Source organism: Ralstonia sp. RRA, assembly GCF_037023145.1.
Lineage (GTDB): Bacteria > Pseudomonadota > Gammaproteobacteria > Burkholderiales > Burkholderiaceae > Ralstonia.
The window spans coordinates 3,520,676-3,746,313 of record NZ_CP146091.1 but is presented as its reverse complement, the minus strand read 5'-3'; the positions used below and the strand labels follow the sequence as shown (position 1 = coordinate 3,746,313).

Here is a 225,638-nt window from a genome sequence, read left to right as displayed (position 1 = left end):
CCCGAAAGGGCTTTCGGGTGCGTGCAAGGCACACTACGAACCAAGCTCGGCGAACTGGAAGTCGATCGACTCCACACCGCCAACGGCAGCACCCAGTTGGTGCTACCGGAACAACGACACGATCTTAGTAAAGCTTCTTCGGCAGCATTTGCGAACGCAGGCGTTTACGCGTGCGCGACACAGCGGCAGCCTTCTTGCGCTTGCGCTCGGTGGTCGGCTTTTCGTAAGCGGTGCGGGCGCGCAGTTCCTTGATCAGGCCAGTGCGCTCGATTTCACGGCGGAAGCGGCGCAGCGCAACTTCAACCGGTTCGTTTTCTTTCAGACGGACAGTGGTCATCGTATCCCTTACTCAGTATTCGGGTGGACGGCGAAACAGCGGATTATATACCGCCCAGAGGGCGTGCAGTGTAGTTGAATTGGTTTACCGATGCAAGCACCGGTTTTGCGTGGCCAATCAGGCACTTTTGAACCATCCGCCGTCGCGTGGAGACGACGGCGGACGATACGTGCTGAAGGATCAGCGAGCCGGCGTCATGTCCGGTGCGGCAGGTGCCGCGCCCGGCGCTGCCGTCGGTTGTGCCTGCTTGACGGCCGCAATGGTGCTGCTTTCCTGCAGACCGCCGCCCAGCGCCGTATACAGATCGATGGCGTTGGTCAGGCGGGCCAGGCGCGTCTGCACCAGGGTCTGATCGGCGCTGAACAGGTCACGTTGCGCATCGAGCACATCGAGGAAGCTCGACACGCCGTTGCGGTAGCGCTGGTCAGACAGCGTCAGACGCTCGGCCGTGGCATCGCGGAAGCGCTTCTGCGCCGCCACCTGCTCTTCCAGCGTGCCGCGCGCCACAAGGGCGTCAGACACTTCCCGGAACGCGGTCTGGATGGTCTTCTCGTAGGTGGCGACTGCAATCTTCTGGTTGGCCTTGGTGGAGTCCAATTGGAAGACGCGTGTGCCCCAGTCGAAGATCGGCAGCGTGAGGTTCGGCACGAACGACCACAGTCCGGTGCCGGCCTTGAACAGGTCATGCAGCGCGCCACTGGCCGTGCCCACGTTGGACGTCAACCCGATGCTCGGGAAGAACGCCGCACGGGCGACGCCGATGTTGGCATTGGCGGCGATCAGCTTCTGCTCGGCCTGGCGGATGTCCGGGCGCTGCTCCAACAGCTCCGACGGCAGGCCCGGCGGAATGTCGGCCACGATCTTCTCCGACGACACCGTGGTCGGGGCCGGCAGATCGGCAGGCAGCGGCGCACCCACCAGCAGCACCAGGGCGTTGGTCGCTTGGGCGTATTGGCGCGTGAGCTGGGCGACCGACACGCGGGCCGATTCCACCAGCGTTTCGGTCTGGCGCAGGTCCAGCGCCGACGAGGCGCCCACGTCAAAGCGCTGCTTGGCGAGCTTGTAGTAGTCCTCGCGACCCTTCAGGGTCTGCTGGGCCAGCTCAAGCTGCTCGGCATAGGCGCGCTCGTTCAGGTAGGCCTTCGCCACCTGCGAGATCAGGCTGATCTGCGCGGCGCGCTGGCCCTCTGCGGTCGCCAGGTAGCTGGCGCGCGCGGAGCGCGTTACGTCGCCCACGCTGAACAGGTTGACCTGGTAGTTGCTGATGCCCACACCAAGCTGATACTGCTTGGTGATGATGTCCTGCCCGGTCTGCGAGATCGACTGCGGCGTCAGGCTGCGCGTGTACGTGGCAGACGCGTTGACCGGCGGCAGCAGCTCAGCGACCTGCAGGCGGTACTGCGCACGTGCGGCCTCGACGTTGAGCATGGCCACGCGCAGGTCGCGGTTGTTCTCGAGCGACAGGCCGATCAGCTTCTGCAGGCGCGGATCGGGGAAAAACTCGCGCCAACCGAGATCGGTGGCACGCGGAGCGTTCTCGCCCGGCTTGGCGCTGTCAGCCGGCACGGCATAGCCGGCCGGTGCCTGCGGGTAGGCGCTCGTTACCGGAGCATCCGGGCGCTCATAGGTCGGCGCCAGCGAGCAGCCGGACAGGACGCCGGCGGCCAGCAGGAGCGCCGGCAACAGCGCGGGGGTTCTGAGAGTCATCTTGTTCTGCATGTTCAGATTTCCTCGTCCAGCGGGCGATGTGCAGCATCCAGGCGGCGTTGTCGCTCGCTGCCCTTGAAGATGCGACGGACCACCACGAAGAACACGGGCACCAGCACCACGGCCAGCACCGTCGCGGTAATCATCCCGCCCATCACGCCGGTACCGATGGCGCGTTGGCTGGCGGAGCTGGCACCCGTGGCAATCGCCAGCGGCAGCACGCCCAGGATGAACGCGAACGACGTCATGATGATCGGGCGGAACCGCAGGTGCACGGCTTCCAGCGTGGCCTCGATGAGGCCCTTGCCTTGCGCCTGCAAATCCTTCGCGAATTCGATGATCAGAATCGCGTTCTTGGCGGACAAGCCCACCACCGCAATCAGACCGACCTTGAAGTACACGTCATCGGGCATCGCGCGCAGTGTCACGCCCAGCAGTGCGCCGAGCACGCCCAGCGGCACCACCAGAATCACGGCTGCCGGAATCGACCAGCTTTCATACAACGCAGCCAGCACCAGGAACACCGCCAGCAGCGACAGGGCGTACAGCGCGGGCGCTTGCGAGCCCGAAGCCTTTTCCTGCAGCGACTGACCCGTCCACTCATAGCCGATACCCGCCGGCAGCTTGGCGGCCAGGCGTTCCATCTCGGCCATGGCGTCACCCGAGCTGGCGCCCGGCGCGGCCGCACCCGACAGACGAACCGCCGGATAGCCGTTGTAGCGCACGAGCTGCACCGGACCGACGATCCAGTGGCCCTTGGCGAACGTCGACATCGGCACCATGTTGCCCTGCCCGTTGCGCACGTACAGGTTCATGATGTCTTCGGGCTGCATGCGGTTGATCTTGTCCGCTTGCACGATCACGCGTTGCTGACGACCGTAGTTCGGGAAGTCGTTCGCATACGCCGAACCCAGCGCCGTCGACAGCACGGCGTTGATGTCGGTGAACGACACGCCCAGCGCATTGGCCTTCTCGCGGTCGATATCCACTTGGTACTGCGGCGAATCTTCCAGACCTTCCGGGCGCATGCCCGTGATGATCTTGCTTTGCGACGCCATCCCCATCAGTTGATTGCGGGCTGCCATCAGGGCGTCGTGGCCCAGGCCACCGCGGTCCTGCAAGCGGAAGGTGAAGCCCGTTGCGTTACCCAGTTCCGGAATCGGCGGCGGGTTCAGCGGGAACACGATCGCATCGCGAATGCCACCGAACAGCGCGCCGAAGGCACGGCCAGCCACGGCATCGGCGGTTTGATCCTTGCCCTTGCGCTCGCTCCAGTCCTTGAATGGGGTGAACACAATACCGGCGTTCGGCCCGTTACCCGAGAAGCTGAAGCCCTGCACGGCCACGATGTTCTCGACGGCCTTTTCGTGCTTGTAGTAGTTCTCGACCTGCTTGATCACTTCCAACGTGCGGTTGGCCGATGCGCCCGGCGGCAACTGGATGTTGGTCACGATGTAGCCCTGGTCTTCGGTCGGCAGGAACGAAGACGGCAGGCGCAGGAACAGGAGCACCACCGCCGCGATCAGCGCAACATAGATGACCATGTAGCGGAAGGTCTTCTTCAGCATGCGCTCCACGAAGCTTTGGTAGCGGTTCGTGGTGCTCGAGAACATGCGGTTGAACCAGCCGAAGAAGCCCGTCTTCTCGTGATGCGAACCCTTCTCGATCGGCTTGAGCAGCGTCGAGCACAGTGCCGGCGTGAGCGTCAGCGCCATGAGTGCCGAGAAGAAGATCGACGACACCATCGACAGCGAGAACTGGCGATAGATCGCGCCCACCGAACCCGAGAAGAACGCCATCGGGATGAACACGGCCATCAGCACCAGCGTAATCCCGATGATGGCGCCCGTGATCTGGCCCATGGCCTTGCGGGTGGCTTCGCGCGGGGGCAAACCCTCCTCGCTCATGATCCGCTCGACGTTTTCGACCACCACGATGGCATCGTCCACGAGAATACCGATCGCCAGCACGAGGCCGAACATCGTCAGCACGTTGATCGAGAAGCCCAACGCGTTCATCACGGCAAACGCGCCCAAGAGCGAGATCGGCACCACGATCGACGGCACCAGCGTGTAGCGGATGTTCTGCAGGAACAACAGCATCACCAGGAACACCAGCACCATGGCCTCGAACAGCGTCTTGACCACTTCTTCGATCGAGATCTGGACGAACTTCGAGGTGTCGTACGGCACCTTGTACTCCACACCGGCCGGGAAGTACTTCGACAGTTCTTCCAGCTTGGCCTTCACGGCCTTGGCCGTGCCCAGCGCGTTACCCGTGGGGGAGAGCTGCACACCAATGGCCGAGATGGGCTGGCCGTTGATCCGCGCAGACGTCGAGTAGGTCTGGCCGCCCAGCTCCAGGCGTGCCACATCCTTCACGCGCACCAGCGAACCGTCCGGCTTGGACACCAGCACGATGTTGCCGAATTGCTCGGTGGTCGTGAGCTGGCCTTCCACCACGACCGTCGCCGCGAGCGGCTGGTCGGAGACGGACGGCAGATCGCCGATCGTACCGGCGGACACCAGCGAGTTCTGTGCGCGGATGGCGTTGTAGACGTCGGTCGGGGTCAGCTTGTAGCCGACCAGCTTGGCTGGGTCGATCCAGACGCGCATCGCGCGTTCCGTACCGAACAGCACCGCTTGACCCACACCCGGCACGCGCTTGATTTCGTTGAGCACGTTGCGCGAGATGTAGTCACCCAGCGCCACCGGGTCCATCTTGCCGTCGGTGGACGCCAGCGTGGCGAACAGCAGGAAGTTCGAGCGGGCCTTGTCGACCTGCACGCCTTGCTGCGTCACCTGCGAAGGCAGACGCGCTTCCACGCGCTTGAGGCGGTTCTGCACGTCCACCTGCGCCAGCGCAGGGTCCGTACCGGCCTTGAACGTCACGGTGATGGTTGCCTGGCCGTTACCGCCCTGGCTGACCGACTCCATATAGAGCAGGCCATCCGCGCCGTTCATTTCCTGCTCGATGATGCTGGTGACGGATTCGTCCAGCGTCTTCGCGTTCGCACCCGGGTACGTTGCCGTGATGATGACTGACGGCGGCGCAATGGTCGGGTACTGCGAGATCGGCAGTTGGGTGATCGAAATCGCCCCAGCCAGGATGATGAACAGCGCGAGCACCCAGGCAAAGACCGGGCGATCGATGAAAAACTTTGCCATGCGATGGCTCCTTGTTTACTGCTTGGCTGCCGGTGCGCTGGCAGCGGGGGCGCTTGCTGCTGGGGCGCTTGCCTGGGCGGCTCCGCCACCCTGACCCTGACCGGGTTGGCCGTGCTGACCCGGGGCCGCGCCCGGTTGCCACGGCACGGCCTTCACCGGCGCGCCCGGGCGAACCTTCTGCAGGCCGTCGACGATGACCTTGTCGCCTGCCTTCAGGCCGCTGGAGACGATCCACTCCGTACCGGTCGAGCGATCTGCCTGAACCGGGCGTACCGCCACCTTGCCCTCGGCGTCCACGATCATGACTGAGGCGCCGTCGGGGCTACGCGTCACAGCCTGTTGCGGCACCGTGATGGCTTGCTCGTCCACGGCTTGCTCCAGACGGGCACGCACGTACATGCCCGGCAGCAGCGTGCGGTCGGCGTTCGGAACAATCGCGCGCAGCGTGATCGTGCCCGTGGCCGGGTCCACCGTCAGGTCAGAGAAGTACAGCTTGCCGGGTTGCGCATAGGCGCGGCCGTCTTCCGTCACGAGCGTGACCTTGGCGGCATCGCCGCCGGCCTTGGCCAGCTTGCCGGCCTTGAGCGCTTCCTGCAGGCGCAGCACTTCGGTGCTCGACTGCGTGAAGGTCAGGTAGATCGGGTCGATCTGCTGCACGGTGGTCAGCAGCGTTGCCTCACCTTGGCCAACCAGTGCGCCTTCGGTGATCTGCGCCAGGCCAGCACGGCCGGCGATCGGCGAGGTCACGCTGGCGTACCCGACGTTCAGCTTGGCGGTTTCCACGGCAGCGCGAGCAGCGGCCACATCAGCGGTGGCCTGCTTGGCGGCGGCCGTCGCATCGTCGTAATCCTGCTTGCTGATGGCGTTGGTGGCGACCAGCGGCTTGTAGCGCTCGGCTTTCAGTTGCGCCTGCGTTTGCGTGGCTTCGGAGCGCGCCAGTTGCGCTTTCGCGCTGTCGAGCGAGGCCTGGTACTGCGCCGGGTCGATCTGGAACAGCTGCTGCCCAGCCTTGACGTCGCTGCCTTCAGCGTACGAACGCTTGAGCACAATGCCCGCGACCCGCGCGCGCACCTGGGCCACACGTGTGGCTTCCAGGCGACCCGGCAATTCGCTGGTCAGACCGACAGCGTGCGGCTGCACGGTCACAACGCCGACTTCGGTCGGCGGCATGCCGGCGCCGCCCGGCCCTTGTGCCTGCTTGTTGCCGCAGGCTGCAAGCGCCACCACCATGAATGCGGCGGCAGCGAGTTGGTGATAACGGCGGGTGTTCGTCATAGATGACCCCATGTGGCGATAAGCGGAATGCCGGGCGCCGCGCTGGTACCACGCAAACGAGTGCGAATGCGAATACAGCGCCGGCAAACCGTCAGCGAAACCAAAAAATACAATTGAAACGCACGATCCTAGCCGCATCCGATGGCATGCGATACGGCGTTTGCGACGAAGTCGCAACAAAACGGACTCAACGACGCGAGAACGAGCGCGATTTGCTGCAGTGCTCCACCCAGTCACAAAACGCCCAGGCTGTGGAACTGACCAAGCCGATGTGGCGCATGTTGCAATGTGCAAGAGGCGAAGTGCGCGCTATTATAGATACGTTCACGCATGTATGTAAGCAGGACCCTTTGAGAAAGCAGGGCCATTGTTGCAACTTTTGCTGACTTCGTTGCAACGGCGGAACGGCGCGGGATCGCGGCAAGATGCGACCCATCAAGGCTTGCATCGCCTGAAGCACAGGGCGCAGCGTTGCGCAGTATGGAATAATGTGTTGCCAAAGATTGTGCGGCGCACAAAAGCGAATCGAAAGAACGCCGGCAGGGTGAGCCAGCGTTCCTCTGGAAGATCATGGTCAGACGAACCAAGGAAGAAGCACTGGAAACACGCAACCGCATCCTGGATGCGGCAGAAGACGTGTTTTATGCACGTGGCGTGGCACGCACGTCGCTATCGGATATCGCGCAGGCCGCGGGCGTGACGCGCGGCGCCATCTACTGGCATTTCCGCAACAAGGCTGACGTGTTCGCCGCCATGTGCGAGCGCGTGAAGCTGCCGATGGAAACCATGTGTTCGCCGCCGGGCGTCGAGGCCGACGACCCGCTGGGTGAACTGCGCACGGTGGGCAACTTCCTGCTGCGCCAACTGGTGGAAGACGCGCACTGGCGCCGCGTCTTCGAGATCATGTTCAACAAGTGCGAGTTCGTGGAAGACACAAGCCCCATCCTCAAGCGCCAGCAGGAATCCTTTGAAGAGGGGATGGCGCGGCTGACCAGCATCATCGAACAAGCCGCACGGCGCGGGCAGTTGCCGGCCGACCTGGACATCCCCCTGGCCGTGGCGCATTTCCATGCGTCGTTCAACGGCATCATGGGCGACTTCCTGTTCTATCCGGACGCCTCCTCCCTCGCCAGCAAGCGCGAGCGCCTGCTGGATGCGTGTATCGACACCATGAAATATTCGCCCGCGCTGCGCCTGACGCAGCCGGCCGTTGCCTGAGCCGAGGTCACCCCATGAGCACGCCCGCCTTCGATCAGATGGTGTTTGCCGGCGGCGGCAACCGCTGCTGGTGGCAGGCCGGCTGGTGGGATGTCGTGCAGCCCGAGCTGAGCCTGGCGCCGCGCGTGATCACCGGCATCTCGGCCGGCGCATCGACGGCCTGCATGCTGCACGCGTGGAATTCCGCCGAGCTGATGGACTACTACGCCGAGACCCTGCGCCACAACAAGCGCAACGCCCACTGGGGCAACCTGCTGCGCGGCGAGCGCGTGTTCCCGCACTACGGCATGTACCGCACGGCGCTGCTGACGGTGTTTGGCGAGGGCCGCTTCGCGCGGCTGGCGCAGGCGCCCGAGATCCGCATCGGCGTGGCGCATATCCCGCGCTGGATGGGCGCGCGCACGGCCGTGGCGGCGGGGCTGATTGCGTACAACATCGAAAAGCACGTCCGCAAGACGCTGCACCCGACACTGGGCCGGCGCCTGGGCTTCACGCCAGAATTCGTGCGCGCGCAGGATTGCGCCTCGCCCGAAGAGCTGGCCGACCTGCTGCTGCAGTCGGCATCGACCCCGCCGTTCACGCCGGTCTTGCGGCGCGCGGGGCGGCCGGTGCTCGACGGCGGCATGGTCGACAACGTACCGGTGCACGCGCTGGACCCGACCCCCGGCGATGCGCTGGTGCTGGTGACGCGCCTGTACCCGCGCCCGACGTTCTTCCGCATGGATGTGCCGGTGGCCGGCGGCGTGCAGCGCCGCTTTTACGTGCAGCCCTCGCGCAAGGTGCCGATCTCGAGCTGGGACTACACCCGCCCGGGCGCCATGCGCGACGCCTATGCGCTCGGCCGTCATGACGGCGAAACCTTCCTGCGCGAACTTCCACGCGGGTTCGCCGAACCGGTGGCTGCGTAGCCACCGTCATCCGGCAAGCGGCGGGCGCGCCGTTTGCTGCACACGGTGCGCCCGCCGGCGTGCCGCCATGGCCGTCCGGCCGATGCCACCTTGATGGACAGACGGACACCGCCATGCCCGCAAAATCCGCAGTCTCCTTTGATTTGATCGTGATCGGCGCCGGCTCGGCCGGGCTGGCGGCCGCGCGCCGTGCAGCGCAGTTGGGCGCGCGCACCCTGATCATCGACCGCGCGCAAGTGGGCGGCACCTGCGTCAACCGCGGCTGCGTGCCCAAGAAGCTGCTCGGCTACGGCGCAGCCTGGTCACAGACGATTGCGCGTTGCCTGCGCGCAGCGCATGCCGCCGACGCTTGGGGCCAAGCCATCGCCCGCACCCGCGCCGAGGTGGCCCGCCTGAACGAGGTCTATCACTCACACCTGCTGGACGCCGGTGTGCAGTGGCTGACCGGCATGGCCTCGCTGCGCGGGCGCGGCATTGTCCGGCTGCACGGCGAGACCGGCAAGACCACGCTGCGCACGCGGCAGGTCGTGCTGGCCACCGGCGCACACCCCGTGCCGCTGCCGGTGCCCGGCGCCGAACTCGCTTGCAGCTCCGATGACGTTTTCGGCTGGGACACACTGCCCGCCTCGCTCATCATCGTGGGCGGTGGTGTGGTGGCGGTGGAGTTGGCATCGATGCTGGCGCGCTTTGGCGTGCGCGTGACGCTGCTGGTGCGCGAGGCACGCGTGCTGTCCGAATTTGATGTCGCCGTGTCGGAAGCCTCCGCGCAAGCGCTATCCCGCTGCGGCGTCGACCTTGTGCTGAACGCCGATGTCGTGCGCGTGGAGCGCGATGCGGTCAACGGCGATGGCGTGGCCGTCTACGTAACCGACGACACCTCCAGTGACATCCCACGCGTGCTGCGTGCCCAGCGCGTGCTGGCCGCCATTGGCCGCGCACCAACCACTGCGGGGCTGGGGCTGGACGCGGCAGGCGTCTCGCTCGATGCGCGCGGCGGTATCGCCGTGGACCGCCACTTCCGTACCCGCGCGCGCGGCGTGCATGCCGTGGGCGATGTCAGCAGCACCCAGCAGCTCACGCCCGTGGCCACCGCACAAGGGCAGTACGTGGCCGAGCGTCTGTTCGGCAAGGGCCTGAAGGGGATGCTGCGACTGCCCGACATGAATACGGTGCCAACAGCAGTGTTCTGCGACCCGGCCATCGCCACCGTGGGCTTGACCGAAACGGACGCGCGCGCGCGTTGGCCTGACCGCGCGGACAACGATAAACGCGCCACCGCCGACCGCATCGACGTGGTGGTCCGCCGCTTTGTCTCGCTCGAACAGCGCTTTGCCGGCACCGGCATGGAATCGTTGATCAAGCTGGTGTGCAACGCGCGCAGCGGGCGCGTGCTCGGCGCCCACATCGTCGACAACGCCGCGCCCGAGATCATCCAGGCGCTGGCGGTGGCGGTGCGCATGGGCGTGCGGCTCAAGCATCTGCGCACCACGGTGGGCCTGCACCCGACGGTGGCGGAAGAACTGCTGAGCCTCTGAACGCACTCATTCAATTTTCCTGACCCCCGCCTCCAAATCCATCCACGTTACATGTGCGGGGGAGGCGCAGAATGGCAGTCATATTCTTCAGGAAATTTGACATGCTTCCCGTGCTCTATCTGTCTCATGGGTCGCCGATGCTGGCGGCCGATCCGGGCCCTGTCGGCAAAGCCCTGGCTGCGCTTGGGCAAGACATGGCCGCGCTCAGCCCCCGCGCCATCGTGGTCGTCTCGCCGCATTGGATGACACGCCGTCCGGCCGTCACCGCGCGTGCGCAGCAGGAGGCCTGGCACGACTTCGGCGGTTTTCCGCCACAGCTCTACGCGCTGGAATATGCGCCACCGGGCGCGCCCGATCTGGCCGAGCGCATCCGCGCGCTGATCGACGGCAACATCGTCCCCGGATTGGAGGAACAAGCCTCCACCGTGCTCGACCCGCGCCAGCCGCTGGACCATGGCGCCTGGGTGCCGCTGATGCTGATGTTTCCCGAAGCGAAGATCCCCGTGGTGCAGGTGTCGCTCATGCCGGGCCTGTCGCCCGCATGCCAAATGGGGCTGGGGCGCACGCTCGCGCCGCTACGCGACGAGGGCGTACTGATCCTCGGCTCCGGCAGCTTTACGCACAACCTGCGCGCGCTGATGCGCGGCCCCGGCATGGCGCAGCATGGCGTGCCGGTAGAACCGTGGGTGGATGCATTCCGCGAATGGATGATAGAGGCCATGACCGAAGGCATCCGCAGCGGCGACTTCACCACCTTCTGCGACTACCGCGCGCAAGCCCCGCAAGCCGCCCATGCCCACCCCACCGACGAGCACCTGATGCCGCTGTACGTGGCACTGGGCGCCGCGATGGGCCAGCCGAGCCAGGTCACGCCGGGCGGCGTGCAGGCTCAGCACGTGGTCGACACGGTGACGTACGGCTCGCTGGCGATGGACAGCTTCCGTTTTGACGGTGCAGGCGCCAATCAGCCACAGCTTCGCGCTGCGGCTTGATCGGCTAAAGACTGAAGACTGAGCGTCAGGCGCGAATCAGCGCCGGCGCCAGCGCGGTCGGATTGACCACGCTGTCGACGTTGCCCTGCAGCACATCGAGGATGTTCTGAAACGCGATGCGGAAGTACATCTCGTAGCTGTCGCGTTCCACATAGCCGATGTGCGGCGTGCAGATGCAGTTCTCCATGCGCAGCAGGGTATGGCCCTGCAGGATGGGTTCCGTTTCAAACACGTCGATGGCGGCCATGCCCGGGCGACCGCGGTTGAGCGAGGTCACCAGGCCGTTTTCTTCCACCAGCTCGGCGCGGCTGGTGTTGACGAAGAGGGCGGTCGGCTTCATGCGCGTGAGGTCGGCCACCGTCACAATGCCGCGTGTCTCGTCGCTCAGGCGCAGGTGGACGGACAGCACGTCGGACTGCTCGAACAGCGCCTCCTTCGATTCCGCCACGGTATAGCCGTCGGCGCGGGCGCGCTCCTGCGAGCCCTCACGGCCCCACACCAGCACGTTCATGCCGAAGGCACGGCCATAACCCGCCACAAGCTGGCCGATCTTGCCGTAGCCAAAAATCCCCAGCGTCTGGCCCTTCAGCACGCGGCCGATGCCGAAGTTGGGCGGCATCGTCGTCGACTTCAGCCCCGACTGCTGCCACGCGCCGTGCTTGAGGCTCGCCACGTACTGCGGAATGCGCCGCTGCGCGGCCATCACCAGCGCCCAGGTCAACTCGGCCGGCGCCACCGGCGAGCCCTTGCCCTCCAGCACGACCACGCCCTTGTCGGTACAGGCATCCAGGTCGATATGGCTGCCGGCATCACGCGATACGCGGCCGGTCTGGCTGATGATCTTGAGTTTGGGCAGGCGGTCGAGCAGCTGACGCGTCACACGCGTGCGCTCCCGGATCAACACGATGGCTTCAACGTCCGCCACACGTGCGGCCAATTGCCCCACGCCTTTGACAGTGTTGTTGAACACTTTGACTTCGTGGTCCTGCATCAGGCTGAAGCAATCCAGCTTGCGAACAGCGTCTTGGTAGTCGTCCAGTACGGCAATCTTCATCGACATCTCACTTCGAACAATGGTGCGCAGCAAAAAACAGCGATCCCTCGCGGTGGTATTCTTCCCATCCCTCGTCGCACAACAATCCGTTGCGACGTTTGGAATTGCCCGCCGCGGGCACGCAATTTGCGCTGCCTCGCTGGTGACGAGTCCTTGTTCTAGGGTCTGTTGACCTCGGTCCCGCCACTTTAGCGCACGCGGCCCCCGCCGCCCGGAAAAACCCACCTTCCGGCAGCGAACCGCTTTGTAACTGAATGTGAAATCAGCACGGCTCCTGTCCCTCCGCCTGCGTTGCCCCTCCCTCTGGAAATCGCTGATCCGGCCCGCTCACGGTGCGCCGTCGATCGCTTTCCACCCCGCCGCTGGGCGCCCCGGCCCGGGTTGCCGTGCTGATCTGCCACCGCTTTCTTTTTCACTTCCATTGGAGTTTTGGTCATGAATCAACCCGCGATGCAGGGCGTGCCCGCATTGAACGTGCCCGATTACGTAAAACACCCGCGCCTGGTCGCATGGGTGGGCGAAATCGCGGCACTCACCAAGCCGGAGCGCATTGTCTGGTGCGATGGCTCGCAAGAAGAGTACGACCGCCTGTGCGCCGAGATGGTCGCTGCCGGCACGATGAAGCAGCTCAACCCGGCCAAGCGCAAGAACTCGTTCCTGGCGCTGTCGGACCCGTCGGACGTGGCGCGTGTGGAAGACCGCACTTTCATCTGCTCGCAAAAGAAGGAAGACGCCGGCCCTACCAACAACTGGACGGCCCCGGCCGAGATGCGCCAAACGCTAAACGGCCTGTTTGATGGCAGCATGCGCGGCCGCACGCTTTACGTGGTGCCGTTCTCGATGGGCCCGCTGGGCTCGCCGATCGCGCACATTGGTGTGGAGCTGTCGGACAGCCCGTACGTGGCCGTCAACATGCGCATCATGACCCGCATGGGTCGCGCCGTGTACGACGTGCTGGGCACCGACGGCGAGTTCGTGCCGTGCGTGCACACCGTCGGCAAGCCGCTGGCCGCCGGCGAGAAAGACGTGCCGTGGCCGTGCAACCCGACCAAGTACATCGTGCACTTCCCGGAAACGCGTGAAATCTGGTCGTTCGGCTCGGGCTACGGCGGCAACGCGCTGCTGGGCAAGAAGTGCTTCGCGCTGCGGATCGCCTCCACCATGGGCCGCGACCAAGGCTGGCTGGCCGAGCACATGCTGATCCTGGGCGTGACCTCGCCCGAGGGCAAGACGTACCACGTGGCAGCGGCATTCCCGTCGGCCTGCGGCAAGACCAACTTTGCGATGCTGATCCCGCCTGCCGGCTTCAACGGCTGGAAGGTCACCACCATCGGCGACGACATCGCCTGGATCAAGCCCCGCCAGGACGCCGACGGCCAGACCCGCCTGTACGCCATCAACCCGGAATCGGGCTTCTTTGGCGTGGCACCGGGCACGGGCGAAAAGACCAACCCCAACGCAATGGCCACGCTCAAGGAAAACGTCATCTTCACCAACGTGGCGCTGACGGACGACGGCGACGTGTGGTGGGAAGGCATGACCGATGCCGTGCCCGCACACCTGACCGACTGGCAGGGCCAAAGCTGGACGCCGGAGATTGGCAAGGAAACCGGCCGCAAGGCCGCGCACCCGAACGCCCGTTTCACGGCGCCAGCAGCACAATGCCCGTCGATCGATCCGGAATGGGACAACCCGGCCGGCGTACCCATTGACGCGTTCATCTTTGGCGGCCGCCGCTCGACCACCGTGCCGCTCGTCACTGAAGCGCGCGACTGGATCGAAGGCGTGTACATGGCCGCCACGATGGGCTCGGAAACCACCGCTGCGGCCGCTGGCCAGCAGGGCGTGGTGCGCCGCGACCCGTTCGCCATGCTGCCGTTCTGCGGCTACAACATGGCCGACTACTTCGCACACTGGCTCAAGCTGGGCGACCAGCTCGCCAAGAGCGGCGCCACGCTGCCGAAGATCTTCTGCGTGAACTGGTTCCGCAAGGACGAGAACGGCAAGTTCGTGTGGCCGGGCTTTGGCGAGAACATGCGCGTGCTGAAGTGGATGATCGACCGCATGGAAGGCCAGACGCAGGGCAATGCGCATGCCTTTGGCGTGTCGCCGCGCTATGAAGAACTGCGCTGGGATGGGCTGAACTTCACGGCTGAGCAGTTCGCCAAGGTGATCTCGGTCGACGCTGCTGCATGGCAGCAGGAACTGGCACTGCACGACGAGTTGTTCACGCAGCTGGCGAGCCACCTGCCGCAGGCACTGCCGGAAGCCAAGACGCGCCTGGAGGGTCGCCTACAAGGCTGACGCTCGCTCCCGCTCTACAGGAAGCCCGCCTCGCGCGGGCTTTTTTTCGCCCACTGCCGGCACTTGCTCAAGCAACGAGCAGTAATCCTAAAGGTTTAAATTGCGCGATTTACCCCTTTCAATAAAACAGATCACTTGATTTAAATTTAATTGAACCCTGTTGTAAAAAATACCGTCGCGCACAGGTGATTGCACAATATGCCGGCAAAAACATAATCACCTTGCATTTATGCGAATCGCGAATCATTGCAAGCATGATGCGCCCAAAAACCCTTGCCAGACATAGCTTTGTGAAGATCGCATGTCAATCATTGGCGTACGAAATGTATCGCCCCTAAAAAATTACCGAGTTTTAAAATTGGTGCGTGACGAATTCCCATGAGATTCTTATAATCCGGCAAAACGGGATCTCTCTTCTACGAGCCGGAGGGGGGTATCCAGACTAGAGGAATCGGGAAAGGAAGGCTGGCCAATGCCATGTGCGGATGGGGATACCCCCATCTTCCCGGCGCCCGGGGGGGCGCCGGCTCGGTTTTCGCGTGAACGATGCCGCATCTTGTGCAAACGATTGCACAGTGCGGCCCGCCACAAGAAGGCCGGGGGGCCGATCGACCCATCCCAAACCACCCTGGACACACCAGGAGGCTCCGCCACCGATCGTCAACGGGACGGCAACACATGACGATCGCCCTGCTGGTCCGCAAGGCCCGGCAGATGGCGCCCGAGAGGCATGACTTGCAGGCAGACGCGCAATGCCCGCATGGAGTCCATAACAACGCGCACCGCAGACAGCAGAGCGCAGCCGCAAGGCTGCTCGCCGGAGTGTGTCGGCTGGTTAGACGGGAGGTTTTACAAGTGGGTACTCAAATCGTGCTGGTCGAACAGGACCAGGCAGAGGGCGAACGTTTGTCATTTTCCCTGCGCGACGGCGGACATCATGTCCTGCGTGTCGACAGCCCTGCGCAAGCGCAAGCCGCAATCCAGGCCTCGACGCCGGATCTGCTCGTAATGGAATGGGCATGGCCCGAGCGCGAGTCGATCGACATGCTGCTGGCGCTGCGTGCCAACACGCAAACGCGCGGCCTGCCTGTCATCGTGTTGTCGCGTCATGGCGACGCGCGCGGCAAGATCGCGGCGCTCGATGCCGGTGCAGACGACTACGTCGTCAAGCCGTGCGACACGGGCGAGCTGCATGCGCGCATCCGCGCCGTGCTCCGCCGACGCGCACCACAGCAAGGCGACGAGATCCTGCAGGTCAACGGCCTGCGCCTCGACCCGCTCACGCTGGGCGTGACTGCGCAAGCCGAAACGGGCCCGCGCGCCATCGCGCTCAGCCCGCTGGAATTCCGCCTGCTGCACTTCCTGGTCGCGCATCCGCAGCGCGTGCACTCGCGCACGCAACTGCTTGACCGCGTGTGGGGCAACCATGTGTTCGTGGGGGAACGTACCGTCGACGTGCACGTGCGCAAGCTGCGCGTGGCGCTGGCCGGCACGCCGTGCGACGGCCTGATCCAGACCGTGCGTGGTGGTGGTTACCGCCTGGTGGTGGGCAGTGGTGCGGCTCAGGCAGCCGAACCGATTGGTGATCGCCTGAGCATGGCCAACTCGCGCAAGCCCGAGCCGATCGTCGAAACGCCGTTTGCACGCTCGCTACTACGGCCTGCAGCCATGCAGATGACGGCCTAACGCAAGCCACAAACGCATCAAACGAAACGGCGCCGAAGAGCGCCGTTTCCTTATCAACGTGGGGAGAACACACATGAAATCGTGGTTGAGTGGCGCATTGCTGGCCGGCCTGGCCGTCTGCGTCCATGCACAAGAGGTGAAACCCGGGCTGTGGGAAGACAAGGCCAGCTACACCGTCAACGGCAAGCCTGTCGTTCTCCCGGATGAGCACGGCCGCCAGATCTCCACCATCGTCACCAAGGGGTGCCTGGCAAGCAAGGACGCCGGCGACGTTCGCGCCAAGATGGAGCGCAACATGCTCAAGGAGATGCCCGGCTGCCAACTGAGCCGCTGGGACTACGCGGGCGGCACGCTCAAGGTCACCGTGTCGTGCAGTGACAGCGCACGCGGCGGCGCCGGCACGCTGGAAGGCAGTGGCCCGCTCACCGCTGACCGCTATGACATCTCAGGTACGGGGCGCGCCCAGCATCCGCAGTATGGGCCAATGACCCTCGGCTTCCGTTATCAGGGACGCTACGTGGGTGCGTGCAAGTCGTAAGCCGACGCACCAACCAGACAACGGCCGGAGTGCTTGCGCACATCCGGCCGTTTTTCTTTGCAGCGAAACCGATCAGCGCTGGCGCTCACGCCAACGCTTGAGCCAGCCCAGCCCTTCGCTCGTGCCGGCGCGCGGCCGATACTCGCAGCCGACCCAACCGTCGTAGCCGAGCGCATCCATCAACGCAAAGAGGTGCGGATAGTTCAGCTCGCCCTCGTCCGGTTCGTGGCGATCGGGGACGCCGGCAATCTGCACGTGGCCGACGCCGCCCTCGCCAACGTACTGCTTGAGCTTGACCGACAGATCGCCCTCCATGATCTGCGCGTGGTACAGGTCGAACTGCACCTTCAGATTGGGGGCGCCCACCTCCTTGCACACGGCATGCGCCTGCGCCTGATGCGTGAGGAAGAAGCCCGGCATATCGCGCGTGTTGATCGGCTCCAGCACGATGGCGATGCCCGCGCCCGCAGCCTCGCGCGCGGCATAGGCGACGTTGCTCACATAGGTGGCGTGATGGCGGGCGCGATCCGCATCGGCGGGCAGCAGACCGGCCATCACGTGCAGGCGCGTGTTGCCGAGGACCTGCGCATACTCCAGCGCCGTCGCAATGCCGCGCTTGAATTCGTCTTCGCGCCCGGGCAGTGAGGCAATGCCGCGCTCACCGTTTGCCCAATCGCCCGGCGGGGCGTTGAACAGCGCTTGCGTGAGGCCCGCGTCGTCCAGGCGGGCACGGATGTCCGCGCGGTCAAAGTCGTAGGGAAAGAGAAACTCCACGCCCTCGAAGCCATCCTTTGCCGCGGCGGCAAAGCGGTCGAGAAACGCGTGCTCCTGATACATCATGGACAGGTTGGCGGCAAAGCGCGGCATGGCAAACCTCGGAAGACAATAGCGACGACGATAGCGATGACTTAGCGGCCCTTGCCCAGCTCCACAGCAAACTTCACCAGCTCCGCCTGGCCCTCGATGCCGAGCTTACGCTTGAGGTTCAGGCGGTGCGACTCCACCGTGCGCACGGAGAGCCCGAGTTCGTCGGCAATGCGCTTGTTGGCGTAGCCCTTGGCGATGCCATCGAGGATATCGCGCTCACGCGGTGTGAGCGCCTCCACGGGCGTGGGCATGATGGCCTGCTCGGCCATGCGCATTGCCAGTTGTGCGCTGTAGAAAGCGCGGCCGGCGAGCACGGCGTCAATGGCCTCCACCAGCTCGCTGGCAGGCGCGTCTTTGAGCACGTAACCGCGTGCACCGGCGCGAATCACCTGGCGCACGTACTCCAAGTTGTCGTGCATCGACAGCACCAGCACGGCAATCTCCGGAAACTGCTCGGCAAACTTTTCAGTGAGCGCGATACCGTTCATGCCACGCATGCCGATGTCCATCAGCGCCAGATCGGGCGACAGCGTGCGAGCGGCTTCAAGCGCGCCCTGCGCATCGCCGGCTTCACCCACCACTTCGAAATGCGGCACGGCCTCCAACCGCACGCGCACACCATCGCGCACCAGCGGGTGATCGTCGACGAGGAGCAGTTTGACGGGCGTGTTCATGCGGAAGCGGACAGAGCAGTGGAAGCAGCCGAAGTCGCGGCGGCCAGTTGAGCGATGACGACGTGCGGCAGCACGGCACAGACTTCCGTGCCGTGCACGTCGGAAACAATGGTACAGGTGCCGCCCAATGCAGCCATGCGCTCACGCATGTTGCGAAGGCCGATGCCGTGCTCGGGGTCGACCTGTACGGACTCAACATCGAAGCCCGAGCCGTTGTCGCGGATAGACAAGCGCACGGCATCAATGTCGTTCTCGAGCAGCACGCCGATGCGCGTGGCATGCGTGGCGTGGCGCTCGACGTTGGAGATGGCTTCCTGTGCGATGCGGAACAGCGCCGTGTTGCAGGCATCCGGCAGCTGCACGGCCGGCCCGACAAGTTCAAGCGCGACGGCGAAACCCGGTTGGCGGTCTTCATGCGCTTCGCGTGTTTCGCGCACGAGCAACTCCAACGCAGCAGCCAAACCCAAATCATCCAGCAGCGCAGGGCGCAGGTTGTGCGACACGCGCCGCACCTCGCCCAGCGCGCCATTCAGGCGATCGAGCGCGCGGCGCAGCATGCCGGTGGCCTTGTCGGTGGAAGCCGTTTTCGCGGGCTGCGCTTCCAGATGACCGTGCGCCGTTTCCAGCAGTAGCTTGGTCGACACCAGCACCTGGCTGATGCCGTCGTGCAGCTCACGCGAGACACGCGCACGCTCGTCTTCCTGAGAGCGCACCACCTGCTGCGCAAGCTGGCGCAACTTGGCGTCCGCCTCACGATGGTCGCTCACGTTGAGTGCCAGGCCGCTGCCGGCCACCAACAGGATGCTGATGGCTGCGATGGCCACCACCCACGCGAGCGTCTGATCGATATTGGTCTGCGCGCGCTGATCGATCTGGCGCAGGGTCTGCTCAATGTCATCCAGGTAGAGGCCAGTGCCGACCATCCAGCCCCACTTCGGGATCGGCTCGACATAGCCGAGTTTGGGCACGCTCTGGTGCGTGGAGGGCTTGTCCCACATGTAGCGCACGAAACCGCCGCCGTTCTGCGCGGCCGCGACCAGCTTCTGGATGGTGGGCTGCCCGCCAGCGTCAGTCAGGTCCCACAGGTCACGGCCGACCAGCTCGGGTTGGCGCGGGTGCATGAGGTTGCGGCCGCGCATGTCATAGAGGAAGAAGTAGCCGTCGGCGCCGAAATCGAGGCGGGCGAGGGTGCGCATGGCTTCGTCGCGCGTGGCCTCATTGTCGCGGCCGGACGCGACCAGCGGCGCGATGGCGCTCTGCGCGAGCTTCACATAGGCGCGCAGCTCGGTCTCCTTGGCCTGCAGATAGGCGGACTCCACCAGCTGCCGCTCGTGCTGCGCCAGCGCGATCGACTGGTGCCGCACAGTCAGCATGATCGCCAGCATGGCGATGGTCAGCGGCGCAACGGCAAGGAGCAGGATCTTCTGGCGGAGCTTCATGGCAGGGCGCGGCACCTTGCATCGCAACATCGTAAGGTTCGGGCGCGAATTCGATTGGGAATCACGTGGCCTGCGTAGTACTACGGACAGATGCTGCGTAGTCCTCCGCTTGTGGCACAGGGTGGGGCTGGCAAATACTACACGGCCTCGCCGTCCAGCCAACTCAGGCCAACGGACTGCGTGCAAACCTTGCCGACGACGCGAGAGCGACAGGATCGGCAGGATCAACCCGCAGGGATGGACCCACATCCCGCTTCGACCAAGGTTCGAGGAGACCGACATGAGCTTCGTCAGGCAACACCTGATCTGGCTGGTCGTCGCTATTCTTGGCGCGTCTGCCTTTGCCACCGTTGCGCTTGCGCGCGGCGAGGCAGTCAGCGCGCTGTGGGTGGTGGTGGCCGCCGTATGTATCTACCTGATCGCGTATCGCTACTACAGCCGCTTCATTGCCGACAAAGTGCTCGGCCTGGACGGCTCCCGCAAGACGCCCGCCTGGCGTCATAACGACGGGCTCGATTACGTTCCCACCAACAAGTACGTGCTGTTCGGCCACCACTTCGCGGCCATTGCTGGTGCTGGCCCGCTGGTCGGCCCCGTGCTGGCCGCGCAGATGGGCTACCTGCCCGGCATGCTGTGGATCCTGGCCGGCGTGGTGTTTGCCGGCGCGGTGCAGGACTTCATCGTGCTGTTCATCTCCAGCCGCCGCGATGGGCGCTCGCTGGGTGACCTGGTGAAGAGCGAGATGGGCACGGTGCCCGGCGTGATCGCGCTGTTTGGCGCGTTCCTCATCATGATCATCATCCTGGCCGTGCTGGCGCTGATCGTGGTGAAGGCGCTGGTCGGCTCGCCGTGGGGCACCTTCACGGTGGCCGCGACGATTCCCATCGCGCTGTTCATGGGCGTGTACGTGCGCTACATCCGCCCAGGCCGCATCGGCGAGGTGTCGATCATCGGCTTCGTGCTGCTGATGCTGGCCATCACCGGCGGGCAGGCCGTGCATGAGAGCGCCGCGCTCGCGCCGCTGTTCACGTTCGACGGCAAGGCACTGACGTGGATGCTGATCGGCTACGGCTTTGTCGCCTCGGTGCTGCCAGTGTGGTTGCTGCTGGCGCCGCGTGATTACCTGTCGACCTTCCTGAAGATCGGCACGATCATCGCGCTGGCCATCGGCATCCTGATCGTCGCGCCGAAGATGCAGATGCCGCAGCTCACGCAATTCGCAGCAGGCGGTGGCCCGGTGTGGTCGGGCAACCTGTTCCCGTTCCTGTTCATCACAATTGCGTGCGGGGCGGTGTCGGGCTTCCACTCGCTGATCTCGTCGGGCACCACGCCCAAGCTGCTGGAGAACGAAACGCAGGCGCGCTTCATCGGCTACGGCGCGATGCTGATGGAATCGTTTGTTGCCATCATGGCGCTGGTGGCCGCATCGGTCATCAACCCGGGCGTGTACTTTGCGATGAATAGTCCGGCGGCACTGGTGGGTGCAACGCCGGATGCGGTGGCGCAGACGCTGTCCACCTGGGGCTTCGTTATCACCCCTGATGTGCTGATCCAGACGGCCAAGGACGTGGGTGAGAACACCATCCTCGCCCGTGCAGGCGGCGCGCCGACGCTGGCCGTTGGCATGGCGCACATCCTGCACCAGGTGGTGGGCGGCCAGGCCATGATGGCGTTCTGGTACCACTTCGCGATTCTGTTCGAGGCGCTGTTCATCCTCACCGCGGTGGACGCAGGCACGCGTGCTGGTCGCTTCATGCTGCAAGACTTGCTGGGTACCTTCGTGCCGGCACTCAAGCGCACGGACTCGCTGGTCGCCAACCTGATCGCCACCGCCGCGACGGTCGCGCTGTGGGGCTACTTCCTGTACCAGGGCGTGGTCGATCCGCTGGGCGGCATCAATACGCTGTGGCCGCTGTTCGGCATCTCCAACCAGATGCTGGCCGCGATTGCGCTGACGCTGGGCACCTGCGTGCTGGTCAAGATGAAGCGTGACCGCTACGTGTGGGTGACGCTGCTGCCGACCGCGTGGCTGCTGATCTGCACGCTCACGGCCGGCTGGCAGAAGCTGTTCGATCCGGACCCGAAGATCGGCTTCCTGGCGCACGCCAACAAGTACGCTGGCGCGATTGCCGAAGGCAAGCTGTTGGCTCCGGCCAAGTCGGTGGCGCAGATGCAGCAGATCGTGCTGAACGATCGTATCGACGCCTTCCTGTGCGGCCTGTTCGTGCTGGTGGTGGTCAGCATCGCCTGGTACGGCGTGCGCACGGTGCTCAAGGCGCGCGCGGCCAACCGCCCGACCGTCAACGAAACGCCGTACGAAGCGCTGGGCGCATAAGGCCCGGCAGCGTGGAAGCGGCACGCCACGTGCGTGCCGCTGTCTTGCAAGGAGCACCGACATGCGCGAAGAAATCGAAACCCTCGGCCGTTACCTCGGCCAGGCAATGCGCCTGATGGTGGGCGTGCCGGACTACGACACCTACGTGCGCCACATACAGGAGACCCATCCCGGCCAGCCCGTCATGACGTACGAGGAATTTTTTCGCGAACGCCAGGACGCACGCTACAAGGGCCGCGTGGGCCGCTGCTGCTGACGGCGAATCAAACGCTGCAAAAACAAACCGCCGGTGCATGAAGCCATGCCCGGCGGTTTTTTCTTGCATGCTGCTTGCGCTACAAGGATGGGCGCGCCGCCGTAGTCGGATCGCCGTGCTTGGCCCGATAGGTCTTCTCCACCAGTTCGCGCAGCTTGGCCAACGCGCCAACGTCACCCTGTGCGGCCGCCTTGCCGTACCAGCTCTTGGCCTGCTCGGTATCCTGCGACACCACACCGGGCTCACCGCGTTCGTAGTAGCTACCGACGATGTACTGCGATGGTGCGTCGCCGCCCTCGGCCGCTTTCTTGTACCAGGTGAAGGCGCGCCCGTAGTCGCGTGGCACGCCGCGGCCGGTGAAGTAGTTGGTGGCCAGCGCACGCTGCGCCTCGATGTGCCCGCTGGTGGCGGCACGCTCGTACCACTTGTTCGCTTCTTCCAGAGACCGCGGTACCAGTTCGCCGCGTTCGTACAACTCGCCGTAGGCAAACTGCGCGTGGGTCATCTGGTTGTCCGCGGCGCGGCGCAGCCATTTGACGGCCTCGTCGGGCCGCGCGACGGTGCCTTCGCCGCGCATCAGCATCATTGCGTAGTTGAATTGTGCGAGGCGGTTGCCGCGTTGCGCGGCCTCGGCAAATTCGTCGAAGGCGTGGCCGAAATCGTTCCGCTCGTAGTGCGCGATGGCGATCTGGGTGAGGGCGGCGGCATCGCTGTGTGTATCCGTTGGTGCGGAAACGGCCAGCGCCGGCAGCATCGCGGCGCCCGCCGCCAGGGCAACGACTGTTCGCAGCATGCGTCGTGTGACTGGTATGCCCATCGCGCGCTCCTCACCGGAAGATGATCGAGTGTACCGCGGCGCCCCGTCTCGCGTTGACGTGGCGCGGGCGCATGGACGGACACGAAATTGCCGCGGCAACCTGCTCCCGCCACGGCGCGCAATCAGGCCGCGCGCACCCTGTACACCGCCACGCTGCCACGCCAGTTGGCGCCCCAGCGCACCACGTTGCCGTCATGCAGCACGACGCGGTCGAGAATCAGCAGCCCGACCTTGGGCGCCAGCGCCTCGAAGTCACGAATGGTCAGCACGCGCACGTTGGGCGTGTCGTACCACTCATAGGGCAGCGATTCCGACACCGGCATGCGCCCGCGGAAGATCGACAACCGGTGCGGCCAATACCCAAAGTTCGGGAACGACACGATGCACTCGCGGCCCACACGCAGCATCTCGCGCAGCACTTGCGCAGTGTTGTGGATGGTCTGCAGCGTCTGCGAGAGGATGACGGTGTCGAAGCTCTTATCTTCGAACAGCGCCAGCCCGCCCTCCAGGTTCTGCTGGATCACCTGCACGCCCTTCTTGGCGGTCGCCAGCACACCCGCATCGTCAATCTCGATACCGTAGGCCTGCACGTCCAGCTCGTCCTGCAGCACGCGCAGCAGGCTGCCGTCGGCGCAACCGAGGTCGAGCACCGTGGAGTTCGGCTCGATCCAGCGGGCGATGGCGCGGAAGTCTGCGCGGTCGGCCAGGATGTTCGGCACCGCCGAGGGTGCACCAACAGGGTTCAGCGTTTGCGTAGTCATGCGCCGATCTCCTGGGCGATGCGTTCGTAGTAGGCGCGTACCAGGGCGTGGTAGCGCGCGTCTTCCAAGAGGAAGGCGTCGTGGCCGTGCGGCGCTTCGATCTCGCCGTAGGTGACGCGGTGCTTGTTGTCGAGCAGCGCCTTGACCAGCTCGCGGCTGCGCGCGGGGGCGAAGCGCCAGTCGGTCGTGAAGCTGACGACGAGGTAGCTGGCTTGCGTGTGCGCCACGGCCTTCGTCAGGTTGCCGCCGTAGGCCAGCGCGGGATCGAAGTAGTCGAGCGCACGCGTGATCAGCAGGTACGTGTTGGCGTCGAAGTACTCGGCAAACTTGTCGCCCTGATAGCGCAAGTAGCTCTCCACCTGGAACTCGACATCGAACGAGAAGCGGATGTCTTCCGCCTTGAGCTCGCGGCCGAACTTGGACGCCATGTCCTCATCCGACAGATACGTAATGTGGCCGATCATGCGCGCCACGCGCAGGCCGCGCTTGGGCTTGACGTTGTGCGCGTAGTAATCGCCGCCGTGAAAGTCGGGGTCGGACAGGATCGCGCTGCGTGCCACCTCGTTGAAGGCGATGTTCTGCGCCGACAACTTGGGCGTGGAAGCCACCACCACGCAGTGCCGCACGCGCTCCGGATACATCAGGCTCCAGGCCAGCGCCTGCATGCCGCCGAGGCTGCCACCCATCACCGCCGCAAACTGCTGGATGCCAAAACGGTCCGCCACGCGCGCCTGGGCATTCACCCAGTCCTCCACCGTCACCACGGGGAAGCGTGCTCCGTAGGGGGCGCCCGTCTCCGGGTGCGGGCTCATCGGGCCGGTCGAGCCGAAGCACGAGCCGAGGTTGTTCACCCCGATGACGAAGAAGCGGTTGGTATCCACCGGCTTGCCGGGGCCGACCATGTTGTCCCACCAACCCACTTCGCCTTCCGCATGCACACCCGCCACGTGGTGCGAGGCGTTGAGCGCGTGGCAGATGAGCACGGCATTGGAGCGATCGGCATTGAGCGTGCCGTAGGTCTCGACCATCAGGTCGTAGCCGGCGATCTGCGAGCCGTTGCGCAGCGGCAGCGGCTCGGCAAAGTGCATGCGCTCGGGCACAACCAGGCCGATGGCGTTGGCCGGTTTGGCCTTGTGTGCCGCTGGAGGAGGGGTCTCGGTCACTGCCGCAGCATCTGCGGAGGCCGCCTGAAGTTCTGTCATGGCACCAAAGAAAATACCCGACCGGCAACGCTGATGTCGCAACCAATCGGGTTCTCATGTGGCGCACGTGGGGCGCTTACCTTCACTACCCACGTTCTGACCGAACCTCTTTAGCCGCATTTGTAATGAGAGCCCTGATCCACATTCGTGCCATCAAGACTCCCGCGCGCCCGCAAGCCAGTCGTCAAATCGGCGCGTCAGGAAATGGAGATTATAGAGCAAGCACCGAACGATGCGGCCGTGCCGTTGTGTCGTCTCGTGATGCTCTGTCGAAAGCGTGGTGATCAATCGGCGGTGTCATGACGCAATGCCAACGCCCAGCGCTCGGCCCAGGCGTGGAGCGGCATGAGTAGCGCCTGCAGTTCCACACATAAGTCGGTGAGCCGGTACCCGCCCTCGTCGTGATCAACCAGCCCGGCGGCGCGCAGCTCCTTGAGGCGCGTGTTGAGCACGGCGGGATTGGTGTCCGCCGCGTCCTGCAGCGCCCGGAAATTCAGTGGGCCGTCGCGCAATTCCCAGATGATGCGCAGCGTGCCGCGTCGGCCGAACAGGTCCAGCGCGGCCATGATCGGACGGCCGGAATCCGAGCCGCGCACGGCCTGACCGGGAAGTGGTGTTTTCATGCTTTACTTTCCATAGCAAATTTCCTACGCTTACTATGGAAATCATAGCGCAGGAGACCGCATGGATACCGCCCGTATTGCCTCGGCAACACCACCGTTTGCCGCATCGATCCAACAAACCATCGACCAGGTCATGCGCGGACAACCTCCGCTGACCCTGTTCACGACACTGGCCCGCGATGAACGGCTCGCTAGCAAGTTCTTCGCGGGCGGTCTGCTGGACAAAGGACACCTCAGCCTGCGGAACCGCGAACTCGTGATCGATCGCACGACCGCGCGCTGCGGCTCCGAGTACGAATGGGGCGTGCATATCGCGATCTTCGGCGAGGCAGCCAGCCTGACCGAAGCGCAGCTCCGCTCACTGGTGCATGGCGATCCGACCGATGCCTGCTGGCAGCCGCACGAGACGACGCTGCTGCAGTTCTGCGATGCCCTACACGACACCTGCGATATCGACGACGCACTGTGGACGCGCATGAAAGCCCACTACAGCGACGATGCGCTCCTCGAACTGCTGATGCTCGCGGGCTTCTACCGCACGGTGAGCTACCTCACCAACGTCCTGCGGCTGCCGCTGGAAGACTTCGCACGGCGCTTTCCCTCCACGGAAGACGCCCCGGTCTGAACCTTCGCTGCAGAGCGAAGATCAGCCGAGGCGTTCGTGCTGCCAGATGCCGTCTGAGGTGGCTTAGAGGCCGGCCATGTTGATGTACTTGATCTCCAAGTACTCGTCGATGCCGTACTTGGAACCTTCGCGGCCCAGGCCCGATTGCTTGACGCCGCCGAAGGGCGCTTCAGCCGTCGAGATCAGCCCGGTGTTGACGCCGACCATGCCCGACTCCAGCGCCTCCGACACGCGCCACGCGCGGCCCAGGTCACGCGTGTAGAAGTACGCGGCCAAGCCGAACTCGGTGTCGTTGGCAGCGGCCACGGCTTCGTCTTCGGTATCGAAGGGGATGAGCGCAGCCAGCGGGCCGAAGGTTTCTTCATGCGCGACCAGCATGCCCGGCTTGGCATCCACCACCACGGTCGGCTCGAAGAACGCGCCGCCCTGTGCAGACAGCGCATGCGGCTTGCCGCCCACCAGCACGCGTGCACCTTGCGAGATGGCGTCGTTCAAGTGCTGCTGCACCTTGTCCATCGCACGCATGTGAATCAGCGGGCCCTGCTGCACGCCGGGCTCGGTACCTTTGCCCACGCGCAGCGCACGCACGGCGTCGGCCAGCTTGGCGGCAAACGTGTCGTAGATGCCGCGCTGCACGTAGAAGCGGTTGGCGCATACGCAGGTCTGGCCGGCGTTGCGGTACTTGGCGATCATCGCGCCTTCCACGGCAGCATCGACATCCGCATCGTCAAACACGATGAAGGGCGCGTTGCCGCCCAGCTCGAGCGAGAGCTTCTTGATGTCTTCCGCGCACTGGCGCATCAGCAACTTGCCGACAGCCGTGGAGCCCGTGAAGCTCAGCTTGCGCACGTTGGTGTTGGAGGTCAGCTCACCGCCAATGGCTTGCGAGTCGCCCGTGATGACGGAGAGCAAACCCGCCGGCACACCCGCACGCGCGGCCAGCTCGGCAAAGGCCAGCGCGGAGTAAGGCGTCTCCAGCGCGGGCTTGACCACCATCGAGCACCCTGCGGCCAGCGCCGGGCCCACCTTGCGCGTCATCATCGCGATCGGGAAATTCCACGGCGTGATGGCGGCCGTCACACCGATCGGCTCCTTGGTGACGACGATGCGGCGATCGCTCTGCGGCGCGGGAATCGTGTCGCCGTACACGCGGCGAGCTTCTTCCGCAAACCACTCGATGAACGACGCGGCGTAAGCGATCTCGCCGGCGGCTTCGGGCAGCGGCTTGCCTTGTTCGGCCGTGAGGATGGCAGCGAGATCCTGCTGGTGGTCCATCATCAGGTCGGCCAGGCGGCGCAAGATCTTCGAACGCTCGCGCGCCGGCACCTTGCGCCAGGCGCGCTGCGCAACCTGTGCAGCCTCGATGGCGCGGCGCGTTTCGGCTGCGCCCATGCCAGGCACGGTGCCGATCTTGCGGCCGGTGGCGGGGTCGGTCACGTCGCGCGTGGCGCCATCATCGGCATCGGCCCACGTGCCGGCAAGAAACGCCTGCGTGCGCCACAGGCCCGGGTCTTTGAGCGCGATCGGTGCTGCGGGTGCGCTCGGCAAATCAGTGCGGGTCATGCTGTCAGCCCTCCATTGCGCGTTGCAGGATGGCAAGGCCCTCTTCGAACACCGCGTCTTCAATCGTGAGCGGGAACAGGAAGCGGATCACGTTGCCGTACACGCCACACGACAGCAGCAGCAGACCGGCGTCGAGCGCACGTTGCTGCACAAGCTTGGTGAAGTCGGCGTCGGGCTTGCCGTCCGGCGTATTGAACTCCACAGCAACCATCGCGCCCACGCCACGCACTTCGGCAATGCGCGGTTGCTTGGCCTTCATGCCGTTGAGTGCATCGACAAGGCGTGCGCCCAACGCGGCAGAGCGCTCGCACAGTTTTTCATCGGCGATGATGTCGAGCACCGCGTGGGCTGCGGCCACGGCCAACGGGTTGCCGGCGTAGGTACCGCCCAGGCCACCCGGCGCCGGTGCGTCCATGATTTCCGCACGACCGGTCACGGCCGACAGCGGCAGGCCGCCAGCCAGACCCTTGGCCATCGTCATCAGGTCCGGCAGCACGCCGGTGTGCTCCATGGCGAACAGCTTGCCGGTGCGCGCAAAGCCGGTCTGCACTTCATCGGCAATCATCACGATGCCGTGCTCATCGCACAGTGCACGCACGGCGCGCACGAAGTCGGCAGGCATCTGGTAGAAGCCGCCCTCGCCCTGCACCGGTTCAAAGATGATGGCCGCGACTTGGCGCGGGTCGATGTCAGCCTTGAACAGGCGGCCGATAGCATCCAGCGAATCCTGCGTGCTCACGCCATGCAGCGCGACCGGCGCCGGCACGTGATAGATGCTGCCCGGGAACGGACCAAAGCCCGTCTTGTACGGCACCACCTTGCCCGTGAGCGACATGCCCATGAACGTGCGACCGTGGAAGGCGCCCGTGAGCGCGATCACGCCCGGACGACCAGTATGCGCACGGGCGATCTTGACGGCGTTCTCAACGGCCTCCGCGCCCGTGGTGAAGAACGCCGTCTTCTTGGCGTGCGTGCCGGGCGTGGCCGCATTCAGGCGCTCCGCCAGTTCGACGGACGAGCCATACGGCACGATCTGATACGCCGTGTGCGTGAAGTGGTCGAGCTGCTCACGCACGGCCTGCACCAGGCGCGGATGGCGGTGCCCCGTGTTCACCACGGCAATGCCGGCCGCGAAGTCGATGTAGCGGCGACCTTCCACGTCCCAGAACAGGGCGTTCTCGGCACGTTCGGCGTAGCGGTCGGTCATCACACCCACGCCGCGCGGGGTGGCAGCGAGGCGGCGGGCATTCCATTGGGCGTTCTGTTGCGGCGCTTGTTGCGGATCTCGGGCGTTCATGGCGTTAGGGTGTGTTGGGTCAAAAAAGATGCGATGGAGGCCAGTGTGGCAGTCATTGGCCCCGTACAATGAGACCCAATCGCGTTTTTCTGATGGAGCCACTTTGGTTCCACAACCCGCCATGGCCGACCATTCCCCCACCCACCGCGCCAGCATGCTGGTCGACTACCTGCAGCGTCGCTTTGACCGCGCCGATGCCAGCGGCGAGCCCGACCACCGCCGCCTGTACCGCGCGCTGCAGGAGGGCATCCTGCGCGACGAGCTGCAGCCGGGCACGCGCCTGCCATCGTCGCGCCAGTTGGCAACCGAGTTGGGCATTGCACGCAACACGGTCATCCACGTGTACGAGCAGTTGGGCGTGGAAGGCTACGTGTCGGCAGGCGTGGGCAGCGGCACCTTCGTCGCCGATACCGCACCAGACCGGCTGGACGCCACGCCTGCGCCAACGGCCCCTGTCGCTGAGGTTGCGGAAGCTGCCGCACCCATCGCACCGATGCTCTCCACGCGAGGCCGCGCACTGGTGCGCGATGCGGGCGCCAGTTCTCGCCAATGGGGTGCCTTCATGCCGGGTGTGCCGGAGGTGCGGATGTTTCCGGCACGCATCTGGTCGCGACTGCACAACCGGTTGCTGCGCAAACCCTCGCCCGCGTTGCTGACGTATCCGGTGGGGGCAGGCTACCTGCCGCTGCGCACCGCGCTGGCCGACTACCTGCGCACCGCGCGCGGCGTGCGCTGCGAGCCCGAGCAGATCATCATCACGGCCGGCATTCACCCGTCGCTGCAACTCATCGCGCAACTGCTGTGCGATGCGGGTGACAGCGCCTGGATTGAAGATCCCGGCTACTGGGGCGTGCGCAGCGTGCTCACCGCTGCGGGCATCCGCACCGTGCCGCTGCCGGTGGATGATGAAGGCATGCGCTTCGACGTGCCCGCGCGCGGACGACAGCGCGCCAAGCCGCCCAAGCTGATGGTCGTCTCGCCCTCGCACCAATACCCGCTCGGTTCGGTGATGAGCCTGGCGCGGCGCCGCGCGCTGCTGGCCACCGCACACGCCACCGATGCGTGGATTGCCGAAGACGACTACGACAGCGAGTTCCGCTACGGCAGCCGCCCGCTACCGTCGCTGCAAGGGCTGGACGAAGGCGGGCGCGTGCTCTACATGGGCACGTTCTCCAAGGTGCTGTTTCCGAGCTTGCGGATTGGCTACCTGGTGGTGCCACCCGCGCTGGCCGATGCCTTTGCGACAGGGCTCTCAGAGATGTTCCGCGGCGGCCAGATCCTCACGCAGGCGGTGCTGGCGGACTTCATTGCGGAGGGGCATTTCGTCTCACATATCCGGCGCATGCGCGGCGTGTATGCGGAGCGGCGCGAAACGCTGCTGGCCTCGATCGCCAACGAGTTCGGCGAGTCGCTGCCTGTGCATGACGGCGCATCGGGCTTGCATCTCGTGCTGGGATTGCCGGCAGGTACCAACGATGTGGCGGTGGCAGATCTGGCACTCGCCAACGATGTCGTCACGCGGCCGCTCTCGCGCTACTACCAGGACGACGCGCGCCGCCAACCAGGCCTGCTGCTGGGCTACGGTCACGTGGAGACCGAGCACATCGCTGCGCGTTTTCACACACTGGCGGAGGCGGTGCGAACGATCGGTTGAGTGCACAAAAAAGCCCCGCATCTGCGGGGCTTCTTCTTGGGCGAGTGGCTCAGGCCAACACCACCCGCAGCTGCGCCTCGACACCCTCCATCGGCGACTTGCGGAAGCCGCTCTTGGCATACCGGTGCCAGCGCCCCAGCACCACGCAGACGATCAGGTTGGCGCGCGAGGCGATGTCGGTATCGGCCGGCCACGCACCTTGCGTCACCGCCACGCGCAGACTCTGCTTGAACGAGGCCTCGATACGGTCCAGGCACTGCGCCATGCGCTCGGGCAGGCGTTCGTCCTCACCGACGAGCGCCTCGCCCACCAGCACCCGTGTCATGCCCGGGTTCTTGTCGGCAAACGAGAGCAGCATGTGTGCGATGGCATGCGCCTGGCGCAGGCCGTGCTCTTCACGCAGGGTGATCTGGTTGATGAGGCCGAAAACAGTCTGCTCGATGAATTCGATCAGGCCCTCGTACATCTGCGCCTTGCTGGCGAAATGTCGGTACAGCGCCGCTTCGGAAACGTCGAGTTTGGCCGCCAACCCAGCCGTAGTGATCTTCTCACCACGCGGCTGTTCGAGCATGCCCGCCAGCGTCTGCAGGATCTGCACGCGGCGCTCGCCCGGGCGGGGGCGCTTGCGTACGGGTGTGGCTTCAATAGGCGCTTCCGTAGCCAGCTCGGCCGTCGGAAACCCCGTTTGCGCGTTGCTCATGACTTCCTGGCCCCTCTCCCGTTCTGCACGCGGAAACCATGCAACAGCCTAGCCGCGTCGAACAAGCCTTCGTTTTAGTTGAAGCACCGATTTTACTTTCACGCTGACATAGCCGGGCCGGTTGGCGAACAAAATCGGTGCGGCGGCCGGCTGATGTGGCGAATTTGCACGGGCGCCCATCGCCGCCACTTGCATTGGATGCAAAGCCTCGGCAGCCGATTGCGAAGACAGCGCCGCAGACGGCGAAACCACCCCAGGCGCCATGCGCCGGAGATAGCCCGTCACCCACACAGTACCGATGCCCAGCTTGCGGTAGCGCTTGAGGTGCGAAAGCGTGTCTTCCACCAGGATGGCGCGCGACGGCGCAATGCGCTCACGCGCCAGCAGCCGGCGCAGCATCAGCGGATCGGGTTTCGGGCGCAGGCGCCGGTGCACCCACATGTGCTCGACGGCAATCTCACGGGCAAACGCGCGCTTGAGGCCGATCAGCCGCACCACCTCGCGCGCATAGGCGACGGGGGCGTTGGTCAGGAGGATCTTGCGCCCAGGCAGCGCGCGCAGCAGTTGGGCCAGGCCGCGCTCGGCGCGCACCATGGCACGCAAGTCGTCAAACGTATGGGCCTGGGCGAGGAAATCATCGGGGTCAACGCCATGGTGGCGGACCATGCCGAGAATGGTGGCACCGTAGCGGCGCCAGTAGTCCACGCGCACCTGGCTGGCGGTGGCGTCATCCGTGCCGAGCACGCGCGCCACGTAGGCCGTCATCAACCGGTTGATCTGCGGAAAGATCGCGTGCGAGGCGTGGTGGAGGGTGTTATCGAGGTCGAACAGCCAGACCGGCTGTTGCTTGGGCGGCGTTGGCGCCACCACCTCGCGTGGCCAGGCGTGCGCGCGGCGCGCCCGAGCCACCCGGGTGTGTCGCATTAATGCGAGCGGATCATCGTGCCGAACGCCTGTTCGGTCAGGATTTCCAGCAGCAGCGAGTGCTCGATGCGGCCATCGACGATGTGCACCGAGTTCACGCCACTCTTCGCTGCATCCAGCGCGGAGGAGATCTTCGGCAGCATGCCGCCCGAGATCGTACCGTCGGCAAACAGCTCGTCGATCTCGCGCGCCGACAGGTCGGTCAGCAGGTTGCCCTGCTTGTCCATCACGCCCGGGATGTTGGTCATCATGACCAGCTTCTCAGCCTTCAGGATCTCGGCCATCTTGCCGGCCACCACATCCGCGTTGATGTTGTAGGCCTGGCCTTCATCCGAGAAGCCGATGGGCGAGATGACGGGGATGAACGCGTCGTCCTGCAGCGCCTTGACCACGGCCGGGTTGATCGTCTCGATGTCGCCCACGAAGCCGATGTCGATGAACTGGCCCGGGTTCTCGCGGTCCGGCATCTTCAGCTTCTTGGCGCGGATCAGGCCGCCGTCCTTGCCGGTCAGGCCGACCGCCTGGCCGCCGTACTGGTTGATCAGCATGACGATGTCCTGCTGGACTTCGCCGCCGAGCACCCATTCGACCACTTCCATGGTTTCTTCGTCGGTCACACGCATGCCCTGGATGAAGGTGCCTTGCTTGCCGACCTTCTTCAACGCTTCGTCGATCTGCGGGCCGCCGCCGTGCACCACCACCGGGTTCATGCCGACCAGCTTGAGCAGGATCACGTCGCGCGCGAAGCCGTGCTTGAGCTTCTCTTCCGTCATGGCGTTGCCGCCGTACTTGATGACGATGGTCTTGCCGTGGAACTTGCGAATGTAAGGCAGAGCCTGCGCGAGAATCTCAGCCTTCACCGGCGGCGCAATGTGCGCGAGTTCAGGGTCGAGGCCAGCAGGGTCGGGGGCAGCAGAAGCGGTCATGACGGTGACATCCGGTATTGGGCAGGTATGATGGAACGCCGAATGTCGCCTGCAACACAAAAAACGAAGCAGCCCATTTTCGGCAGGCGCGATTTTACAAGAAAAGCCCGAACGGTCCTGGCCGCAGCTTGTGTGCCCGCCAAACCGTTGCAAGCGAAGAACACCCGTGGGAAACATGGCCATCGCACCCGAGCAACTCAACGCCCTGCGCCCGCACCTGCTGCGCTTTGCGCAACTGCAATTGCGCGATACGGCGCTCGCCGAAGACGTGGTCGCCGACACCATCCTGGCGGTGCTGGAGCACCCCGAGCGATTTGCCGGCAATGCCTCGCTCAAGACGTACGTGATCGGCATCCTCAAGCATAAGATCATCGACGAGATCCGCTCGGGGCGGCGCGAAGTGCGCGTCTCAATGCTCGCCGGTGGACCATCGGACGAAGCCGACCTGCGCTCCGACGAGGCCATCTTCGATACGCTCTTCGCCGCGGACGGCCATTATGTGACCCCGCCGTCCGACTGGGGGAACCCGGATGCGGCACTGTCGCGACGGGAATTCTTCGACATCCTGCAGATGTGTGTCGATCACCTGCCGCCGCGCGTGGGGCGCGTATTCATGATGCGCGAATGGCTGGAGCTGGAGACCGACGAAATCTGTCAGGAATTGGAGATCACCGCGACCAATGCTTGGGCACTGCTTTACCGCGCCCGTATGCGCCTGCGCGAGTGCCTGGATCTGCACTGGTTCGGCAACCAGCCTGCAGCCGCATAGGCCGTATTACAGAGGAACACCATGCCGAACCGTTGGGGAAAGCTCACCTGCAAGGAAGCACACCGCGTACTGGTGAGCCGAATGGACCGCGAACTGAGCACCGGCGAACGCCTGCGCCTGCACGCGCACCTGTTTGTGTGCGATGCCTGCACGCGCTTCTCGCATCAAATGGGGGTATTGCGCAGCGCCATGCACCGGCTGGGCCAGGATGACGATGCAGGAGGCGGGCGCCCGTGAGCGCGTCAATGAATGCACCTGCGGCCAACACCGCCTGCGCGATCTGCGGAGCGGCACTGCGTTGCGGCGCCATCGGCGATGGCACACAGCCAGACGCAACCTGCTGGTGCATGACGGAAGCGAAACTGCCCGCCAGTGCGCGGCGCACCGGACAGGGCTGCCGCTGCCAGCATTGCCTGCGCGAGGCGATCGCACACGCGCGAACGGCGTCGCAATCGAACTGATTAGTCTTTGTTGTCGTCGTCCAATGTGCGCAATGCGCGTCGGACGTCGGCCCGGCCGCGCTGACGCTCAGCGTGGCCGCCTTCGGTGTGGGCGCCGGCTTTACGACCGCGCGCGAGGGGCACCAGGAAGTTGCGCGGGCGCGCTGTGCCTGCCTTCGTGGAAGGCTCAATGCGAAACGTCAGTTTCTGGCGAGTGCCAAGCGTCTTGTTAGCCATGTCGGATCTCTATCTCGGTGGCCCGCTGCAGCACCCGCCGCGAGCCATCAATGTTTGTGTTCGCCGCCGTGGTTCATGGCGGGCATATTGCCGGCGGTCAGGTCGCGCACCTTGGCATCCACCTTCTGCTCGACGACGCGCTTATCGGCCAGCTCCACCTTGAGCGTGATGGGCACGGTGGCATCCTTCGCCAGCGGCTGCTTCAGGTCCATCAGCATCACGTGGTAGCCACCCGGCTTGAGCTGCACGGACTGGCCCTTGGGCAGGTCCAGCGACGGCACGGCGCGCATGCGCATCACGTTGCCTTCCATCTTCATTTCGTGGATCTCGGCCGTGCCCGCCACCGGCGTCGACACGCCGACCACCTTGGCGCCATCCGCAGCCTGCAGCGTCATGAAGGCGCCGCTGGAAGTCTGGCCCGGCACGGTGCCGCGCACCCAGGCGTCTTGCACCGTCACCTGAGCGAAGGCGGCAGCGCTGACCAGCAGACCAGCAGCCAAAGCGGCCAAGCGGGCAGAAGAACGGATCGATCGGGACTTCATCATGAACAGCTCCTGTCGAGACAAACGTGCTGCGCATTAAAGCACAGGGCTTACGGCAAGGTACGTTGGGTGCACAATTGTGCGGCTGATTGACGCATCGCGGCACAGGAAACGGCGCGGTGCCCGCGTTTACACTTCTTCCCCATGCTTTCAACCCTGACGATTGCCGCACCGCTGCTGGACACATCCAGTCTACGCCGCCTGTTTTGGCTGCGATGGAGCCTGCTCGCCACCCAGCTGATCCTGATGCTGCTGGCGCCGCAGGTGTTTGGCGTGCAACTGCCGGTGGTGCTGTTGCTCATGGTGATGGGCCTGCATGCGCTGTTCAACCTGGCCACGGGCCTGCGCATGCGCAGCGAGCGGCCGGTGCGCCATATCGAGATCACCATCCAGTTGCTGGTGGACCTCACCGCGCTCTCGGCCCTGCTGTACTTCACCGGTGGCGCGACCAACCCGTTCGTCTCGTTCTACCTGCCCGCGCTGGCCATTGCCGCCGCCATGCTGCCGATCGCACACGTGGTCGGCCTGACGCTGTACGCACTGGCTGCCTACAGCATGATGCTCGGCAACTACATCCCGCTGAACCTGCTGAACCAGGCTGATGCCGTGCCATACCACCTGGCCGGCATGTGGATCGACTTCGTGGCCAGCAGCGCGATGATCGCCGGCTTTACCGCGCGCCTGTCCGCCGCACTGCGCGAGCGCGATGAGCAACTGACCGAAGCGCGCGAACGCCTGCTGCGCGACCAGCGTGTCGAAGCGCTGATGTCGCAAGGCGCCAGCGTGGCGCACGAGATGGGTACGCCGCTGTCCACCGTGGCGGTCATCACTGGCGAGTTGCAGCACGATGCGAAGCAGCCCGATTCACCGCTCGCGCCATACCGCGAGGACCTGCGCGCCATCGAGCAGCAGCTTGAGTTGTGCCGCGCCGCGCTCGCCCGGTTGCAGCGCAAGCCCAACGATGGCGCGCCCGAACCGCTCGGCCAGTGGCTGCCGGAGTTCACGCAGACCTGGCAATTGCGCCACCCGGATATCCGCCTGCACACGGAAAGCTCGCCGGCCGCGCAGGCGGTGGAATTGGACCCGGTCTACGTGGGCCAGATCCTGACCATCCTGCTCGACAACGCCGCGCGCAGCCAACAACAGGCCAAGCGCGATCAGGTGCCGCTGCTGCTGACCGCCAAGATTGATGCCAACCCAGACGTGCTGCGTGAAGCCCCACCGCAAATTGTGCTGTCCATCGTCGACACAGGCCTTGGCCTGCCGGAAGACCTGCGCACATCGCTAGGCCGCACGCCGGTGCGCAGCAAGCATGGTGGCCACGGCATCGGCGTCTATCTGGCCGCGACCACGGCGCGCCGACTGGGCGGTACCGTGGTGCTGCGCCCCAACCCGCCGCAGGGCGCGATTGCCGAACTCCGGCTGCCCGTTGGTGGTCCGAAAGAAGAATCGGCCGCCCCCATCATCGGCGCGCCCACCCTATTCACATAAGAGCGACCGCTCCAACACGGCCCTTGCGGCCTGGAGATCCACATGCAACAACCCGCCCCCTTCCTGATCCTCGACGACGACGACGTCTTTGCGCAAACCTTGGCGCGCGCGCTCACGCGTCGCGGCTTTGCTCCGCAGATCGCACACACCGGTGGCGAGGCACTGTCGCTGGCACGTCAGACGCGCTTTGCCTACGTGACCGTCGACTTGCACCTGGCCACCAGCGACAAGGGCTTGATGCCCCACGGCGGTACGGACTCGGGCCTGCACTGGATCGCCCCACTGCGCCAAGCACTGCCCGACGCGCGCATGCTGATCCTGACGGGCTACGCGAGCATCGCGACTGCCGTGCAAGCAGTGAAGCTCGGTGCCGATGAATACCTCGCCAAACCCGCGAACGTCGATTCGATCCTGCTGGCGCTGCAGGTGGGCGTATCTGAAGCCGTGGCCGAGCAGACCATGGAAAACCCCGCACCGCTGTCGGTCGCGCGGCTGGAGTGGGAGCACATCCAACGCGTGCTGGCCGAGCACGGCGGCAATATCTCCGCCACCGCGCGGGCGCTGAACATGCACCGGCGCACGCTGCAGCGCAAGCTGGGCAAACGGCCGGTCGCAAAGTAAACCGGCCGCGTGAGCGACATCACCAGCGTGTATCGCGCTCCCACGCCTTGAGCTCGTCCTCGGCACGCTCCTTCGTATAGCCGTAGCGCTCCTGGATCTTGCCGGCAAGCTGGTCGCGCTTGCCGCGGATCACGGCCAGGTCGTCATCCGTGAGCTGGCCCCACTTCTCCTTGATCTTGCCCTTGGCCTGATCCCATTTGCCTTCGATCTGATCCCAGTTCATACGTCCTCCGTTGCGGTTGAGACAAAGCAGGGGCGCCCGAAGGCTGCCCATGTGGAAACCTCTGTGCGGCTTACTTCTTGAACTTGGCGGCCACGTCGTTCTGGCACGTCGTCTTGGCATCTCCGGACATGGCGTCGCAGCGCTCCTTGGCGGCCTTGTAGTTGGCGTCGTTGGTGTCCTTGACGGCATCGCGGCGTGCTTCGCTGACGTCCTTGGCGGTACCGGTTGCCTTGGCGTGGCTCACTTCTTCCCCACCCTTGGCACGTGTGTAGGCGGCCTTGGCGTCCTTCACGCAGGTGTCCTTGTCGTTGCCCTTCATAGCCCCGCACTTGGTCTTGGCGACGTCGTAGTCAGCTTCGGCCTTCTCCTTCGCTGCGCTGTTGCGGGCCGCTTCGGTGCCATCACGCTCGGCTTTGGCGTTGGCCTTGGCGACGTTGTAGTCGCCCTTGGCCTGCGCGCGGCAAACATCGCGGTCGTTGCCCTTCATGGCGTCGCACTTGTCCTTGGCGGCCTTGTAGTCGGAATCGGCCTGCTTGACGGCGTTGTCGTAGGCCGTGCGCTTGGCATCGTTCGATGCGGAAGCACCGGCAGGCCCTGTTGGCGCGGGTGTGAGCTGTGCGTGTGCGATGCCCAGCGGGGCACAGGCGAGCACGCAGCACAGGGCCAGGCGTTGGATCGGTTTCATACGCTTCTCTCCTTGTCGTGGTTGGAAATCGCGCACGCGAGGTGCACGGCGCGCATTGTCTTTGCGGCACACCCCATTCAGCAGAAAACGGACCCGACCGCGCATGATCCTGAGCAAACCCTTGCCACCACTGGCTTGGCGAGCGCACAAACAAAACGGGCCGCATCGTCTCCGATGCGGCCCGCTGAGCCTTTGTGAGGCGTTACTTACACACTTACAGCACGTAGCGCGACAGATCTTCGTTACCTGACAGCTCATTCAGGCGTTCGTCGACATACGCAGCGTCGATGGTCACCGTTTCGCCCGACGACTTGTGCGCGTGGAACGACAGGTCTTCCAGCAGGCGCTCCATCACCGTGTACAGACGGCGTGCGCCAATATTCTCGACCTTCTCGTTGACCGCGCAGGCGATCTCGGCCAGGCGGCGGATGCCGTCATCCGCGAAGACGAGGTCGACGCCCTCGGTCTTCATCAGCGCCTGGTACTGCTTGGTCAGGCTCGCGTCCGTCTGCGTGAGAATCGCGCGGAAGTCATCCACCGACAGCGAATCCAGCTCCACGCGAATCGGGAAACGACCCTGTAGCTCCGGAATCAGATCGCTCGGCTTGGACAAATGGAACGCACCCGATGCGATGAACAGGATGTGGTCCGTCTTGATCATCCCGTACTTCGTGTTGACGGTCGTGCCTTCCACCAACGGCAGCAGATCGCGCTGCACGCCCTGACGCGACACCTCGCCGCCACCGTATTCACTGCGGCTGGCGATCTTGTCGATCTCGTCGAGGAACACGATGCCGTTCTGCTCGACGTTGGCGACGGCCTTGTGCTTGAGCTCCTCTTCGTTCAGCAGCTTGGCCGCCTCTTCGTCGATCAGCAGCTTGAACGCCTCGGCCACCTTCATCTTGCGACGATGCTTCTTGCCCTGGCCCAGCCCAGCGAACATCGAGCGGATCTGCTCGGTCATGTCTTCCATGCCCGGCGGGCCCATGATGTCCATGCTGGGGGTGCCGGCCGACACTTCGAGCTCGATCTCCTTGTCGTCGAGCTGGCCTTCACGCAGCTTCTTGCGAAACGCCTGGCGCGCGTTGGAATCCTTCTCTTCCGGCTGCGAGAAGCCAATATCGCGCGGCGGCGGGATCAGCACGTCGAGCAGGCGATCTTCCGCAGCGTCTTCGGCCTTGGCGCGCACCTTCTTCATCTCGGATTCGCGCGTCTGCTTGACAGCCATCTCGGCCAGGTCACGCACGATGGTGTCGACGTCGCGGCCGACGTAACCGACTTCGGTGAACTTGGTCGCTTCGATCTTGATGAAGGGCGCATCCGCCAGCTTGGCCAGACGACGGGCGATCTCGGTCTTGCCCACGCCGGTCGGTCCGATCATCAGGATGTTCTTGGGCGTGATTTCCTGGCGCAGCGGGTCACCCACCTGCTGACGGCGCCAGCGGTTGCGCAGGGCCACGGCCACGGCTTTCTTGGCCTTCTGCTGGCCGATGATGTGCTTGTCGAGTTCGGAGACGATTTCCGACGGCGTCATGGTTTCAGACATGGGAATCCTGTGCAGAGCGAGACCGCTTACTCGAGCGTCTCGATCACGAAATTGGTGTTGGTGTAGATGCAGAGTTCGCCGGCGATCTTCAGCGACTTCTCCACCACCTCGCGGGGGCCGAGGTCGGTGTTCTCCATCAGCGCCTTGGCCGCCGATTGCGCGTACGAACCACCCGAGCCAATCGCGGCAATGCCGCCTTCCGGGTCGAGCACGTCGCCGTTGCCCGTGATGATCAGCGTCGCTTCACGATCGGCGACGATCAGCATCGCTTCCAGGTGGCGCAGCGCGCGGTCGGTCCGCCAGTCCTTGGCGAGGTCGACGGCGGAGCGCAGCAGGTTGCCCTGGTGCTTCTGCAGCTTGGCTTCGAAGCGGTCGAGCAGCGAGAACGCATCGGCGGTGGCGCCGGCAAAGCCGACCAGCACCTTGCCATCATGGATGGCGCGCACCTTGCGGGCGGTGCCCTTCATCACGATGTTGCCCAACGTGACCTGGCCGTCGCCGCCGAGCGCGACTTGGTTGCCGCGCCGCACGCTGACAATGGTGGTGCCGTGATACTGTTCCATGCGCTTGTTCCTTGGGGTCCAGCCTGAGCCGGCCCACAGCGGGCCGGTCAAAGAGTTCCATACTTGACGCCAGCCCCCAGGATTTCAAGCCTGATTTCCGCAGCGGCGCACAATTTTTGTGCGCGCCGCATCGCTTCTCGGATCGTCAGTGCGCGACGTCGAAAGCGTAGGTGCGCTCATCCAGACGCGGCACCACGGTGTAGCCCTTGCGCGCGGCCCACACGTTGATGTTGAAGTACAGCGGAATCACGCCGTAGTCGCGCATACCGATTTCCGTGGCTTCCTGCAGCAGCTTCTCGCGTTTGGGGTCGTCGATGGTCTGCAGGGCCTCGGCCAGCTTGGCGTCCAGCGCCGGATTGGAATAGCGCCCGCGGTTGGAGGCGCCCCAGCCGCGCGCCGGGTCATAGGTAGCCAGCAAGGCCTTCAGACTCGAACTCGCTTCACCGGTATCCGCGCCCCAACCCGCCTGCAGGAACGAGAAGTCCAGCTTGTTGGCCCGCGTGAAAAACGTGGCTGACGGCATCGCCTCCACCTTGGTGGCAATCCCCACGCGCGAAAGCATCGAAGCGATCACCTGGGCGACGCGGTCGTCGTTCACGTAGCGGTTGTTGGTGGCATGCAGCGTGATGGCAAAGCCGTCGGGATACCCCGCCTGGGCAAGGAGTTTCTTCGCGGCGGCCGGGTCTGCCGCCGGCGCTTTCAGGCTTGGTACATGGCCGAACAGGGCGCTGTTGACGAGTTGCCCGGTCGGCTCGGCTGCGCCTTCCATCACGCGGTCGACGATGGCCTGGCGCGAGATCGCCAGCGAAATCGCCTCGCGCACGCGCGCATCCTTGAGCGGATTCTTCGCCAGCGGTTTGCCGGCCTTGTCGGTCACGAACGGCGACACGTCGCGGTTCGAATCCAGGTGCAGATACATCATGCGGAACACCGGCATCTTGAACACCGACACTGCCGGGTCGCTCGACAGCTTCTTGATGTCAGACGTCGGCACGTTTTCGATGACCTGCACGTCGCCAGCCAGCAGCGCTGCCACGCGCGAGGGATCGGCCGTCATGATGCGCAGCGTCACGCGCTCCCATTGCGGCTTCTTGCCCCAGTAGCCGTCAAAGCGCGTCAACTCGACGCGATCGCCCTTGGCGAACGAGACAAACTTGTACGGCCCCGTGCCGATCAGCGCGCGACCGTTGTTGAAATCTTCCGGCCCCGCCTTCTCGGCCGCCTTCTTCGACACGATGTAGATGGTCGACAGATCGTTCGGCACCAGCGGGTACGGGCCATTGGTGGTGATGCGCACGGTCAGCTTGTCGACCGCCGTCACCTCCTTGAAGCCGCGCGTGTAGATGGTGAACGGTGATGGGCTGTTCTTGATAGTCGCCGGGCGCGCCAGCGAGTAGACGACGTCCGCCGAGGTGAATTCGCTGCCGTCATGGAAATGCACGCCGGGGCGCAGTTTGATCTCCCACACCGTGTCGCTCACGGCCTTCCACGAGGTGGCGAGGCCGGGCTTCATGCGCATCTTCTCGTCCTTGGCGATCAGCGCCTCGAACATGTGCTCGGCAACGTTCGAATTGGGCGTGACGTTATGGAAGTGCGGATCGAGCGAGGTGATGTCGCCGGACAGACCGACCACCAGCGTGGTGGGTGGCGCAGCCTGCGCGGCAAGCGGTGCGGCGGTAACGAGAGACAGTGCGGCGACCAAACTCGCGGCGCGCAACAGACGCAGAACCGGCATGACAACTCCCCCGATGGTTCGTTATGAAAGCGAAACGTCCGGGGATTGTCAGGACCGGATGACACCGGTGTCAATGTCGATGTAGCAGGGGGTCTGCGTGCTCAGTGATGGTGCCCGCAATCACAGTCGTCACCATGCTGGTGATCGTGGTCTTCGTCGTCATCAACGTCGTCGTGATCATCGAAGGCCCAGGCGGGGAAGGGATCGGGCAGCACGGCCCATGCTGCAGGGCCGGCGGCCAGTTCCGCATCGGTCAGCAGGCACGTATCGAGCTGCGCGACGAGTGCGGCCTCGTCCAGATCGGTGCCGATGAAGACGAGCTCCTGACGGCGGTCGCCCCACGGCGCAGGCGCACCGTTGTCGTGCAGCTTGTCGATGATGTCGGCGCGGGCCTCGTCCTCATCGGGCCATTCAGCCTGATCCACTGCCGCCCACCATGCGCCGGCGCCACCGTGGCGCATCACGCCGCCAGCCTGGCCCCAGCTCCCGGCAGTCTCCATGCGAGAGGCCAACCAGAAATACCCCTTCGAGCGCAACACGCGGCCGCCACCGTCCGGACTGCGCAGCCATTCGGTGTGCATCAAGTCCCACAGGCGCTGCGGGTGAAACGGCACGCGGCGGCGATAGACGAAGCTGCGGATGCCGAGCGCTTCCGTCTCGGGCACGTGTTCGCCGCGCAGTTCGGCCAGCCACGCTGGCGCAGCGGATGCAGCATCGAAATCGAAGCGGTGCGTATTCAGAATTTCGTCCAGCGGCACCTTGCCGAACGATGCCGGCACGATGCGCGCACGCGGGTTCAGCGAATGCAGAATGCCCGCCAGACGCGCGCGCTCGCCCTCGCTCACGAGGTCGATCTTGTTGAGCACGATCACGTCGCAAAACTCGACCTGTTCGATCAGCAGGTCAACCACGGTGCGGTCGTCATCTTCGTCGCGGGCCTGACCACGATCTGCCAGGAAATCGGCAGCATCGTAGTCAGCCAGGAAGTGCTGGGCGTCGACCACCGTGACCATGGTGTCCAGGCGTGCGAGGTCGGACAGCACGTCGCCCTCGGCGTCTTCAAACGTGAAGGTCTCGGCGATCGGCAACGGCTCGGCCACGCCCGTCGATTCGATGAGCAGGTAGTCGAAGCGGTCTTCGCGGGCCAGACGCGCGATCTCGTCGAGCAGGTCTTCGCGCAGCGTGCAGCAGATGCAGCCGTTGGACAGCTCCACCATGCGCTCGTCGGTGCGCGAGAGCTGGGCGCTGGTGGCGGTGCCGTCGCCCACGAGCTGCGCGTCGATATTGACGTCCGACAGGTCATTGACGATCACGGCCACGCGCTTGCCCTCGCGGTTGGCGAGCACGTGGTTGAGCAGCGTGGTCTTGCCGGCGCCCAGGAAGCCGGACAGTACGGTAACGGGAAGCGGACGGGACATGATCGTGGCCTATAAAGCAAACAGCCCGGGGACAAGCCGGGCTGCGAATACAAACGGGTGTGGCGCGCGCGTCAGTCGCCCTGCAGCTTCTGGCGCTTTTCGCGACGCTCCTGCGCCTCCAGCGTCAGGTTGGCAGTCGGGCGGGCGATCAGGCGCGGCACGCCGATCGGCTCGCCGGTTTCGTCGCAGTAGCCGTAGTCGTTGGCATCGATGCGGGCAATCGACTGTTCAACCTTCTTGAGCAGCTTGCGCTCACGGTCACGCGTGCGCAACTCAAGCGCGTGCTCTTCCTCGATGGTGGCACGGTCGGCCGGGTCGGGCACGACCACGGTCTCACGCAGGTGCTCGGTGGTCTGGCTGGCATTCGCGAGAATTTCGTCGCGCATTTTTACAAGCCGATCTCTGAAAAAGGCCAACTGCGCCTCGTTCATGTAATCCTTTTCGCCCATCTTCAGGATTTCGGCTTCGGTGAGTAGTTTCTTGCTGCTCATGGTTGCTGCGGATGATCCTGGTAAATCGCGCGCCGTGTCGGCTGTCGCGTCGTCCTTGCGCGGGGATGCGTTGGACTCGTTCTGGCTGGCGGCGGACTTGCCGCCCCGCGCGCCTCCTGTTGCCTTGCCCGCAGCGGCGCCCCCTGCCGCTTTTTTTCGGGTGGCTGGCGCAGCCTGGGCTGCAGCCGACTCCGTGTTGGACCGCAGGGCGCCGCCGTTGGCGCTGCGTCCGTCCTTGTTCTTGGTCACCATCGCCTGCTCCTCCTATCGGACGTGCCTCGGACGACGTGCACTGAATCGAACTATTGTAGCTGAACGATCTTACCCGAACTATCGGAGAAACACGGACAGAAAACCCGGGCCGGATTCTGCCTGAAAGCGCCGGGCTAGGCCACCCAAAAGGAGGGGGAAAGTGGCCCGGGGTGGGCAAGCCCTAGGCCAGGCAGTTCTCCAATCCTTTCAGAATGGTTTCGCGCGGCAAGTCTACGCCGATGAAGACCATGCGATTGCTGGGCTTTTCACCATCCCACTTGCCGCCCACGTCGCTGCCCATAAGCTGGTGTACGCCCTGGAACACCACCTTGCGGTCGACGCCTTCCATATAGAGCACGCCCTTGTAGCGCAGCAGCTTCTCGCCGTAGATGTTCAGCACGCCCGAGAGAAATTCCTCCAGCTTGGTGTAGTTGAACGGGCGGTCACTGCGGAAGACGAACGAGGCGATGCGGTCGGTGTGGTGCGCATGGCCGTGGTGATGGTGATGGCCGTGACCATGGTCGTGGTGGTCATGATCGTGGTCGCAATCGGCCGAGCAAGCGTGGTCGTGATCATGATCGTGGTTATGGTCATGATCATCTTCGCGCAGGAAGTCGGGGTCGATCTCCAGCTTGGCGTTCAGGTTGAAGCCGCGCAGGTCGAAGATGGTGTCGATCGGCGTGTCGCCAAAGTTGGCGGTGCGGATCGGGGCGCGCGGGTTCATGTGCAGCAGGCGGTGGCGCAGGGCGTCAACATCGTCGGCGGAAACGAGATCGCTCTTGGTGATGAAGATGGCGTCGGCAAAGCCCACCTGGCGCTGGGCCTCTTCCTGCTTGTCGAGCTGCACATTGCCGTGCTTGGCGTCGACCAGCGTGATGACGGCGTCCAGCAGGTAACGGCTGGCGATCTCATCATCCATGAAGAAGGTCTGCGCGACGGGGCCGGGGTTGGCTACGCCGGTGGTCTCGATGACGACGCGGTCGAACTGGATCTGGCCGTTGTCGCGGCGCGTGAGCAGGTCGGACAGGCCGGCCACCAAGTCACCACGGATGGTGCAGCAGATGCAGCCGTTGCTCATCTGCACGATCTGCTCGTTACCGTCCTGCACGAGGATGTCGTTGTCGATGTTCTCTTCACCGAACTCGTTTTCGATCACGGCGATCTTCATGCCGTGCTGTTCGGTCAGGATGCGCTTGAGCAGCGTGGTCTTACCGCTGCCGAGAAAGCCCGTCAGGATGGTGACCGGGATCATTTTGGACATGATGCGTTTCCTAGTTATTGCCGTGTCGGGCGCTTGCCGCGCCGGGTTTTGCACAATCGGCGCAGCAGCCCTTGATGGTGAGTTCAGCGTGATCGGCCGCGAAGCCGGCGGGCAGGGCCGCCTTCGGCATGGCCGGCGGCTCCGCCGTTTCCAGGCAGAAATCGCGTCCGCATTGCGTGCAGTGAAAGTGGCTGTGCGAGCGGTGCGCCGCTTCGCGTGCGGCATCGTGCTCAGCCAGGCTGAAGCGGAAGACGCGATCAGCGCCCGCCGTCTTGTGGACGATGCCGCCGGCCACCAGCCAGTCGAGCACGCGATAGACCGTCACGCGGTCGATGCCCGCGTCGTCCGGCAGCGCGTCGCACACCGCCTGGTGCGAGAGCGGCTCGTCACCCTGCATCAGCACGGCCAGCACGCGCACGCGCGGCTCGGTCACGCGGCTGCCCAGGCTGCGCAGGCGTGTGCGGGCAGCTGCATCGGGCGAATCAGGTTGTGATGTGGCGAGATCGTCTCGCGAAGCCGGGGTGTTCATGCGGGGGATTGTCCCACGGCCGAAGGGGTACTGCAATTGAGTTGCAACTGGGCGGCCTTGCGCCGCCCAGGGTTTTTCAACGCGTTAGGTGGCAAACACCAAACACACCGGCGTCGGCACCTTGGCCACCACCACGGGCTGATCCAGCTTGCCGGTCTGCGGGTCAATGCGCAGCCGCAGGATCGTGTCGCCCTTCTGGCTGAGCGCGTAGAGGTGGTTGCCGTCGGCTGCCATCGTCATCGCACGCGGGAAGCGCAGGCCCTCGCTCCAGTACTGGATGGCGGTGAGCTTGCCCGAGGTGTCGATGCTGAAGGCGGCCACGCTGTCGGCCAGCGGGTGATCCGATTTCAGCTTGCGATTGCTGGCGTACAGGAAGCGCCCGGACGGGTGCATCAGCACCTCGGCGCCGCTCTTCTGGCCGGTGTAGTCGGCGGGGGTGGTGGAGATGCGCTGGCGCTCCTCCAGTACGCGGCCGGTGTCCGGGTCATAACCGTGGCAGGCGACCGTGCCGTCCAGCTCGTTGATGACATAGAGCAGCTTGCCCTGTGGATGCAGCGCCAGATGGCGCGGCCCGCTGCCGGGCTGGAGTTGTGCCCGGTCACGCGGGGCTAGCTTGCCTTGCTCGATGGCGAACACGTTGATGCGGTCGGTGCCCAGGTCGGTGCCGAGCACGTGCTTGCCCGCCGGATCGAACAGCATCATGTGCGCATGCGGCGCCTCCTGTTCGGGGCGTGGCCCGGCGCCGGTGTCCTTGAAGATGCCCGACACGTCGCCCAGCTTGCCGTCCGCGCCGATCGGCAGGAGGTTGTACGCACCGCCGCTATAGATCGAAACCGCCAGGTAGCGCCCATTCGGTGATACCACCACGTGTGCCGGATTCGTGCCCGACAGCGACAGCGGCTGCCGGTTGAGCAGCGTCAGCTTGCCATCGTGCGGGTCGATGGCGTAGGCCTCGGCGCTGCCGTTGGGGCGGCCCTCGTAGACCTCGAGTTCGTTGATGGCGTATAGGAAGCGCTGATTCGGGTGCACCGCCAGGAACGACGGATTGGCGCTTTCGACCACCTGCACCTGCGTCCACGCATCGCCGCGCGGGGCGAGCACGTAGATGCCACGTGCGGGCGGGCCGCCGGCAGTACCGCCCGGCGCGTTGAACGTATAGGTGCCGACGTAGGCAAAGCGCGGCGAGCGTGCAGCGCCGGCAGGTTGTGCACCGGAGGCGGTGGGCTGCTCGCCCGCCTGGGCCATTACGGTTTTGGGGAGAGCGCCCAGCAAGGGCAGGCTACCGGTCCACTGCATGAAGGTTCGACGCGTTGGGGATTGGCGATTGGTCATTGGCGGCTCCATCAAACACGCACGGACATCGCGTGGTGGAAGATGTTGTTCGGATCATACCGGCGCTTCACATCCTGCAGAAACGCGTACAGGTCACCACTGCCGTAGTAGAGCTGCGGCCAGAACGGGTAGGCGAGCATGTCGACGTCGGGGTAGTTGATGTAGCAGCCCTCATACCGGTCGCCGGGGTAGGGCGTGCCGCTGTGTGGGGCGGGCACGTCGGGGGCGCCGTAGACATCACGGTAGAAATCGCTGATCCAACGCAGGTGACCGGCGTCATCGGCGGCGGACGTCCAATAGGTCTGGTACTGCAGCTTCATGATCGAAGCGCGCTGCGGCACAGCCGTATCGCCGATGCGCTCGGCCTTGTTGACGGCGCCGCCGTACGAATCGACCTGCAGCAGCGATTGGCTCAGGTCCACGCCCGGCACCGTCCGCGTGAGATGCGTGTAGATGCGCTGCGCCTCGCGCGCCGTGAAACCGCGCTTCATATAGGCGGATTTGTATTTGCCGCGCTGATTGGCACCGGAGCCGTTCAGGTATTGCGTGGCCGTCAGCCAATCGTATTGCACGATGGTGTGTGGCTTGGAGCAGAGCAGCTGCCCCACACCTTGCTTGTGCCCTGGGCCATAGCCGGGCGGACGACCCTTGACCGGTGTCGGCGCACAAGCCTGGAATCGGCTCAGAAAATCATTGAGAACAGAGAGATCGCGGCACGTGCCATCGGGGTTGCAGAACTGCGTGAGCAGCACGATCTGGCCCGACGATTTGTGCGTGAGTTTGAGCAGCGAGAACATGCCCCAGGTGTCCGGGTCCTTGCCGCGCGTCTCCCAGTACTCGCCGTAGATGTGCAGCAGTTCGGCAAAGCGCTGCGGTGTCATGGTGGCCCAATCGAACGCAACCGTGGCCAGTGCCACCTCCTGCGGCGCTGCGGGCAGCTTGGCGAAGGTGTAGCCGGTGATGACGCCGAAGTTGCCACCGCCCGCGCCACGGCATGCGCGGAAGAGGTCCGGATCGTGTGCCGCATCCACCGTGTGCGCGGCGGCCTTGCCCGTCTTGTCGACAGTGACGATGTCCACGGCCGAGAGCCAGTCCACCGTCAGCCCCTGCAGCCGCGAGAGCAGCCCATACCCGCCGCCACAGATATGCCCGCCCGCACCCACCGAATAGCACGAGCCGCCGGGCAGCGTTACGTTGTGGCGCTTGTACAGCTCGAGGTAGCCGTTCCAGTTCTGTGTGCCGGCGGGAATGCGCACCGAGCCGTCGGCGTGCACCTCGGGCGTAGCGAGCAAGCTCAGATCAACGATCGTGCCGTCGGGGTTGTTGGAGACGAAATCCTCATAGCAATGTCCGCCGCTGCGCACCGTCGGGCGCTGGCCCGCATTGACGATGCGCTGGATGGCGGGCACCACGTCGTCGGGCTTTTCAACAAGGGCGATGCGGCCGGCGGCCTGAGCCTCCGTCGCCGGCCAGCGCAGGTTGAAGCCGTGCTTGAGCGTGTTGTAGCGAGGGTCCTGGCGGGTCACATCCAGTGTCATCGACGACTCCCGGTGAGGGCGTTTGCGCAAGGGTTGCGCAAACGGAGTTGGATTCGGACGATGTCGTCCGGCGGTTCCAACTTAGTCGTTCGTGCGTCCGGGTTCCATCAGTCATTGCCGGCACAACGTGTGCGCCGGGTCAGCCGGAGCCACATCAGCGCACCAGATGGGCAAACCAGGCGAGCACCCGCGATGCCGTCGTCTCCCACAGCGGCCGCACCACCCAGCATGCCGCCGCCCACGCCAGCATCACCACGATCAGGTCGCAGCGCCCGCTCTTCCACAGGTTCAGGGAATGGCGCCCCCAGATCCAGGGCACGCCCAGCGGATTGGGCCAATCGGCCAGCAAGTGCATCAGTCCGCCGCAGGCAAAGCCGAACACCAGCGGCGCCCACAGGTGATCATGGCTCAGCGCTTGGTAAGACAGAACCAGCGCTGCAACCCAGCCGATGCCCCAGTGCGTGGCGGTGCGGTGCGTGATCCAGAGCCGGCGGGCGCGGCTCCACCACGCGACCTCCATCCAGTCAGGCGCCGTGCTGCCGGCCACCGCCGCGCAAAACGCGACGATCGGGCCGAGATGTTCGAGGGAAGTGTGGGAAGCCTGTGCGACGAAGGTGGCGGCAATGACACCCGCCGCCCAGCCTGTCGCATGATGGGCCGCGTTGGATGCCATCGACGTGATGCGGAAAACAAAGGGTCCGCATCTTCGCAATTGAGGCTTGCCAGGACAAGCCAAAAATTGCGACAAATTGCTAGCCGATCTGCAGCAGCAGGCCCTTGAGGTATTCGCCTTCCGGGAAGCTCGTCAGCAGCGGGTGGTCCACGCCACCGGCCAGCCGGCGCTGAATGCGCGCCGTCACCTTGGCATCGGCCGCCGCACCGGCCACGATCTTCTGGAACAACTCCGCATCGATCGCGCCCGAGCACGAATACGTGAACAGCAGACCGCCCGGTCGCAGCAGTTGCATGCCGACTAGGTTGATCTCCTTGTACGCCCGCGCCGCACGATCGACCTGCTGGGCCGACGCCGCAAACTTGGGCGGGTCCAGCACGATCAGGTCGAACTGGCGCCCCTCTGCGCGGAAGTTGCGCAGCGACTTGAAGACATCCGCATCCAGCCACTCCGCGCGCGCCGGATCGAAGCCGTTGAGGGTGACATTGCGCTCGGCCACCGCCAGTGCTTCGCCCGACGAGTCGATCGACACGACGGACTTCGCGCCACCCTTGAGCGCCGCCAGCGAAAAGCCGCCGGTGTAGCAGAAGCAGTTGAGCACGTCGCGGTCTTTCGCCAGCGCGCCGACGAGTGCACGGTTGTCGCGCTGATCAACGTAGAAGCCCGTCTTGTGACCTTCGCGCACATCCACGTAATAGCGCACGCCGTGCTCGGTGGCCGACAGGTCTGCGGGCGGCTCCGCGCCGGCCAGCACGCCGGTCATCTGCTCCAGGCCTTCGCGCTCGCGCACGCTCACGTCGGAGCGTTCGTACACGTTCGGGCAGCCGGTCTCCTTGATGAGCGCGGCGACGATCGCGTCCTTCCAATGCTCCACACCCGCAGCGCTGAACTGGCAGACGAGTTGCCCCGTTTCTCCGGTGCCGTACTGGTCGACGATCAGGCCGGGCAAGCCATCCGCTTCGCCCATGATGAGGCGCACGGCATCGGTGTCGTGCACCCAGGTGCGGCGGTAAGCCACAGCGGTAGCAATGCGGCGCTTGAAGAACGCGTGATCGATGGGCTCGGCTTCATCGAACGACCACACACGGGCGCGGATCTGCGAGACCGGGCTGAACGCAGCGCGCGCCAGGAACTGACCGTTGGCGGCACGCACAACCACGGTGGCGCCGGAGGCCGGCGGGCGCCCTTCCATGCGGTCGATGGCGTTGGCGAAAATCCACGGGTGCCGGCGCAGCAGCGAGCGCTCCTTACCGGGCTTGAGAATCAGGGTTTGCATACGACTGGGAGATGAATGCGCCCCGATACAGAAATCGGAGCAGCGCGTTACTTCTTCTTCGCGCGGGGATGCGCCTGATCGTAGATCTTGGCCAGGTGCTGAAAATCGAGCGAAGTATAAACCTGCGTGCTGGCGATGCTGGCGTGCCCGAGCAGTTCCTGCACGGCGCGCAAGTCACCGGACGATTGCAGCATATGCGTGGCAAACGAGTGCCGCAGCACGTGTGGGTGCACATCGGCCGGAACACCTGCCTCGATGGCGTTGCGCTTCATGCGCAGTTGAATCTGCCGCTGTGCAAGGCGCTTGCCGCGCGGCGACAGGAACAGCGCGTGCGCATCCTCCGGCGCCGTATCAAGCTGCGCGGGCCTGGCCAGTTGCTCGCGCACCGCCAGCCACGCGGCCAGCGCTTCGGCAGCCTTGGAGCCGACAGGCACAGTGCGCCGCTTGCTGCCCTTGCCAAGCACCATCACCTCGCGTGCGTCGAGGTCCAACCAACTGGCGGACTCATACTCGCCGACCTTCACGTGGCGCAAGTCCAGGCTGACCAGTTCCGAGAGACGCAATCCACACGAATAAAACAGCTCGTTGACGGCGCGGTCGCGGATCGTCTCGGCATCGTCGCCAGGCAATTGCTCCATCAGCGCGACGGCTTGTTCGACGGACAGGGCTTTCGGCAACCGCTTCGGGCTCTTGGGTGCACGCACGCCGTCGACCGGATTGGCGGTGACAGCCGCATCACGCAGCGCCATCCACTTGTACCAGCCACGCCACGCCGACAACGCCCGCGCAATGCTGCGGCCCGACAGACCACTGCCGTGCAGTTGCGCCATCATGCGGCGGATGTGGCGCGTCTGGAGTTGCGTGAGATCGATACCGGCCGCGAGCTGCGCGCCCAATCGCTGCAGTACGGCCAACTCATGGCCGTAGCTTGCCAGCGTGTGCGGCGAGAGTTGCCGCTCGAACTTCAACGCATCGAGGTAGGCCGCAATCTGCGGATGCGGCGGCGCGGGTGCGGCGCGGTCATCGTTGGTAGCAGATTGCGGCATGTGGCGTGCGCTCAGTCGCGCAGGCGGTTGAGCGTGGCAGCGGCGAGTTCGCCGATCTGCGCGAGATACGTCGTGCCCATGCCGTCGTGGAAGCGACGCGCATCGGGCGAGCCCAGCACCAGCAGGCCGAAGGCGGGTGCTGCCGCCTGATCGGCATCGCCACGTACAGGCACGCGCAGCGTAACGATGGCGACCGACTCGATCGTCTCAGCGGTCTCCAGCCAGCCGGCGGCTTCGAAGCCCGCATTGGCGCCACAGTACGGCGCGCGCAAGCCAGCCGCGAATAGGCGCACTTCCTCGCTCACGCCTTGCGCGACTTCCAGATGCGCGAACTCTTCGCCCACCTGCCAGACGCGCAGTGCCACGGCCGGCACTTCGAAAATCTCGCGCAGGCCATCCTGCACGGCGTACGGCAGCGCGTGCGTGTCGGCCTCGCCCAGCAGGCGCGTCGTCCACGCGTGCACGCGCTGCTGCGTGCGGTCGTTCTCGTTGCCGTGGCGCATCAGGTCCGACAGCTTGAGTTCGAGGTGTTTGTTCTTGTCGCGCAGGATTTCCATCTGGCGCTCTTGCAGCGACACGGCGCGGTGGCTGTGCGGGCTGGTGAGCTGGATGGCGGCCAGCAGCTCGGCATGCTCTTCAAAGAAGGCCGGATGCGCTTGCAGGTAGTTGGCGACGTCTTGTGCGTTCATCGTGGAGGTGCTCATCAGGCTGCGCCCAGTTTCTTCTTCAGCAAATCGTTGACTTGTGCGGGGTTGGCCTTGCCGCGCGTGGCCTTCATGGCCTGGCCGACCAGCGCGTTGAACGCCTTTTCCTTGCCCGCGCGGAATTCCTCGACCGACTTGGCGTTGGCGGCAAGCACGTCGTCGATGATCTTCTCGAGCTCACCAGAGTCGGACGTCTGCTTGAGGTCCTTCGCTTCGATGATCGCGTCGGCGTCCCCTCCGTGCTCGCCAGCCCACATGGCGGGGAACACGTCCTTCTTGGCGGTGTTGTTCGAGATCGTGCCGTCGGCAATGCGCGCGAGCAGCTTGGCCAGTTGCGCAGGCTTGACCGGTGCAGCATCGATTTCCAGATCCGCGCGGTTCAGGTTCGAGGCCAGCTCGCCCATGATCCAGTTGGCGGCCGCCTTGGCGTTGGCAGCACCCGCGTCGGCCACCACGGCTTCGAAGTACGCAGCGGTCGCCTTGGTGGCGGTCAGGATGCTCGCGTCGTACTTCGGCAGGCCATAGGCCGACTCGAAGCGCGCAGCCATCGCGGCGGGCAGTTCGGGCAGCGTGGCGCGCACACGGTCGATCCAGTCGTCGCCGATCACCAGCGGCAGAAGATCGGGATCGGGGAAGTAGCGGTAATCCTGCGCGTCTTCCTTGCTGCGCATGGAGCGCGTTTCCTTGCGGTCCGGGTCGTACAGACGGGTTTCCTGCACCACGGTGCCGCCGTCTTCAATCAGCTCGATCTGGCGGCGCACTTCGTAGTTGATCGCCTCTTCCAGGAAGCGGAACGAGTTCAGGTTCTTGATCTCGCAGCGCGTGCCGAACGGCGCATCCGGGCCCCGGCGCACCGAAACGTTGGCGTCGCAGCGGAAGCTGCCTTCCTGCATGTTGCCGTCGCAGATGCCCAGCCACATCACCAGCGCGTGCAGCGCCTTGGCGTAGGCCACGGCTTCCGCAGCGCTGCGCATGTCGGGCTCGGTGACGATTTCCAAGAGCGGCGTGCCGGCGCGGTTCAGGTCGATGCCGGTCATGCCGGCGAAGTCTTCGTGCAGCGATTTGCCGGCGTCCTCTTCCAGGTGGGCACGCGTCAGTTGCACGGTCTTCTCATACCCGGGCTGGCCGCTCTTGCCTTCCACCTGGATGGTCAGCGTGCCGCCCTGCACCACCGGGATCTCGTACTGGCTGATCTGGTAGCCCTTGGGCAGATCGGGGTAGAAGTAATTCTTGCGCGCAAAGATGCTCTTCGGCGCGATCTTGGCGCCGATAGCCAGGCCGAACGTAATGGCGCGCTCAACGGCGCCCTTGTTCAGCACGGGCAGCACGCCCGGCAGTGCCAGATCCACCGGCGCGGCCTGCGTGTTGGGCTCAGCACCGAATGCGGTGGAGGCGCCGGAGAAAATCTTCGAGACCGTCGAGAGTTGCGTGTGCGTCTCGAGGCCGATCACCACTTCCCATTGCATGTTGCGTGTGTCCTGTCGATTGTTGTGGTGTGAATGTCTAGGTGTTGCTTGTATTTCTGCTCGGTGCGATCAGGGGTGCGGCGCATCCAGCCAGGCGGCGAGCTTCGCGAAGGCGGCCTCGCGTGCCGCCGGATCGCCACCCACGGTGACCGTACCGTGACGCCTCCCATTCGGGATGCCGCTGCGCTCCGTGACCGGTGCCGTGCCATCAAAGCCATGATAGGCCCCGCCAAACGTCTCCAGCTCGAAGCGCGCCTGCGGCTGGCGGGCCAGCACCGCGGTCTGCAAGGACTGGCATCGGTCGGCGGGTGTCCAATCGTCATTGCCACCCGCCAGCAGTAGCAACGGCGCGTTCAACTGATACTTCGCACGCTGCAGTGCAGCGGCACAGCCCGGGTAAAACGCCACGGCGCGCTCCACTGCCGGCGTGTCGGCGGGCCAGGCGAGGCTCGCGTCCACGGTTTCCAGCACGGCCTGCGCACCGTTGGACCAGCCCAGCAGCACGATGCGGCGCGCATCCACGCCCGGCTGCGCAGCCAGCCAGCGCATCGTCGCCAGAATGTCTGCGCGGCGCACGGCACCGTTGATATCGCGTGCCGCAAACCGCTCGGTGCAGATGCCGTGCGGTTTGCCGCGCGGCCCAAAACTGTCGGGCAGCACCACCGCATAGCCACGCGCGCCCAGCCACTGCGCATAGCCGCGATAACGCGTACCCAACGCCTTCGCATCCGTACCGGCCTGCGTGTACAAACCGCTGCAGCCGTGCAGCGCGATCACCACCGGCAAGCCGGCCGACGGCGCCTTGCCTGCAGGCGTGATCCCGGGCTTGACCCAGTAAGCGGTCAGCGTCTGCGGCGCATCTTCGGCGTCTTTCATGACCGCGCGCGGAATTTCCACCGTCTGCACACCCAGTTCCGCGGCCGACGGTGCGCGCGCGGCCGGCATGTCCGGCAGAGCGCCTTCGGCGTCGGGCGTCGGCTGGGCGAACGCGTGCAGCGCCAGCAGGGCGCCCGCCAACACGGCCCCCACCCGAAGCGATGCGCGCATCACCGGGCGCATTACCGGGCGTTGCGGGCGCACTGGCCCGTTTGCGGATCGAACATCACCGGCCAGGCTTCTTCGTAGATGCCAGGCGTGCAATGCGCTTCGCAATTGGCGTGGGCCAGCGTCACGCGGCGCGGGTCCTGCCAGACCATCAGCGTGCAACTGCCATTGCGCTCGCGCAGCTCGATGCTCGGACGGCGCTTGGTCTGCTGGAACGTCGACAGATCAAACTGGCACGAACCGCGACGGCCGACCCACAACTGCCACTGCAACGTACTGACGTTGTTGTCGGCCACCGTGAGCGTTGCCTGCTCGCGGAAGCCGTCTTCCTCGGTCTGGCTGCAGTAGCCGTTGACACTGATGGTGCGATCGGCAATCGGCGGCGGCCCAGACGGGCGACCAAAACCTGGAATGCCCGGCAGCGATGGCAACGGAATCGGCACGCAGGCCGCCAGCAGGACGGCGACAAGCGCCAGCCCGAATGCGTTGCGGATGCGGGGGTTCATTGCGATCGCCTCCGAGCGGATTGCGTTCATTTTGCCTTCGTGGTGTCGGCGACAGCCTGCATTCACGGACGTGCGTCTCCCCGCTGCGCGAGGCCCCTGCTTACTGTTCATGCGGCCCCCTGCGGTGCAGCGGTGGTCCGAGCGCTTGTGAATGCCGTCAGGCTGCCGGTTGGCGTGCGTGCCAGTCGGTCGCCTGCTGGAACGCATGCGCGATTTGCAGCATGCGTGCCTCTTCAAAATAGTTGCCAATGATCTGCAAGCCAACCGGGAGACCGTTTGCGCCAAAACCGGCGGGCACGCTCATGCCCGGCAGACCTGCCAGGCTGGTCGACAGCGTGAAGATGTCCTCGAGATACATCTGCACCGGATCGTCGCTCTTCTCACCCAATTTCCACGCAACGGTCGGCGCCACGGGGCCCATGATCACGTCGCATTGACCAAACGCGTTCTGGAAATCCTGCGCGATGATGCGGCGGATCTTCTGCGCCTGCAGGTAGTACGCGTCGTAGTAGCCGTGCGACAGCACATAGGCACCGACCAGGATGCGGCGCTTGACCTCCCAACCGAAGCCTTCGGCGCGGGATTTGCGGTACATGTCGGCCAGATCGCGGTACTCGGCCGCACGGTGGCCGTAGCGCACGCCATCAAAGCGCGACAGGTTGGACGAGGCCTCGGCCGGGGCGATCACGTAGTACGTCGGGATCGACAGCTCGGTCTTGGGCAGGCTGATGTCGACCAGCGTGGCGCCGAGCTTTTCCAGCTCCGCCAGCGAGGCGCGCACGGTGGTGCGCACGTCGTCGGCCAGGCCTTCGCCAAAATATTCCTTGGGCAGGCCGATGCGCAGGCCGGCCAGCGGGCGGGCGGCGTCCGCACCTTGCAGCGGCTGGCCGAGCAGGCGGGTGAAGTCTTCCACATCACCACCACGGCCGGGTTCCAGGCTGGTGGAGTCACGCGGGTCAAAACCTGCCATGGCGGACAACAGCAGCGCGCAATCTTCGGCCGTACGCGCCATCGGGCCACCCTGGTCCAGCGACGAGGCGAAGGCGATCATCCCGTAGCGCGACACGCGCCCATACGTCGGCTTGATGCCGGTGATGCCCGAGAACGATGCCGGCTGGCGGATCGAGCCGCCGGTGTCGGTACCGGTTGCCGCCGGCGCCAGATCGGCCGCCACGGCAGCCGCCGAGCCCCCCGACGAGCCGCCCGGCACGTGCTCGACGTTCCACGGGTTCTTGACCGGGCCAAAAGCCGAGTTTTCGTTGGACGAGCCCATCGCAAACTCGTCCATGTTGGTCTTGCCCAGCGTCACCATGCCGGCGGCGCTCAGGCGCTCCACCACGGTGGCGTCGAACGGGCTGACGTAGTCGCCCAGCATCTTGGAGCCGGCCGTGGCGCGCCAGCCGCGCGTGACGAACACGTCCTTGTGCGCGATCGGCACGCCGGTCAGCGGTGCCGCATTGCCGGCCGCGATGCGCGCGTCGGCAGCCTGCGCCTGCGCGAGCGTAGCCTCGGCATCGACATGGATGAAGGCGTTGAGGTGCGCCCCGGCATCAATGCGCGCGAGGTAATGGCGCGCCAGTTCCACCGCCGAAACCTCCTTGGCGGCGAGTTGGGCAGACAGGGCTTTGATCGTGGATGCGGTCATCGAATACGTTCGGATGGGCTGCCGGCTGCGGCCGGCGTCGTCGAATGGAGAGGGGTCAAGCGCAGCGCCGTGGCGCCGTTTACTCGATCACCTTGGGCACGAGGTACAGGCCGGCCTCGGTGGCCGGGGCGCACTGCTGGTAGTCGGCGCGGCGGTCGGCCTCGGTGACGGCGTCGTCGCGCAGGCGCTGGGCCGGGGCCTGGATCAGCTCGATCGGGTGGGCCATCGGCTCGATGCCGGTGGTATCCACGGCCTGCATCTGCTCGACCAGGGTGAAGAACTGGTTGAGCTGGGTCAGGGTCTGCGCCGCCTCGCCATCGGAGACTTCAATGCGGGCGAGGTTGGCGATGCGTTTGACGTCGGAGAGTTCGAGTGCCATCGGAGTGGATCAGTGAGTGCGGCAATCAGTAAAGGCAGGCGGGCAATGTGCGCAAGTGGCAGCCAAGCGACGGCTACTGCGCGCCAGGCTCGCTCAGGTTACGCCCGAGTTGTGCCGATTTGCCGCAAAATTGGAGGCAAACGCCCGCCGAATACCCGCAGAATGCCCGAATTATAAGGTATGATTGCCGACTAAATTTCTAAGTCAGCAGGCGACTTCGTGCAGCCACGGACCCTCTGATTAAGTGGCCGGGAACCTCCCGGCGACGCCGCCGTCAGCATCTGGCGACACTTAATCAAAGGTTCCTTGGGGCCGCCCCCTCCGGGCGGCTCACCCTCGGCAGGATGGCCAGTGCCACGGCACCCCACCGCCGACCACCACGGAGCCCGCGACATTCCCGGGAGCGCAGTAGCAGGATCGGACCGTATGGTAGCCATGCGACGTCCGCGTATCGGTGTAGCCATTGGCCGAGATTCTGCTGCTGAGCCGCCCATGACTCGAAAACAGGATTCATTCGATGTTCGGCTTTTTGCGTAGCTATTTCTCCAACGATCTCGCGATCGACCTCGGCACCGCCAACACCCTGATCTACGTCCGCGACAAGGGCATCGTCCTCGACGAGCCGTCGGTGGTGGCCATTCGCCAGGAAGGCGGCCCGAACGCCAAGAAGACCATCCAGGCAGTCGGCAAGGAAGCCAAGCAGATGCTGGGCAAGGTGCCGGGCAACATCGAGGCGATCCGCCCGATGAAAGACGGTGTGATCGCCGACTTCACCGTCACCGAGCAGATGCTCAAGCAGTTCATCAAGATGGTGCACGACACCAAGCTGCTGCGTCCGAGCCCGCGCATCATCATCTGCGTGCCGTGCGGTTCGACCCAGGTCGAGCGCCGTGCCATCCGTGAATCGGCGCTGGGCGCCGGTGCGTCGCAGGTCTACCTGATTGAAGAGCCGATGGCCGCCGCGATTGGCGCCGGCCTGCCGGTGTCGGAGCCGTCGGGCTCGATGGTGGTGGACATTGGCGGCGGCACTACCGAGGTGGGCATCATCTCGCTGGGCGGCATGGTCTACAAGGGTTCCGTGCGCGTGGGCGGCGACAAGTTCGACGAAGCCATCGTCAACTACATCCGCCGCAACTACGGCATGCTGATCGGCGAACAGACTGCCGAAGCCATCAAGAAGGAAATCGGCTCGGCCTTCCCGGGTTCGGAAGTGCGCGAGATGGAAGTGAAGGGCCGCAACCTGTCGGAAGGCATTCCGCGCGCCTTCACGGTGTCGTCCAACGAAATCCTGGAAGCGCTGACGGACCCGCTGAACCAGATCGTGTCGTCGGTGAAGATCGCGCTGGAGCAAACCCCGCCGGAACTGGGCGCCGACATTGCCGAGCGCGGCATGATGCTCACGGGCGGCGGCGCGCTGCTGCGCGACCTGGACCGCCTGCTGGCCGAAGAAACCGGCCTGCCGGTGCTGGTGGCCGAAGATCCGCTGACCTGCGTGGTGCGCGGCTCGGGCATGGCGCTGGAGCGCATGGACAAGCTCGGCAGCATCTTCTCGTACGAATAACGGGATCATGCACCGCTCGCATCTGGCGCATTTCGCCACGCCTGTCTTCCTGGCCGCACCAGCGGCCGTGGCGGGCCACTGAGATGCGTTCCGCGCCGGTGCGCCGTGCTCCGCCCACCCCGGGCCCAGGCACCGCACCGACGCCACACCTAATCCGTTACCGGCAGGCCGCTGACGTTGACCGTCCGGCGCCTGCCGTGTGCATCTGAAGCGTCCGGGTCATGGATTACTCCCCGCCGCCCCTCTTCAAGCAGGGCCCGTCCGCCACCGCGCGGCTGGTCGCCCTGCTTGCGCTCGCGCTCGCGCTGCTGGTGATCGATGCCCGCATGTCGGTGCTGGGCGTGGTCCGGCAGGTCGTGTCGGTCGTGCTGTACCCCGTCGAGCGCCTGGTGCTGATTCCGCGCGACACAGTGCGTGCTGCGCTGGATTACACACAGTCGTCCACCACGCTCGCCGCCGATAACCGCAACCTGCGCGAATCGGCCGTCGCCCAGGCCCAGCAATCGCTGCGCGCCTCGCAGCTTGAAGCCGAGAACCGCAATCTGCGCACGCTGCTCAACCTGAAGCAGCACGCCGCCATCCCCACCATTGGAGCGGAAGTTCTCTACGAAGCGCGTGATCCGTACACCCAGCGCATCGTCATTGATCGCGGCTCGAAGGACGGCGTGCGCGCCGGCTACCCGGTCATCGATGATCGTGGCGTGGTCGGCCAGGTGACGCGCGTGTCGCTGTTCGAATCGCAGGTCACGCTGCTGACCGACAAGGATCAGGCGATCCCCGTGGAAGTCGTGCGCAACGGCCTGCGCAGCGTGGCGTTTGGTGGTGCCCGCCCGGGCGCGCTGGACCTGCGCTTCATGGCCGCCTCGGCCGATCTGCAGCAGGGCGACCTGCTGGTGACCTCGGGGCTGGACGGCGTGTATCCGGCGGGCCTGCCGGTGGCGCGCATTGCACAGATCGAGCGTAAGGCCGACACCGCGTTCTCACGTGTGATCTGCGAGCCGGTGGCTGGCATCCGCAGCAACCGGCATCTGTTGATCGTGAAGTACGAGTCGGGCTTCCCGCCGCCGATGGATGTGGCACCCGCACCGGTGGCCAAGGGCAAGAACGCCGCCCGCGAAGCCCGCGAAGAGAAGGACCGCGCCGCGCGTGCTGCCGCCGAGGCCAACGTGCCGGCACCGGCTCCCGCTGCCGAAGACAACACCCCGCCGCCGCGCCCGACCGACGCCGACGGCAATCCGCTGGACACTGCTGATCCAGCGGCCAAACGCTAAGCGAGGCATCCACATGAACTCGCCCCAATACCTGCTGCGCCCGGTCAACCCCGGTTTCATCGCCTTCAGCTTCGTGCTGGCATTCCTGTTCAACCTGATGCCGTGGGGCCACATACAGTGGATTCCCGATCTGGTGGCACTGGTGCTGGTGTTCTGGAACATCCACCAGCCGCGACGCGTGGGCATGGTGGTGGCCTTCCTGCTGGGCCTCTTGATGGACGTGCACGAAGCGCGCCTGCTGGGCGAGCATGCGATGGCCTACACGATGCTGTCGTACTTTGCGATCACCATCCACCGGCGCGTGCTGTGGTTCTCGGTGCTGTCGCAGGCGCTGCATGTGTTGCCGCTGCTGGTGCTGGCGCACGCCGTGCCGATCGTCATCCGCCTGCTGATGGGCGCGCACCTGCCGGACTGGCAGGTCATTCTGCCGCCACTGATCGAAGCGGCGCTCTGGCCGTTCGCCAATGCCATCCTGCTGGCGCCGCAGCGCCGGCCGGAGAGCGTCGACGAAACTCGGCCAATCTAGGGCGTCCAATCTGATGCACCTCGCTGTTAGTCCGGCATGACCGAAATCCGCAACGTCGAACAGGAGCTGTCGCGCTTCCGCCTGCGGCTGGCGGCGGCCGCCCTGTTCGTGGTGATCTGCTTCGGGCTGCTGCTGGCGCGCTTCTTCTGGCTGCAGGAGGTCAAGCACGAGCAGTACTCGGCCAAGGCGGAAGACAACCGCATCTCGGTGGCGCCGATCGAGCCCAACCGCGGCATCATCATGGACCGCAACGGCGTGGTGCTGGCGCGCAACTACTCGGCATACACGCTGGAGATCACGCCGTCCAAGCTGCAAGACACGCTGGACAACACCATCGACCAGCTCGCCCAAGTCATCGACATCCAGCCGCGCGACCGCCGCCGCTTCAAGCGCCTGATGGAAGATGCGCGCAGCTTCGAGAGCCTGCCGATCCGCAGCCAGCTCACCGATCAGGAAGTCGCGCGTTTCTCGGCGCAGCGCTTCCGTTTTCCGGGTGTGGACGTGCACGCACGCTTGTTCCGCCAGTACCCGCTGGGTGAGTCGGCGTCGCACGTGATCGGCTACATCGGGCGGATCTCCGAGCGAGACCTGGACCGCATCGACAACATGAGCGATGCCAACAGCCAACCCGGTGTGACGTACGACCCGCGCAAGGATTCCAACAACTACAGCGGCACGGAATACATCGGCAAGGTCGGCATCGAGCAGAGCTATGAGACCGAGCTGCACGGTCTGACCGGCTACGAAGAAGTGGAAGTGAGCGCGGGCGGGCGGCCGATCCGCACGCTCTCGACCTCGCAAGCGACGCCGGGCAACAACCTGATCCTGTCGCTGGACATCAACCTGCAGCGCCTGGCCGAGCAGCTCTTCGGCAACCGCCGCGGCGCACTGGTGGCGATCGAGCCGGAGACGGGCGACATCCTCGCCTTCGTGTCCAAGCCGACATTCGATCCGAACATGTTCGTCGAAGGCATCGACAGCACCTCCTGGAACGAGCTGAACAACTCGCCCGACAAGCCGCTGCTGAACCGTCCGCTGCGCGGCACGTATCCGCCGGGCTCGACCTACAAGCCGTTCATGGCGCTGGGCGCGCTGGAGCTGGGCAAGCGCACGCCGCAGTGGGGCATGGCCGATCCGGGCTCGTTCACGCTGGGCAACCATACCTTCCGCGATGACGTACCGGGCGGGCACGGCTGGGTCGACATGTACCGCTCGATCGTGGCGTCGTGCGACACGTACTACTACCGGCTCGCCAACGACATGGGTGTGAATGCCATCCACGACTTCATGAAGCCGTTCGGCTTCGGGCAGGTCACGGGCATCGACATCGAAGGCGAGCGCACCGGCATCCTGCCGTCCACCGAGTGGAAGCGCAAAGCCTACAAGCGCCCCGAGCAACAGAAGTGGTACGACGGTGAAACGATTTCGCTGGGCATCGGCCAGGGCTACAACAACTTCACCATCCTGCAACTCGCGCACGCGGTGTCGACGCTGGCCAACAACGGCGTAGTGATGAAGCCTCACCTAGTGAAGGCGGTCGAGGATTCGCTCTCCAAGTCGCGCACACTGACCGTGCCGACCGAGAGCTACCGGATCCCGCTCAAGCAGGCCAACATCGACGTGATCAAGCGCGCGATGGTGGGCGTGAACCAGGCAGGTACGGCAGCCAAGGCGTTCATCGGCGCCCAGTATGTGTCGGCGGGCAAGACGGGGACGGCACAGGTGTACTCGCTGGGCAAGAACGAAAAGTACAGCCACCACGCGCTGCCCGAAAGCAAGCGCGACCACGCGCTGTTCGAGGCCTTTGCCCCGGCGGACCATCCGAAGATCGCGCTGGCCCTGATCGTGGAAAACGCCGGCTTTGGTGCCGCGTCGGCCGCGCCGATCGCACGCGCCGTCATGGACTATTACCTGACGGGCAAGTGGCCGACCGAACTGCTCGCCAGCGCGCCGAAGCCCCAGCCGCAACCGCCTGTGGACACGCCGAGCGTGTTCTCGACCGGCAAGACGGCCACCATCGCCAGCGCCACGGCCGCGCCGCAGGTGGCCGCGCAGGCCGCCTCCGAAGTGGCAGCTGCGTCAGCCGTGGCCGTACCGACCGCCAGTGGTGTGGCTGCGGCGTCGGCGCCGGCCGCTTCGTCGGTGGCAGCCGGCACCACACGTGCCGCGCCGCCGATGTCGCCGGACTTGGTGGCCCCCGCCCTGCGCGAGGCCGGCACCAGCGCCGAAGCTATCGCCCCGGCCACGCTGGACGCCCAGGTGCTGCAAGCACTGTCGCACGCGCAGCCCGCGCCTGAACTGCCACCGCGCGGACGCGGCAATGCCGCCGCCCCGGCCTCAACGCCGGCCACCGCACCCAAGGGCGGGAAAGAGGCGAAGCCTGGCAACAAGCCGGCACCGAAGCAGGCGCCCAAACCCGCGCAGGCCGCGCCCTGACATTCGCGCTTGAGGATCACGCCATGGACAAACTGGACAAGCGCCGCATATTCAACGTCATCAAGTCGCTCTTCACCGGCTTTGACGTGCCGCTGGCACTGATCGTGTTTCTGCTGCTGGGCACGGGATTGGTCGCACTGTATTCGGCCGCCATCGACATGCCGGGCCGGGTGGAAGACCAGGTCCGCAACATCCTGCTGTCGTTCGTGCTGATGTGGATCATCGCCAACCTGCCGCAACAGACGTTGATGCGCTTTGCGGTGCCGCTGTACACCGTTGGCGTGGCGCTATTGATTGGCGTGGCGGCATTCGGGTTGATCCGCAAGGGCGCGCGGCGGTGGCTGAACATCGGCGTGGTGGTGCAGCCTTCCGAGATCATGAAGATCGCCATGCCGCTCATGCTGGCGTGGTACTTCCAGAAACGCGAGGGCGTGATCCACTGGTATGACTATTTAGCGGCGGCCTTGCTGCTGCTGATTCCCGTCGGCCTGATCGCCAAGCAGCCGGACCTGGGGACGGCGCTGCTGGTGCTGGCCGCCGGCATCTACGTGATCTACTTTGCCGGCCTGTCGTGGCGGCTGATCGTGCCGGTGCTGGTGATTGCCGTGACGGCGATCACGCTGGTGGTGTCGTTCGAGTCGCGCATCTGCGCACCGGGCGTGAACTGGCCGATCCTGCACGACTACCAGCAGCATCGCGTGTGCACGCTGCTGGACCCGACCACCGACCCGCTGGGCAAGGGCTTCCACACCATCCAGTCAATCATCGCCATTGGCTCGGGGGGGGTGACGGGCAAAGGGTGGTTGAAGGGCACGCAAACCCACCTGGAGTTCATCCCCGAGAAGCACACCGACTTCATCTTCGCGGTGTATTCGGAAGAATTCGGGCTGGTGGGCAACGGCATCCTGCTCTTCCTGTACCTGCTGCTGATCATTCGCGGCCTGTTCATCGCGGCGAATGCGGGCACGCTGTTCGGGCGATTGCTGGCGGGGTCGATCACGCTGATCTTCTTTACCTACGCCTTCGTCAACATGGGCATGGTGAGCGGCATCCTGCCCGTGGTGGGCGTGCCGCTGCCCCTCATTAGCTACGGTGGGACGGCGCTGGTCACGCTGGGCATGGGCATCGGTATCCTGATGAGCATCGCCCGACAGAAACGCTTCGTGCAGACATAGCAGAACGGCCGCCAGGAATTGGCGGCCGTTTTGTTTTCAGGCGGTGGTTTCAGGCGGCGAGCGCCTCTTCGCGCAGCAGGCGCCGCAACACCTTGCCGGTGGAGGTGGCCGGCAGCGCATCGTGGAACTTCACCCGGCGCGGCACCTTGTACGGCGCCATGTTGTCGCGCGACCAGGCAATCAGCTCCGCCTCGGTGAGCGTGACACCGTTCATCGGCACCACGTGTGCGCAGACGACCTCGCCCTTGTCGGGATCGGGGATCGGCGTGACGGCCACCTGGCGGATGCCCGGGTGGCGAGAGAGCAACGCCTCCACCTCTTCGGGAAACACGCTATAGCCCGAGACCTTGATCATCTCCTTGATGCGGCCTTGCCATTGCAGATAGCCGTCGGGCGAGAGCTGGCCGATGTCACCGGTGTGCAGGAAGCCGTTCTGCAGCGCGGCACGCGTGGCTTCGTCGCGCTGCCAGTAGCCGCGGAACACGCCGGGGCTGCGGATGGTGATCTCGCCAGCCTGACCGGGGGGCAGTTCGGCGCCGGTGTGCGGATCAACGATGCGTACCTCGGTCTGCGGGACGATCTTGCCGTGCCAGCCCCAGCGCGGCGCGTCGGGCGGCGTGATGGCATCACAGGTGTGGGTTTCCGATAGGCCGTAGGCGGCCTCGTAGATGCTGCACTGCCTACCCGCAAAGGCGCGCCACTGCTCGGCAATCGCCTCCGTCAACGTCACGCCAAAGCTCGTGCACGGATTGGCCACCAGCGATTCCATGCGGTACTGCGCAGCATCCGGGTGCGCCATCACCGCGAGGTTCATCGGCGTCATGCTGTACCAGCGCGTGACGCGGTAGCGGTCGATGGCCTGCAGCACAGCCAGCGGGTCGAAGCGATAGAGCAGGATGGTGGTCGCGCCGGAATACAGCATCACGTTCATGCCCATCAGCATGCCGGCGATATGCGATAGCGGCGCCACCGCCAGCAGCACGTCGGACGCCTGAACACCGCTCACCTGCGCCGTCACGGCAGTCTTGTACAGGGCATTACGGTGCGTGAGCATCGCGCCCTTGGGGCGGCCGGTGGTGCCCGACGTGTAGATCATCAGGGCCACCTCGTCCAGATCGACCTGGATGGCGGTCACGGCGTTGCGTTCGGCCACATCCACCGGCTCGGCCAGCAACTGCATCAGGTCAAGCTGCGCGGCGCCGGGCTTGTTCTTGATCGGCGGCGCGGACGAGGCATCGGCCGCGATCAGTTCGGGCGGCACCGCCAGCGCCTTGCGGCATGCCGGCTGCGACGGCTGCAGATCGGCATAGCGCGTGGTGATAACGGTGGAAACCGAGGTGCCCGGCCGGGCAGCCTCGACAATCGGCATCAGGTCTGCGGCCGCCACCAGCACCTTCGCGCCGGAATCGGCCAGCTGGTCGCGCAACTCATGCTGACGCGACAGCGGCCCGCACGGCACGACGATGCCGCCCAGCTTGGCCGTAGCCAGATGCGCCAGGATGGCCTGCGGGCAGTTCTGCAGGAACAGCGCCACGCGGTCGCCGCGCGCCACGCCCAGCCGCTGCAACTGCACCGCCAGCCGGGTCGCAAGCTGGTCCAGCTCGCGCCAGCAGATCGTACGACCGTACCAGAGCAGAGCGATCCGCTCGGGTGTCTGCTGCGCATGGTGGGCGCAATACCGGTGCAGCGGCATTTCACCTGCCAGGTAGTCAACCGGTTCGCGGTTCTGGATCGTCATGTGGTGTCTCCTCGGCGGTCGGCATCGCGGGGCAATGCGTTGGCCGTGATGGCTGCCCTCGTACCGGGGCGCTCATGCGGGGCAGGTTGTGTGGCATCCATCGCTCGAGTATGACCAGCCCGTCTTGCGGTTGCCGTATCGATTTGCGCAAAACAACGTTCCACCCAAAACCGCAGCAAAACGTGATCCAAGACAGGACAGGCGCCAAAAATCTACCCTTCGGTATAGAGTCTCAGCGCAAACCTGCCGCGACGTCAATCAGGGAGAAGGCGGATACTCAGCCTCGGCAAGGATGCCCACGGAAGGTAAAGAATGTGGCCATTTCAATGGGAGCGTGTACTTACATTCCATCATTCAGCCTGGACAGTGAATTGCGCAGACAACATCAAAAATTTGCTGTCACGACAGATTTGTTCTATTTTTGACAACAAATCATGTGAGAGGCTGGAATGGATCGTTTGCAGTCAATGCGGGTGTTTTCCAAAGTGGTGGAGCTTGGCAGCTTCGCCCGGGCAGCACAGCATCTGTCGATGAGCAATGCCGTGGTCACGCGCTACGTGGCCGATCTGGAGGCGCACCTTGGCACGCGCCTACTCAACCGCACCACGCGCAGCCTGTCGCTGACGGACGTGGGCGAAACCTATCTGCAGCGCTGTCAGCAAATCTTGCTCGACATCGACGAGGCAGAGTCGCTCGCCACCTCGCGCAGCCAAGCGCTGGTGGGCGGCCTACGCATCGTCGCGCCGGTGATGTTCGGGCTGCACGTCTTACCGATGCTGCTGGCGCGCTTCCAGCAGCTCTATCCCGAGGTGACGTTTGACGTGGCGCTGTCCGATCGCCCGATCGACATCGTGGAAGACGGCCGCGATGTCGGCATCATGGTGTCAGAACTGGGCCTGGGCTCGCACCTGGTGGCGCGCCGCATGATCTCCGCCGAGATGGTGATGGCGGCCACGCCCGCCTACCTGCGCCAGCACTCCACGCCGCAGCGCGCGGAAGACATTGCCGAGCACCGCGTCATCGCCATGTGGCACCCGCAACTGCGTCACGAGTGGGAAATGAGCACGCCCGAAGGTCAGTCGATCTCGGTGCCGGTGCAGCCCTCGCTTGTCACCAGCAATGCCGAGCTGATGCACCGCGCGGTGCTGGCCGACATGGGCATCGCAATCTTGTCGTCGTACATGGCGCGGCCGGATCTGGAATCGGGCAAGCTGGTGCGCGTGCTGCCACAGTACAAGCTGCCGCACCGGTCGCTATCGCTGGTGTACCCGAGCCGCAAATTCCTGCCGACCAAGGTTCGCACCTTTATCGACTACATGCTGGCCCAGGCGATGGAGGTCAAGCACAGCGAAGCACGTGCCGGCCGAGGCCTGAGCGAAGCCGCGTAAGTCGCAACCGCATCGCCAAAACAAAACGGGAGGACAGTGTCCTCCCGTTTGCGTTGGTGCTATCGAAACCAGCGATCAGGTTTCGCTGGTGCTTTCCTCGTCGGTCTCGGCTTCGGCGGCCTTCTTGCGCGCCGGGGCTTTCTTGGCGGCAGTCTTCGTCGCCGTTTTGGCCGCACTCTTGGCCGGGGCCTTCTTGGCAGCAGGCGTCTTGGCCGCGGCTGTCGTCTTCTTGGCTGCAGTCTTCGCGCCGGGCTTGCCCTTGCCTTCACCACGCGGCTCGAACTCGAAGCCGATCTTGCCGTCCGGCTGCTTCACCAGGAACGCCTTGAAGTTGCGCCCCGTGCGTGCGGACTTGAAGCCGGTCAGCAGATCCGTCTTGCCGTCGGTCAGCAGCTTGCCCAGTTGCTCGCGGCTGATCTCCTGCTGCAGGATGATCTTGCCGGTCGTGAAGTCGCACGTCTTGGGCTGCGCCACGGCGTTCTCGCACACGTACTTCAACCCGTGCTCGTAGACGTTGCCGTTGCACTTCGGGCAATGGCCGACGCTTTCCTGGCCGGTGAAGTCGACCGGTTCGCCGTCCTCTTCCTCGTTCTGGCCGAAGTCGAACGCCATCTTCCACTGGCCGTCTTCCTGCGCCAGCTTGAGGATGGCGGCAAACGGCCGGCCCATCTTGCTGCGGAAGCCCTGCAGCGGCCCAATGGTCTTATTGATCAGCAGCTCTTCCACCTCGTCCAGCTCGAACTGGCGGCCGCCCGGGATCTTGCTGATCGAGAAGTCGCAGTGGCTGCAGGCGAAGCGGCGGTAGTTCTCTTTGACCACGTGACCGCATTGCGGGCACGGCGTGGCCAGCGTCGCGTAGTCGCCGGGGATGGTGTCGCTGTCGTATTCCTTGGCGCGCTTGACGATCTGCTGCGTCATCTGCGCGATCTCGCGCATGAATTCGTCGCGCTCCAACTGGCCGCGCTCAATCAGCGAGAGCTTGTGCTCCCAGCCGCCGGTCAACTCGGCCTGCGTGAGTTCTTCCACACCCAAGCCGCGCAGCAGCGTCATCAGCTGGAAGGCCTTGGCGGTCGGGATCAGCTCGCGGCCTTCACGCACGAGGTACTTTTCCGTCAACAAGCCTTCGATGATGGCCGCGCGCGTGGCTGGCGTGCCCAGGCCTTTGCCCGCCATGGCTTCGCGCAGCGCATCGTCGTCGACCAGCTTGCCGGCGCCTTCCATGGCCGAGAGCAGCGTCGCTTCGTTGTAGCGAGCGGGCGGCTTGGTGGTCAGGCCCACCGGTTCGACCTTGTCGGTCTTGACCTTTTCGTCCTTGGCGACCGGCACGAGGTTGGCATCCTCGCCCTGCGCCTCACGACCGTACACGACCAGCCAGCCCGGATTCACCAGCACCTTGCCTTCGGTCTTGAAGTGATGCCCGGCCACTTCGGTCACGCGCGTGGTGACCTGGTACTCGGCCGCCGGGAAGAACACCGCCAAGAAGCGGCGCACCACCAGGTCGTACAGCTTCTGCTCCGGCTCCGACAGGTTCTTCGGTGCCTGCAGCGTCGGGATGATGGCGAAGTGATCGCTGATCTTGCTGTTGTCGAAGATCCGCTTGTTCGGCTTGACCCACTGGTTGGCGAGGATCTTCTTCGCGTGCGTCAGGTAGTTGGGCGAGCTCTCGCCCAGCATGTCCAGCGTCTGCTTGACGGTGCCCATGTAGTCTTCGGGCAGCGCGCGCGAATCGGTACGCGGGTAGGTCAGCACCTTGTGCTTTTCATACAGCGCCTGCGCCAGACCCAGCGTGTTCTTGGCCGAGAAGCCGAAGCGGCCGTTGGCCTCGCGCTGCAGGCTGGTCAGGTCGAACAGCGCCGGCGACATCTGCGTCGACGGCTTCGACTCTTCCGTCACCGTGCCCGTCTTGTCGCGGCATGCGGCGACGATGCTCTTGGCCTCGGCCTCGCTCCACAGGCGCGAGTCGCGTCGTTCGGGATCGAACTCGTCCTTCTTGAACTTGGGGTCGAACCAGCGGCCTTCGTACAGTCCGGCTGCGGCGATGAACTCGGCGCGCACTTCCCAGTAATCGCGCGGCACGAAGCGTTTGATCTTCTCTTCGCGCTCCACCACGATCGACAGCGTGGGCGTCTGCACGCGGCCCACGGTGGTCAGGAAGAAGCCGCCGCCCTTGCTGTTGAAGGCGGTCATGGCGCGCGTGCCGTTGATGCCGACCAGCCAGTCGGCCTCGGAACGGCAACGGGCGGCGTCGGCCAGCGGCATCATGTCCTTGTCGCTGCGCAGCTTGCCGAAGCCATCGCGGATGGACTGCGGCGTCATCGACTGCAGCCACAGGCGCTGGATCGGCAGCTTGGTGTTCGCGTGTTGCGCGATCAGGCGGAAGATCAATTCACCTTCGCGCCCCGCGTCACAGGCGTTGATCAGGCTGGTCACATCCTTGCGTTTGATGAGGCGCGTGAGCACCTTCAGGCGCGATTCGGATTTGGCGATCGGGCGCAGATCAAAGTGCGGCGGGATCACCGGCAGATGGGCGAAGCTCCATTTGCCGCGTTTGACTTCGTATTCGTCGGGGGCAGCGATTTCGACCAGGTGGCCAACCGCCGAGGAGAGGACGTAGTCGTCACTCTCAAAGTACTCGTCGTGCTTGGTGAAGCCACCCAGCGCGCGCGCGATATCAGCGGCGACCGACGGTTTTTCGGCAATGATGAGGGCCTTGGACATGTGAGCGGATCCTGGCGATCGCAAGCAATCAGGTAAACAAGAGGTCGCTTTCTAATAGCGGCCGTTCGCGTGGGTTTTGTAGAGTCTTATGGCAACGCGTGCCGACTTCAAGTGCTGCCGGCGCCTATCAAAGCGCACATTCAAGCAGTCTGCCCCGAATTTGGCCGCCAATCATAAGCGCGGTTCCTTTTCAGGTGCAATAGAGTGACGCAGACTTCGCCTTGCATTGTCAAGGCTCGCAATCAGGCCGATTGCAGCAGCCAGCCACGCAAGTCGGGTGCCGCCGTCACAGTTGGGGCGGCGCGCAAATCACGCGAAAGCATGCCTTCCACCACACCGGCATGCGGCAAGACGGGGCCGAAAAACAACACATCGCCGGCGTCATCCATGCGTTGAATCAGCAGGGTGGGGAAATTTTCGACATCGAAATCGCCCAGGGCATCGGCATGGTCTTCCACGTCCACCCAGACGAAGCAGCATTCCGGATGCCGCGCCGCCAACTCGGTAAACGTCGTGCGGTAGCTGCGGCAGGTGCCGCACCACTCGGCGCACAAGCACGCGACCAGCAACTGCCCCGTCCGCATGCGCGTATGCAGCGTAGTGGCATCAGTGTCGGGCGAGAGAAGCGGCATAAACAGCGGCAGTGTGCGACGAATAGATCGCAGCTATTGTAGGCACGCTTTCAAGGAAGCCGCAGAAAGCGCCCGCCGGGCTGGCGCTCCACGCGGCCATCCAGTTCCAGCGCCAGAAGCTGTGCCGACAACGCAGCCGCGGCCTGACCAGTGCGCTCGCACAAGGTATCTAGATCAACGGGGTCAAAGCCGAGCGCATCGAGCAGCGTGGTTTCAGCCGCGCTTGGCGCAAGGCGCGCAGCGGGTGCTGCCGCAATGGCGGCACTTTCGGCCGGCGCAGTGCGCGAAGCACGCTTGACCGGCGCGACTGTACGCCCCCAGCCCAACTCGTCGAGGATGTCGGCGGCAGTTTCCACCAGCTTGGCGCCTTGCTTGATCAGCAGGTGGCAGCCCTTGGCCAGCGGCGAGTGAATCGAGCCCGGAATCGCAAACACATCGCGGCCCTGTTCAGCCGCCAGCCGCGCAGTGATCAGCGAGCCGGACTGCGCCGCCGCCTCCACCACCAGCAACCCACGCGCGAGACCGGCGATCAGGCGATTGCGGCGCGGAAAGTTCTCAGCACGCGCGCCCATCCCTAGCGGGTATTCGGAGATGATGACCCCGGCCTCGGCAATGCGGTGCGCCAGCGCCCGGTTGCGCGCCGGGTAAACAATATCGAGGCCCGTACCCACCACGGCGATGGTGCTGCCGGGCCCGTTCAGTGCGCCCTCATGCGCCGCCGCATCGATGCCCAGCGCCAGGCCGGAGACGATCGTCACGCTCGCCGCAGATAGCGCCTGCGCAAACGCCCGCGCATTGTCGATGCCAGCCGCCGTGGCACTGCGGGCGCCCACCACACCCACCGCCGCCGCACGCAGCAGCGACACATCGCCCTTGGCGTACAGCACGGTCGGCGGGTCCGTCAGCTCCAGCAAGCGGGGCGGATAGCCTCGATCGGCCAACGTAAAGACGGCATTGCCAGGCTCATTTGCCCACGCGACGGTGCGTTCGATGAGCGCAGCCAGCGTTTCGTCCGGCGCGGCCAATAGCGCGCGCGCCTGCCGCTCGGGCAACACCCGGGCAAGCGAGGAATACGGTTGGGCGAAGATGTCCTGCGGCAAGCCGAAGGCCGCCAGCAACTGACGCGCGGCAACAGGGCCGACACCGGGGGTTTCTGTCAGACGCAGCCACGCGGCCAGCTCTACGGAATCGCGTGTGCAGGAGAGGGAATCAATGGAGTCGGTCGCGGCACCCGCCGCGACCTGTGAGGCATCAGTCAAATCAGGACTGCAGTCAGCGTGATCAGGGTTGCGTCATCGGATTATCGACAGCATCGCCCACCTCCACGGTGTTCGACGAGTCCGTCACCAGCGCGTAGGCCACGTGCGGGAACACACGGAACACGAAGGCCAAGCCGTAACGTTCTTCCGGCAGTTGCACGGCTTCACCGCCGGCGGTCCGATCCTTGACGACCGTGCCGGCACGCGACAATGCCAGCACATGGCCGGCCTCCAGCCCTTGCTGGCTGCCGATGTTCAGCACCACCACCTGATCCGAACCGCCAAAGCGCACGCCGCCCGTCACCTTGGCAACCACGCCGTGCACGTTGCCTTCGGGCGCATGTGGCACGTAGCGCACCGGCACGCGCGGCGGCAGCGGCATCAGTTGCGTGCCGACGCCCATTTCTTCCTTGGACGTCAGCGCCTCCATCTTGGTCACGGCCTGCGGGCCGGTGGCCGCGCGCACCACACGCAGGGTGCCGAGGAAGTCGGCCTCATAGCCGAGCACGTTGCCTGTGACCGGATCCTTGAGCGGCTTGACCGGGCGATAGGCTTGCCACTCGGTGCCGGCTTGACCGGCTTCCCCATCGGGCAGACCACGAGCATAGGCGCTCTCGCCCTTACCCAGGTAGACGCGGCCTTCCGGTAGTTCAAAAATGCGCGCCGGCGTCGCCAGCGTTTCCTCGTCCACGACGATCGGCTGCGTGAGGAATGGCTCGATGACCGAGGCGGGAATGCTGGAGATAGCGTCGCCGTCCTGGCCCGACACTCGGGTATGCGGCGACAGGCGCACCGTGCTGCCGTCCGCCGAGGCCGGCGAGCTCGACAGCCAGGCGCGGCCGTTGGCGTGATGCAGATAGAGCACCTGGCCCGGATAGATCAGATGCGGATTGCGAATCTGCTCTCGGTTCATGCCCCACAGTTCAGGCCAGCGGTACGGCCGCTTGAGATACTTGCCGGAGATCGCCCACAGCGTATCGCCGCGGCGCACGGTGTACTGCGCAGGCGCGCTGGTGGCGAGTTCGGACTCAGGAATCCCTGTTTGCGCGGCCACAGTGGCTTGCGCTTGTTGCGCCGGAGAGACAGTGCGCTCGGCAGCATGTGCGGCACCTACGCAAAACAGCGTTGCCGCGGCAACCGCAGACAAGGCGCAAACGTAAGACTGGCGCGCTTTTGTGGTGGATTGCGTGGCGGGCTTGATCAGCATCGGTGTGTTACGATGGCGCATTATTCTATGAAGAATCGGCGAGTGGTCCGCGTGCTTGGTCAGCGCCTGCGCGACGCCTGACCGCCGCTGCTGCGCGCTTCGTGCGTCGCAGCGAGAGGGGTATGGCATCAAACATTCGTCAGGCTTTTTCCTAAGCCATGTGGCGGATAGCGCCCCCGATTCTGCATGACATTCCAAGCGATCGCAATTGAAGGCAACCCCTCGTTAGCGTGGCCTTCCGCAACCGTTGTTGCCAAGCATCATGGCCCTACTGAATATCCTGCAATACCCTGATCCGCGGCTGCACAAGGTCGCCAAACCGGTCGTTGAAGTGAACGATCGCGTTCGCAAACTGGTGGCCGACATGGCCGAGACCATGTACGAGGCGCCTGGCGTGGGCCTGGCCGCCACGCAGGTCGACGTGCATGAGCGCGTGATCACCATCGACGTGTCGGAGTCGCGCGACGAACTGCGCGTGTTCATCAACCCCGAGATCGTCTGGGCCAGCGCCGAGCACAAGGTCTGGGACGAGGGCTGCCTGTCCGTGCCCGACATCTACGACAAGGTTGAACGCCCCGACCGCGTGCGCGTGCGCGCACTGAACGAAAAGGGCGAAACCTTCGAGCTGGAGGCCGATGGCCTGCTGGCCGTGTGCATCCAGCACGAAATGGATCACCTGATGGGCAAGGTGTTTGTCGAATACCTCTCGCCGCTCAAGCAGACACGCATCCGCTCCAAGCTCAAGAAGCATCAGCGCGATCTGGAGCACCAGCGCTGATCCCGCGTTCATGCCGCCCGACGCCAACGCGCGCACGCCCTCCCTCCCGCTGATGTCGACCGTACCCGCCAACGCCGGCCCGGACACGCGCGCACGCAGCTTCACCGCCGTGCTGGTGCGACATTGGCGCGCGATCGTCGTGCTGATGGTGTGCGCCTATTTTGTGGCGGGCACGTTCTGGCGTGCGCCCTGGAAAGCCGACGAGCCGTACTCGTTCGGCGTGGTGCTCAACATCATCGAGCGCGGCGACTGGGTGATCCCCAATGTCGCCTTTGAGCCTTTCGTCGAGAAGCCGCCACTGGTGTACTGGACCGGCGCACTGGCCGCGCTGGCCGTGCCCGACCTGCCGCCGCACGAAGCGGTGCGTCTGGCCGTGCTGTTCTGGATGGCGCTGACCTGCCTGGCGGTCTGGCGCACCGCACGCCTGCTGCGTGGCGAGGCACGTGACTGGCGCATGCGCGTCGGCGCGCAACTGGCACGTGGGCGCCCCGGCCCGACACTGGCCGAGCGCCGCATCGCCGGGCTGGATTCTGGCGGCGCAGCGTTTCGTGATTACGCGCTGAGCGCACTGTTGCTGTTTGCCGGCTGTATCGGGCTGGTCGAGCATGTCCACAAGTTCATTGCCGACGTGCCGCAGCTGGCTGGCACAGCCATCGCGCTGTACGGCCTGGTGCGCTATGTGAAGGCGAGCGAAGCGGGCGGCGTACACGGTGTGGACGTACTGCGTCCGGCCCTGTGGTTCGGCACGGGCGTCGGCGTGGCGTTCCTCGGCAAGGGCGTGCTGGTACCGGGCCTGTTCGGGCTGACCCTGCTGGCGGCAATGGTGCTGCTGCCGGACTTTCGCAATCGCCAGGCATGGCGCTTCTATGGGCTGTCGCTGCTGGCAGCGCTGCCTTGGCTGGTGATCTGGCCGGCCATCTTCTGGCATGAATCGCCAGACCTGTTCATCGAGTGGTTCTGGGTCAACAACCTTGGCCGCTTCTTCGGGTTCTCGCACCTGGGCGGTGAGAAAGGATCGCTCGTCACCACCGTTCGCTCAATCCTGCTGACCGGCACGCCGGCGGTGTGGCCGGCGGTGGCGGTGCTGGGAATCTCGCTCTACAAACTGGTGCGCCAACGCGGACGCGGTGCGCGGGCAGCCTGGCTGCTGCCGTATCAGGGGCACCTGGTGGTGGCGCTGTTCGTGCTCGTGACGATTGCCGTGGTGCTGCGCTCAGCCGTGCTGCGCGACGTGTATCTGATGCCGCTGCAACCGGCACTGGTTCTGCTGGGTGCGCCGATGTTGTTGCTGATTCCGCCCGCTTGGCGTACGCGCGCCTGGGTGGTATCGGTCACGCTGTTCGGCGTGCTGGGAATGGTGGTCTGGGCCGTGTGGGCGACGCTCGTGACGAACGGTGGGCAGTCGCTGCCGGGCTGGCTGGCCAAGGTGCTGGGCCGCGTGTTGCCGCTGCCGTACGACATGCTGCTGCACCCGGTGGCCGTGCTGGCGGCCGCCGGCATGACCGTGCTGTGGATTGTCTGTGTGTGGCTGCGTCCGGCACGTTCGGGCGTGGTGGCGTGGGCAGCAGGTCTTGGCATGGTGTGGGGCCTGCTCGGCACACTACTGATGCCGTGGGTGGACGATGCGCGCAGCTACCGCCCCCTGTTCCAAGCGATCAAACCCGTTCTCGAATCCGCGCAGATCTGCGTGGCCACGCGCGGCATGGGCGAGAGCGAACGCGCGTTGATGCACTACGAAACCGGCGTGCGCCCGGTCAAATGGCTGCTCGGCCACAGCGGCGCAGGCGACGACCACCGCCCCAACCCGACCGCACGCACCTGCGACCTGATGCTGGTGCTCGAAAAAAGGCCGGAGCATAGTCGACGCCGCCCACAAGGCGACAACTGGGAAATGGTATGGCGCGGCAGCCGCCCCGGCGACACCAACGAAACGTTCTCGCTTTTCCAGCGGCGCAGCAACGGCGTATCGGAGACGTTGCCCTCGCCCGAGCCCATCGTCCCGCTCGCCGACACGCCACATCGCGGCAGCCGCTAAGAACCCGTTCACGATCCGTAGCGAGCAGCCCGAGGTTGGGCCAACGAATTTGCCAAAACCGGCAACCGTACATGGGTACGGCAAGCATCGCAGGACCAACATCGGGCTGCGCAGTAGGATCGAGAACAGGTTCTAAATCCAATGCGCTACGCTGTTGTGTAGCGCGTTTTCCCGTTTTTTCGCTCTCCGCCCCATGACGCCCTCCCTTCGCGTAGCGTTTGCCGGCACGCCTGAATTTGCGCAGATCGCCCTGGCGGCGATCCACCAGGCCGGCTTCCCCATCGTTGCCGTGCTGAGCCAGCCGGATCGTCCGGCCGGACGCGGCATGCAGTTGCAGGCGAGCCCTGTCAAGCAATACGCCCTATCGCATCTCGGGCAGGGGTTCGGGCCGATCCTGCAGCCGCCGTCGCTGCGTCGCACGGGTAAATATCCGCAGGAGGCCGCGGAAGCCATTGATGCACTGGCCGCGCAGCGCCCCGACGTGATGGTGGTGGCCGCCTACGGCCTGATCCTGCCGCAGGAAGTGCTGGACCTGCCGCGCTTTGGCTGCATCAACATCCACGCCTCGCTGCTGCCGCGCTGGCGGGGTGCGGCGCCCATCCACCGCGCCATCGAGGCCGGCGATGCCGAATCGGGCATCACGCTCATGCAAATGGATGCGGGCCTCGACACCGGCGACATGATCAGCATGGAGCGCGCGCCCATCGGCTTGGCCGACACCACGGGCACGCTGCACGACACGTTGGCCGCGCTCGGCGGGCGCATGGTGGTGGAGGCGCTGACCCGGCTGGCGCAGGACGGCCGCAAGCTGCCCGCTACGCCGCAACCGGCAGAAGGCGTGACCTACGCCGAGAAGATCGCCAAGGACGAAGCCGCGCTCGATTGGTCACGCCAGTCTGCCGCGCTGCTGCGCCAGGTGCACGCGTTCAACCCATTCCCTGGCGCATCGGCCACGCTCGATGGCGTGACGATCAAATTCTGGCAAGCCGAGGCGCTGGCCGACCGGCCGACCGAAGCCGAACCCGGCATGGTGCTCGCCGCCAACGCCGACGGCGTGACAATTGCCTGTGGCGCCGGCGCGCTGCGCGTGACACAGTTGCAGAAGCCGGGCGGCAAGCGCCTGCCCGCGCGCGAATTCCTGCAGGGCCTGGCGATCCAGCCGGGCCAGCGCTTCGCCTCGCGCGCCTGAACCGTCGCCATCACCCCTATCTATATATAGAGAGCATAGAGAGGACCTCGCCATGACCACGCTGGGCATCATCAACCTGCCGCTCTTCATGCTGGCGGTGTTCCTGCTGAATGTGACGCCGGGGCCGGACACGGCCTACATCGTCGGGCGCAGTGTGTCGCAGGGGCGTATGGCGGGGCTGATGTCGGCGCTGGGCGTGTCGGCCGGGTGCTGCGTGCACGTGCTGGCGGTGGCCTTTGGACTGACGGCGCTGCTGGCCGCGTCCACCGTGGCCTTCACCGTCATCAAGGTGGTGGGGGCGGCCTACCTGATCTACCTGGGTGGCCGCATGCTGCTGGCGCCGCCCGAGCGCGACGACACCTCTGTCGAGGCCGAAACCCCCGAGCAGACCGCCGCTGCCAAGCGCCCGCGCCCGCTCAAGGCGTTGTTCATGCAGGGCTTTCTCACCAATGTGCTGAACCCGAAGGTGGTGCTGTTCTTCCTGTCGTTCTTCCCGCAGTTCGTCGATCCGCATGCCAGCCACAAGGCGGCGGCGTTCGTGGCGCTGGGCGTGGTGTTCATCGCCATGTCGACAGTGTGGAACAGCATGGTCGCGTGGGTGGCCGCCAGCGTTACACGCAGCGTGGCGGGCAAGCCGGGCATCAAGCGCTGGCTTGATCGCGTGGTCGGCACGGCGTTCATTGGACTCGGTGCGCGGTTGGCATTCACCACTCGTTGACGAAGCAACCGTCATCTGCGACGAAATATCGCGCAACTCCTTGAATTTTCAGGGGTTGCCGTGATCTAAGAAACTCCCAACCCACCAATAACAGGAGCCACGCCCCCATGTTCAACTGGATCAAGACCTTCATGCTGATGGCAGCGATCACCGCGCTGTTCATCGTCATCGGCGGCATGATCGGCGGACGCAGCGGGATGATGCTGGCGCTGCTGTTTGCGCTGGGCATGAATTTCTTCTCGTACTGGTTCTCCGACAAGATGGTCCTGCGCATGTATAACGCGCAGGAAGTCAACGAGACCAGCGCGCCGCAGTTCTATCGCATGGTGCAGGAGCTGGCGGGCCGTGCCGGCCTGCCGATGCCGCGCGTCTACCTCATCCAAGAAGACCAGCCCAACGCCTTTGCCACCGGCCGCAACCCGGAGCACGCTGCCGTGGCGGCCACCACCGGCATCCTCAACATCCTCTCCGAGCGCGAACTGCGCGGGGTGATGGCGCACGAGCTGGCGCACGTGCAGCACCGCGACATCCTGATCTCCACCATCTCGGCCACCATGGCCGGTGCGATCTCGGCGCTGGCCAACTTTGCGGTGTTCTTCGGCGGGCGCGACAGCGAGGGGCGGCCGGCCAACCCGATCGCTGGGATTGCCGTGGCGATCCTCGCCCCGCTGGCAGCGGCGATGATCCAGATGGCGATCTCCCGCGCGCGCGAGTTTGAAGCCGACCGCGGCGGCGCCACGATCAGCGGCGACCCGCAAGCATTGGCGTCGGCACTGGACAAGATCCACCGCTATGCCGCTGGTATCCCGTTTGCCGCTGCCGAGGCGCACCCGGCCACCGCGCAGATGATGATCATGAACCCGCTGCACGGCGGCGGCCTGGCCAACCTGTTCAGCACGCACCCGGCCACGGAAGAGCGCATCGCGCGCCTGATGCAGATGGCGCAGACCGGTCAGTATCCGAGTTAAGCGAGCGCTTCCTTTATACTTCCGCAGTCCGCACGAGCCCGCCCATCGCGGGCTCGTTGCATTTGTATCGCCCCTTCATCCGCCTGATTTCCGCTGCTCCGATGCGCCTGCCGCCCGATTCCCTCGCCCACGCCTTGTCACTTGCCGCCGTTGCGATGGGCAAGCTGCGGCAAGGCACAGCGTTGCCGCAGGCCATTGATGCCGTCTGCCAGGGCCAACCCGCACCGGTGCGTGGCGCCGTGCAGGATCTCGCTTACCGCGCCACGCGCTGGCTCGGCAGCACCGACTGGCTGATCCGCACGTTGATCCCGCGCCCGCCCGCCGAAGGCGCCGCCAATCTGCTGCGCGTGGCGCTCGCGCAATTGCTGGATGATCCGCCGCCGTACGCCCCCTTCACCGTGGTCGATCAGACGGTGCGCGCCGCCTCGGCCGACCCGAAGCTCGCGCATGGCAAGGGCATGATCAACGGCGTGCTGCGGCGTTTCCTGCGCGAACAAGGCCAACTCGTCGCGGCCATGCAGGCCGACCCGGTGGCCGCCACCAACTACCCGCAATGGTGGATCGATGCTGTGCGCAGCGCCTATCCCGATACGTGGCAAGACATCCTCGCCGCCGGCAACCGCCGCCCGCCGATGGTGTTGCGCGTGAACCCGCGCCGCGTTGCAGTCGATGCCTACCTCTCCCAACTGGACGAGGCCGGCATCGACGCCGAGCGCATCGGCGAGCAGGCCGTGCGCCTGGCGCGTGCCGTACCGGTCGCCGAACTCCCCGGCTTTGCAGAAGGGGACGTCTCGGTGCAGGACGCCGGCGCGCAACTGGCTGCAGTACTGCTCGACGTGGTACCGGGCCAGCGCGTGCTGGACGCCTGCGCCGCACCCGGTGGCAAGACCGGCCATCTGCTGGAACTGGCCGACAACCTGGACGTGGTGGCACTCGAATCGGACGCCGCACGCGCCGTGCGCATCAACGAGAATCTCGCGCGCCTGTCCCAGACCGCTACCGTTTGCGTGGGCGACGCCGCCCAGCCCGACACCTGGTGGGACGGCCGCGCGTTCGACCGCATCCTCGCCGACGTACCGTGCTCGGCTGCCGGCATCGTGCGGCGCCACCCGGACATCCGCTGGCTGCGCCGTCCGGCCGATCTCAAGGCGCTGGCCACCCTGCAGCGCGACATCGTGCGCGCCCTATGGGCATGCCTCGCGCCCGGTGGCAAGCTGGTTTATGTCACGTGTTCGATTTTCCCGACGGAGGGCGAAACGCAAGCCCGATGGTTTGAAAGCCATCTCGAAGATGCGATACGATTGCACGCGCCCGGCCAGTTGCTGCCAGCCTCGCCCAATGCGGCGTCGGCGAGCAGCTTCATCCCGGGTGTCTCGCCACTGCCGCTCGACCACGACGGCTTCTTTTACGCGGTGTTCCAGAAACGGCCCTGATGCGACGACCGTTGTGACTGTCTTCCTCCGCCCATCGCTCCAGCTGCTGCCCGCCCGATTCCGGCAGATGCTGCACCGGCTTGTCGTACTGGGCATGCTGTGCCTGTTGTGGCCGACAGCGCCGTCCGCACAAACCATCGAAGTCAACCGCGCCCAACTGGAATACGCCGACGGCGGCTGGAACCTCACCGCCGATTTCGACTTCGATCTGCCCAGCAACCTCGAAGAAGCGGTTAACAAAGGCATCGCGCTGTATTTTCTTGTCGAGTTCGAGCTGATCCGCCCGCGCTGGTACTGGTTCGATGACCACGCCGTCAGCGCCACGCGCGTGGTGCGCCTGTCCTACCATCCGCTAGCGCGCCAGTACCGGGTATCGACCGGCGGCCTGCAAGTGCCGTTCTCGCGCCTGAAAGACGCGGTCGACTTCATGCAGCACGTGCGCGGCTGGCGCGTGTTCGAACGTGGCGCCGTCAAGACCGGTGAAACCGTGCAAGCCCAAGTCCGCATGCGCCTGGACGTGACGCAGTTGCCCAAGCCGTTCCAGATCAACGCCGTCAATACGCGCGACTGGAACCTTGCTTCCGAATGGAAGCAGTTCAGCTTCCTGGTGCCGAACGAACCTGCATCGCCACCGTCGGCACCGCCTGCACCGCCGGTCTCAGCACCCGCTGCCAGCGCACCCACGTCGTCAACGCCCGCACCGGGCCTGTCGCCCAATCCGGGCTGGGGCATGAGCGCCGGCCCCGGCAACGCGGGTTCGCTGCTGGCGCCCGCCAAATGATCTTCGATCGCAGTTACAAGCGCCTGCTATATCAGGTGGTGGCGGGCACCATCGTCTTTCTGGCGATTGTGCTGGTGGGGCTGCTGGCCGCCGCCTCGGCCAACACCGAATTCTTCGATCGGTATTTCACGCTGCTCTACAAGGTCAACCTCGTCATTGGCGTGCTGCTGGTGGTGATCATCGGCGGGCTGATGCTGGCGCTGGCGCTGCGCGCGCGGCGCGGCAAGTTCGGTACGCGGCTGATGACCAAGCTGGCCGTGTTCTTTGGCGTGGTGGGCGTGCTGCCGGGCGTGCTGATCTATCTGGTGTCACTGCAGTTCGTCTCGCGCAGTATCGAGTCGTGGTTCGACGTGAAGGTCGAATCGGCGCTGGAGGCGGGGCTGAACCTCGGTCGCACGACCATGGACAGCGCGCTGGCCGACCTGCAGAACAAGGGCCGCCTGATTGCTGAACAGGTGGGCGACGGTTCCGCCTCGGCCACCGCCATCACGCTCAACCGCCTGCGCGAACAATTTGGCGTGCAGGAGGCGACCATCTTCACCGCCAATGGCCGCGTGGTGGCCACCGCATCGAGCACCTACGACACGCTCGTGCCGAGCCTGCCCGACCAGGCCATCCTAGAACAGGCGCGCGCACCCGGCGGCTACGCCAGCCTTGAAGGCGGCAGCGACAGCGAAGGCGACACCGGCCCCACGCCCTCCACACGCAGCAACAACCGTCACAACGATCTCTATCAACTGCGCGTGGTGGTGGCACTGGGCACGACCTCGCGCGAGGAACCCACGCTCGGGTCCAGCTCGCCGGCGCGCAAATGGGCCGGCACGGGCCTGCTGGCCGACCGCCGCTCGGAAGACGGCAACGGGGGCATCTCACGCGGCTTTGGCCTGACGGGAGAAACCGGCCGCGAAGAGCGCTTCCTGCAGCTCATACAACCGGTGCCGCAGGCGCTCGCCCGTAATGCGGACGCGGTCCAGCGCGCGTACCAGGAATACCAGGAGAAAGCGCTCGGCCGCACCGGCCTGCGCAAGATGTACATCGGCACGCTCACGCTCACGCTGTTCCTCGCGGTGTTCATCGCGGTGATGCTGGCATTGCTGCTGGGCGCACAGCTGGCACGACCGCTGCTGATGCTGCTGCAGGGCACGCGCGAGGTGGCCGAGGGCGATCTCTCGCCCAAGCGTGAGCTGCACACGCGCGACGAGCTCGGCGTGCTGACGCAGCAGTTCAACCAGATGACGCGCCAACTTGCCGACGCACGCCGCGCGGTGGAGCAGAACCGCGCAGCACTCGAGCAATCGAAGGCCTATCTTGAGAGCGTGTTGACCAACCTGACCGCAGGCGTCTTCGTGTTCGACCATCGTTTTGTCCTGCTGACTGCCAACCCCGGTGCCGAGCGCATCTTCAAGCAGCCGTTCGGCGCATGGGTCGGGCAGGGGCTGGCCAACATCGTGCCGCTGTCGGCCTTTGATCAGGTGGTCGAGCAGGCTTTCGCCGAGCAAGACGCAAGTGCCGCAGCCGGCGGTGCCGCAGCGCACTGGCAGAAGCAGGTGGAGATTCCGCTCGAAGATGAAGACGAGCCGCTCACGCTGCTGGTGCGCGGCACGCGCCTGCCGGGGCCGTCAGTGGGCGCGCACGGCACGGAGCGCGGTTACGTGGTGGTGTTCGACGACATCTCTGACGTGATCTCGGCGCAGCGTTCGGTAGCATGGGGCGAAGTCGCGCGCCGCCTGGCGCACGAGATCAAGAACCCGCTCACGCCAATCCAGCTCTCGGCCGAGCGCCTGGAGATGAAGCTCTCGCCCAAGCTGACCGACGCCGACGCCGAGGTGCTGCGCCGTGGCGCCACCACCATCGTCAACCAGGTCGCGGCGATGAAGCGCATGGTGGACGACTTCCGCGACTACGCGCGCACACCGCCCGCTGTACTACAGGAGCTGGACCTCAACGCGCTCGCCTCCGAGGTGCTGCACCTGTACGGCATCGATCACCCCAGCCAGCACGATCACCCCGTCATCGAGGTCAAGTTGGGCGAGGGATTGCCGTTGATCAAGGGCGACCCGACCCAGCTACGCCAGGTCATCCACAACCTGCTGCAGAACGCGCAGGACGCCGTGGCCGAGAACGAAAGCGCCGGAAGACCTGCCGCACATGTCATGTTGCAAACTGACACGGTAGAATACGACGACGCCTCGGGCGCGCGGCGGCAGGCCGTGCGGCTTGCGATCGCGGATAACGGCGGCGGGTTCTCTTCCCGCATCCTCAACCGCGCCTTCGAGCCGTACGTCACGACCAAAGCCAAGGGCACAGGATTGGGCTTGGCCATGGTAAAGAAAATCATGGACGAGCACGGGGCGCGCATCGAATTGCGCAACCGCCAATCGGGTCAATCGGGCACCGACACCGTCGGCGCCCAGGTTTCCATACTGTTCGTAAAACTTGCGTGACGCGGACGGCAATCCCGCCGCACACAGAGGAAAAGCATGGCCACCATCCTCGTTGTCGACGACGAAATGGGTATCCGGGAGTTGCTCTCCGAAATCCTCGGAGACGAAGGGCACGTTGTCGAAGTCGCCGAGAACGCGCAGCGCGCGCGTGAACACCGCGCGAACGCAACGCCCGACCTCGTCCTGCTCGATATCTGGATGCCGGATACCGACGGCGTCACGCTGCTCAAAGAGTGGGCATCGCAAGGCCTGCTGACCATGCCCGTCATCATGATGTCGGGCCACGCGACCATCGACACTGCCGTTGAAGCGACCAAGATCGGCGCGCTGAATTTCCTGGAGAAGCCCATCGCGCTACAAAAGCTGCTGGCTGCGGTGGAGCAGGGCCTGTCGCGCAGCAAGGAGAAGCCGCGCGCGGCGTCTCCGTTGGCAGCGCCGGCTGCGGGCGTGACCAGTGCCGCACCGAATGCCGCACTTGCGGGCGCACCCGCCACAGCCGACCGCGCCGACGCCAACGGTGTACCGGTCCGCGCAGCCGAGGGCGGCGGCATGCAGTTCTCGTTTGACATGCCGCTGCGTGAAGCGCGCGACCTGTTCGAGCGCGCCTACTTTGAATATCACCTGCAGCGCGAGGGCGGCAGCATGACCCGCGTGGCCGAGAAAACCGGCCTGGAGCGCACGCACCTGTACCGCAAGCTCAAGCAGCTGGGCGTTGAACTCTCGCGCAACAAGGGCGAGCCGACCGCCTGATTCAATCTCTTTTTCAACAGGGCTTGACGACAGGGGGCGAACCCTGCCATACTCGCCTTTCTGTTCTGGCCCGGTAGCTCAGTTGGTAGAGCAGCGGATTGAAAATCCGCGTGTCGGTGGTTCGATTCCGCCCCAGGCCACCAATATATTCAAGCACTTAGCCCAGTTTTTACGCTGGGCTAAGTGCTTTCTGGGCTGTGCTCTGACGTTTCTCTGTCAGCGCCACCGGTGGCCCACTGCGTTTGAATGCGCTCCGACGCGCATCCACGCCGCACATCGGCGGAAATCATCCCCCTCTGACGAAGCTATACGCAACTCCACTGACTTACGGAGTTGCAATGAATCAGCTGACACCCACCTCCGGCATCCGCCGGTCTGCCGCCGTCCTCGATGGAGGACACCATGGCTAAGCCGTTCCAGGAAGGCGCCGGCTGGGCCTACCGGCTGCGCGTCGCAGGCCAGGACCTCTACCGTTCCGGCTTCGACACCGAGGCCAGCGCCAAGCGCGACATGGAAGAGCGCAAGGTTGAACTGACCGGCGGCCCAGCACCGTCCGGCCTGGGTCCATATCGCACCAGCCTGGGCGCCGCCTTTTCAAATTACGCCTGCGAGCGCCTGCCTTTTCTTAAGGGCGCGCGGCAGGATGCCAATCGCATCAACAGCTATCTCCGCGCTCTGGGGCTGCCAGTTGTCCAATTGACACGTGCCGACCTGATGAAGGATGGCAAGCGTGTCTACTGGCAGGTGGCCTTGCACAAGGAGCCCGGCCGTACCATTCCCGCATCGCTGGCTGAACACCGAAAGAACCAGAGCCAAGCCAGCGGAGAGAGCGAACGGGTACGCAAGCACCTGGCGAGCATGATGATGGCCGAGGTGACGGCACATCACATCCAGCCGCTCATCAATGCGCTGCGAGCGGAAGGGAAAAAGGCGGCCACCATCCATCTCGAGCGCAGTGAGTTGCGCCGGCTCTTCAAGCACGCCAGCGCGGTCTGGAAATGGCGGCATGCCGGCGGCAATCCCGCGGGTGCCGGACTGGACATGCCAGCGATGGATGCCGGCCGTGACAGAGTCGTCACAAACGAGGAATGGCAACGCCTGTCGGTCGAACTGGCGAAATATCCCAACCCCCATGTCGCACCGCTCGCCTGCCTGATGCTCGAGACCGCCATGCGCTCATGCGAGCCCTTGATGCTGTTGCATTGGCGTCACGTGAATTGGCAACAGCGCGTGCTTGAACTTCCCGACGGTAAGGGCGGGGCACGGAAGGTCCCCCTGGGTCCGGGCGCTCTACATATTCTTGAGCAACTGAAAAATCACGCACCCACGCCACCCGCGCCAGACGACCAGGTTTTTCCCACGACCTATGAGGCAGTCAAGAAAGCTTGGGCGATTGCGCGCGAGCAGGCTGGCGTGGCAAACGTCGGAATGCACGACTTGCGCCATACCTCGGCGACGCGTTTCGCATTGCAGTTCAACGGCAACGTGCCGGCCCTGATGCTCATCACGGGCCACAAGACCGTTCAAATGGTCATGCGGTACGTCAACTTGAAGGCGACCGAGGTCGCCACGATGATGCACAACGAGGCGTTGGATACCCGTTATGTGGCGGCGGGGTATCAGAGGAGCGTCACGGAAGCGTTGGATGCCGTCTATGGGGCAAAACAGCAAACCGCATCGGTACCCGAGGGGAACCCGGCACATTTGCCCATCCTGGATGCCCAGGTGAAGCAGTCGGTCCGCGACGCGGACGACTGCGAAGCTGGAACAGCCGCAATGGCATCCAGCGCACCGCCGGCTTCCGGCTTGATGCGTCGGGGCAATATCGTCACGGTCGATTTTCGGCGGAGGGCTGCCTGATGCCGAGAAAACTTCAGATTCCATCCGTCGAATTGCAAACGGTCGAGTTCGTTCAGTCGGCTCGGGCGCAAGGGGTAGGCCACGAGACTCGACTGAGCGCCCGCGGCTTTCATGTCGCAATCGAATACGCGCCGTATTTGCCGGTACCGGATGTCGGTGAGTTCAACGGGGTGGTGGCAATTAGCGATGTGTATGTGCCGGTGCGCTATCGCCGTCGCGGCTGGTTCTCAGGCTATGTTGCATTGTGCGCATTGCTGGCAGACCAGGCGCTTATCATTGCCGACGCCTATGGACCGCTGCGTGAATCCCTCTTGCGTCAAGGCTTCGTCGAGGTGTTTTCAGACGTTTTGATACTGACAAAAAGTCGCTGCGCCGCTCCGGAGGAAAACGACGACCGAGGTGCTGCGCTCGCCGCTGTTAGGTAGACAGGGACGACCCGGCGATAGGTATGGCGCCCGATTCAATTGCTGTAGTGGCTGGCAAATTCAGAACGCGACCCTCGTGAGTTCGAGCCGGTCATGGTCGAGCGTCGAGACGATGACGTGCTGAGCCAGAATGCGAGCGTCCAGCTCGCGAATCTGCCGTGAGTAGCCTGAATCGTGAGCATGCGTCAGCTTCCGACGAAGACGTTGCCCAATAGTCTTTGCACTCGGTGTGGTCACAATGAAGTGCACGCGCGTCAGGGCGCCAGTCGGTTGTCGGAACATGGCCCGCATGCTGGCAATCATCTTGTCCAGGTCGCGTTCCCGGCGCCATGAATTTTCGACCTCAACCCATTCGAGGCCATCGGGCGCCTCCACCAGAAGGTCCGGGACCTTACACACTTCCTGGTCTTCGAAGTGGTAGGGGATGGAATGCAAGGGCGCTATCTTGGCGCGCACCTCCAGTTCCGACCAGGGCGCCAACTCTGGCGACTGAACCGTCAGCGCAACGAACACGCTATTGCATACCGTCCGGTGACTGTGCGCATGCCGGAGCCAGTGCCGTGCGTGGGTCTTTTCACCAGGAAGCGGTTCGCCCAGTTCGGACAGCCATGCCGCACCCTTGGCGTTCACCGCAACGAGCAACTCGCCAGTAACGCTGCCGCCATCTCGCTTGGTAACAACAAATCCTGCGTCACGAAGCCAGCGAAGCGTCCTGCCGGTCATCTTCACCGCACTCTCGGTGCAACTACCGTGAAGGTACTTGGCGAGTTGCCTCGTTGTTGCGTAACCCAGCCGCGCGAGCGCGAGCAGCGCGTCACGTCGGTAGTGTCGTCCTTGTTGTCGCTTGTCCATTGAATCCCCGAAGGTCTCATGTTCCTTCGTATAGCTCCAAAAATGGTCATGCGACTTTGGCACCTTCGTACGGCTGCCCGACTTTGCTACAAACATGAGAAGGGCTTGCGCCCGCGGCTGATTTTGCTGCTACCCGCTGATAGGGTTGCATCGCTCACCGACGTTACCGCTGGCCCATGTGCCTTCACTTATTCCTTGCGTGGGAACATCGATTCCTGGTAGCCGCGGTCAGCTGTCCGACCTTGCGCGCATGCCAACTTGCTCTCTGGCTGGCTCCGACCGACCATGCCCGCACACTGCCGACAACAAGTCTGCGTTCTGAAAACTGTCCGGTTTTGCTACGCGTCTTCGCGCCTACGGCGCTGCGCGGCCGGCGTTGCCGACCTTGCGGGAGAACGTACCGGGCTTCACGGGCTGGACGCCCTACCCGGTACTCGGCCCTAGTGGGCCGTCTCCCTGCGGCCCCTCGCGCGCTCGGGCAAATGGCCTTCTATTGCGCTCTCACTTCGTTCGAGCGACCCTCCATCAATGCGTCCTTCGAAGGCCATTTGCCCGACCGCGGTCGGGGCCGGGGAACTGTCGTTCCCCCACGAACAGGTCGGTGCTGGGGCACCTCACACCTAGCGGTGTGCCCTGTCCGCGGCTCCCCCTGAAGTGCACAGGCCGGCGTGGGCGCCGGCCTGCGACTTCGGCCGAGAGGCCTCCGTCGCCCTTCGGGTGCGACCGTCCAAATGGACGGTCATGGGTGGCCTGGACGGCCCCCTCTTAACGCTCCGGCAAAGTGCTTTCCAGACATCTCCCAATGTGTTGATGCCCACCTGCACCGCGACCGGCACCGAGAGGCCCACGGCCTCAGTTGAACTGAACGTCGTGGTACCAGTATCGGACGCGAGCGTATGCGTCTTCTGGGGGCAGAATGGCTGGCGGTAGAAGGTCCGCAGTCCCAGCCGCCAGCGCGCGGCCGTGCTTAATGAGGCGAAGTCGAGACAGAAGTCTGTTTCTTTCGGAGACGAGTTCCGTCGCGGTGCTGAACCATTGTTGCTCAACTCTCTCGACTGAGCGCGTTAGAACGGCCTCCTCATCGTCAAGCTCATTGGGGAGGAGTTGTGAGAAGTGCATCGCTACCGGGTAGTCAAGGGCGCAGGCTGCTGGAGCGAACAAGCTAAACTGTGCTTCCCGCCGGCCATAATCCCAATCAGCCCACCGATGGAAGCAGATGGCCCACATCCTTTTTGCCTCTTCCTGCCCAACCAACTGCGCGAACTTTGACAAGATGGAGGCTACGGCTGCCGCACTGCGCTTGGAGTAGCTGAGGTACAGAGTCTCAACAAACATTTCCCAGTTGGTCTCGCCAACTTGCGCTAGCACGCCCGGCAGTGCTGATGCCATCAAAGACTGCTCGTCAGGAGACCGAACCAGGGCATGCATCCAGCCTTTCCACGCAGAGGTTGGCGCGACTTGAATAAGAATCTGTTCGAGCAGACCGGACCAGTTACCGCCTTCGCGGTTGCATCGGTGAGCCTCTTCAAGTTGGTCGACAGCCAGAAACTTGAAGGAAACAAGCGGCACTTCGAGAGCCAGCTTAGGCGCGTCATCTTTAAGCACCAGGCGCACCTGCAGTGAAAAGTAAACGTCATCTCTATCATTTACGACTTTGGCGAGTCGGCGGCTATCCAGGCGCCACAGCAATACGATTGCAGCCCAAACTTCTCCGCCTGCTGCCGTCATCAAATGTGCGGAAGCACGATGAAGTTCGTCGTAGTTGTCGTCGACCGATGAGAGCTTAAAGTCGCCGGAAGCATAGGGATAACGACCCTTGTCACCTCCCCACGGACCGATTTCCGCATTGCTCAGCAAGGTCTGCAAGCCTTCGGAGAGGGTGTCACGCTTCAACTGAATTGCAATAGCTTCGAGCCCAGTTGAGCATGAATCCAGGGCGTTGATGGTCGCAAGAAGCGCTGCAAGCGATGCAAGCCCATGGTTTGGCTCCCATGCGCGCAAATCACTGATTACGGCACGGACCGCACTCTCCCACTTCTCGAGAGAGGCCGCTTCGAGTGCTCGTCCCAATGTCAGGGGTTGATGCAAAGGAGAGAATTCGGCCCATACGGCAGTCGCAAGGTTCTCGAATTCCGCTCGTGGCGCCTCGGCAGGGCAGTCAGTCAACGTCGCGACAAACTGCTCGAGTGCCGCTGGGCGTACTGATGACCCGTCACTGCATGCAGACTCGAATACCCGGCGAACGGCTTTCATCAAATTTTCGCTCATGGAGTTTTCCATACGAGGTGTTCGGGGCTGCCTAGTGCGTCCCATAGCTCCAAGAAGGCTTGTCGAATCAGTTCACCGTCCGAAACCTGCTGCAAAATATGATGCTGGCGGCCAAGGCTATTAACAGACGTCCCCAGTGACCAGGCTACTGCTCCTGCTGATGCTCTAGGAAAAATCAAGAAACGGTCATGGAACGACCAGCCTGCACTCCCTATTCGAACACGGAACTCAAGCTTCAGTCCTTCGCCGTTTCCTTTGGACTGCTCAATTAGGCTGACTTGTTCTTCCTTCCACGAGGGGGAAGCAGGTGCCTGAGCGGATGGAATGAGGGCGCCCCTGGTGGTTGTTCCCGCGCAATCAGATTCATTTCCTATCTGAGCGCGTTCCCGTGGGGGCGTAGACGCGGAACTCAGCGCTCGCAAATCCGCGTCGCGCCATGGGCAGAAGAACAGGGTATGCAGCACGTCGTCCGCACTGAGGAAAGGGTCCCAAAGCCACGCTCCGTTGGTGCCGTGTTGGCGTAGCAGCCAACGGATGTCCGCTAGCGCCTCCGCTCTGCCAGCGCCGGAAGGCCCTCCATATTGAACAAATTCTTTGCGACTCTGCAGCGCGTGCAGGCTCTCTCTGAACACCCTGGCCGAACGCCAAGGCTCCCGCGGATTGGGGTGCGGGCGGTCGGGATTGTCGGGGGCTGGTTCGATGACGACTGCCTGCTTGGTTGGCTGGCATTGTTCAGCGGATGTGGTGGGCTCGAGAAACTCACGAGTCGCCGGGATAAGCACTCGGCTGGTCACACTTATGTCGCCGCCTAGGAATGCCGTCTGTGCCGATGCCCCAACAATCAAGCGGTTGATGTCATCCCATATGACATAGCGCGCTCCCATACGCTTTGAATGTAGGGGGAATTTCGCTGTTTGTGATGTGGACTGAATGCCCACCGCCGCAGAGGTGAAGTCCTCTATGGTCGCGTCTTCATAGACTTCCCACGATACCCGCAGCGGACGAGGGGGCACAGCAGGGTGCCAGAGAGGCTCCAATGCAAAGCCATCGGCTTGATTTCGCCCGAATTTCGTGACGGTCGCTGTGACAGGCAATTGGATGAGCACGTTACCAAGACGGTCAGACAGGCCGTCAAGACCAACCGGAGCATAGGGGCGAATCAGCTTCGCAAGTTCGGTAAGTAACTTTGGCCTATCGAAAAGGAATTGGAGCGCCAGCTTTTCTCTGTCGAACAGCTCGAGAACATGCGAACCATCGAAGAAGTTATTTTTGAGCACGCCATTCCAAGCGTGTGTTTGGAAGGTATCGGATGGAACGAACTGGGGAGGGATTGCAGTGAGCCTCCCTACTTTCAGCGCGGACGCTCCAATCTTCCACTCGGCTGTTTCCCCCAGGCGTCTAAGCGCATCAACGAGCTGGCTAGGCGCAATACGAGACCGCGCAATACCAAGTTTCCATTTGGTTGACGTTAGCGGGATTGGCTTGTCGTTGAGGAAGCCTGGGCCAGGTGAGTTCACCGACGGTGGCTCTTCCGGTTCCGCTACGAGCAAGGTCAAAATATTTGTTGGTGGACCGTCCCTCTCGAATCCGAAAATCTCTGTAATTTCAAAGCTACCGTAGGTCCCAATCAATCCTGGAGTCAGTAGCTTTTCCAAATGAACTATTTGGTCGTTGAATCCCCAAGTCATTAACACTCTCTGTGGGTTGTCTTCGGATTCATCATGGTGCCCGCGTCAGCCGCACACAGTTGATGGGATAGCCTCCTCCAAGCATGGCGAAGTTAGCTTGTTGATTTGCACCGAATCCTGACCCAGGATTTGCATCGAAAACTGACCCACCCCAAAGGCTGTTAGGTGTCGCTTTGTGCGGGTTGTTTGGCGGTGCGTTTCTCCTTCTTGGGCTGGGTGGTGCTGTGCTTGAAACGATAGCTATCGTTGCCGGTTTCAACAATGTGGCAGTGGTGCGTGAGGCGATCCAATAGCGCGGTGGTCATCTTGGCGTCCCCGAAGACGCTGGACCATTCGCCGAAGCTCAGGTTGGTGGTGATGACGAGGCTGGTGCGCTCGTAGAGCTTGCTGATCAGGTGGAACAGCAATGCGCCGCCGGTCTGGCTGAACGGCAGATAGCCCAGCTCATCGAGGATCACCAGGTCGGCATACATGAGTCGCGTGGCCAGGTGTCCCGGCTTGCCTGAGACCTTCTCCAGTTCCAACGCGTTGACGAGCTCCACGGTCGAGAAGAAGCGCACTCGACGGTGATGGTGCTCCACGGCCTGCACGCCGATGGCGGTGCCGAGATGGGTCTTGCCCGTACCTGGGCCGCCGACCAGCACGATGTTGTGCGCCGACTCGAGGAACTCGCAGCGGTGAAGCTGCCGCACCAGTGCTTCGTTGGCCTCGCTGCAACTGAAGTCGAAGCCGGTCAGGTCTCGGTAGGCTGGGAAGCGCGCCACCTTCATCTGATAGGCCAGCGAGCGCACCTCGCGCTCGGTGAGCTCGGCCTTGAGCAGACGCGACAGGATGGCCACGGCCGACTGGTAGGCCGGCGAGTCCTGCGCCGCCAGGTCGCCCAGCGCTTGTGCCATGCCGTGCAGCTTCAACGACTTGAGCATCTCCAACATGACTTCATGCTGCATGATGCACCTCCCGATCTCGCAAGCTGTCGTAGCGGCCGACGTTGGCCTGCGGTTCGACGTGCAGCGCCAGTGCCTGTGGTGAGGTGATCGGTGCCACGGGCTCGCCTTCCAGGAGGCGGCTGAGGATGTTCAGGATGGTTTGCTTGGACGGGGCACCCGCCTCCAGTGCGAGCTCCACCGCAGTGAGCACGGCCTGTTCGTCGTGCAACAGCACCAGCGCCAGGATCTCGACCATCTCGCGATCGCCACCAGGGCGTTTGAGCAGTGTGGATTGCAGGCGTCGGAAGCCCTCTGGCAGTTCGGCGAACGGTGCGCCGTTACGCAGCGCACCGGGCTTACGCTGCAGCACCGCGAGGTAGTGGTGCCAGTCATAGATTGTGCGCCCCGGAAGATGGCTACGGTCGATGTGCCGCACGTGCTCGGCAATCACCTGGCCTTCGGCCACGAACACGAGCCGATTGGCATAGACGCGCAGACTGATGGGCCGGTTGGCAAACGACGCCGGTACGCTGTAGCGGTTGCGCTCGAAGGTCACCAGGCAGGTTGGTGAGACGCGCTTGGTGTGCTCCACAAAGCCATCGAACGGCTGCCCCACGGGCATCAGGTGTGGCCGCTCCAGCGACCAGGCCTCCCAGAGGGTCATGTCCAGCTCAGGATGGCGGGTCTGCTGCCACAGCCGTACGCACTGGTCGGCCAGCCAGTCATTAAGTGCCGCCAGAGAGCCGAATGCAGGGATGCGTTGCCAGATGCGGTGACGGCTGTCCTGCACGTTCTTCTCTATCTGCCCCTTCTCCCAGCCCGAGGCCGGGTTACAGAACTCGGCGTCGAACAGGTAGTGGCTGACCATGGTGCTGAAGCGCAAGTTGACGTCACGCAACTTGCCCAGGCGCACGCGATCCACGGCGGTCTTCATGTTGTCGTAGATGCCGCGACGCGGGATACCGCCCCAGGCCACAAAGGCGTGGTGATGGGCATCGAACAGCATCTCGTGGGTCTGCAGCAGATACGCGCGCAGGAAGAATGCGCGGCTGTGGCTGAGCTTGAACTGAGCCACTTGCAGCTTGGTGCGCTCGCCGGCGATGACCGCCCAGTCCTCGCTCCAGTCGAACTGGAAGGCCTCACCCTCTGCGAAGCGCAGTGGGATAAAGGTGCCTCGCCCCGACGTGCGGGCTTGCTCCTGTTGCTCCTGGCGCCAGCGGCGAGCGAATGCGGCAACGCGATCGTAGGAGCCGGTGAAGCCCAAGGCACACAGATCAGTGTGGATCTGCTTGAGTGTGCGCCGTTGCTTGCGTGGCTTGTTGGCCTCGGTCTTGAGCCAAGCGGAGAGCTTGGCGGCATGGCCGTCGAGCTTGCTCGGACTCTGCCGTGCAGGATAGGCCGGTGCCGTGGTGTCAGCGCGCAGATAGCGCCTGACCGTGTTCCTGGAGATGCCCAGGCGTCTGGCGATCTCGCGCAGCGGGATCTGGTCGCGAAGATGCCAGCGTCGAATGATGCTCAGTATGGCCACGTCGATCACTCCGATCTCCCGCTCGTTGCCGAGCGGGACAGTGTTCTATACGTGGGTCAACATTCGATGCAAAAACCTACCTCGGGTGGGTCAGGATTCCGTGCAAATCAACACTCCTTCGTCCAGCGTTTTTTCGTTTCCGGGATAAGTCTGTTGCACTTGTTCCAATCTTTTTGACAAGTTCAGCGAACCGGGCGGTCGATGCCGGTGTGGTACTCGGTCGGGCAACGACCGTTGATGCTTGAGGCAACATGGGCACACTTCGTTGGCGTGCCGCGTCAGCTGAATAGCTGTGTCCTGGGTGCTACAAGAAATGTCTGTCCTCCGCGAGCTGAGCGGCGGGATGGGCTACTTCCGCGCCTATACTCATTTGACAGCGAGTAAAGACGCGCCATGGGCGCACCTGCCCCGGTTCCCGCCGGGGCCTTTTACATTGGGTGCGCGTGGTCTGGGCTTACTGGTGGCGTTCGGTCGCGACCTGGTCGGCCACAGACGGTTGTCCGCCAGATGAGGGCTGGCCAGGGGTCGACAGCGGGGTCTCCACTGCGCTGGACTGGCCCTTCGTATTCAACCAAGACTCAACGTCCGCAGGACGAAATCGAAGCAGATGGCCCAGCTTGATGGCCCTGGGAAGGTCTCCGCCAGTGGAGTGGCGGTTGTAGATAGTTTGCTCGGCCAGCCCAATGTGGATGGCGAGCGCCTTTGGAAAGAGAAGCTGCTGCATGAGTCACGGTACTGAGTTCGCAGTCACATGACTGCATTCAGTATAAACATGCGTTACCCCCAACTACCGCGACACCCTGTAGAAACAGAGCAAAAAAAGGTATTGGCACGCGGAAGCGGCAACGTATGGAAAAACCATCCCGCCTTGCCGGCATCGACTTCTGCCAAAATGCTTCAGGTGCTTCGCTCAACCGCCAACCCCTGTCAACGATATTTATGACCATCGCCGATTCGCTCGCTGACCTGCTGAAGACCCACGGCTCTGGCCCCTTCCTTTTTGCCGGCTCCGGACTGTCCAGGAGGTATTTGGGCCTTGAGGATTGGAGCGGGCTCCTGCGTAGATTTTGTCAACACATCAAGCCGTACGAGTACTACCTCTCATCCGCCAACGGTAGTCTCCCGCTGGTAGCAGGACTAATGGCCGAAGATTTCCATGAGGCATGGTGGAGCCACCATGACTACGCGCAGAGCAGGGAGAAGCACCATACAAAAATCGCAGAGCGCACAGGCCCATTGCGAGTAGAAATCTGCGACTACTTAAAAAGCGTCAAATTTTCTGACCATGCGAAAGGGCAATACGCCGACGAAGTTGCAGCGCTCAGCCGCCTGAATGTCGATGGAATCATAACCACCAACTGGGATACTTTTCTACAATCTCTTTTCCCGGATTACAGAGTCTACGTCGGACAGGACGAGTTGTTATTTTCGAATCCGCAATCCATTGGCGAAATTTACAAAATCCATGGTTGCGTTAATACACCTCGCAGCCTTGTACTGACGCAGCATGATTACAAGGATTTCAACGAGCGCAACGCTTATCTTGCCGCCAAGCTAATTACCATCTTCGTCGAGCACCCAGTAATTTTCATGGGGTATTCACTCAATGACGAGAACATCATAGGCTTGCTCCGCGCAATATGTGCCTGCATTGGGCAAGATAAGCTGCAACAGCTAAATAACAATCTCATTTTTGTTCAACGCTCGAAGGATGGAACTGATTCAATATCGCAGACAGTCATCGCCCTGGAGCATGTGCAAATACCGATTACGTTGATACAGGCGACATCATTCGTTGGCGTCTACGAGGCCATCGAGGCAACTAAGCGAAAGATTCCAGCGCGAGTTCTCCGATATTGCAAGGAGCAACTCTATGAGCTAGTCAAAACAACCGACCCACAGGGAAAACTGGTTGTAGTCGACGTGGATAGCGTGGAAGGAAAGGATGACATTGAATTCGTTGTCGGTGTAGGTGTAGCGGCGGAACTACAAGAGCAAGAACGGACCCAACTTGGTGACGTCGGGTATACGGCCATCACGACAGCGGACATCTATCATGACCTGGTGCACAGAGATAAGGGATACGAAGCCAGTAGGGTGTTGCAGGAGACGTTACCGAGACTATCAAAGAGTCTGAAGTTCCTGCCCATCTTCTTCTTGCTACGCGCTGCGGGAATCAATAGTCAGGCAGAGTACGACGCCTCAGGTTTTGAAGCAGACAAGTACGTCAATCTGACGCCACTCGACTTTCAAACGAGAGCCCTGGCCAAAGGCTACAGACGCAACTACCGGGACCTCACTGTTGCTGAAATGATAGAAAGGCTGACCCCTGAGATTGTTGCTCAGTACCTGCCTTTCGCTCAGTGGTCCAAGGAAGACTATCCAAAGATTCAAGATTTTCTTACGAACCACTCTGACCGATTCGCAACGGGAGCATACGCCACGGCATTCCGGAAGTTGGCGTGCCTTTACGACCGCGCGACATACGGTTGGGAGTGACAACTACGCTGCTCGTCATTTGCCCCATGGAGGGTCAAGCACCGCGATAAAGTGCAAAGGGGTTCTCCGGTCATTCAAAAAACGATTGCTTCCTGGACGTACACGAAATCATTACCGCCACGCCGAGCTATACCCTTTCAGATGTTCAACATTTCTTCCAGAAATCAACATCTGGAAAAGGGGTAAGCATGGCTGTAATTGGATACGCGCGGGTCAGCACCTGCGAACAATCACTCGACCTTCAGCTAGACGCGCTGAAACAGGCCGGGGCGACCAACACCTATGAAGACAAGGCGAGCGGCAAAACGGCCGAAAGACCAGAACTCGCCCAGTGCCTGAAAGCGCTGCGAGAAGGCGACACGTTGGTCGTGTGGCGACTAGACCGGTTGGGGCGCAACTTGCAGGACCTCGTCCGCATAGTCAACGACCTGGAAAAGCGCGGCATCAAGTTCAAGTCCCTGAAGGAATCTATCGATACTGGGAGCCCTTCCGGCAAACTTGGATTTCATATGTTTGCAGCGCTGGCCGAGTTCGAACGTGAAGTTATCAGGGAGCGAACCATGGCGGGCTTGGCGGCAGCGCGAGCGCGGGGCCGCAAAGGTGGACGCCCACAGCTCCTTGACGTCAAACAGCAGCGAGCTGCTTTGGCGATGATGAAGGACCGAGAAATGTCTGTTGCTGAAATCGGTCGCCACTTCGGTGTGTCCCGGTCTACGCTGTACAGCCTGCAGGCTGCGAGCCACAGGTCGATACTGTAGCGCCAGCAACCCGATGGCCTGCTGACCCCCTGAACCTCTTTGTTGAAGCGGTACATGGGGCTCGCAGGTGGGGGCGTTGACCAGCGATTCACTATTGCAGCGTCCAAGCCTCTTGAGCCGAAAACATCCGGCGCTGCCAAGTATTGACGGCGATTTCACTCCAGTAGACGTACTTGCCCACCCGTACGGATGGCGGAAAAGTACCGGCGTTAACCATGTTCTCCAACGTACGGGGCGAAATATTCAGGCGCTCGCACAGGTCTGCCTTGGTGAGCAGGGCTACCACCTGGGCGTTTGGGAAAGGGGTATCGGAGGCTGCATGTACCGCAGGGACTCGAGCCATGTTGCATTGACGAATGTGTTGTGGGATTGAGTATAAGAAAACGGAGGGGGGATAATTTGACGCGACACGCAGATGCAAACTTTGTCTGCCCAGCCAGAGATTTGTGGCATACTCCGCGTGCTGTCCGGTTCTGACGTTTTTCTGCCAGTGCTGACAGCGAGCCGCTGCGCTTGACTGCGCTCACGTGCGGTTAAGTGCTTGATAAATTGGACTGTTGCGTTTGGCTGCGCGGCGATTATTGGGCTGGAGCCCATTGAAAATCCGCGTGTCGGTGGTTCGATTCCGCCCCAGGCCACCAAAATTCTTCGTTCCGCAAGGCGTATCGATTCTGCGGAGCAACAAAAAAGACCTCTTCGCGAGGTCTTTTTTCATTTCCGGCCACGTCTTCCTGACACCCTCCAGTTGCCGGAGCGCCGCTCCAGCTGCCGATCTGTGGCGGAACGTCGCAGACACAAAAATTGTCCCAGAATCTCTTGACGCGCCGCAGCTTAGGGTATACCTAGCGCGGCAAACTGCGCCAAACTGTCGCAGGTCTCGGTATAGTGACTCAACGCTATCAAGCGGCAAGCACAAGGAGATTCTCCATGGCACTCGTTGGCACCGGTCACCACCACTTCCATTTCCACGCTTTCGACGGCATCAGCCGCAAGACGCGGTTGACGTGGTTGCGCAATGCCGCTGCGCTGACGTGCCTGATGGCGCTGATCGCGACCATGTGGGTGGGCGGCAATTTGTCGGCCCTGATGCACACGCCGATCGTGAACGGCGTGACCCCGCTGGCGGCGGTCATGACCCTGGCCTGCTCGTTCATGGCCGTGAGCCTGCTGGGTCTCATCGCAGCCGGGTTCTTCCAGTTCCGCATGGAGCAGCTGGACGCCCCGACCGCCTGAGTATCCCGCGCATCACTCCCTAGACGGAGGCTTCGGCCTCCGTTTTTGTTTGCCCGCGACGGCCGCACCTTCTTGGTTGCGGCCGTTTTGCTTCTGGGCCACCTCGGCGTGATCCCGATGTTGACTCATTTGTTTCAACTGAGTAGTTTACGAAACAGTTGAACCAATTATCGCGATCTCGATGACTTTCGAAGGGCTCATGCAGACGTTGCGCGACCGCGCAGCAGATCTGTCGCCACAGTTGCAGCGTGCCGCCATGCTGCTGGAAACCCACCAGCACGACATCGCGCTGCTTTCCATGCGCGATCTGGCGCGGCGCTGCGACCTGCCGCCGGCTACGTTCTCGCGCCTTGCACGGGCGCTGGGTTTTGAAGACTTTGCAGCGCTGCGCGACATCTGCGTGAATCACCTGCGCCAGCAGGCGGACGGCTTTGCCGGCCGGGCCAGCACGTTACAGGGTACCGATGCGGCGGGTGCGTCCGATGCCGAGCGCATCGGCACCGCCATCGGCGCGCACGTGCAATCGGCGTTCTCTCCGACCAATCTGGTTGCGCTAGAAGCTGCCGCTGACGCGTTGTGTTCCGCACGCCGCGTCTATCTGCTCGGCGCGCGCAGCTGCCTCGCGCTCACGCATGCGTTTGGTTATGCCGCACAGCTGTTCGACGACAAGGTCACGCTGTGCAGCGGCGCGGGCAACACGCTGGCCGATCCGCTGCGTTTTAGCGGGGAGGCCGATGTCGTCATCGCCGTCACGTTCGACCCATACACGCGCGAGGTGATCGAGGCGATGCAGTACGCGCATGCGCGCGGCGCGCGCCTCGTCTATGTGACCGACAGCGCGATCGCGCCCGGCGCAGAGCTGGCATGGCAGCAGCTGGTCGCGCCGGTGGCGATCCCGTCGTTCTTCCATTCGCTGGCTGCGCCGCTGGCGCTGCTCGATGCGCTGCTGATGACGTGGTTCCGCCGCGCCGGCCCCACCGCGCTCGCCCACCTGGCCGACAGCGACGCCCAACTCAAGCAGCAACAAGCCTACGTACGCAGCGCCCGCCGCAGTGAAGCGGCTATCGCCCATCCCGCGCCCGTCCTCCCCACCCAACGCTGACACTCCCCGACCGACCATGACACCGTCCACCACCGCCGTCTTCCATCGCGACCCGCGCAAGACGCTGCCCACCGCCATCGGCGGCGAAGGCATGACCCTCATTGATTCCGACGGCAAGCGCTATCTGGATGCCTGCGGCGGTGCTGCCGTCTCTTGCCTCGGCCACGGGCATCCGCGTGTGGTCGAGGCCATCTGCAAGCAGGTGCGCGCGCTGGCCTATGCGCACACGTCGTTCTTCACGACGGATGTGGCCGAGGAGCTCGCCGCACGCCTGACCGCCGCAGCACCGGGCGATCTCGATCACGTGTACTTCGTCTCCGGTGGCTCGGAAGCCATCGAGGCCGCACTGAAACTCGCGCGCCAATACTTCGTCGAGATCGGCCAGCCGCAGCGCCAGCTCTTCATCGCGCGTCGCCAGAGCTATCACGGCAACACGCTCGGTGCGCTGGCGATTGGCGGCAACGCATGGCGCCGGGAGCCCTTCCTGCCGCTGCTGGTGCCCGCGCATCACGTCTCGCCGTGCTTCGCTTACCGCGAGCGCCTCGACGGCGAGACCGACGGGCAATACGTGCAGCGCCTGGCAGATGAACTGGACGCGAAGATTGTCGAGCTGGGTTCTGAAAACGTCGCCGCGTTTGTCGCCGAGACGGTGGTCGGTGCCACGGCCGGTGCGGTGCCGCCGGTGGCTGATTACTTCCGCCGCATCCGCTCGGTGTGCGACCGCCACGGCGTGCTGTTGCTGCTGGACGAGGTGATGTCCGGCATGGGCCGCACGGGCACTCTCTTTGCCTACGAAGAAGATGGCGTGGTGCCCGACATGGTGGCCATTGCCAAGGGCCTGGGCGGCGGGTATCAGCCAATCGGCGCGACGCTGGTGAGCCGCCGCATCTATGACGCCATCACGCGCGGCAGCGGTTTCTTCCAGCATGGTCACACCTACATCGGCCACGCCACGGCATGCGCGGCTGCACTGGAAGTGCAGAAGGTGATTGCCGAAGAGAACCTGCTCGCCAACGTGCAGGCGCGCGGCGAGCAACTGCGCACCGCACTGCGTGCCCGCTTTGCCGACCACGCCCACGTGGGCGATGTGCGTGGCCGCGGGTTGTTCGTTGGTGTCGAGCTTGTTGCCGACCGCGCCACCAAGGCACCGCTACCGCCCGCGCACAAGACGCATGCACGCGTGAAGGCTGAAGCCATGCAGCGCGGCCTGATGGTGTATCCGATGGGCGGCACGATCGACGGCCAGCGCGGTGACCACATCCTGCTCGCGCCGCCGTTCATCGCCACCGCGCAGGACATCGACGCCATCGTCGAACGCCTGGGCGACGCCGTGGATGCCGCCACCGCCCACGCACCGGAGGCCGTGTGGTGAACCAAGCAAGCCAGCCCATCGCCATCGCCGTTGCGCCCAATGGCGCACGCAAGACACACGTCGATCACCCCGCGCTGCCGATCACGCCCGACGAACTGGCCGCCTGCGCGCGCCAGTGCGTCGAGGCCGGCGCCGCAATGCTGCATCTGCATGTGCGCCGCCCCGATGGCACGCACAGCCTGGAGCCGGACCATTACCGCCCGGCCATCGCCGCCGTGCAGCAGGCCGTGGGCGATGCACTGGTCCTCCAGATCACCACGGAAGCGGTCGGCATCTACACGCCGGAACAACAGATGGCATCGGTGCGGGCCTTGCAGCCGGAGGCCATCTCCGCCGCGCTGCGCGAGCTGGCGCCCGATGCTGCGCACGAAGCGGAAGCCGCGCGCTTCTTTGGCGAGCTTGCCGCGGCGCGCACGGCCATCCAGTACATCCTGTATTCCGCCGATGACGTGGTGCGCTACCGCGACCTGCGTGCGCGCGGCGTGTTGCCCGAGACTCCGCACTGGGTGCTGTTCGTGCTCGGCCGCTACTCGGCGGGGCAGCGCTCGGACCCGTCGGATCTGCTGCCGTTCCTGCAAGCCTGGGCCGACGGCGGCGAGGTCACAGCCAACGTGCCGTGGGCGATGTGTGCGTTCGGCCCGCGTGAAGCCGAATGCGCGCTCGCGGCAGCCCTGCTCGGCGGCCATGCCCGCCTGGGCTTCGAGAACAACATGATGCTGCCCGATGGCAGCACCGCGCCCGACAACGCGGCGCTCATCACCCATCTGCGAGGCCACCTCGACGCACTGCATCGCCCGCTGGCCAGCGCCGCAGAACTGCGCGCCTGGTTCGGCCGCTAGGGCTCTGCGCATTCATCACCACGAAGCCACCACACAGACGGCCACACATAAGGCCGCGTCACACAACCATTGGAGGAAGTATGCGTTTGACCACCCGGTGTATCCGGTCCATCCCGCTGGCGCTGGCTAGCCTGTTCGCCGTTGGTGCGCAGGCGCAGGCGCTCGACGGCACGCTCAAGAAGATCCAGGACAGCAACACCATCCTGATCGGCGTGCGCGAATCGTCGATTCCGTTTTCGTACCGCGACAGCCAGAACAAGATCATCGGTTTCTCGGCGGACCTGTGCTCGCACGTGATCGACGCGGTCAAGCAGAAGACGGGCAAGCCCAACCTGCAGGTGCAGCAGATTCCGGTCACCTCGCAGAACCGCACGTCGCTCGTGCAGAACGGCTCGGTGGATCTGGAGTGCGGCGTGACCACGCACCTGAAATCGCGCGAGCAACAGACGGCGTTCTCGACCACCTTCTTCATTGCCGGCACGCGCCTGCTGACGGGCGTGAACTCGGGCGTGAAGGATTTCCCGGACCTGGCAGGCAAGTCGGTCATCACCAACGCGGGTACCACGTCGGAGCGCATCCTGCGCAAGATGAACGACGAGAAGAAGATGAACATGAACGTCATCAGCGGCAAAGACTATGGCGAATCCTTCCTCACGCTGCAAAGCGGCCGCGTGGCGGCGTTCATGATGGATGACGTGCTGCTGGCCGGCGCACGCACACTCGCACAGAAGCCCACCGACTGGGTCGTGACCGGCACGCCGCAGTCGTTCGAGGCGTACGGCTTCATGCTGCGCAAGGATGATCCGCAGTTCAAGAAGCTGGTGGACGACACGCTCACCGGCGTCATGAAGAGCGGCGAGATCCATACGCTCTACGCCAAGTGGTTCGAGAAACCGGTGCCGCCCAAAAGCCTGAACTTCAACTTCAAGATGAGCGATCAGTTGAAGGCGCTGTACGCCAACCCGAACGACACGCCGTTCGAGTAAGAGGACAGGCCCACGTCAGATGGCTCAAGCAACCGCGCGGGCCAGCGCCGCGTGGTCCGGTTGCAGCATGCGGGCCGCCAGCAAGTGCTGTGCGGCCCAGTGGCCGGTTTCTGCGGCGCCATCCGTCCAGGGGCTGCCGAGGTAGTCTCCCGCCAGGACGACGCGGCGATCACGCCCAAGCGTATTGCGGTAGGCAGCAACCGCACGTGCGCGGCCCACGGGTGAGCGCGGCTCGGCCGCCTCCCAGCGCTGCAGATGTGTCGACACCGCGGCCCGGTCGATGCCAGGCAGGTGCGCGGCCATCGCCTCCACGACAAAGCGCACCAGCGCTGTATCGCTCAAATGCCCGGCCTCTGCCGCTGCCCGCTCGCCCAGCATCGCGCAGACGATCGGGCCATCGCCGGGCGCCTTCCCTTGCTGAAACGTGAGTGCAGCCAGCGGACTGCCTTCCACCGGCGCAAACAGCGCGCCGTACACCGGCTGGAACACCTTGGGCGCCGACCAGGACGGCGGGAGCCCCAGTGCCACATGCACACTCGGTGCGTAGCGTGCGTCCAGCACCGCAGATTCTCCAAGCCTGGTCTGTGGCAACCATGCGCGTGCGACATGCGCCGGCACGGCAAGCACCGCGCCATCGGCATCGAGCCATTCCCCGTTCACGCACAGGCGTACGCCTTCCAACGTTTCGCTGACTTGCTCCACATTCGCGCCGTAACGCACGTCGAGCGCTGACGCCATCGCACGCGGCAAGGCTTGCCAGCCACCATCGGCCGTCAGCGTATCAGCACCGTTGAAGGCCGTGAGCGCACCCAGCAGCGCGCGTGACGTGCCGGCCAGCCGATGAAAGTACAGACCGTGGACCATCGGCTCGAAAAAGTAGCGCGCGGCCGCCTCGCCGAACACGCGTGTGCTCCAGGCCTGCGCATCCTCGTCGTCCAACGCGGCAAGGCTGGCGTAGTGGCTGGGGTCGACGCCGCGTACCTCGCGCGCGGTTGCGAGGCCGCCGCGCAGCATCTGCCAGGTCTCGCCCCAGGTGAGCTGGCCGCTGGTGCCGAGCGTCCATGGGCGCTTGCTGTGCACCGCATGGAACACCGGCCCGCGCTGCATGGCCGCCACCGCCGAAGTCTTGCGCAGGCGCGAGGCCAGCCCAGCCTCCTGCAGCAATGGCAGCACGTAGCGATAGCGCGATGACACGAACTGCGCGCCGCACTCGATGGTCTGGCCGTGAAAGGGCACGCTGCGGATGCGCCCACCAGGCGAGCGTGCCGCTTCCAGCACGGTGACCGAGCAGCCGGCCCGCTGCAGATGGCGCGCGGCATTGAGCCCGGCAATGCCCGCACCCACAACGATGAAATGTCGCATGGCAAGGAAGAAGGGGATGACGGCGCCTACAATACCGGCCGGCTGCGCACCCTACACAGCCTGTCAGTTTTTGCCCCAAGGACGCCACCATGCCCAAGACCACCCGCGCGCACTGGATCGAAGCCGGTTTCGAGTTGCTCGACATCGAAGGGGCTGTCGGCATTTCTGCGGAGCGCCTCGCCCGCCGCCTGAACGTGACGCGCGGCGCGTTCTACCACCACTTCACCAGCCGCGACGACTACGTGCGCAGCCTGCTTGCCGAGTGGGAGCGCACCTACACCGGCAGCATCCTCTCGCTCATCCAGCCCGACGACACCGCCGAGACCCTGCTCATGCGCTACCTCGATGTCGCCGCATCAATGCACCCGCAGCGCGAAGTCGCCATCCGCGCCTGGGCGATGCGCGAGCCGCTGGTGGCCGACACCATGCAGCGTGTGGACGCCCTGCGGCTGGCCTTCGCCACCTCGCTGTGCAGCCTCGATGGCGGCGCACCGGGCGACGCTGCGTTCTGGGGCCGCATCGCGCACCTGTGCTTTATCGGCGCGCAGCAAACCACGGCACGCCCCGATCCCGAGGCGTTCCGTGCGTTCTTCCTGAAGTTGTTTGCAATGTCGCAGCGGCTGGCCGCGCTGGCCGAGCCGAGTTGAGCTGAGTCTCTCTAGATGCCGGCCTGCGTGACCGCCTCGATGCGCGCCACGTGCACGGCCTGCTTGATGTGCGCCGGGTTGTCGGCATAGCGTTTGGCAACGGCGCCGGCATCGATGGACGATGCAGCCTGCAACGCTTGCAGCAGGCGCTCCGTTTGCGGATAGGCGCGATCCTCAAACCCCAGCCGGCCACGGGCATCCGCCTCGCACGCCTGCAGTGCCAGACGGAAACGCTCGGGCTTGCGCAATGCATCGCAGCGTTCCAGCAGGCGCACCAGTGCCGTCGCATCAAAGCCGTCGCTGCGGTGGATGTTGCCGTGCTCGCGTGCAACGACCAATGCCAGTTCCCGGCAATCCGTCGGCACACGCAGGCGTTGGCAGACCACGTCGATCATCGGCACGCTGCGTTCTTCGTGGCCGATGTGGCGCGGCAGGATATCGTCGGGCGTGGTGCCCTTGCCGAGGTCATGCACCAGCGCGGCAAAGCGCACGGGCAGCGGCGCGCCCATGGCGGCGGCGGTCTCGATCACCATCATGGTGTGCACGCCGGTGTCGACCTCGGGGTGGTAGTCGGCACGCTGCGGCACACCCCACAGCCGATCGAGTTCGGGCAGCAGACGCACCAGCGCACCGCAATCGCGCAACACAGCAAACATGCGTTGCGGGTGCGCCTCCATCAGCCCGCGGGCGATTTCCTGCCACACGCGCTCGGGGACCAGTGCATCCACCTCGCCAGCCTGCACCATGCGCTGCATCAGCGCGTTGGTCTCGGGCGCAACGTGGAAGTCGGCAAAGCGTGCAGCAAAGCGCGCCAGCCGGAGGATGCGCACCGGGTCTTCCACGAACGCATCCGACACATGCCGGAACGTGCGCGCGGCCAGGTCGGCCTGTCCGCCATAGGGATCAATGACTGGGCCAACCAGCGCACCGTCTTCCGCCACGCGCTGCGCCATCGCGTTGATGGTCAGGTCACGGCGGATCAGGTCGTCTTCGAGTTTGACGTCGGGCGCGTAGTAGACCGAGAAGCCCTTGTAGCCGGCCGCCGTCTTGCGCTCGGTGCGGGCGAGCGCGTACTCGGCCTGCGTGCGCGGGTGCAGGAAGACCGGGAAATCCTTGCCGACGGCGCGAAAGCCGCGTGCCTCCAGGTCTTCCGGCGTGGCACCAACAACCACGTAGTCGCGATCCTGCACGGGCAGCCCGAGCAGCGCATCACGAATCGCACCGCCCACGGCATACACCTCCAACCCATGCGTGGCTGGATCGACGATCGCCTCAGTCTGTGCTGCGCGCTCCGTCATTGATTGGCGGCGACCAGTGTTTCCTCATCCAGCGCGGTGCGGTACGGCTCATCGTCGGCGATGAAGTCGTTCTCAGCGCGTGCGCCGTCAATCCACTCCTGCATGGCGGGCAGGTTGAGAATGTGGTCTGCATAGGCCTTGGCGGCTTCGGGCAGGCGCACGCCGTACGTGGCAAAGCGGCTGACCACCGGCGCATAGAACGCGTCTGCCACCGTGAAGTGGCCGAACAGGAACGGGCCTTCCGATGCGTACTTCTGGCGCAGCTCGGTCCACATCTGCGCGATGCGGTCGATGTCGCGCTGCACGGCAACGTTCCAGCCCATGCCGGGCAGCACGGCCGTCACGTTCATCGGCATGTTGCTGCGCAGGTTGCCGAAGCTGGAGTGCATCTCGGCGCAGACTGAACGGGCGTGCGCGCGGGCCTTCGGGTCCGCCGGCCACAGTTGCGCACGCGGAAAGCGCTCGGCCAGCGTCTCGCAGATGGCGAGCGAATCCCACACGGTCATGTCGCCGTCCACCAGCACCGGCACGCGGCCAGCCGGCGAGTAGCGGCGGATTTCGGTGGAAAACCCTTCAACAAACAGACGCACGCGAATCTCTTCGAACGGAATGCCGGCCTGCTTGGCCAGCAGCCACGGGCGTAGCGACCACGACGAATAGTTCTTGTTGCCGATGACCAGTTTCATGATTCCCGTCCTTGGAGAGTGCACTGCAATTATTGTGGGAGTTCGCGTATGTCACGCCGACGCACCAGAACGCTCTTGTGTTTGGCGATGGAGAATGGGGCTGCAGCGTGGGGCGAACGAGTCATTCTAGCCCTGCGCTGCAGCGCGACAAAATGAAACGGATTGGCTACGGTTGTTAGCTGGCCTCACAAACGCGGCGCACCGCGTGAGGCTTCGCTAACGATGTGCCCGGGCGCGTGCCGCGCTCAATCCAGAATTGGGGTCGAATCCGGCCAGCGCTGGCACCATCACGGCCTCCATGCCGAGCGGGTGGATACCGAGCTCCGGTGCGACCGGCTCCGCGCTGACATTGTCGACCCGCATGGAATCGAGGTTGTCGCGCGAGATGGGTGCGCCGGGCAGGTGCTCGAACAGCGCCGCCTGCATGCGGCCCAGGCCCTCCGGCAGCGGCACGATCCAGCGACGGTGGCCGCTGGCGCGTCCGGCAAAACGCATCAGCTCGGCCAGCGTGTAGACGCGCGGGCCGACCAGTGGATACGCGCGCCGGATGGTGGTCGCATTGTCGAGCGCGTTGACGAAGGCCGCCGCCACATCGTCGACGTAGACAGGCTGGAAGCGCGCATCGGCACAGGCCAGCGGCACGAACGGCGCCATGCGCTGCATGCGCGCGAACAGATTGAGAAAGTGATCCTGCGGGCCGAACACAACGGATGGGCGAAACACCGTCCAGTCCAGCTCACTGTTCATCACCACGCGTTCACCATCGCCCTTGCTGCGCAGATACATCGACGGGCCGGCGGGATCAGCGCCCAGCGCGCTCATGTGCAGCAGCCGGTCTACGCCGTGCCGGCGGCAAGCGGCGACGATGCGACGCGGCAATTCAACGTGCACGCGCTGGAACGCGGGGCCGTAGGGCATCGCACGCTCGTCCTGCAGCACGCCGACGAGGTTGATGACGGCGCAGTGTTTGCCGCCGCGTTCAGTGAGCGCCAGGAATAGCGCGTCGAGAGCGTCATCGGCGTAGATGTCGGCATCCATCACATCCACGCGCGGCAGCAATGTCAGGTTGTGCGCCCGAGCGGATTCGGCATCGCGCGTGGGCACGATCACGCGGCCTTCGGGCAGGCCGGGCGCGGCAAAGGTCTCGGTCACCAGCCGCGAGAGCAACTGTGTGCCGATAAAACCGGTGCCACCAAAAACGAGCAGATTGGAGGTGTGCATGATGCATCTCCAAGACGGGGGGAGAGGGACAGAGGGGGCTCCACCACAATACATCCCGAAAGCGACCGCCCCCAAGGCGCAACAGTGCGATGTGCTGCGTGCGGCACCGTTGTGACCGTCAGAACGCCCGCCCCAATGCAAAACGCCCGCATTGCTGCGGGCGTTTTATGACGATGTCGTCGCTTGTTGGCGTCGCTCGTTTGCGTGGCTTATGGCAAGTCGTCCGGCGTCACCGCCTCCGGCCCGACTTTGCCCAGGCGGTCCTTCAAGGACTGCGGGCGGCCGGTCATCAACGCGCTGTAGTACGTGGCGTTGGACAGCACGTTCTTCACATACGTGCGCGTCTCGTTGAAGGGAATCGTCTCGGCGAAGATCGCACCTTCCACCGGACGCGTGAGCGTCGAACGCCAGCGTTTCGGGCGGCCAGGGCCGGCGTTGTAGCCGGCAGTCGCCAGCGTCATCGAGCTATCGAGATCCGTCAGGATCATCGACAGATAGCTCGTGCCCAGCAGCACGTTGGTATCGATGTCGCTCATCTGCGAGGGGCGGAACCCCGGCAGGCCGATCTTCTTGGCCACGCGCTTGGCCGTTTCCGGCATCACCTGCATCAGGCCCGAGGCGCCCACCGACGAGCGCGCATCCATGATGAAGCGCGACTCCTGGCGGATCAGGCCGTAGGCCCAGGCGATGTCCAGACCAACGGCTTCGGCGTTGCGCTGCACCACGTTGAGGAACGGCGTGGGGAAGCGCAGCGAGAAGTCATGCTCGGCGCGAGTCTTGTCGGCCGAGTTGACGGTGCGATCGAGCAGGCCGAGCTTGCGGCCGTATTCCGCCGCGGCGATCAGCTCGCGGTCGCTCATGTTGCGCAGCTCCCAGTTCCACTCCCGGTTGCCTTCGAAGCGCAGGTTCAGGTCATACAGACGCTTGGCACGACCGAAGCCCGGGTGGTTGCGGCCCATCGGGTCGATCTCGGCATCGGTCACGGTGGTCTTTGGCGGCACCGTGATGCGCTGGCCGAGTTCTTCCTGCGCCAGTTGGCCGTAGAAGTTGAACTGCCCGGCGATCGACTGGAACTGCTTGTTGGCGTCGTCGTTACGATTGTCTGCCTTGAGCGCACGGCCGTACCAGTACGTCCAGGCCGGATCACGATCGCGCAGGGTGGGGCGCATCTTGTCGATGGCTTGGCGCACCATCTTCCAATCGCCCGCGCGCAGGGCGGTGCGTACGCGCCATTCCTGCGAATCGTCCGACAGCCACGCATCGCCGCCCAGCGTCAGTTGGCGACGGTAGGCATCGAGCGCATCCGGCGTTTGCTTCTTGGCCGCGTACTGGCCGATCACGCCCCAGCCCGCGCCTTGCTCTTCACGGGAGAGGCTGCCGCTCTGCGACATCAGATACGCCGTGGCCTGCGACGGATCATTGCGCGCCATGCGGGTGACGTTGGCCAGCGTATCGTTGTCGACGCGATCGCCCTGAGACAGCACCGCCGCGATACGCGACGCCTGCGTCACCAGGTTCTGCTCCAGCGACAGCCGGGCCGCAAAGGCAACGTCCGCACGCGTGAACTGGTTCGATTGCGCCAGATACCCGATCAGATCGATACAGCCTTCACCGTAGCCCTTCGGATCGGACAGCGTGTTGCGCGCATCGGCGGCCACGTTCTGACCCTTCATGGCGCGCGACAGCAGGGCATAGCACTCGACCTGCGTGTCGTCCTTGAGCACGAACTTCGGATACTCGACGTCGAAGGTGGCCCAGTCGCGCTTCTTGCCGAGCACCAGCAGCCAGTCGTTGCGCAAACGGTCGGCAATCGCCTCGCCCTGGTAGCGTTGCAGGAACGGGCGGATCTCATCGTCCGGCGCATCGGTGCGCGCATAGCCGCTCGCATCAAAGAGCTGCGGCTTGATACGGAAATACTGCACGTAGGATTGGATCGGGTAGTCGGACAGGCTGTCGGCCAACTCCCACGCGCGCGACACGTCATTGCGACGTGCGGCATTGCGCAACTCGACAAAGGCGTCATCCGGATTGGCCGGAATGCCTTGCGGCGCCTGGCGCTTGGCTGGCCCGGCCAACACAATCGGACTCAGCGGACCCACCGCGCCGATGCCGATCACCCCTGCAAAAGCCAGCGCCACTGCGCGATATACTGCCTTGCCCTTCAATGCCATCTCCTACCCCGTCCCATCACTGTTAGGTCGCTGAATTATCCCATGTCAGCCTTAGGGAACCCGCACGATCCGGCCAACCCCACTACGCCGATCGAATCCCGCCGCACACTGCGCGCCATGCTGCTCGACGCGCGCGCTGCGCTGCCGGACCGCGTTGCCCATGACGCCGCACTGGCGCACCACCTGGCCGACCTGCTGCGCACGCTGCCCGTCAAACGCCTGGCCGCCTACTGGCCAACGCAGGGCGAATTCGATGCGTTGACCGTGCTGGGCCACTGGTTGACGACGGATGCCACGCGCCACGCACTGCTGCCCGTGGTGACTGACAAGCTTTCGCCCTTGCAGTTTCGGCGATGGACGCCCGATTGTGAAATGGCGACGGGCGCGTACAACATCCCCATCCCCCGCTCGGGTGAGATGGAAACGCCCGATGCCTTGCTGATTCCTTGCGTCGGCTTTGATGCGCAGCGCTATCGCATCGGCTACGGTGGCGGCTTCTACGACCGCACGCTCGCCGCGCTGCACGCCGCCGGCCATCGTCCACACACCATTGGCGTGGCATTCGAGGTGAACCGGGTGGAATCCATCGCGCCGCAACCGCACGACATCGCGCTCGATTGCATCGTCACCGAGCGTGGCGTCTTTTAACTCTCCCGCAGGAACGCCTATGTCCCATACGTTGAAGACCGTTGCCGACCTCGAAGCCGTGTACGGTACGCCGAACCCGCGCTCCGTCCTGAAAGAGATCAACCACCTGAACGAGCACTACCGCGCGTTCGTGGAGGCCTCGCCGTTCATCGTGCTGTCGTCGGTGGGGGCAGCGGGCACGGATGCCTCGCCCAAGGGCGATGCGCCGGGTTTTGTGCGCATTCTTGATGCGCGCACGCTGGTGATTCCCGATCGGCCGGGCAACAACCGCATCGACAACCTGCGCAACATCGTGGAAGACGGGCGCGTGTCGGTGCTCTTCATCGTGCCGGGCGCAGGCGAAACGCTGCGCGTGAACGGCACGGCCACGATTTCGACCGATCCTGAGTTGCTCGCCGCATCTGCCGTGCAAGGCAAGCTGCCGCGCAGCGTGATCATCGTGAATGTGCAAACGGTGTACTTCCACTGCTCGAAGGCGGTGGTGCGCTCAAAACTGTGGGAGCGCGGCGCGCAGGAGACAAAACCCGCGCTGCCCACCGCAGGCAAGATCCTGCAGCACATCAGCGGCGGCACGTTTGATGGAGAAGCCTACGACCGTGAACTGCCCGAGCGGCTGAAGACGACGCTGTATTGAGCGCGTTCAGCGCTTGGCCGTCTTCTTGGCGGCGGCAGTCTTGGCAGTGACTTTCTTGGCGGCGACCTTCTTGGTCGCCGTTGTCTTTGTGGCGGCGCGTTTCGGCTTGGCCGCTTTCGCATTTGCCTCGCGCAGCGCAGCTTCAATCGCCAGTCGCACCCAATCGCGCAGCGGCTGGCCGCCATCCAGCGCATCGGCCGGCGTGCTCAGGTACCCCTTCATGCTGATGGTGCGACCCTCACGGTCGTAGCTGAACGGCACCGACTTTTCCGCAAGAAAGCGCGCCCGCGTGGCGTCATCCACGCGCAGGTAGCAGGTGCTGTCGATCACCAGCGCGAAGACAATGTCGTCGTAATACAGCGCTGCGCCGCCGAACATGCGGCGGGCGCGGATCTCGCCGATCTGCGCGGCGAGCGGTCGGAGTTCGTCAAGCAGCCAGGCGACCAGCGGATCAGGTGCGGCTGCCATGACGATCTCCTTCTTCTCTCGTTGCTTACAGACCGAGGCGCTGCCAGATGGCGCGCGTGGCGCCGGCCGCGTTGAGCGTGTAGAAGTGCAGCCCCGGCGCGCCACCTTGCAGCAGGCGATCGCACAGTGCCGTCACCACGTCCAGGCCGAAGGCGCGAATCGATTCGCGATCGTCGCCAAAGCTCTCCAGACGCTTGGCCACCCAACGCGGAATCTCGGCGCCGCACATCTCGGAAAAGCGCATCAGCTGCGACGAATTCGTGATCGGCATGATGCCGGGCACGATGGGCACGTCCACGCCCAGTTTGTGCGCGTCGGCAACAAACTGGAAGTACGCATCCGCATTGAAGAAGTACTGCGTGATGGCAGAGTTGGCGCCAGCCTTCACCTTGCGCGCGAAGTTGTCCAGATCGTGCTTGGGCGAACGCGCCTGCGGGTGGTACTCCGGATACGCCGCGACCTCGATGTGGAAGGCGTCGCCGGTTTCCTGGCGGATGAATTCGACCAGCTCATTGGCGAAGCGGAATTCACCGATCTCGCCCATGCCCGAGGGCATGTCGCCGCGCAGCGCGACGATGCGGCGGATGCCGTTCTCGCGATACGTGTTGAGGATGGCGCGGATGCTCTCGCGCGACGAGCCCACGCACGACAGGTGCGGTGCGGCCTCGATGCCTTCGCGCTGGATTTCCACCACGGCATCGAGCGTGCCCTGCTGCGTGGTGCCGCCTGCGCCGAAGGTCACGGAAATGAAACGCGGCTTGAGCGGCGAGAGCTGTGCACGCGTGTTGCGCAGCTTCTCGGCACCTTCCGCCGTCTTGGGCGGGAAGAATTCGAAACTGAATTGACGATCGTTCATGGAAGACCCATTAACGGCGCTCGCCCAGCAGCAAGCTGGACAGCAGCCACGAGATCACGCTGTACAGCACGGAGCCCAGCAGCGCCGAGCCAAAGCTGGCCACCTGGAAGCCCGACAGCACGTTGCCGACAAACATGAACAGCAGCGCGTTGATGATGAAGATGAACAGCCCGAGCGTGAGGATCGTCACCGGCAGGGTGAGGATGACCAGGATCGGACGGATCAGCGTATTGACGAGACCCAGCACAAGCGCCGCAATCAGCGCGGAGGTGAAACCGGCGACGTGGATGCCTTTGAGCAGATAGGCGACAAGGAGCAACGCCAGCGCGTTGATGACCCAGACAGCGAGCAGTCTCATGGGGAGTCCTCGGGTTGAATGCCGGCGGCGGGGTGCCGCCGGCAGGTACAGCTTAGTAGCGGTAGTGGTCAGCCTTGTACGGGCCTTGCTTGCTCACGCCAATGTACGCGGCTTGCTGATCCGTCAACTCGGTCAGCTGCGCATTCAGCTTCTTCAACTGCAGGCGCGCGACCTTCTCGTCCAGATGCTTAGGCAGCGTGTACACGCCCACCGGGTACTTGTTCGAGCCCTTCTGCGCTTCGGTCCACAGCTCGATCTGGGCGATGGTCTGGTTGGCGAACGAGCTGCTCATCACGTACGACGGGTGGCCCGTGGCGCAACCCAGGTTCACCAGGCGGCCCTTGGCGAGGATGATGATCTTCTTGCCGTCCGGGAAGATCACGTGATCGACCTGCGGCTTGATCTCTTCCCACTGGTACTTCTCGATCGAGGCGATGTCGATCTCGTTATCGAAGTGGCCGATGTTGCAGACGATGGCCTGGTCCTTCATCTTGGCCATGTGGTCGTGCGTGATGACGTGGTAGTTGCCCGTGCAGGTCACGAAAATGTCGCCGTGCTCGGCAGCGTAGTCCATGGTGACCACGCGGTAGCCTTCCATGGCGGCCTGCAGTGCGCAGATCGGGTCGATTTCCGTCACCCACACTTGCGCCGACAGCGCGCGCAGCGCCTGGGCCGAACCCTTGCCCACGTCACCGTAGCCGGCCACGATTGCCACCTTGCCGGCGATCATCACATCGGTCGCGCGCTTGATGCCGTCGACCAGCGATTCACGGCAGCCGTACAGGTTGTCGAACTTGCTCTTGGTGACCGAGTCGTTCACGTTGATGGCCGGGAAGCGCAGTTCGCCGCGCTGGGCCATCTGGTACAGGCGGTGCACGCCCGTGGTGGTTTCTTCGGTCACGCCCTTGATGGCGTCGAGGTTGCGGCTGTAGAAGGTCGCGTCCTTCGCCAGCTTTTCCTTGATGGCCGCGAACAGGTACGTCTCTTCTTCGCTGGTCGGCTTGGAGATGACGGAAGCATCCTTCTCAGCCTTGGCGCCCAGGTGCAGCAGCACCGTCGCGTCGCCGCCATCGTCCAGGATCATGTTGGGCGTGCCGCCGTCGGCCCATTCGAAGATGCGGTGGGTGAAGTCCCAGTATTCCTTGAGCGATTCGCCCTTGTACGCAAATACCGGCGTGCCCGACACGGCAATCGCCGCAGCAGCGTGGTCCTGCGTCGAGAAGATGTTGCACGAGGCCCAGCGCACGTCGGCGCCGAGTGCCTTGAGCGTCTCGATCAGCACGGCGGTCTGGATGGTCATGTGCAGCGAGCCGGCAATACGCGCGCCCTTGAGCGGCTGGCTGGCGGCAAACTCGTCGCGAATCGCCATCAGGCCGGGCATCTCGGTCTCGGCAATGGCGATTTCCTTGCGGCCCCAGTCGGCCAGCTTGATGTCGGCGACGAGGTAGTCGTTCTTGAGGTCGGTCACAGCGTTCATTGGATCACTCCGAAAAGATGGGGGTGACCGCACGCTGGAGAGATAACTGCTGAGTCGGAGCGCCCACGCGCTTCAATGCGCCGGACCCCGGATAGATGCGTTCTCGCCATCGTGTCAGCCACGATACTGCGAGCGCCGTTTGAACTTCCGAGCCTGGCGGTCGGGGCAGTGCCCGCCCGTTGCAACGCTCCTCGGAATGGGCTGGATTGTAGCGGATTCAGTGCCGGTGCGGCAGGTCAACACGCGCTTGCCGTGTGATGCATGAGGCCACCGGCAAATGAAAACGAGGCCGGTCAAGGCTTTCGCCCGGACCGGCCTCGCTTTCAGCGTCGCGATTTCGCCACCTTGGCCGTCAACGACGGCCCCGTGAGGCGATCAACCTTTCCTGTACTCGGGTGGGCTGGCAAAGCGATGATCGTCGCCCGATTTGTCATCGCCCGGGAATGCATTCGGGCCTTCCGCTGGGGACGGCTTGCTCTTCTTGTTCGGGTCGTACAGCTCAAACACGGCGGTACCAATCACACCAACATTGCTGGCCGCCCCGTTCTTGCTGTTGGCCGCGTAGGCGTCGTCCACCTCAGCAAAACGGAACGCAGCCACTTCCTTCCGGCTCTTGCGGAATCCTTCCACCTGCAGGGTTTCACCCGGCTTCAGAACATAGCCGTTGTTTCGGATGCTGCCTGCCCGGCCGTTCATCACGTCCAGGCCATCCACCGTGGTGACGATTTCGTAGATGGTCTGCTTCGAGTAATTCTGATACTGCAGCACATAGCGTTCACCTTTCTTACCTTGCAGGTGACCGTTCGCGCCATCCAGGTAAATCGACCACGGCTCGTTTCCGTCACGAAGCACGGTCAATCCGATCCGGCCTTTGGCGAGCATGATTTCGCGGACGGCTCGGCCTTCTCCGCTGGCCTCCGAGTACGACAGCGTGTGCTGAATCACCGGCTCGCTGCTCACACGCCGAAGATCGACCGTTTGCAGGCGCGATTCAATCCCTTCGCCCCACTGCGTGCCGAGTTGCGCGGAATCCGCGCGCTTGTCCAACGCTACGGGTTGTTGGGCGCATCCGGCGACAACCATCGCGCACAAGGCCGCCATGAGGCTGGCCAACATCCATCGCATTCTGTTCAGTTTCATGGCTTCGCATTCAATTGCGGTGCTCAATAGCCGCCGGCGCATTGGGTGGCCGGGCCTCGGCTGCATTATCCACGGCCAAAACCGGCGCCACGTTACTGAATCAACACAAACGCCAATCATGGAAGACGCGCGCTTCAGTGATCCAACAGCATGTTCAACATCCGCTGCGGATTCGCCAGAAAATCCCGCGTCACCTGAAAGTGCTCGGTCTCCTCATAGGCGATGCGCCGGATGCCGTCACCATCGCACTGATAGATCCACGCATCGGGATACGCCATCAAGATCGGCGAGTGCGTGGCGATGACGAACTGGCTCTCTGCTTTCACCAGGTCGTGCAGACGCGTGAGCACCGCCAGTTGCCGCTGCGGCGAAAGCGCGGCCTCGGGTTCGTCGAGCAGGTACAGGCCGTTGGGACCGAAGCGGTTCATCAGCAGCGCGAGGAACGACTCGCCATGCGATTGCGCGTGCAGTGACTTGCCGCCGTACGAATCGATCACGCGTCCGCCGAGGCCGGGCTCGTCATCCATCTGCTGGATGTTGGTGGCCACGTTGAAGAAGCTCTCGGCGCGCAGGAAGAACTCGGTGCGCGGCTTCCGGAAGCCTCGAGCGATGCGCAAATGGGCGTGCAGTTCGGAGTGCGACGCATGCGTGCTGAAGCGGAAGTTGCGCGAGCCGCCTTCAGCGTTGAAGCCCAGCGCCACGGCCATCGCTTCCATGAGCGTTGATTTGCCGGAGCCGTTCTCGCCAACCAGGAAAGTGACCTTGGGGTGCAGCTCCAGCGTATCGAGCGCGCGCACGGCGGGCAGGCTGAACGGATACGCATCGAAGGTGGTGATGGTGTCGCGCCGCAGCGTGACGTGGCTGACGAACTGGCCGGTAAGCATGGTCGGCAGGGCAAATGGACGATGCCCGCATCGTATCGCGCGTAGCGTGCAGCACACAGCACTGTCAATGCGCTGTCACACGCCAACCTTGCGATCGGGTTAGGAAGCGGCGCACCCGCATCACAGACGTGCAACACGCGGGCACCAGAGTGCCGGGCATCGTTCAGGGAGCCAACGATGCACAACCATAAACTCACGAAGTACGCCGCCGCCGCGGCAGTTGCACTGGCCATGGCTGCGTGCGGCAGCGACGGCACATCCACGGCCGGCACGGCCGAGCCCGATGCCGGCAAGCCGACCACCCCGTCCACCGGACCGACCAAGAACGTCGTGTTCTTCCTGGGCGACGGCATGGGTCTGACCACCATGACCGCCGCGCGCATCTACAAGGTGGGCGAAGACGGCGAGCTGACCATGGACACGCTGCCGGAAACCGGCTTCGTGCGTACCTTCTCGAACAACGCACAGGTGACCGACTCGGCGCCGTCGATGTCGGCCTACATGACCGGCGTGAAGATGAACAACGAGGTCATCTCCATGTCGCCGGACACCAGCGCCTATGACGCGGGCGGCAAGGACTACCTGTCGGGCGCCGACAGCACCTGCCCGAGCGGCAACGGCAAGCCCGTCACCACGCTGCTCGAACTGATGAAGGCCGCAGGCTACGGCACGGGCGTGGTCACCACCACGCGCATCACGCACGCCACGCCGGCCGCCACGTACGCGCACATCTGCCACCGCGACGGTGAGAACACCATCGCCGCACAACTCACGCCGGGCGGCGCAGGCTACAACGCTGCGCTGGGCGACGGCGTGGACGTGATCTTCGGCGGCGGCCGCAAGCACTTCCTGTCGAGCAAGAACGACGGCGGTGTGCGCACCGACGGCCGCGACCTCACGAAGGATCTGCAGAAGGCCGGCTACAGCTATGCCAGCACCCGTGCGCAGTTCGATGCACTGTCGGCCAGCAGCAAGAAGGTCGTCGGCCTGTTCACCAGCAGCCACATGTCGTACGACCTGGACCGCAACCCGGCTGATGAGCCGAGCCTGGGCGAGATGACCAACAAGGCCATCGACGTGCTCGCCGCCAAGAAGAAGGGCTTCTTCCTGATGGTGGAAGGCGGCCGCATCGACCACGCGCTGCACGAAACCACCGCCCGCAAGGCACTGCAGGACACGGTGGCGTTCGACTCGGCCATTCGCGGCGCGATCGACAAGCTCAACACGATCGACCCGGGCCTGAAGAACACGCTGATCGTCGTGACGGCTGACCACGACCACACGCTGGTGCTCAACGGCTACGCCAAGCGCACGGGCCCGAGCAGCGACGCCAACCCTGGCGTGCTCGGCCTGCTGAAGAACTACGTGACGGGCGCCAACGCTGTCGACTCCACCGGCGCGCCGTTCACCATCATCGGCTTTGGTACCGGCGAGAGCCGCAAGCCCAACCGCGGCGCGCTGACGGATGCTGACGTCTACGCCCCGACGTACCACCAGGAAGCTGTCATCCCGGTCGCACCAGGCGGCGAGACGCACGGCGGCACCGATGTCTTCATCGGCGCACGCGGCCTGGGCGCCGAGCGCTTTACCGGCACGATGGACAACACCGAGGTCTTCGGCCTCATCAAGCAGGCCGTGGGTCTGTAAGAGGGAGCGGGCAAATCATGAACAAGCAATCGAACCGCATCATTCGCGCGAGCCTGTTGGCGCTGGCCGCCGGTGCCTGTGCCCAAGCGCACGCCGCTGGTGAAGCCAAGAACGTGATCTTCTTCCTGGGCGACGGCATGGGCCCGACCACCGTCACCGCCACGCGCATCTACAAGGTGGGCGAGAGCGGCAAGCTGACGATGGAAACGCTCAAGCGCACGGCGCGCATCAAGACGTATTCCAACGATGCGCAGACCACCGACAGCGCCCCGTCGATGTCGGCCTACATGACCGGCGTGAAGATGAACAACGAAGTCATCTCCATGTCGCAGGACACCAAGGCCAGCGATGCCACCGGCAAGGGCTATGTGACGGGCTCCGATAGCACCTGCCCCGCAGGCAACGGCACGCCCGCCACCACGCTGCTGGAGCTGGCCAAGGCAGCTGGCAAGTCGGTGGGCGCCGTCACCACCACGCGCCTGACGCACGCCACGCCGGCTGCCACGTACTCGCACATCTGCCACCGCGATGGCGAAAACCAAATCGCCGCACAAGGCACGCCGGGCAATGCGCTGTTCAACGCCGCGCTCAAGGATGGTGTGGACGTGCTGCTCGGTGGCGGCCGCCGCCACTACCTGCCGCAGGGCACCGCCGGCAGCAAGCGCACGGACACCACCGACCTGATCGGCCAGTTCACGGCAGCCAACTACAAGTACGTGAGCACCGGCACGCAATTGGCGGCGGTCGACCCGGCCAGCACCACCAAGCTGCTCGGCCTGTTCAACCTGGACCACATGAACTACGAGCTGGACCGCAAGAAGAACAATGTGGACGAACCCAGCCTGGCGGACATGACCGAGAAGGCCGTGCGCGTGCTGCAGAAGAACGGCAAGGGCTACTTCCTGATGGTGGAAGGCGGCCGCATCGACCACGCGCTGCACGGCACCAACGCCAAGCGCGCACTGGAAGATGCCGGTGCGTTTGACGAAGCCATCAAGCGCGCGCTGTCGATTGCGGATCTGTCCAACACGCTGATCGTCGTGACGGCCGACCACGACCACACGATGACGATCAACGGTTACCCGCGCAAGGGCAACCCGATCCTGGGTGTGTCGAACGACATCAAGACGGGTCAGCCGCAACTGGCCGCCGACGGCCTGCCGTACACCACGCTGGTGTTCGGCAACGGCGGCACGCCGCGCAAGGCCACGCGTGACAACGTGGCCGGTATCGACACGACGGCGGATGACTACTTGCAGGAAGTGGGCGTGCAGCTCGGCACGCCTGGTTCGGAAACGCACGGCGGCGGGGATGTGATGCTGTTCTCCTCTGGTCCGGGCAGCGCACCGCTGAAGGGCACGCTGGACAACACGAAAGTGTTCGGCGTGGTCAAGACGGCCATGGGCCTCTGATCCTGGCGTTTCCATTGACGCGCATGCCGAGGCAATCGGCATGCGCTTTTTTCGTTTTGGCTTTCCCGACTTCGCATTCGTATGACCCGATCTGCCCGCCTTCTGTTTTCGTTTGCGCTGGCCGCGCTCGCTGCCACTGCACAGGCCGCCGGCCCGGCTGCATCCGTGCCGCTCACTGCGCTACGTGTTGAACACCAACTGTCATCGCTCGGCACCGACGGCATCCAGCGCGACATGCGCTTTGCCGAGCGCGTCTACCGCCAGGGCGACCGCGTGTGGATCGCGCGTGAACTGCCGCCGGCCTCTACCCACGCCGAGCATGACGCCACCAACACCCACGCCGGCCACAAGCACGCCGACACCGACACCGCCCCGCGCTGGATCGAACGCGACGCCAAGGGCGCACTGACCGTGCGCGTGGTGAGCGAATCGCAGCAGAAGAACTACAACGTGCTGCCCGCCGAGTATTCCAACATCGGCTTCGACGGCTCGTGGGCAACGGCATACCACCTGCTCGACCCGGCCGCGCTCAAGGGCATGCGCGCAGAAGGCCCGGTGCGCAACGGCGTGCAGACCTACCGCTCGGCCCAGGGCGAGCGCACCGTCACGGTGGAATGGGATGTGGCCGGCCAGTATCCGCGCCGCGTGGAATCGCGCAACGCCAGCGGCTCGCAGCGCAAGCTCACGCGCGTGACGGCGCTGCCCGCCCCGGCCGCTGCACCGTGGGTACGTGCCCAGCGCTTTGCCGCCGCCGACTACACCGACCTGATGGATTGAACGCCCCCGCGCCGGACGGCAAGTCCCGACGCGGACTCTCCAGGCGCCGGTGCTGACTCCCCGGAAACCAGTGCTGGCTTGTTAGGAGCTGATGCCGGCTCCCTGGCAACCGGCACTGGCGCCTTAAGAGTTGATGCTGACTCCCTGGAAACCGGCGCTGGCTCCTTAGGAACGGATGCCGACTCTCTGGAAACTACTGGCGGCTCTCCGAGACCCGCTGCTGACTCTCCAAGAGCCGGCACTGACTCTCCGAGACGCGATCCCGGCTTCCGGAGCGTCATCGCCACGTCCCTGGGCCTCGGTCATGGTGCGCGGCACCACGCACGCCGATCCGGCTGCGATGGCGCTATAGTGCGAGCAACCCCCAACGCCGCTTGCACACGTCCCCCGCCATGACAATCACTGACCCGACTCTTGCCGCGTTTGCCGCCCCCGCCTCGCACGTGCCGCGCGTACTCACCATCGCCGGTTCGGACAGCGGCGGCGGCGCGGGCATCCAGGCCGACCTGAAGACGTTTGCGGCGCTCGGCTGCTACGGCATGTCGGCCATCACGGCCATCACCGCGCAGAACACGCTGGGCGTGACGGCGGTGGAATCGCTCACGCCGGACATCGTCGCCGCGCAGATCGATGCCGTGGCAGGCGACATCGGCGTGGACGCCGCCAAAACCGGCATGCTGGGCACGCCACAGGTGGTGGAAGCCATCCTCTCGGCGCTGGACCGCCACCCGATCGCCAACCTCGTCGTCGATCCGGTCATGGTCAGCACCAGCGGCGCGCAGCTCGGCACCGATGCCACCGTGCAGGCCATGGCGAAATGGCTGTTCCCGCGCGCGCTGATCGTCACGCCCAACCTGCCGGAAGCGAGCGCGCTGCTCGGCCGCGACATCCGCACGGCCGACGACATGCTGCCGGCCGCGCGCGATCTGCTGGCGCTGGGCCCGCGTGCGGTGCTGCTCAAGGGCGGGCATCTGGCGGATGTGGCTACCGCCGGTGAAGACGGCGTGCTGCAAGACGTGCTCGTCACCGCCGACGGCACCGAGCGCGTCTACGCGCACACCTACATCGACACGCCGCACACGCACGGTACGGGTTGCACGTTGTCCGCTGCCATTGCCGCGCACCTCGCGCGTGGCGACACGCTGGAAGCCGCCATCGAGGCTGCGCTCGACTACTTGCTGCACGCCATCGGCGCGGGGCGTCACCTGGCGCTGGGGCGCGGGGCCGGCCCGCTCAACCACGGCTTTGCGCCGCGTCCGCTGGCTGCACCGCGCGCGCTGGAAGTGGACATCGACGAAGACTGATCCAAAGGAGCTGCCATGACGCGTCTGCCGATCAAGAGGATCCGCATGCTTCCCATGGCCGCGTTGTGCGGGCTGCTGGCCGCCTGCAACGCGAGCCTTGTCAGTGACTTCGGCAGCAACTTTTCGATTGGCGGCACGATCAGCGGGCTACCAGGCGGCCAGTCCATCGTGCTGCTCAACAACGGCCGCGACAGCCAGACCGTCGCGGCAAACGGCAGGTTCGTGTTTGGCGGGCTGGTACCGTTCAACGGCAGCTATCTGGTGACGATCAGCGCGCAGCCGGCGTCGGCCAACTGCACGGTGACCAACGCCAGCGGCACGGCCACCAATGATGTGAACAACGTGCAGGTGACCTGCGTGCCGCGTTAGGCGACCCACGCCGACCAAGAAAAAGCGCGGATCACGGTCCGCGCTTTTTCGTTGGAGCTCGCCGACTCAAGCCGATGCGCCGGCCTGTTCCTTCGTCCACTTTTCCATACGCCGATTCATCTCTTCAGGCGACACATCTTCCACGTGGGTGGACACGGTCCACACGTGGCCGAACGGGTCTTTGAGCGTGCCGGAGCGGTCGCCATAGAACTGATCCACCACGGGGCGGACTTCCGTGCCGCCAGCCTTGAGCGCGTTGGCAAACACGGCATCGACGTTGGGCACGTAGATCATCAGCCCGACGGATGTTGCCTGCAGCGTATCGGGGCTGGCACAAACCATGTTCGGGGCCTCGTCCGACAACATGATGGGGGAATCGCCAATGCGGATTTCAGCGTGCGCGATGGTGCCGTTGGGGCCATCCATGCGAAGCAGTTCGGTGGCACCGAAGGCCTGCTTGTAGAAATCGAGCGCGCGTGCGGCGCCTTTGATGCTCAGGTACGGGGTGACGCTGTGGTAACCCTCGGGAATGGGCTTGACCGCCATGTCTGTCTCCTGCAGCGTGAATGAGGATGCGCCGCCCCGGCAACGACCGGGGCAGCGCACGAACAGGATAGGACAGTGAGATGGCGCTTGTGGGGCAATCATGGGACGCAAACTGCGTTGCGCAACCCTTGCGTGACATCAGGCGCGCACGTGCGCCGCGAACGTCGCTTGCAGCGCCTGTACCGCCGCCGGCACATCGTCGGCCTGCGTGATGGCACGCACCACGGCCACGCAGCCGACACCGGATTCCAGCACACGCGGCATTGCCGCTAGATCGATCCCGCCTATCGCCACCAGCGGGGGCGCCGGCACGCGTGTGCGCATGGCGGCCGCGTAGGCGAACAACCGGCCCAGGCCCTGCGGCACGGTCGGCATGGTCTTGGTGGGCGTGGCAAACACGGCGCCCAGCGCGAGGTAGCTCGGGTTCAGCGGAGCGACGCGCAGCATCTCGGCAAAGCCGTGCGTGCTGATGCCGAGTCGCAAACCCGCCGAGCGGATCGCGACCAAGTCTGCGTCGTCAATATCTTCCTGACCGAGGTGAATGCCGTAGATGCCGCTGCTCGCCACCTGGGCATGCACGTCGAGCGCGACTTGCCAGTGGTCGTTGATGAACAGGCGCGTGTCGCTACCGCGTGCGGCGGCTTCTGCGCGGCGCACCTGGTCAGCTACGGCTTGTGCGTCATCCGACTTGAAGCGCAACTGCACGGTCGGCACCTTGAGCGCGACGAGGCGTGCGATCCATTCCGCATCCGGCACCACGGCGTAGATGCCGAGCTGCGTCGGGCACGGTGCGAAGGCGAGGTCCGCTGCGGTCGGGCACGGCAACGCAGGTTCGAGCACGCGGGGCAGGGCGTTGAAGCGAGTGGGCCACGCCAGCGCATCGGCATTCGCTTCGGCGATCCACGCGCGGGCCACGCACAGTGCATCGCGCGGCTCGAACGCCAGCGCGAGTGCCGCGCCGAAGATGGCGACAAAGCGTGCGTCGAGCGCATCGCCGTGCGCCACCGACATGAAGCGATACGTACCGAGGCGGTCGTGCACGGTGTCGATGCGTTCGGCACCGCGCGTCTCGCTGAGTACGACAGCAGCGCCAGCCACGCGGGCGCGGTCGGCCTGTGCAGCATCGGTGGTCAGCAGGACTGTGGTGGCCGTGGTCGCTTCATCGGCGCGGTCGGTCACGCTCCACGCGTGCGGGGCGCGGCCTAAGGCTTCGGTGTGGCGATCGACGATCTGCGCAGCGAGGGCAGCCGCTTCCGGCCACGCGGCGGAAAAACGCAGGGACGACATGCTCATGCGCTTTTCTCTTCTGCATGCCAGAAGGGCAAACCCACCACGGGGGTGCTGGCTTGCGCCACATCGCGCTCGGGCATCGGGCCGGACAGACGTGCGAGGCGGCCAGCCTGCGTGGCCATCGCGAACGCCTGCGCCATCGCCACCGGATCACCGGCTTGCGCGACAGCGGTGTTGAGCAGCACGGCGTCGTAGCCCCACTCCATCACCTGCGTGGCGTGCGACGGCACACCCAGGCCCGCATCGACGATGAGCGGCACGTTGGGTAGGCGTTCGCGCAGCAGGCGCAGGCCGTACGGGTTGGTGGGCCCACGGCCGGTGCCGATGGGTGCGGCCCACGGCATCAGCGCCTGGCAGCCGACGTCGAGCAGGCGGCGGCACAGCACGAGGTCTTCGGTGCAATACGGCAGCACCTTGAAACCATCTTTGATGAGGCGTTCGGCCGCTGCGGGCAGCGCGAGCGTGTCGGGCTGCAGCGTGTAGTCGTCGCCGATGACTTCGAGCTTGATCCAGTCCGTCTCGAACACTTCGCGCGACATCTGCGCGAGGGTGTAGGCCTCGTCGGCGGAATAGCAGCCAGCTGTATTTGGCAGCACAGGCACGTCGAGTTCGCGCAGCATTTTCCAGAAGCCGGCACCGCCTTCTGGTGAGCCCGCGCTCTGGCGGCGCAATGCGACGGTCAGCATGGCCGGGTTGGAGACACGCACCGCGTCTTCCAGCGATTGCGGCGATGGATAACGCGCGGTGCCGAGCAGCAGGCGCGAGGCGAAGGTCTCGTCGTACAAGCGCAGCGGATCGGCCACGGTGGAAAGATTGGTTGTCGACATCAAAAACTCCTAGCCGCCCACAACAGGCTGCACGAGTGCAATGCGATCGCCTGTGTTGAGCGCGTGCTGCGCGTGGCGCGCCTTGGGCACGAAATCGCCGTTCACGGAGGCAGCAAACGGCGGCGCGATCTGCAGTTGCGACGCAGCCGCGCCAATGGCGTCGGCCAGCGTGCTGCCGGCAGGCAGTGCGAGCGACAGGTCGTTGAGGGTGACGTTCAGCGTCATGACAAAACAGGTTCAGGCGATGCAGCAGGGGCGAACAGCTCGGGCCATTCACTGTCGTTCGCATCAATGGCACGGCCGTCCAGCAGATCACGCGCAACCGCCACCGCAGCTTGGGTGACGGCGGGCGCGATCATGTAGCCGTGCCGGTACAGGCCATTCACCGACAGCGTGCCAGCGCCGTCCCAGCGAAGGGCCGGGCGATGATCGGGCAGGGTCGGGCGGCACTGCGTGTTCAGTTCCAGCACGCGCGCCTCGCCAAAGGCGGGGTGCACGGCGTAGGCCGCCGACAGCAACTCCAGCGTGGAGCGCACGCTGGCCGGCGACATGTCGTCGGATTCGATCTCGGTCGCGCCGATCACGTAGACGTTGCCCGGCTTGGGCGCGATGTACAGCGGATAGCGCGGATGCAGCATGCGCACCGGCCGCGTGAGCGACACATCGGGCGCATGAATGCGCGCCACCTCACCGCGCAGACCGCGCAGACGCGGCCATTGGGGCTTGGCACCAAGGCCACGGCAGTCGAGCACGAGACGTGCGCCAAGGCCGTTCGCCGCGAGTGCTTCCGGGCGCGGATCAGCGACTTCCGTGTTCCAGCGCAGTTGCACACCGAACGCTTCCAGTTCCGTCGCCAGCGCACCGAGCAAGGTGCGGTTATCGAGCTGGCCTTCGCCCGCCAGATACAGCCCCTGCGTGAAGCGTTGCGCAAGCAGCGGTTCCAATGCGGCGATGCCGGCGGCGTCTACCGCGCGCAAATCTGCGGCAACGCGCTCGGCCGGCGCGGCAGCACGCACGTGGTTGGCAAACAGCGATGCCTCACCACGGTCGGCCGCATGCCACACGACCAACGTGCCAGCCTCTTGGAAGAACACCGGCGTACGCAGCTTCGGCAGCCAGTCGCGCCACAGCGCCAGGCTAGCCAACCCCAAGTCGACGACAAAACGATCCGCCACGGCAGCTTCGGCCAGCGGCGCCAGCATGGCTGCCGCCACGTACGCAGCAGCACTGCTGCCGTCGCGCGCGCCGCGCTCCACCACGGCAATGCGCGCTGCCGGCACGCCGGCCTGCACGAGTTGCCAGGCACACAGGCGGCCAGCGAGGCCGCCACCGAGGATCGTTACGTCGAACGGAGTGGGAGTTGGCATTTCGCCTGCTGGATTAGCTGTAGATCTTGCTGCCCGTCTTGCGGAACTCGATCGACTTCTCTTCCATGCCCTGGGTTGCAGCAGTGGTGTTGGCGTCGAGCGAAGCCGCGTAGTCACGCACTTCCTGCGTGATCTTCATCGAGCAGAACTTCGGACCGCACATCGAGCAGAAGTGCGCAATCTTCGCGCCTTCAGCCGGCAGCGTCTCGTCGTGGAAGGCACGTGCCTTTTCCGGGTCGAGGCCGAGGTTGAACTGGTCTTCCCAGCGGAACTCGAAGCGTGCCTTGGACAGCGCGTTGTCACGCAGCTGCGCGCCCGGCCAGCCCTTCGCCAAGTCCGCTGCATGTGCAGCGATCTTGTAGGTGATGATGCCTTCGCGCACGTCTTCCTTGTCGGGCAGACCCAGGTGTTCCTTGGGCGTGACGTAGCAGAGCATGGCCGTGCCGTACCAACCGATGTTGGCCGCGCCAATGCCGCTGGTGATGTGGTCGTAGCCGGGGGCGATGTCCGTCACCAGCGGGCCGAGCGTGTAGAACGGGGCTTCGAAGCAGTGCTTCAGCTCTTCGTCCATGTTGGCTTGCACGCGCTGCAGCGGCACGTGGCCCGGGCCTTCGATCATCACCTGCACGTCGTGCTCCCACGCCTTCTTGGTGAGTTCACCCAGCGTGTGCAGCTCGCCGAACTGCGCGGCGTCGTTCGAGTCGGCAATGCAACCCGGGCGCAGGCCATCACCCAGGCTGAACGACACGTCGTACGCCTTCATGATTTCGCAGATCTCGTCGAAGTGCGTGTACAGGAAGTTTTCCTTGTGATGCGCCAGGCACCACTTGGCCATGATCGAACCACCGCGCGAGACGATGCCCGTGATGCGGTCGGCCGTGAGCGGCACATAACGCAGCAGCACGCCGGCGTGGATGGTGAAGTAGTCCACGCCTTGCTCGGCCTGCTCGATCAGCGTGTCGCGGAACATCTCCCACGTCAGGTCTTCGGCCACGCCGCCGGTCTTGTCCAGCGCCTGGTAGATGGGCACCGTGCCGATGGGCACCGGCGAGTTGCGCAGAATCCATTCACGCGTTTCGTGAATGTGCTTGCCGGTAGACAAGTCCATGATCGTGTCGGCGCCCCAGCGGATCGCCCACACCATCTTTTCCACTTCCTCCGCCAGCGACGAGGTGACCGCCGAATTGCCGAGGTTGCCGTTGATCTTCACGCGGAAGTTGCGGCCGATGGCCATCGGCTCCAGTTCCGTGTGGTTGATGTTGGCGGGGATGATCGCGCGGCCGGCGGCGATTTCTGCGCGCACGAATTCCGGCGTGATGTCTTCGGGGCGCTGCGGCAGGTTCGCGCCGTACGAGAAGCCCGGATGCTGCTTGAGCAGTTGGCGGTACTCGGGCTTGTCTTGCAGCGCCTGCAGGTTCAGCGATTCGCGCAGCGCGACGTATTCCATTTCCGGCGTGATGATGCCGCGACGCGCGTAGTGCATCTGGCTCACGTTGGCGCCCGGCTTGGCGCGGCGCGGGTTCGTCAGCTGTGCAAAGCGCAGGTGGGCCGTAGCCGGGTCATTGGCACGCGTGCGGCCGTATTCGGACGACAGCCCCGAGAGGATTTCCGTATCACCGCGCTCGTCGATCCACTTGGCGCGCAGCGGGGCGAGGCCAGCCTTCAGGTCGATGTGCACGTCCGGGTCGGAGTACGGGCCCGAGGTGTCGTACACGGGCACCGGCGGGTTCAGCATTTCGCCCTTATCGGTGCGCGTGGCGGTCTGCTTGATGGTGCGCATCGGCACGCGGATGTCCGGGCGGCTGCCGGCGATGTAGGTCTTGCTGGAAGCGGGATACGCGAATTTCTGATCGAGCTCGGACTGCAGCGAGTCGAACGATGCGGCGGGGGCGTTTTTGGCTTGGGGCATGGTCTCGTCCTGGATTCTGTGGCCTGGTGGAGCAGGCTGTGGACGAAACCGGGAGAGGTGGCGCGATCAGTGAGGGTGATCTGCCAGAGACTACGCGGTGTTCTGAAACTTCCCACGCCGGTACGAACCGGATCGGGTGCGAAGGGACTCTCTCAGCCGCACGGCCCATCCGTACGGCACCCCTGTTTCATCCAACGAGGCTGAATTTAAGCACAGGGCTGCCAGCGTTGCCAGCACGAATTCCCCTCAGGTGACGATTGGCCGGTCATTTCAGTCCTGACCGGCGTGCAATGTGCGGCAACCCGCACGGACTCCACCTGCCTTGATCTGGCGCAATCCGCCGATGTTTCACCTATGCGACGCTCGAACCCATTTTCTATTGCATTGCGGCAAACGCCGCGGGGAGTTGTCATGCTGGAGCGTCGTTTCACACTTGCGGGGCGCAGCCTCGTGCCCATCGTGCAGGGCGGGATGGGCGTGGGTATTTCGGCGCACCGGCTGGCTGGTGCCGTGGCGCGCGAAGGCGGCGTGGGCACCATCGCCAGCATCGACTTGCGGCATCACCACGCGGACCTCGTGGCCGCCACGGAAAAGTCGCATGACAAGGACGCCATCAACGCCGCCAACCTCGTCGCGCTGGACCGCGAGATCCGTGCCGCGCGCGAAGGCAGCCAGGGCAACGGCCTGATCGCCGTGAATGTGATGAAGGCGGTGGAATCGCACCCCGCGCTGGTACGGCAGGCGTGTGAGAGCGGCGCGGATGCGATCGTCATGGGCGCGGGGCTGCCGCTCGATCTGCCGGAGATGACGGCGGCGTATCCGAAGGTGGCGCTCATTCCGATTCTTTCCGACTCGCGCGGCGTGGGCGTCGTGCTCAAGCGGTGGATGAGGAAGGCGCGCTTGCCGGATGCGGTGGTGATCGAACACCCGACGCACGCCGGTGGGCACCTGGGCGCGGCGTGCATCGAAGATTTACGCGACGAGCGGTTCTCCTTCGCGCGCGTGCTGGATGAATGCCGTGAACTGTTCATCAAGCTGGGACTGGCGGCGGAGCAGATCCCGATCATCCTGGCCGGCGGCATTGATTCGCATGCCAAGGTGAAGCATTGGCTCGACAAGGGCGCTGCGGCCGTGCAGCTCGGCACGGCGTTTGCCGTGACCGAAGAGGGCGATGCACACGAGCGCTTCAAACGCGTGCTGACCGGCGCCGAACAGGGCGATATCGGCGAGTTCGTCAGCGTGGCAGGGTTGCCGGCGCGGGCGGTGATGACGCCTTGGTTGTCGCGTTATCTCTCACGTGAGAGCGCACTGCAGGCCAAGGCCAAGGTGCGCGATTGCCTGCAGGGCTTCGATTGCCTGCAGACGTGCGGGCTGCGGGATGGCATCGGCAAAGTGGGGCAGTTCTGCATCGACCTGAAGCTGGCGCAGGCGCTGCGGGGGGATGTGGAGCGGGGGCTGTTCTTCCGCGGTGCAGGCAAGCTGCCGTTTGGGGAGGCCATTCGGCCGGTGCGTGAGTTGATGCACTACCTGCTGACGGGGGAGAAACCGGTACTCACGGCGTCTGAAACGCACGCGGAAGCCGCCACCGCCGTATAGAAACCTGCCTCCAGCCGCGCAAACCATCGGTGGTCTACCATGGGTTCACAACAAACGTGACACTCCAGGAGACCCCCAATGCCCACCGAGGCCACGCACCGCGTCTTCAACCAGGTCCCGGACCTGACCGGCTTCAACCCCTTCACGTCCGACACCACGCTGCAAGGCGCACTCGAACGCCTGGGTGGCGGTTGGAACGCCAGCGCGCTGCAAGTCTTCGGTGACCAGCTCGGCGCCCCCGAGACCTTGCGGTGGGCCACCGAAGCCAACACGTACCACCCCGAACTCCACACCCACAGCCGCACCGGCGAGCGCATCGACGCCATCCGCTTCGACCCCGCCTGGCACGCGCTGCTCGGCCTGATGCGCAGCCAGTGCCTGCAGGCCCTGCCGTTTGCCGAGCCGCGCCCCGGCGCCTGGGCCGCGCGCACGGCGGGCTATTACATGCAGGCGCAGATCGAATCCGGCACCCTGTGCCCGGCCACGATGACCTTCGCCAGCATCCCCGTGTTGCAGAAAGAGGCCACGCTGTTTGCCGACCTGGGGCCCCGCCTCTACGCCCGCGAACACGATGCGCGCGATCTGCCGTGGCGCCAGAAAACCGCCATCCTCATCGGCATGGGCATGACCGAAAAGCAGGGCGGCTCGGACGTGCGCAGCAACACCACGGTGGCGACACCCCTGCGCGGCGAGGGGCGCGGCGCGACATACGCCATCACCGGGCACAAGTGGTTCTTCTCGGCGCCGATGTGCGATGCGCACTTGGTGGTCGCGCGCATGGGCGCGGAAGATGGCCCGCTGTCGTGCTTCTTCGTGCCGCGCTTCCGTGACGACGGTAGCAAGAACCCGATCCAGATCCAGCGCCTGAAAGACAAACTCGGCAATCGCTCGAACGCCAGCAGCGAAGTGGAGTTCCGCGGCGCGGAGGGCATCCTCATCGGCGAAGAGGGGCGCGGCATTCCGACCATCATCGAAATGGCGACCCACACGCGGCTCGACTGCGTGATCGGCAGCGCAGGCATCCTGCGCCACGCGCTGATGCAGGCGCTACACCACGCGCGGCACCGCATGGCGTTCGGCCGCCTGCTGGCCGATCAGCCGCTCATGCGCAACGTGCTGGCCGACCTCGCACTCGAATCACAAGCCGCGACCCTGCTGATGATGGAACTGGGCAGCGCCTTCGAGCGTGCGGATGCCGACCCGCTGGCGGCCGCCTGGAAACGCATCGTCACACCCGCCGCCAAGTTCTGGGTCTGCAAACGCGCCATCGAAGCCACGGGCGAGGCGATGGAAGTCTGGGGCGGCAACGGCTATGTGGAAGAGGGGCCGATGGCGCGCCTGTACCGCGAGGCGCCGGTCAACTCCATCTGGGAAGGCTCGGGCAACGTGATGTGCCTGGACGTGCTGCGCGCCATCGCCCGCACGCCGGACGACGCGCTGCGCCTGGTGCACGACATCGGCGAGCGCGCGCAAGGGCACCGTGCCGTACGCGCCGAACTGGCCGCACTGCAGGCGATGCTGCATCAGCCGGGCGACATCCAGGAGACCTCCGCCCGCCGCATCGCCCAGGGGCTGGCACTCACCGCGCAGGCCGCGCTGATGCTGTCCCACGCTCACCCCGACGACGCAGAGCGCTTCATCGCCAGCCGCTTCCATCATCAACATGGCCGCGTGTTCGGCACGTTGGATGGGCACGCGCAGGAATTGGGCGCCGTGCTGCAGCGCGCGTGGCCCGTGTGAAGACCCGGGGAAGACAAAACCGGTGAAAGCGGGATGAAAGTCCGCATCGCCTAGGGTAGCTGGGCCGCGCGCCCACGCCCGGCATAAAAAGAACAAACAGGAGACATCCCCCGTGCCGCACCCGACCCGCGCCTTGCTCGCGGCCGGCCTGGCGTTGTGCGCTTTCCAGGCGTTGGCTGCATCCCCCGTACTCGACCGCATCCGCGACACCGGCACCGTCCGGCTGGCCTATCGCGAGAACTCCGTGCCGTTCTCCTACCTCGATGCCGGCAAACCGGTGGGGTACTCGATCGACCTGTGCGCACGGCTGGTCGACGCGATCAAGGTGGCGGTCAAGCGGCCCGACCTGAAGGCGCTGAAGGTGGAATACGTGGCCGTGACGCCCGCCACACGCATCGCCGCCGTCACCGAAGGCAAGGCGGATCTGGAATGCGGCTCCACCAACAACACGCGCGAGCGGCGTGAAAAGGTAGCGTTCACTATCCCGCATTACATTGCCAGTAGCCGCATGCTGGTGAAGACCAGCGCGGGCATCCACCGTTGGGAAGACCTCAACAACAAGACGGTGGTGTCCACACGTGGCAGCACCAACGGCGGGCAGATCCGTGCGATGGCCGATGCGCGCGTGCTCAAGGTCAACCTGATCGAGGCCAAGGACCACGCCGAGGCCTTCGGCATGGTGGCGGCTGGCAAGGCTGACGCCTTTGCGATGGACGACGTGCTGCTCTATGGCTTTCGGGCCACCTCGCCCAACCCGGCGGACTATGCGGTGGTCGGCTCCAACTTGGCGGTGGCGCCGTACGCGATCATGCTGGGCAAGGACGATGCCGAGTTCAAGAAGGTGATCGACCTGGCGATGTCGCGCACGATCCTCGATGGCGAAGCAGAAAAGCTCTACAAGAAGTGGTTCCAGCAGCCCATTCCGCCCAACGGCGTGCATCTGGACATCCCGATGAGCTTCCTGCTGCGCGACTCGTTCAAGTTCCCGACTGACAAGGTGGCGGACTGACGCAACACCCGGGATCCATGCACCGCGAAGGTGCTTGAGGGTATACCCGCAATCAGGCCATAATGCGCGCCCATGGCGGCGCGTGACATTGCTTCACGTTTTGGCATTCCCCGGGGGAGTGACGGCGCGCAAGCCGGTTCTGCGCAATCGGCTCGGCCCTGCTGGGCAAACGATTGCGAAGATTGCAGCGCCGACAGGGCAACGGCGCAGCAAGTCGTGCCATTAGAGCCCTAACTCTCTCCTAGGACCTTTGACGATGCTGTTCCCTGCGCGCACGTGGCTGCTGGCCGCGCTTGCCGTTCCTGCGGCGTTCTTTGCTGTTTCCGCTTCCAACGCAGTGGCTTCCACCCCAACGCTCGATCGCATCCGCGATTCCGGCACGGTGCGCGTGGCCTACCGTGAAGACTCCATCCCGTTCTCGTACCTCGACGGCACCAAGCCGGTCGGCTACACGATCGACATCTGCTCGCGGCTGATCGATTCGCTGCGCACGTCGCTCAAGCGCCCGGACCTGAAGGTGCAGTACATGCCGGTGACGGCCGCCACCCGTATGGACGTGATCACCTCGGGCAAGGCCGACATGGAATGCGGCTCGACCAACAACTCGCCGGATCGCCGCGAGAAGGTGGCCTTCACCATTCCGCACTACATCACCAAGGGGCGCATGCTGGTCAAGGCGAACTCGGGCATTCAGCAGTGGGAAGACCTGAACGGCAAGACGGTGGTGGCGGCGCGTGGGTCGACCAATGCGGAGCTGGCACGCAAGCTCAATGAGAGCGGCATGACGATGCGGGTGGTGGATGCCAACGATCTGCGTAGCGCCTTCGCCATGCTGGCTGATGGCCGTGCCAATGCGTTTGCGGGTGATGACATCCTGCTCTCGGGCATGCGTGCCACGGCCAAGAACCCGGCGGACTTCACGGTGGCCGGCAAGACGCAGCTGGTGTCGTCGTACGCGATCATGCTCAGCAAGCAGGATCCGGAGTTCAAGAAGATGATCGACCAGTCGATGACGCGGCTGATCGTGGATGGCGAGGTGCCGAAGCTTTACAAGAAGTGGTTTCAGCAGCCGATTCCGCCGAATGGCGTGAATCTGGAAGTGCCGATGAGCTATTTGCTGCGGGACTCGTTCAATACGCCGACTGATAGCGCTGGTAACTGATCCGAGCGGGGATGGATGTTGTTGGTTCATCCTTGTTTCATCCCCTGCCGGGGCTGACTCACTTTCTTTGTCTTGCCAAAGAAAGTAAGCAAAGAAAGGCGCGCCCGAGATGGCGACCCCCTCCTTGAATTTCTGTCGCAGGGAGGGAAGGGAGGCAAACTCGCTGCGCTCAGACAGCCTCCCTTCTTTTTCCTCCCTGCAACAGAAATTCAAGGCGCCATCTAGGGCAAGGTACGGCCACACCAACGGTGTGCGTGAGTTAGCGCCAAGGCATGTTCTGTTGCTTAGTGCACCGCGGCCGCCGTGGTTTGCGCAGAAGTCCCTGCCGCTACATTCAGCGTCGGGCGTCCGCCCTGGCGGATCAAGTCCGCCGCACGCTCGGCAATCATGATGATCGGGGCGTTGGTGTTACCACCAATCAGCGTGGGCATGACCGAGCCGTCGACGACGCGCAGGCCGCTCACGCCACGCACACGCAGTTCCGGATCCACCACGGCCATCGCATCGTCGGCGCTGCCCATCTTGCAGGTGCCTACCGGGTGATAGATGGTGTCTGCGTGCTGGCGGATCAGTGCGCGCACGGCTTCGTCGTCGGAGCCATCTCCTCGAATCCCACTCGAATACAGTTCACGCCCGCCCAGCTCGGCCAGCGGCTGCTGCGCGAAGATGCGCTTCACCGCGCGGAAGCCTGCCAGCATGCCGTTCATGTCGTCCGGGTCGGACAGGAACTTCGGATCGATGAGCGGTGCATCGCGCGTATCGGTTGTCGCCAGGCGCACCTCGCCGCGGCTCTTCGGGCGCAGCACGCACACGTGGCATGAATAGCCGTGGCCGTAGTTGAACGTGCGGTTGTGGTTGTCGGCCATGGCGACCACGAAGTGCAGTTGCAAATCGGGTTCGGCCAGATCGGGGCGGCTCTTGATGAAGCCGCCGGCCTCGGCAAAATTGGTGGCGATCATGCCGCGCCGCTCGCGGCGATAGCGCAGGATCTCGCCCAGCATGTGCACGCTGCCGCGCAGTGAATAGCCGATCAAGTCCAGGTTGAAGGTCTTCTTGTGCAGGATGATGTCGAGGTGGTCTTGCAGGTTCTGGCCGACACCGGGCAGGTCCTGCACGACCGGGATGCCGAGTGAGCGCAGGTGCTCGGCCGGGCCCACGCCCGAGGCCATCAGCAACTGCGGCGAGCCGAACGCGCCAGAAGACACGATCACCTCGCGCCGCGCCTGCAGGGTCTCGGTGCGGCCACCGCGATCCACCACCACGCCCGTCGCGCGCTTGCCTTCGAACACGATGCGCAGCGCCTGCGTGTCGGGCAGCACCGTCAATTGGCGGCGGCCACGGTTGTAGGTGGTGTCCGTCTTGTCGCCACCGTGCAGATAGGCGCGTGCAGCGTTCCAGCGCTCGCCGTTGTATTGCGTGACTTGGTACGGGCCTACGCCTTCCTGGTCGGGGCCGTTGAAATCGTCGTTGCAGCGGTAGCCGGCGGCGGCGGCGGCATCGACAAAGCGGCGGGCGATCGGGTTGCCGGTGCGCAGGTCGCTCACGTGCAGCGGGCCGGTGCCGCCGTGCAGTGCGTCGTCATCGCGGCCGGCAAAGCGTTCGTTGCCTTCCGAACGTTTGAAGTAGGGCAGCACGTCGTTCCAGCCCCAGCCGGTGCAGCCGAGCGCGGCCCAGTGGTCGTAGTCGTTGTGCGTGCCGCGGATGTAGATCATCGCGTTGAGCGACGAGCTGCCGCCCAGCCCGCGCCCACGCGGCTGGTAGCCCTGGCGCCCGCCCAGGCCGGGCTGGGGCACGGTCTCAAACCCGTAGTTGCGCTTGTTCTTGAACGGCAGCGATGCGGCACACCCCGCCGGCACCCACACCGAGAAGTGGTGGTCATGCGGCCCGGCTTCGAGCAGGGCAACCGTCACATCCGGGTCTTCTGTCAGGCGAGCAGCCAGCGCGCAACCGGCCGAGCCGGCGCCGACGATGACGTAGTCGAAGGTGAGCGAATCGTTGGCCATGGGTGTCTCCGGATGTGTTTTTTATTGGGCGAGCGCCGCCGCCGGCTGGCTGCCGGTCACGAACTCACATCCTAGGCGCCACGGGTTGTTTCAAACGGTCGGGCTAACCCGCATTAGAGGCATCGTTCGATGTCACGCAGCAAAATCGACAGCGACTGGGCCGACAGGCCTGCCGCACTTGGCAATGCGGCATGCTGCATCGCGATATTCCACGGCCGATGTGCGGCTGCCCTGGCGACTGCGAGGGCGCCATGCCGCACACGGTGCGGCCGTATCAGGGCTTCGCAAGGCGACCCGGGCGACCATACTCCTTTGCAATTGCACCCACCCTTGCCAGGAGCATCACCATGCAACCTGCCGACCTGCCCGCCCCGCACCTGCTGCGCATGCAGCAAACCTTTGAGGCCATGCGCGCCGCCCACCAGACCGACATGCTGCCCGCGTGGCCCGTGCGCCGCGACCGGCTGGAGCGCCTCAAGCGCCTCGTCATGGACAACCGTGATGCCATCGTCCAGGCCGTCAGCGCAGACTTCGGCAACCGCTCGCGGCAGGAAACCGAGTTGCTGGAAATCTTCCCGAGCGTGGACGGCATCAAGCACGCGCTGTCGCATGGCAAGCGCTGGATGCGCGTGCAGCGGCGCGGCGTGAGCCTGTGGTTCCGGCCCGCCAGCACGCGGCTGATTCCGCAGCCGCTGGGCGTGGCGGGCATCGTCGTGCCGTGGAACTACCCGATCTATCTGACCATCGGGCCGCTCGTCTCTGCACTCACCGCGGGCAACCGGGCGATGGTGAAGCTCTCGGAATACACGCCGCGCTTCTCCGCGCTGTTTGCCGATCTGGTCGAGCGCCACTTTGCCGCCGATGAAGTGCGCGTCATCAATGGCGATGCCGCCGTGGCCGAGGCGTTCTCGCGGCTGCCGTTCGACCATCTGTTGTTTACGGGCTCGACCAACGTTGGCCACCACGTCATGCGTGCGGCGGCAGACAACCTCACGCCGGTGACGCTGGAACTGGGCGGCAAGTCGCCCACCATCATCGGGCCCGATGCGGACTTTGATCGCGCGGTGGAACGCACGCTGGTCGGCAAGCTGCTCAATGCGGGGCAGACCTGCGTGGCACCCGACTACGTGCTGCTGCCCGCCGGCACCGAGCAACGCTTTATCGAAGCTGCACGCAAGCTGGTCGGCAAGATGTACCCCAACATGGCGAGCAACCGCGACTACACGACGATCATCAGCCCGCGCCACTTCCAGCGCATGACCAGCCTGGCCGACGAGGCGCGCGAGCAGGGCGCCCAGGTACTGCCGCTCACCAATACCGCGCCCAGCGCAGACACGCGGCAATTCCCGCCTGCGCTCATCACCGGCGGCACCGACGCGATGCGCGTCATGCAGGAAGAGATCTTCGGCCCGCTGCTGCCGCTGGTGCCGTACCGCACGCTGGGTGAAGCGATCGACTACATCAACGCCCGCCCGCGTCCGCTGGCGCTGTACCTGTTCGAGCGCAACGGCAGCACCGTTGACCGCGTGATGGCCAGCACCATTGCCGGCGGCGTGTGCATCAATGAGACGCTGTTGCACGTGGCGCAGGACGACTTGCCGTTTGGCGGCGTGGGCGCCAGCGGCATGGGCGCGTATCACGGCATCCACGGGTTCGAGCGGTTCTCGAAGATGAAGCCGGTGTTCAAGCAAGCGAAGCTCAACGGGCTGGGCATGTTCCGCGCGCCGTACGGCAAGACGTTCGACTCGATGATGAAGCTGCTGATGCGCTGATCAGGACATCCACATCGGCGCGATGGAGGTGGCCAGCAGCACGCCCAACACCGCATTGAGCACACGCCACTGGCGCGGCGTCTTTAGCAGCCGCGCCAGCACAATGCCCGCCGCGCACCACAGCGACAGCGATGCGAGTGCCGCCAGCCCGAAGGTCGCGCCCAACAGCATCGCCAGTTTTAGCGGGCCGTTCGCCAGCATCGCAAACGAGGCCGCCGCGCCCAGCGCCATCGCCCAGCCCTTCGGGTTCAGCCACAGCAGGCACGCACCGCCGAGCAGCGTGGTGGGCACGGTGGCGTTGGCGTTCAGGTTGGGCGGCCCGCTACGCGCCACCTTCCACGCGAGCCAGAGCAGGTAGGCGGAACCCGCTGCCTTCATCACCAGCAGCAGCCCTGGCGCGGCCAGCAGCAATCCGGCCAAGCCCGCCGAAGCACCCGCCGCCAGCGAGGCCAGCCCCACGGCAATCCCCACCATCAACGGAATCGAGCGCCGAAACCCGAACTGCGAGCCTGATGCCGTCGCCAGCGTGGTGGCACCGCCCGGTGACACCGTCGACACCACGGCAAACAGCACGAGCGGCGCAATAGAGGGAAGCAGGTCGGCTGGCATGAAGGCACCCGGGGCGCGTGATGGACGCCCCACTGTAGAGCGCCGCAAACCATTAGCAAATCGAAGGTTTTTGATGTCATGCATTAGCACCTAGAATGCATCGATGGCCAAGAACCTCGACATCACCCTCGTCCGCACCTTCGTTGCCGTGGCGGAAAACGCCAGCATGACGGTGGCGGCCAATGCGCTGCACCTCACGCAGGGCGCCGTCAGCCAGCAGATCAAGCGGCTCGAAGACGCCTTCGAATGCCGCCTGTTCGAGCGCGACGGCCGACGGCTTGAACTCACTCACGCGGGTGAGCGCTTCCTCGGCCGCGCCAAGCGCCTGCTCGCGCTCAACGATGAAGTCTGGGCCGACATGGCCGCACGCCCGTTGCAGGGTCCGGTGCGCCTGGGCGTGCCGTATGACCTGGTCGGCACGATCTTGCCGCCCATCTTCAAGGCGTTTACCGAGGCGTGGCCGTCGGTGGAGCTGACCATCGTGTGTGGCACATCACCCGAGCTGGCCGAGGGCATCGCGCGCGGCGAACTGGACGTCGCGGTGGTCGAAGCCCCGGTGGACGAAGCCACCGGTGAATGCCTGTGCGTGGAGCGCCTGGTATGGGTGGGCGCACGCGGCGGCAACGTGCATGCGAAGCGGCCACTGCCCCTGTCGATGGTGGATGAGAGCTGCGCCTTCCGCGCCCGTGTGCTCAAGGTGCTGGGCGAGCACGGCATTGAATGGCGCACGGTGTTTGAGAGCGGCAATATCGAAGCGACCACCGCGACAGTGCGTACCGGGTTGGCTGTCACGGCGTGGCTCACGCCAACGGTGCCAGCGGATCTGGACATCATCGGGCCCGAAGCCGGCCTGCCCGAACTGCCGATGTTTGCAATCAGCCTGCTATTGCCCGCTCAGGGCGCGAGTGCAGCGGCGCAGGCGCTGGGGCAATGTATTCGTGAAGGGTTCTCTACGCGGCACCGGGTCGGAGAGCGGCGCGTGATCGGAACCGGTTGGGATCGCGCGGCCTGATCGGCCAGCAGTTACACGCCGCCGCCCTCGATCTGCACGCGCCCATTCGGCGTGTCGAGCACGAGCGTCAATGCAGGCTGCGCCGCATCGGCAAATGCGACATACCGATTCTCCGGGCAGGCTGCATCCCAGCCCAATCCATCCAGCTTTGCGCGAATGGCGGCCATCTCCGGATGGGCGAGTTGGAATTGGTTCAGGTGGAGGCCGACATCCTGCATGTTGTCGACGGGGCTATTACCTCCGGCCCAGTCGATCATGGCCGGCAGGCATCCACCGGCTTCCGCCTCACCATCCTTGCGGTGGAAGAAGTGCCATCGCAGACCACCGCGAGACACCTCAAGCAGCTCATGTTGCGGTGACTCGATCGCGTTGCGTGCCAAACCGGGAAGGCTGGCAACCCAGCCAAACAACAGGGGCGCGTCTTCCAGCTTGCCTTCCTGCATGAGGCGGTCCAGCGCAAACCAGCGGGTCCGGTTTGGCGCGGGTGCTTCCGGGTCAATGGCAATGAATTCGAGGAAGATGCCCGGCGCAATCCGCGTCACCAGGTTGTGCGTTCCCATCAAGGGATGCTTGCCTCCGGCTGGCAGCTTCACGCCGAACCTCTGCAAGGCATACGCGTGCGCCTGGTCGAGAGATTGCGCTGCGAAGGCGATGTGGTCGATCTTCAAGACAGCTCCCGTTGGACTGCGTCAGAAATCTGCGGGGCTCAGGATGCCACAGGGCACTGCATGGCGTTCTTGGGTAGTCGTTTTGGCTGGTGGCTTGTTACCGGCATCCCCGCCCGTCTCTGGGATACGTCCTTCTGGTTCCATAGGGGCTCGGCTTCGACGCAGAAGTCCCGCGCAGAAGTTTGCGGCCAATTCCGATAGTGATAGCCAATGCCATTGGCTAAGTTGCGGTCTCCGTCCCCTTAGTGGGTCAACTCAACCTATACCACCAAGTGGTATAGTTAATGAGCCGCACCATGACGCCATCCGTACAGCGTGTATTCAAAACGAAGTGGTTTAGCAAAGCAGCGAAAACCGCTGGTATCCATGACATCGACCTGTGTCGCGCGGCAAAGCAGTTGATGCAAGGCATGGGGGACGACCTGGGCGGCAACGTCTGGAAGAAGCGCCTGGACCAAAACCGCAGACGCGGCATCGTCGTCAACAAGATCGGCCATTCCTGGTTCTTTGTCTTCCTGTTCGCCAAGAGTGACCGCGACAACATCGATGGCCGGGAACTGAAGGCATTCCGGAAGCTGGCCGCTGATTTTGGTGGGCTTCGCGATGCAGAAGTGGACTCGTTGATCGCGCTAAAAGAGTTGGTGGAGATTTGCCATGACTAAGACACGTTTCAAGAGCGATGCCGCCGCAGCCATCCACAGCGCCGCGTCCGGTCTGCATCGCGCCAAGCTCATCGACAAGACAACCATGCGCGAGTACGACGAACTCTGTCTCGAGCCCGTGCCTGAGTTCGATGCACAGGCAATCGCGCGTATCCGCAAATCGGTCAACGTCAGCCAGAGTGTGTTTGCTGCCTATCTCAACACCACAACGTCGACGGTGCGGCAGTGGGAGCAGGGTGACAAGAAACCCAGTGGTATCGCGGCGCGCCTGCTGCAGCTTGTGCAGAAGCACGGGCTGGCAGTGTTCTCCTGATCAGCGTCTCCACACAAACAAAAACCCCGCCAACCGGCGGGGTCCCCCAAATCCTTTCGAGCCTGCAAGCGAATCAAGCCTGCGGCGCAGCCCCATCTTCCGGAGCAGCCTCGGCACCGTCGGCCTTGGCTTCGTCTTTCTTCTCCACCATCTCTTCCAGTGCGCCCGCGCCCTTGAAGCCGGCAATGGCGGCGATGCCCTTGGTCAACAGACCAGCATCCGGATCGACTTTTTCAGCGGCTTCAACGGCGGCGACGGCGCCGGCGATCTTGCCCACTTCATCCAACAGTCCCATGGTCACCTCCGCATGTTTGAACAGGGAGAGCCATCTTCCCACCGGCAAGTGACAGAAGCGCAAACAAAGTTAAAAATTTTCGCGCGCTGTCGTTTGCGTCGACCGGGCGTCACGCAGCGCGCGTTCGCTTACTCGGTTTCCGCGCCGGCCGGGGTCACAACCAGGGCGGCCAGTCGTGCCCGTGCGCTATCGGTAATCGCTGCCGATTGGCGCGTGGCGACGTCGATCTGCACGATCACCGACTGCGAGGTCGCAGCGCAGCGGCCGTTCTGGAAGATGGCCTGCTCAAGCTTGACCGAGCTGCGCCCGATGTGCGCGACGCGCGTACCGATCTGCACCGAGCCAGGCCAGAGGATCTCGTTGCGGAAGTCGAGCACAAGCTGGGCGATGACGAACTCGCAGCCGGGTGCGGCCAGCGGGTTGTCCGGGTTGAAGAGCAGTTCAACGCGGCCGGTTTCCAGGTAGGTGGCGAAGACGGCGTTGTTGATGTGGCCCTGGCGGTCGGTGTCGCCGTAGCGGAGCTTGTCGGTGGCCTGCAGGGGGAAGTCGTTGAGCAGCGGGAGGGTCATTGTGGTGTTCGAAACGGCCAAGGGTGCGTGCATTGTGCCGGGCTTTGCGCGGCGCTGCCTTACCCCAGCGCTCGCACCGACGTGCAGATCGCCCGCGCCGATTGCAGCAGCGCCGGCCCCAGCTTGTTTTCCATCTCCTCCGGCGTCCAACGCCCGGTGGGCGCGACGAGGTGAATCGCCCCCAGCGCCCGCCCGTTGCCGCTCACGATGGGCGCGGCGATGGTCATGTCGCCGAGGAACAGTTCTTCGCGGTTGATGGCGTAGCCGCGCTGGCGGGTTTCGCGCAGCGTTTCCATGATGTCGGCCACCTCGGTGCGAGTGTGCATGGTGTGCGCAACGCGGTGCGATTTCTCGACAATGGCCTGTGCCTCGGGCACGGGCAATGCGGCCAGGTAGGCGCGGCCCGATGCCGTGCAGTACATCGGGATGCGGCTGCCGATGGGCATGTGCACCGGCACGAAATGCGCGCTCACGAAGCGGGCCACGTACACCATCTCGTCCTGATCAGGCTCGGTCAGGCAGGAGGTTTCCGTGGTCACCTTGGTCAGTTCGGAGAGGAACGGGTTGGCCACGTCGATGAGCGTGTCGGCGGCCAGGTAGTTGAAGCCGATCTTCATGACCGCCGGGGTGAGCTGGTAGCGGCGCGTCTGCGGGTGCTTGCGCAGGTAGCCGAGCTGCTCCAGCGTGTAGACCATGCGCTGCGCCGAGCTTTTATTGATGCCCACAGCGGCGGCCACTTCGGCAATCGTCATGGTGCGGCGCTGCGCGTTGAAGGCGCCCAGCACGGCCAGCCCTTTCTCCAGCGACTGGTTGAACAGCAGGTTGGGCGCGTCGTCGGTGTCAGTCATGGAAGTGGCGCCTGAGTGGCTTGCTAGCGAGCTTGGAACGCCTAAAGAATCGCATATCGATTCATGTGCGTCGACTAGTGGTTTTCCATAATTATAGGTCGATGCAACACGCTCGAATATTGGCACACGCATTGCATAAGGCTGAACCGGACCCCGTCGATTCACGTTCGGGGTGCGTCTTCTTTTCGTTGCTTGGAGGGTTGCCATGTCTGTTGTCACCACTTTCCGTCGCGCCGCACTCGTTCTGTGCATGCTCGGCACCGCATCGTTCGCCTGGGCGCAAGGTAGTAGCGCACACACCTACAACGTGGGCGCCACGGCCACGGGCGTGCCGTTCACCTTTCTGGATGTGAAGACGAATTCCATCCAGGGGATGATGGTCGACACCGTCACCGCCGTGGGCAAAGCCGGCGGCTTTAGCGTGAACGTGCAGCAGACGGTGTTCTCGGCGCTCATCCCGTCGCTCACGTCCAACAAGATCGACATCATCTCGGCGGCGATGTTGAAGACGCCGGCACGTGCGCAGGTGGTGGACTTTTCCGACCCGGTGTACTCGTACGGCGAGGGTCTGATCGTCAAGGCAGACGATGCCAAGAACTACGCCACGCTCGATGACCTGAAAGGCGAGGTGGTGGGCGCGCAGGTGGGCACGGTGTTCCTCGACATGCTCAACAAGAAGGGCATCTTCAAGGAAGTGCGCAGCTACGACTCGGTGGCCGACATGACGCGCGACCTGGCGCTGGGCCGCATCAAGGCCGGCCTGGGCGATCAGCCCATCATCGCGTACCAGATCCGCCAGAAAACCTTCGAGGGCGTGAAGCTCGCGCCCAACTACAAACCCGCCAACGTGGGCGATGTGTGCCTGGTGGTGCGCAAGGGCGATACCGAAACGCTCACCCGCATCAACAAGGCCATCGCCAAGATCAAGGCCGACGGCACGCTGGACGCCATCGTGAAGAAGTGGGGCATCTGATTCCAGACCGGTGATGCGCCATGAGTGTCGCAACGTTCATTGAACACGCGCAGGAGTTCCTGCCGATTCTGCTGCAAGGGGCGGTGGTCACGGTGCAGGTGACCGTGCTGTCGTTCCTGCTCAGCAGTGTGATTGGTCTGGCGCTGGCGCTGATGCGCTTGTCGCCCATCAAGGCCGTATCGACGGCGGGGGCGACCATCGTCAACGTCATTCGCGGGCTGCCGATCATCGTGCAGCTCTTCTACATCTACTTTGTGCTGCCGGACATCGGCATTCAGCTCAGCGCGTTCCAGGCGGGCGTGATCGGGCTGGGCATTGCGTATTCCGCGTACCAGGCCGAGAACTTCCGCGCCGGCATCGAGGCCGTGGACCCCGGTCAGCGCGAAGCCGCTGAAGCCATGGGCATGCGCGGCGCGCTCATCATGCGGCGCGTGATCCTGCCGCAGGCGTTTCGCATTGCGCTGCCGCCGTATGGCAACACGCTGGTGATGATGCTCAAGGATTCATCGCTGGTGTCCACCATCACGGTGGCGGAGATGACGCGTGCGGGGCAGCTCATTGCCTCGTCCACGTTCCAGAACATGACGGTCTACACGCTGGTGGCGCTGCTGTATCTGGTGATGAGCCTGCCGCTGGTGTACTGCCTGCGCCGGCTTGAGCACCGCATGGGCGCGGGGAGGGCCAAGCGATGATCGAGATCCGCGATCTGCAGAAGCACTTTGGGGACCACCACGTGCTGCGTGGCGTGAGCCTGCACGTGGACAAGGGCGAGGTCGTCTGCCTGATCGGCCCATCGGGCTCGGGCAAGTCGACCGTCCTGCGTTGCATCAACGGGCTGGAGTCGTACGACGGCGGCGAGATCCGCGCCTTTGGCGAACGCGTCGATCGCAACAGCAAAGCCATCCACACGCTGCGCAGCCGCATGGGCATGGTGTTCCAGCGCTTCAATCTGTTCCCGCACCGCAGCGTGCTGGAGAACGTGATGGAAGGCCCCGTCTACGTGAAAGGTGAGCGGCCCGACGCGGCGCGTGCCAAGGCGATGACGTTGCTGGAGAAGGTGGGCCTGGCCGCCAAGGCGCAGGCGTTTCCGAACCAGCTCTCCGGCGGTCAGCAGCAGCGTGTGGCGATTGCCCGCGCACTGGCGATGGAGCCCGAGGCGATGCTGTTTGACGAGCCCACCTCCGCACTCGACCCGGAACTCGTCGGCGATGTGCTGGAGGTGATGCGCGCACTCGCCCGTGAAGGCATGACGATGATCGTCGTCACGCACGAGATGGGCTTTGCGCGCGAGGTGGCTGACCGCGTGTGCTTTCTGCACAGCGGCACCATCGTCGAAGAGGGGCCGTCAGCACAGGTGCTGGGCGCGCCGCGCCAGCCGCGTACGCAAGACTTCCTGCGCCGCGTGCTGCACAAGCCTGCGGACGATGTGGCCAATTCGCCGGCCGGAGACCTCGTGCCATGACGCTGCCGCAACTCGACATCACCGTTGGTGGCGAGCCGCTGCCACCGTCGCTGTGGGCGGCCACTGCACCGGCCGCACCACCCACACCACCGTTGCTGGATTCGACCAGCACCGACGTGCTCGTCATCGGCGGTGGCTACACGGGGCTCTCCACCGCGCTGCATCTGGCCGAACGCGGCACGCAGGTCACCGTGCTGGAAGCCAATGATCCAGGCTGGGGTGCGTCCGGGCGCAATGGCGGGCAGGTCAACCCGACGCTCAAGCACGACCCCGATGAACTGGTGAGCCTGTTTGGTGCCGCGCGCGCCGAGCCGCTGATCGACGCCGTCTCGCGCTCCGCCGATCTGGTGTTCGATCTGATCGACCGGCACCAGATCGACTGCCAGCCGGTGCGCGCAGGGTGGCTGCAGCTCTCGTATTCGGACAAAGCCGTACCTGCGCTGCATGCCCGCGCCCGGCAGTGGGAGAGGCGCGGCGTACCGGTGGAAATGCTCGACCGCGCGGCCGTCGCCAAACGGGTCGGCACCGAGGCGTTTGCAGGCGCGTGGCTTGACGGCCGTGCTGGTGCCATTCAGCCGATGGGGTATGCGCGTGGGTTGGTGCGTGCCGCACAACAAGCGGGCGCTGTCGTGCACGGGCACACTACCGTCACCGCCCTGGAGCGGCAGGGCACGCAGTGGATCGCCACCACCAGCACGGGCGCCCTGGTGCGCGCCCAGCGCGTGGTGATCGCCACCAACGGCTACACCGGCCCGCTGTGGCCCGGGTTGGCACAGACGGTGCTTTCTGCCAACAGCTTCATCGTCGCGACCAAGCCGCTCAGAGCGGCGGATGCGCAAGCCATCCTGGCGCGCGGCGAGACCGCTTCCACCTCGCAACGGCTGCTGCTGTACTTCCGCAAAGACGCAGCCGGGCGCCTGCTGATGGGTGGACGCGGCTTCTTCACCGAGCCGCGCAACGCGCAGGATTTTGCACACCTCGAACGCTCACTGGAGTTGTTGTTTCCGCAGTTGGGGCCGCTGGAGTACGAGTACCGCTGGGCAGGGCGCATCGCCATCACGCGGGACTTCATGCCGCACATTCACGAACCCGCGCCGGGCGTGACGATGGCGCTTGGCTGCAACGGACGCGGCATTGCGCTGTGCACCAGCCTAGGCCAGCACATTGCTGCGCGGCTGTCGGGCAGCGGCGAGGCGTTTCCGTACCCCGTGTCGCCCATCACGCCGATCCCGCTGCATGGGCTGCAGCGCTTCTACATTGCAGCCGGCGTGGCGTGGTACAGCCTGCTCGACAAATTTGGCGGGTGATGGGGCGGCTGACGGCTGTCACAACCGGGCGGTGCAGCATGGTCTAGGATGAAGGCACCTCTCGTCACATCCCAAGGACACGCCATGCTGCTTCGCCGCCTTCCTGCCCGCCGTGTTGCCCTCGCCCTGACGGGCGCCGCGCTGCTTGCCGCAGCCACGCCGTCGTTCGCGTATTTCCGCAATGTGCTGGCCAGCACCATCATCGGGTCGATGAGCGAGACGGAGGTGAAGTCGTTCACCAAGGCCATCGGCAGTGCGCTGGTCAACACCGCCGACAACACGCCCGCGCAATGGACGTGGCCCGCCAAGGGCAGGCAACCGGCTATCGAGGCCACCATCACGCCGCTGGAGAGCAAGACCGACGCCGGCCAAGCGTGCCGACGCCTGCAGAGCGAACTGACACGCGGCTCCAGCAAGGAGCAGTGGACAGCCTGGCTGTGCAAGCAGCCGAGCGGGGAATGGAAGCTGCGCCGCCTGGCGCAGTAAGCCCCCAGCAAGCGCTTGCGCTAACGCGTCAGCACTGCCACAGGAACTTCACCTGCCCCGCGTGGCTGGCGCATTGGAAGAGGTAGGCGCAGCCGCCGCCGAAGTTCATGGCGGTGTGCGCGTCGGGGCCTTCCTCCAACTGCGCGGCTAAGTGCATGGGGGCACCGCAGGCCGGGCAGCCAGGGGTCTCATCCGCCTGCAGCCATGACGGGGCACCGTGCAGTTGGCCGATCACCTGGCGGCCGGGTTGGCCGGTGCGCTCGCACCATAGTCGGCGGGCGGTTTCGTAGTCTTCCGCATCTTGTGTTTCCGTGCGTGCGCCGTTCGTGGTTTCGCGCAGGGTCAGGCCCTCGGCGGGCGGCTCGGCCAGCGTGAGGGCACCCGCCGGGACAAACACGGCGAGGTTGCCACCTTCGTTTGGGTCCCACTCGTCACAACAGCCGGGGTCGTTCTGGCACATGAACACCAGCAACAACCCGGCCGGATGCTCGGCCGTGGCCTCCACACCAATCTGCCCCTGAAACTGCATCGGCTGCTCGCACGCGGCGCAACACGGCCACGTGAAGGGCGCATCGGCCGGCACCAGCGGGCGCCCGCCAAAGTGGGTCTGCGCGGCATGTTCGTCGGGGGCAGGGGCGTTCAAGAGCAGCGTCACCATGGCAATTCCTCTCAGGTGGGATGAAGGAAGACAGGCCGGCCGAATCGGTGGGTATTGTGCCGCGCGCATATGACGCTGTGACACAACATTCGTGGTGATTGACGGCCTATGGGGCATCTAAGTCTGGCTGGGCAGACTGCGGTGGAATCCCCCAACTCTCGAATCCCCGCCTCGCATATGCACGCCGCATCACACCCGGGCCGGCGCAACACGGTGCCCGAAGTCACCGCACTGTTCTGGATCATCAAGATGATGTCCACCACGGTGGGTGCGGCTGCGGCCGATGCGCTCAACCTCGGCTGGCAGTTCGGGCTGGGCGGCACCACCGTCGTCACGGGCGCGCTGTTTGCGGCAGCGTTGATGGGGCAACTCCGCTCGCACCGCTATCTGCCGTGGCTGTACTGGATCACGGTACTGCTGGCGAGCGTGTTCGGCACGCTCGTTGTGGATCTGCTGATTGCGCGTGCTGGCTTGCCGACGGGGGCATCGACCGTGGTGCTGTCGGTGGCCCTGCTTGCCACGCTTGTGCTCTGGCACCGCCGCGAGGGCACGCTCGCCCTCGATGCCGTCGACACCCCCGTGCGCGAGCGCTTCTACTGGCTCGCGGTGCTGCTGGCCTTTGCGCTGGGCACCGCAGGCGGCGACTGGCTGATCGAAAGCCTGCGCCTGGGCTACGCACAATCAGCCCTGGGTTTTGGTGTGCTGGTTGCGGTGGCGGCCATGGCGCGCTTCGGCTTTGGCGCGGGCGCTGCCCCCATGTTCTGGTGGGCATTCGTGCTGACGCGCCCGCTGGGCGCCGCCTGCCGCGACCTGCTCGCCCAGCCCGAGGCCAACGGCGGCCTGGGCCTGAGCACCGGCGCCGTCAACGCGCTCTTCCTGGCGGTGGTCGTGGGGCTCGTGGCCTACCTGTCGGCGCTGGAGCACACGGCGGACACCACACACGATTCTTCGGTTTCACAAGGATAGGGACACCCTCATGACCACATCCCGCACCCTCCCCAACAAACTGCCCGAGATCACGCTGGCGTTCTGGATCATGAAGATCTGCGCCACCACCCTGGGCGAAACCGCCGGCGACCTGCTCTCGATGACGCTCAAGGTTGGCTACGCAGCCAGTTCGATGCTGCTGCTCGGCATCTTCTTCATCACGCTGGGCGCGCAGTTGCGCAGCAAGACGTACAACCCGCTGCTGTACTGGGCGGTGATCCTCTCGACCAGCACGGCCGGCACCACGCTGTCGGACTTCATGGACCGCACGCTAGGCCTGGGCTACGCCACCGGCTCGACCATTCTCGCCAGCCTGCTGTGTGCGGTGCTCGTCTACTGGAAGCTGAGCCAGAAATCGCTGTCGATCGCGAACGTGCGCAGCGGCAAGCAGGAGCTGCTGTACTGGGGTGCCATCCTCGTGTCCAACACGTTGGGTACGGCGCTGGGGGATTTCCTGGCGGATTCGTCGGGGCTGGGTTTTGCGGGCGGGGCGCTGCTGATTGCCAGCGTGATTGCACTGATCGTGGCGGCGTATTATCTGACCGGCATCTCGCGCGTGGCGCTGTTCTGGATGGCCTTCGTGCTGACACGGCCGCTGGGCGCCACGGGCGGTGACCTGCTGACCAAGCCGATCAGCGCGGGCGGCATGAACCTGGGCACGGCGGGCGCATCACTGGTACTACTCGCGATCCTGCTCATCACCATCGGCTATACGAGCTGGCAGGCGCGGCGCGATGCCATGCAATCCGCTTGAGCCACCACCAGAAACCGAATGCGCGTTCTCCTTGTTGAAGACGATCCGATGATCGGCGCGGCCGTGGATGCCGCGCTGCGCGACGCCGCCTATGCGGTGGACTGGGTGCGCAACGGCCAGACCGCGCTGGACGTGGTCGCGCATCAACACTACGACGTGCTGCTGCTCGACCTCGGCCTGCCGGGCAAGGACGGCCATGCCGTGCTCAACGCGCTGCGCGCCCGCGACAACCCGGTGCCGGTGCTGATCCTGACCGCGCGCGATGCCGTGAATGAGCGCGTGCGCGGCCTGGACGGCGGCGCGGATGACTACATCCTCAAGCCCTTCGAAATGGTCGAGCTGCTGGCCCGCATGCGCGCGGTGCTGCGCCGCAAGGGCGGAGCCGCCAGCCCGGTGCTGACCAACGGCATGCTCACGCTCGACCCGGCCGCGCACGAGGCGCGCATGGGTGATGGCGAAGCGGTGCGCCTGTCGGCGCGCGAGTTTGCGTTGTTGCAGGCGCTCATGCTGCGCCCAGGTGCCATCCTCTCGCGCTCGGAACTGGAAGAGCGCATCTATGGATGGGGCCACGAGGTGGCGAGCAACGCGGTCGAATTCCTCATCCACGCGCTGCGCAAGAAGCTCGGTGCGGAGGCCATCAAGAACATCAGGGGCGTGGGATGGATGGTGTCCAAGGGTGGGTGAGGGCATCACTGCAGCGACGGCTGTCGCTGTGGCTGTCCATCATCATCATCGGCGTGGCGGTGCTCGCGGGCGGCTTTGCGTTCGTCTCCGCCTTTAGCGAGGCGCATGAACTGCAGGACGACGTGCTGCGCCAAGTGGGCGCGATGTTCGACCCCGAGCATCTGCCCGCGCCGCCCGCGAGTCCCAAAAGCGCGCCACCCGTTTCCGATCAGGAAGCCCGCGTGATCGTGCAGATGCTGCCCGGCCCGGATGGCACCGTTGCGGCCGGCACACCTGCGCCGCGTCTGGCATTTCCACCTGACCTGGTGGACGGCATGCAGACCGCGCACGCCGGCAAGCGCGAATACCGCGTATGGGTACGCACCCTCGACAACGGCCAGCGCATTGCCGTGGCGCAGGAAACCGCCGTGCGCGACGAAACCGCACGCGACAGCGCCATCCGCACGCTGATGCCGTTCCTGATCCTGGCGCCGATCCTGCTGCTGGCGGTGGCCGACGTGCTGCGCAAGATGTTCGCGCCCATCAAGCGCCTCGCGCACGAGGTGGACCAGCGCGACGAGCGCCAACTGCACGCCATTGCGCCCGAAGCTGTACCCGACGAGGTACGCCCGTTCGTGGTGGCCATCAACCGGCTTCTGGCACGCGTGGGGCAATCGATGGAAGCGCAGCATCGCTTCGTGGCCGATGCCGCGCACGAGTTGCGCACGCCGCTCACGGCGTTGTCGCTGCAGGCCGAACGGCTGGGGCAGGCACCGATGTCGGCCGATGCCCAGGAGCGACTGGCCACGCTGCGCCAAGGCATCGAGCGCAGCCGCGGGCTGCTCGAACAGTTGCTCACGCTCGCCCGCGCACAGGAGGCCACCGGCGTGCCGGAGAGCACCGTCTCCGTCCAGCGCATCTTCCGCAGCGTGCTCGAAGACCTGATGCCGCTGGCCGAAGCCAAGCGATTGGACCTGGGCGTGACCACCCAAGCCGATGCCCACGTGCATGCCAACGAGCTCGACCTCTTTGTCGTGGTGCGCAACCTGGTGGACAACGCCATCCGCTACACGCCGGAGGGCGGCAGCATCGACCTGTCGATCGCCACCGAAGCGCGCGTGGCGTCGATTGCCGTGCAGGACAGCGGCCCCGGTATCCCCGCCGATGAACGTGTGCGCGTGTTTGATCCGTTCTACCGTGTGCTGGGCAATGAGGCGACCGGCTCGGGGCTTGGGCTATCGATCGTGAGCACGGTGGTGCAGCGGTTGGGTGGAGAGGTGGTGCTGGAGGATGCAAACACCCCTACGGGTGGGCTGCGAGTGACTGTGCGGCTACCGTTGGCTGGATAGCACACCCCACTTCGGCAGTCCGGCCAAGGCGGGCACCTCGTGCGAAGATCGGCAGCTTCTCAGCCTGCCGTCTACTCCGTCGCCCAGATGCCGCCTACACAGCACCGCTATCACTTTCCGAATCTGCTGGAAGCGTTCTGCATTCTTCTCGTGCTCTATTTCACGGAGTACTTCATGGACGCGCTCATCTGGAAGTTCGGCCGAGACGCCGGACTTGAGCGCATCAGCATTCAGAGTATCGGACGGGTGCTGGCCTGCGGGCTCGTGTTCACCGTCCTGCTGCATCACGCCAAGCGAACCTACCGCGATCTCTTTCATGAAAGCACAAGCTCATGGAAGGCCGCGCTCGGATTGTTTTCCGTACCCATCCTGCTGCTGACGCCGGGGCTGCTGCTGGTCGAAACGCTGATCCAGATCGTCGTGGTGCACTTCTTCCCAATGAGCCAGTCGATGATCGACATGTTTCGGGAGATGAGCACCGGTGGGCTGGGCGCGATCGTGTTGGTATGCCTGATTGCCCCCATCGTCGAAGAGATGCTGTTCCGCGGCATCATCCTGCGCAGCTTTCTGCAGCAGTACCCGTCTGGCGTCGCCATCGTGCATTCGGCGGCGGTGTTCGGGCTGGCGCATCTGAACGTGTATCAGTTTGTCGGCGCGTTCGTGACTGGCTTGCTGCTGGGCAAGCTTTATGAGCGCACGCGCTCGCTGCTGCCATGCATCCTCGTTCACGGGTTCTACAACACGGGTTGCACCATCCTCGCCTACCAATACGCGCCCAATGAGTGGTCTGCGACGTCTGACCTTTCGCTGCCGTGGACTGTGTTTGCCGTCCTCAGCGGCGGCGCGGGTGCGTGGCTGCTCTACAAGCTCATCGCACCCCGTGCCGCATCAGGCGCAGAGCCACAAGCCTAACGGGCCGCCCACTGCGAGCGGCCCGCTTTGGCATGGTTACCGGCGCGCGGCGCGAAACACCACCGCCAACCCCAGGAGAATCATCCCCATGCCCATCATCGCCACCAATGCAAGACGATGGCCCAGCACCACATCGTCAAGCAGCGCCGTTACCACTGGCACGAGGTAGAACAGGCTCGTCACGTTGACAAGGTTGCCGCGCTGCATGAGTCGGTAGAACAGCAGTTGCGCCCCCACTGACATGACCACGCCCATCCACAGTAAGGCGACGATGCCGGGCATGCTGGGTACGAAGGCGCTGGGCATCGGCTGCGCGAGCAGGAAAACCGCGCACAGCACCAGACTCACCGCGTTCTGCAACGACAGCACATCGATAGGTGCCTGGCCCAGGCGCTTCTGCCAGATCGCTCCCACCGTCATGCTGGCCAGCGACGCCAGCGCGTAGCCGAGGCCCGCCATCGGCACCTGCTGCGCGTTGGCACAACCCACGACAAGCGCGAGCCCGCCCAGTGCCAGCACGAGCCCCGCCATGCGTCGCGCAGACCAAGCGCGCTCCGTTGCCAACAGCGTCAGCAACGGCTGCACACCGAGCAACGTAGCCAGCAGCCCCGGCGTCAGCCCACGGTCAAGCGACAGCAGATAGCAGATCGCATAGCCACCGGTCAGCAGCGCACCGGTGCCCGCGACCTGCCACCGTGTGCCCGGCGCAGGCCACCACCGCCCGCGCCAAACGCCCAGCCCCGCCAGCACCAGCGAGGCCAGCGCGAACCGCCCCACCAGAAACGCGAACGCCGGGACATGCTGCACCCCGATCTCCGCAAAGATTGCACCGCTGCTCCACAGCAGCACGAATAACACCGTCGCGCCGGACCCTGCCAGCGCGGCTTGCATTGAAGGCATACCACTCACCTGTCGAAAAGGAATGTCGGGTTCCGGCGCGCAGGCGTGCGCCTGCCTCGGGTTCAAGCCCGAGCCTGGATCAGGTCAACCGGAAACGAAGCGGCTGGAAGTCAGCCGAGAGCGGGCAGAGGTGGCGGCGGCTGTGCGCCGATCACGTCGTAGCCCGACGAGACGACAGGAGGCGGGAAGGGCCCTGGCTGCACGCACACGTCTTCCATGCGGGCGCGTTGGCCGGCAGCGAAGAAGGTGGCGTGAAGTCGGGACATGGATGCGAAGAATCGGAATTTGCCGAAGGCGTTGCAGCAGGTTAGCGAGGTTGGCCGCACCACGCAAGTGACATGCGGCCTTCGCGCAGAGTCAGCCCGCCGCGTGGGGCGACTGCAGATACACCTCGTGCCACAGGCTGACCTTGCCTGCGTCGTCAAAGCGCAGCAGAAGCATGGCTTCGAACTGGTCGACCGCACCGTGGGTGCGCGTGACCGATGCGCGCATGCCGAGCACCACGCCGGCGGCGTCCGCTACGGTCTGCGTCACCTTGTAGTCGATCGAGGCGATGGCGTGCTTGAAGCCATCGAGAAACGTCTTGTAGTTCACGTAGTTGGCATCGTAATGCCGCCCGTTTGCGAACACGGTGAACTGCGGTGCAAAGCGTTCAGCAATGACGGCCTCGGTGAGCACCGTGTCGTGCCGCAGATGCGCGCGGTTCCAGTCGAGCAGGGCGTGCGCGTGCTGGAGGTTGCGTTCAGCTTGCGTTGTCATGGGTGGGGAACGGGAGAACGTCGTCTTACTTCAGGTAGGACTTGATCACCTGCATCACGGCGTCGAAGTCCTCCTGACGCTGCGCCTCGGTCGGCTCCTTGACCACGTGATCCATCAGGTGGCCCTCGAGAACCGCCGCCATCAGCCCGTTGACCGCACCGCGAATGGCTGCGATCTGCTGCAGGATGGCCGTGCAATCCCCCTCTTCGCCGAGTTGTTTTTCCAGTGCAGTCGCCTGCCCCTGGATGCGCCGCACACGCGCCAGCAGCTTGGCTTTGTCGCGGATGGTATGGGCCATGAGTCGGAAGATTGAGGTGGGTGAAGGACGTGAGAGGGTAGCATCAATATACTAGGGGGGAGTATAGTTCGCTCTCCTGAGTTCACCACCGGCTATCGATCCATGACCGCGTTCGCCACCCTCCTGCAGCAAGGCAATGCCTGGCTGTTCGTCCCCAGCGCCATTCTGCTGGGCGCATTGCATGGTCTGGAGCCGGGGCACTCCAAGACGATGATGGCGGCGTTTATCGTCGCCATCCGGGGCACACTCTCGCAAGCGGTGCTGCTGGGGTTGTCGGCCACCGTGTCGCACACCGCGGTGGTGTGGGCAGTGGCCATGGCGGGGCTGTACTTTGGCCGCAACTGGAATCCGGAGGCGACGGAGCCGTATTTCCAGGTGGCCTCCGCCGTGCTGATCGTCGTCGTGGCGGGTTGGATGATGTGGCGCACGTGGCGCAGCGCCCGCGCATCGCATGACCATCACCACGATCATGATCACGACGAGATCAAGCGCATCGATACCGGCCACGGTACCGTCCGGCTGGAAGTGTTCGAAGACGGTGTACCGCCGCGCTTCCGGCTGGTGCAGGAAGATGCACATCACGGCACACACGGCCACGCGTGGTCAGCCGACCAGGTGGACGTGGTGACCGAGCGGCCCGATGGCACCCGGCAAGCCTTCAGTTTTGTGCAGCGCGATGGTTTTCTCGAATCGGAGCAGACCATTCCCGAACCGCATGCTTTCACGGCCCGCCTGTCACTCGGGCACGCGCACCACCGGCACGACTACGACGTCGACTTCATCGAGCACGACCACGCACATGCTGCGCATGACCACGGCGGGCTGGACGTGTCTTCCGGCGGCTACGAAGACGCGCACGAGCGCGCGCACGCCAACGACATCCGCCGCCGCTTTGCCAACCGCGAGGTGACGACCGGCCAGATCATCATATTCGGCCTGACTGGCGGGCTGGTGCCATGCCCGGCATCCATCACGGTGCTGCTGCTGTGCCTGCAGCTCAAGCAGATCACCCTGGGCGCGGCGCTGGTGCTGTGTTTCAGCATCGGTCTGGCGTTGACGATGGTCGCCTCGGGCGCGCTCGCGGCGCTGAGCGTGAAGCACGTGTCACGGCGCTGGAGCGGTTTTGGTGAGTTCGCGCGCAAGGCGCCGTACTTCTCGGGTGGGCTGATCGCGCTTGTCGGCCTGTACGTGGGCTGGCAGGGGATGCAAGGGGTGATGCAGCTGACGTGAGCGCCGCGTGTGGGGCGTGCGCGGGGCGTGTGTGGGGTTACGCGCACGTTTGACCGATGCTGCATCCACTGCGGCATGGCCTGCGTATCTGTGCATACCGGTTGGTGCAAAAGATTTCTCGTGCAAGCCGTGTCAGGTTTGCTCTGATGCCGCGACCAACAGGGGAGGTCGATGCCATCCGGTAACGATCCGTCGGACTGCCATCCACAGATGGCGCACGCTCAATCATGAGGAGTTCACCATGCACACCACCCGTTCCTTCGCACGCACCCGCCGTCTGTCACTCGCCTTGCTGGCCACGCTGACGGCCTCCGCCGCCCTGTTTGCGGCGCAACCCGCTGCAGCCGCCCGCAGCTTCGACCCCTATACCCAAGGACAGAGCCGCCTGGACAAGGTGGACGCCTACACGCAAGGGCAGAAGCAGGACAAGGCGGATCCGTTCACGCAAGGCGCGGATCGCCAGGCCGATACCTACGGCTATCTGTCGTGGAGGCGCGACCGCTTCGATCCGTACGCGCAAGGCGCCGACCAGCAGCGCGCCGGCACACAGGGTGCGCTTGCATGGAACCGTGATTCCACCTACCCCAGCACCCCGCAAGGCGCACGCGCATGAGCCGTGCTGCCGACGTAGGAAGGGCACACCCATGCCGGTGGCCCTTCTCGTCCGTCATCCCACATCAACGCGCCAGCGTCGCGCCTTCCTCGACGATCATCTCGTAGAGCGCACGCGCCGCCGGCGACAACTGCGCCGCCCTGCGCGTCACGAGCACCAGCGTGCGCGAGACCTGCGGCTCGACCAGCTCAATCGTCCGGATCATCGGGTACGCGTTCTTCTGGATCGCGAGCCGTGGCACCACCGCCGCACCCAGCCCTTCGGCCACGAGCCCCAGCGCTGTGGAGCTGCGCTGGACTTCGTAGAACGAATGCAGTGTCACACCGCTGTTCTTGAGTGCACCCTCAAGCAGGCTGCGGTTGCCGCTCACCTCGCCGGCAAAGATCAGCGGATGCGGTTGCAGTGCCTCCCAGCGGATGCGCCGTCGCTTCGCAAGCGGATGATCGTCGCGGCAGATCAGCACGTAGGGGTCGCTCGTAAGCGGCACGCTGGTGAGTTCAGGATGCTGATCGCCCGCAATGCTGATGCCGAACTCCGCCTCACGACGCAGCACCGCCTGCAACACCGATGCAGAGGCATGATCGAGAATCTTCACGCGATCGTGCGGCCGGTGCGCAGAGAACGCCCGCAGGATGCGCGGCAGATACTGCACGCCCACCGTCGGCACGCAGGCAATCGTGATGTCTCCACGCTGGCTCAGGCCGGTCTCGCGAATTTCCGTCAGCGCGTCAGACAGCTCGTTCAACAACCGGCGCGCCTGCGGCAGAAAGCGCTGGCCGATTTCCGTGAGTTCCGTCCGGCGTGTCGTGCGCTCAATCAGCGCAACGCCAAGGAAGGCCTCCAGCTTGCGCAGCCGTTGCGTGATCGCCGTCTGCGTCACGTGGAGCGTGTCGGCGGCCTGCGTAAAGCTGCCACACTCCGCAATCGCCACGAATGCCTGCACACCGAGCGTATCGATCTTCATCAGATAAATGAATCAATGAGAACAATGAATTCATTTTACTGATCCAGCGGGAAACCACAGAATGCAGCCAATCGATCACAACCCCGGCAAGGAGAACCGTGATGACAACGCAACACGATTGGAGCGCGAAGCAATACGTTCAGTTTGAAGAAGAGCGCACACGGCCCGCCCGGGACTTGCTCGCCGCTGTGCCGCAAACGCCCATCCACAGTGCCGTCGACATCGGTTGCGGGCCGGGCAACTCGACCGAGGCGTTGATGGCACGTGTGCCCGGCGCGGTAGTCCACGGGATCGACAGCTCGGCCGACATGATCGACGCTGCCCGCAAGCGCCTGCCCGATGTGCGCTTTGATGTCGCTGACATTGCCACGTGGGATGAACCCGGTGCGGTCGACCTGATCCTCGCGAACGCCGTGCTGCAGTGGCTGCCCGCGCACGACACGCTGCTGCCGAAGCTGATCGGCAAACTGACGCAGGGGGGCCACCTTGCGATCCAGATGCCCGACAACCTGGACGAACCCACGCACCGCCTGATGCGCGAAGTGGCCGCTGCCGGCCCGTGGGCCGCAAAGCTCAAAGGGGTAGAGCGGACCGAGCGGTTCGACCCGCGCCATTACTACGCGCTGCTGTCACCGCTGTGCACACGCGTGGATGTGTGGCGCACCACGTACTACCACCCGCTGCGTGGTGGCGCGGATGCGGTGGTGGAATGGTTGAAGGGCACGGGGCTGCGGCCGTTCCTCGCCGCGCTGAACGATGACGAACGCAGCGCCTTCCTCACGCGCTATCGTGACGCGATCGCACAGGCGTATCCGGCGCAAGAGGACGGCACCGTCCTGCTGCCGTTCCCGCGCCTGTTCATCGTGGCGACGCGCAAATAGGTACTGCGGCCCCCATGAAAAAAGCCCGTCGGCATATACCGACGGGCTTTTTCGTCTGACCTGCGCGGCGATTAGCGCGACGGGTTCAGCAACAGGTTCATGTGACGGTTTACATCCTTGTACAGCAGGTAGCGGAAGCGGCCAGGGCCACCCGAATAGCAGGCCTGCGGGCAGAACGCGCGCAGCCACATGAAGTCGCCTGCTTCCACCTCGACCCAGTCCTGGTTCAGGCGATAGACCGCCTTGCCTTCGAGCACGTACAAGCCATGCTCCATGACGTGCGTCTCGGCAAACGGAATCACGCCGCCCGGCTCGAACGTCACGATATTCACGTGCATGTCGTGGCGCATGTCGCTCATGTCGACAAAGCGCGTCGTCACCCAAGCGCCGTTGGTGCCCGGCATCGGGATCGGCTCGACGTCCTGCTCGTTGGTCACGAAGGCTTCCGGCAGCGGAATGCCATCGACCACCTGGTAGTGCTTGCGGATCCAGTGGAAGCGCACAGCCGCATCGCTCACGTTGTGCAGCGTCCAGTCCGCGCCCGGCGGAATGAATGCGTAGCCGCCCGGCTTGAGCGTGTGCTTCTTGCCTTGCAGCGTCAGCTCGGCTTCGCCTTCAACGACGAACAGCACGGCTTCGGCGTTCTTGTCCTGCTCGGGCTTGTCGCTGCCGCCGCCCGGGTTCACTTCAACGATGTACTGCGAGAAGGTTTCCGCAAACCCCGACAGCGGGCGGGCGATCACCCACAGGCGCGTGTTCGTCCAGAACGGCAGCCAGCTCGTGACGATGTCGCGCATCACCCCCTTGGGGATCACCGCGTACGCCTCGGTGAACATCGCGCGATCGGTCAGCAGATCGGTCTGCGGCGGGTGGCCGCCATGCGGCGCGTAATACGTGGTCTTAGACATAAAGCATCCAGCAATGGGTTGGTCCCGACGCATGACACGGTTCACTTCCGTACGCGGGCGGCGTTGACGATAGCGAAGTCGCCCACGATCGACCAATTAAATGTTGCGATGCCATTCATTCGATTTCCCACTACCTGCCGGCGCCCGCGCGCCTCAACTTCAGGCCAACATGAGCTCCAGGTTCTGCACCGCTGCACCTGAGGCACCTTTGCCCAGGTTGTCGAACACCGCCGTCAGCAGGATCTGACCGTGGTCGTTGCTGAACACGCCCAGGCGGATGTCGTTGGTGCCGTTGAGTGCCTGCGGGTCCAGATGCGGCAACGCGGACGACACCTGCAGCGGCATCACCTCCACATGCTGTGCCCCGGCGTAGTGACCGGCCAGGCACGCATGCAACCCAGCCGCATCAACGCCCGGCGCCAGCAGGCGCAATTCCAGTGGCACCGTCAGCACAATGCCCTGGCGATACGCGCCATACGCGGGCACGAACATCGGCCGCTGCGAGAGCCCGGCGTGCTGCTGGATTTCCGGCGTGTGCTTGTGCGCCAGGCCAAGCCCGTACACCTGGAACGGCAGCGCGTTGGCGGCCTCGAGGCCTTCGTAGGCTTGCACCGCCGCACGCCCGCCGCCGGAGTAGCCCGACACGGCGTGGATGCTGATCGGGTAGTCCGTCGGCACCAGGCCCGCCTGCACCAGCGGGCGCAGCAACGCGATCGCGCCGGTCGGGTAGCAGCCCGGGTTCGTCACGCGTGATGCCGTTGCAACACGCTGCGCCTGTCCCGCGCTCATCTCCGGAAACCCATACGTCCAGCCCGGCGTGGTGCGATGTGCGGAGCTGGCATCGATCACGCGTACGTCCGGGTTGACGATGGACGCCACCGCTTCGCGCGCGGCCGCATCCGGCAGACACAGGATGGCGATATCGCAGGCGTTGATGGCCTCGGCACGGCGTTGCGCATCTTTGCGGGCATCAGCCGGCAGTGTCAGCAGTTGCAGATCTGTGCGGCCGCGCAGGCGCTCATGAATCTGCAGGCCAGTGGTGCCTTGGTCGCCGTCGATGAAGATCAGGGGTGCAGCCATGCTGGTGTCCTCCAGTACAGAAATGCGGTGCGTGCAAAACGATGCGGGAGTCGCTATCTTCACGGCATGCGTTGCCTATGAAAAGTTGAATTTCACAACGCTCATCTTCAGTTTTTCTGAACTGGAAGCCCGCCATGAGAGAGATCAGCCTGGACCGCCTGCGCACCCTGGTGGAGGTGGCCGACCGCGGCTCGTTTGCCGATGCCGCACGCGCGTTGCACCTAGCGCCGCCCACAGTCAGCCTGCACATTGCCGAGCTGGAGGGCCGCGTGGGTGCGCCGCTGCTGTCGCGCAAGCGCGGGCAGGTTCGCCCCTCGGCGATCGGGGAGGTGATGGTTGAGCGCGCGCGCCGCCTGCTGGCGGATGCGGAGCAGGCACTGGACGATATCCAGCGCCAAGTGCAGGGCTTGAGCGGGCGCGTGCGGCTGGGCGCATCCACCGGCGCCATCGCGCATCTGCTGCCGCAGGCGCTGGAGGTGCTGCGGCAGGATCATCCGGGCATCGACGTGCAGGTGGCGGTGCTGACCTCGCAGGAGACGCTCACGCGGCTGGCCGACGGTGCGCTCGATATCGGGCTGGTGGCGCTGCCGCAATCGCAGGTAGCGGCGCAGGGGACAAAACTTGCAATCAAGCCGTGGCGGCGCGACCCGGTCATGGCGTTTCTGCCGGCGCACTGGCACAGCCCCGCACGTGTCACGCCGGCGTGGCTGGCAGGGCAGCCGCTCATCCTCAACGACACCACCACACGGCTCTCGCGCCTGACGGCGGAGTGGTTTGCCACCGACGGCCACCACCCCACGCCGCGCATCCAGCTCAACTACAACGATGCGATCAAGAGCCTGGTGGCAGCGGGCTACGGCGCCACGCTGCTGCCACACGAAGCGGCCACGCCCGTGCCGGATGCGCGCATCGTCATGCGGCCGCTGCGGCCAGCGTTGTGGCGCCAGCTTGGCATCGCACATCGGGCGGGGCACATCGAACGCGCCACGCAGCATGTGCTCGACGTGCTGTGGGGCATGCGTGCGCGGTAGGGCAGTGTTCGGGCTGGGCCTCAGCCGAGCAGGTATTCGCGCGTGAGTTGCCGCGCCCGGTGCAGGCGGCTCTTCACTGCCGCACGGGATTCGTTCAACTGATCGGCAATTTCGCCGATGGTCATCTCGTTCAGGTCGCGCAGCACGATGATCTCGCGATAGTGCGCGGGCAAAGATTCCAGCGCGGCGGCCACGTCGTGCCGCAGGTCATCGACGGGCAGGCGCGCGAGCCACGCTTCCACCTTGTCGTCATCCCACGGGTCGGTCGAAAGCGCCTTGCGCGCCATGCGATGACACTCGCGGCGCACGATGGCGAACAGCCAGCTGGAGAACGCCGCCGCCGCGCGCAGCGAACCCACCTTGCGTGACAGCACCAGTAGGCTCTCCTGCACGGCGTCATCCACGTCGGAGATCAGGCAGTTGCGCTGCGCATAGCGGCGGATGTCGGGCTGGCAGACGGCCAGCAGGCGCTCGATGGCCGATACGTCACCCGCGCGGGCGGCATCGAGCAGCGGTTGGTGACGGACAAGGTCCATGGCGTCAGTCGCGCGGGTTACCGCTTGGGTGGTTGCAGCCGGCGGCCGACCAGCGCACACGCCGGGCAGAAGCCCACCACACCGGTCAGGCCAAACCCGGCGCCGGCGGCGGCCAGCAACCAGTTCCAGGGCGCAGCCGCCAGGGCTAGGCCACCAACAACGACGGCCAATGCCAGCACGATGCGCACGGCACGCTCCCAGTTCGGCACGTTCTTCACATACAGGGCAGATTTCAGAAACGACATGATGTTCTCCAAAGGGGTCGGACGAAAGGTGAGGACAGTCCTCGCCCCTAAGAGGCGCCGTTTGCCCGAACGGATTCGCGCCCCTCAAAAAAAAATCTGCGCCGCACCCGTACGGCAGGCGCATGATGGCCGCCGTTGTATGCGCGTCACGCAAATTCGGGTTGACTTCGCCAGTTGCGATAACTATCTTAAGATATGTTTTTAGACATAGTGCGGCGTCAACATCACCCGGGCGATCCCCGCCACGGAGACAAGCGCCCTCTCTTTGTTTTCTCCGCTTTCTCCGTTCTCTCCCATGCCCCTACTTGAATCCAAGCGCGAGCGGCATCTGCTCTGGCTGCTCGCGCTCACGCAGTTCACCGTCATCATGGATTTCATGGTGATGATGCCACTCGGTCCGCAGATCATGCATACGTTTGGCATCGGCCCGGCGGCGTTCGCCACGGCGGTGTCGGTGTATTCGCTGTGCTCCGGCGCCTCGGGCCTGCTGGCCGCCACGTACACCGATCGCTTTGACCGGCGCCGCCTGCTGCTGACCGTCTACGGCCTGTTCACGCTGGCCAACCTGGCCTGCGCGCTATCGGGCAGCTACAGCATGCTGCTGTTTGCGCGCGCGTTTGCGGGGCTCACAGGCGGCGTGCTGGGTTCGCTCGTGCTCGCCATCCTGTCGGATGTGATTCCGCCCGCGCGGCGTGGCGCGGCCACCGGCGTGGTGATGTCGTCGTTTGCACTGGCAGCCATGGCCGGCGTGCCGGTGGGCATCGCGCTGGGGGCACACCTCGGCTGGACGGCGCCGTTCTTCCTGCTGACCGTGTTGACCGCGCTGACGTGGCTGGGCGCGCGGCACACCATCCCGCCGCTGACCGAACACCTGAGCAATACTCACCAGACACCCGGCCAGATCCTCGCGGGCCTGTGGCAGTTGCTGAGCAACCCGCGCCATCTGCGCGCGTTCCTGCTGACCTTCGTGATGATGGGCTCGCACATGCTGGTGATCCCGTTCATCTCGCCGGTGCTGGTGGCCAACCATGGCATCGCGCCACAGGATCTATCGTGGCTCTACGTGGCGGGCGGCGCGGCGTCGTTCTTCAGTTCGCGCGCCGTGGGCAAGCTGGCTGACCGCTATGGCCGTCGCCGTGTGTTTGTGGGGGCGGCACTGCTGGCGTTCATCCCTGTGCTGGTGATGACGCATCTGCCGGACTGGCCCTTCATTGGCCTGCTGCTGTTCTTCCCGTGCTTCATGGTGGTCCTCTCCAGCCGCATGGTGCCCATGCAGGCGCTAATGACCACCGTGCCCGACGCGAAGGTGCGCGGCGCGTTCCTCTCCGCCAACAGCGCGGTGATGTCAGTCGGCACGGGGGCGGGCGCGTGGATTGGCGGGCTGCTGCTGTCCACCAGCGCGGGTGGTCACATCGATGGCTATGGGCTCAACGGCTGGCTGGCCGTGGCGGCGGGGCTGTTCTGCGTGTTCTGGGTGAGCCAGGTGAAGGGGTCGGATGCGCATGGCGATCCATCACTGGCGGCATCCTCCGGCGCGTCGGGTCCACAGGCCGTTCCGCAAGCCCCGCGAGCGGAGAAAGTCTGAGCGTTATTCGGCTTCCACCACCGTCTTCAGCTTCACCAGGTCACGCTGCACCCATTCGGCATCGGCCTCGAACTGCGCATCGTCCATGCCGGGCAGTTGAAACAGCGTGAGTGAAACGGTGGTGCCGGCGCCGTTGCGTACCACGCGCAGCGGCACATAGATGACGGTGTCATCCGGCAAGCGTACCCAGTGGTCGGCAATGCCAAACGTGTTGGGCGGGCTGAAACGGATGAACACATTGCCCTGCGGCGCATCGGCAATCCACTCGTCGGGCGCCGCACCCGAGCCCTGCGTGCTGGGCGCCAGGCCGGTCGACAAACCCGTCGCCCAGGTGGGGTAGTTCAGCGGCTCGGCCAGGAAGGCGGCCACATCGTCAAAGTGGCGCTCGATGTTGATGCTGAGTGTGCGAACGGGATGCATGCAGGCTCCAGGGCGGGGCACCGTCAGGCGAGAGCCGTGCCGGTCGCTGGAGTATAGGCGGCAGGGCATCCGTCCTGCATCGGCCCACGATTGGCGTCGGTGACACCCTTTAAGCCGGCAGCTTGCGAAAGCTGATCGCCAGCCGATTCCATGCGTTGATGGTGGACACCAGCAGCGTCAGGTCGACCAGCTCGGCATCGGAAAACTGGGCGCGCACGGCCTGCCATACGTCGTCCGGCACGCGGGTTTCCGCAACGAGGGTGACGGCCTCTGTCCATGCCAGCGCGGCGCGTTCGCGGTCGGTAAAGAAAGGCGTTTCTTCCCAGACGGAAACGGTGGCCAGACGGCGGTTGTCTTCACCGCATTTGCGCGCATCGCTGGCATGCAGGTCGACGCAGTAGGCGCAACCGTTGATCTGCGAAGCGCGCAGGCGCACGAGTTCGGTCAGCGGCTTTTCCAGGGTGCTCTTGCTCAGCGCTTTTTCCAGACCCATCACCGCCTGGATGGCGGCGGGATTGGCTGTGTAGAAGTCGAGGCGAGGTTCCATGATCGGGCTCCGGTACGGGGTGACAGGCGCCAGATTAGGGGTTCGAGTGGCCCGGCAAAAGCACCACTCTCGGCGAGTTTCAGGTAGCCAGTTTGCCGAGTACCTGTGCCAGCCGGGCCAGGCCGGCGTCGATCTCCGCCACGTTCACATCGCCGTAGCCAATCAGCAGCCCGGGCGGCGGCGGCCGCGCGGCGTGCATCTTGGTCGTGCCGTACAGGCCCACGCCCACGCTTTCGGCCAGTTTCAGCACGGCAGGCTCCTGCAACGGCGCGCGCAACTGCGCCGCCATGTGAATACCTGCTGCCGACGGCAACGGTGTCATCCACGGCGCCAACGGCCCGCGCAGGTGCCGCAGCAGGGCATCGCGCCGCGCGGCATATTCCTTGTGCATACGGCGCAGGTATTTGCCGAAATCGCCGTCGAGCATGAACTTGGCAAGCGCGGCCTGCATGAGCGATTCGCTATGCCAGTCGGCCACCTGCTTGGCGCGCCGCAGCGGCGTCAGCAGTGAAGCCGGCGGCACCACATAGCCGATGCGCAGCTCCGGAAAGATCGTCTTGGAGAACGTGCCCACGTAGGCCACGCTGCCGGTCGCGTCCAGGCTCTTGAGCGATTCCATCGGCCGGCCGTCGAAGCGGAACTCGCTGTCGTAGTCGTCTTCCAGGATGAGCGCGTCGTGGCGCTGCGCCCAATCGAGCAGTTGCGCACGGCGCGCGAGGCTCATAGGCATGCCCAGCGGAAACTGGTGCGACGGCGTGACGTAGACGAGCTTGGCCTGCGGTGGCAACGCGTCCACCACCAGGCCCTCGGCGTCCACCGGCACGGGCACCACGTTGGCGCCCAGCGCTTGCAGCGCAATGCGCGCGGGTGGATAGCCCGGGTCTTCAATGGCCACCGTGTCGCCCGGTCGCACCAGCACGCGGGCAATCAGATCGATGGCCTGCTGCGCGCCCTGCGTGACAACGACATCGCCCCACGCACAGACCACGGCGCGGCTGAAAGCGAGGTAGCGCGAGATCGCCAGGCGCAGCGTCTGGTCACCGGCCGGGTCGTGATATGCGCCGCGCCCGCGTGCCTGCAGACGCAGCCCATGCGCCACGCAGCTGCGCCACTTGTCGAACGGGAACAGGCGCTTCTCGGTCACGCCACCCACGAAGTCGTAGACGATGCTCGGGCGCGGCATGGGCAGCACGTCGGGCACGTCGTTCCACAGCGTGGCGAAAGTACGTGCGGTCGGTGCCGGTGCGGCAATCTGCTCGGCTGACGACCGCTGCGGCGTACGCCCTGCCAGCCCCTGCGTTGCCTCGGCGACAAACGTGCCGGAACCGGCGCGTGAACGCAGGTAGCCCTCGGCAATGAGGCGCTCGAATACATCGAGCGTGGTCTTGCGCGACACGCCAATCTGCAGCGCGAGATCGCGCGTGGAAGGCAGCCGCTCGCCAGGCGCAAGGCGGCCGTCGAGGATGGCGGTGCGCAACTGGCGGTAGAGCTGGCCGGCAAGGTCATGCCGGCCGTGGATCGTCAAATGGACATCCATCGTGGACGCAGGAAGCGTTGGGCTGCGCCATTCTACGAAAGCCGCTAAAGACTGGCGCAATCGCCCCGTAGGACATCAACGCTGTCGAAGCCTACTGACATGCAGAGCGGCCGTGCATTGCCTTGCGGAGGCGAGGCGGTTCTACCCGCCAGAACACCTCCCCGCGCGCAACCCGCCCACCAGCGCAACTCAGCGCTTTCTAAGAAAAGCGCCAACCGCCTGCGCCGAATTCACCTGAGCGTCATCGTCTATCACCAAGATTCGGCCGCGCAAACGTTTCAGCTGTACACGAGCTACCCACACCGCATGGGTGGCCGGAAGCATTTGCCCGACCTCATCACCTCGACTGGAAACCACGATGCTCTCAACCAAGAAGACGCTGCTCGCGATTGCTGTGCCTGTGTGCCTGTCCCTCGGCCTGTACGCGTGCGGCGGCAGCGACGACACCCAGACTGCCGGCCCCGACACCGCACCGGCCAACCCGACGCCCACCAACCCAACCACACCGACCCCGCCCGCCAAGCCGCAAGGCGTGTGGACGACGGGCGACCTGCACGTGCACACAGCCGAATCGGTCGATGCCGTCACGCCGCTGGCGACCGTGCTCGACCACGCATTCAACCTCAACAGCCTGGACTGGATGGCGGTGTCGAACCACCTGCGCCCGTCGCCGCGCGATGCCACGGGCGCCACGCTGCCGGGCGGTTCGATTGCCGCATCGGCGGGTATCGCGCAGTACGAGATGCCGGCCATTGCGCAGGCACAAGCCGCCGGCAAGTACACGGGCAAGCTGATCTTCTCGGCCACCGAGTGGGACATGCCGACGCACGACCACTTGAACGTCGGCATCTTCGAGGGCACCGACAAGCTGCAGACGTCTGCCAAGGGCCTGAACAAGTTCGAGTACTTCTTCACGCAGCAGGCCGCCTCGCTGTTCAACCCGAACGATGTGGCGGCATGGCAGCAGGAAGGCCCGCGCGCCGGCAGCACGCACGCCGATGTGGTGAACGCCTTCAACTGGCTCAAGACGAACTACCCGAACACCAGCTACGGCCTGATCAACCACCCGTCGCGCAACCCGGGCAAGTACACGGTGGCGGACTTCCGCCAGTTCAACGACACCGCACCCGACATCATGTTCGGCATCGAGGGCATGGTCGGCAACCAGATGGAGCCCGATCGCGGCGGCTACAACAGCGCCTACATCGACGCCAACCTGCCCAACCGCACCTACGGGGGTGTCGACTACGTGGTCGCGCAAGTCGGTGGCGTCTGGGATGCCCTGCTGGGCGAAGGCCGCCGCGTCTGGAACTTTGCAGATTCCGACCACCACTTCCAGGTAGACGCCACGCAGCAGTTCAGCAGCGGCTACTACCCCGGCGAATACGCCAAGACCTACATTTGGCTGCCGGGCACCAGCACCGACCTGAAGACACTGCTGGGCGCCATGCGCTCGGGCAAGTCGTTCGGCGTGTTTGGCGATCTCATCAACGCGCTGGATTTCCACGCCGACAACGCCACCGCCTCGGCTGACATGGGCGGCATGCTCACCGCAAAGGCCGGCGACAAGGTGACGATCACCATCCGCTTCAAGAGCCCCGATCACAACAACTACGAGTACCCGCTGGGCAGCGGCTTCAAGGCCAACATGCGCCCGGTGGTCGACCACGTTGACCTGATCGCCGGTGACGTTGGCCCCAAGGCCGCCCCCGGCACGCCCGCGTATGCGAAGGCCACCAACGACTCCACCAAGGTCGTTGCCACCTTCACCAAGGCGGACTGGAAGGTCGATGCCGACGGCTACAACAGCGTCACGTACACCACCACGGCCACCAAGAACCAGTACTTCCGCCTGCGCGGCACCAACCTCGGCATGAACGTGTCGGGCGAGACCAGCAACGGCAACCCGCTGCCTGACCAGAAGACGGTGGTGACGGAAAACGTGGCGCGCTTCAACGCCATCAATGACCGCAACTACAACGATCTGTGGTTCTACTCGAACCCGGTGTTCGTGTCGGTGCAGTAAGGCCGGTGTCGAGGCAGCAACGGCAGCAACTCAAGCGGCGGCCGGCGCCCCGGCCCGCCGCAGCCACACCGTCACCGCCAGCCCCGCGCCACCCGGCCCGGGCGCCAGCGCAATCTGCCCACCCATGCGATCGACGATCTGCCGCACGATCGCCAGGCCCAGGCCGCTGCCCTGGGTCTGCGTGTTGCCCAAGCGCGTGAAGCGCTCGAACACGCGTGCGTACGCCTCGGGCGGAATGCCGGGCCCGTTGTCGGTCACGGTCAGCATGGCCCAGCCGTAGTCGGCCGACACCTGCACGGTGACGTGGCCGCCTTCCTGCGTGTAGCGCACGGCGTTGTCCACCAGGTTGAACAGCAGGGCTGCAACCAGCGTGCGGTTGCCCAAGGTCCAGACCGGCTGTTCTGCCGACTCCATTCCCAGATCGATGCGGCGACCATCCGCCAGCAATGCGAGGTCTTCGAGCACGGTGCGCGCCACCTGCAGGAGTTCGACCGTTTCGCTGGTGGCGGCCGAGGCTTCGGCCTGCGAGAGCAACAGCAGATCGTTGATGAGATCGGCCAGATTGCGCGTGCTGGTGCGCGCGGCCTTCAGCACCTCGTGCAGTGCACCGTCGGCGTTGGTTTGCGCGGCCACCTGCATCTGCGTGTCGAGAATCGCCAGCGGCGTGCGCATCTGGTGTGCGGCATCGGCAATGAAGCGCTTCTGCGTGAGCGCGTTGTCGGCAATGCGCTGCAGGTACTGATTGAACGCACCGGCAATCGGCTGCAGTTCGCGCTGCAGGCCCTCGGGATCGAGCGGTGCCAGATCGGTGGGCGCGCGCGCCGACACGTTGCCGGCCAACCGCAGAATCGGCCGCAACTCCAGCGTCAGGCCGATCAGGATCATCGCCAGCGCCAGCCCCACGAGCGCCAACTGGCGCAAGGTGGCGGGCCACCACAACTGCCGGATCATTGCGTCGCGGCCGTTCGTGGTTTGCGCCACGCGCGTGACAACGCGCTCCGTGCGTCCGGCGTCGTACATGGTGCGCACCACGGCGGCCACGTGCACGGGCTGGCCTTCCAGCGTATCGGTGTAGGTGCCGGTATCGGCCAAGCCCGCGGCATCAAAGGCAGGGCGCGTGCCGAAATCCAGCCGCCCCGCCAGCAGGCGGCCATGCTCGGTGCTGACCTGATAGGCAATCTGGTCACGCACGGGGGTCTCGGGCGCGGCGAACACCGCCAACGCAGCCGGCGGCACCGACACGCGCAGGCGGCCTTCGTCCCATTCGATCTGGCCGCTGATCATCTGCGCGGCGGTATCGAGCGCGTGGTAGTGCACGAGATCGGCGTTGTGGCGTGCGGCCGCCAGGTCCAGCCAGGCATCGGCCGCTACGTAGACGACCAGCGGCAATGCCAGCCACAGCACCAGCCGCGCGCGCAGGCTACGCGCGCGTGAGGTGGACGGTGCTGCCGCCCGTACCGCGGGTTGCTCAGGAGGGTTGGGCTGAAGCATCGCGCAGCAGGTAACCGAGGCCGCGCAGCGTGACGATGGTGGCGGCGGAATGCTCCAGCTTCTTGCGCAGGCGGTGGATGTAGATTTCGATGGCTTCGGGGCTGGCTTCGTCGTCCAGGCCAAACACACCATTGACCAGCGCCGGTTTGGACACCGTGCGCCCGAGCTTGAGCATGAGGATTTCCAGCACGGTGTGCTCGCGCGCGGGTAGCACCAGAGGCTGGCCGGCCAGCGCAAAGGTACGGCTGCCCGTGTGGTAGGTCAGGTCACCACAATGCAGCTCGACGGATTGATCGGGCGTGCTGCGCCGCACCAACACCTGGATGCGCGCGATCAGCTCGCGGATCTCAAACGGCTTGACGAGGTAGTCGTCTGCACCGGCGCCCAGGCAGGCAACCTTGTCGTCAATGCCGCCGCTGGCGGTCAGGATCAGCACCGGCACAGCGTTGCGGCGACCGCGCAAACGTTGCAATACACCTTGCCCCGACAATGTCGGCAACTGCAGGTCAAGCAGCACCACGTCGTAGTGTTGCGTGAGCAACAGTGTGTCGGCGGATTCACCATCCGCGGCGTGGTCCACCGTAAAGTGCGCGCGACGCAGGGCTTCGGACAGCCAGTGCGCCAGCGGGGCGTTGTCTTCGATCAGGAGCAGCTTCATACGAAGGCGACGCGTCCGGAAAATGAAAGCGATTTGTGGGTTGCCGCTTCCTAGAATGGTGACGGCTGCCTACGCGCGCCGGATGCGTCACTCACCAAATCCGGATAGCGCGATACGATATCTACAAAAGAGCCGGAGACAACTCAATGGGTGTTTTTACCTGCAGGGGTGCCCGCACACGCGGCCCCCGGGGCTGGATCACGCCGTTGCTCGCTGCCTGCCTCGCGCTGGCGGCTACGCACGCCTTGGCGCAAGACCCCACGCGCCTGACCATCATGGTCAGCGGCACCGCCAAGATGATCTACCTGCCCGCCACATTGGCACAACGCCTGGGCTACTTCCGCGATGAAGGGCTGGAGGTGGAACTGCTCTCGCAGCCCGCCGGCGTGGATGCCGAGAGCGAACTGCTGACCGGCTTCGCGCAAGGCGTGGTCGGCTTCTATGATCACACGATCGACCTGCAGGCCAAGGGCAAGGAGGTGCGCGCCATTGTGATCTTCAGCCAGGTGCCGGGCGAGGCGGAGGTGGTTTCCACGCGGCTGCCCGCCACGGTGGAATCGATGCGCGATCTGCGCGGCCGCACGTTGGGCGTGACGGGCCTGGGTTCGTCCACCAGCTTTCTTACGCGCTACCTGATGGCGCAGCAGGGCCTGTCTGCGGGGGACTACACCATGCTGCCGGTCGGCGCGGAACACAGCTTCGTCAAAGCGCTGCGCAGCGGCCGTATCGATGCCGGCATGACCACCGACCCGACCGTCTCGCGTCTGGTGCGCAACGGCGAGGCCCGCGTGCTGCTCGATCTGCGCACGCTCGAAGGCACGCGTGCCGCGCTGGGCGGCCCGTACCCGGCGGCGTGCCTGTACCTGCAGACCGAATGGCTTGAAGCGCATCCGGAACTGGCCACCAAACTGGCCCGCGCTTTCGTGCGGACCTTGCGCTACATGCACACGCACAACGCGGAGGACATTGCCGCGCGCATGCCGGCTGAATTCCGCCGCGAACATCCTGAGCTCTACGTCAAAACGCTTGCCGCCGCCTTGCCCACCTTCAGCGCCGACGGACGCATGCCGGACGACGGCCCACCCACCGTCCTGCGCGTCCTTGCCGCCAGCAATGCCAACGCGCGCGACAAGCACATCGATCTCTCGCGCACCTATACCAACAAGTTTGTCGATCAGGTGCGCGAGCGCTGAACGCTTCGATTAGAAGCGGGTGCGCATACCCAGGCCAAACTCAGTCTGGCTGTTGTGGCCGTTGGTCGAGCCCACGATGTACTGATCCTTCAGCTTCATGTAGTCAGCCGCCACGTAGAACTCCGTGCGCTTGGACACGTGATAGAAGACCGAACCGTACAGCGTGCTCTTGCGGCCGCTGCCCGAAGCCGTGGCGCCAGTCACATCGGCATAGGCGTTGAGCGTGTTGCCGCCCGAGCTGAAGGCGGCGTTGTTGGCCTTCATGATCTGATAGCCGATTTCGTAATCGAAGGCACCTTGCGGAGCGATCTTCAGCGACACGGTGTAGGCGTTGTCGCTGCGGTTGCCAATCGCGGCCGGCTGCTCGCCGGTGTAGTGGAAGTAGCCCGCGTTGATGCGGAAGATGTCGATGATCACGTTGCCGCCGATCGAGTACGAGCGATCGGTAAAGCCGTTGACCTTGGCTTGCTGCGCGAAGCCTGCCAGGTGGAAGTTGTCACCGTTGTAGCCCAGGGCGAGCGACTCGGTGGTGCCTTGCGAGAACTGGCCCGGCACGCCGCCAAACTGATAGGCCAGGCCCGTGAAGAAGCGGCCATCCCACAGCTTCTTCCACACCACGCCGTTGTTCAGGCGCGTGCCCGTGGCGCTGCCTGCGTAGAAGATCAGTTGCTTGAAGTTGTTGACGTTGGTGTAGCCGCCTTCGTCCAGCGTGACGCTGGCGCTGGTGTACGGGTCGCCGTAGATGCCCGACACATCGCGCGCAATCGCGTTCTGGCGGCCGAAGGTCAGCTTGCCCAGCGATTCGCTCGAGAAGCCCACCCAGGCGTCGCGGTTGAACAGCACGCCCGGGGTGTCCATGTTGCCGGTGGGCGTTTCAAATTCGGATTCCAGCTTGAAGATGGCCGACGTGCCGCCGCCCAGGTCTTCCTTGCCGGTCAGGCCCCAGCGGCTGCCCGAGAACCAGGGCACCTGGAAGCCGGTGGTACGCGCGCCGGCTGCGTTGGTGTTGTTGACGGTGCTGATGGTGGTATCGATCAGGCCATAGAGCGTCACGTTCGACGCTTGGGCGTGGGCGCCGGTGGCAGCCAGGGTGGCCGCGGCGGCCGCAGTCGCCGCCAGGGCGAACTTGATACGGGACATTGAAGTCTCCTTCCTTTGTGGGTAATTGGGTGCCCGGTCGTGATGCCGGCTTCGGATGACGCGCAGCGAGCAGATGGTCAGGCTGCCCGATGCAATCGCTGGGCGAGCGTAGAGGGGGCCACCTTTCTGGAGCCTTTCGCGTCGGCACCGATGCAACGCTAGGGTCTGCCCGCATTGGAATGCCGCTCGTACTGCCCAGCAGAACATGCCGGCTGGCCGAGCGCGTTGTTGCGTGGCCCGTTGCAACCCATTGCAGTCGTGGAAACCCGGTACGCGGTAGAGTGTGGCGTTGCTCCAACCCAACCCCAACAGACTCTCCCCATGCATCCGTCCCAAATGACCGGCCTGCAATTGCTGCAGGCCATGTCGCGCGGTGAGCTGCCGCGCGCGTCCATCAGCGAAACCATCCCGATGTCGATGGACGCCATCGAACCCGGCGTCGTGCATTTCGGTGCGCAGGCTGACAAGCGCCACCTCAATCCGCTGGGTGGCGTGCACGGCGGCTTTGCAGCCACGGTGCTCGATTCGGTGACGGGTTGCGCCGTGCACTCCATGCTCGAAGCCGGCGTCGGCTATGGCACGGTCGACCTGAACGTGAAGATGGTGAAGGCGGTGCCCGTGGATACGCCGCTGGTGGCTGTTGGCCGCGTGCTGCATGTCTCGCGCACGATCGGCGTGTCGGAAGGCACGCTCAAGACGCAGGACGGCACGCTGCTGGCGCATGCCACGGCAACGTGTGTCATTCGCCGTCCGTAACTCGATTCATCCGGAGCACTTGATGTCTGAACCGCTGCAAACCCTGTCTGCCAAAACCACCGCGCTGGTGCTGATCGACCTGCAACGCGGCATCCTGCCGTTTGCGCAGGGGCCGCACTCGCCCGAGCAGGTATTGGGAGCCTCAGCCCGTCTGGCCAAGCGCTTTCGCGAACTGGGCGCGCCCGTGGTGCTGGTGCGTGTGGGCTGGGCGCCGGACTACGCAGATGCACCGCGCCAACCCGTCGACCGCCCGGCACCCACCGTGCCCGGCGGCCTGCCGCCGCAATGGTGGGAGCAACCCGCCGAGCTGGAAGTGGCACCCACCGACATCCAGATCACCAAACGGCAGTGGGGCGCGTTCTACGGCACCGAGCTGGACCTGCAACTGCGCCGACGCGGCATCACCACCATCGTGCTGGGCGGCATTTCAACGCATGTGGGAGTCGAATCAACGGCGCGCGCCGCATGGGAGCACGGCTATGCGCTGGTGCTGGCCGAAGATGCGATGAGCTCGAACGATGCCGCGCTGCATCGCTCTTCTGTGGAGAACGTCTTCCCGCGCCTGGGCCGTGTACGCAGCACCGAAACCATCCTCGCGGCGCTGACGGCCTGAGCGTTCAGGCGCCGTCCTCCACCGGCACGTACAGCACCACCCGCAGCCGCGGGTCTTCCATCACCGGCAAGCCGATGTAGTCGTAGCGGACGATCTTGCCGTCAGGCGTGCGGATCAGCTTGTGCTCCGCACGCTGGGCACGCACCTCGTGCTGGCGCCACCAGGTATCAAACTCACGGCTCTCGGTGCGCAGGCGGTCGACCAGCGCCACGAGCACGGGGTCGTCCGCATGCGGGTCGTACACCGCCCGGAACTTCGCCAGCATGCGGCGCGCCTCGTTCTCCCATTCGACAAAGCGCTCGCGCGCGTTGGCGTACAGGAACATATAGACCAGCGAGTTGCGATCTTCCTGCGGCATCGTGCCGAAATCCATGAAGAGCTGCGTGGTCGCGTCGTTCCAGCACAGCAGCTCGGTGCGGTAGCTGCGCACGTGGGCGGGCAGGACCATGCCGGCAACGGCCCGGCGCAAGACATCGGGCACCGCTTCCGCCTGTGCGTGCCCGACCGTCCCAACCCCGGGCCCCGTGAAGGCCGCTTCCGCGCGCGCCAGCCCACGCATGTGCGCACGCTCATCCGGCGACAGCCTCAGCGCCCGGCCGATCGCCTCGATGGTCGCCACCGAAGGCCGCACGTCGCGCCCCTGCTCGATACGCACATACCAGTCGATGCTGATATTGGCGAGCTGCGCAACTTCCTCCCGGCGCAGCCCGGCGGTACGGCGGCGCCCGGTGCCCTCGGGCAGCCCCACATCCTGCGGGCGCAGGTGACTGCGGCGGCTGCGCAGGAACTCGCCCAGCTCGCTACGGGGCGCGGCGGGGAGGGGAGCCAGATCAGCAGTGAAATCGTCCATGGCGACATTACATACGACGGCACGTATCGATGGGAGGGACAGCGCAATCCTAGGTTAATCCTAGCTCTGAATCGAATCGGCACCGGCGCCTACGCTGCGTCCATCCCTCTTTCCGGAGCCGATCGTGACCCACGCTTCCTCTGTTTCTCCCGCATCAGAACCCCGCCGTTGGCTCGCCTTCGGTGTGATGGTGACTGCGCAATTCATGTTCATCGTCGATGCGTTCATCGCCAATGTGGCGATCCCGAGCATCCGCACGAGCCTGCATGCCACGCCCGCGCAACTGGAAGCCGTGCTGGCGGTGTACCAGCTCGGCTATGCGATTCTGCTCATCACGGGCGGCCGCCTGGGCGATCTGTTCGGCCGCCGTCGCGTGTTCCTGCTGGGCCTCATCGCCTTTACCGCCACCTCGGCCGGCTGCGGGCTGGCGGGCAGTGCGGCAGCGCTCATTGCGTGGCGCTTTGCGCAGGGCCTCTCTGCCGCGATGATGGTGCCGCAGGTGCTGGCAAGCGTGCAGGCGCTCTTTACCGGCGCCGAACGCGACCGTGCGCTGTCGATCTTCGGACTGGTGATGGGCACCGGCGGCGCGGCCGGGTTGCTGGTGGGTGGCGCGCTCACCAGTGCAGACATCGCCGGGCTGGGCTGGCGTGCCGCGTTCCTGATCAACCTGCCGGTGGGGTTGGTGGCGGCGGTGCTGGGCTGGCGCTGGATTCCACGCCCGACAGCGGCCGCCGCCGAGGTCCACCTCGACAAGGCCGGCGTAGCGTGGATGGCCATCAGCGTGGCGGCCGTGCTCGTGCCGCTGCTGTTCGGCCGCGAACTGCACTGGCCGGTGTGGAGCCTGGTCTTGCTCGTCGTCGGCCTGCTCGGCATGGCGACGTTCCAGCAGCTCGAGGCGCGCGTCGACCGTGCGGGTGGCACGCCGTTGCTGCCGCCGGCGCTGCTGCAACATCGCGCCTTCATGACGGGCCTGACGGCGTCTGGGCTGCACTACATCAGCATGATGGCGTTCTTCCTGGTGCTGACGCTGTACCTGCAGAACGGGCGCCAGCTGTCTGCGCTGCGCATGGGCATGGTTATTCTGCCGCTGGCCATTGCGTTTCTCGTCACGTCGCGCGTGGCCAATGCGCTGGTGCGGCGTTACGGCATCCGGTCGCTGCTGGGCGGTCTCGGCCTGATGGCAATGGGGCTGCTGGTGTTGCTGTCGGGCTTCGGCACCACGTGGGCGCACCCGATCGCGCCCAGCATGACGCGCATCAGCATCGCCCTGGCCCTGCATGGCGCGGGGCAGGGACTGGTCATCGTCCCGCTGATCGGCCTGATCCTGACCGGCGTGCCGCGTACGCAGGCCGGCGCAGCAGCGGGGCTGTTGATCACGGCGCAGCAACTGGCCGGCGCGCTGGGCGTGGCGTGTATCGGTGGGCTGTATTTCACCTTTGCCGCCGATGGCACCGTGACCGGCATGACGCACGGCACGATGGCCGGATGCATCGCGATGCTGGTGGCGCTGGGTGCGGCGGCAACCGGCTTCATGCAGCTGGGTGCGCGGCAACGGCAACTGGCGGCGGCCGGTGTGGCAAGCCCGGCCTGAGTTCCCGCCTTTCGATACTGCATTCCATACCAAGGAGAGCGACACAAACGCGCCGCAGTGCATTGATCGGCCCAGGTGGGGGTTCCACACTCCCGCGCGATGCGCTTTGCATCGTCCGCATTCCGCTCCCGCATGGCCACCGTTTCTCTGCTTCGCACCGCATCGTCGGCAACGCCCGCCGCAGCGCCTTCCGTCTCCCTGACCCGTCGCCTCGTTGCGGAGGGGCTTGGCACGGCTTTGCTGATCGCCGTGGTGATTGGCACGGGCATCCACGCGAGTCGCCTCTCCGGCGGCGATGCCACATGGACGCTGCTGGCGCAATCGCTGGCGGGTGGGGCAGGGCTGTGCGCGTTGCTGACGGCGTTCGGGCCGGTATCGGGTGCACACCTGAACCCGGCGGTCACACTGTCGGCGCTGGTGCAGGGGCGCCTGCATTGGCGCGAAGCGCTGGCGTATGCGGTTGCCCAGGCATTGGGCGCCGTGCTCGGCGTGATGGCAGCGCATGCGATGTACGGCATGCCGGCGCTGTCAGCAGGCACCCACGCGGCAACCGGCCCCGCGCTGCGGTGGAGCGAGGCCTTGGCAACGTTCGGGTTGATCGGGGTGGGCATCGCCTGCGGCCGTCATGCGCCGAAGCAGTTGCCACTGGTCGTCGCCACCTACATCGCCGCTGGGTATTGGTTCACCGCATCGTCTTCGCTGGCCAACCCGGCGCTGGCCCTGGCCTGCGCGCTGACCGACGGCCCCTCAGGCATCCGCCCCGGTGATGTGCTTGGCTACATGCTGGCGCAACTGGTCGGTGCACTGGTAGCGACACCGCTGTTTGGTTGGCTGATGGGCGCCAGCGCCGCAAAAGCATCGCCCGCCACCGAGACATCGACACCGCCACTGCCGCTGTCGGCCAGCCGCCGCACCGTCTGACGCGCGGCGCTCAGTGAATCTGAGATAGCCCGTTGGTGCGGGCGAACTGAAAAAGGTCAGTCTCGCGCGCCAAGCCCAGCTTGCGCAGCGCGGCCGTCTTCTGGGTGCTGACGGTCTTGACGCTCGAACCGAGCTTACGCGCAATCTCCGACACGGCCATGCCGCCAGCATACAGGCGCACAACCTCACGCTCGCGCGCGCTCAGGGCCTCGAAAACGTTGCGTACGTTGGGATTGAGACCACTCTCTTCCAGGATGCTCGGGCTGTAGTAGTGCACACCACGCGCAGCTGCCGCGATGGCGTGGCCGACATAGACCAGGTCATCGCTCTTGCTCACGATGGCAGCCACGCCAAGCTGCCGCATGCTGCGCAACAGGGCCGGGTTGTGGACCATCGTGCAGACCACGATCGCCCGCTTCGGATGCTGCTTGCGCAGACGTGCAAGCAACGACATGCCGTCGAATGCCGGGTCCCCGTTCATGCGGTAGTCCGTGACGATGACATCGCAGTCGATATGCTCGAGCACCTGCATCAACTCATGGCCATCGTGCGCCTGCGCAACGACGCGCTGCTGCGGGAACTGCGCGATGGCGGCCGTCAGCCCCATCAGGATCACAGGATGATCGTCTGCCGCCACGATCGATAAGAATGGGGACATGGCGTGCAATCAGGTAAGCGCTGGCTGCGCGGGCGCTTGGAGGCACCGCGGCCCATCGCCGATCAGGGCGCGGCATTGGCGCGGCGCGGCGAAGAAGAAGCAATCGATCTGCGGGCGCAGCAGAAGGGAGGAGATCGGAGCCGTCATGGAGTGGGGAGGACCGGCAAAAGAGTGCCGGTAACCATACCCACGCGCGATACCCAATGGGATCAGACTTTTCTTACTTTGGGTGCCCCGTAACCTTTCGGGGCAGAAGCCGTTTCAATCAGGGCTGCATGAAACTGAACGAGACAGCAGCACGCGCCAATCAAGCAGCCGCCTGCACGTGCGCCAGAAACGCCGTGGTCGACAAGGGCGCCGCCCACAGATACCCCTGCCCAGTCGCACACCCCAGCGCGCGCAAGGTCTGGCGCTGCGCGTCGGTTTCCACCCCTTCGGCAATGCACTCCAGGTGCAGCGTGCGCGCCAGCTCGATCATGGTGCGGCAGATCACGCCGCGCTGGCTGGTCTGGTTGACGGCGGCCGTGAACGAGCGGTCGACCTTGAGGATGGTAAAGGGCAGGTCCGCCAGCAGCTTGAGGGTGGCAATGCCTACACCAAAATCGTCGATGGCCAGCGGATGGCCAAGCAGACGCAGGCGGTTGAGCGCGATGGTCAGCTGCGCGGCATCCGGCACCGGTGAATCTTCGGTGAGTTCCAGACTGATGGAGGCTGGTGCAATGCCGGCCTCCCGCACGATGGATTCGATCCGCTCGATGGTGCCCGGACGGCTGAGCGTTTGCGCGGAGGCGTTCACGCCAATCGGCACCGGATGCGCGTGCGCGGCCAGCACGTGCTGTACACGCACGCAGTGCTCCAGCACGTGGAAAAACAGGCCATCGGCCAGCCCCAGTGCCTCCAGGCGCGGCACAAATGCGGCAGGCGACACGCGCCCATGCACCGGATGGATCCACCGGCACAACGCCTCGGCGCCGACAATCTGATCGCTGGCGAGATCGTGCTGCGGTTGCAAGACCACGTCGATCTGCTCGGGCGTCTCGTTGATCAGCGCGGCAAGCTCGTCGTCGGAAAACTGCGGCGCGCCAAGCGGCGCGGCGGGCGCGGGATTGCGTTCGCGCGCGGCGGCGTCTTCCAGCAACGGCAGTACGTGTGCGGGGCGCAGCGGCTTCTGCACGCCATGCGTGTGGGTCAGGCCAATGGCATCGGCCAGGCTCACGTGCGACTCGACGATGGGCGCATCCATGGCGCTGACCCACGCCCATACGGGCGCCTGCCGGGGGAACACCTTGCCGCCGCGCAGCAGCAGTTGCTCCATCAGTTGGGGGCCGTTCATGCCGGGCATGTCGATGTCGCACAGGACAAGGTCGACATGACAGAGCTGGAGCAGGTAAAGCGCCTCGCGGCCATCGCAAGCGGTCAGGATCTGCTGCACGCCCAGGGTGTGGAGCAGTTGCCTTGCAGCGGCACGTTGCACGGGGTGGTCGTCCACCACCAGCACGGCGAGTTGTGCGAAACCTTCCATCGACCAGTCCTTCTTGTTGTAGGTATGAGGCGGAGGGCGCATCCCGTTTTGCGCCGTGCTGCATCCGCTGCGTGCCGTCATTGAAGCACTGCGCGCGCCCCTTGTCAGTCGGCGACGCCAGAAAAAACAAAGCCCGCGCAGCTTTTCAACTGCGCGGGCCTTGAGCGATTCCCCCAACCTTTTGAGCTTCCGACATCCGGTGTCGACGGTGTCGGGATGTCAGAAATCGTGCCTTAAAAAAATGAAGCCCGCAACAGGGGCGGGCTCAAAAGGGGGGGAGTGCTCTCTAAAGAGAGAGCAAGGTGAAGTTTAGTGGAGGGGTCCCCATCGGACTGTCCGGATGCCGCCGAATCGCTTGTAGGACAAAAACTGACGCAGTTTCGCGGTGTTAGAAGCACAAAGCGCGCGGTTACGCACACATTGGAGACTCTTGCGTGACCCAGGCGACGCTTTCAATGGTGCTGTCCGACACACGACCCTTCGGCTGGAAGGGCGACTTAAAGCAGGCGATTGAAAAAAGTGCTCGTTGCGATCAGGCAACGCCCAGAGGTTTGGGGGCAGGAAAACAGCGTAGCCGGAATCGGCCAAGAGGCAAGGCGACCGCGAGGAACAGCACTCGGACGCGCAAAAGAAAAAAGCCCGAGCACCAGGTGCTCGGGCCACAATCCACCAAGGAGGGTGGAGGAGACAGTTCCTACTATAGCGAATGATTTGCTGCGTTGCAATAAGGTAGAACTACTTAATGCAGCAAGCGTTGCCAAGGCGCCACGCTCGCGAAAACGATTGCAAGGGCAACGGGATGACGCAACGCAACAAAACAAGGCGGCGCGCCCGGAAGTGCATCACTCCCGTGGCGCGCCGCGCGCAGTTTCCGAAGATTTGGCGAAAGTATCCGCTTACTTTTTAGGCAGCATTAAAACGCCGACAGGATCGCGCCCTTGAACTGCGTATCGATGAACTTGCGCACCTCTTCCGACTGGTAGGCGTGCACCAGCGTCTTCACCCACGGCTGGTTCTTGTCTTTCTCACGCACGGCGATCAGGTTGGCGTACGGGCCTTGGCGGTCTTCCAGCGCAATCGCGTCCTTGGTGGGCGACAGGTTGTTCTTGACCGCGTAGTCCGTGTTGATGGAAGCGGCGTCCAAGTCATCCAGCGAGCGCGGCAGTTGGGCCGAATCCAGCTCGATCAGCTTGATCTTCTTCGGGTTCTCGACCACGTCGCGCGGGGTGGCGTTGTTGCCGTTCGTGCCCGCACCGGCCTTGAGCTTGATCACGCCGGCCTTCTGCAGCAGGAGCAGCGCGCGGTTGCCGTTGGACGGATCGCTCTGGATACCGACCTTGGCGCCCTCCTTGAGCTCGGCAAACGACTTCACTTTCTTCGAGTAGAAGCCCATCGGTGCCACGTAGGTCAGGCCGACGTTGACGATCTTGTAGTTGCGCGCCTTGATCTGGCTGTCGAGGAAGGGCTGGTGCTGGAAGCCGTTGGCGTCCAGGTCACCGGCGTCGAGCGCGGGGTTGGGCTGGGCGTAGTCGTTGAACTCGATGATCTTGACGTCCAGGCCGTCCTTTTTGGCGACCTTCTGCACGACTTCCCAGATTTGCGCATCGGGGCCGCTCATGGTGCCGAGCTTGACCTGCTTGGTGTCGGCGTTGGCGGCAGCAGACAGGGTGGCGGCAGCGGCAAAGGCGATGGCCGGTACGGCCACGCGCGCAAGGCGGGAGAACAGAGACATGGAGAAACCTCGTCGATTTTGTCGTGGATACGTGAACGAAAGCCGCCCGCGGGTAGCGGGCGGTGTGTAACGTGATCCTGTCATAGAGACGCCGACGGCCGAACGATAATTTCGGCATGTCGATATGCCGGGCAACGGTGCAAAACCAAGCACCATGCCGGTTTGCGGCGAGCAGTGATACAGCAGCTGGGCTACTCGGTCTCATCCACCTCGACGGGCGGCGGCTCGGCGGCGGGCAGGGCGACGACGAAGCACGCGCCGCCATCGGCGGGCTTTTCGACCCAGATGCGGCCGTTGTGCGCGCTGACGATGGCCTCGCATACGGCCAGGCCCAGGCCAACGCCGGTGGTGGCCGACTCCTTCTCGCCGCGCGTGAACTTCTCGAAGATGATCCGCTCGGCGCCGGCCGGCACACCGGGGCCGTGGTCGCGCACCTGCAGGCGCAGTTCCTGGCCGCGCTTCTCGTCTTGCACGATGGCCGCGGAGATGTGCACCTCGGTACCGGCCGGCGCAAACTTGCCGGCGTTCTCCAACAGGTTGGACAGCACGCGCTCCATGAGCGGGCCGTCGCAGCGCACCAGCGGCAGCTCGGCCATGTCGTCCACCACCACGCGGTGATCGGGCAGGGGAATGGCCTGCAGCGCCGCGCCGATCAGTTCTTCAATCGACTGCCACTCCAGCCGCAGCTTGACCTCGCGGTTCTGCAGGCGGGCCATGTCGAGCAGGTTGGTGACCATCGTGCGCATGCGCTGCGCCTGCTGGCCGATGGCAGCGGCAGCTTCCGCCTGCAGCGGCGAAAGTGGTGGCTGATTGGGCTGCGGGCGCGTGAGCGTCTCGGCCATCCCCACCAGCCCGGTCAGCGGCGTGCGCAAGTCGTGCGACACCGCCGCCAGCAGTGAATTGCGCAGCCGCTCCGATTCAATGCGCACCAGCGCGTCCTGCGCGATCTCCACGTAGTGCACACGCTCGATGGCGATGGCGATGAGCGTGGCGCAGGCGTCGATCTGGCGGCGGTTGTCGGGCTGGGCCAGCACCTGGAAAGCTTCGGGCTCGACTGCCAGCACACCGCGAATCGCCATCGGCGCCTTCAGCGGCAGATACAGCACCGAGCCCGAGGGCAGCGTGTGGGTGCCGGTGCCCGCAGGCTGGCCGTGCTGATACGTCCAATCGGCCAGCACGCGGTCGAGGTTGGGCATGCCCGAGGGTGCCGCATTGGACACCCCGGACACCGCAGCGGCGCCCTCCGGCTTGGCGATCTGCGGTGCGCCCAGCCGGCCATCCAGCCCAACGAAGAAGAACGCGCAACGCCCACCAAACGTTGCGTTGACGAAGCGCCCACCAATGCTGACGATCTGGTCCAGCGTAAGCGCGGCAGACAGCTCGCGTGCCGCCTCATACAGAGCACGTGCGGCAGCCTCGCGTTGCACGGCAACTTCAGCCTGTTCACGCAGGCCCGCCGTGAGCTGCCCCACCAGCAAACCCACCGCCAGCATCACGGCGAAGGTCAGCAGGTATTGCACGTCGCTCACGGCAAACGACCAGCGCGGCGGCACGAAGAAGAAATCGAACAACGCCACCGACAGCACCGACGCCAGCGCCGCCGGCCCGCGCCCGTGGCGCATCGCCACCGCCACCACGGCGGCCAGAAACAGCATGACGATGTTGGCCAGGTCAAACACCGGGCGCACCAGGCTGGAGAGCGCGGTGGCAATCCCCACGTACACCCCCGCGGCCAGGTAACCCGGTGTCAACCAACCGGGTTGGGCATCCGCCGCACGCTCGACCTCGGTGCGGACATCCGCACGCCCGAACGCCGCCGCCTTGGGCGTGAGCTGGATGCGCGCCGGATCAGCCGCCGCGCGAATCACATCCACCTCCGGGCAATGCCGCGCGAGCGCCTCGGCAAAGTCGCCGCTGGGCAGACGGCGCTCCAGCCCGATGGCGAGGCGCAGCGCCACAACCACGGCACGCGGCGAGCGCCAGCGCCTCTCCGGCGGCCGCCCGATCACCGCCTTGGTGATGTTGTGACGGCGGATGTAGCCCGTGATGGCCTCGATCGCGTTCGTGCCGGCTAGCGTCTCCACCTTCGCACCCGCATCTTCGGCCAGCTTGAGCAGCGCGTGCAGGCGCTCGGTACGGCCGTCGGCGGCGCGCAGATGCGGCATCACCACGGCCACGGCGTGCCAGTCGCATTCGAGCTGCGCAGACAGGCGTGCTGCGCTGCGAATCACCTGTTCGCTGTCGCCCTGCGGGTCCAGGCACGCGACGATGGTCTCGCGGGTGCGCCAGACGTTTTCGATGCGGCGGGCGCGGCGGTAGGCCTGCACGTCGTCGTCCACGCGGTCGGCGGTGCGGCGCAGGGCCAACTCGCGCAGGGCAATGAGGTTGCCCTTGCGGAAGAAATTGCGCGCCGCGTGCTGGGCCTGCTCGGGCATGTAGACCTTGCCCTCGGCCAGGCGGCGCAGCAGTTCATCGGCGGGCAGGTCGACGAGGATGACTTCATTGGCGCTGTCGAACACCGCGTCGGGCACGGTTTCCCATACGCGGATGCCGGTGATGCTGCCCACCGCCTCGTTCAGGCTGTCGAGGTGCTGGACGTTGACGGTGGTCCAGACGTCGATGCCGGCAGCGAGCAGGTCTTCGATGTCTTGCCAGCGCTTGGGGTGGCGTGAGCCTGCCACGTTGGAGTGCGCAAGCTCGTCGACGAGGATGAGGGCGGGCTTGCGGGCCAGCGCGGCGTCCAGGTCGAACTCGGGGAGGGCGCGGCCCTTGTATTCGATCTGACGGGTGGGGAGGTGTTCCAGGTCGGCGACCAGCGCGGCGGTTTCTGATCGGCCGTGGGTTTCGACCAGGCCGATGATGACGTCGATGCCTTGTGCACGTGCCGCCTTTGCTGCGGACAGCATGGCGTAGGTTTTCCCCACCCCTGCGGAGGCGCCGAAGTAGATGCGCAGCTTGCCGCGGGAGGCGTGCTCCTTGTTGGATTGGAGTTCGGCCAGGAGGGCGTCGGGATTAGGGCGCTGGTCGGCTGTCATGCGGTTCATTTTGTAGGTTTGGGCCTTGGTGGTCCATCCCCTGTTTCATCCCCTGCCGGGGCTGACTCACTTTCTTTGTCTTGCCAAAGAAAGTAAGCAAAGAAAGGCGCGCCCGATGCGGCGACAGACTCCTTGAATTTATGTCGCAAGGAGGGGAAGGGAAAAACTCGCTGCGCTCAGACAGTTTCCCTTCCTTTTTCCTCCTTGCAACAGAAATTCAAGGCGCCGCATAGGGCAGGAACGTCAAACGACAAAAACCAAACCGTTGGTTCACTTGCGTTGCCGGTTGTGAACCAACGGTTTGGCCGTTCTTGCCCTTGATGGCGCCTTGAATTTTTGTAAGCGGGCGGAAAAAAGACGGGGAACTGTCTGAGCGCAGCGAGTTTTCCCCGTCTCCGCACGGTTACAAAAATTCAAGGGGGTGTCGCCATCTCGGGCGCGCCTTTCTTTGCTTACTTTCTTTGGCAAGACAAAGAAAGTGAGTCGGGCCCGGCAGGGCACGAAATAGGGGACGTACCACCAAGACCCGACTCAAAAAACGCTCACTTCAAATCATCCAGCGCCAGGTTGAGCTCCAGCACATTGACGGTCGGCTCCCCAAACAGGCCCAGGATCGGCCCCTTGGTGTTTTCAGCCACGACCTTCTTCACGGTCTCGACCGGCATGTTGCGCGCCTTCGCCACGCGCTCGACTTGGTACGCAGCAGCAGCCGGGCTGATATGCGGGTCCAGGCCGCTACCCGAAGCTGTCACAAGGTCAGCCGGAATCGGCGCCGTATTCGTCGGGTCCGCTTCCTTGAGCGCAGCAATCCGCGCCTTGGCTGCATCCGTCAACGCCGGGTTGCTCGGGCCGAGGTTGGAACCGCCCGAAGCCTGCGCGTTGTACGGGTTGGGCGAGGTGGCCGAGATGCGCCCCCAGAAATACTGCGGCGTATCAAAGTTCTGCCCGATCAGCGACGAGCCCACGGGCTTGCCATGACGCTCGATGATCGAGCCCCCGGCCTGCGCCGGAAACAGCCCCTTGCCGATGCCCGTCACCACCACCGGATACAGCACGCCGGTAATCAGCGACAGGCCAACGAAGACCACCAGCGCCGCGCGCAGCAGCCCACCTTGTTGCGGCACGTCGGGCTGCACAGGTTGCGTTGTTGTGGTTGCCATGAATGCACTCCTTGCTTACACCCAGCCCATTGCGGCCAGGAACATGTCGATGATCTTGATGCCCGGGAAGGGCAGCAGCAGACCGCCCAGGCCGTAGATCAAGAGGTTGCGGCGCAGCAGCGTGGCTGCCCCCAGCGCGCGGTACTTCACGCCCTTCAGTGCCAGCGGAATCAGGAACACGATGATCAGCGCGTTGAAGATCACCGCGCTCATCACGGCCGATGCGGGCGTGGCCAGATGCATCACGTTCAGCGCTGCCAGCTGCGGATACGTCGTCGCAAACGCGGCCGGAATGATGGCGAAGTACTTCGCCACATCGTTGGCGATCGAGAACGTGGTCAGCGAGCCGCGCGTCATCAGCATCTGCTTGCCGATCTCGACAATCTGAATCAGCTTGGTCGGGCTGGAATCCAGGTCGACCATGTTGCCGGCCTCTTTGGCGGCCTGCGTGCCGCTGTTCATCGCGACGGCCACGTCGGCTTGCGCAAGCGCGGGCGCATCGTTGGTGCCGTCACCGGTCATGGCGACGAGGCGGCCTTGCGCCTGCTGCTCGCGGATGAGCGCGAGCTTGGTCTCGGGCGTGGCTTCGGCGATGAAGTCATCGACGCCGGCTTCAGCGGCGATGGACGCAGCGGTCAGGCGGTTGTCGCCGGTGATCATCACCGTCTTGATGCCCATCTGACGCAGCTCGGCAAAGCGCTCGCGGATACCGGCCTTCACGATGTCCTTCAGCTCCACCACGCCGAGCACGCGGTCGTTGTCGGACACCACCAGCGGCGTGCCGCCTTGGCGCGCCACATCATCCACAGCGGTGGACACGGCTTCCGGAAACTTGCCGGCCAGCAGCGTCACGTGCGTGCGGATGGCATCGGCTGCGCCCTTGCGGATCTGGCGCGCCTCACCGTTCTGGCCCACGTTGATGCCGCTCATACGCGTTTGCGCAGAGAAGGCGACATACACGGGTTGCGTCTTCGCCAGTGCGGCTTCATCGATGGACGCTTCGCCCAGGTTGCGTGCGAGCGTGACGATGCTGCGGCCTTCCGGCGTTTCATCGGCCAGCGACGACAGCCATGCCGCTTCGGCCAACTGCTTGGCCGTCACACCCGGTGCGGGAATGAAGCGCGAAGCCTGACGGTTACCGTGCGTGATGGTGCCGGTCTTGTCGAGCAGCAGCACATCCACGTCACCCGCGGCTTCCACCGCGCGGCCCGAGGTGGCGATCACGTTGGCCTGCATCATGCGGCTCATGCCCGCCACGCCAATCGCCGAGAGCAACCCACCGATGGTCGTCGGGATCAGGCACACCAGCAGCGCGACGAGCACGGTAATCGTGATCGGCGAGCCAGCCTTCATCGCGTCCACCGAGAACAGCGAGTACGGCAGCAACGTGACGGTGGCCAGCATCAGGATGATGGTCAGGCTCACCAGCAGGATCGTCAGCGCGAGCTCGTTGGGGGTCTTCTGGCGCTTGGCGCCTTCCACCATCGAGATCATGCGATCGAGGAAGCTCTCGCCCGGGTTAGCGGTGATGCGCACGACGATCCAGTCCGACAGCACGCGCGTGCCGCCCGTCACCGACGAGAAGTCACCGCCCGACTCACGGATGACCGGAGCCGATTCGCCCGTGATGGCGCTTTCATCCACCGAGGCCACGCCTTCGATCACCTCGCCGTCGCCGGGGACCATGTCGCCGGCTTCGATGAGGACGATGTCGTCACGGCGCAGCGCGGTGGCGGCGCGGGCTTCCACGCGGTCGCGGCGGCGCGCATCCGACAACACCTTCGCTTGCACCGTGGTCTTGATGCCGCGCAGCGATGCGGCCTGCTGCTTGCTGCGGCCCTCGGCCAGTGCTTCGGCAAAGTTGGCAAACAGCACGGTGAACCACAGCCACACCGACACGGCGAGGATGAAGCCCGCCGGGGCCTCGGCCTGGCCACGCAGGGCCATGATCCAGAGGATGGTGGTGAGAATGCTGCCGATGTAGACGACAAACATCACCGGGTTCTTGGCCTGCGCACGCGGCGAGAGCTTGCGGAAGCTGTCAACGATGGCCGGCTTGACCAGCGCCATCGAGAACATCGACAGCTTGCGCACCTCCTTGGCCGACAGCGGCTGATGGCCGCCGCCATGGTGCGTAGTGGTAGTGCGGGCCGCAGCGCCGCCGGTAGCGCCAGCCTCGGCGCCATCCAGCCTGTGCTGAACGGTGCGCACGACAGGATCGGAATCAGGGTAACGGATAGCCATAAGGCACCTGTTGATATGAGTGGACTGCGCGCTTTAGCGTGCGAGATGTTCCGCAATGGGGCCGAGCGCCAGCGCCGGGATGTAGGTGAGCGCACCCACCAGCAGCACCGAGCCGATCAGCAGCACGACAAAGAGGGGCCCGTGCGTGGGCAGCGTGCCAACCGTCACCGGCAGGCGCTTCTTGGCGGCAAACGTGCCTGCCATCGCCAGCACCGGAACGATGATCCAAAAGCGGCCCAGCCACATGGCAATGCCCAGCGCCACGTTGTAGAACGGCGTGTTGGCCGACAGCCCCGCAAACGCGCTGCCGTTGTTGTTGGCGGCCGACGAGAAGGCGTACAGCACTTCAGAGAAGCCATGCGTGCCGGGGTTGAAGATGCCCGCCTTGCCACCCGCAGCCAGCACGGCAACGGCGGTGCCCACGAGCACCAGCAGCGGCGTGACGAGAATGGCGATGGACGTCATCTTCATCTCGAACACCTCGATCTTCTTGCCGAGGTATTCCGGCGTGCGGCCGATCATCAGACCTGCGATGAACACAGCCAGGATGGCGTACACCAGCATGCCGTACAGGCCCGAGCCCACACCGCCAAACACCACTTCGCCCAGCTGCATCAGGAACATCGGCACGAAGCCACCCAGCGCAGTCAGCGAGTCATGCATGGCATTGACCGCACCGCAGGACGCTGAGGTGGTGATGGTCACGAACAGCGACGTTGCCACGACGCCAAAGCGCGATTCCTTGCCTTCCATGTTGCCGATGGCCTGGTCGATGCCCAGGTTGGCCAGCATGGGGTTGGCATGCATTTCCGACCACATCTCGAAGACGGCCAGCACCACAAACAGCACCGTCATGGCCGCCAACACGGCCCAGCCCTGACGACGATCCCCCACCATGCCGCCAAACGTGAAGCACAGCGCCGCCGGGATGATGAAGATGGCCAGCATCTGCACGAAGTTCGTCAGCGCATTCGGGTTCTCGTACGGGTGCGCCGAGTTGGCGTTGAAGAGGCCGCCACCGTTGGTGCCGAGCATCTTGATCGCCTCTTGCGAAGCAACCGGGCCCATCGGCAGGGTCTGCGTTTGCGTGGTGGCCTTCTCGGTCACGGGGTTGCCCTGGGCATCCTTGAGCGGCTGGCCGCTGGCGTCCATCTTCGGGTTGTCATACGTGGTGGCCGTGACGGTGGTCACGTCCTTGTACGCATCGAAGTTCTGGATCACGCCCTGGCTCACGAAGAACACCGACACGATGATCGACAGCGGCAGCAGCACGTACACCGTAGCGCGCGTGAAATCGACCCAGAAGTTGCCGATGGTCTTGGCCGAATGGCGTGCAAAGCCGCGGATGAGCGCAATCACCACCGCAATGCCCGTGGCGGCCGACAGGAAGTTCTGCACCGCCAGCCCGAGCATCTGCGTGAGATAGCTCATCGTGCTTTCGCCCGAATAGCCTTGCCAGTTGGTGTTGGTGACAAAGCTGACCGCCGTGTTGAACGACGAATCCGGCGTGACCGCACCAAAGCTCTGCGGGTTCAACGGCAGCCACTGCTGCAGGCGCTGCAGCGCATACACCGCCAGCGCACCCAGCACGTTGACGACGATGACGGCCACCGCATAGCGCTTCCAGCCCATCTCCGCCTGCGGATTGACGCCGGCAATGCGATAGAAGAAGCGCTCGATAGGACCGAGCCAGTGGGTGCGCGAAGGCTTGTCGCCAAACACGCCGGCCATGTAAGTGCCGAGCGGCCTGGCCAGGACCAGCAGCACGACCAGGTAGATCGCCAGCTGGAGGAGGAACGCATTCATGGTGTGCCTCGCATTGTTGTTAGAAGCGTTCGGGCCACAGCAGGGCCACGAACAAATAGACGAGCAAGGCCACCGTGATGGCCCCGGACAACACGTAGAGCCAGGTCATTGCTGTTTCTCCATTGCGTGCGTGGTGGGCTGGTTTTTGGTGGCAAGCCGGCCAGAGAGGGCGAGCAATCCGCCCACTGCCAAGGCCAGCACCGCGAGGCCGGCGAGATAAACGAAGTCCATATGCGCTCCCCTTTCCTTCAGGTCGTGGTTGTCAGAACGTCTTGGTCACGGCGAGCAGGGCGGTCGCCTTGCCCATGTAGCTGCCTCGTGTATTGGTGTAGGCCAGACGCGATGCATTGGTGTCGATGTAGCTCAAGGAAGCTGTCCAGCCCGAACCAAAATCCTTCGTTACGCCCACTTTCCAGTCGGCATATGACGTGCGCACCACTTGGTGCGGCACCTGCTGATAACCCACGTGCAGGTTCAGCGTCAGGCCCCAGAAACCGGTGTCGAAATTGCCCGACAGGTCGAAGTACTGGCTGTGGTGGCTATCGGCAAAACCGAACAGGTTGGAGAACGCGTGCGAGTACTTGAACGCCACCGGGCCATAGCCGATCTGTGCATAGCCTTCGGTGGTGTGCGGGCGGGTGTACCCGTCGGGGTAGCTGCCCGGGTAGTAGTACTGCAGCACGCCCACGTCGATAGGGACGTCCTTCATCAGCTCGGTCTTGTAGCCGCCGTAGAAGTCCATCTCGATGGGGGCGGACACGTTGGGGTTGGAATCCCCCAGCCAGCTGATCGACGAGTTCCAGTTGCCGACGTAGAAGCCCTCGGGCAGCACGCCGCCCGGAATGGCGTAATCAACGCCGCCCTGGATGGCCGGCTTGTTGTTGGTTTGCATGATCCCGCGATAGCGGTACTGGCTGGCCAGCGTGACGTTGGCCGTCAGCGGGCTGGCGGGTGCCGCGGCCGGTGCCGGGGCCGCATCGTTGGACTGCGCAAAAGCGGCCGCGCTGGAGAGCGCTGCGGCACACATGACAACGCCACCGATGACGGTGGCGCGCAAAGAAACCTGCTTGGCTTGCATGGACCTTTCCCTTGTTGTTTTAGGTGCCGCCCGGCCCGGCGCTCAAGCGCCCGACTGGAACCGGATGCGGCGTGCACGCGGGCTCCCGTCAGTGGGCCTGCGTGCAGTGCAACATTAGGGAAAGGGGGTAAAAACGGGGTAAAGGTTGGGGGAGGGGTAAACGCGGTGTAAAAATGGGCCGCTGGGTTAGCAGCCCGCTCGAAACCGGCCGGCTTTGGCTGAACATGGTCAACCAAAGCCGGCCCAAAGCACTGTTCAGAGCTTCTGCCAGATTTGCGAGAAGCTAGAAATTTTATGAACGCCGTTCACGCTTTCACTACGGATTGATTCAGGAAGATCATCGGGATCACCGTGAAGAACATGGATGCTGCCCAATGCATCGTCATAGAAGGCGAATCCCAAACGGTCCATCGCCTCGATTGCAAACGTCCAGAAAGAGTTGTCGAAGGCAGGCCTATCTAGGCTAAGGCACTTGATACCCTCAACGTCATTCCCGATCACGTTGGCTACGTCCGCGATCTTGTCTGGCGGGAACGCAACCTCAAGCCCCGAGACCTTGACCCAGTATTCCGTACCGCCCCAGAAACTCAATAACGGGCGCTTCGACAAGCTTCGAAGCGAATTTACGATCTCGCGAAGGCGTGCAGACCGGCGATTCGCTGAGGGCGGTGCTTGATCAGTAGTTCACTTGTTGCGACACATATGTCAGTATTCAGACATGGAACTCCGTAACGAACTTGCCAAACTGCATCACCACCACGGCCGCATTTCATCGCGCCGTGGTTCGTTACGTCCATAGCACTGAAAGCGGGGGCCAACCGGTCCTGCTTCAGGCAACACGAAACCAAGGCGCCATAGGCGCCTTTTTTTATTTCTTAAGGAGAATGAACATGACAATGCTTCGCGGAACCCGCTTCGTCGTAGGCAAAGAAGCCTGCCAAATCCGGATGCTTGAGAACCGTTTCCGGAGCTACCTTCATTGATTGCGGTGCAGAGGAGGTGATCGTGCCCGCCCTGTGGTCTCAAGACACGTTCGTCGAGAAAGCAGGCGGAAGCGAAATCATCGATCAGATGTGGGTCTTCCCCGACAAGAAGGGGCGTTCGTGTTGCCTGATTCCGGAAGCAACCGCGCTCTTCCAAGAGCAAAGCAAGCAATTGCTCAGTGGCAGACCCGAGCGTCGATTGTTCTACATCGCACGCTGCTACAGATATGAGCGGCCTCAGGCGGGGCGATACCGCGAGTTCACGCAACTCGGTTTCGAATGCCTTTCCGCAGATCCAGAACGCGCAGCTGCCGATAGCCGGAAAATCGCCACAGGATTCTTCGATTCGTTGGGGCTTCGTTATCAGTTCGATGAGGCTGCTCGAAGAGGTCTTAGCTACTATCTCAACGGGCAGGGATTCGAAATGCGCTGCAAGGAGCTTGGAGCGCAGCAGCAGGTAGCCGGCGGTGGCGCGTATCGGGAAGGGGCAGGCTTTGGCATTGGTGTCGAACGACTGTTACTGGCCATGCTTGCCCAACGATTGATGGAATGAGGCCAACCCGTCGATCAAATATGGAAATTTGAGCCGCCTCGCGCGAGTGTTTGTTGTCGCGCGAGGCGGGGGGCCAGCGTGGTCGCGGCCTTCGCGCCCAACAACACGGTGTGCGCGTTCGGCCGAGCGCTGATCGTCATTCCTGTGTTGATGACGTTGATTGCCGGTGCCGGAGCGCTAATGCTCACCCACGGCGGTCACACGGCCTGCATTTGGCTGGAACTGAACCAGCTAGGAAGTGGCCGTACGATGTCGGCTCAATGGAGCCGGGCACAGTAGAGCGTGGAAATACTGTTCGATACATGTTGGCTACCGTTGGTTGGACACGGAGAGCTTCTGCCCGCGATACTTTTTAGAGAGGCGAGTTGCGACGATCCAAGAGGGAATCAATGCAACAATCAGAACACCCAAGGCGTCAGGGCCCGCCCCCCATCCAATCACGAATGCAGCGGCGAGACTAAGCCAGTTGTACACAGATGCACCGTTCACGGTTGGTCGCCCACTCACTCTATCGATAAGTCGCCCAATCTCGTAAAGAATCCAAGCCAGAATCGGTAGTAAGAAAATTAGAATCGATCCGATCAGCTGCCAATTGGCTTTCATTGTCTGTGCACGGTTTAGGGTCTTTGTGGATCAAATGTTGTGCGTCACTTCTTGGTTGCTAAGCCGACCACCTGAAACTCATCACGGGATATCAAGACGATGATTTCGACGCTTGTAGGAGTGCACGCCATTTCCTCCAAGCAACGACTCGGCCAGCAATACCACCAACGACGATGCTGCCCAGATAGACGAGATGCTCATTCAGAGACAGCTCGGACAGCACAGTATTCAGCAAGACGAATGCAAGGCCCAGGCAAACGACACAGCCCACGAGACCATAGATTCTCGAGTCAACCAACTGGGCGCCCTGAATGTATGAGGTGGAGTGCCCTTTGGCTTCATAGATAAGGGTCGTTCCGCATTGGATGCAGTTCACGCTGGTTGCGGAATTTTGGGTATTGCATGCTGGACAGAACATGTGGCTCCAGAGCGATCATGGTTTGAAGTGACATACGGTCTACGTTACGGTTGTGACCCGTCGATGAGGTTATCCGGATTGAACTGTGGATGACCCACACGCCCTCCTTGCTACTTCTGCACCCAAACCCCGCCAGTTTTCACGGGAGACTGGCTCACCACAACCTTCGTGCAGGTCCACTTGCCGAACTTCGTTTCGGCGGTCGCCCCGATCGGGTAGGCACCCGAAACACCGTCAACAGCCGCGGCTTCCTGTAGGAGGCAAAGCGCGTCCAGCGCGGGGTAGCCCCACGACACAGGTGTCGGAGACATCGCCAGCGCTGCCGCCGTGAAGGAGGCAACGACAACCATCGCTGCGAGTTTTCTGTAATTGCTCATGGTTGCCTCCTTGCTCTGTTAACACGGCACCTTAAAGCCGGATTTCGATATAGGCAAACACACCGTAATCCGGATACCCGTCGATGGAAGTTCAGCACCCTAGTGAAGGTCTTCCTGATTCACCACATCCATCCCATCCCAAACCGTCAGCGCCGTATACGCCCCCTCCGCATAATCCAAACACGTCCACAGGTATTCCGCCTGCCGCGTCTCATCCATCGCGCGGAAATGCTCGAACCCACTGGCGTGCAGCATGCTCAAAAACGCCCGTAGCTTTGAAAGCTTGTCGAACAACTCAGCATGCGCTTGATAGCGGCGAATATCGGGAATGGCTTGGGGGTCTGTCATGGCGATGTCTCCGTCGAATTGAGGAAACTCGCCACCCGGGGGGAGGGTGGGCGAGCACTGACAAGGTTGGAACCCGAGTACCGTCACTCGATCGGCGCGAAGCCGTCCCTGCCAGGCTCGCCCATAAAGGGGGAGCGGCCACGGGAGATTGACGACAAGGACCTATGCTCGGTCCCTGCCGGACGATACCGAGGGTTCCAATCCTCGGCCGCTTTCTCTCATGGCACGAAAGCGGCACCCGGAGTCTACGAGGCCGCTTTTAACTGAAGCAATGGTTTGCGAGACAAATCAGAGTTTGCTGATGCGCCTGACACGTGTGCGGCGCTGCGTCCCGCAGGCATAAGGCGCGCATTATCGCGCAGCAAACAGTTCAGCCTGAAATTCAGGGACAGAACGCACCCCTGCAGCAAAACCCACACACAAACTTTTGAACGACTGTGCGGCGCACCCAGAACCATGGACAATCCCCCTCGAATCCCGTCCCGCAAACCTGCAGCTTAGGCATGACAGAAAAAAATCCCTCGGAGACCGCTCGGCACGCCCTCAAGCTGCTGGCCTCACGCAGGTTGCTTCCCACGCCAGACAACTTTGCATCGATCTACTACGAAATCGCGGGCAACAAGCCCAGCCTCCACGCCCACGAAGCGGAGCGGATGGCCCTGGTGCGGGAGTTGTGCGAACAGCTCGCACGCACGGTTGAGTACTGTTTGCCGGCGCTGGGCGATGACAACACCACGATCGGCCCCTCGGCGCGGGTACTGATCAAGGCCTGCCGGTCTGAATCGGAAACCCTTGGCAGCCTGAACAACAAACTGGCGACGTTCAACCAGCGGCTGTCGCTGGCGGCGGCAGATCAGAACGAGATCCGCAAGTCGTTGCTGAATCTGCTGCAGCTCGTGTTTGAGAACATTGGCGAGCTATCGCTCGATGACCGCTGGCTGCGCGGGCAGATCGAGGCCTTGATGAAGGCCAGCGAGGCCCCCGTGAGCCTGCGCCGGCTGGAAGACGTGCGGCGGCGCCTCAAAGAGGTGATCCAGAAGCAGGGCGCGCTGAAGGCGAAGTCGCTTGAAGCCCAGGAAGAAATGAAGTGGCTGCTGGCGTCTTTCCTGGAGCGGCTGTCCTCGGCGGCGGAAAGCTCGGGCGAGCACCATCGCCACATGGAGGCGTGCATCAAGAAGATCGAATCGGCCCGCACGATCTCCGATATTGCGCCCGTGATCCAAGACGCGCTGGCGGCCACGCGTTGGATGTCGTTGGTTTCTGCACGCCATCACGAAGAACTGTCGGCGATGAAGAAGCGGGCCGAAGAGGCCGCGGCGGAAGTGGCGCGGCTGCATCAGGCGCTCGACCTGGCGTCCGCCTCTGCGCGCCATGACCTGCTGACCGGCGCGCTCAACCGCAAGGGCCTGGAAGAAGCGCTGGCGCGCGAGGTTGCCCGCGCCGCGCATCTGAAATCTGCGCTGTCCATCGCCTTCATCGACATCGACAACTTCAAGTCGATCAACGATGCGCATGGGCATAGCTTTGGCGACGATGCCCTGTCGCATCTGGCCCAGGTCGCGCGCGAAGCGATGCGCCCCCAAGACACGCTCGCACGCTTTGGCGGTGAGGAGTTCGTCATCCTGATGCCCGACACGTGCCTGGAAGACGGCGTGCAAGCCATCGTGCGGCTTCAGCGCGCGTTGACGCAGCGCTTCTTTGTTGCCGGCAATACGCGGCTCTTCGTTACGTTTTCTGCAGGTGTGGCAGAACTCGGCAAGGATGAGGCGCCCATGGATGCAATCCAGCGGGCTGATCGTGCCATGTACGAGGCCAAGCGTACGGGGAAGAACAAGGTTGTTGGTGCGTGAGGTGGTGTGCGGGATAGGGCGTGGCTGATGTCTCGCATGTCGCAAACTCGCCGATAGCGGTCAGCGAGCGTGCCAGCGGCGACCAGCCGCTATCACCCCTTAGGAGACCGTCGAGTCGCTCGGAAGCCGACGCTCAGTGAAACTACTTTTCGGTCCGGCTCCATAGCCAGGAAGCTCCCAGCGCGTACAACTTCAACGCATGATGCGGGACGCCCCTGTATGCCATATACAAGGGTACACCGCTGCCCTGCAAGATCAATTGAAGCTCAGCAAGCTTGTGCGGTTCGATGCGATATCGTTGATGACGAGCTGTGGGGGCTGATCGAACCATAACTTCCACCGCCCAAACCGCGACGCAAGCGATACCCTGGGCGTCTGCCGCCGGTCGCGTTGCTGGATGGCACGGAAAACCTGACACCCCCGGCGGCCCGCGTTCGCTCCGAACGCGGGATCAGTTTCGCTGCCGCGACACCTTCGGCGCCTGGCGTACGAACGCGTTCGCCGCCGCTTCTTCGAGCATCCATCTTCCCATTGCGTCATACGACACCGGCATCAGGCTGTTGTTGCGTGTGCCGTTCGCGTCGACCGACGCGGCCGGGCGTTCGTCCTTGCCGCGCGCATTGACGGCCGCGCGCACGAGCGTCCAGCGCAGCGACGCGAACGCGCCGTTGCCGAGCGCGTCGACGACGGCCTGCAATTCGGCCGCGCCTCGGCCGATCCGGCCGGGCACGTGCGAAAAGAACCGGATCGCGCGACTCGGCGGTTCACCCGGCGGCGCTGTCAACAGCGTATTGACCACGACGATGCGGTCGACATCCGCTGCACGCATCGACGCGTTGACCGCGTCCATATTCGCGGAAAGCCGCGAGGATGGATCGTCGCTCGTCGGCGTGACGCCGAGCGCGGTGAGCACCGCGTCGGTGCCGGCGAATGCATCGGTGAGCGCGGCGCGGTCCGCAAGCGAACGGACGACGGCGACGCGGCAGCCGGCCGGCACGTCGGCGATCCGCTCGGGCCTGGAACGGACGATGGCGGTGAAACGGATGCCCTCGGCGCGGCAGATGCGCAGGATGGCTTGGCCGAGGCCGCCCGCTGCGCCGATCACCGCGACATGACGCGGGAGGCGGGGCGGCGGGCTGGAGGGTGGATTCGTCATGAGCGTAATGGAGGCTGCGGACTTACGCCACGGTCGCATCGGGCACGTCGACGATGACGTCCGACGTCGCGATCGCGACGCACGGCAGCGTGTAGCCGTTGGCTTTTTCCTCGCGGCTCAGGCCCGGCCATTCGATCGTGTAGCGGACGGTGCCGCTGACGATCCGGGAGAAGCAGCTTCGGCAGGTGCCGTTGCGGCACGAGCGCGGCAGCGACACACCAGCGAAGCCAGCGGCTTCAAGCAGTGTCAGCGATTCCGGCGCGTCGAAGCTGACGCCGAGCGGTTCGATGCGGACGCGGTGGGATGGGTCGGTTTCGGTCATGCGGCGTGCAAAGGCCGACGGGCGGGTGACAACGCGAAGCGGCAAGGATAACTGAAACGGCGAGTGCGTCAGGCCGCATCTGTGCCCATCGAAATAAGGAGTTTCACGTCCGTGAAATCGCGCGTCTGACTGGCGGGGCGGGGGGCACGCTGCACAAGGAACTGAGCAAGCTGGCCGCGGCGGGAATTTTGAGCCGGGATCGGCAAGGCAACAGAGTGTCTATCGCGCAAATAGGGCTTCCGATTTACGAGGAACTGGCGAGCATCATGCGCAAGACTTCCGGTCTTGCCGACGTGCTCGCCGAGGCTCTGATCCCGTGTTCCGATCAGATCGACGCCGCATTCGTTTTCGGTTCCGTCGCCCGTGGTCAGGAAGTCGCGGACAGCGACGTCGACGTGATGGTGATCGGTCCGATCGGCTTTGCGGCCGTTGTCGGGCTGCTCTATGCCGCCCAAAGGGCCTTGGGGCGCGAGACCAACCCCAGGGTTCTGTCTTCGGGCGAATGGCGGGCGGCCTTCACTCGGCAAGATGCATTCGTGATGAATGTCGTTCAGAAACCCAAGATTTTCCCGATCGGTAGCGACCATGACCGCGACGAACGAATTGCCGAGCAACACTCCACTAATGCCCGACACGGGCGATACGCATCCACTCTCCATACCGTCTCTCCAAGCGTTGCCCTGCATGAGAGGGCACCTTTGTCTTGGTGAATGTCGACGATTTGCGCGCCGGGATCTAGCGACCGCTCGTGGCCGATAGCGTTCAGTGACTGCGCCACCTACGACCGGCACGGTCCAACGCTTCAGAGACAATCAACGCGCTGCGTGTGGGGCGGCCGATTTAGCGCCATCCGGCCGTCATGGACGGACCGCACCCACCGTCCCCGTTTTTTCCAGGATTCGTTGATGTCACGCACGAAAACGCAATGCGTCCACGACTAGCGAGAACGCCGGAGAAGGCTGCCGCCGACTCGGGTAGTAGAGGTGGTACCCGGCAAACTTCGGGCACCAGTCTTCTAAAACGCGGACCAGCCGCCCGGCGCTGATGTGAGACATGACTTCGTCTTCAGGAAGAAGGACGACGCCCAAGCCGGCGAGCGCCGCGTCCACTTGCGGGGGTGTGGTGTTGAAAACGAGCGGGCCGTCGACGCGGACGTTGATCTTGCGGCCGCGCCGTTCGAAGTCCCAAACGTACAGGCCGCCGGAGGTCGGCATGCGCTGATTGATGCAACGATGCTCCGTCAGATCCCGAGGAAGCTTCGGCGCGGGATGGGCCGCGAAATACGCGGGTGACGCAACCACCGCCAGGCGTAATGCTGGCCCGATCGGGATGGCGATCATGTCCTTGTCTATGGTGTTGCCCATGCGCACGCCGGCATCGAAGCGGTCGGCCACGATGTCTCGGAACCCGTAGTTGACGTCGAACTCCACCTTGATGTCTGGGTAATCCTGCAGCAAGGGCGTGAGCCGGGGCAGCAGAATGCTCTGCAGCACGTGATCGCCGCAGGTGATGCGGACCGTGCCGGCCGGCTTGTCCCGCAGCGCCGTCAATGCATCGAGCTCGGATTCAATCTCGTCGAAGCGCTGCCCAATCGCCTGCATCAGACGTTCGCCGGCGGCCGTCGTTGACACGCTGCGCGTTGTTCTGGTCAACAGGCGGATCTGGAGCCGCTCCTCCAGCCCGCGGATGGATTGGCTCAACGCGGATTGAGTCACCCCGAGACTCGCTGCGGCACGCGTAAAGCTGCCCTCGCGCGCAACGGTCACGAAGCCCAGCAGATCGTTCAGATTCCTCCTCGCCACGGTCCCATCCTCCGATTCATTAGCTTATCTACTAGATGTATTCAGGATTCATTATCTAGTGGCGGGCGCAGGTGGTCACCATAATTTGGGGCATGACCCAAGCACCATCGACCCTCACACCCCAACTCGACAGCCGGCCGCTCCCAGCCGCATCGCCTGCGATTGCTCCTGCCAGCCGCGGCCAACAGAGCCACTGGAGTGGCGTGTTCGCCATGGCGCTGTGCGTCTTTGCATTGATCGCATCGGAGTTCATGCCGGTCAGCCTGCTCACGCCCATCGCGACGGACCTGCACGTCAGCGAGGGTGTGGCCGGTCAAGGGATCGCCGTGTCCGGCGCCTTTGCTGTCTTGACTAGCCTTCTGCTTCCGGCGCTAGCGCGGCAGACGGATCGCAAGACCATCCTGCTGTGGATGACCGCTTTCATGGCCGTGTCCGGTGCGCTCATCGCTTTGGCGCACAGCCTCGTGATGTACATGATCGGCCGCGTGCTCATCGGGGTGTCCGTCGGTGGCTTCTGGTCCATGTCAGCCGCGACGGCCATCCGGCTGGTACCCGCACCGAAGGTCCCGCGCGCACTGGCGATCTTCAACGGCGGCAGTGCGCTTGCCACGGTGATCGCCGCACCGCTGGGCAGCTTCATCGGCTCGCTGGTCGGATGGCGTGGTGCCTTCTTCGGTCTTGTGCCTGTCGCGGCGCTCGCCTTCGCCTGGCAATGGGCGAGCCTGCCATCGATGCGGGCAGACGCACCGGCTCCCGGATCCCGCAACGCATTGCGCCTGCTGGCGGATCCGCTGGTACTGCTGGGGATGGCGGCGGTCGGCCTATTTTTCATGGGGCAGTTCGCGCTCTTCACATTTGTGCGCCCCTTCCTGGAAACGACGACCCACGCAAACGCCTCGACGCTTTCGCTGGTGCTGCTCGCGATGGGGGTCGCGGGCTTCATTGGCACCACCATCATCGGTTGGTTCCTCTCTCGCAGTCTGTACCGCACCCTGATCGCCATTCCACTCGCAATGGCGGCCGTCGCCGTGGCGCTGGTTCTGTACGGAGAACAGACTGGCGCCGCTGTTGGCCTGCTGGCCGTGTGGGGGTTGCTCGGGACTGCCGCGCCCGTCGGCTGGTGGAGCTGGCTGGCAACGACGCTGCCGAAAAGCGCCGAAGCGGGCGGCGGGCTGATGGTGGCCGTGGTCCAGTTGGCGATCGCACTGGGTTCGACGGTCGGAGGCGTGCTGTTAGATGCCAGCGGCTATACCGCTACCTTCGGCTTCAGTGCACTCCTCTTGGTGGCTGCGTCGGCCCTGGCATTGACCACGGCGCATCGCAGTCGCCGGGTAGCGTGATGACCTAGTTCAAAGGAACCTACATGGATTTCTCGAATTCTCGCCGCCGTGCGCTGCAAAACGCCTTGGCTCTCGGAGCGGCCGCCGTGACGGCCGCGCCCGCACTCGCCGGCGATCGCAAACATTCAACCGGAGTACACATGGAACCGACGGGTCGATGGGACAAGGTGTTCGCGCAAAACGACCGCGTGATGCATCGCAAGGTGACGTTCAAGAACCGATTCGGGATCGTTCTCGCCGGCGACCTGTACCGGCCGAAGCGTCCTGGCGTCGGCAGGCTGCCGGCTCTGGTGCTGAGCGGTCCGTTCGGTGCGGTGAAGGAACAATCGTCGGGCCTCTACGCCCAGACGCTCGCGGAACGCGGCTTTGTCACGCTCGCGTTCGATCCCTCGTTTACTGGCGAGAGCGGTGGCGAGGTGCGCAACGTGGCATCGCCGGACATCTTCACAGAAGACTTCAGCGCCGCGGTCGATTACCTGGGTCTGCTGCCGGATGTGGACCGCGAGCGCATCGGCGCCATGGCGATCTGCGGCCTGAGCGGCATGGCGCTGACGGCCGCAAGCGGCGATTCGCGGATCAAGGCGGTGGCTACGGCTTCGATGTACGACATGTCGCGCAGCATGAGCCGCAGCTACAAAGACGGCTACACCCTCGAACAACGGCATCAGGTGATCGACTACCTGAGCCAACAACGCTGGATCGATGCGGAGAAAGGGACGTTTGCGCTGGGCTTTCACGAAGTGCCCTTCGACGCCAACGGCCAGTTGCTGAAAGGCGACCGCGTGCTGCCAGAAAAGCTGCCGGCCAATCCCGACCCCGTGCTGGCCGCGTTCTTCGACTACTACCGCACGCCGCGGGGCTTCCATCCCCGCTCGATCAACTCCACGACGGCGTGGACGGCCACGACGCCGATGTCGTTCTTCGAGTTCCCACTGGCGGCAAACATCGCGATGGTCGCGCCACGGCCGATCATGCTGGTGGCCGGCGCAAATGCCCACTCGAGGTACTACTCGGAAGATGCCTACAAGGCAGCATCCGGCCCGAAAGAGTTCGTGATCGTCCCGGACGCGGACCACGTCGACCTTTACGACCGACTCGAAAAGATTCCCTTCGACAGGTTGGAAGCCTTCTTCAGGCAGAACCTGAAGCAGGCGTGACACTAAGGAGCAGCCATGGAACTGAAACGGGTAGGAACGCAACCCTCCATCAAGGGCCCCGCTGAGTGGTTCACCGGCAGCGTGAGGATTGATCCCTTGAGCAATCCTCCGCTGCCCGCTCGTCACTCGTGCGCCGCTGTGACCTTTGAACCGGGCGCGCGCACCAACTGGCACACCCATCCGCTCGGGCAAACACTCATCGTCACGGCAGGATGCGGCTGGACGCAGTGCGAAGGCGAAGAGAAGGTGGAGATCCGGGCTGGCGACGTGATCTGGTGCCCGCCGAATCACAAGCACTGGCACGGCGCCACTTCGACGACAGCAATGACGCACATCGCGGTTCAGGAGGCACTCGACGGCAAGGCAGTGGAATGGCTGGAACCTGTTTCCGATGAACAGTATTTGGAAGGCGAGCCGTGATCAGAGACAAGCGCATCAACGCACCTGCGAACCGCCGTTGGTTGATGGGGCAATATGCTGGCCGCCCCGAATCTTCAACGGCGCCAGTTGCGCCTTGCAATCCGGAGGGAGTCGACTAGGGGACGGCATCCGTCACCGCTTCACGCTTGCCACACCGCATACCCTTCCTCGCGCAAGCCGATCGCCAGCTCCACTTCCATCTCCCGTGCCGCTTCGTAAGGCATCGGGTTGAAGCACTCGTACAGCTCCGGCATCAGGCGCAAGCCATACTCCCGCACAAACCGGTTCGATTTCAGCCCCGCCTTGTGTTTGTCAAAGCGCACGTCCGGCGACTGTCCTGTCATGCCCACATAAACGCAAGGCTTGTCGCCGAGGTAATCGGGATTCGCTTTCACAAAGCGCGCTTCGGCCAGCACTTGCCGCGAGAGTTCGACAACGTAGACGTGGTGGTGGTGACGTGGCATTGAAGAAGTCTTCGACAGCGAAGAAGCAGCCGGTGAGCATAGATCGTAGCGCTCGGGCACGGCTTCGACTACTGCAAGCCAAGCGTCGGGGCCGGGGGCGCCCGTAAGGCAACGCTCGACCGCGCAACGCTTTGATGGCCGCTCTCAAGCTGAAATCGGTCAGTCGCTCAGGCGCGGGGCAGGATCAGGGCGCACACCCCCCGGCGTTGCCGCAACGCACGTCCATACAGCCACTTCAAACGCCACATGCCGCATCAGGTGGCGTGTAGAGTCACCGCACTCCGCCCACGACCTACGCGACACGCCATGACTACATCGCGCCTTCCCGCCGCGCCCAGCCATCTGGTGCTTGAACACGGCCTGCCTGCGTTTGGCATGTATGAGGGGATCGTGGAACAGTTGGACTGGCAGCCGCTGCAAACCACGCTTTACCAGCGGCTGACCCGCAAGCTGCATCACAAGCGTTGGCAATATGCCGCGATTGCGCATCCGGATTACTTCATCGGTGCGGCGATTGTTGATGTGGGTTGGACTGGCACAGCGTTCGCCTATCTGTTCGACCGGCAACGCCGCGAAGTTGTTGGTGCGACCAGTGCGAATGGATTGCCGGGTCTGTCCGCAAAGGTGGAAGACCGCGCCTTTGGTCATGCGTCTTTCACGGCCGGGCGTTGCCGCATGGCCTTCCAACGCAAAGGCGATCGCCTGACCCTGACCATTCAGTCACCCAAGCTGCGGCTGGCCGCAGACATCGAACTGGCGGGCATGCCGCCGGTGCTGGCATCCATTGCCCCCGCCAATTGGCTTGCACACTCGACGCACAAGAGCGGCGGGCTGCAGGTCAGTGGCACTGCAGATTGCCCGGACAAACGCTATGGGCTGGATGGCGCCGTGGCCTCGCTGGATTACTCGAACGGCCTGCTGGCGCGGGAAACGCATTGGCGCTGGGCCAGCGCGCACAGTCGTGACATGGGCTTCAACCTGCAGCAAGGTTATATGGCGGATGCCGAGAACGCCGTGTGGCTGCACGGCAAGCTGATCCGCGTCGGCGCGGTCGAATTTGATTTCGATGCCAAGCAGCCGCTGCAACCGTGGCACGTCCGCAGTGCCAATCGCCTGGTCGACCTGACATTCACGCCGGAAGGCGCGCGCAGCGAAAACAAAAACCTGCTCATCGCCGCCAGCCGTTATATCCAGCCCATCGGCCATTTTGATGGCGAGATCGTGGATCCGGACACGGGCATCCGGCATGCCGTGCAAGGGCTGCCCGGCGTGACGGAAGACCACACCTCGCGCTGGTGAGGGCGCAGATTCGCTTCAGCGCGCAAACCGCTCTACAACACCGCGCCACAACGCGTCCCGCTCTGCGCCCAGGTGGGCACCGCTCGCATCGCCTGATGCGTCCTGCCCCACCGCAAGGTGGACCATGGTCAGCTTGGATTGCGGATCCACGTAGATGGCTTGTCCGTGGATGCCCAGCAGCACGGACCGCCGTGCCTCTCCCGGGAGGAGCCAGACCTGAAAGCCGTAGCCGTAGTAGCGGCTACCGTGATAGACCATCTGCCCGGGGCGAAACGGCTCCGGTTGGCGCGATGCGTCCGTCATGTTCAACAGGAAGTCGCGCGGCACCACTTGCCGACCCTGCACCACGCCATCGTCGGCAAGCATGGCCCCAAGACGGGCGTAGTCGCGCGCCGTTGCGTTGAAGCCGCCTTGCGCAAACGCCGATCCATCGGATTGGCGCACCAGATAGGTCGCCTTGGATTGCGCACCCATCGGCTTCCATAGCTTTTCATCCACGAAGTCGCACAGGCTGCGTTGCGTGGCGGCCTGGAGCACCAAGCTCAGTACTTCGGTTTGCGCTCCCGCGTAGTTGAAACGCGTACCCGGCGGATCGGCACGCTCGCTCACCTGTGCGGCTGCCGCAAGCACCCCTTGCTTAGCGGCCGTGCCGAGGAATCGCGCCCGATCATCCGTGGGGGTGTAGTCCTCCACATACTTTGCGCCGGAGGCCATGCGCAGCAGATCGACAATGCGCGTTGCACCGTACAGGGTGCCGGCAAGCCCGGGCACGTATTGGTCAACGCGATCCTCCAGCGCGTGCAGGCTGCCGTCCTCCAGTGCCTTGCCGATCACGAGCGCCACCAGCGTCTTGGCCATCGAGTTGGACAGCATGCGCATGTCTTGCGTGCGGTCGTAGCCGTAGTGTTCCGCCAGGAGGGTGCCGTCTTGAACGATCAGAACGGCGGTCGCGCGCTGATGCTGCATGTAGTCCGCCAGCGTGTAGTCACCACCACGAAAGCGATACCGGAAGTCGGCATCCTTGTCGGCGATCTTGAGTGGCACCGGTTTGTCAGCCGGTGCAAGCTCGCAGGACGGTGAGAGCCGATCCATGCCGCTAAAGGAACCCACGATGTAAGGGGCTTCGTGGATGCGCGTCGCGCTTGGCGCCAACGGATACCCTTGCTTCTGGCCCAGCAGGTCTTCATCGGGCGATGCCGTAGCGATGCTGCAGGCGAGCAGCCCGCATGCAGCGGCATAGCGTTGGCGTGTCTTCATGAATGGAGCGGAGATTGGTTTGCCGGGCGCGTGAAGAGCAGACGCTATTGCGCGAGGAACTTCACGATCGCGCTCACGGTAGCTTGCGGCTGTTCTTCCATCAACCAATGCCCGGCATTGGGAACCACCAGCTCTTGCACATTGGTGGCGGCATTGCGCATGACGATCGCCTCGTTCGGGCCGAAGGACTTTTCACCGCCGATGGCCAGCACCGGCATGGTCAGCTTGGTCGCGAGCGATTTCTGGTTGTCTTCCGCGTCTTGCGGAATCGACAGGAACTGCGCGAACGCAGAGTGCATGGCACCGGGCTTCGCATAAAGGCGCGCATAGTGCACGCGCGTTGCCTCGTCGATCTTCGTGCGGTCTCCGGCAAACTCGTTCCAGAACCGATCCAGATAGATCCGCTCACGGCCTTTCACCAGACGCTCCGCATCGGGGCCGCCAAACGAGAAGTGCCAGAGGGCAGGCGAGCGGACGATCTGTTCCCACGGGGGGACGCCCGGCACCGGCGCATCCATCACGACCAGCCGTGTCGTCTTGTCCGGATAGCGTGCCGCATAGGCGAAGGCAACCATGGTGCCGATGTCGTGGCCGACCACGTCGGCCTGATCGATGTTCAGGTGCGTCAGCACAGCCCGGATGTCGCCCGCCTGCGTGCGTTTGTCGTAGCCGCCATCAGGGTGCGACGACAACCCCATGCCACGCAGATCCGGAACCACCACGGTATGGGTGCGTGCCAGCTCGGTGGCCAGCGGCGCCCACATGTCGCCCGTGTCGCCAAAACCGTGCAGCAAGACCACCGCCGGCCCGCTGCCGCACACCCGCACAAACAAGGTCGCCCCGTCAGTCTGCATGTTCTGGTGGCGACAACCTGGCGGATACGGCTTCACCTGCGCCTGCACAACGGGCGTCATGGCCAGCAAGAGTGCAATGGCTGCAAACAGTTTTCGCATGGTGTGTTCTCTGGGGAGGAAGCCGGTCTCGATCGGGACACGGCACGCTGACTCTGCTCGGGCCGTATGACAGTGCGCTACGCAAACCTCACCAAGCGTAGTACGCGCCGTGCGTGGTGCAAGGACGAAAGAGAGGGGGGTTGCCGTGTTCAAAGCGGAATCGATATTCACATGCCCGATCGAGCGACTTGCCCCATAGCGGGTTTATAGGTTTACCTCTTTATGTATACAGATAGTAGTAATAGATAACGGTGGATAAGTTCTGTGGATAGGTGCCAAAAGCGCTTTTGCATCAATGGCTTGCAGAACGGACAACCCATCGGGCAGTGTGTGCTGTTGCGTGGATGAGTTCGGGCAATCGCACCAGGCACGGTCGCCATGGGTGGAAGTTGTTCCTGCGCTGTGGACACGCTAACCCCGGAGAGCCAACACGCTTTTCCCTGGTGTTATTCACAGGTGGGGGGGGTGTCCACAAGGAGGGGCGGCAAACGGCCGTGATGCGCTAGACGCGGCCTCGTATCGAAGGAAGCGAGACGCTCTGTCCGGCGTGCGTTCCTTCTCTTGATTCAATCTCGGGGAAGGTCGCTTCATCGCACAGCCGCGATTCTCGTATCCCACGCAGATCTCGCGAGGTAGTTGGGCTGGGAAAGGTTACGAGCCAGGATGACCAACAAATCGCGCCATGGACAGATCCGCGATATACGACCCGTCCGGCAGCCGTATGCGCTTCTCGAACCGTCCCTCTTCCACGAATCCAAAGCGCTTGTACAAGGCAATGGCACGAGCGTTCGTCGCCCTGACTCGAAGCTCAACCTTTTCGATGCGGGGATGGCTTTCCGCCCACGCCATCAGTTCGGTCATGAGCGCAGTGCCGACCCCGCGTTCTAGGTGACCCGGGTGGACGACGATTGTGAGACTGAAGACGTGAGAGAGCGCGATGAGCGTCATCGGCTCCAGAAACGCGTGCCCGATCACAGCGCCCTCGTGCTCTGCCACGAGGTACAGCCCGTCTTGCTCAAGCAGCGCGATCTTTTGTTCGAATGCCTCAACCTGCAGCTCGTGAGGCTGTGACACCAGGAGCCCCGGGGTGAGTGCGGTGGCCTTTTCAGCGGTGCACAACGTGGCGGCATCGGCCTGGCTTGCTCTTCGAATGCTGGTTCGTCCCGTCATGGTGGTCTGAGGCTAAGGGCGGCTATCCAAAGAACGAAATGTTATCCCCACAAGTTGCCCACAGCGGTTATCCACAACAGCTGTCCACAGGGGTGTTTCAGATCTGCAAAGGTTTTGACGCGAAACGCGCGCCCCTTGCCGGCACGCTGGTCGCAAGACTTGGCAGCACAACCTGTGGCGCGACTTTTGCATCGCGCACGGCGGCTTTGCCAAGTCCCGTTTTGAATGTGCGATACTGATACCGGGTTCACCCATATGGGGTGGCACCCGTTTGCTGCGGTTTCCAACCACGCAAGCCGCAGCGATCTGCTGTCGTGCATGTACCGGCCATCAAGCGTTGGGCCGGAACACATCAAGGCGCCATGCACGTGAAAGAGCCCACGACTCAAAGGGGCGCTGCATGCAACTCACATCCAAGCCATCGAGCAGGGCGACGTCTCTTTGCCGCGCGCTGCCCGGCGGCGCCATCAGCCAGGCGACCGGCAGTTCCGGTTTGCACGCAGTGCTGTGGAATCCACGCTAACGCACCAGGAGAACAACCATGCGCATGCTCATGAACGTGCGAATCCCGCACGAGCCCTTCAATACCTACGTGCGCGACGGCTCCATCGCCGAGTTGATCCCGCGCGTGATGGAGGCGATCAAACCCGAAGCCGCTTACTTCACCGAACAGGCTGGTGGGCGCGGTGCGGTGCTCATCGTCAACCTGGATGCGCCCTCGCAGATTCCCGCACTCGCCGAGCCGTGGTTCCTGCTGTTCAACGCCGATTGTGAGTTCCGTGTGGTGATGAGCGCGGAGGATTTGCAGAAGGCGGGGTTGGCGGGGATTGGGGAGAAGTGGAAGTAAGCGGAGGAGGAATCGGGTCGGTACACTCATCGCGCCCCGACGACATCCAGCCAGCAAAATTGTCACAGACAGACGTGCGCCAGGAACTTGCCGGCGTACGGCGGACTCCCTTTTGTCATCCCCATTCATAGAGAGTCCGTCATGCGCAGCACCCTTGCTTGCGGAAAGCATCTGTTCACCGCGCTCGTCCTGTTGCTGGCCTGCGCCGGCGCGACGGCCAGCGAGCTGCGTCATTTTCTCTACACCGGCTCGGATGAGCTGACCAAGATCGAGCCGCTGCTGCAACGCTCTGACATTGAGGGCGTGCAGATCGTCTATAGCTGGAAGTCGCTGGAGCCTGAGCCGGGCCGCTACGACTTCTCCGGCATCGAGCGCGATCTTGCGTATCTGCAGCAACGCAAGAAGCAACTGTTCGTCCAGGTACAGGATCGTTTCTTCTTGCCCACTGCGCGCCATATCCCCTCGTATCTGCTGACCGACCCTGCGTATGGCGGCGGACTGGTGCGTCAATCCGACGACTCTGAAGTCAACCCAGGTGGCAGCGGGTGGGTGGCACAGCAATGGAATCCGGCATTGCGTCAGCGCTTCCAGGCACTGCTGACCGCGCTGGCCAAGCAGTTCGACGGCCGCATCCTGGGGATCAATCTGCCGGAAACCGCCATCGACATCGATCGCAAGCGTGACAAGACGCGCTTCAGTTGCGATGGGTACTTCAACGCCACGCTGGAGAACATGCGCTTCGCTCGGCAGCAGTTCCATCGCTCCGCCGTCGTGCAGTACGTCAACTTCTGGCCGTGTGAATGGGACAACGATCACCAGTACATGTCCCGCACGTTTGCCACTGCTGCGCAGGAAGGCATCGGCCTTGGCGGGCCGGACATCGTCCCCTGGAAGAAAGCGCAGATGAAGAACGCCTATCCGTTCTTCCATCAATACAAAGGCAAGCTGCCGCTGGTGGCGATGGCGGTGCAGGAGCCCACGCTGCGCTACGTCAACCCCAAGACCGGCAAACCATTCACACGCGACCAGTTCGTGAGCTTTGCCAAGGACTATCTGGGGGTGGATGTGATTTTCTGGTCGGTGGATTCGCCTTGGCTCAGGCGGTAGTGTGCGGGCTAGGGCCAGTGCTCCGGTGCACTCCGCCTGGCGCAGGCCAATGCCGATGGCACGCTGTCGTATATCAACTACCTGCCGCAGTAACGATCCCTCGTACGCGGCGTTGCCCAACGTTGCGTCGTTGACCGGGCCGGAGTGCGTCTGCGGCCCGTTTTTATTGGCGCGCTGCCATGCGATCGGACCGTCAACGCAGCAAGGGTGTAACGATGCGTTCAAGCCGTTCGGTCGTCCACGCGGGTTCACGCGAGTCCCAACCGTTGTCGGCCAGCAGGCCATTGCGGTCGATCGTGAAGTTGACCGGAATCCGCCACACCCGACCATAGCCGCCCGCATAGGCGCTGCCGAGCAGCCCCACCGGAAAACTCCAGGCCGCTGCCATTTCACGCACTTCAGGCAATGAGGCCGGCTCATCCAGGCTGAAGCCGAGAACGCGCAGGCCCCGGTCTGCATGCTTTGCCGCGTAGTCGGAAAGCAAGGGCAGTTCTTGATGGCACGGGCCGCACCATGTCGCCCAGAAGGTCAGGATCACGACGTGGCCACGCAGGTCTTCGGTGGAGATGCTGTGCCCGTCGATCGTGCGCAGCACCAGCGCAGGCGCTGGCCGCCCGACTTCAAGGCTTGCCGCCTGGGCATCGTGAGATGGACTGCCCAGTCCGGCACCCAGCGCCGCCGCACCGGCCGCCTGCAGCCACGCGCGCCGCGACCATGCTCGATCAGAATGCATAGCTGGCTCCGACCGTGCCCGACCAACGCGGGAAGAGTTGATACCCCTGCAGGTTGCTGTAGAGCGCCTTCTGCAGGAACGCATAGATCTGCACGTTATGCGCCACGCTCACCGTCACACCCGGCGACAGGTAGACCACCGTCCCGGCGGTGTTGGTGGTATCGGCCAGCGCGCCTTTGTCAGCGTTCTTGCGCGTCACGTTGAACTGCAGCTGCGGCACGATGTGCGGGTTGGCCTCGTAGCGCACGCCAAAGCTCATGGTGGCAAGGTTGCCCGGACGGAAATCCGCCCCAGTCTCGTTCAAACGCTGGTGCACGGCGGCCTGGAATTGGCCGTTGATGAAGGCATCGAAGTCCTGGCTGACGGGCTGGTAGTAGTAGGCACCCAGGATCACATCGGTACTGCCTGTGCCGGGCTGCAGGCTGGTATCCAGTGCCTGCACGCCCGCCGCGTTCGGGCCGCTGTTGAAGAACACCGGGTTGCGCCCGACGGTGTTGCCAGTCAGCACGTTCTGCCCGCCGTAGCGGCCCGTCGGCAGCTTGATGCCCAGTTGCACGCCCAGGTTGTGCGTGGGCAGAAAGCCCTGATAGCTTGTGATCAGTTTGATGTCGCCCAAGCCGCTGGCGGTGGCGCCGCTCAGGTTGTCCGGCGTGAGCTGATCCGACGTGACCGCGCCGTAAGTGGTATGGCTGCGGTCCACATACGGCACGATCGCGCTGAAGTTCCAGCTGCTGTTTGGGCTGTAGTGGATGCCGAGATTGATGTAGCGGTTGATGGTCTGGCGCTCGACCTCCTGGTTGCCGCCCGCGTCATTGATGCTGGCGGCCTGTGCCGGCGTGACTGCGTGGGTGCCACTGCGCAGCTGGTTCTGCGGGAGGTAGGTGTAGTCGAAGCTGATGCGCCAGCCCGGGATGGCCGAATAGCCCATCGCGGCATCGGTGCTGAGCGAGCAGCCGCAGGTGGCGCAGGCATGCGCCGCAATGGGTGCAAACATGCCGGTGGCGCACGCGAGCAGTGCCGCGCACCGGAGCATATTGGATGGTGTTGTCATGGGTGTTCCTCACGCTGATAGGTACGTGCGCGCCCTGATCAATAGTAGGTGCGTCGCACGGCGTCTTGTCTGAAAACGGCTCGAGCCGGGTGCGAGTGCGCGGTGCAGTCGCTGCCCTGGTTTGACGTGGTCAGAGGAGGAAGGGTGAGTCGCGCGGCCGCCCGGTATGGCGCGCCTGATGCGCAGCCAGACGACCGGGTTCCGCGGGCCATGCCGTGGCATGGATGGGTGCCGGCTCCACCATCGGCGCAAGGGTTGTCGGCACCAGCACCTGGTCTGCCAACAGATCGCAGTAGCCGCAGGCCGCGTGGTGGTGGCCGGCTGGCATCTCATGCCCGATGGGCAGGGCGGTGCTGGCAGCGGCAGATGGTTTGGCTTCACAAAGCGGCGCAGCCTGCTCGAACGCCTGCAGCGCTTGCGCCTCCAGCGCCTGGCTCACCATTGGCACAAACAGCACGAGCACCATCGCCACCAGGCCAAGCCAGGCGGTCAGTCTTTTGCGGGTGCGGGCGAAATGCATGGTGACCAGTAAGGCTGCCGGGCGTCCCTGTGCGGACAACGCCAGCATGTGCGGATGCGAGGTATTACACCGCAAAACAGCATCGGTATCCAGATCGGCGGCAGGGGGGTGTTGCCTGCCGTTTTGCCCCAGGCGTGCTGCCGATCCGCATCCGGCCGAAGCGTGCGGCCAGGCGTGCTTTTTCGAGACCTTGCTTGTCGAGGCAATGGCTAATTCCGCGCTGGCGGCAAACCGTCGCACCGCGTGAACAACGTCTGGATATGACAAGAGCCGCATCGCGCGGCTCTTGTTCAGGGGAACGACGTGAGCGGCGTCTTACGCCCCGGCAGCCCCGTCGCCTTCCTGCGCTTCACGCTCTTCGCGTTCCTCCCGCTCTTCACGGGGCAGGGTCAGCATGCCGGTGTTGTACACGTATTCGTACACCTCGCCGTAGCGGCCCCATTCGATGCCGATCTTGAGCACGCGTTCGGCTTCCTCGGGCTTGAGGTAGGCCTCCAGCTCGCGCAGGACCTGCTCTTCGCGAATCTCGCCGTCTTCGTTGGCTTCCAGCTCGGCACGGATGTGCGAGGCCAGGGCCACCTGTTCGAGCAGCTTCTGGCCGAACAGCACCTTGCGCTCGGGCGGTTCGGTTTCCATGTAGGTCTTGCCGAACGGCGTAACGATGATGTCGCCGCGCTCGATCGTGGCGAGCTGCAGCAGGGCCAGCGCTTCGCAGGCGGGCAGCAGGTCGTCGTCGGTCACGCCGGCTTCTTCGGCCAGGTGCGGCAAGTCTGCGCGGCCATTGAATGGGGCTTCGACCAGCAAGTCGAGAAGCGCCTCCATCTGGCCGATCTCGGCTTCCGGCAGGCGGTAGGCGAGTTGCTGCGCAGCAGACTCGGCGCCCACGTGCACACCCACGCGCTCGGGCGAGGTCATCAGGCCGTACACCTCGTCGATGAGGTTGCGCACAGCGGCGGAATCGCGGTTGCGCGGGCGCGGGAAGGGCACACGCACTTCGGCGCGGATGCGCCCTGGGTCGCTGGAGAGGATGACGATGCGGTCCGCCATCATCACCGCCTCTTCAATGTTGTGCGAGACGATCAGGATGGCCTTGATCTTGGTGCGGCGATCTTCCCACAGGTCGAGCATTTCGTCGCGCAGGTTCTCGCCGGTCAGCACGTCGAGTGCGGAGAACGCTTCGTCCATCAGCAGCAGATCGGGCTCGGTGACGAGCGCGCGCGCAATGCCCACGCGCTGGCGCATGCCGCCCGAGAGTTCGCGCGGCAGGGCGCTGTTGAAGCCCGACAGGCCGATCAGGTCGATGGCCTGTTCGGCGCGCTCTTCACGGTCAGCCTTGGGCACGCCTTGCGCTTCCAAACCGAGTTCCACGTTCTGCTGCACGGTCAGCCACGGGAACAGCGCAAACGACTGGAACACCATCGCGATGCCCTGCACCGGGCCGGAATACTCGCGGCCACGGAACAGCACCTGGCCGCGGTCGGCACGCACCAGGCCCGCCATGATGCGCAGCAGGGTCGACTTGCCCGAGCCGGACTTGCCCAGCATGGCGACGATCTCGCCCTCGCGGATGTTGATATCCAAACCCTCGAGCACCGAGCGGTCGGTGTGGTCTGCGGTGCGGAAGATTTTCGAGACGCCGCGCAGCTCGATGACAGATTCGCCGTTGGTGGCCATGTTGATGCTCTCTGCTAGGTAGTCGGATTACAAGCGCGTCGGCTTACAGGCGGGTGCGCTCTTGCGCGATGTCATACAGGCGGTTCCACAGCAGCCGGTTGAAGCCGACCACGAACAGGCTCATCACCACAATGCCCAGCGCAATGCGCGGGAAGTCACCCTTCGATGTCATCTCGGCGATGTAGCTGCCCAGGCCCGTGGCCACCAGCGTGCGGTCGCCCCACGTGACGTATTCGGAGACGATGCTGGCGTTCCACGAACCGCCGGCAGCCGTCACCAGGCCCGTGAGCAGGTTGGGGAACACCGCCGGGATCAGGAAGCGCTTCCACAGCAGCCAGCCGCGCAGACCGAAGTTGCGCGCGGCCAGCCGCAACTCGGTCGGGATGCCCGTCGCGCCGGCAATCACGTTGAACAGGATGTACCACTGCGTGCCGAAAATCATCAGCGGAGAGAGCCAGATTTCCGGGTTGAGCGAAAAGCGCGCGATGAGCATCACCGCCAGCGGGAACATCAGGTTGGCCGGGAAGGCCGCCATGAACTGCGCCACCGGCTGCGCGATGCGCGCCACGTTCGGGTTCAGGCCGATGCGGATGCCGATCGGCACCCAGATCAGCGCGGCCAGCGCGATCAGCAGGATCACGCGCGTCATGGTCAGGAAGCCAAGCCACAGCACGTGGCCCACTTCAGCCCAGCCCACCTCGGAACGCACGAACTGCAGGATGTGCACGACGGCGGCCAATGCGGCCAGGATGATGATGACGTCGGCCACGCGGTTCCACCACGGGAAGCGCGCAAAGCCGTTGCTGTTGCTGGCCGTGGGCCGGGTGCGCTCGGCGCCCCAGGAGAGCGTGCGCTCGGCCAGCGCGGCGGTGCGCTCCAGCAGCGCCTTGACCCACTCGGAGCGGCGCAGCAAGTCCAGCAGCCACGATTGCGGCTCGCGCTCAGAGGACATCGCATCGAAGCGGAAGCGGTCTGCCCAGGCCACCAGCGGACGGAACAGCAATTGGTCGTACAGCAGAATGCCGATCAGCATCGTCAGGATCGCCCAGCCGATTGCGGCCAAGTTCTGCTGCTGGATCGCCAGCGAGATGTACGACCCGATGCCCGGCAGCTTGATGTCGTGGCCCGACACGGAAATCGCTTCCGATGCCACCACGAAGAACCAGCCGCCCGACATCGACATCATCATGTTCCACAGCAGGCCCGGCATGGCGAACGGCACTTCCAGGCGCCAGAAGCGCTGCCACTTCGACAGGCGGAACACCGTGGCCGCCTCTTCCAGGTCGGTCGGGATGGTGCGAAACGATTGGTACAGCGAGAACGCCATGTTCCACGCCTGCGACGTGAAGATGGCGAAGATGGCCGCGCATTCCACGCCCACCAGGTTGCCCGGGAACAGCGCAATGAAGCCCGTGACGGTAATCGACAGGAAACCCAGCACCGGAATCGATTGCAGGATGTCCAGCGCCGGCACCATCACCTTCTCGGCCGTGCGGTTCTTGGATGCAATGGCGGCAAACGCAAACGAGAATGCCAGCGACGCACCCAGCGCCAGCAGCATGCGGATGCTGGTGCGCAGCAGGTAGTAGGGCAGTTGCGCCACGTCCAGGCTGACGTCCAGCTGTGTCTCGCCGGGCGTGTACGGCACGTTCATCTGCTTGGCGGCAAACGCCACGAGCACGATGGCGGCCAGGATGATGGGCAGCAGCGCCAGGTCAAAGCGGTTGGGCGGCGCCGTCAGCAGGTTGCCGATGTTGACGCCAAAATTGGCACCGAAGGGGCCCCGGACGGTGGTTTCGTTGTCGTTTTGCTGCATCTTGAATGACCGGGACAAATCGCTGAACAAGTCGCGCTGACGGAAGTCACGTGGCCCGCTGTCTGGACCAAGGCGCGATACGTGGCGTGGGTGGCAGGGCGCGGCGCTTGGCACCCGGCGGCAAGCCGCCTAGTTTACCTTGCGTAACGCCCGATCTCGCCGTGCGGTTGTCAGTCTGCCTACGTCACATTCCAGAAATGTGACAGAGATGCGACAACGTTGGTTTGTCATCTTCCTTCCAACATCCTGCCCGCCGCCTGCCCTGGAGCCGCGCCATGTCCGCCATCGCACAAGTGATCGTTACCGTACAGGGCCGTGTGCAGGGCGTGGGCTATCGGGCGGCGTGTGCCGACATGGCCCGTGCACTGGGCCTGCGGGGGTGGGTGCGCAACCGTCGCGATGGGGCGGTCGAGGCCTTCCTGGCCGGCCCCGAAGCCCATGTGCTGCGCATGCGCGAATGGATGTGGGAGGGGCCCGCCGGTGCCCACGTCACCGAACTGGACGTCGCTCCGGGCACCAACGAGGCCTTGGTGCCGGGGTTCGAGATCCGACCAACGGTGTAGACCATACCGCCAGGTCCTTGCCGCGCCAGTCCCTACATCCGCAATCAACGGAAACAAACGCGACACGAAACCGTCACCTACGGCCTCGGGGCGGCTCCTAGAATCGAGCACTCCCCCAGCCCCGCCTTGGTGACCCCCATGTCGCATCCCCTTACCGTGCAACCCGGCGCCGTGCCCGCGCGCTTTCGCAACGCCGGCATTGCGCTGTTTCTGCTGATCCTGGCGGCCGGTGCCGCCTACGTGATCAGCCACCTGGTGTCCGACCTGGAAAGCGTGGCCGCCAGTTCGGTGTTTCCGTTTGTCCTGCTTGGCATTGCACTGGTGATCGCGCTGGGCTTTGAGTTCGTCAACGGCTTCCACGACACGGCCAATGCGGTGGCCACGGTCATCTATACGCATTCGCTGTCGCCGCACTTGGCGGTGGTGTGGTCGGGCCTGTGGAATTTTGCCGGGGTGCTGACCTCCAGCGGCGCGGTGGCGTTCGGCATCCTGCAACTGCTGCCGGTGGAGCTGATCCTGCAGGTGGGCAGCCATTCGGGCTTTGCGATGGTGTTTGCGCTGCTGATCGCGGCCATCATCTGGAACCTGGCGACGTGGTACCTGGGGCTGCCGTCGTCCAGCTCGCACACGCTCATCGGTTCGATCATCGGCGTGGGGCTGATGAACCAGCTCCTGCGCGGCGCCAATGGTACCAGCGGGGTGGATTGGAGCCAGGCGCTGGGGGTGGGCAAGGCCCTGCTGTTCTCGCCCATCATCGGTTTTCTGCTGGCGGCGCTGCTTCTGCTGCTGCTCAAGGCGCTGGTGCGCGTGCCGGCGCTCTATGCCGAGCCCGAGGGCAACCAGCCGCCGCCATTCTGGATTCGCGCGCTGCTCATCCTCACCTGCACGGGCGTGTCGTTCGCGCACGGCTCCAATGACGGACAGAAGGGCATGGGCCTGATCATGCTGATCCTGATCGGCACGGTGCCCACCGTCTACGCGCTCAACCGCGCCGTGACGCCGGCCGAAACGCAAACCTTCCTGGCCGTGTCGCATCAGGCTTCGGCCGCCTTCGGCAGGTACGCCAACGGTGTGGCGCCGTCGGCCAACCCGCGTGCGGATGTGCAGACCTACGTGCAGTCGCGCACGCTCACGCCAGCCACGCTGCCCGCCGTGCAGGCACTGACGGACACCATTGCCGCCCAGGTCGGCCAGACGGGCTCAATGGCCAGCGTGCCACAGAACGAGGTGGATAACGTCCGCAACAACATGTACCTGGTCTCCGAGACCATCCGCTTGCTCAAGAAGAATGGCCAACCCGCCATCAGCAAGGACGACCAAGCCATCATCGACAACTACAAACAGCAGCTCGACCACGCCACCAAGTTCATCCCCACGTGGGTGAAGGTGGCCGTGGCCATTGCGCTGGGCCTGGGCACGATGGTCGGCTGGAAGCGCATCGTCATCACGGTGGGCGAGAAGATCGGCAAGCAGCACCTGACGTACGGGCAGGGCGCCTCGGCCGAGCTGGTGGCGATGGCGACGATTGGTGCGGCCGATGCGTATGGCCTGCCGGTGTCGACCACGCATGTGCTGTCGTCGGGCGTGGCGGGCACGATGGCCGCCAACGGTTCGGGGCTGCAGTGGAATACCGTGCGCAGCCTGCTGCTGGCATGGGTGCTGACGCTGCCGGCGTCGATCGTGCTGGCCGGCGCGCTGTACTGGGTGTTCAAGGCAATCTTCTGAACCCGCACAGCGCGCGGTGATACCGGTGCCTCAATAGACGTTCGGGACGATCATCTCGTCGGGCACCGGGTGACGGATGTATTCCGCGTGGTGCACGCGCTCGGGCAGCACCACCGGCGGGTGCGGCACCGGATGATATGGCACCTGGCTGAGCAGGTGGTCGATGCAGTTCAGGCGCGCGCGCTTTTTGTCATCGGCCAGCACCACCCACCACGGCGATTCGGGAATGTGCGAACGCTCCAGCATCGCTTCCTTGGTGCGCGTGTAGTCTTCCCAGCGGCGGCGGCTTTCCAGATCCATGGGGCTCAGCTTCCACTGCTTGAGCGGATCGTCGATGCGGCTCTGGAATCGCACTTCCTGCTCTTCGTCCGTCACCGAGAACCAGTACTTGACGATCTGGATGCCGGAGCGCACGAGCATCTTTTCGAACTCGGGCACGGAGCGGAAGAACTCTTCGTATTCGTCGTCGGTGCAGAAGCCCATCACGCGCTCGACACCGGCGCGGTTGTACCAGCTGCGGTCGAACAGGACGATCTCCCCAGCGGCGGGCAGGTGCGCCACGTAGCGCTGGAAATACCACTGCGTACGTTCACGGTTGGTGGGGGCGGGCAGGGCGGCCACGCGGCACACGCGCGGGTTCAGGCGCTGGGTGATGCGCTTGATGGCGCCACCCTTGCCGGCGGCGTCGCGCCCTTCAAAGATCACCACCAGCCGGTGCCCGGTCTCGATCACCCAGTCCTGCAGCTTGACCAGCTCGCCCTGCAGGCGGAACAGCTCGCGGAAGTACATGCGTCGGGTCTCGCGAGACTCTTCGCTGATGCTCTCGCCGCCGAGCAGGTGGTCGTCGATTTCCATTTCCAGCTCCTCGTCCAGGGTGTCGAGGAGGTCTTCCTGCAGCCGCGCCTGTCGCGCTGCGTCGCGTTCGCTCATGATGTCCTGCTCCTGCCGTCCTACTGCCAACTGAATGAGGCACGCCGCCCGGGGGCGACGCATGTTCAAGCATACGCCCGAGTAGGTAGCACACCCATGTGGCATGGCAGTGACATGGGGCCGCGGTGCTTAGCTTGTCTGGGCTTCGAGCGTGAACTTGGCGGCGCTGTCCTGGCCGAGCAGGCGGACCAGCGTAGGCATGGCTTCTTCCAGCTGCGCCTTGAGTGTCCACGGCGGGTTGACGATGAACATGCCGCTGCCGTGCAAGCCCAGGCCGCCGGCCACCGGTTGCTTCACGGTGAGCGTTACGTGCAGCCAGTCGCTTCCTCCGAGCCGCTTCAACTGCGCGGGCAGTTGCACCGATTCGCGCCGTTGCACCTGCGGATACCACACCGCATACATGCCGGTGGCAAAGCGCTGCAGGCTGTCCTGCAGGGCCTGCACGGTGCGCGCGTAGTCCCGCTTGTCTTCGAACGAGGGGTCGATCAGCACTACCGCGCGGCGCGGCGGCGGGGGCAGGATCGCCTTGATGCCGGCAAAGCCGTCGCCGTCATACAGCATGACCCGGCGGCCGGCACCGCGGAAGTTGTTGGACAGCACCTTGATCTCGGTGCTGTGCAGCTCGAACAGGCGCAGGCGATCGGCATCGCGCAGCATCTGCCACGCCAGCCACGGCGATCCGGGGTAGTGCTTGAGATCGCCCTTCGGATTCAGCTCGCGCACCTGGTCGAGGTAGGCGTCAAGCAATGCGGGCATCGGCTCACCCGCGGCGGCGGCGCGCCACAGCGGGCCGATGCCGGTCTCGAACTCGGCCTTCTTCTGCGCCCACTCGTGGTCCAGCGCGTAGAGGCCGGCGCCGGAGTGCGTGTCGATGTACCAGAACGGCTTGTCCTTCTGCGTCAGGTAGTCGAGCAACTGCGTCACGACGGCGTGCTTGAGGACATCGGCATGGTTGCCGGCGTGAAAGGCGTGGCGATAACTGAGCATGGACAGGCCAAGTGCGTCAGAAAGCTCAGGCGCACGGGCGGCGGTAACAAGGGTAAGGCGCGAATGCTACCACCGCGCGGGATGTGTCCCCAGCGGCACGGCAGGCAGCGCCCAATGCGGCGGCGTGTCGGAAAGCTGGCCTGCGTGGCGTATCGCCGTCAGCGTGCCAAAGCCGGACGGCGTGGTCTCCAGATAGGCGCCGACATCTTCGTAGCGCGGGTCCGGCACATCGAAGCCATTCGCCACGCGACCGAGGCTGCGCAGCCAGCGCCCGGTCTGTGCGAGCGACACGCGTACGTGCCAGCTTCCGCCTTCGGTCATGCGGCGCGCGAGGGCGGTCATCGCACCGGCTGCCATCAGATAGCCCGCGCCATGGTCCAGTGCTTGGGCGGGTAGGGGGTGCGGCTTGTCCTTGCCCGCCGCTTCCGCTTCCGCCCAGTTGAAGCCGCTTGCGGTCTGCACAAGCGAATCAAATCCGCGCCGATTCGCCCACGGCCCCTCGTAGCCGTACGCGCACAGGCTCACGTAGACGATGCCGGGGCGCAGTGCGGCGGCCTGTTCGGGACTGAACTCCAACGCGGCCAGCCCGCCGGGGCGATAGCCCTGCACGAAGATATCGGCGTCACGCAGCAGCGCGCGTAGTTGCTCTGCACTGGCGGCGTCACGCAAATCGAGCTGCGCGGAGCGCTTGCCACGCCCGGTGTCGATCACCAGCGGCGGAATCGCGGGCAGGTGTGGTCCGGTCACCAGCAGCACATCGGCGCCATGGGCGGCCAGCGTGCGGCCGCATACCGGGCCGGCAATCACCCGCGTGAGGTCCAGCACGCGCACGCCGGACAGCGGCCTGCCATCGGCGTGGGCGGGCAGGGGCTGCGGCGGTGCGTCGCCAATGCGCTCAATGGTCATTAGCGGCTGGCCAGCCACGGCGATGCCCTGCGGATGGCGGTCCCACTCTCCAAACGTGCGCGCGGCAGTGACGACCATGCCGACCTGCGCAGCAGCTTCCTCAAACGCTTCGGCCTTCCACTGGCCCAACGCAGCGGCCACGGCATCACGGTCGTACGCGCAGCCAAGCAGCTTGAGCACGCCATCACGGTGATGCGGGAAGTTGGTGTGCAGGCGCACCCAGCGGCCATCGCCGCAGTGGTACAGCCCGGCAATCTTGTCCCACGGTTCGGGCGGCAGTTGACCGTCGATACGGAAGTAGCGCTCGGAGCGGAACTCCAGTGCGGCGTGACGCATGTCCACCGACACGGTCTGCTTGCGCCCGGTGCGCAGCGTATCCACCTGCGCGGCCGCCAACGCCGAAGCGGCGATGGCGCTCTGCGCCAGCGTGTTCACCGCAAAGGACGAAGGCAGCGCAGCGGCGCCCGTCAACGTCACGCGCGACAGCGCATCGGCGGGCTGGCCGAGCGTGCTCCACAGTTGGGCGAGGGCTTCAGTCGAGGTCGTGGTCTGCATGGAAGGATCAACCGCACCAGCAACAAGTGACGACATGACAGGACTCCGCAGAAAGAGGGTGCACGCATTACAGTCCTGCGGTGGCAATAGCGTCAACATTGACTAGACTGATCAACCTCGATCGCCCGACCACGCTTGCGATGACCCAGTACCTCGATGCCGCTGAAGCTGCGCAGCGCCTGAACATCTCGCGCCCAACACTGTACGCCTACGTGAGCCGCGGGCTGCTGGCCGCCTACCCATCGCCCGACGGTCGCGGCAGCCGCTATCGCGAAGCCGACGTGACGCGCCTGGCCGATCAGCGTGCGGGTGGCCGCCGCCCGCGCCAGGTGGTGCGCCACGCGCTGGACTGGGGCCTGCCGGTCATGGAATCGGCCATCACGCTCATCGACAACGGGCGGCTGTTCTATCGCGGCACACCGGCATTGGAGCTGGCGGAACACGCCACGCTGGAAGCCGTTGCCGCGTGGCTCTGGCAATGCGATGAAGCGGCGGCGTTTGATGCGCCTGCGCCCGTGTTGCCGAAGAGCTGGTACGCGGCGCTGGCCTCCTTGGCAGATGCCGACATCCGCCAGCGCTGCATGGCGCTGTGCACGCTCGCGCTGCCAGCGTTGGACGAAGCCGCATGGCGTCAGGACGCCGCGCGCACGGCACGCGATGCCGGTGCCCTGCTGCGCGTGGTGTTTGCCACCATGCTGGGCCGCAAGCCCGATGCCGTGCCCGTGCATCTGCAATGCCAGCAGGCCTGGAACGTCGACGCGCGCGCCGCCGAGGCCATCCGCGTCGCACTGGTGCTCTGCGCCGATCACGAACTCAATGCGTCGAGCTTTGCGGCACGTGTGGTGGCATCAACGGGGGCAAGTCTTGGTGCGGTAGTCAGCGCTGGGCTGGCTGCACTCACCGGTGGCCTGCACGGAGGCACCACGGCACGCGTGGAGGCGTTGCTGAGCGAGCTGGAAGGGGAGCGGTCGATAGGCATCGCCGTGCGCCGTCGGCTTGATCGCGGCGATGCACTGCCGGGCTTTGGCCACCCGCTGTATCGCAAGGCCGACCCACGGGCGAATGCCATTCTGGCCCAGTTGCCGATGACGGGGGCAGTGCGCAAGCGCCTGCAGTCGGTGGTCGACGCCGTGGCCGATCTGACCGGCGATGGGCCTTCTTTGGACTTTGCGTTGGTGGCCACCCGGCGTGTGCTCGGGCTGCCGGAGGGTGCGGGCTTCGGCCTGTTCGCGGCGGGACGCACGGCCGGCTGGATCGCGCACGCGCTGGAGCAGCGCACCGCGGGGCAGTTGATCCGCCCGCGCGCGGCTTACGTGGGGCCGATGCCAGCCGCGCCGGAAGCACCGGCGGGCCGCATCATTCGCATCAAGTAACGACGACCGCGACCGCGGCCTCAGGCCTGCGGAATCTCGATCTTCACTTCCAGCACTTCCAGGTTGTCCTGGCGCTCGAGGTTGACCTTGATGTCGTCGTTGCCGATCTTCACGTACTTCGAAATCACGGCCACCAGCTCGCGCTGCAGCGCGGGCAGGTAGTCAGCCGGCGCACCGCTGGCGGTGCGTTCATGGGCGAGGATGATCTGCAGGCGTTCCTTGGCGACGCTTGCAGTCTTCTTCTTTTCTCCCAGCAGGAAAGACAGAATCGACATGGGTAAGCGTCTCCTTTACTTGCCGCCGCCGCCAAACAGGCGTTGCAGAAAACCGGGCTTGTTGTATTCCACGTAGCGCAGCTCCTTCTCCTTGCCCAGGAAGCGGTCGATCACGTCGTGGTACGCATTGGCCACGTCGGTGCCTTCCAGGTGGATGGCGGGCAGGCCCTGGTTGGAGGCTTGCAGCACAGCTTCCGATTCCGGAATCACGCCGATCAGCTTGATACGCAGGATTTCCTGAATATCGGAGAGCGACAGCATCTCGCCTTCGGACACACGCTTCGGGTTGTAGCGCGTAAGCAGCAGGTGCTCCTTGATCGGCTCCTTGCTTTGCTCCGCACGGCGCGACTTCGACGACAGGATGCCCAAGATGCGGTCCGAATCACGCACCGACGACACTTCCGGGTTCGTCACGACGATGGCCTCGTCGGCAAAGTACATCGCCATCAGCGCGCCCGATTCGATACCGGCGGGCGAATCGCAGACGATGTATTCGAAGCCCATTTCCTTCAGGCCTTCGATCACCTTCTCGACGCCGTCACGCGTGAGCGCGTCTTTGTCGCGCGTTTGCGAGGCGGGGAGGATGAACAGGTTCTCGCACTTCTTGTCCTTGATGAGGGCCTGGTTCAGGTTGGCCTCACCGTGGATCACGTTGATCAGGTCATACACCACGCGACGCTCGCAACCCATGATGAGGTCGAGGTTGCGCAGGCCGACGTCGAAGTCGATGACGGCGGTCTTGTGGCCGCGCAGCGCGAGGCCCGCGGAAAACGCCGCGCTGGTGGTCGTCTTGCCGACGCCGCCCTTGCCGGAAGTGACTACGATGATCTTGGTCATGGCTCGTATATCTGTAGGTTAAATCGCTCGGCGCACAGGGTGCGTCACTTCATCCGCAACGGTTCAAAAACCAGCGTGTTGTCCGTAAGCCGGACCTGCGCAGGCTTGCTGGCGTAGGCGTCCGGCCACGGGGTTTCGCCGGTGCGGTAGATGCCGGCGATGGAAATCAATTGGGGCTCCAGGCACGTGCAGAAGATGCGTGCATCCAGGTTGCCCTTGACGCCTGCCAGCGCACGACCGCGCAGCGAGGCATACACGTAGATGTTGCCCTCGGCGATCACCTCGGCGCCGTCGCTCACGATGTCCAGCACCACCAGGTCGCCACGCGCATAGATGCGCTGGCCGGAACGCAGCGGGCGGTCAATGACCATCGTGCCGGGCTGCATGGCCACGGCATCGACGGGGGGAGCGGAAGGGGCGGGGGCTGCGGCCTCAGGCGACGGCACTTCGGCGGCTTGGGCATGCTCGGGCGCGTCCTGGCCATCCTTCGCATCCTTTTCGCCGCGCGGGCGACGGCTGTGGCTGTCGAGCAGCGGCAAGCCAAAGGCCTGTGCCCAGTCGGCCTGCTCGGGGCTGGCCACCACACCGATCGCGCGGGCGCGCAACGTGGTGAGGGTCTCCACCAGACGGTCGATGGGGAGGCGTTCGTCCTCGGCCAGGCGGCGCACGTCGATGGCGATCACGTCGTTGGAGAAGAACTCCGGCGTGTCGGCAAAGCGTCGCGTGAGCTCGGCGGCCAGGGCGTCCATGTCGGCGGTGCGCGGCGACAGCAGCAGGGCATCGACGGAGCCGCTGCGGATCTCGAACAGCGGCACTTTCTTCTGGGACATAGAACGGCTACGCGGAAAAATGGGCTCATTCTAACGTTGTTGACGAAACGTCCCGAAATTTTTGACCCCGCCGATCCCCCATCCGGCGGAGATCCGCAGCTGGCGCATGTCTTCGGCCGTAAGGTTCACGCTGATTTGTCACCTGCCGGTCACAGCTTCGTCACGCACCCTTCCGATACTCCCTGGCTTCGAGAGCCCGACCAGCCCCCCGGCCCAGTCAGCAGTTCTCTCGCTTGCTTTCGTTTGTCACGCAAACGATCGCGTACGCGCCTCTAGCTGTTCCTCAAGCAGTCCGTAGTCCGCTGTTCGCAGTTCGCATACCAAAAAAGAACCTTCAGGGAGAAGTTCATGCGAGTCCGACCGTTGTACTCGGCGGCGTTGCCGCTTGCTGCGTTGTTATCGCTGTCACTGGCTGCCTGCGGTGGCGGTGACGATAACCCCACCAACAACGCCGGCACTGGTGGCAACCCCACGCCGGCCGCCGCTGCACCCACCGGCACCAAGGCCACGCTGGCCGTGCTGGAAACCACCGACCTGCACACCAACGTGCTGTCGTACGACTACTTCAAGCTGGCCGCTGACAGCTCGCTCGGTTTCGAGCGCGTGTCGACGCTCATCAGCCAAGCACGGTCGCAGTATCCGAACACGCTGCTGCTGGACAACGGCGACACCATCCAGGGCACCGCGCTGTCGGACTACCAGGCCATGGTGAGCCCCGTCACGTGCGGCCAGACGCTGGCGATCTACAAGGTGATGAACGCCGCCAAGTACGACGGTGGCGGCATCGGCAACCACGAGTTCAACTACGGCTTGCCGTACCTGTCGCAGGTCACGGGCAATACGTTCAACGTGACCGGCATGCCGGACCCGTCTGCGCAGACCAAATGCGCGGGCCCGAACTTCCCGCAAGTGCTGGCCAACGTGATGAGCGCGAAGACCAACGCGCCGCTGTTCCAGCCGTACACCATCATCACCAAGACGGTGACGGCCACGGCGCCGGACGGCAGCACTGTCAGCGCGCCGGTCAAGGTCGGCATCATCAGCTTCACGCCGCCTGCCATCACGAGTTGGGACAAACGCTGGCTCGACGGCAAGGTCTACACCGTCGGCATCAAGGAAACCGCCGCCAAGTACATCCCCGAGATGCGCGCGAAGGGTGCCGACCTGGTGGTCGCCATCTCGCACGGCGGGCTGGACAACTCGGCCTATTCGCCGACGATGGAAAACGGCAGCTGGTGGCTGTCGACCGTGCCGGGCATCGATGCGATGCTGATCGGCCACTCGCACCAGCTCTTCCCGGATGCAAAGAGCACGGTCTATCAGTTCAACCTGCCGGGTGTGGACAAAGCAGCCGGCACCGTGAACGGCGTGCCGACGGTGATGGCCAACTACTGGGGCAAGCACCTGGGCGTGATCAAGCTGAGCCTCTCGTATAACGGCACGAACTGGGTCGTCGACAAGACGCAGACCACGGTGGAAGCGCGTTCGATCCAGAACGCCGACAAGACCTACGTGGCTGCTGACCCGGCCGTCTCCGCTGCGATTGCCACCGAACACCAGGCAACGATCAACTACGTGAAGACGCCGGTGGGCAGCACCGACTTCAACATGAACACGTACTTTGCCGATGTGGGTGACCCGGGCGCGATCGAGATCGTCAACCAGGCGCAGGCCAAGTATGTGTCGGACTACGTCCAGGCCAACCTGCCGCAGTACGCTTCGCTGCCGGTGCTGTCGGTCAGCGCGCCGTTCAAGAGCGGCTTTGGTGGCGGCACGGACTTCACCGATGTGGCAGCCGGCCCGCTGGCGATCAACAACGCAGCCGACCTGTACCTGTACCCGAACACGGTCTATGCCGTGAAGGTGGCAGGCGCCGACATCAAGAACTGGCTGGAAACGGCGGCGAAGCGTTTTAACACCATCGACCCGACACAAGCGACGGTGCAGAAACTGGTGAGCACGTTCCCGGGCTACAACTTCGACATGTTTACCGACCCGAACCTGACGTACGAGATTGACGTTACGCAACCGCTCGGCAGCCGCATCAAGAATCTGCAGTACAAGGGGGCGCCGATCGATCCGGCAGGTCAGTTCATCGTGGCCACCAACAACTACCGCGCAAGCGGCGGCGGCAACTTCCCCGGTCTGGATGGCAGCAAGACCATCTATGCATCACCGGATGC

Annotated in this window: 210 protein-coding genes, 1 tRNA gene and 2 riboswitches (1 of these 213 cut by a window edge); of the genes, 90 read left to right on the top strand and 121 right to left on the bottom strand. The window is 64.5% G+C overall.

The genetic code is table 11. The features are described 5' to 3' along the window. Window positions 1–124: 124 nt before the first annotated feature. The 4 genes from rpsU to V6657_RS17955 all read right to left on the bottom strand — a co-directional run bounded on the left by rpsU (window position 125) and on the right by V6657_RS17955 (window position 6,486). Window positions 125–337, bottom strand: coding sequence for a 30S ribosomal protein S21 (rpsU, locus tag V6657_RS17970; RefSeq protein WP_021196898.1), 213 nt, complete (start codon window positions 335–337; stop codon window positions 125–127). 180 nt (window positions 338–517) lie between these two features. After that, on the bottom strand, window positions 518–2,056 hold the full coding sequence (locus V6657_RS17965; RefSeq protein ID WP_048934402.1) for an efflux transporter outer membrane subunit: 1,539 nt from the start codon (window positions 2,054–2,056) through the stop codon (window positions 518–520). Between the two features lie 2 nt (window positions 2,057–2,058). Continuing rightward, window positions 2,059–5,211: an efflux RND transporter permease subunit gene (locus V6657_RS17960; RefSeq protein ID WP_048934401.1), complete on the bottom strand. Its 3,153-nt coding sequence runs from the start codon at window positions 5,209–5,211 to the stop codon at window positions 2,059–2,061. A 15-nt stretch (window positions 5,212–5,226) separates the two neighbouring features. Further along, on the bottom strand, window positions 5,227–6,486 hold the full coding sequence (locus tag V6657_RS17955) for an efflux RND transporter periplasmic adaptor subunit (protein WP_048934400.1): 1,260 nt from the start codon (window positions 6,484–6,486) through the stop codon (window positions 5,227–5,229). A gap of 570 nt (window positions 6,487–7,056) precedes the next feature. Between V6657_RS17955 and V6657_RS17950 the strand changes: the two genes are divergently transcribed. The 4 genes from V6657_RS17950 to V6657_RS17935 all read left to right on the top strand — a co-directional run bounded on the left by V6657_RS17950 (window position 7,057) and on the right by V6657_RS17935 (window position 11,139). Continuing rightward, window positions 7,057–7,704, top strand: a complete 648-nt coding sequence (locus V6657_RS17950) for a TetR family transcriptional regulator (RefSeq protein ID WP_048934399.1) — start codon at window positions 7,057–7,059, stop codon at window positions 7,702–7,704. Between the two features lie 14 nt (window positions 7,705–7,718). Then, the gene (locus V6657_RS17945; protein ID WP_048934398.1) at window positions 7,719–8,612 is read left to right on the top strand and encodes a patatin-like phospholipase family protein; all 894 of its coding nucleotides are present in this window, start codon (window positions 7,719–7,721) and stop codon (window positions 8,610–8,612) included. Window positions 8,613–8,725: 113 nt separating this feature from the next. Continuing rightward, window positions 8,726–10,147 carry an NAD(P)/FAD-dependent oxidoreductase gene (locus V6657_RS17940; RefSeq protein WP_048934397.1) on the top strand — a complete coding sequence of 474 codons (1,422 nt, stop codon included), beginning with the start codon at window positions 8,726–8,728 and terminating at the stop codon, window positions 10,145–10,147. Window positions 10,148–10,248: 101 nt separating this feature from the next. Next, window positions 10,249–11,139, top strand: a complete 891-nt coding sequence (locus tag V6657_RS17935; RefSeq protein ID WP_048934396.1) for a class III extradiol ring-cleavage dioxygenase — start codon at window positions 10,249–10,251, stop codon at window positions 11,137–11,139. Window positions 11,140–11,164: 25 nt separating this feature from the next. Here V6657_RS17935 and V6657_RS17930 read toward each other — a convergent pair whose 3' ends face one another. Then, complete coding sequence (locus V6657_RS17930) at window positions 11,165–12,193, bottom strand: D-2-hydroxyacid dehydrogenase family protein (RefSeq protein WP_048934395.1); 1,029 nt, start codon at window positions 12,191–12,193, stop codon at window positions 11,165–11,167. Between the two features lie 435 nt (window positions 12,194–12,628). Here V6657_RS17930 and V6657_RS17925 point away from each other — a divergent pair, with 435 nt between their 5' ends. The 3 genes from V6657_RS17925 (at window position 12,629) to V6657_RS17915 (ending at window position 16,721) form a co-directional block, all read left to right on the top strand. After that, window positions 12,629–14,497, top strand: a complete 1,869-nt coding sequence (locus tag V6657_RS17925; protein ID WP_048934394.1) for a phosphoenolpyruvate carboxykinase (GTP) — start codon at window positions 12,629–12,631, stop codon at window positions 14,495–14,497. Between the two features lie 855 nt (window positions 14,498–15,352). Then, window positions 15,353–16,183, top strand: a complete 831-nt coding sequence (locus V6657_RS17920) for a winged helix-turn-helix domain-containing protein (RefSeq protein WP_048934393.1) — start codon at window positions 15,353–15,355, stop codon at window positions 16,181–16,183. Window positions 16,184–16,256: 73 nt separating this feature from the next. Beyond that, a complete protein-coding gene (locus V6657_RS17915; protein WP_048934392.1) occupies window positions 16,257–16,721 on the top strand; it encodes a DUF3617 family protein in 465 nt (154 codons plus the stop codon). Window positions 16,722–16,793: 72 nt separating this feature from the next. On the opposite strand, the gene otnI is transcribed toward V6657_RS17915, so the two are convergent. From otnI to V6657_RS17900, 3 genes are read right to left on the bottom strand one after another with little or no spacing between them, the layout of a single operon-like run. Further along, on the bottom strand, window positions 16,794–17,588 hold the full coding sequence (gene otnI / locus V6657_RS17910; protein WP_048934391.1) for a 2-oxo-tetronate isomerase: 795 nt from the start codon (window positions 17,586–17,588) through the stop codon (window positions 16,794–16,796). Between the two features lie 41 nt (window positions 17,589–17,629). Then, window positions 17,630–18,262 (bottom strand): response regulator transcription factor, encoded by a 633-nt coding sequence (locus tag V6657_RS17905; RefSeq protein ID WP_021196914.1) that lies wholly within the window; start codon window positions 18,260–18,262, stop codon window positions 17,630–17,632. After that, window positions 18,259–19,701, bottom strand: a complete 1,443-nt coding sequence (locus tag V6657_RS17900) for a cache domain-containing protein (RefSeq protein ID WP_048934390.1) — start codon at window positions 19,699–19,701, stop codon at window positions 18,259–18,261. Before V6657_RS17900 ends, V6657_RS17905 begins: the two co-directional genes overlap by 4 nt. A 280-nt stretch (window positions 19,702–19,981) precedes the next feature. On the opposite strand from V6657_RS17900, the gene V6657_RS17895 reads away from it, so the two are divergent. Together V6657_RS17895 and V6657_RS17890 are read left to right on the top strand one after the other, a co-directional pair. Beyond that, window positions 19,982–22,036: a carbon starvation CstA family protein gene (locus V6657_RS17895; protein ID WP_048934389.1), complete on the top strand. Its 2,055-nt coding sequence runs from the start codon at window positions 19,982–19,984 to the stop codon at window positions 22,034–22,036. 61 nt (window positions 22,037–22,097) lie between these two features. Next, window positions 22,098–22,292: a YbdD/YjiX family protein gene (locus V6657_RS17890; RefSeq protein ID WP_048934388.1), complete on the top strand. Its 195-nt coding sequence runs from the start codon at window positions 22,098–22,100 to the stop codon at window positions 22,290–22,292. Between the two features lie 79 nt (window positions 22,293–22,371). Here the strand turns inward: V6657_RS17890 and V6657_RS17885 are convergent, their stop codons facing one another. The 4 genes from V6657_RS17885 to V6657_RS17870 form a co-directional block, all read right to left on the bottom strand. Beyond that, the gene (locus tag V6657_RS17885; protein ID WP_171017972.1) at window positions 22,372–23,085 is read right to left on the bottom strand and encodes a tetratricopeptide repeat protein; all 714 of its coding nucleotides are present in this window, start codon (window positions 23,083–23,085) and stop codon (window positions 22,372–22,374) included. A 146-nt stretch (window positions 23,086–23,231) separates the two neighbouring features. Continuing rightward, window positions 23,232–23,870, bottom strand: coding sequence for a methionine biosynthesis protein MetW (gene metW / locus V6657_RS17880; RefSeq protein ID WP_048934386.1), 639 nt, complete (start codon window positions 23,868–23,870; stop codon window positions 23,232–23,234). Then, window positions 23,867–25,072, bottom strand: coding sequence for a homoserine O-acetyltransferase (locus V6657_RS17875; RefSeq protein WP_048934385.1), 1,206 nt, complete (start codon window positions 25,070–25,072; stop codon window positions 23,867–23,869). Before V6657_RS17875 ends, metW begins: the two co-directional genes overlap by 4 nt. Before the next feature lie 284 nt (window positions 25,073–25,356). After that, complete coding sequence (locus V6657_RS17870; protein ID WP_048934384.1) at window positions 25,357–25,695, bottom strand: helix-turn-helix domain-containing protein; 339 nt, start codon at window positions 25,693–25,695, stop codon at window positions 25,357–25,359. Between the two features lie 61 nt (window positions 25,696–25,756). Here V6657_RS17870 and V6657_RS17865 point away from each other — a divergent pair, with 61 nt between their 5' ends. Beyond that, on the top strand, window positions 25,757–26,320 hold the full coding sequence (locus tag V6657_RS17865; protein ID WP_048934383.1) for a carboxymuconolactone decarboxylase family protein: 564 nt from the start codon (window positions 25,757–25,759) through the stop codon (window positions 26,318–26,320). Between the two features lie 63 nt (window positions 26,321–26,383). On the opposite strand, the gene V6657_RS17860 is transcribed toward V6657_RS17865, so the two are convergent. After that, window positions 26,384–27,883, bottom strand: coding sequence for an NAD-dependent succinate-semialdehyde dehydrogenase (locus V6657_RS17860; RefSeq protein WP_048934382.1), 1,500 nt, complete (start codon window positions 27,881–27,883; stop codon window positions 26,384–26,386). Window positions 27,884–27,887: 4 nt separating this feature from the next. Continuing rightward, window positions 27,888–29,180: a 4-aminobutyrate--2-oxoglutarate transaminase gene (gabT, locus tag V6657_RS17855; RefSeq protein ID WP_048934381.1), complete on the bottom strand. Its 1,293-nt coding sequence runs from the start codon at window positions 29,178–29,180 to the stop codon at window positions 27,888–27,890. A gap of 154 nt (window positions 29,181–29,334) precedes the next feature. Between gabT and V6657_RS17850 the strand changes: the two genes are divergently transcribed. Beyond that, entirely contained in the window at window positions 29,335–30,834 is a 1,500-nt protein-coding gene (locus V6657_RS17850) for a PLP-dependent aminotransferase family protein (protein WP_048934483.1), read from the top strand. Between the two features lie 49 nt (window positions 30,835–30,883). Here the strand turns inward: V6657_RS17850 and slmA are convergent, their stop codons facing one another. Genes slmA through argB form a run of 3 tightly spaced genes read right to left on the bottom strand, consistent with a single transcriptional unit; the run spans window position 30,884 to window position 33,384 of the window. Continuing rightward, the gene (gene slmA, locus V6657_RS17845; protein WP_048934380.1) at window positions 30,884–31,534 is read right to left on the bottom strand and encodes a nucleoid occlusion factor SlmA; all 651 of its coding nucleotides are present in this window, start codon (window positions 31,532–31,534) and stop codon (window positions 30,884–30,886) included. A gap of 48 nt (window positions 31,535–31,582) precedes the next feature. Continuing rightward, entirely contained in the window at window positions 31,583–32,458 is an 876-nt protein-coding gene (locus V6657_RS17840; protein WP_048934379.1) for a pyrimidine 5'-nucleotidase, read from the bottom strand. Beyond that, entirely contained in the window at window positions 32,458–33,384 is a 927-nt protein-coding gene (gene argB / locus V6657_RS17835; protein WP_048934378.1) for an acetylglutamate kinase, read from the bottom strand. The genes V6657_RS17840 and argB overlap by 1 nt, the downstream gene beginning before the upstream one ends. Before the next feature lie 175 nt (window positions 33,385–33,559). On the opposite strand from argB, the gene V6657_RS17830 reads away from it, so the two are divergent. Both V6657_RS17830 and V6657_RS17825 read left to right on the top strand, forming a co-directional pair. Next, entirely contained in the window at window positions 33,560–34,153 is a 594-nt protein-coding gene (locus V6657_RS17830; protein WP_048934377.1) for a sigma-70 family RNA polymerase sigma factor, read from the top strand. A gap of 21 nt (window positions 34,154–34,174) precedes the next feature. Next, on the top strand, window positions 34,175–34,390 hold the full coding sequence (locus V6657_RS17825) for a zf-HC2 domain-containing protein (protein WP_048934376.1): 216 nt from the start codon (window positions 34,175–34,177) through the stop codon (window positions 34,388–34,390). Between the two features lie 224 nt (window positions 34,391–34,614). On the opposite strand, the gene V6657_RS17820 is transcribed toward V6657_RS17825, so the two are convergent. After that, on the bottom strand, window positions 34,615–34,830 hold the full coding sequence (locus V6657_RS17820) for a hypothetical protein (RefSeq protein ID WP_048934374.1): 216 nt from the start codon (window positions 34,828–34,830) through the stop codon (window positions 34,615–34,617). A gap of 47 nt (window positions 34,831–34,877) precedes the next feature. Beyond that, window positions 34,878–35,375: a copper chaperone PCu(A)C gene (locus V6657_RS17815; RefSeq protein WP_171017973.1), complete on the bottom strand. Its 498-nt coding sequence runs from the start codon at window positions 35,373–35,375 to the stop codon at window positions 34,878–34,880. Between the two features lie 141 nt (window positions 35,376–35,516). On the opposite strand from V6657_RS17815, the gene V6657_RS17810 reads away from it, so the two are divergent. Together V6657_RS17810 and V6657_RS17805 are read left to right on the top strand one after the other, a co-directional pair. Continuing rightward, window positions 35,517–36,863 carry an ATP-binding protein gene (locus tag V6657_RS17810; protein ID WP_048934373.1) on the top strand — a complete coding sequence of 449 codons (1,347 nt, stop codon included), beginning with the start codon at window positions 35,517–35,519 and terminating at the stop codon, window positions 36,861–36,863. A 42-nt stretch (window positions 36,864–36,905) separates the two neighbouring features. Further along, complete coding sequence (locus V6657_RS17805) at window positions 36,906–37,484, top strand: response regulator transcription factor (protein WP_048934372.1); 579 nt, start codon at window positions 36,906–36,908, stop codon at window positions 37,482–37,484. Between the two features lie 19 nt (window positions 37,485–37,503). Here V6657_RS17805 and V6657_RS17800 read toward each other — a convergent pair whose 3' ends face one another. The 20 genes from V6657_RS17800 to gatC all read right to left on the bottom strand — a co-directional run bounded on the left by V6657_RS17800 (window position 37,504) and on the right by gatC (window position 57,796). Next, window positions 37,504–37,707: a CsbD family protein gene (locus V6657_RS17800; protein WP_048934371.1), complete on the bottom strand. Its 204-nt coding sequence runs from the start codon at window positions 37,705–37,707 to the stop codon at window positions 37,504–37,506. A gap of 70 nt (window positions 37,708–37,777) precedes the next feature. After that, complete coding sequence (locus tag V6657_RS17795) at window positions 37,778–38,392, bottom strand: hypothetical protein (RefSeq protein ID WP_048934370.1); 615 nt, start codon at window positions 38,390–38,392, stop codon at window positions 37,778–37,780. A gap of 214 nt (window positions 38,393–38,606) precedes the next feature. After that, on the bottom strand, window positions 38,607–39,938 hold the full coding sequence (hslU, locus tag V6657_RS17790; protein ID WP_048934369.1) for an ATP-dependent protease ATPase subunit HslU: 1,332 nt from the start codon (window positions 39,936–39,938) through the stop codon (window positions 38,607–38,609). 26 nt (window positions 39,939–39,964) lie between these two features. Beyond that, window positions 39,965–40,501, bottom strand: coding sequence for an ATP-dependent protease subunit HslV (gene hslV, locus V6657_RS17785; RefSeq protein ID WP_048934368.1), 537 nt, complete (start codon window positions 40,499–40,501; stop codon window positions 39,965–39,967). Between the two features lie 145 nt (window positions 40,502–40,646). Next, window positions 40,647–42,236 (bottom strand): ABC transporter substrate-binding protein, encoded by a 1,590-nt coding sequence (locus V6657_RS17780; RefSeq protein ID WP_048934367.1) that lies wholly within the window; start codon window positions 42,234–42,236, stop codon window positions 40,647–40,649. A gap of 101 nt (window positions 42,237–42,337) precedes the next feature. After that, window positions 42,338–43,654, bottom strand: a complete 1,317-nt coding sequence (zigA, locus tag V6657_RS17775) for a zinc metallochaperone GTPase ZigA (protein WP_048934366.1) — start codon at window positions 43,652–43,654, stop codon at window positions 42,338–42,340. Window positions 43,655–43,725: 71 nt separating this feature from the next. Next, window positions 43,726–44,145 carry an RNA polymerase-binding protein DksA gene (gene dksA / locus V6657_RS17770; protein WP_048934481.1) on the bottom strand — a complete coding sequence of 140 codons (420 nt, stop codon included), beginning with the start codon at window positions 44,143–44,145 and terminating at the stop codon, window positions 43,726–43,728. Window positions 44,146–44,578: 433 nt separating this feature from the next. After that, window positions 44,579–45,658 carry a GTP-binding protein gene (locus V6657_RS17765; RefSeq protein WP_048934365.1) on the bottom strand — a complete coding sequence of 360 codons (1,080 nt, stop codon included), beginning with the start codon at window positions 45,656–45,658 and terminating at the stop codon, window positions 44,579–44,581. 10 nt (window positions 45,659–45,668) lie between these two features. Further along, window positions 45,669–46,187 (bottom strand): Fur family transcriptional regulator, encoded by a 519-nt coding sequence (locus V6657_RS17760; RefSeq protein ID WP_048934364.1) that lies wholly within the window; start codon window positions 46,185–46,187, stop codon window positions 45,669–45,671. A gap of 84 nt (window positions 46,188–46,271) precedes the next feature. Then, entirely contained in the window at window positions 46,272–47,519 is a 1,248-nt protein-coding gene (locus V6657_RS17755) for a lactonase family protein (RefSeq protein ID WP_048934363.1), read from the bottom strand. Window positions 47,520–47,530: 11 nt separating this feature from the next. Beyond that, a complete protein-coding gene (locus tag V6657_RS17750; protein ID WP_048934362.1) occupies window positions 47,531–49,057 on the bottom strand; it encodes an FAD-binding oxidoreductase in 1,527 nt (508 codons plus the stop codon). A 154-nt stretch (window positions 49,058–49,211) separates the two neighbouring features. After that, complete coding sequence (locus tag V6657_RS17745) at window positions 49,212–49,730, bottom strand: metal-dependent hydrolase (protein ID WP_048934361.1); 519 nt, start codon at window positions 49,728–49,730, stop codon at window positions 49,212–49,214. Window positions 49,731–49,809: 79 nt separating this feature from the next. Continuing rightward, entirely contained in the window at window positions 49,810–51,006 is a 1,197-nt protein-coding gene (locus V6657_RS17740) for a class I SAM-dependent rRNA methyltransferase (RefSeq protein WP_048934360.1), read from the bottom strand. 47 nt (window positions 51,007–51,053) lie between these two features. Further along, window positions 51,054–52,052 carry a tyrosine recombinase XerC gene (xerC, locus tag V6657_RS17735; protein ID WP_048934359.1) on the bottom strand — a complete coding sequence of 333 codons (999 nt, stop codon included), beginning with the start codon at window positions 52,050–52,052 and terminating at the stop codon, window positions 51,054–51,056. An 11-nt stretch (window positions 52,053–52,063) separates the two neighbouring features. Further along, window positions 52,064–52,741 carry a DUF484 family protein gene (locus tag V6657_RS17730; protein ID WP_048934358.1) on the bottom strand — a complete coding sequence of 226 codons (678 nt, stop codon included), beginning with the start codon at window positions 52,739–52,741 and terminating at the stop codon, window positions 52,064–52,066. 14 nt (window positions 52,742–52,755) lie between these two features. Continuing rightward, window positions 52,756–54,222, bottom strand: coding sequence for an Asp-tRNA(Asn)/Glu-tRNA(Gln) amidotransferase subunit GatB (gatB, locus tag V6657_RS17725; protein ID WP_048934357.1), 1,467 nt, complete (start codon window positions 54,220–54,222; stop codon window positions 52,756–52,758). 69 nt (window positions 54,223–54,291) lie between these two features. Further along, a complete protein-coding gene (locus V6657_RS17720; RefSeq protein ID WP_048934480.1) occupies window positions 54,292–55,269 on the bottom strand; it encodes a dienelactone hydrolase family protein in 978 nt (325 codons plus the stop codon). An 11-nt stretch (window positions 55,270–55,280) separates the two neighbouring features. Further along, a complete protein-coding gene (locus V6657_RS17715; RefSeq protein WP_048934356.1) occupies window positions 55,281–55,772 on the bottom strand; it encodes a hypothetical protein in 492 nt (163 codons plus the stop codon). 157 nt (window positions 55,773–55,929) lie between these two features. After that, the gene (gene gatA / locus V6657_RS17710; protein ID WP_048934355.1) at window positions 55,930–57,417 is read right to left on the bottom strand and encodes an Asp-tRNA(Asn)/Glu-tRNA(Gln) amidotransferase subunit GatA; all 1,488 of its coding nucleotides are present in this window, start codon (window positions 57,415–57,417) and stop codon (window positions 55,930–55,932) included. 79 nt (window positions 57,418–57,496) lie between these two features. Next, on the bottom strand, window positions 57,497–57,796 hold the full coding sequence (gatC, locus tag V6657_RS17705; protein WP_048934354.1) for an Asp-tRNA(Asn)/Glu-tRNA(Gln) amidotransferase subunit GatC: 300 nt from the start codon (window positions 57,794–57,796) through the stop codon (window positions 57,497–57,499). 517 nt (window positions 57,797–58,313) lie between these two features. Between gatC and V6657_RS17700 the strand changes: the two genes are divergently transcribed. From V6657_RS17700 to rodA, 5 genes are all read left to right on the top strand, one after another. Further along, the gene (locus tag V6657_RS17700; protein ID WP_004628293.1) at window positions 58,314–59,357 is read left to right on the top strand and encodes a rod shape-determining protein; all 1,044 of its coding nucleotides are present in this window, start codon (window positions 58,314–58,316) and stop codon (window positions 59,355–59,357) included. Window positions 59,358–59,578: 221 nt separating this feature from the next. Next, window positions 59,579–60,628 carry a rod shape-determining protein MreC gene (gene mreC / locus V6657_RS17695; protein WP_048934353.1) on the top strand — a complete coding sequence of 350 codons (1,050 nt, stop codon included), beginning with the start codon at window positions 59,579–59,581 and terminating at the stop codon, window positions 60,626–60,628. A gap of 13 nt (window positions 60,629–60,641) precedes the next feature. Beyond that, window positions 60,642–61,154, top strand: coding sequence for a rod shape-determining protein MreD (gene mreD, locus V6657_RS17690; protein ID WP_048934352.1), 513 nt, complete (start codon window positions 60,642–60,644; stop codon window positions 61,152–61,154). Window positions 61,155–61,190: 36 nt separating this feature from the next. Then, complete coding sequence (gene mrdA / locus V6657_RS17685) at window positions 61,191–63,590, top strand: penicillin-binding protein 2 (protein ID WP_048934351.1); 2,400 nt, start codon at window positions 61,191–61,193, stop codon at window positions 63,588–63,590. 32 nt (window positions 63,591–63,622) lie between these two features. Continuing rightward, entirely contained in the window at window positions 63,623–64,765 is a 1,143-nt protein-coding gene (rodA, locus tag V6657_RS17680) for a rod shape-determining protein RodA (RefSeq protein ID WP_082170227.1), read from the top strand. Window positions 64,766–64,814: 49 nt separating this feature from the next. Here rodA and V6657_RS17675 read toward each other — a convergent pair whose 3' ends face one another. Next, complete coding sequence (locus V6657_RS17675; protein WP_048934349.1) at window positions 64,815–66,503, bottom strand: AMP-binding protein; 1,689 nt, start codon at window positions 66,501–66,503, stop codon at window positions 64,815–64,817. 449 nt (window positions 66,504–66,952) lie between these two features. On the opposite strand from V6657_RS17675, the gene V6657_RS17670 reads away from it, so the two are divergent. Next, window positions 66,953–67,891, top strand: a complete 939-nt coding sequence (locus tag V6657_RS17670; RefSeq protein WP_048934348.1) for a LysR family transcriptional regulator — start codon at window positions 66,953–66,955, stop codon at window positions 67,889–67,891. A gap of 75 nt (window positions 67,892–67,966) precedes the next feature. Here the strand turns inward: V6657_RS17670 and V6657_RS17665 are convergent, their stop codons facing one another. The 4 genes from V6657_RS17665 to V6657_RS17650 form a co-directional block, all read right to left on the bottom strand. Continuing rightward, window positions 67,967–70,609 carry a DNA topoisomerase III gene (locus V6657_RS17665; protein ID WP_048934347.1) on the bottom strand — a complete coding sequence of 881 codons (2,643 nt, stop codon included), beginning with the start codon at window positions 70,607–70,609 and terminating at the stop codon, window positions 67,967–67,969. Window positions 70,610–70,851: 242 nt separating this feature from the next. After that, a complete protein-coding gene (locus V6657_RS17660) occupies window positions 70,852–71,241 on the bottom strand; it encodes a thioredoxin family protein (RefSeq protein WP_048934346.1) in 390 nt (129 codons plus the stop codon). 50 nt (window positions 71,242–71,291) lie between these two features. After that, the gene (gene dprA / locus V6657_RS17655; protein ID WP_048934345.1) at window positions 71,292–72,500 is read right to left on the bottom strand and encodes a DNA-processing protein DprA; all 1,209 of its coding nucleotides are present in this window, start codon (window positions 72,498–72,500) and stop codon (window positions 71,292–71,294) included. A 22-nt stretch (window positions 72,501–72,522) separates the two neighbouring features. Continuing rightward, on the bottom strand, window positions 72,523–73,707 hold the full coding sequence (locus V6657_RS17650; protein ID WP_048934344.1) for a LysM peptidoglycan-binding domain-containing protein: 1,185 nt from the start codon (window positions 73,705–73,707) through the stop codon (window positions 72,523–72,525). A 262-nt stretch (window positions 73,708–73,969) separates the two neighbouring features. Here V6657_RS17650 and def point away from each other — a divergent pair, with 262 nt between their 5' ends. From def to V6657_RS17590, 12 genes are all read left to right on the top strand, one after another. Next, complete coding sequence (gene def / locus V6657_RS17645; protein ID WP_048934343.1) at window positions 73,970–74,485, top strand: peptide deformylase; 516 nt, start codon at window positions 73,970–73,972, stop codon at window positions 74,483–74,485. A 10-nt stretch (window positions 74,486–74,495) separates the two neighbouring features. Then, window positions 74,496–76,520 carry a glycosyltransferase family 39 protein gene (locus V6657_RS17640; RefSeq protein WP_048934342.1) on the top strand — a complete coding sequence of 675 codons (2,025 nt, stop codon included), beginning with the start codon at window positions 74,496–74,498 and terminating at the stop codon, window positions 76,518–76,520. 193 nt (window positions 76,521–76,713) lie between these two features. Beyond that, window positions 76,714–77,709, top strand: coding sequence for a methionyl-tRNA formyltransferase (gene fmt, locus V6657_RS17635; protein WP_048934341.1), 996 nt, complete (start codon window positions 76,714–76,716; stop codon window positions 77,707–77,709). Window positions 77,710–77,761: 52 nt separating this feature from the next. Next, window positions 77,762–78,427 carry a LysE family translocator gene (locus tag V6657_RS17630; protein ID WP_048934340.1) on the top strand — a complete coding sequence of 222 codons (666 nt, stop codon included), beginning with the start codon at window positions 77,762–77,764 and terminating at the stop codon, window positions 78,425–78,427. A 107-nt stretch (window positions 78,428–78,534) separates the two neighbouring features. Next, window positions 78,535–79,395, top strand: a complete 861-nt coding sequence (gene htpX, locus V6657_RS17625; protein ID WP_048934339.1) for a zinc metalloprotease HtpX — start codon at window positions 78,535–78,537, stop codon at window positions 79,393–79,395. 101 nt (window positions 79,396–79,496) lie between these two features. Continuing rightward, window positions 79,497–80,828: a 16S rRNA (cytosine(967)-C(5))-methyltransferase RsmB gene (rsmB, locus tag V6657_RS17620; RefSeq protein ID WP_048934338.1), complete on the top strand. Its 1,332-nt coding sequence runs from the start codon at window positions 79,497–79,499 to the stop codon at window positions 80,826–80,828. Between the two features lie 13 nt (window positions 80,829–80,841). After that, complete coding sequence (locus V6657_RS17615; protein WP_048934337.1) at window positions 80,842–81,609, top strand: DUF4390 domain-containing protein; 768 nt, start codon at window positions 80,842–80,844, stop codon at window positions 81,607–81,609. Continuing rightward, a complete protein-coding gene (locus V6657_RS17610) occupies window positions 81,606–84,053 on the top strand; it encodes a PAS domain-containing sensor histidine kinase (protein WP_048934336.1) in 2,448 nt (815 codons plus the stop codon). Before V6657_RS17615 ends, V6657_RS17610 begins: the two co-directional genes overlap by 4 nt. Before the next feature lie 36 nt (window positions 84,054–84,089). Beyond that, window positions 84,090–84,803, top strand: coding sequence for a response regulator (locus V6657_RS17605; RefSeq protein WP_048934335.1), 714 nt, complete (start codon window positions 84,090–84,092; stop codon window positions 84,801–84,803). Window positions 84,804–84,870: 67 nt separating this feature from the next. Further along, a tRNA-Phe gene (locus V6657_RS17600) sits at window positions 84,871–84,946 on the top strand. A gap of 259 nt (window positions 84,947–85,205) precedes the next feature. After that, window positions 85,206–86,663 carry a site-specific integrase gene (locus tag V6657_RS17595; RefSeq protein ID WP_048934334.1) on the top strand — a complete coding sequence of 486 codons (1,458 nt, stop codon included), beginning with the start codon at window positions 85,206–85,208 and terminating at the stop codon, window positions 86,661–86,663. Beyond that, window positions 86,663–87,088, top strand: a complete 426-nt coding sequence (locus tag V6657_RS17590) for a hypothetical protein (RefSeq protein ID WP_048934333.1) — start codon at window positions 86,663–86,665, stop codon at window positions 87,086–87,088. Before V6657_RS17595 ends, V6657_RS17590 begins: the two co-directional genes overlap by 1 nt. 60 nt (window positions 87,089–87,148) lie before the next feature. On the opposite strand, the gene V6657_RS17585 is transcribed toward V6657_RS17590, so the two are convergent. The 5 genes from V6657_RS17585 to istA all read right to left on the bottom strand — a co-directional run bounded on the left by V6657_RS17585 (window position 87,149) and on the right by istA (window position 94,359). Continuing rightward, window positions 87,149–87,940: a hypothetical protein gene (locus tag V6657_RS17585; RefSeq protein WP_137884776.1), complete on the bottom strand. Its 792-nt coding sequence runs from the start codon at window positions 87,938–87,940 to the stop codon at window positions 87,149–87,151. An 852-nt stretch (window positions 87,941–88,792) separates the two neighbouring features. After that, entirely contained in the window at window positions 88,793–90,208 is a 1,416-nt protein-coding gene (locus tag V6657_RS17580) for a hypothetical protein (RefSeq protein ID WP_048934331.1), read from the bottom strand. Next, the gene (locus V6657_RS17575) at window positions 90,205–91,896 is read right to left on the bottom strand and encodes a VPA1262 family N-terminal domain-containing protein (protein ID WP_048934330.1); all 1,692 of its coding nucleotides are present in this window, start codon (window positions 91,894–91,896) and stop codon (window positions 90,205–90,207) included. Before V6657_RS17575 ends, V6657_RS17580 begins: the two co-directional genes overlap by 4 nt. 161 nt (window positions 91,897–92,057) lie before the next feature. After that, the gene (gene istB, locus V6657_RS17570; protein ID WP_004630242.1) at window positions 92,058–92,843 is read right to left on the bottom strand and encodes an IS21-like element helper ATPase IstB; all 786 of its coding nucleotides are present in this window, start codon (window positions 92,841–92,843) and stop codon (window positions 92,058–92,060) included. Further along, entirely contained in the window at window positions 92,833–94,359 is a 1,527-nt protein-coding gene (gene istA, locus V6657_RS17565) for an IS21 family transposase (protein WP_012760797.1), read from the bottom strand. The genes istB and istA overlap by 11 nt, the downstream gene beginning before the upstream one ends. 840 nt (window positions 94,360–95,199) lie before the next feature. Here istA and V6657_RS17560 point away from each other — a divergent pair. Both V6657_RS17560 and V6657_RS17555 read left to right on the top strand, forming a co-directional pair. Next, window positions 95,200–96,849: an SIR2 family protein gene (locus V6657_RS17560; RefSeq protein WP_248694767.1), complete on the top strand. Its 1,650-nt coding sequence runs from the start codon at window positions 95,200–95,202 to the stop codon at window positions 96,847–96,849. Window positions 96,850–97,037: 188 nt separating this feature from the next. Beyond that, window positions 97,038–97,607 (top strand): recombinase family protein, encoded by a 570-nt coding sequence (locus V6657_RS17555; RefSeq protein WP_048935200.1) that lies wholly within the window; start codon window positions 97,038–97,040, stop codon window positions 97,605–97,607. Window positions 97,608–97,698: 91 nt separating this feature from the next. Here V6657_RS17555 and V6657_RS17550 read toward each other — a convergent pair whose 3' ends face one another. Beyond that, window positions 97,699–97,950 (bottom strand): helix-turn-helix domain-containing protein, encoded by a 252-nt coding sequence (locus V6657_RS17550; RefSeq protein ID WP_082170281.1) that lies wholly within the window; start codon window positions 97,948–97,950, stop codon window positions 97,699–97,701. A gap of 584 nt (window positions 97,951–98,534) precedes the next feature. Here V6657_RS17550 and V6657_RS17545 point away from each other — a divergent pair. From V6657_RS17545 to V6657_RS17525, 5 genes are all read left to right on the top strand, one after another. Next, window positions 98,535–98,840 carry a hypothetical protein gene (locus V6657_RS17545; RefSeq protein ID WP_048935201.1) on the top strand — a complete coding sequence of 102 codons (306 nt, stop codon included), beginning with the start codon at window positions 98,535–98,537 and terminating at the stop codon, window positions 98,838–98,840. Between the two features lie 181 nt (window positions 98,841–99,021). After that, on the top strand, window positions 99,022–99,942 hold the full coding sequence (locus V6657_RS17540; protein WP_048935202.1) for a MurR/RpiR family transcriptional regulator: 921 nt from the start codon (window positions 99,022–99,024) through the stop codon (window positions 99,940–99,942). Between the two features lie 16 nt (window positions 99,943–99,958). Further along, on the top strand, window positions 99,959–101,314 hold the full coding sequence (locus V6657_RS17535; protein WP_048935203.1) for an aspartate aminotransferase family protein: 1,356 nt from the start codon (window positions 99,959–99,961) through the stop codon (window positions 101,312–101,314). Further along, window positions 101,311–102,153, top strand: coding sequence for a 3-keto-5-aminohexanoate cleavage protein (locus V6657_RS17530; protein WP_048935277.1), 843 nt, complete (start codon window positions 101,311–101,313; stop codon window positions 102,151–102,153). Before V6657_RS17535 ends, V6657_RS17530 begins: the two co-directional genes overlap by 4 nt. 80 nt (window positions 102,154–102,233) lie before the next feature. Beyond that, a complete protein-coding gene (locus V6657_RS17525; RefSeq protein WP_048935204.1) occupies window positions 102,234–103,139 on the top strand; it encodes a glutamate/aspartate ABC transporter substrate-binding protein in 906 nt (301 codons plus the stop codon). 24 nt (window positions 103,140–103,163) lie between these two features. Here V6657_RS17525 and V6657_RS17520 read toward each other — a convergent pair whose 3' ends face one another. Beyond that, the gene (locus V6657_RS17520; protein ID WP_048935205.1) at window positions 103,164–104,501 is read right to left on the bottom strand and encodes an FAD-dependent oxidoreductase; all 1,338 of its coding nucleotides are present in this window, start codon (window positions 104,499–104,501) and stop codon (window positions 103,164–103,166) included. Between the two features lie 89 nt (window positions 104,502–104,590). Here V6657_RS17520 and V6657_RS17515 point away from each other — a divergent pair, with 89 nt between their 5' ends. Continuing rightward, complete coding sequence (locus tag V6657_RS17515; protein ID WP_048935206.1) at window positions 104,591–105,148, top strand: TetR/AcrR family transcriptional regulator; 558 nt, start codon at window positions 104,591–104,593, stop codon at window positions 105,146–105,148. A gap of 11 nt (window positions 105,149–105,159) precedes the next feature. On the opposite strand, the gene V6657_RS17510 is transcribed toward V6657_RS17515, so the two are convergent. From V6657_RS17510 to V6657_RS17495, 4 genes are all read right to left on the bottom strand, one after another. Next, window positions 105,160–106,446, bottom strand: coding sequence for a multifunctional CCA addition/repair protein (locus V6657_RS17510; protein WP_048935207.1), 1,287 nt, complete (start codon window positions 106,444–106,446; stop codon window positions 105,160–105,162). Next, window positions 106,443–107,132 carry a glutathione S-transferase family protein gene (locus V6657_RS17505; protein WP_048935208.1) on the bottom strand — a complete coding sequence of 230 codons (690 nt, stop codon included), beginning with the start codon at window positions 107,130–107,132 and terminating at the stop codon, window positions 106,443–106,445. Before V6657_RS17505 ends, V6657_RS17510 begins: the two co-directional genes overlap by 4 nt. Window positions 107,133–107,348: 216 nt before the next feature. Beyond that, window positions 107,349–108,353: a complex I NDUFA9 subunit family protein gene (locus V6657_RS17500; protein WP_048935209.1), complete on the bottom strand. Its 1,005-nt coding sequence runs from the start codon at window positions 108,351–108,353 to the stop codon at window positions 107,349–107,351. Between the two features lie 209 nt (window positions 108,354–108,562). Further along, complete coding sequence (locus V6657_RS17495; RefSeq protein ID WP_048935210.1) at window positions 108,563–110,524, bottom strand: lytic transglycosylase domain-containing protein; 1,962 nt, start codon at window positions 110,522–110,524, stop codon at window positions 108,563–108,565. Between the two features lie 42 nt (window positions 110,525–110,566). On the opposite strand from V6657_RS17495, the gene V6657_RS17490 reads away from it, so the two are divergent. After that, window positions 110,567–111,172 carry a 5-formyltetrahydrofolate cyclo-ligase gene (locus V6657_RS17490; protein ID WP_048935211.1) on the top strand — a complete coding sequence of 202 codons (606 nt, stop codon included), beginning with the start codon at window positions 110,567–110,569 and terminating at the stop codon, window positions 111,170–111,172. A 19-nt stretch (window positions 111,173–111,191) separates the two neighbouring features. Continuing rightward, a complete protein-coding gene (locus V6657_RS17485; protein WP_048935212.1) occupies window positions 111,192–111,806 on the top strand; it encodes a pyridoxamine 5'-phosphate oxidase family protein in 615 nt (204 codons plus the stop codon). A gap of 6 nt (window positions 111,807–111,812) precedes the next feature. Here the strand turns inward: V6657_RS17485 and V6657_RS17480 are convergent, their stop codons facing one another. The 6 genes from V6657_RS17480 to V6657_RS17455 all read right to left on the bottom strand — a co-directional run bounded on the left by V6657_RS17480 (window position 111,813) and on the right by V6657_RS17455 (window position 116,989). Further along, window positions 111,813–112,274, bottom strand: a complete 462-nt coding sequence (locus V6657_RS17480; RefSeq protein WP_048935213.1) for a TfoX/Sxy family protein — start codon at window positions 112,272–112,274, stop codon at window positions 111,813–111,815. A 25-nt stretch (window positions 112,275–112,299) separates the two neighbouring features. Then, a complete protein-coding gene (metF, locus tag V6657_RS17475) occupies window positions 112,300–113,130 on the bottom strand; it encodes a methylenetetrahydrofolate reductase [NAD(P)H] (RefSeq protein ID WP_048935214.1) in 831 nt (276 codons plus the stop codon). A 10-nt stretch (window positions 113,131–113,140) separates the two neighbouring features. Continuing rightward, window positions 113,141–113,488, bottom strand: coding sequence for a phage holin family protein (locus V6657_RS17470; protein ID WP_021196989.1), 348 nt, complete (start codon window positions 113,486–113,488; stop codon window positions 113,141–113,143). Between the two features lie 52 nt (window positions 113,489–113,540). Continuing rightward, window positions 113,541–114,965 (bottom strand): adenosylhomocysteinase, encoded by a 1,425-nt coding sequence (gene ahcY / locus V6657_RS17465; protein ID WP_048935215.1) that lies wholly within the window; start codon window positions 114,963–114,965, stop codon window positions 113,541–113,543. A gap of 123 nt (window positions 114,966–115,088) precedes the next feature. Continuing rightward, window positions 115,089–115,164, bottom strand: a riboswitch (S-adenosyl-L-homocysteine riboswitch). Window positions 115,165–115,340: 176 nt separating this feature from the next. Further along, on the bottom strand, window positions 115,341–116,105 hold the full coding sequence (locus V6657_RS17460; RefSeq protein ID WP_082170282.1) for a hypothetical protein: 765 nt from the start codon (window positions 116,103–116,105) through the stop codon (window positions 115,341–115,343). Between the two features lie 134 nt (window positions 116,106–116,239). Then, the gene (locus V6657_RS17455; RefSeq protein ID WP_048935216.1) at window positions 116,240–116,989 is read right to left on the bottom strand and encodes an AAA family ATPase; all 750 of its coding nucleotides are present in this window, start codon (window positions 116,987–116,989) and stop codon (window positions 116,240–116,242) included. Window positions 116,990–117,166: 177 nt separating this feature from the next. On the opposite strand from V6657_RS17455, the gene V6657_RS17450 reads away from it, so the two are divergent. The 5 genes from V6657_RS17450 to V6657_RS17430 all read left to right on the top strand — a co-directional run bounded on the left by V6657_RS17450 (window position 117,167) and on the right by V6657_RS17430 (window position 122,498). Next, the gene (locus V6657_RS17450; protein ID WP_048935217.1) at window positions 117,167–118,636 is read left to right on the top strand and encodes an alkaline phosphatase; all 1,470 of its coding nucleotides are present in this window, start codon (window positions 117,167–117,169) and stop codon (window positions 118,634–118,636) included. A 17-nt stretch (window positions 118,637–118,653) separates the two neighbouring features. Then, window positions 118,654–120,048 (top strand): alkaline phosphatase, encoded by a 1,395-nt coding sequence (locus V6657_RS17445; RefSeq protein ID WP_048935218.1) that lies wholly within the window; start codon window positions 118,654–118,656, stop codon window positions 120,046–120,048. Between the two features lie 81 nt (window positions 120,049–120,129). Continuing rightward, window positions 120,130–120,825 carry a hypothetical protein gene (locus V6657_RS17440; RefSeq protein ID WP_048935219.1) on the top strand — a complete coding sequence of 232 codons (696 nt, stop codon included), beginning with the start codon at window positions 120,130–120,132 and terminating at the stop codon, window positions 120,823–120,825. A gap of 392 nt (window positions 120,826–121,217) precedes the next feature. Further along, entirely contained in the window at window positions 121,218–122,129 is a 912-nt protein-coding gene (thiD, locus tag V6657_RS17435; RefSeq protein ID WP_048935220.1) for a bifunctional hydroxymethylpyrimidine kinase/phosphomethylpyrimidine kinase, read from the top strand. 15 nt (window positions 122,130–122,144) lie between these two features. Continuing rightward, entirely contained in the window at window positions 122,145–122,498 is a 354-nt protein-coding gene (locus V6657_RS17430; RefSeq protein WP_048935221.1) for a DUF4369 domain-containing protein, read from the top strand. A gap of 66 nt (window positions 122,499–122,564) precedes the next feature. On the opposite strand, the gene V6657_RS17425 is transcribed toward V6657_RS17430, so the two are convergent. The 6 genes from V6657_RS17425 to thiC all read right to left on the bottom strand — a co-directional run bounded on the left by V6657_RS17425 (window position 122,565) and on the right by thiC (window position 128,437). Next, the gene (locus V6657_RS17425) at window positions 122,565–123,044 is read right to left on the bottom strand and encodes a VOC family protein (protein ID WP_048935222.1); all 480 of its coding nucleotides are present in this window, start codon (window positions 123,042–123,044) and stop codon (window positions 122,565–122,567) included. A gap of 138 nt (window positions 123,045–123,182) precedes the next feature. Continuing rightward, on the bottom strand, window positions 123,183–124,337 hold the full coding sequence (locus tag V6657_RS17420) for a thiamine phosphate synthase (protein ID WP_048935223.1): 1,155 nt from the start codon (window positions 124,335–124,337) through the stop codon (window positions 123,183–123,185). After that, complete coding sequence (locus V6657_RS17415; RefSeq protein ID WP_048935224.1) at window positions 124,334–125,161, bottom strand: thiazole synthase; 828 nt, start codon at window positions 125,159–125,161, stop codon at window positions 124,334–124,336. Before V6657_RS17415 ends, V6657_RS17420 begins: the two co-directional genes overlap by 4 nt. 9 nt (window positions 125,162–125,170) lie before the next feature. Next, window positions 125,171–125,386: a sulfur carrier protein ThiS gene (gene thiS, locus V6657_RS17410; protein ID WP_048935225.1), complete on the bottom strand. Its 216-nt coding sequence runs from the start codon at window positions 125,384–125,386 to the stop codon at window positions 125,171–125,173. Beyond that, on the bottom strand, window positions 125,383–126,528 hold the full coding sequence (locus V6657_RS17405) for an FAD-dependent oxidoreductase (protein WP_048935226.1): 1,146 nt from the start codon (window positions 126,526–126,528) through the stop codon (window positions 125,383–125,385). Before V6657_RS17405 ends, thiS begins: the two co-directional genes overlap by 4 nt. Window positions 126,529–126,541: 13 nt before the next feature. Next, window positions 126,542–128,437, bottom strand: coding sequence for a phosphomethylpyrimidine synthase ThiC (thiC, locus tag V6657_RS17400; protein ID WP_048935227.1), 1,896 nt, complete (start codon window positions 128,435–128,437; stop codon window positions 126,542–126,544). A 92-nt stretch (window positions 128,438–128,529) separates the two neighbouring features. Continuing rightward, window positions 128,530–128,631, bottom strand: a riboswitch (TPP riboswitch). A gap of 217 nt (window positions 128,632–128,848) precedes the next feature. On the opposite strand from thiC, the gene V6657_RS17395 reads away from it, so the two are divergent. From V6657_RS17395 to V6657_RS17380, 4 genes are all read left to right on the top strand, one after another. Next, window positions 128,849–130,033: a nitronate monooxygenase family protein gene (locus V6657_RS17395; RefSeq protein ID WP_048935228.1), complete on the top strand. Its 1,185-nt coding sequence runs from the start codon at window positions 128,849–128,851 to the stop codon at window positions 130,031–130,033. Window positions 130,034–130,111: 78 nt separating this feature from the next. Next, on the top strand, window positions 130,112–131,773 hold the full coding sequence (locus V6657_RS17390) for an acyl-CoA dehydrogenase family protein (RefSeq protein ID WP_048935229.1): 1,662 nt from the start codon (window positions 130,112–130,114) through the stop codon (window positions 131,771–131,773). 112 nt (window positions 131,774–131,885) lie between these two features. After that, window positions 131,886–132,782 (top strand): amino acid ABC transporter substrate-binding protein, encoded by an 897-nt coding sequence (locus tag V6657_RS17385; protein ID WP_048935230.1) that lies wholly within the window; start codon window positions 131,886–131,888, stop codon window positions 132,780–132,782. A gap of 256 nt (window positions 132,783–133,038) precedes the next feature. Continuing rightward, on the top strand, window positions 133,039–133,944 hold the full coding sequence (locus V6657_RS17380) for an amino acid ABC transporter substrate-binding protein (protein WP_048935231.1): 906 nt from the start codon (window positions 133,039–133,041) through the stop codon (window positions 133,942–133,944). Between the two features lie 284 nt (window positions 133,945–134,228). Here the strand turns inward: V6657_RS17380 and V6657_RS17375 are convergent, their stop codons facing one another. Next, window positions 134,229–135,947 (bottom strand): GMC family oxidoreductase N-terminal domain-containing protein, encoded by a 1,719-nt coding sequence (locus V6657_RS17375; RefSeq protein WP_048935232.1) that lies wholly within the window; start codon window positions 135,945–135,947, stop codon window positions 134,229–134,231. Window positions 135,948–136,354: 407 nt separating this feature from the next. Here V6657_RS17375 and V6657_RS17370 point away from each other — a divergent pair, with 407 nt between their 5' ends. Continuing rightward, window positions 136,355–137,719 (top strand): coniferyl aldehyde dehydrogenase, encoded by a 1,365-nt coding sequence (locus V6657_RS17370; RefSeq protein WP_248694768.1) that lies wholly within the window; start codon window positions 136,355–136,357, stop codon window positions 137,717–137,719. Here the strand turns inward: V6657_RS17370 and V6657_RS17365 are convergent, their stop codons facing one another. Then, complete coding sequence (locus V6657_RS17365; protein ID WP_048935233.1) at window positions 137,720–138,328, bottom strand: LysE family translocator; 609 nt, start codon at window positions 138,326–138,328, stop codon at window positions 137,720–137,722. A 103-nt stretch (window positions 138,329–138,431) separates the two neighbouring features. Between V6657_RS17365 and V6657_RS17360 the strand changes: the two genes are divergently transcribed. Further along, entirely contained in the window at window positions 138,432–139,340 is a 909-nt protein-coding gene (locus tag V6657_RS17360) for a LysR substrate-binding domain-containing protein (RefSeq protein ID WP_048935234.1), read from the top strand. Between the two features lie 11 nt (window positions 139,341–139,351). Here the strand turns inward: V6657_RS17360 and V6657_RS17355 are convergent, their stop codons facing one another. Then, window positions 139,352–140,008, bottom strand: a complete 657-nt coding sequence (locus V6657_RS17355) for a VOC family protein (protein ID WP_048935235.1) — start codon at window positions 140,006–140,008, stop codon at window positions 139,352–139,354. A gap of 296 nt (window positions 140,009–140,304) precedes the next feature. Here V6657_RS17355 and V6657_RS17350 point away from each other — a divergent pair, with 296 nt between their 5' ends. Both V6657_RS17350 and V6657_RS17345 read left to right on the top strand, forming a co-directional pair. Continuing rightward, window positions 140,305–140,670, top strand: a complete 366-nt coding sequence (locus V6657_RS17350; protein WP_048935236.1) for a type II toxin-antitoxin system RelE/ParE family toxin — start codon at window positions 140,305–140,307, stop codon at window positions 140,668–140,670. Next, on the top strand, window positions 140,663–140,983 hold the full coding sequence (locus tag V6657_RS17345) for a DNA-binding transcriptional regulator (RefSeq protein WP_048935237.1): 321 nt from the start codon (window positions 140,663–140,665) through the stop codon (window positions 140,981–140,983). The genes V6657_RS17350 and V6657_RS17345 overlap by 8 nt, the downstream gene beginning before the upstream one ends. Window positions 140,984–141,056: 73 nt before the next feature. Here the strand turns inward: V6657_RS17345 and V6657_RS17340 are convergent, their stop codons facing one another. The 3 genes from V6657_RS17340 to V6657_RS17330 form a co-directional block, all read right to left on the bottom strand. After that, a complete protein-coding gene (locus tag V6657_RS17340; protein WP_021197014.1) occupies window positions 141,057–141,278 on the bottom strand; it encodes a hypothetical protein in 222 nt (73 codons plus the stop codon). 128 nt (window positions 141,279–141,406) lie between these two features. Next, window positions 141,407–141,847, bottom strand: a complete 441-nt coding sequence (locus tag V6657_RS17335) for a thioesterase family protein (RefSeq protein ID WP_048935238.1) — start codon at window positions 141,845–141,847, stop codon at window positions 141,407–141,409. 59 nt (window positions 141,848–141,906) lie between these two features. Continuing rightward, entirely contained in the window at window positions 141,907–142,695 is a 789-nt protein-coding gene (locus tag V6657_RS17330) for an IclR family transcriptional regulator (RefSeq protein WP_048935239.1), read from the bottom strand. A gap of 205 nt (window positions 142,696–142,900) precedes the next feature. Between V6657_RS17330 and V6657_RS17325 the strand changes: the two genes are divergently transcribed. The 5 genes from V6657_RS17325 to V6657_RS17305 all read left to right on the top strand — a co-directional run bounded on the left by V6657_RS17325 (window position 142,901) and on the right by V6657_RS17305 (window position 146,923). Further along, window positions 142,901–143,668 (top strand): ABC transporter substrate-binding protein, encoded by a 768-nt coding sequence (locus V6657_RS17325; protein ID WP_048935240.1) that lies wholly within the window; start codon window positions 142,901–142,903, stop codon window positions 143,666–143,668. A gap of 20 nt (window positions 143,669–143,688) precedes the next feature. Beyond that, window positions 143,689–144,360, top strand: coding sequence for an ectoine/hydroxyectoine ABC transporter permease subunit EhuD (gene ehuD / locus V6657_RS17320; protein WP_021197019.1), 672 nt, complete (start codon window positions 143,689–143,691; stop codon window positions 144,358–144,360). Then, window positions 144,357–145,130, top strand: a complete 774-nt coding sequence (locus V6657_RS17315) for an amino acid ABC transporter ATP-binding protein (RefSeq protein WP_048935241.1) — start codon at window positions 144,357–144,359, stop codon at window positions 145,128–145,130. The genes ehuD and V6657_RS17315 overlap by 4 nt, the downstream gene beginning before the upstream one ends. Beyond that, window positions 145,127–146,437, top strand: coding sequence for an FAD-binding oxidoreductase (locus V6657_RS17310; protein WP_048935242.1), 1,311 nt, complete (start codon window positions 145,127–145,129; stop codon window positions 146,435–146,437). Before V6657_RS17315 ends, V6657_RS17310 begins: the two co-directional genes overlap by 4 nt. 84 nt (window positions 146,438–146,521) lie before the next feature. Continuing rightward, window positions 146,522–146,923 carry a hypothetical protein gene (locus V6657_RS17305; RefSeq protein WP_048935243.1) on the top strand — a complete coding sequence of 134 codons (402 nt, stop codon included), beginning with the start codon at window positions 146,522–146,524 and terminating at the stop codon, window positions 146,921–146,923. A gap of 28 nt (window positions 146,924–146,951) precedes the next feature. On the opposite strand, the gene V6657_RS17300 is transcribed toward V6657_RS17305, so the two are convergent. Continuing rightward, the gene (locus V6657_RS17300) at window positions 146,952–147,581 is read right to left on the bottom strand and encodes a hypothetical protein (RefSeq protein ID WP_048935244.1); all 630 of its coding nucleotides are present in this window, start codon (window positions 147,579–147,581) and stop codon (window positions 146,952–146,954) included. Window positions 147,582–147,722: 141 nt separating this feature from the next. Here V6657_RS17300 and V6657_RS17295 point away from each other — a divergent pair, with 141 nt between their 5' ends. From V6657_RS17295 to V6657_RS17275, 5 genes are all read left to right on the top strand, one after another. Beyond that, the gene (locus V6657_RS17295) at window positions 147,723–148,547 is read left to right on the top strand and encodes a hypothetical protein (RefSeq protein ID WP_338754428.1); all 825 of its coding nucleotides are present in this window, start codon (window positions 147,723–147,725) and stop codon (window positions 148,545–148,547) included. 10 nt (window positions 148,548–148,557) lie between these two features. Beyond that, the gene (locus V6657_RS17290; protein WP_048935246.1) at window positions 148,558–149,322 is read left to right on the top strand and encodes a membrane protein; all 765 of its coding nucleotides are present in this window, start codon (window positions 148,558–148,560) and stop codon (window positions 149,320–149,322) included. Window positions 149,323–149,340: 18 nt separating this feature from the next. Next, on the top strand, window positions 149,341–150,006 hold the full coding sequence (locus tag V6657_RS17285) for a response regulator transcription factor (RefSeq protein ID WP_048935247.1): 666 nt from the start codon (window positions 149,341–149,343) through the stop codon (window positions 150,004–150,006). Next, on the top strand, window positions 149,982–151,334 hold the full coding sequence (locus tag V6657_RS17280; RefSeq protein ID WP_048935248.1) for an ATP-binding protein: 1,353 nt from the start codon (window positions 149,982–149,984) through the stop codon (window positions 151,332–151,334). Before V6657_RS17285 ends, V6657_RS17280 begins: the two co-directional genes overlap by 25 nt. An 87-nt stretch (window positions 151,335–151,421) precedes the next feature. Next, entirely contained in the window at window positions 151,422–152,246 is an 825-nt protein-coding gene (locus V6657_RS17275; RefSeq protein WP_048935249.1) for a CPBP family intramembrane glutamic endopeptidase, read from the top strand. 36 nt (window positions 152,247–152,282) lie between these two features. On the opposite strand, the gene V6657_RS17270 is transcribed toward V6657_RS17275, so the two are convergent. The 4 genes from V6657_RS17270 to V6657_RS17255 all read right to left on the bottom strand — a co-directional run bounded on the left by V6657_RS17270 (window position 152,283) and on the right by V6657_RS17255 (window position 154,203). Beyond that, on the bottom strand, window positions 152,283–153,146 hold the full coding sequence (locus V6657_RS17270) for a DMT family transporter (RefSeq protein WP_048935250.1): 864 nt from the start codon (window positions 153,144–153,146) through the stop codon (window positions 152,283–152,285). A gap of 110 nt (window positions 153,147–153,256) precedes the next feature. Then, window positions 153,257–153,412: a hypothetical protein gene (locus V6657_RS17265; protein ID WP_160315310.1), complete on the bottom strand. Its 156-nt coding sequence runs from the start codon at window positions 153,410–153,412 to the stop codon at window positions 153,257–153,259. Between the two features lie 91 nt (window positions 153,413–153,503). Continuing rightward, entirely contained in the window at window positions 153,504–153,905 is a 402-nt protein-coding gene (locus V6657_RS17260; protein ID WP_048935251.1) for a hypothetical protein, read from the bottom strand. A gap of 25 nt (window positions 153,906–153,930) precedes the next feature. After that, entirely contained in the window at window positions 153,931–154,203 is a 273-nt protein-coding gene (locus V6657_RS17255; RefSeq protein WP_048935252.1) for a metal/formaldehyde-sensitive transcriptional repressor, read from the bottom strand. A gap of 102 nt (window positions 154,204–154,305) precedes the next feature. Here V6657_RS17255 and V6657_RS17250 point away from each other — a divergent pair, with 102 nt between their 5' ends. Together V6657_RS17250 and V6657_RS17245 are read left to right on the top strand one after the other, a co-directional pair. Then, entirely contained in the window at window positions 154,306–155,433 is a 1,128-nt protein-coding gene (locus tag V6657_RS17250; RefSeq protein WP_048935253.1) for a nickel/cobalt efflux protein RcnA, read from the top strand. Window positions 155,434–155,674: 241 nt separating this feature from the next. Beyond that, the gene (locus V6657_RS17245; protein WP_048935254.1) at window positions 155,675–156,046 is read left to right on the top strand and encodes a hypothetical protein; all 372 of its coding nucleotides are present in this window, start codon (window positions 155,675–155,677) and stop codon (window positions 156,044–156,046) included. A gap of 64 nt (window positions 156,047–156,110) precedes the next feature. Here the strand turns inward: V6657_RS17245 and V6657_RS17240 are convergent, their stop codons facing one another. Further along, complete coding sequence (locus V6657_RS17240; protein ID WP_048935255.1) at window positions 156,111–157,010, bottom strand: LysR family transcriptional regulator; 900 nt, start codon at window positions 157,008–157,010, stop codon at window positions 156,111–156,113. Between the two features lie 101 nt (window positions 157,011–157,111). Between V6657_RS17240 and tam the strand changes: the two genes are divergently transcribed. Continuing rightward, complete coding sequence (gene tam / locus V6657_RS17235) at window positions 157,112–157,891, top strand: trans-aconitate 2-methyltransferase (RefSeq protein ID WP_048935256.1); 780 nt, start codon at window positions 157,112–157,114, stop codon at window positions 157,889–157,891. 71 nt (window positions 157,892–157,962) lie between these two features. Here the strand turns inward: tam and V6657_RS17230 are convergent, their stop codons facing one another. Together V6657_RS17230 and argC are read right to left on the bottom strand one after the other, a co-directional pair. Then, window positions 157,963–158,799, bottom strand: a complete 837-nt coding sequence (locus V6657_RS17230; protein WP_048935257.1) for a bifunctional allantoicase/(S)-ureidoglycine aminohydrolase — start codon at window positions 158,797–158,799, stop codon at window positions 157,963–157,965. A gap of 159 nt (window positions 158,800–158,958) precedes the next feature. Continuing rightward, a complete protein-coding gene (gene argC, locus V6657_RS17225; protein ID WP_048935258.1) occupies window positions 158,959–159,879 on the bottom strand; it encodes an N-acetyl-gamma-glutamyl-phosphate reductase in 921 nt (306 codons plus the stop codon). Between the two features lie 134 nt (window positions 159,880–160,013). Between argC and V6657_RS17220 the strand changes: the two genes are divergently transcribed. After that, window positions 160,014–160,910 carry a LysR substrate-binding domain-containing protein gene (locus V6657_RS17220; RefSeq protein WP_048935259.1) on the top strand — a complete coding sequence of 299 codons (897 nt, stop codon included), beginning with the start codon at window positions 160,014–160,016 and terminating at the stop codon, window positions 160,908–160,910. Between the two features lie 20 nt (window positions 160,911–160,930). On the opposite strand, the gene V6657_RS17215 is transcribed toward V6657_RS17220, so the two are convergent. Together V6657_RS17215 and V6657_RS17210 are read right to left on the bottom strand one after the other, a co-directional pair. Then, on the bottom strand, window positions 160,931–161,446 hold the full coding sequence (locus tag V6657_RS17215) for a sigma-70 family RNA polymerase sigma factor (protein WP_048935260.1): 516 nt from the start codon (window positions 161,444–161,446) through the stop codon (window positions 160,931–160,933). A gap of 17 nt (window positions 161,447–161,463) precedes the next feature. Then, window positions 161,464–161,691: a DUF2892 domain-containing protein gene (locus V6657_RS17210; RefSeq protein WP_021197039.1), complete on the bottom strand. Its 228-nt coding sequence runs from the start codon at window positions 161,689–161,691 to the stop codon at window positions 161,464–161,466. A 295-nt stretch (window positions 161,692–161,986) separates the two neighbouring features. Here V6657_RS17210 and V6657_RS17205 point away from each other — a divergent pair, with 295 nt between their 5' ends. Beyond that, complete coding sequence (locus V6657_RS17205) at window positions 161,987–163,276, top strand: MFS transporter (protein ID WP_048935261.1); 1,290 nt, start codon at window positions 161,987–161,989, stop codon at window positions 163,274–163,276. A 3-nt stretch (window positions 163,277–163,279) separates the two neighbouring features. Here V6657_RS17205 and V6657_RS17200 read toward each other — a convergent pair whose 3' ends face one another. The 3 genes from V6657_RS17200 to V6657_RS17190 all read right to left on the bottom strand — a co-directional run bounded on the left by V6657_RS17200 (window position 163,280) and on the right by V6657_RS17190 (window position 165,780). Continuing rightward, complete coding sequence (locus V6657_RS17200; RefSeq protein WP_048935262.1) at window positions 163,280–163,696, bottom strand: hypothetical protein; 417 nt, start codon at window positions 163,694–163,696, stop codon at window positions 163,280–163,282. A gap of 109 nt (window positions 163,697–163,805) precedes the next feature. Beyond that, window positions 163,806–164,243, bottom strand: a complete 438-nt coding sequence (locus V6657_RS17195; RefSeq protein ID WP_048935263.1) for a carboxymuconolactone decarboxylase family protein — start codon at window positions 164,241–164,243, stop codon at window positions 163,806–163,808. Window positions 164,244–164,322: 79 nt separating this feature from the next. Then, window positions 164,323–165,780: a PLP-dependent aminotransferase family protein gene (locus tag V6657_RS17190; RefSeq protein WP_048935264.1), complete on the bottom strand. Its 1,458-nt coding sequence runs from the start codon at window positions 165,778–165,780 to the stop codon at window positions 164,323–164,325. Window positions 165,781–166,138: 358 nt separating this feature from the next. Between V6657_RS17190 and V6657_RS17185 the strand changes: the two genes are divergently transcribed. Continuing rightward, window positions 166,139–167,806, top strand: coding sequence for an S-layer protein (locus V6657_RS17185; RefSeq protein ID WP_048935265.1), 1,668 nt, complete (start codon window positions 166,139–166,141; stop codon window positions 167,804–167,806). A 30-nt stretch (window positions 167,807–167,836) separates the two neighbouring features. Here V6657_RS17185 and V6657_RS17180 read toward each other — a convergent pair whose 3' ends face one another. Together V6657_RS17180 and V6657_RS17175 are read right to left on the bottom strand one after the other, a co-directional pair. After that, window positions 167,837–169,297 (bottom strand): sensor histidine kinase, encoded by a 1,461-nt coding sequence (locus V6657_RS17180; protein ID WP_048935266.1) that lies wholly within the window; start codon window positions 169,295–169,297, stop codon window positions 167,837–167,839. Further along, window positions 169,275–169,955 (bottom strand): response regulator, encoded by a 681-nt coding sequence (locus V6657_RS17175; RefSeq protein WP_048935267.1) that lies wholly within the window; start codon window positions 169,953–169,955, stop codon window positions 169,275–169,277. Before V6657_RS17175 ends, V6657_RS17180 begins: the two co-directional genes overlap by 23 nt. 146 nt (window positions 169,956–170,101) lie before the next feature. On the opposite strand from V6657_RS17175, the gene V6657_RS17170 reads away from it, so the two are divergent. Continuing rightward, window positions 170,102–171,148 carry an ABC transporter substrate-binding protein gene (locus tag V6657_RS17170; RefSeq protein ID WP_048935268.1) on the top strand — a complete coding sequence of 349 codons (1,047 nt, stop codon included), beginning with the start codon at window positions 170,102–170,104 and terminating at the stop codon, window positions 171,146–171,148. Between the two features lie 9 nt (window positions 171,149–171,157). Here V6657_RS17170 and V6657_RS17165 read toward each other — a convergent pair whose 3' ends face one another. After that, window positions 171,158–172,288, bottom strand: coding sequence for a porin (locus V6657_RS17165; protein ID WP_048935269.1), 1,131 nt, complete (start codon window positions 172,286–172,288; stop codon window positions 171,158–171,160). A gap of 321 nt (window positions 172,289–172,609) precedes the next feature. On the opposite strand from V6657_RS17165, the gene V6657_RS17160 reads away from it, so the two are divergent. Both V6657_RS17160 and V6657_RS17155 read left to right on the top strand, forming a co-directional pair. Further along, window positions 172,610–173,044 (top strand): PaaI family thioesterase, encoded by a 435-nt coding sequence (locus V6657_RS17160; protein ID WP_048935270.1) that lies wholly within the window; start codon window positions 172,610–172,612, stop codon window positions 173,042–173,044. Between the two features lie 22 nt (window positions 173,045–173,066). Further along, the gene (locus V6657_RS17155; RefSeq protein ID WP_048935271.1) at window positions 173,067–173,657 is read left to right on the top strand and encodes a hydrolase; all 591 of its coding nucleotides are present in this window, start codon (window positions 173,067–173,069) and stop codon (window positions 173,655–173,657) included. A gap of 4 nt (window positions 173,658–173,661) precedes the next feature. On the opposite strand, the gene V6657_RS17150 is transcribed toward V6657_RS17155, so the two are convergent. After that, complete coding sequence (locus V6657_RS17150; RefSeq protein ID WP_048935272.1) at window positions 173,662–174,507, bottom strand: helix-turn-helix transcriptional regulator; 846 nt, start codon at window positions 174,505–174,507, stop codon at window positions 173,662–173,664. Window positions 174,508–174,631: 124 nt separating this feature from the next. Here V6657_RS17150 and V6657_RS17145 point away from each other — a divergent pair, with 124 nt between their 5' ends. Together V6657_RS17145 and V6657_RS17140 are read left to right on the top strand one after the other, a co-directional pair. After that, on the top strand, window positions 174,632–176,098 hold the full coding sequence (locus tag V6657_RS17145; RefSeq protein ID WP_048935273.1) for an MFS transporter: 1,467 nt from the start codon (window positions 174,632–174,634) through the stop codon (window positions 176,096–176,098). A 132-nt stretch (window positions 176,099–176,230) separates the two neighbouring features. Beyond that, entirely contained in the window at window positions 176,231–177,019 is a 789-nt protein-coding gene (locus V6657_RS17140) for an MIP/aquaporin family protein (protein ID WP_048935280.1), read from the top strand. A 10-nt stretch (window positions 177,020–177,029) separates the two neighbouring features. Here V6657_RS17140 and V6657_RS17135 read toward each other — a convergent pair whose 3' ends face one another. From V6657_RS17135 to V6657_RS17085, 11 genes are all read right to left on the bottom strand, one after another. Further along, entirely contained in the window at window positions 177,030–177,677 is a 648-nt protein-coding gene (locus V6657_RS17135) for a response regulator transcription factor (RefSeq protein ID WP_048935274.1), read from the bottom strand. Between the two features lie 307 nt (window positions 177,678–177,984). After that, window positions 177,985–179,199: an EAL domain-containing protein gene (locus tag V6657_RS17130; RefSeq protein ID WP_048935281.1), complete on the bottom strand. Its 1,215-nt coding sequence runs from the start codon at window positions 179,197–179,199 to the stop codon at window positions 177,985–177,987. A gap of 913 nt (window positions 179,200–180,112) precedes the next feature. Then, window positions 180,113–180,931, bottom strand: coding sequence for a MetQ/NlpA family lipoprotein (locus V6657_RS17125; protein ID WP_048935275.1), 819 nt, complete (start codon window positions 180,929–180,931; stop codon window positions 180,113–180,115). A gap of 191 nt (window positions 180,932–181,122) precedes the next feature. Continuing rightward, window positions 181,123–183,966, bottom strand: a complete 2,844-nt coding sequence (locus V6657_RS17120) for a sensor histidine kinase KdpD (RefSeq protein ID WP_048935282.1) — start codon at window positions 183,964–183,966, stop codon at window positions 181,123–181,125. Between the two features lie 542 nt (window positions 183,967–184,508). Continuing rightward, window positions 184,509–185,126 (bottom strand): potassium-transporting ATPase subunit KdpC, encoded by a 618-nt coding sequence (kdpC, locus tag V6657_RS17115; RefSeq protein WP_048935740.1) that lies wholly within the window; start codon window positions 185,124–185,126, stop codon window positions 184,509–184,511. 15 nt (window positions 185,127–185,141) lie between these two features. Further along, on the bottom strand, window positions 185,142–187,370 hold the full coding sequence (gene kdpB / locus V6657_RS17110) for a potassium-transporting ATPase subunit KdpB (RefSeq protein WP_048935739.1): 2,229 nt from the start codon (window positions 187,368–187,370) through the stop codon (window positions 185,142–185,144). A 33-nt stretch (window positions 187,371–187,403) separates the two neighbouring features. Further along, a complete protein-coding gene (gene kdpA, locus V6657_RS17105) occupies window positions 187,404–189,176 on the bottom strand; it encodes a potassium-transporting ATPase subunit KdpA (RefSeq protein WP_048935738.1) in 1,773 nt (590 codons plus the stop codon). Window positions 189,177–189,195: 19 nt separating this feature from the next. Next, window positions 189,196–189,285 carry a K(+)-transporting ATPase subunit F gene (gene kdpF / locus V6657_RS17100; protein ID WP_037026363.1) on the bottom strand — a complete coding sequence of 30 codons (90 nt, stop codon included), beginning with the start codon at window positions 189,283–189,285 and terminating at the stop codon, window positions 189,196–189,198. Beyond that, window positions 189,282–189,407, bottom strand: a complete 126-nt coding sequence (locus tag V6657_RS17095) for a hypothetical protein (protein ID WP_274923381.1) — start codon at window positions 189,405–189,407, stop codon at window positions 189,282–189,284. The genes kdpF and V6657_RS17095 overlap by 4 nt, the downstream gene beginning before the upstream one ends. Before the next feature lie 31 nt (window positions 189,408–189,438). Then, window positions 189,439–190,254 (bottom strand): TorF family putative porin, encoded by an 816-nt coding sequence (locus V6657_RS17090; RefSeq protein WP_048935737.1) that lies wholly within the window; start codon window positions 190,252–190,254, stop codon window positions 189,439–189,441. A gap of 255 nt (window positions 190,255–190,509) precedes the next feature. Beyond that, window positions 190,510–190,863 (bottom strand): hypothetical protein, encoded by a 354-nt coding sequence (locus V6657_RS17085; protein WP_137884841.1) that lies wholly within the window; start codon window positions 190,861–190,863, stop codon window positions 190,510–190,512. A 396-nt stretch (window positions 190,864–191,259) separates the two neighbouring features. Here V6657_RS17085 and V6657_RS17080 point away from each other — a divergent pair, with 396 nt between their 5' ends. Further along, window positions 191,260–191,790 (top strand): ATP phosphoribosyltransferase regulatory subunit, encoded by a 531-nt coding sequence (locus V6657_RS17080; RefSeq protein WP_248694766.1) that lies wholly within the window; start codon window positions 191,260–191,262, stop codon window positions 191,788–191,790. A gap of 1,131 nt (window positions 191,791–192,921) precedes the next feature. Here V6657_RS17080 and V6657_RS17075 read toward each other — a convergent pair. Together V6657_RS17075 and V6657_RS17070 are read right to left on the bottom strand one after the other, a co-directional pair. Then, window positions 192,922–193,188: a hypothetical protein gene (locus V6657_RS17075; protein ID WP_048935733.1), complete on the bottom strand. Its 267-nt coding sequence runs from the start codon at window positions 193,186–193,188 to the stop codon at window positions 192,922–192,924. 99 nt (window positions 193,189–193,287) lie between these two features. Continuing rightward, window positions 193,288–193,536 (bottom strand): hypothetical protein, encoded by a 249-nt coding sequence (locus V6657_RS17070; protein WP_048935732.1) that lies wholly within the window; start codon window positions 193,534–193,536, stop codon window positions 193,288–193,290. 503 nt (window positions 193,537–194,039) lie between these two features. Here V6657_RS17070 and V6657_RS17065 point away from each other — a divergent pair. Beyond that, window positions 194,040–195,386, top strand: coding sequence for a GGDEF domain-containing protein (locus V6657_RS17065; RefSeq protein ID WP_048935731.1), 1,347 nt, complete (start codon window positions 194,040–194,042; stop codon window positions 195,384–195,386). 451 nt (window positions 195,387–195,837) lie between these two features. Here the strand turns inward: V6657_RS17065 and V6657_RS17060 are convergent, their stop codons facing one another. After that, window positions 195,838–196,542 (bottom strand): NAD(P)H-binding protein, encoded by a 705-nt coding sequence (locus V6657_RS17060; RefSeq protein ID WP_048935730.1) that lies wholly within the window; start codon window positions 196,540–196,542, stop codon window positions 195,838–195,840. Window positions 196,543–196,564: 22 nt separating this feature from the next. Beyond that, a complete protein-coding gene (locus V6657_RS17055; protein ID WP_048935729.1) occupies window positions 196,565–196,864 on the bottom strand; it encodes a 2Fe-2S iron-sulfur cluster-binding protein in 300 nt (99 codons plus the stop codon). A 266-nt stretch (window positions 196,865–197,130) separates the two neighbouring features. On the opposite strand from V6657_RS17055, the gene V6657_RS17050 reads away from it, so the two are divergent. Further along, window positions 197,131–197,574 (top strand): nucleotidyltransferase domain-containing protein, encoded by a 444-nt coding sequence (locus V6657_RS17050; RefSeq protein WP_248694765.1) that lies wholly within the window; start codon window positions 197,131–197,133, stop codon window positions 197,572–197,574. A gap of 198 nt (window positions 197,575–197,772) precedes the next feature. Here V6657_RS17050 and V6657_RS17045 read toward each other — a convergent pair whose 3' ends face one another. Next, window positions 197,773–198,666, bottom strand: coding sequence for a LysR family transcriptional regulator (locus V6657_RS17045; RefSeq protein ID WP_048935728.1), 894 nt, complete (start codon window positions 198,664–198,666; stop codon window positions 197,773–197,775). Between the two features lie 212 nt (window positions 198,667–198,878). Between V6657_RS17045 and V6657_RS17040 the strand changes: the two genes are divergently transcribed. From V6657_RS17040 to V6657_RS17030, 3 genes are read left to right on the top strand one after another with little or no spacing between them, the layout of a single operon-like run. Then, window positions 198,879–200,006 (top strand): MFS transporter, encoded by a 1,128-nt coding sequence (locus V6657_RS17040; protein ID WP_048935727.1) that lies wholly within the window; start codon window positions 198,879–198,881, stop codon window positions 200,004–200,006. 23 nt (window positions 200,007–200,029) lie between these two features. Then, window positions 200,030–201,163, top strand: a complete 1,134-nt coding sequence (locus V6657_RS17035; RefSeq protein WP_137884937.1) for an alpha/beta hydrolase — start codon at window positions 200,030–200,032, stop codon at window positions 201,161–201,163. 15 nt (window positions 201,164–201,178) lie between these two features. Beyond that, window positions 201,179–201,583: a cupin domain-containing protein gene (locus V6657_RS17030; RefSeq protein WP_048935726.1), complete on the top strand. Its 405-nt coding sequence runs from the start codon at window positions 201,179–201,181 to the stop codon at window positions 201,581–201,583. 140 nt (window positions 201,584–201,723) lie between these two features. Here V6657_RS17030 and V6657_RS17025 read toward each other — a convergent pair whose 3' ends face one another. Beyond that, a complete protein-coding gene (locus V6657_RS17025) occupies window positions 201,724–202,047 on the bottom strand; it encodes a hypothetical protein (RefSeq protein ID WP_021197088.1) in 324 nt (107 codons plus the stop codon). 306 nt (window positions 202,048–202,353) lie between these two features. Here V6657_RS17025 and V6657_RS17020 point away from each other — a divergent pair, with 306 nt between their 5' ends. Then, the gene (locus tag V6657_RS17020; RefSeq protein ID WP_048935725.1) at window positions 202,354–203,346 is read left to right on the top strand and encodes a DUF2804 domain-containing protein; all 993 of its coding nucleotides are present in this window, start codon (window positions 202,354–202,356) and stop codon (window positions 203,344–203,346) included. Window positions 203,347–203,361: 15 nt separating this feature from the next. Here V6657_RS17020 and V6657_RS17015 read toward each other — a convergent pair whose 3' ends face one another. From V6657_RS17015 to V6657_RS17005, 3 genes are all read right to left on the bottom strand, one after another. Then, window positions 203,362–204,603 (bottom strand): serine hydrolase, encoded by a 1,242-nt coding sequence (locus V6657_RS17015; RefSeq protein WP_048935724.1) that lies wholly within the window; start codon window positions 204,601–204,603, stop codon window positions 203,362–203,364. A 44-nt stretch (window positions 204,604–204,647) separates the two neighbouring features. Beyond that, a complete protein-coding gene (locus V6657_RS17010; RefSeq protein WP_048935723.1) occupies window positions 204,648–205,556 on the bottom strand; it encodes an alpha/beta hydrolase in 909 nt (302 codons plus the stop codon). 651 nt (window positions 205,557–206,207) lie between these two features. Next, entirely contained in the window at window positions 206,208–206,726 is a 519-nt protein-coding gene (locus tag V6657_RS17005; RefSeq protein WP_048935722.1) for a GNAT family N-acetyltransferase, read from the bottom strand. Between the two features lie 541 nt (window positions 206,727–207,267). Here V6657_RS17005 and V6657_RS17000 point away from each other — a divergent pair. Together V6657_RS17000 and V6657_RS16995 are read left to right on the top strand one after the other, a co-directional pair. Next, window positions 207,268–207,573, top strand: a complete 306-nt coding sequence (locus tag V6657_RS17000) for a hypothetical protein (RefSeq protein WP_048935721.1) — start codon at window positions 207,268–207,270, stop codon at window positions 207,571–207,573. 141 nt (window positions 207,574–207,714) lie between these two features. Then, complete coding sequence (locus V6657_RS16995; RefSeq protein ID WP_248694764.1) at window positions 207,715–208,680, top strand: hypothetical protein; 966 nt, start codon at window positions 207,715–207,717, stop codon at window positions 208,678–208,680. A 193-nt stretch (window positions 208,681–208,873) separates the two neighbouring features. Here V6657_RS16995 and V6657_RS16990 read toward each other — a convergent pair whose 3' ends face one another. From V6657_RS16990 to V6657_RS16970, 5 genes are all read right to left on the bottom strand, one after another. Continuing rightward, window positions 208,874–209,413 carry a TlpA disulfide reductase family protein gene (locus tag V6657_RS16990; RefSeq protein ID WP_048935720.1) on the bottom strand — a complete coding sequence of 180 codons (540 nt, stop codon included), beginning with the start codon at window positions 209,411–209,413 and terminating at the stop codon, window positions 208,874–208,876. Next, window positions 209,403–210,464 carry a lipoprotein gene (locus V6657_RS16985; protein WP_048935719.1) on the bottom strand — a complete coding sequence of 354 codons (1,062 nt, stop codon included), beginning with the start codon at window positions 210,462–210,464 and terminating at the stop codon, window positions 209,403–209,405. The genes V6657_RS16990 and V6657_RS16985 overlap by 11 nt, the downstream gene beginning before the upstream one ends. Window positions 210,465–210,594: 130 nt before the next feature. Next, entirely contained in the window at window positions 210,595–211,260 is a 666-nt protein-coding gene (locus V6657_RS16980; RefSeq protein WP_274923380.1) for a DUF2946 domain-containing protein, read from the bottom strand. 39 nt (window positions 211,261–211,299) lie between these two features. Further along, window positions 211,300–212,658, bottom strand: coding sequence for an AAA-associated domain-containing protein (locus V6657_RS16975; protein ID WP_048935718.1), 1,359 nt, complete (start codon window positions 212,656–212,658; stop codon window positions 211,300–211,302). A gap of 43 nt (window positions 212,659–212,701) precedes the next feature. Beyond that, a complete protein-coding gene (locus tag V6657_RS16970) occupies window positions 212,702–214,474 on the bottom strand; it encodes an ABC transporter permease subunit (RefSeq protein ID WP_048935717.1) in 1,773 nt (590 codons plus the stop codon). 275 nt (window positions 214,475–214,749) lie between these two features. On the opposite strand from V6657_RS16970, the gene V6657_RS16965 reads away from it, so the two are divergent. Next, window positions 214,750–215,037: an acylphosphatase gene (locus V6657_RS16965; RefSeq protein ID WP_048935716.1), complete on the top strand. Its 288-nt coding sequence runs from the start codon at window positions 214,750–214,752 to the stop codon at window positions 215,035–215,037. 138 nt (window positions 215,038–215,175) lie between these two features. Continuing rightward, window positions 215,176–216,762 (top strand): inorganic phosphate transporter, encoded by a 1,587-nt coding sequence (locus V6657_RS16960; protein WP_048935715.1) that lies wholly within the window; start codon window positions 215,176–215,178, stop codon window positions 216,760–216,762. Between the two features lie 30 nt (window positions 216,763–216,792). On the opposite strand, the gene ppk2 is transcribed toward V6657_RS16960, so the two are convergent. The 3 genes from ppk2 to V6657_RS16945 all read right to left on the bottom strand — a co-directional run bounded on the left by ppk2 (window position 216,793) and on the right by V6657_RS16945 (window position 220,140). Next, the gene (gene ppk2 / locus V6657_RS16955; RefSeq protein WP_048935714.1) at window positions 216,793–217,692 is read right to left on the bottom strand and encodes a polyphosphate kinase 2; all 900 of its coding nucleotides are present in this window, start codon (window positions 217,690–217,692) and stop codon (window positions 216,793–216,795) included. A gap of 129 nt (window positions 217,693–217,821) precedes the next feature. Next, complete coding sequence (locus tag V6657_RS16950; protein WP_048935713.1) at window positions 217,822–218,679, bottom strand: 23S rRNA (adenine(2030)-N(6))-methyltransferase RlmJ; 858 nt, start codon at window positions 218,677–218,679, stop codon at window positions 217,822–217,824. Window positions 218,680–218,745: 66 nt separating this feature from the next. Continuing rightward, window positions 218,746–220,140: a CoA transferase gene (locus tag V6657_RS16945; RefSeq protein ID WP_248694762.1), complete on the bottom strand. Its 1,395-nt coding sequence runs from the start codon at window positions 220,138–220,140 to the stop codon at window positions 218,746–218,748. Between the two features lie 140 nt (window positions 220,141–220,280). Here V6657_RS16945 and V6657_RS16940 point away from each other — a divergent pair, with 140 nt between their 5' ends. Further along, entirely contained in the window at window positions 220,281–221,513 is a 1,233-nt protein-coding gene (locus V6657_RS16940; RefSeq protein WP_048935711.1) for a citrate synthase family protein, read from the top strand. Window positions 221,514–221,533: 20 nt separating this feature from the next. On the opposite strand, the gene minE is transcribed toward V6657_RS16940, so the two are convergent. From minE to minC, 3 genes are read right to left on the bottom strand one after another with little or no spacing between them, the layout of a single operon-like run. Beyond that, window positions 221,534–221,788 carry a cell division topological specificity factor MinE gene (gene minE / locus V6657_RS16935; protein WP_004628536.1) on the bottom strand — a complete coding sequence of 85 codons (255 nt, stop codon included), beginning with the start codon at window positions 221,786–221,788 and terminating at the stop codon, window positions 221,534–221,536. Window positions 221,789–221,803: 15 nt separating this feature from the next. Next, a complete protein-coding gene (gene minD / locus V6657_RS16930; RefSeq protein ID WP_137884936.1) occupies window positions 221,804–222,625 on the bottom strand; it encodes a septum site-determining protein MinD in 822 nt (273 codons plus the stop codon). 44 nt (window positions 222,626–222,669) lie between these two features. Next, complete coding sequence (gene minC, locus V6657_RS16925; RefSeq protein WP_048935709.1) at window positions 222,670–223,455, bottom strand: septum site-determining protein MinC; 786 nt, start codon at window positions 223,453–223,455, stop codon at window positions 222,670–222,672. A gap of 348 nt (window positions 223,456–223,803) precedes the next feature. Here minC and V6657_RS16920 point away from each other — a divergent pair, with 348 nt between their 5' ends. Next, window positions 223,804–225,638, top strand: the 5' portion of a protein-coding gene (locus V6657_RS16920; protein ID WP_048935708.1) for a bifunctional 2',3'-cyclic-nucleotide 2'-phosphodiesterase/3'-nucleotidase. It continues 244 nt past the right edge of the window; 1,835 of the gene's 2,079 nt are visible here — the first part of the coding sequence; it begins with the start codon at window positions 223,804–223,806; its stop codon lies off the right edge, out of view.

Excerpts from the sequence above, each read along its gene's own strand:
- kdpC (WP_048935740.1), bottom strand. The coding sequence starts at position 185,126 with ATGGCAACCACAACAACGCAACCTGTGCAGCCCGACGTGCCGCAACAA.
- V6657_RS17510 (WP_048935207.1), bottom strand. The coding sequence starts at position 106,446 with ATGACGGAGCGCGCAGCACAGACTGAGGCGATCGTCGATCCAGCCACG.
- V6657_RS17220 (WP_048935259.1), top strand. The coding sequence starts at position 160,014 with ATGAGAGAGATCAGCCTGGACCGCCTGCGCACCCTGGTGGAGGTGGCC.
- V6657_RS16960 (WP_048935715.1), top strand. The coding sequence starts at position 215,176 with ATGTCGCATCCCCTTACCGTGCAACCCGGCGCCGTGCCCGCGCGCTTT.
- V6657_RS17200 (WP_048935262.1), bottom strand. The coding sequence starts at position 163,696 with ATGCATCCCGTTCGCACACTCAGCATCAACATCGAGCGCCACTTTGAC.
- V6657_RS17430 (WP_048935221.1), top strand. The coding sequence starts at position 122,145 with ATGACGCGTCTGCCGATCAAGAGGATCCGCATGCTTCCCATGGCCGCG.
- V6657_RS17860 (WP_048934382.1), bottom strand. The coding sequence starts at position 27,883 with ATGACCCGCACTGATTTGCCGAGCGCACCCGCAGCACCGATCGCGCTC.
- V6657_RS17415 (WP_048935224.1), bottom strand. The coding sequence starts at position 125,161 with ATGTCGACAACCAATCTTTCCACCGTGGCCGATCCGCTGCGCTTGTAC.
- V6657_RS17605 (WP_048934335.1), top strand. The coding sequence starts at position 84,090 with ATGGCCACCATCCTCGTTGTCGACGACGAAATGGGTATCCGGGAGTTG.
- V6657_RS17800 (WP_048934371.1), bottom strand. The coding sequence starts at position 37,707 with ATGAACTGGGATCAGATCGAAGGCAAATGGGATCAGGCCAAGGGCAAG.
- V6657_RS17590 (WP_048934333.1), top strand. The coding sequence starts at position 86,663 with ATGCCGAGAAAACTTCAGATTCCATCCGTCGAATTGCAAACGGTCGAG.
- V6657_RS17405 (WP_048935226.1), bottom strand. The coding sequence starts at position 126,528 with ATGCCAACTCCCACTCCGTTCGACGTAACGATCCTCGGTGGCGGCCTC.
- V6657_RS17425 (WP_048935222.1), bottom strand. The coding sequence starts at position 123,044 with ATGGCGGTCAAGCCCATTCCCGAGGGTTACCACAGCGTCACCCCGTAC.
- V6657_RS17165 (WP_048935269.1), bottom strand. The coding sequence starts at position 172,288 with ATGTCCCGTATCAAGTTCGCCCTGGCGGCGACTGCGGCCGCCGCGGCC.
- V6657_RS17555 (WP_048935200.1), top strand. The coding sequence starts at position 97,038 with ATGGCTGTAATTGGATACGCGCGGGTCAGCACCTGCGAACAATCACTC.
- V6657_RS17140 (WP_048935280.1), top strand. The coding sequence starts at position 176,231 with ATGGCCACCGTTTCTCTGCTTCGCACCGCATCGTCGGCAACGCCCGCC.
- gabT (WP_048934381.1), bottom strand. The coding sequence starts at position 29,180 with ATGAACGCCCGAGATCCGCAACAAGCGCCGCAACAGAACGCCCAATGG.
- V6657_RS17025 (WP_021197088.1), bottom strand. The coding sequence starts at position 202,047 with ATGCCACGTCACCACCACCACGTCTACGTTGTCGAACTCTCGCGGCAA.
- V6657_RS17630 (WP_048934340.1), top strand. The coding sequence starts at position 77,762 with ATGACCACGCTGGGCATCATCAACCTGCCGCTCTTCATGCTGGCGGTG.
- V6657_RS17055 (WP_048935729.1), bottom strand. The coding sequence starts at position 196,864 with ATGACCGAAACCGACCCATCCCACCGCGTCCGCATCGAACCGCTCGGC.
- V6657_RS17265 (WP_160315310.1), bottom strand. The coding sequence starts at position 153,412 with ATGTCCCGACTTCACGCCACCTTCTTCGCTGCCGGCCAACGCGCCCGC.
- V6657_RS17940 (WP_048934397.1), top strand. The coding sequence starts at position 8,726 with ATGCCCGCAAAATCCGCAGTCTCCTTTGATTTGATCGTGATCGGCGCC.
- V6657_RS17040 (WP_048935727.1), top strand. The coding sequence starts at position 198,879 with ATGGCGCTGTGCGTCTTTGCATTGATCGCATCGGAGTTCATGCCGGTC.
- V6657_RS17075 (WP_048935733.1), bottom strand. The coding sequence starts at position 193,188 with ATGAGCAATTACAGAAAACTCGCAGCGATGGTTGTCGTTGCCTCCTTC.
- V6657_RS17175 (WP_048935267.1), bottom strand. The coding sequence starts at position 169,955 with ATGAAGCTGCTCCTGATCGAAGACAACGCCCCGCTGGCGCACTGGCTG.
- zigA (WP_048934366.1), bottom strand. The coding sequence starts at position 43,654 with ATGTCCCGTCCGCTTCCCGTTACCGTACTGTCCGGCTTCCTGGGCGCC.
- dksA (WP_048934481.1), bottom strand. The coding sequence starts at position 44,145 with ATGAGCAGCAAGAAACTACTCACCGAAGCCGAAATCCTGAAGATGGGC.
- V6657_RS16995 (WP_248694764.1), top strand. The coding sequence starts at position 207,715 with ATGCGCAGCACCCTTGCTTGCGGAAAGCATCTGTTCACCGCGCTCGTC.
- V6657_RS17720 (WP_048934480.1), bottom strand. The coding sequence starts at position 55,269 with ATGCGCGCATCGCTTCGGGTGGGGGCCGTGTTGGCGGGCGCCCTGCTG.
- V6657_RS17740 (WP_048934360.1), bottom strand. The coding sequence starts at position 51,006 with ATGCAAACCCTGATTCTCAAGCCCGGTAAGGAGCGCTCGCTGCTGCGC.
- gatA (WP_048934355.1), bottom strand. The coding sequence starts at position 57,417 with ATGACCGCATCCACGATCAAAGCCCTGTCTGCCCAACTCGCCGCCAAG.
- V6657_RS17875 (WP_048934385.1), bottom strand. The coding sequence starts at position 25,072 with ATGACAGAACTTCAGGCGGCCTCCGCAGATGCTGCGGCAGTGACCGAG.
- otnI (WP_048934391.1), bottom strand. The coding sequence starts at position 17,588 with ATGCCGCGCTTTGCCGCCAACCTGTCCATGATGTATCAGGAGCACGCG.
- V6657_RS17445 (WP_048935218.1), top strand. The coding sequence starts at position 118,654 with ATGAACAAGCAATCGAACCGCATCATTCGCGCGAGCCTGTTGGCGCTG.
- V6657_RS17120 (WP_048935282.1), bottom strand. The coding sequence starts at position 183,966 with ATGACAGCCGACCAGCGCCCTAATCCCGACGCCCTCCTGGCCGAACTC.
- V6657_RS17035 (WP_137884937.1), top strand. The coding sequence starts at position 200,030 with ATGGATTTCTCGAATTCTCGCCGCCGTGCGCTGCAAAACGCCTTGGCT.
- ehuD (WP_021197019.1), top strand. The coding sequence starts at position 143,689 with ATGAGTGTCGCAACGTTCATTGAACACGCGCAGGAGTTCCTGCCGATT.
- V6657_RS17250 (WP_048935253.1), top strand. The coding sequence starts at position 154,306 with ATGACCGCGTTCGCCACCCTCCTGCAGCAAGGCAATGCCTGGCTGTTC.
- V6657_RS17460 (WP_082170282.1), bottom strand. The coding sequence starts at position 116,105 with ATGAAACTGAACAGAATGCGATGGATGTTGGCCAGCCTCATGGCGGCC.
- V6657_RS16940 (WP_048935711.1), top strand. The coding sequence starts at position 220,281 with ATGACCCAGTACCTCGATGCCGCTGAAGCTGCGCAGCGCCTGAACATC.
- V6657_RS17285 (WP_048935247.1), top strand. The coding sequence starts at position 149,341 with ATGCGCGTTCTCCTTGTTGAAGACGATCCGATGATCGGCGCGGCCGTG.
- V6657_RS17005 (WP_048935722.1), bottom strand. The coding sequence starts at position 206,726 with ATGACGGGACGAACCAGCATTCGAAGAGCAAGCCAGGCCGATGCCGCC.
- rsmB (WP_048934338.1), top strand. The coding sequence starts at position 79,497 with ATGCGCCTGCCGCCCGATTCCCTCGCCCACGCCTTGTCACTTGCCGCC.
- minC (WP_048935709.1), bottom strand. The coding sequence starts at position 223,455 with ATGTCCCAGAAGAAAGTGCCGCTGTTCGAGATCCGCAGCGGCTCCGTC.
- V6657_RS17745 (WP_048934361.1), bottom strand. The coding sequence starts at position 49,730 with ATGGCATCCAACGCGGCCCATCATGCGACAGGCTGGGCGGCGGGTGTC.
- V6657_RS17755 (WP_048934363.1), bottom strand. The coding sequence starts at position 47,519 with ATGACCAATCGCCAATCCCCAACGCGTCGAACCTTCATGCAGTGGACC.
- V6657_RS17815 (WP_171017973.1), bottom strand. The coding sequence starts at position 35,375 with ATGATGAAGTCCCGATCGATCCGTTCTTCTGCCCGCTTGGCCGCTTTG.
- V6657_RS17495 (WP_048935210.1), bottom strand. The coding sequence starts at position 110,524 with ATGGCATTGAAGGGCAAGGCAGTATATCGCGCAGTGGCGCTGGCTTTT.
- V6657_RS17060 (WP_048935730.1), bottom strand. The coding sequence starts at position 196,542 with ATGACGAATCCACCCTCCAGCCCGCCGCCCCGCCTCCCGCGTCATGTC.
- V6657_RS17030 (WP_048935726.1), top strand. The coding sequence starts at position 201,179 with ATGGAACTGAAACGGGTAGGAACGCAACCCTCCATCAAGGGCCCCGCT.
- V6657_RS17525 (WP_048935204.1), top strand. The coding sequence starts at position 102,234 with ATGCGTTTGACCACCCGGTGTATCCGGTCCATCCCGCTGGCGCTGGCT.
- V6657_RS17230 (WP_048935257.1), bottom strand. The coding sequence starts at position 158,799 with ATGTCTAAGACCACGTATTACGCGCCGCATGGCGGCCACCCGCCGCAG.
- V6657_RS17290 (WP_048935246.1), top strand. The coding sequence starts at position 148,558 with ATGACCACATCCCGCACCCTCCCCAACAAACTGCCCGAGATCACGCTG.
- V6657_RS17305 (WP_048935243.1), top strand. The coding sequence starts at position 146,522 with ATGCTGCTTCGCCGCCTTCCTGCCCGCCGTGTTGCCCTCGCCCTGACG.
- V6657_RS17255 (WP_048935252.1), bottom strand. The coding sequence starts at position 154,203 with ATGGCCCATACCATCCGCGACAAAGCCAAGCTGCTGGCGCGTGTGCGG.
- V6657_RS16945 (WP_248694762.1), bottom strand. The coding sequence starts at position 220,140 with ATGCAGACCACGACCTCGACTGAAGCCCTCGCCCAACTGTGGAGCACG.
- V6657_RS17125 (WP_048935275.1), bottom strand. The coding sequence starts at position 180,931 with ATGTCTCTGTTCTCCCGCCTTGCGCGCGTGGCCGTACCGGCCATCGCC.
- V6657_RS17560 (WP_248694767.1), top strand. The coding sequence starts at position 95,200 with ATGGAAAAACCATCCCGCCTTGCCGGCATCGACTTCTGCCAAAATGCT.
- V6657_RS17210 (WP_021197039.1), bottom strand. The coding sequence starts at position 161,691 with ATGTCGTTTCTGAAATCTGCCCTGTATGTGAAGAACGTGCCGAACTGG.
- V6657_RS17185 (WP_048935265.1), top strand. The coding sequence starts at position 166,139 with ATGCTCTCAACCAAGAAGACGCTGCTCGCGATTGCTGTGCCTGTGTGC.
- V6657_RS17050 (WP_248694765.1), top strand. The coding sequence starts at position 197,131 with ATGCGCAAGACTTCCGGTCTTGCCGACGTGCTCGCCGAGGCTCTGATC.
- V6657_RS17180 (WP_048935266.1), bottom strand. The coding sequence starts at position 169,297 with ATGCTTCAGCCCAACCCTCCTGAGCAACCCGCGGTACGGGCGGCAGCA.
- thiC (WP_048935227.1), bottom strand. The coding sequence starts at position 128,437 with ATGCCCCAAGCCAAAAACGCCCCCGCCGCATCGTTCGACTCGCTGCAG.
- V6657_RS17315 (WP_048935241.1), top strand. The coding sequence starts at position 144,357 with ATGATCGAGATCCGCGATCTGCAGAAGCACTTTGGGGACCACCACGTG.
- V6657_RS17820 (WP_048934374.1), bottom strand. The coding sequence starts at position 34,830 with ATGGCTAACAAGACGCTTGGCACTCGCCAGAAACTGACGTTTCGCATT.
- V6657_RS17395 (WP_048935228.1), top strand. The coding sequence starts at position 128,849 with ATGCTGGAGCGTCGTTTCACACTTGCGGGGCGCAGCCTCGTGCCCATC.
- V6657_RS17500 (WP_048935209.1), bottom strand. The coding sequence starts at position 108,353 with ATGCACACCTCCAATCTGCTCGTTTTTGGTGGCACCGGTTTTATCGGC.
- ahcY (WP_048935215.1), bottom strand. The coding sequence starts at position 114,965 with ATGAACGCTGTGACCGACCTCAAGAACGACTACCTCGTCGCCGACATC.
- V6657_RS17670 (WP_048934348.1), top strand. The coding sequence starts at position 66,953 with ATGGATCGTTTGCAGTCAATGCGGGTGTTTTCCAAAGTGGTGGAGCTT.
- V6657_RS17455 (WP_048935216.1), bottom strand. The coding sequence starts at position 116,989 with ATGCTTACCGGCCAGTTCGTCAGCCACGTCACGCTGCGGCGCGACACC.
- V6657_RS17850 (WP_048934483.1), top strand. The coding sequence starts at position 29,335 with ATGCTGGTCGACTACCTGCAGCGTCGCTTTGACCGCGCCGATGCCAGC.
- V6657_RS17270 (WP_048935250.1), bottom strand. The coding sequence starts at position 153,146 with ATGCCTTCAATGCAAGCCGCGCTGGCAGGGTCCGGCGCGACGGTGTTA.
- V6657_RS17550 (WP_082170281.1), bottom strand. The coding sequence starts at position 97,950 with ATGGCTCGAGTCCCTGCGGTACATGCAGCCTCCGATACCCCTTTCCCA.
- V6657_RS17665 (WP_048934347.1), bottom strand. The coding sequence starts at position 70,609 with ATGTCCAAGGCCCTCATCATTGCCGAAAAACCGTCGGTCGCCGCTGAT.
- V6657_RS17675 (WP_048934349.1), bottom strand. The coding sequence starts at position 66,503 with ATGACGATCCAGAACCGCGAACCGGTTGACTACCTGGCAGGTGAAATG.
- V6657_RS17335 (WP_048935238.1), bottom strand. The coding sequence starts at position 141,847 with ATGACCCTCCCGCTGCTCAACGACTTCCCCCTGCAGGCCACCGACAAG.
- V6657_RS17310 (WP_048935242.1), top strand. The coding sequence starts at position 145,127 with ATGACGCTGCCGCAACTCGACATCACCGTTGGTGGCGAGCCGCTGCCA.
- V6657_RS17905 (WP_021196914.1), bottom strand. The coding sequence starts at position 18,262 with ATGAACACGCCCGTCAAACTGCTCCTCGTCGACGATCACCCGCTGGTG.
- V6657_RS16975 (WP_048935718.1), bottom strand. The coding sequence starts at position 212,658 with ATGGCCACCAACGGCGAATCTGTCATCGAGCTGCGCGGCGTCTCGAAA.
- istB (WP_004630242.1), bottom strand. The coding sequence starts at position 92,843 with ATGCAGCATGAAGTCATGTTGGAGATGCTCAAGTCGTTGAAGCTGCAC.
- V6657_RS17350 (WP_048935236.1), top strand. The coding sequence starts at position 140,305 with ATGACGCCATCCGTACAGCGTGTATTCAAAACGAAGTGGTTTAGCAAA.
- V6657_RS17520 (WP_048935205.1), bottom strand. The coding sequence starts at position 104,501 with ATGCGACATTTCATCGTTGTGGGTGCGGGCATTGCCGGGCTCAATGCC.
- V6657_RS17945 (WP_048934398.1), top strand. The coding sequence starts at position 7,719 with ATGAGCACGCCCGCCTTCGATCAGATGGTGTTTGCCGGCGGCGGCAAC.
- V6657_RS17135 (WP_048935274.1), bottom strand. The coding sequence starts at position 177,677 with ATGTCCCCATTCTTATCGATCGTGGCGGCAGACGATCATCCTGTGATC.
- V6657_RS16970 (WP_048935717.1), bottom strand. The coding sequence starts at position 214,474 with ATGCAGCAAAACGACAACGAAACCACCGTCCGGGGCCCCTTCGGTGCC.
- V6657_RS17610 (WP_048934336.1), top strand. The coding sequence starts at position 81,606 with ATGATCTTCGATCGCAGTTACAAGCGCCTGCTATATCAGGTGGTGGCG.
- V6657_RS17205 (WP_048935261.1), top strand. The coding sequence starts at position 161,987 with ATGCCCCTACTTGAATCCAAGCGCGAGCGGCATCTGCTCTGGCTGCTC.
- V6657_RS17640 (WP_048934342.1), top strand. The coding sequence starts at position 74,496 with ATGCCGCCCGACGCCAACGCGCGCACGCCCTCCCTCCCGCTGATGTCG.
- mreD (WP_048934352.1), top strand. The coding sequence starts at position 60,642 with ATGAACTCGCCCCAATACCTGCTGCGCCCGGTCAACCCCGGTTTCATC.
- V6657_RS17955 (WP_048934400.1), bottom strand. The coding sequence starts at position 6,486 with ATGACGAACACCCGCCGTTATCACCAACTCGCTGCCGCCGCATTCATG.
- argB (WP_048934378.1), bottom strand. The coding sequence starts at position 33,384 with ATGACCGCTTCTGCTGCCCCCGACCCTGCTGGCCTCGACCCTGAACTC.
- V6657_RS17300 (WP_048935244.1), bottom strand. The coding sequence starts at position 147,581 with ATGGTGACGCTGCTCTTGAACGCCCCTGCCCCCGACGAACATGCCGCG.
- V6657_RS17360 (WP_048935234.1), top strand. The coding sequence starts at position 138,432 with ATGGCCAAGAACCTCGACATCACCCTCGTCCGCACCTTCGTTGCCGTG.
- V6657_RS16950 (WP_048935713.1), bottom strand. The coding sequence starts at position 218,679 with ATGCTCAGTTATCGCCACGCCTTTCACGCCGGCAACCATGCCGATGTC.
- V6657_RS16985 (WP_048935719.1), bottom strand. The coding sequence starts at position 210,464 with ATGACAACACCATCCAATATGCTCCGGTGCGCGGCACTGCTCGCGTGC.
- V6657_RS17370 (WP_248694768.1), top strand. The coding sequence starts at position 136,355 with ATGCGCGCCGCCCACCAGACCGACATGCTGCCCGCGTGGCCCGTGCGC.
- hslV (WP_048934368.1), bottom strand. The coding sequence starts at position 40,501 with ATGGAACAGTATCACGGCACCACCATTGTCAGCGTGCGGCGCGGCAAC.
- V6657_RS17275 (WP_048935249.1), top strand. The coding sequence starts at position 151,422 with ATGCCGCCTACACAGCACCGCTATCACTTTCCGAATCTGCTGGAAGCG.
- V6657_RS17280 (WP_048935248.1), top strand. The coding sequence starts at position 149,982 with ATGGATGGTGTCCAAGGGTGGGTGAGGGCATCACTGCAGCGACGGCTG.
- V6657_RS17900 (WP_048934390.1), bottom strand. The coding sequence starts at position 19,701 with ATGAAGCTCCGCCAGAAGATCCTGCTCCTTGCCGTTGCGCCGCTGACC.
- metW (WP_048934386.1), bottom strand. The coding sequence starts at position 23,870 with ATGACTACGCAAACGCTGAACCCTGTTGGTGCACCCTCGGCGGTGCCG.
- V6657_RS17935 (WP_048934396.1), top strand. The coding sequence starts at position 10,249 with ATGCTTCCCGTGCTCTATCTGTCTCATGGGTCGCCGATGCTGGCGGCC.
- kdpF (WP_037026363.1), bottom strand. The coding sequence starts at position 189,285 with ATGACCTGGCTCTACGTGTTGTCCGGGGCCATCACGGTGGCCTTGCTC.
- V6657_RS16980 (WP_274923380.1), bottom strand. The coding sequence starts at position 211,260 with ATGCGGCTCTTGTCATATCCAGACGTTGTTCACGCGGTGCGACGGTTT.
- V6657_RS17450 (WP_048935217.1), top strand. The coding sequence starts at position 117,167 with ATGCACAACCATAAACTCACGAAGTACGCCGCCGCCGCGGCAGTTGCA.
- V6657_RS17485 (WP_048935212.1), top strand. The coding sequence starts at position 111,192 with ATGTCCCATACGTTGAAGACCGTTGCCGACCTCGAAGCCGTGTACGGT.
- V6657_RS17195 (WP_048935263.1), bottom strand. The coding sequence starts at position 164,243 with ATGGAACCTCGCCTCGACTTCTACACAGCCAATCCCGCCGCCATCCAG.
- V6657_RS17840 (WP_048934379.1), bottom strand. The coding sequence starts at position 32,458 with ATGCGACACACCCGGGTGGCTCGGGCGCGCCGCGCGCACGCCTGGCCA.
- V6657_RS17330 (WP_048935239.1), bottom strand. The coding sequence starts at position 142,695 with ATGACTGACACCGACGACGCGCCCAACCTGCTGTTCAACCAGTCGCTG.
- minD (WP_137884936.1), bottom strand. The coding sequence starts at position 222,625 with ATGACCAAGATCATCGTAGTCACTTCCGGCAAGGGCGGCGTCGGCAAG.
- V6657_RS17015 (WP_048935724.1), bottom strand. The coding sequence starts at position 204,603 with ATGAAGACACGCCAACGCTATGCCGCTGCATGCGGGCTGCTCGCCTGC.
- V6657_RS17925 (WP_048934394.1), top strand. The coding sequence starts at position 12,629 with ATGAATCAACCCGCGATGCAGGGCGTGCCCGCATTGAACGTGCCCGAT.
- V6657_RS17830 (WP_048934377.1), top strand. The coding sequence starts at position 33,560 with ATGGCCATCGCACCCGAGCAACTCAACGCCCTGCGCCCGCACCTGCTG.
- V6657_RS17260 (WP_048935251.1), bottom strand. The coding sequence starts at position 153,905 with ATGACAACGCAAGCTGAACGCAACCTCCAGCACGCGCACGCCCTGCTC.
- slmA (WP_048934380.1), bottom strand. The coding sequence starts at position 31,534 with ATGAGCAACGCGCAAACGGGGTTTCCGACGGCCGAGCTGGCTACGGAA.
- V6657_RS17240 (WP_048935255.1), bottom strand. The coding sequence starts at position 157,010 with ATGAAGATCGATACGCTCGGTGTGCAGGCATTCGTGGCGATTGCGGAG.
- V6657_RS17960 (WP_048934401.1), bottom strand. The coding sequence starts at position 5,211 with ATGGCAAAGTTTTTCATCGATCGCCCGGTCTTTGCCTGGGTGCTCGCG.
- V6657_RS17325 (WP_048935240.1), top strand. The coding sequence starts at position 142,901 with ATGTCTGTTGTCACCACTTTCCGTCGCGCCGCACTCGTTCTGTGCATG.
- V6657_RS17865 (WP_048934383.1), top strand. The coding sequence starts at position 25,757 with ATGGATACCGCCCGTATTGCCTCGGCAACACCACCGTTTGCCGCATCG.
- V6657_RS16990 (WP_048935720.1), bottom strand. The coding sequence starts at position 209,413 with ATGCATTCTGATCGAGCATGGTCGCGGCGCGCGTGGCTGCAGGCGGCC.
- V6657_RS17930 (WP_048934395.1), bottom strand. The coding sequence starts at position 12,193 with ATGAAGATTGCCGTACTGGACGACTACCAAGACGCTGTTCGCAAGCTG.
- V6657_RS17700 (WP_004628293.1), top strand. The coding sequence starts at position 58,314 with ATGTTCGGCTTTTTGCGTAGCTATTTCTCCAACGATCTCGCGATCGAC.
- V6657_RS17160 (WP_048935270.1), top strand. The coding sequence starts at position 172,610 with ATGCATCCGTCCCAAATGACCGGCCTGCAATTGCTGCAGGCCATGTCG.
- def (WP_048934343.1), top strand. The coding sequence starts at position 73,970 with ATGGCCCTACTGAATATCCTGCAATACCCTGATCCGCGGCTGCACAAG.
- V6657_RS17950 (WP_048934399.1), top strand. The coding sequence starts at position 7,057 with ATGGTCAGACGAACCAAGGAAGAAGCACTGGAAACACGCAACCGCATC.
- V6657_RS17095 (WP_274923381.1), bottom strand. The coding sequence starts at position 189,407 with ATGGACTTCGTTTATCTCGCCGGCCTCGCGGTGCTGGCCTTGGCAGTG.
- metF (WP_048935214.1), bottom strand. The coding sequence starts at position 113,130 with ATGAACGATCGTCAATTCAGTTTCGAATTCTTCCCGCCCAAGACGGCG.
- V6657_RS17660 (WP_048934346.1), bottom strand. The coding sequence starts at position 71,241 with ATGCCGCTTCTCTCGCCCGACACTGATGCCACTACGCTGCATACGCGC.
- V6657_RS17545 (WP_048935201.1), top strand. The coding sequence starts at position 98,535 with ATGGCACTCGTTGGCACCGGTCACCACCACTTCCATTTCCACGCTTTC.
- kdpB (WP_048935739.1), bottom strand. The coding sequence starts at position 187,370 with ATGGCTATCCGTTACCCTGATTCCGATCCTGTCGTGCGCACCGTTCAG.
- kdpA (WP_048935738.1), bottom strand. The coding sequence starts at position 189,176 with ATGAATGCGTTCCTCCTCCAGCTGGCGATCTACCTGGTCGTGCTGCTG.
- V6657_RS17505 (WP_048935208.1), bottom strand. The coding sequence starts at position 107,132 with ATGAAACTGGTCATCGGCAACAAGAACTATTCGTCGTGGTCGCTACGC.
- V6657_RS17965 (WP_048934402.1), bottom strand. The coding sequence starts at position 2,056 with ATGCAGAACAAGATGACTCTCAGAACCCCCGCGCTGTTGCCGGCGCTC.
- mreC (WP_048934353.1), top strand. The coding sequence starts at position 59,579 with ATGGATTACTCCCCGCCGCCCCTCTTCAAGCAGGGCCCGTCCGCCACC.
- V6657_RS17190 (WP_048935264.1), bottom strand. The coding sequence starts at position 165,780 with ATGGATGTCCATTTGACGATCCACGGCCGGCATGACCTTGCCGGCCAG.
- V6657_RS17365 (WP_048935233.1), bottom strand. The coding sequence starts at position 138,328 with ATGCCAGCCGACCTGCTTCCCTCTATTGCGCCGCTCGTGCTGTTTGCC.
- V6657_RS17540 (WP_048935202.1), top strand. The coding sequence starts at position 99,022 with ATGACTTTCGAAGGGCTCATGCAGACGTTGCGCGACCGCGCAGCAGAT.
- V6657_RS17715 (WP_048934356.1), bottom strand. The coding sequence starts at position 55,772 with ATGAACCCCCGCATCCGCAACGCATTCGGGCTGGCGCTTGTCGCCGTC.
- V6657_RS17070 (WP_048935732.1), bottom strand. The coding sequence starts at position 193,536 with ATGACAGACCCCCAAGCCATTCCCGATATTCGCCGCTATCAAGCGCAT.
- V6657_RS17440 (WP_048935219.1), top strand. The coding sequence starts at position 120,130 with ATGACCCGATCTGCCCGCCTTCTGTTTTCGTTTGCGCTGGCCGCGCTC.
- V6657_RS17885 (WP_171017972.1), bottom strand. The coding sequence starts at position 23,085 with ATGCTGCGAACAGTCGTTGCCCTGGCGGCGGGCGCCGCGATGCTGCCG.
- V6657_RS17895 (WP_048934389.1), top strand. The coding sequence starts at position 19,982 with ATGAGCTTCGTCAGGCAACACCTGATCTGGCTGGTCGTCGCTATTCTT.
- V6657_RS17580 (WP_048934331.1), bottom strand. The coding sequence starts at position 90,208 with ATGAGCGAAAATTTGATGAAAGCCGTTCGCCGGGTATTCGAGTCTGCA.
- V6657_RS17155 (WP_048935271.1), top strand. The coding sequence starts at position 173,067 with ATGTCTGAACCGCTGCAAACCCTGTCTGCCAAAACCACCGCGCTGGTG.
- V6657_RS17595 (WP_048934334.1), top strand. The coding sequence starts at position 85,206 with ATGGCTAAGCCGTTCCAGGAAGGCGCCGGCTGGGCCTACCGGCTGCGC.
- V6657_RS17760 (WP_048934364.1), bottom strand. The coding sequence starts at position 46,187 with ATGAACACCCCGGCTTCGCGAGACGATCTCGCCACATCACAACCTGAT.
- V6657_RS17215 (WP_048935260.1), bottom strand. The coding sequence starts at position 161,446 with ATGGACCTTGTCCGTCACCAACCGCTGCTCGATGCCGCCCGCGCGGGT.
- V6657_RS17390 (WP_048935229.1), top strand. The coding sequence starts at position 130,112 with ATGCCCACCGAGGCCACGCACCGCGTCTTCAACCAGGTCCCGGACCTG.
- V6657_RS17490 (WP_048935211.1), top strand. The coding sequence starts at position 110,567 with ATGTCAGCCTTAGGGAACCCGCACGATCCGGCCAACCCCACTACGCCG.
- thiD (WP_048935220.1), top strand. The coding sequence starts at position 121,218 with ATGACAATCACTGACCCGACTCTTGCCGCGTTTGCCGCCCCCGCCTCG.
- minE (WP_004628536.1), bottom strand. The coding sequence starts at position 221,788 with ATGTCGATTCTGTCTTTCCTGCTGGGAGAAAAGAAGAAGACTGCAAGC.
- V6657_RS17780 (WP_048934367.1), bottom strand. The coding sequence starts at position 42,236 with ATGCCGGTTCTGCGTCTGTTGCGCGCCGCGAGTTTGGTCGCCGCACTG.
- V6657_RS17000 (WP_048935721.1), top strand. The coding sequence starts at position 207,268 with ATGCGCATGCTCATGAACGTGCGAATCCCGCACGAGCCCTTCAATACC.
- V6657_RS17090 (WP_048935737.1), bottom strand. The coding sequence starts at position 190,254 with ATGCAAGCCAAGCAGGTTTCTTTGCGCGCCACCGTCATCGGTGGCGTT.
- V6657_RS17480 (WP_048935213.1), bottom strand. The coding sequence starts at position 112,274 with ATGGCAGCCGCACCTGATCCGCTGGTCGCCTGGCTGCTTGACGAACTC.
- V6657_RS17730 (WP_048934358.1), bottom strand. The coding sequence starts at position 52,741 with ATGAACGCACAAGACGTCGCCAACTACCTGCAAGCGCATCCGGCCTTC.
- V6657_RS17825 (WP_048934376.1), top strand. The coding sequence starts at position 34,175 with ATGCCGAACCGTTGGGGAAAGCTCACCTGCAAGGAAGCACACCGCGTA.
- V6657_RS17245 (WP_048935254.1), top strand. The coding sequence starts at position 155,675 with ATGCACACCACCCGTTCCTTCGCACGCACCCGCCGTCTGTCACTCGCC.
- argC (WP_048935258.1), bottom strand. The coding sequence starts at position 159,879 with ATGGCTGCACCCCTGATCTTCATCGACGGCGACCAAGGCACCACTGGC.
- V6657_RS17345 (WP_048935237.1), top strand. The coding sequence starts at position 140,663 with ATGACTAAGACACGTTTCAAGAGCGATGCCGCCGCAGCCATCCACAGC.
- fmt (WP_048934341.1), top strand. The coding sequence starts at position 76,714 with ATGACGCCCTCCCTTCGCGTAGCGTTTGCCGGCACGCCTGAATTTGCG.
- V6657_RS16965 (WP_048935716.1), top strand. The coding sequence starts at position 214,750 with ATGTCCGCCATCGCACAAGTGATCGTTACCGTACAGGGCCGTGTGCAG.
- V6657_RS17915 (WP_048934392.1), top strand. The coding sequence starts at position 16,257 with ATGAAATCGTGGTTGAGTGGCGCATTGCTGGCCGGCCTGGCCGTCTGC.
- ppk2 (WP_048935714.1), bottom strand. The coding sequence starts at position 217,692 with ATGAGCGAACGCGACGCAGCGCGACAGGCGCGGCTGCAGGAAGACCTC.
- V6657_RS17340 (WP_021197014.1), bottom strand. The coding sequence starts at position 141,278 with ATGGGACTGTTGGATGAAGTGGGCAAGATCGCCGGCGCCGTCGCCGCC.
- gatB (WP_048934357.1), bottom strand. The coding sequence starts at position 54,222 with ATGCAATGGGAAGTGGTGATCGGCCTCGAGACGCACACGCAACTCTCG.
- V6657_RS17870 (WP_048934384.1), bottom strand. The coding sequence starts at position 25,695 with ATGAAAACACCACTTCCCGGTCAGGCCGTGCGCGGCTCGGATTCCGGC.
- V6657_RS17380 (WP_048935231.1), top strand. The coding sequence starts at position 133,039 with ATGCTGTTCCCTGCGCGCACGTGGCTGCTGGCCGCGCTTGCCGTTCCT.
- rpsU (WP_021196898.1), bottom strand. The coding sequence starts at position 337 with ATGACCACTGTCCGTCTGAAAGAAAACGAACCGGTTGAAGTTGCGCTG.
- V6657_RS17020 (WP_048935725.1), top strand. The coding sequence starts at position 202,354 with ATGACTACATCGCGCCTTCCCGCCGCGCCCAGCCATCTGGTGCTTGAA.
- V6657_RS17650 (WP_048934344.1), bottom strand. The coding sequence starts at position 73,707 with ATGCTGATCAAGCCCGCCACGCAATCCACCACAAAAGCGCGCCAGTCT.
- V6657_RS17375 (WP_048935232.1), bottom strand. The coding sequence starts at position 135,947 with ATGGCCAACGATTCGCTCACCTTCGACTACGTCATCGTCGGCGCCGGC.
- V6657_RS17420 (WP_048935223.1), bottom strand. The coding sequence starts at position 124,337 with ATGAGCATGTCGTCCCTGCGTTTTTCCGCCGCGTGGCCGGAAGCGGCT.
- V6657_RS17810 (WP_048934373.1), top strand. The coding sequence starts at position 35,517 with ATGCTTTCAACCCTGACGATTGCCGCACCGCTGCTGGACACATCCAGT.
- xerC (WP_048934359.1), bottom strand. The coding sequence starts at position 52,052 with ATGCCGCAATCTGCTACCAACGATGACCGCGCCGCACCCGCGCCGCCG.
- tam (WP_048935256.1), top strand. The coding sequence starts at position 157,112 with ATGACAACGCAACACGATTGGAGCGCGAAGCAATACGTTCAGTTTGAA.
- V6657_RS17130 (WP_048935281.1), bottom strand. The coding sequence starts at position 179,199 with ATGGAAGGTTTCGCACAACTCGCCGTGCTGGTGGTGGACGACCACCCC.
- V6657_RS17795 (WP_048934370.1), bottom strand. The coding sequence starts at position 38,392 with ATGAAACCGATCCAACGCCTGGCCCTGTGCTGCGTGCTCGCCTGTGCC.
- V6657_RS17515 (WP_048935206.1), top strand. The coding sequence starts at position 104,591 with ATGCCCAAGACCACCCGCGCGCACTGGATCGAAGCCGGTTTCGAGTTG.
- V6657_RS17575 (WP_048934330.1), bottom strand. The coding sequence starts at position 91,896 with ATGACTTGGGGATTCAACGACCAAATAGTTCATTTGGAAAAGCTACTG.
- thiS (WP_048935225.1), bottom strand. The coding sequence starts at position 125,386 with ATGACGCTGAACGTCACCCTCAACGACCTGTCGCTCGCACTGCCTGCC.
- V6657_RS17585 (WP_137884776.1), bottom strand. The coding sequence starts at position 87,940 with ATGGACAAGCGACAACAAGGACGACACTACCGACGTGACGCGCTGCTC.
- hslU (WP_048934369.1), bottom strand. The coding sequence starts at position 39,938 with ATGTCTGAAACCATGACGCCGTCGGAAATCGTCTCCGAACTCGACAAG.
- V6657_RS17535 (WP_048935203.1), top strand. The coding sequence starts at position 99,959 with ATGACACCGTCCACCACCGCCGTCTTCCATCGCGACCCGCGCAAGACG.
- V6657_RS17765 (WP_048934365.1), bottom strand. The coding sequence starts at position 45,658 with ATGTCCAAAATGATCCCGGTCACCATCCTGACGGGCTTTCTCGGCAGC.
- htpX (WP_048934339.1), top strand. The coding sequence starts at position 78,535 with ATGTTCAACTGGATCAAGACCTTCATGCTGATGGCAGCGATCACCGCG.
- V6657_RS17805 (WP_048934372.1), top strand. The coding sequence starts at position 36,906 with ATGCAACAACCCGCCCCCTTCCTGATCCTCGACGACGACGACGTCTTT.
- V6657_RS17470 (WP_021196989.1), bottom strand. The coding sequence starts at position 113,488 with ATGAGACTGCTCGCTGTCTGGGTCATCAACGCGCTGGCGTTGCTCCTT.
- mrdA (WP_048934351.1), top strand. The coding sequence starts at position 61,191 with ATGACCGAAATCCGCAACGTCGAACAGGAGCTGTCGCGCTTCCGCCTG.
- V6657_RS17150 (WP_048935272.1), bottom strand. The coding sequence starts at position 174,507 with ATGGACGATTTCACTGCTGATCTGGCTCCCCTCCCCGCCGCGCCCCGT.
- V6657_RS17010 (WP_048935723.1), bottom strand. The coding sequence starts at position 205,556 with ATGCGAAAACTGTTTGCAGCCATTGCACTCTTGCTGGCCATGACGCCC.
- V6657_RS17750 (WP_048934362.1), bottom strand. The coding sequence starts at position 49,057 with ATGACACTGGATGTGACCCGCCAGGACCCTCGCTACAACACGCTCAAG.
- V6657_RS17890 (WP_048934388.1), top strand. The coding sequence starts at position 22,098 with ATGCGCGAAGAAATCGAAACCCTCGGCCGTTACCTCGGCCAGGCAATG.
- V6657_RS17170 (WP_048935268.1), top strand. The coding sequence starts at position 170,102 with ATGGGTGTTTTTACCTGCAGGGGTGCCCGCACACGCGGCCCCCGGGGC.
- gatC (WP_048934354.1), bottom strand. The coding sequence starts at position 57,796 with ATGGCACTCGAACTCTCCGACGTCAAACGCATCGCCAACCTCGCCCGC.
- V6657_RS17065 (WP_048935731.1), top strand. The coding sequence starts at position 194,040 with ATGACAGAAAAAAATCCCTCGGAGACCGCTCGGCACGCCCTCAAGCTG.